This is a genomic window from Niveispirillum sp. BGYR6, assembly GCF_027568365.1.
GTDB lineage: Bacteria > Pseudomonadota > Alphaproteobacteria > Azospirillales > Azospirillaceae > Niveispirillum.
In genome coordinates, this window is record NZ_JANLNL010000001.1 from 171,724 (window position 1) to 402,409 (window position 230,686).

Here is a 230,686-nt window from a genome sequence, read left to right on the forward strand (position 1 = left end):
GCGGGCTTGATTTCGCCATGGAGACCGCGCCCGCCGCCTATGGTGCCAATCCGGCCTCGGTAAGCGATATTCTGGGCGGGCGGCGGCGCAACGATGCCAGCCCCATCGAGCGTGATGGCGACCTGGCCACGCTGGAGATGCCGGAATCCGACATGGCGGCCTTTGGGGGGCATCCGCAACTGGCCAATCATTTCGCCGCCCCCGAGGTGCAGCGCCCGGTGATCCCGCCGGATTGGCATTCCGATGAGGCGACGCTGCCGGCGGAGCCTGAAGCCCTGGCCGAACCGGAACCTGCCCCCGATTTTCCCCGCCCCACACCGCGTCCGCCGGTGGCGGAAGCCGTGCCTGCGCCCTCGCCGCCGCCACCCGTGGCCCGGGAGCCGGCGGAGGCCGCAACCGACCTGCGTGGCACCGACCCCGTGGCTGCCTTCATGGCCGGTGTCGGCCTGCCGATGGAGGCCATCGACAATGCCGATCAGGCTGCCCTGATGCACAAGATGGGGCTGGCCTTCCGCGAGGCCGTGTCCGGGATGCGGGAATTGCTGGAACTGCGGGCCTTCCTGAAATCGGAATTCCGCATCGAACATACGTTGCTGCGCGCCAAGGAAAACAACCCGCTGAAATTCTCCGCCAATCTGGATGGCACGCTGGCCGTGCTGATCGGCAAGCGGGTGACGGGTTTCCTGGATGCGCCGGACGCCATCCGCGAAAGCCTGCGCGACATCAAGGCCCATGAGGTGGCCCTGATCGCCGGTATGAAGACGGTGGTGGCCGATGTGCTGGAACAGCTGTCGCCGGAAAGCGTCAGCACCGATGTCAGTTCGTCCCTGTTGCCGCAGGTCCATAAGGCGCGGTGCTGGGAAAAATACGAACAGACCCATCAGCGGATCATGGGGGAACAATCCTCCGGTCCACCGCTCGGCGGCAAGTTCTCTGCCGCCTACACCAAACAATTTCGCAGCCTTTGATCAGGCTGACCAGAAACAGGCTGAATAGAGATGACAATAAGCCGCCTATCCATTCTCGCTTCCCTTGGCCTTGCCGGCACGCTGCTGCTGTCCGCCTGTTCCAGCAAGCCGCCGCCGGCGCCCCCGCGTGGGGCCATTCCTATCTATGTCACCACAACGCGGGAGGTGAATGCCGATGCGCAGGGGCGGGCCGCCCCGGTGGTGGTGCGCGTCTATGGTCTGGCCAACAAGGACAGTTTCAATCTGGCCGCCCCCATCCAGTTGATCCAGCAGGATGCCAAGACGCTGGGGGCCGATCAACTGGACCGCCAGGAACTGGTGCTGGCGCCGTCTGACCAGAAGCTGATCACCCAGCCGGCCAATGACAAGGTGAATTATGTCGGTGTGGTCGCCGCCTATCGCGCCATCGACAAGGTGAAATGGCGGGAGGTGGTGGCCGTGCCCGCCACCGGCAGCGTCATTCTGGATGTCACCGTCGGGGCCACGGGCGTGACGGTGCAGCAGCGCCCGCAGCCGGAACAGAAAAAGTGAGGGATGCTGGATGATGATGTCCGCCAACCGCGTGGTCTGGTCCGAGGGCATGTTCCTGCGGGTGCAGCATTTCCAGCAGGCCGACCGCCATGTCGAGCGGCTGGTGGCGGCCCGCACCCAGCCGCTGACCCCCTTTTCCTGGGGGATCAGCGAGCTGGTGATCAACCGGGAACTGCTGGGGATCGGCAAGTTCGCCATCGCGGCGGCGCGGGGCATCCTGCCGGACGGCACCCCCTTTTCCATTCCCGATGATGCCGATCATCCGCCGCCGCTGGAACTGTTCGATAATATCAAGAACTGCCTGATCTATCTGACCCTGCCGGTGCGCCAGCCGGGGGCGGCGGAGGTTGGCAACCCCAATTCTGAAGATGCCATCACCCGCTATGTCCCCGCCCGGTTTGAGGCAGAAGACGCCAATCTGGGCAGCGGCCAATCCGCACCGATGGATGTGGCGCGCCTGCGCCTGCGGCTGGCCCCGGAAACCCAGCCGCTGGCCGGATATGAGAAGATCGCCGTGGCGCGGGTGGTGGAGGTGCGGTCCGACCGCGCCATCATTCTGGATGACCAGTTTATCGCCCCCACTACCTCAGTCGCGGCGCAATCGCCGCTGCATGGTTTCCTGACCGAGATCCAGGCGCTGATCCAGCATCGCGCCGAAGCGCTGGCCGCCCGCGTGGCCGGCCCGTCCCAGGCCAAGGGGGCGGCGGAGATCGCCGATTTCCTGCTGTTGCAAACGGTGAACCGGTACGAGCCCTTGTTGCGCCATTACGCCGCCACCGCCCCCATGCTGCACCCGGAGCGGTTTTACCGCCTGTGCGTGGAAATTGCCGGGGAGTTGGCGACCTTCACGGCGGAGGGCAAGCGCGCCACCGTGTTCCCGGATTACCGGCATGAGGATTTGCAGGCGACGTTCCGCCCGGTGCTGGCCGATCTGCGCGCATCGCTGTCCGCTGTGCTGGAACAGACGGCGGTGCCCATCCCGCTGCAACCGCGCCGCCATGGCATCAAGGTTGGTGTCATTGCCGACCGCTCGCTGCTGTTCAATGCCAGCTTCGTGCTGGCGGTCAATGGCGATATGCCGGTCGAACATCTGCGCCGGCTGTTCCCCAATCAGGTCAAGATTGGCCCGGTGGAACAGATCGCCCAGTTGGTGAATGTGGCCCTGCCGGGCATCCGCGTCAGCCCGATGCCGATGGCCCCGCGCCAGCTTCCCTATCGCTCCGGTCAGGTGTTTTTCGAACTGGATCGCAGTTCTCCGCATTTCAAGCAGCTTCAGCAGTCGGGCGGCATCGCCCTGCATCTGGCCGGTGAATTCGCCCAGGTGGATATGGAGCTGTGGGCCATCAAAGGGGTCGCCTGATGTCCAGCTTTGCCAGCTATGGCCAGTCAGGCCACGAGGAAACCATCATCAAGCCGACGCCGGGCGGCCGCCGACCGGCGGCCCCGGCCAGTGCCGTGGTGGCACCGCCCAGCGACTTTGTCGCCAATGACACGATCGACCTGACACTGGGCGGCCTGAACCCGCTGCTGGCCGCCGCCGGGCCGATCCTGAACCTGATCCGCCGGCTGCGCGTCACCGCCACCCAACCCAATATCGCCGATCTGCGCGAACGGGTGGCCGGCGAGATCAAGAATTTTGAAAAGCGCATCCAGGGTTCCGGCCTTTCGCCGGAGGCCGCCCGCGCCGCGCATTACGCGCTCTGCGCCACGGTGGATGATGTGGTGCTGAACACCCCCTGGGGGGCCAGCAGCACCTGGACCCGCACCAGCATGGTTGTCAGTTTCCATGTCGATGTGACGGGGGGTGAGCGTTTCTATGACCTGCTGAACCATCTGCTGAAGGATGCGGCCGCCAACCTGCATGTGCTGGAGCTGATGTATCTCTGCCTCTCGCTGGGGTTTGAGGGGCGGTTGCGCATCCTGGCCCAGGGAGCGCTGGAACATGCCCGCATCCGCGATAATCTCTACCGCACGCTGATGCAGTTGCGCGGGGAGGGGGAGCGGGAGCTGTCGCCCCACTGGCGCGGGGTGGAGGCCCCCTATCGCCCACTGATGCCCAGCATCGAATTCTGGACCGTGATGGCGGTGACGCTGATCGTCATCACCCTGATGGCGGTTGGTTTCAGCTTTGCGCTGAATGGCCAGTCCGATGCCACGCTGGAAAAGATGGCGGCCTTGCCGCCCGCCGGCCAACCCTCCATCAAGATCGCCGATCCGGCCCCGCCGGTGCAGGCGCCGGCCCGCGATGTCGACCATTTCACCACCTTTCTGGCGCCGGAGATCAAGGCCGGGCTGGTAACGGTGGTGGCGCAGGGCACCGACACCGTGGTGCGCATCCGTAATGCCGGCATGTTCCCGTCCGGCTCGGCCCAGGTGGATGGCTCCTATGATGGTCTGCTGGTGCGGATCGGGCAGGCGCTGAACACGCGGCCAGGGCAGGTGACCATCACCGGCCATACGGACAATGTGCCGATCCGCACCATCCGCTTCCCCTCCAACTGGCACCTGTCGCAGGCGCGCGCCGATGCCGTGGCGGCCATTATCGCTGACCATGTGCAAGACCCGACCCGCATCAAGGCCCAGGGCATGGCCGATACCCAGCCCGTCGCCTCCAACGATGCCGAGGCCGGCCGCGAAGCCAACCGCCGCATCGACGTCATCCTGCGCAGCGCGCCGATGGTGACCATCCCGGCAGCGCCCGCACAGACGACGCCCGCCCCGGCGGCCCCGCCGCCGGTGAGCCAAGGAACGCCGCAATGATCACGCAATTTCTTCCCGCCACGATACAGCCCTTTTTCTCCACCCTGGTGCAGCCTTTGCGCGCCCGCTGGGTCTGGTCGCTGATCTGGGCCATCGGTTTCGCGCTGATGATCTGGTATGTCGGCGCGCTGATCGCCGTGGGCAGTTACCGCCCGCTGGAATCCGACATGGCGCGGATGATCGCCTGTGTGGCGGTCTTCGTGGTCTGGGCAGCCTTCAACCTGCAGGTCAATTTCAAGTCGCGCAAGACCGACGACCGGATGATGCGCGACCTGACCCAGGCGGGGGAGGCCGACAAGCGCGGCGATGCCTCGGCTGATGAGTTGCGCCAGTTGCGCGAACGGCTGCTGGAAGCGCTGGGCACCCTGCGCAAGAAGGCCGGCGGCAGCGGCATGAACCGGTCGTATCTGTACCAATTGCCCTGGTACATGCTGATCGGCCCGCCCGGATCGGGCAAAAGCTCAGCCCTGCTGACCTCTGGCTTGAACTTTCCGCTTTCCGGCTCCTTGGGCCGCGACCCGTTGAAGGGGATTGGCGGCACGCGCAATTGCGACTGGTGGTTTACCGATCAGGCCATCCTGTTGGATACGGCCGGTCGCTACACCACGCAGGACAGCGACCCGCAACTGGACCAGAAAGCCTGGCTGGGCTTCTTGGATTTGCTGAAAAGCTATCGCGCCCGCCAGCCGGTCAATGGGGCCGTGGTGGTGCTGAGCCTGGCCGACCTGATGGCGCCAGACCCCACGGAACGGCTGAACCATGCCCGCGCCATCCGCCAGCGCCTGAATGAGCTCTATGACAGTTTCGGCATCCAGGTGCCGGTCTATGTCGCCTTCACCAAGGTCGATCTGGTGCCGGGCTTCGTGGAATTCTTCGACGGCTTGGGCAAGACGGAGCGCGAACAGGTCTGGGGCATGACCTTCCCGCTGGATGATGGCTCGGCGGAAAATGCCGGCGTCGTCACCCGCTTCCCGCAGGAGCTGGAGGCGCTGGTCGCCCGGCTGAATGAACGGCTGCTGGAACGGGTGCAGCAGGAAAGCGACATTGACCGGCGCGGTCTGGTCTTCAACTTCCCCAATCAGGTGGCCAGCCTGGGCGACGCCATGCTGGAGGTGCTGACGGAGATTTTCCGTTCCAGCGCCTATGACAGCCGGCCCCTGCTGCGCGGTGTCTATTTCACCAGCAGCCTGCAGGTGGGGATGCCGATTGACCGCACCATGGCCACCATTACCAGCACCTTCGGGCTGGACCCGGTGCGCCTGCCGGCCAATAACCGCCAGGGCCGCAGCTATTTCCTGACCCGTCTGTTCCGCGAAGTGGTGTTTGCCGAAGCCGCCGTGGTCAGCCTGAACCCCAAGGTGGAGGAACGGCGGCGGCGGATACGCATCGCCACCTATGCGCTGGCCTTCGTGCTGCTGGCGGTGATGGCCTATGCCTGGACCACGGGCTATCGCACCAATGAACGCCAGGTGGCGCAGATCAATGAACAATTGGCCGATTATGAAAAGGCGGTGCAGGGCATCCCGGTGCAGAATGTCGCCGATGGCGACCTGCCCCGTGTGGTCAAGCCGCTGGATATCCTGCGCGCCCTGCCCACCGGCCTGACGCCGGAAGGGGCGGATGCCGGAAGCTGGCTGACCTTCGGCCTGTATCAGGGTGACAAGCTGACGGCGGTGCATGGCAATGCCTATCAGAAGGCGTTGAACGGGCTGCTGCTGCCCCGCCTGCTGGTGCGCTTGCAGAACCAGATCCGTGACCGCCAGGGCGATGATGATTTCACCGCCGCCGCCCTGCGCATCTATCTGATGCTGGGCAGCCATGGGCCGATGGATGCCGGGGCCGTGAAAGCCTGGATGGCCAATGACTGGGCGACATCCTGGCCCGGCCCCAATAACCAGCCGCTGCGGGAGGCGCTGGCCCGCCATCTGGACAGCCTGATCGCCGGCGGGCTGTCGCCCATCGCCCTGGATGCCAACCTGATCGAACAATCCCGCCGCAGCCTGGAAAAGCTGACCCCGGCAGAACGCGTCTATGCCCTGGTTCGCCAGCGCGGTGACGTGGCGCAGCAGAAGCAATGGCTGCCCGTCAACCATGCCGGCGGCAGCGGGGAACGTGTGTTCACCCGCCTGTCCGGCAAGCCGCTGAACGAAGGTATCCCCGGTGTCTATACCCGCGAGGGTTTCTATAAATCCTTCCAACCGGCCCTGGATGGGGTGCTGAAGGAAGTTCAGGCCCAAAGCTGGGTGATGGGGGAGAAGCAGACCCCGGCACCGGAGCAGATGGAGGCCATCCGCGCCCGCGTGCTGGAACTGTACTTTGCCGACTACACCCGCGTCTGGGATGAGATGCTGAACGATCTGCGCATCGTGCCGATGGCTGATTTACAGCAGACCGTGACCGTGCTGAACATGGTCTCCGGCCCGGATATGCCGATGCTGAAGCTGCTGCGCGCGGTGGCCGATGAAACAAGGCTGGCTTTGCCGCCTGGCGTCAATCCGGGTGATGCCGCCGCTGTGTCGGCCGCCATGGCCAATGCCCCGGCGGGTGCGCGTGGTGTGACCCAGCATTTCCAGCCCATCGCCGATTTCATCACCCCGGCGGATGGGGCCCCGGCGCGGGTGGAGGATTTGATCCGCCTGCTGGGCAATGCCTATGAGGAGATGAGCGCGCTTGCCAGCGGCCCGGCCAATGGTCAGGTGGACATGTACGCCCGCGCGTCGCGGGGCGGGGCCGGGCCGACCCAGCGTCTGGCCGCCCAGGTGCCGCAACTGCCGCAGCCCGTGGCGGCCTGGGTGGGTGCCTTCACCGAAGGTATCAGCCAGCAATCGGTCGGCGGGGCACGGGCCCAGCTTTCCAACCTGTGGGGCGGGGAAGTGGGCGGCTTCTGCCGGCGGGCGGTGCGCGGCCGCTACCCGTTCGAAACGGGGGCGGAGAGCGAAATCTCCATCGGCGATTTCACCCGCCTGTTCGCGCCCAACGGCCTGATGGACAAGTTCTTCAACACCCATCTGCGCACGCTGGTGGATACGTCGGGTGCCCGCTGGCGCTGGAACAGCGTGGGCGGCACCGGCCTGGGTATTCCCAATTCGGTTCTGGTCTCCTTCCAGAATGCGGCGCAGATCCGCGATGCCTTCTTCCCCGATGGTGGGCAGACCCCAAATGTCACCCTGCAGGTGACACCTTCTACGCTAGACCCCAAGGCGACCGGCGTGTTGCTGACCAGCGGCGGCCAGCAGGTGGAATATCGCCATGGTCCGCAATGGCCGACCGCCCTGCAATGGCCGGCGGGGGAGGCCAATGCCGTCAGCCGCGTGGTGTTTGAGGTATCGGGCAGCAATGCCAACCCGCAGGGCATGACCCAGACCGGCCCCTGGTCTTTGTTCCGGCTGGTCGACAAGGGGGCCATGTCCGCCGTGGGCAGCGATACGGCCCGCATCTCCTTCACCGCTGACAATCACACAGCCGTGTTCGAAGTGCGCTCCAGCACGTCGCTCAACCCCCTGGTGCTCAAGGAATTGAGGAATTTCCGTTGTCCAACCTCGTTCTAAATAGCGGCGCCTCGGCGCACGAGCCCGGCTTTTTCGGCAAGATCCCGGCGCGGGGGGACTTTGTGTCCCGCCGCCTGGGGCCGGGGCTGGTGCAGCCCCTGGACGAATGGCTGCAGGCATCCATCGCCACATCCCGCCGCCAGATGGGGGAGGGCTGGTTGCCCTCCTACCTGGAAACGCCGATCTGGCGTTTCGTGCTGGGGCCGGGTGTCTGCGGGGAGGTGCCGTTGGCCGGCGTGCTGATGCCGTCTGTGGACCGGGTGGGGCGTTACTTCCCCCTGGTGCTGGCGGCCCCGCTGCCGGGCTGCGTCGCCCCCATAAGGCTGATCGAAACGGCGCGCGGCTGGTTCGACAAGGTGGAGGCGCTGGCCCTGTCCTCGCTGGAGGATGGCTTCGTCTTCGATCGGTTCGACCAGGCGCTGCGCACGCTGGGTGCCCCGCCCTATGACACAACAAGGCCAGCCGCCAATGGCGCCAACGGCCTGCGGGTTGGGCTGGAGGGGGACGGCAAGGTGCAGAATGGCCAGTTGGCCGACACCTATGGAAGGCTGCTGGATCAGGTGCTGATCGGTTTCAACAACCGGTTCAGCCTGTGGTGGACCAGCGGGTCCGATCGCGTCGCCTCTTCCCTGCTGATCGCCCCCGGCCTGCCGGCGCCGCAGAATTTCGCCGCCTTCATGGATGGCCATTGGGAGGAATGGGGCTGGGAGCGGCCGGCGGACAGTGTGCTGCATCTGGATGATGCCGAACTGCCCATCCTGCTGCTGCGCCCTGTGGTGCCGATGCCCTGCCATGGCCGCACCCATCCGGGCACCCGCCGGGGTGCCAACCAGGATGCCCTGCTGATGCGGGAGGATATCGGGCTGTGGTGCGTGGCCGACGGGCTGGGCGGCCATTCTGACGGGGAGGTGGCCAGCGCCACCGTGGTGGCGACGCTGGATAATGTGCTGCCGCCGCTCTCCTACGCCGGGTTTGTCGATGATGTGCGCGATGCCCTGCATGAGGCTAACGGCATGTTGCGCGACCGGGCGCGCACGCTGGATGAACAGGCGGTCGTCGCCTCCACCGCCGTGGTGCTGGTGGTTTATGCCAACCGCATCTCCTGCCTGTGGGCGGGGGATAGCCGGATCTATCGGCTGCGCGACGGTACTTTCCAGCAACTGACCAGCGATCATGTCGCCGCCGGGCTGGGGAACAACCAGCGCAGCACGATGTTGGTGACGCGCGCGGTGGGTGCCGCCGATGCGCTGGAGGTGGAGATGATGCATGACACAGCCCTGCCAGGTGACCGTTTCCTGCTCTGCAGCGACGGTGTGACCAAGGTGCTGCGCGATGCGGAAATCGCCCAGATGATCCAGGGGTTGGCCCCCCGCGACGCGGTGGATGCGCTGGTGGAGAATGTGCTGGTCTCTGGTGCGCCGGATAATCTGACCGCCATCATCGTGGATATCCCCGCCGATCTGGCGCCGGCACGGCCGGTGCCGCCGGCGGAAAAGGCGGGGGAGGCAACAGCATGAACCACGCCATGCTGGCCGCCCGGCCCCCCGCCGACCCCATACCGGAAGCACCGGACGAGGTGACATCGCTGCTGATGTCCGCCCCGGTGGAACCGGATGAGGAAACCTCCCTGCTGCTGGCCGCGGAGCCGGAAGCGCCGGAGGAACTGACCCGTTTCGTGCAGGGTGAGACGGCCCAACCGGTGGAGCCGGTGGAGTTCACCGCCATCCGCGCCGCCCCCGGCCCGCTGGCCAAGGCCGCGACGCGGGAGGTGGTGGAAAACCAGCTTGCCGGCCTGATCGGGGCCATCCGGGCAGAGGCCAAGCGCACCGGTCTGGCGGAAATCGAAACGCTGGACCTGTTGCGCACGGCGCGCGGTGTGCTGGAACGCTATATCGCCAAGGCCACCGACGGGCGCGATGATGACCCCGCCCCGACACCGCCGCCGGACAGTTCCGGCTGGTCGCTGGCGCCGGGGGCGGTGATGCTGAACAGCTTCAAGGTCCGCACCCTGCTGGCGCGCGGCGGCATGGGGGAGATTTACCGGGTCCGCCACCGTGACCTGAAAACCGACCATGCCATCAAGGTGATCATCCCGGCCTATCGTGACGATCCCCGCATTGTCGGCATGTTCCATGCGGAGGGAAGGTTGCTGCGCCGGGTGCGGCATGAGGCGGTGGTGGAATGCGCCGGGCTGTTCCGCGACAATGACGGCCGTTCCATGCTGTTGCTGGAATATGTTGACGGGCCGTCGCTCTCGCAACTGATCCGGCGCGGCCCCCTGCGCCTGTCAGCGTTGGAGGCGCTGCTGCGCCGGCTGGCGGCGGGGCTGTCGGCCATCCATGCCGCCGGTCTGGTGCATCGGGACGTCTCGCCGGACAATATCCTGCTGCCCGATGATAATCCGGCGGCGGCCAAGATCATTGATTTCGGCGTGGCGGCGGAACTGCGCGGCGGGGTGACGCCGCGCGATGGGCTGGATTTCGCCGGCAAATTCTCCTTCGCCTCACCGGAGCAACTGGGCCTGCATGGTGGGACCATCGGTATCGCCTCCGATATCTATAGCCTGGGGCTGGTGATTGCGGCTGCCGCGCGGGGCGAGAAACTGCCCATGGGCCAGACACCCGATCAGGCGGCCGACGCCCGCCGCAGCGTGCCGCCGCTGGATGCCGTGCCCGACCGGCTGCGCCCCATCATCCGCGCCATGTTGCAGCCCGATCCCAAACAGCGGCCGACCGACCTGTCGGCCCTGCTGCGCGGGCTGGATGCGCCGGGGGCGACCAAGGGTGGTGGGCTGCTGTCCCGCATCGGTTCCCTGTTCGGCAAAGGCAGGGGGTGAGCCCATGGCTTTGTTTGATCTCGATATTCTGCTGACCCCGCTGGAAGGGCCAAGCCCCTGCGGCCCCGATCTGCGCGGGCAGGCAGGCGGGGAGGGTGGTTATTATCACCTGAAGGATTTGCGTGCCGGCGCGCGGGCCACCGAACGCCGGGCGGATTCCGATGACGAGGCGCAGGCCCCGCTGAAAGAATGGCAGCAGATTCTGGAGAGCGGCACGGCCCTGCTGACCGACCGCTCCAAGGATCTGGAAGTGGCCGTCTGGCTGGTGGAAGCCGCCGTGCGGCTGGATGGGTTTGCCGGGCTGGCCGATGGGTTCCGCCTGCTGACCGGTCTGGTGGAACGGTTCTGGGATGATGTGCATCCGCTGCCCGACGAGGATGGGGTGGGCGCGCGCATCACCGCCGTGGCCGGGTTGAACGGCATTGGGGCGGAAGGCACGCTGATCCAGCCCATCCGCAAGGTGATGCTGCTGCGCAATGATGACGGTTTTGCCTTCTGGCATTTCCAGTTGGCCCAGCGCGCGGTGCAGACACCCGACACCCGCAACCGCCCCAACCGCAAGCCGCCGCCCACGCCCGATACCCTCCGCCAGCGCATGGCCGCGGTGCCGGTGGCGGATAAGCGCCGGTTGCTTTCCGATATCCGCGCCTGCCGCACCACCTTCGCCACTCTCGACCGGGTATTGACCGAACGCTGCGGGACGGAGGCGCCGCCAACATCGGCCATCGCCAACCTGCTGGAGGAAATTGAGGACGCCACCCTGTTCCTGACGGACCTGAACGAGGAGGAGCCGATGCCCGACCCGGTGGCAGCGGATGATCCGATCCTGGAAACCAGCGTCAGTGGTGCGCCCATCCAGGTGACCCCCAACCGGCCCGGCCCGGCTGTCGGCCCCGAAGGCATCGCCAGCCGGGAGGAGGCGTTGCGCCTGCTGGCCGATATTGGCCGTTTCTTCCGCCGCACCGAACCGCATTCCCCGATCTCCTACACGATCGAAGACTTGGTGCGGCGCGGCCAGATGACCCTGCCGGAATTGCTGGCCGAACTGGTGGCCGATCCGGCGGTGCGCAATTCCATGCTGACGGCGGCGGGCATCCGCGTGCCCCCGCCTTCCTGACCCTTTTTCCACCTGACCGCGAACAGCAAACCTTTAAAGTTTCAGGAGAAATGACATGGCCAGTGTGCATGACAAGCTGGAGCGGGTGCGCAAGCCCCGCGTCCATATCAAGTACGAGGTCGAAACCGATGGCGCGATGGTGGAGAAGGAGCTTCCCTTCGTCGTCGGCGTGTTGGGCGACTTTTCCGGCGATCCCTCTGACGATGTGAAGCCGCTGAAGGACCGCAAATTCATCCAGATCGACCGGGATAATTTCAACGAAATCCTGGCCCGCATGAAGCCACAGCTTCGCCTGCGGGTGGCCAATGAACTGGCCGGCGACGGCAGCGAAATGGCGGTGGAGCTGAAATTCGCCTCCCTGGAGGATATGGAGCCGGGGCAGATTGTGCAGCAGGTGCCGGCGCTACGCCAGTTGCTGGAAACCCGCAACCAGTTGCGCGACCTGCTGACCAAGGCCGACCGGTCCACCCAGTTGGAAGATCTGCTGGAGCAGATCCTGCAGGACGATGCCCAGTTGCGCAAACTGTCCGAACAATTGGCCGCCACCCCTGAGGAGGTGAAGTGATGTCGACGCAAACGCTTGCCACCTCTGCCACCAAGACCGAAACGCTGGACGGCGCGCCGTCGCTGCTGGATCAGGCGATCAGCGCCACCCGGCAGACGGAGCCGTCGCGCGTGGAAAGCCTGCTGCGCACCCTGACGCAGGAGGCGCTGAACGGCACCGTCACCTATCGCCGCAACCTGACCCTGACCATCAACGAGGCGGTCAACGCGTTGGATGCCAAACTGTCCAAGCAGTTGGCCGCCATCATGCACCATCCCGACTTCCTGAAACTGGAAGGCAGTTGGCGCGGTTTGCACCATCTGGTGATGAGCACGGAAACCAGCGCCAACCTGAAAATTCGCGTGCTGAATGTGCGCAAGCGCGAATTGATGAAGGATCTCTCCAAGGCGGTGGAGTTCGACCAGAGCGAACTGTTCAAGAAGCTGTACGAGAATGAGTTCGGCACGCCGGGCGGTGAGCCCTATGGCATGTTGATCGGTGATTATGAATTCACCAATCACCCCGAAGATGTGCAGATGCTGACCAGCATCTCCTCCATCTCCGCTGCGGCCTTTGCACCGTTCGTCTCCGCCGCCAGCCCGCAGCTTTTCGGTTTCCAGGATTACCGCGATCTGGCCAAGCCGCGCGACCTGGAGAAGATTTTCGACACGGTGGAATATACCCAATGGCGCAGCTTCCGCGACAGCGAGGATAGCCGTTTCGTTACGCTGACCCTGCCGCGCGTGCTGGCCCGGTTGCCCTATGGGTCCAACACGCTGACCATCGATGAGTTCAATTACGAGGAAACGCCGCCCGGTACCGATGGCCGCAATCAGGCGCAGGAGCATGAGAATTTCTGCTGGATGAACGCCGCCTATGTGATGGGCGCGCGGATGACGAATGCCTTTGCCAAATATGGCTGGTGCACCGCCATCCGTGGGGCTGAAGGCGGCGGCAAGGTGGATAATCTGCCCACCTATATCTTCACCAGCGATGATGGCGACCCCGACCAGAAATGCCCGACGGAAATCGGCATCACGGACCGCCGGGATGCGGAACTGGGCAAGCTGGGCTTCCTGCCGCTCTGCCATTACAAGAATACCGATTATGCCGTGTTCTTCGGTGCCCAGACGGTGCAGAAGCCCAAGAAATATGACCGGCCCGATGCCACAGCCAATGCCGCCATCTCCGCCCGGCTGCCCTATATGATGGCCACCTCGCGCTTTGCCCATTACCTGAAGGTGATGGCGCGCGACAAGATCGGTTCCTTCCTGGAAGTGGAGGATTGCGAGGCGTGGTTGAACCGCTGGATCAACAATTACGTCAACGCCAATGAAGGGGCCGGCCAGGAGATGAAGGCAGCCTATCCGCTGCGCGAGGCCAAGGTGACGGTGAAGGAAATCCCCGGCAAGCCCGGTTCCTATAACGCCATCGCCTGGATGCGGCCCTGGCTGCAGATGGAAGAACTGACCACGTCCCTGCGCATGGTGGCGCGTATCCCGAGCAAGCAATAATGCATCAGCCCCTGGTGTTGACGCCCAGGCCGCAGGCGGTGCCGGCGGGGAGCGATCCCCGCCGGCCCACGCAGGCGGATATGGGTGCCGACTGGCGGGCGCAGTTGCGCCGCCATCCCGATAAAAGACTGATCATCGACCAGTTGATCGCCGCCATCGACCGGCTGTTGACGGCACAGGTGAATGCCATCCTGCATCACCCAAGGATGCAGCGGCTGGAAGCAACCTGGCGGGGGCTGTTGCAACTGGTGGAAACGGCTTCATCCGCCCGCGCGGTGAAAATCCGCATGTTGGATGTGGCATGGCGGGAACTGGCGCGCGATTTTGAACGCGCCATCGAATTTGACCAGAGCCAGCTTTTCGCCAAGGTCTATAGCGAGGAGTTCGGCACGCCGGGCGGGGAGCCATTCGGCCTGCTGATCGGTGATTATTATGTGCGCCATAACCGCAGCGCCGATCACCCGACCGACGATGTCGGTACGCTGAAATCCATCGCCGCCGTGGCAGCGGCGGCCTTCTGCCCCTTTGTCACAAGCTGTTCGCCCGCATTGCTGGGGCTGGACAGTTTCAGCGACATGGGCGGCACGGTGGACCTGTCCCGCTCCTTCGACGGGCCGGATCATCTGCGCTGGCGGGGGCTGCGGGACGCCGATGATGCGCGCTTCCTGGGGCTGGCCCTGCCGCGCATCCTGATGCGCCAACCCTATGGCCATGATCCGCATCGGGTGGATGGTTTCCGCTTCACCGAATATGCCGGGCGGCCGGGGGCGGCGGATTACCTGTGGGGCAATGCCGCCTTTGCCTTCGCCACCGTGGTGATGCGCGCATATCACCATTATGGCTGGTTCGCCGATATTCGTGGCGCGCCAGAGGATATGGAGGCCGGCGGCGTGCTGACGGAGTTTCCCGGCCATGCCTTCCCCTCCTTCGGGCGCAGCGGCCCGGCGGCCCCGCCGCTGGAGGTCTATTTCTCCGACGGGCAGGAAAAGCAATTGAGCGAGATGGGCATGGTGCCCCTGTCGCGCGTTGGCTATCTGGATGCCTGCGTCTTTTACAGCACCCAGTCGCTGCATAATCCCAAAGCCTATGACCGGGCCACGGCCACGTCCAATGCGCGCCTGTCGGCGATGCTGCAATATGTGCTCTGCGCCTCGCGCTTTGCCCATTACATCAAGCTGATCGGGCGGGACAAAATCGGCTCCTTCGCCACGGCGGCGGAGTTTGAAGACCATTTGCGTAGCTGGCTGCGCGGTTATTGCCTGGGCAACGACGATGCCGCCCTTTCCTTCAAGGCCCGTTACCCGCTGCGCGAAGCAGAGGTGCAGGTCCGCGACATTGCCGGTCGCCCTGGTGCCTTTGGCTGCGTCATCCACCTGAAACCACATTTCCAGTTGGACGATATCCAGACCAGTTTCCGGCTGGTGACGGAACTGGTAGGGCCGCAGGGGTGATCAACCTGTCCGCTCTCTCTACCGTCACCCCGGCGAAGGCCGGGGTCCAGCATCGTAGAGCGACGCGCTTGTGGCCCCTGGACCCCGGCCTTCGCCGGGGTGACGGAAACAGAGCGTTGGACATTTCACTTAACAACAGGACCATCCCATGACCACCGCCCTGCAACACCATATCGACGCCGATGACCTGCCGGGTGCCATTGCCGCGGCGACGGAGGCGGTGCGGCGGGGGCCGACGGACAAGGCGGCCCGCTATCGGCTGGCCGAACTGTTCTGCGCCAATGGGGAATTGGAGCGCGCCGACGCCCAGCTTTCCATCCTGCTGAATCAGGCCCCGGAGCTGCAGCGCCGCATCAGCCTGACCCGCCACCTGATCCGGGCGGAAGCGGCGCGGCAGGACTGGTACCGTGCCGGCCGCCCGCCCGACCTGCTGCGCGAACCCTCCGATGCCATCCGCCTGCATCTGGAAGCCGGCGTCAAATGGCGCGAAGGCGACAAAACGGGCGCTGCCGCGCTCTACGCCCAGGCGGAAACCGCCCGTGAGCCCAAAGTGGGCAAGGGTTTCGATGATTTCCGCGATCTGGATGATGCCACCGGCGGCCTGCTGGAACTGCTGACCATGGATGGCCGCTATCTCTGGGTGGATCTGGCCAATGTGGCGGGGCTGGATTTCGTGCCGGCCCGCCAGTTGCTGGACCTGATCTGGCGGGAAGTGCGGCTGACCCTGGATGATGGCACCACCGGTACGCTTTACATGCCGGCGATCTATGCCGCTATTGCCCCGGATACGCCTGCCTTCCGCCTGGGCCGCGCCACCGACTGGCAGGAACAGGCTGGGCTGGTGCTGGGCAAGGGCCAGCGCTGTTTCCTGCTCGGCGATCAGGCGAAACCGATGCTGGACCTGACCAGCCTGCATTTCACGGCCAGTGTGGGGTAAGCCGATGGCCGCCCCGCCCGTCACCATCATCCCGTCCGTGTTCGACCGGCTGTTGCAGCCGGTGGAAGGGCCAAGCGTGCGTCAGGTGGGCTGGAATGCCGCCCTGGCGCAACTGAAACAGGCCATCCGCCGCGATCTGGAAGCCCTGTTGAATACCCGCCGCCGCCCCGGCGTGCCGGGCGGGGAGATCGGGGAGTTGGCGCGCAGCCCGCTGCGCTTCGGCATTCCCGATTTCACCGCCATCAATATGGCGACGGCGGAACGACACGCGATTTTCGGCCGCGCCCTGGAAACCGCCATCCGCAATTTCGAACCCCGCTTGGCCGGCGTCGCCGTGTCGGTGCTGACCAGCGACCATGTGCTGGACCGCACCCTGCGTTTCCGGGTGGAAGCGGTGATCCGGGTGGAACCTTCACCGGAACCGATTGTCTTTGAATCCGTCTTCGATCCGGTCAGCCAGACCTTTTCCATCAAGGGCGGCAGCCATGCCTGATACGTTTCTTTCCTTCTATTCCCAGGAACTGGCCGCCATCCGCCGCGCAGCGGCGCAATTTGCTGCTGATCATCCCAAGGTGGCGGGCAATCTGCGCATCAGCCCCAATGCGGTGGATGATCCGCATGTCGCCCGGCTGATTGAGAGCTTCGCCTATCTCACCGCGCGTGTACGGCAGAAACTGGATGATGATTTCCCGGAACTGACCGACGCGCTGCTGGGGATGCTCTATCCCCATTACGTCACGCCCATGCCCTCCATGGCCGTGGTGCAGATGAAGGCGGCCCCGGAACTGACCAGCAGCCACGCCGTCCCGCGCGGGGCCGCCCTGGAAACCGAGCCAGTACGCGGGGAGCCCTGCCGTTTCCGCACCACCATGCCGGCAGAGGTTTGGCCCATTGAGGTGACGGTGGCCAGTCTGGCCGCCATGCCAGCGGCGGCCCCGCTGGTGCCGGCGGCACGGGTGGCCAAGTCGGTGCTGCGCCTGAAGATCAGCACCACGGCCCAGGGGATGAATCTGACGGAACTGGGGCCGGACCGGCTGCGTTTTTTCCTGAACGGCCCGCCGGAGGCGGTGTACCGCCTGCATGAATTGCTGTTGAACAATGTCATCGGCATGGCATTGGTGTCGGATATCAATGACCCGGTGCCGGTGACGCTGGGGCCGGATTGCCTGTCGGCGGTGGGGTTTGAGCCGGAGGACGGCATGGTGCCCTATGGCGCGCAATCCTTCATCGGTTATCGGTTGCTGACAGAGCTGTTTGCCTTCCCGGAAAAATTCCTGTTCGTCGATCTGCGCGGCCTGTCGGCCCGCATCCTGCGCGGCGTGGGCAAGGAGATGGAGATTTACCTCTATCTCGACCGCGCCTGGCAGGAAGGCGAAAAGCTGGTGCGCCCGTCGCTGTTCGCGCTGGGCTGTGTGCCGGTGGTGAACCTGTTCCGCCAGGCGGCGGAACCGATCATTCTGGGGCATGAGGTGAATGAATATCTGGTGCAGCCCGATGCCCGCCGCCCGGAAGCGCGGGAGATTTACGCCATTGAGCGCGTCACCGCATCGTCTCCCCGTGGCGAGAAACTTTCCATCGCCCCGCTTTATGGCGGGCACCAGTCGCCGGACCCGGACAAGCAGCAACATTTCTGGCACGCGATGCGCCGCCCGCGCGGCAGCCGCGATGCCAGCACCGACATGTTCCTGTCGCTGGTCGATCTGGGCCTGAACCCCTCCATCCCCGCCGACTGGACGGTGAGTGTGGAGACCTTGTGCTTCAACCGCGACCTGCCGGCGCAATTGCCGTTTGGCGGCGGGCATCCGCATTTCACCCTGTCCGATGGCGGGCCCTTGCTGCCCATTGCCTGCCTGACGCCACCCACCCCGGTGATCCGCCCGGCCACGGGCAATGGGGCGCGCTGGCGGCTGATATCGCATCTGTCGCTGAACCATCTGTCATTGGTGGATGGGCCGGGTGGGGCGGATGCGCTGCGCGCCATCCTGCGGCTGTACGATCTGAAGGATACGCCGGAAACCCGCGCCCTGGTGGATGCCGTTGTCTCCGTCACCAGCCGCCGCACCACGGCGCGGGCACCGCATACCGATGTGGCCACCCTGTGCCGGGGGCTGGATATTGAACTGGTGCTTGACCCGGAACGCGGCGGCAGCACCGGCATCTTTCTGCCCGCCGCCGTGCTGGAACGTTTCTTCTCCCTCTATGCCAGCATCAATTCCTTCACCCGGTTGAGCCTGCGGGCCAAGGGCCGGACGGAGATCATGGCGCGCTGGCCGGCACGCATCGGCGAAGGGATTGTGGCATGAGCGTTGCCCCGAAAATCCCGCCGCTGATCGACCTGCTGCGCGACCAGCCGCACCGGTTCGACCTGTTCCGCGCCATCCAGTTGCTGGAACGCCAATTGTCAGCGGCGAATGAGGATACGGCAGACGGGCCGCCGGTGCGCTTCACCGCCAACCCGTCACTGTCCTTTCCGGCGCATGAAATCCAGCACCTGTCCTTGCCGGCCCCGGTGGATGGTGATGGGGAGGGGGTGCCGCGGGCGGAAATGACCGTCAACCTGATGACCATGACAGGGCCGCTATCGGCCTTGCCCCAGGTCTATACTGAGACGGTGATCCGCAGCCTGAAAGACCGGTCCCCCGGTTTTGCCGCCTTTCTGGACCTGTTCAATGACCGGATCGGCGCCCTGTTCTTCCAGGCGTGGCGACGCTATCGCTTGCCCGCCCTTTACGAACGGCATGGGCTGGCCGGCGGGGATGCCGCCAGCACGGCGCTGCTATCCATCGCCGGTTTCGGCACGCCGCATGTGCGCGGGCGCTTGTCCTTGCAAGATGAGGTGATGGTCTATTTCGCCGGCCTGTTCAGCCAGCAGCCACGCGCCGCCATCTCCCTGGAACGGATGCTGGCCGATGCCTGCGGTATCCCGGTGAAGGTACAGCAATTCAGCGGGCGCTGGATCGCCATCCCCCAAAGCGAACAGACCTCTCTGCAGGGCGGCTTCTCCCGTCTGGGCAGTTATAACCGGCTGGGCGTGGATACGGTGGCCGGTGCCCGCATGTGGGATGTGCAGGGCCGTTTCCGGCTGATTCTGGGGCCACTGACCAGGCGGCAGTTCCGGGATCATCTGCCCGGCAGCCCCGGCCTGCGCCGCATTGTTGAACTGGCGCGGCTTTATGCCGGGGCCGGGCTGGATTTTGATGTGCAGCTGATCTTGCGGCGGAACGAAGTGCCCGACTGTGTGTTGCAGGGGGGCGACGGTGTGCGTTTGGGGTACGACGGCTGGCTCAGCGCCTTCCCCATGGTACATGACCCGGATGATGCGATAATAGACGTAAGTAATATGGATTATTATAACTGAGTCCGTTTTGAAAAATCACAGGATATTTCAGGAAATCCCGTTGGTGGTAACACCACTACGAAGTTTATTCTCTGCGATTTTGCGGTATCTATAGCGGAAATAGCGTTCATTTCCATTTTCCGTACATATTTATTTCACCAGCGTGACAGTGCCAACCGGCCAAAACCCATCGGCGCAGCCCTTCCAATCGTGGCGGTTATCATGGATGCAGTTGATTTAAGGACTTTGGTGGCAGGACTGGACGACCATTCCCGCCGCGCGCTGGAGGCGGCGGCCGGCATCGCCATGGCGCGTAGCCATTATGAGATTGAGGCCGAACATTGGCTGCTGGCCCTGCTGGACCGGCCCGACACGGTGCTGGCGCCGGTGCTGCCGCGTGTCGGCATCACCGAAGATGCCATGCGCCGGGTGCTGGAGCGTGCGCTGGAACGCTGCCGCACCGGCAGCAGCCGCCCGCCCGCCTTCTCCCCCCGCGTGGTGACACTGATGCGGGAGGCGTGGCTGGTGGCGTCGCTGCGCTTCAAGGCTGCTGCGGTCAGCCCGCTGCACCTGCTGCTGGCGCTGTGCCATGATGAAAAGGGCGCGGTGGCGCTGGGCGATCTGGGGCCGTTGCTGGCCGATCTGGATCGCGCGGGGCTGGAGGCGATTGCCGCCGCCGACCCCACCGCCCAACCGGTGACGGGGGCAGCGGCGGCCACGCCGCGCAATGGGGGCCGCACGCCCAACCTGGATGCCTACACCATCGACCTGACGGCGGAAGCCCGCGATGGCCGCATCGACCCGATCATCGGGCGCGATGCGGAGGTGCGGCAGGTGATCGATATCCTGACCCGCCGCCGCCAGAACAATCCCATTCTGGTGGGTGAGGCCGGCGTCGGCAAGACGGCGGTGGTGGAAAGCCTGGCCCTGCGCATCGCCGCCGGAGAGGTGCCGGCGGCCCTGCGTGACGTTTCCATCCGCACCCTGGATTTGGGCCTGTTGCAGGCCGGGGCCGGGGTGAAGGGCGAATTCGAGAACCGCCTGAAAGGCGTGATCGAGGAGGTGAAGGGTTCCGCCAAGCCCGTCATCCTGTTTGTGGATGAGGCCCATACGCTGATCGGGGCCGGCGGGCAGGCGGGGCAGGGCGACGCCGCCAACCTGCTGAAGCCCGATTTGGCGCGCGGTGCCCTGCGCATGATCGCCGCCACCACCTGGAGCGAATATAAGCGCTATGTGGAGCGCGATGCCGCGCTGACCCGCCGTTTCCAACCGGTAAAGGTGGAGGAACCGGACGAGGCAATGGCGATTGCCATGATGCGCGGGCTGGTCCCCACGCTGGAACGCCATCACGGTGTGCGGATCCTGGATGAGGCGGTGCGCGCCGCTGTCCATCTCTCCCACCGTTATATCAGCGGCCGGCAACTCCCTGATAAATGCGTCAGCCTGCTGGATACCGCCTGCGCCATGGTGGCGATGAGCCGGGCCGGCACCCCGGAAGCGCTGGAGGCGCTGACGCGGGAGGTGGAAACCATCGAGGCCGAACAGGCGGTGCTGACGCGGGAGGAACGGCTGGGCGCCGACCATGCCGCCACCCTGTCGGCCCTGGCGGAACGTCTGGCCGATATCAAGGCGCGCAAGGCTGAACTGGCCGGCCGCTGGGAGGCTGAACAGGCCCTGATCAGCCAGATTGCCGACATCACTGCCAGGCTGGAAGGGCCGGCAGCCACACCCTTGGCAGAGGCGGAAGCGCTGGCTTTGCGTGAGCGCCATGCCCGCTTGCGCCGCGATCTGGCGGCCCTGCAGGGGGAAACGCCGCTGCTGCATGATGATGTGACCGCCGCCGCCGTGGCCAGCGTGGTGGCCCGCTGGACCGGCATTCCCGTCGGCCGGATGCTGTCGTCGGAAGTGGAAAATGTGCTGGGCCTGGAAAGCCGGCTGCGCCAGCGCGTGGTCGGCCAGGATGGCGCACTGCGCCTGATTGCCGATGTGCTGCACACCGCACGCGCCGGCATCCACGACCCGCGCAAGCCGCCGGCCGTGTTCCTGCTGGCCGGCCCCAGCGGTGTCGGCAAGACCGAAACGGCCCTGGCCCTGGCCGACATGCTCTATGGCGGGGAGCAGAGCCTGACCGTCATCAACATGTCGGAATTCAAGGAAGAACATAAGGTCTCCCTGCTGATGGGTTCGCCCCCCGGCTATGTCGGCTATGGCGAGGGCGGGGTATTGACGGAGGCGGTGCGCCGCCGTCCCTATGGCGTGCTGCTGCTGGATGAGATGGAGAAGGCCCATCCCGGCGTGCAGGACGTGTTCTATCAGGTGTTCGACAAGGGCGTGCTGCGCGATGGCGAAGGGCGCGACATTGATTTTCGCAACACCACCATCCTGATGGCCTCCAATGCTGGGGCCGACCTGTTGATGGCGCTGGGGGCCGACCCCGATACGCTGCCCGACCTGGAAGGGCTGGCCGCCACGCTGCACCCGGAACTGCTGAAACATTATAAGGCAGCGTTCCTGGGGCGTGTCAGCGTGGTGCCCTATCTGCCGCTGGGCGGGGAGCAGTTGCGCGCCATTGTCGATATCCAGTTGGAACGGCTGCGCGCCCGCGTGCGCCAGACCTATGGTGCCAGCCTGACCGTCACACCGTCCCTGGTGGAACGGCTGGTGGCGCGCTGTGGCGAGGGCGACATGGGTGCCCGCGCCATTGACCATGTGCTGTCCCGTTCCCTGATGCCGGCCTTGTCCCGGCGTCTGCTGGAAAGTCTGGCGGCGCGGCAAAGCATTGCCGCCGCCAAAGTCGATTGGGATGACGCCGCCGGCGACTTCCGCATCGACCTGGACCCGGTGCCCCAGCCCGGCTGGAAGTCACAACCCGCCAGTTCGGCGGCGTGATGGTGCCATTTTTCCCTGAAGTGCTGTTCCGATCAACCAATCCAAGGAGAGAATGATGCCGATTTACATGCAGATCGAAGGCATTGCCGGCGATGCAACCCACCAGAACCATGTGCAATGGACCGACATCAAAACCCTGCAATGGGGTGTCAGCCGCCACATGAACACCCTGGCCGGTGCGACCTCCAACCGCGAAGGTTCTGAACCGTCGGTGGGTGAGGTGACGCTGACCAAGACGTCCGACAGCTCTTCGGTGAAGCTGTTCTCCCAGTCATGCTCCGGTCGCAACGGGGTGACGACCAAGATCCACATCGTCTCCAGCGGCAATCCGGGTGACACCTATATTGAATTCACCCTGACCAATACCCTGATTTCCTCCTACAACATCGTTGCCACCAACGACCGTCCGGAAGAGCAGATCACCTTGAACTTCACCAAGGTGGAGATGAAGTACATCCCCTACGACAGCCAGCACAACCCGCAGTCGCCGATCATCGCTTCTTACGATCTGGCCACCACCAAGGCCGCCTGATCGATCAAATGGGCTATCCCGGCAGGCAAGGGAACCTGCCTGCCGGGATGTTGCCCTGCCGGGTATCGAGGCTCACAAATCCTACCCGGCTGCCGCCATGCGCTGCGGCGGTTGGCGGGGCAGGGTGATGGTGAAAAGGCAGCCTTCGCCGGGTGCGGTTTTCAACTCCACATCGCCGCCCAGGGCGGCCTGGGCCAGATTATGCACGATATGCAGCCCCAGGCCGGTGCCGCCGCTGCCGCGACGGGTGGTGAAGAAGGGGTCGAAGGCTTTTGCCGCCACTTCCGGTACCATGCCGACCCCGTTATCACTGATCATGAAGCGCACTGGCAGGTTCGCGTCAGAAGGGGCAGGCAGATGGATGCTGATGGTCGGCTCCGCCACGCCCGCGAAAGCATGGATCACCGCATTCTGCACCAGATTGGTGGCCAGCTGCGCCACCGGACCCGGCGCCACCCGCAGCATCACCCCATCGGCCAGATCAAGCTTCATGGCCACACGGCTGCGGCGCAGCAAGGGTTCCAGACTGCGCACCATATCCCGCAGATAGCGGCCGAGATCGATCAGCTGCGCTTCTTCGCTATGCTGATCGGCGGCCACCAGCTTGAAGCTCTGCACCAGATCGGCGGCGCGCGTCAGGTTGGTCAGAACCACATGCATCCCTTCATCGGCGATCTTGATGAACTCATCCAGATCAGAGCGTTTCAGCTCCCGCTTATCCAACCGCACCTTAAGTTCCTGGCACTGGCCTTCGATAAAGCTGGCCCCGGTCAGCGCCACGCCCAGCGGCGTATTGATCTCATGCGCCACCCCGGCCACCAGCCCGCCCAGTGAGGCCAGCTTTTCCTGCTGAACCAATCGTGTATGGGCAGCGCGCAGTTCCGTCAGCGTCGTGCCCAGCTGGCGATAGGCCTGGGCATTGGCAATGGCGATGGCCGCATTGGCGGCCAGGGTGCGCAGAATATCCTGTTCGCGGGGGCCATAGGCATTGGGCTGGCGCGTCTGCACCGTCAGCACGCCCAAAATATGGTCAGAAATCGCCAGGGGGCAGAAAATCAGCGAGGCCATGCGGGAATCCCCGCTTTCCTGCATGGAGGGGGCGGATGCCGCCGCGGCCTGATCCAGCACCATCAGATCCCCACCAAAACTCAGCGCCCGCACTGTCAGCGAGGTGGGATGATCCAGCGGATAGATCGGCAGGTCCGGATAGGGTTTTCCATCCAGGTTGAACATCTCATAGGCGATATGATCACCGGCCTCGTTCAACAGGGCGATACCGAAGGTTTCAGTGGGCAGCAGGTCGCTGGCGCTCTGGGCCAATGCCGCATAGACTTGGCCCAAATCCAGGGTCGCCGTCAGTTCCCGGCCGACATGGCCCAGCCGGCTCAACGTGGTCGCAGATGCCGCCAGCTCCGCATTGGCCCGCTGCAAATCGGCTGTCCGCAGCTCCACCTGTTCCTGCAACAGCTCTGTATCCACGCGTAAACGTTGCTGGTATCGACCTGTCAGCCAGGACAGCAGGGCGACCCCCGCCGACATGGCGATGGCAAAATACAGAAAGGTCTGGATGCTGAGATCGGCGCGGCGGGCGGCCGCCGCGGCCAATTGGCGTGCCTGATCGCCATGCGCGCTGACCATCTGTCCCAGCTGCCCCTGCACCCGGTCAAAGACCTGACCAAAGCTTTCCAGATAGGCAACAGCGCTGGGATAATCCAGATCCACCATGGAGCCGACCCAGGTGACGGCACTGCGATAATCCGACAGCTCGTTCAGCATGTCGTTAATCGCGGGAATCTGCTCCGTCGTGGCGCCAGCCCGGCGATAGGCCTCCATATCGGCGATGACGGCATCCAGGGCGGCAATGGCCTTGTCCAGTTCCATCCGGACATCAATGCCTTCGCGCTCTGCCGCCTTCAGCACCATGATCCAGTTGAAACGGGCGCTCAGCCCCTGCATCCGGTTGCCAATATCGGCCAGCCTTACGCTGGCCTCCATATTATGCAGGATCTGGGCATTGTCGTTTGAAAGGTCCAGTACCGTCTGACCGCCCCGACTGTAGAGCCCGGCCATCAGGATGATAGCCACCAGGGTGGGAACCAGCGCGCGCAGGGAGGGCAGCAGTCGGCGTCGCCCCCATCCCGATGCACTGTTTCCCGATCGGCTATCGGCCATCACCGCCATCACATCGGGTTGCGCGTTGGGCATTGTTTCATCCGGCCTGAAAGGCGGTTGTTTTGCATGGCCGGACCTTCCATCAGGGCGTAAAGTACCAGACGGCAAGATCGCCCAAGCTGCAAAGATATTCAATCGTATGTGTATGTAAAAGAGGATAGGTCGCGCTGCTCATGGTGGCGGTGCCCCCCTTGGCCGCCAGCGCTGAATGGTCAGCACCGGGTCGCCGAAGGGCGGGTTGCCCACCCCCTCCAGCCGGTTGGTGAATACAGTGCCCAGACTGTTGAACCAGAGCGGCAGGCGCGGCAATTCCGTCATCAGATGCTGCTGAAAGGTGACCCAGGCCTGCCGTTGATCGTCGCGTGTGCAACCAGCCAGATCGATCCCATCCATCGCCCGGTCCAGCGCGGCATCGGCATGGCCGGTGAAATTCAAGCCGCGCATACCGTTTTCCGGTGTCGGCACGGCACTGGACAGAAAGAATTGCGGCATACTGGGAGAGATGGCGGAATAGGTAATACTGCTCAGTACCATATCGAAGCCCCGCCCCCGGAAGGCACCAACGATGTCCGTCTCTTCCTTCAGGGAAACAGACAGGCCCATGGTCCGCCAGGCCTCTGCCAGGGATTGCGCGACCCCATGATCACCGGCGCGGTAGGACAGGGTCAATGCCAGGGGGTGCCCTTCGGCATTGCGGCGCTGGCCTGTCTTGTCGCGCCGCCAGCCGGCGCTCTCCAGCAAACTGGCGGCGCGATCCGGATTATAGCCATAGCGGGGAAAGCCCGCCGTATAGGCCGGCAGCCCCGGATGCAGATATCCCGGTGCCACCAGGGATGTGCCCAGCGTCAGGTCACGCACCATTGCATCCCGGTCCAGCGCCAGATAAAGCGCTTCCCGCACCTGCCGGTCAGCCAGGGCTGGCCGGCTGAAATTCGGGGTCAGCCAGGTCAGGGTGGTGGAGGGGGACCAGAGGATCTTGAACCGGTCGCGCCGTTCACGGGTGAAGCGGACCAAGGCTTCCTCCCGCACCGCCTTTGGCAGCAGCACATCAATATTGCCGTCCAGCAACCCCTGTTCTGCTGCTGTGGCATCCCTGAACAACAGGTCCACCCGCTCGAAATAGGGGGTGGGGCCGGCATAATAGGGGTTGCGCCGCAACTGGATGCTGTGGGGCGGCTTTTCCTGGTCGATCATATAGGGCCCCAGGTAAAGACCAGGGCGGGTACGGTCGGTGAAGTAAAGGGTACGATCCAGATAATGCTGCGGATCGGCACGGAAGATCGGCTCCTCCAACCGCCGCGGCAGCGGCGGCGGCACGAAAAGCTGTTCCTTGCATAAGGTGCCTTCATAGAGCACCTCCAGCCGGCGGGGACTGACCATCCGCAGTGACCGGATGCGGGCGGTGATCCCCGTCGGGTCCAGCACCTGTGGCGGATAACGCCGGGCCACAGTCAGGCCAAATTCGATATCGCCAATATCCAGCGGTGTCCCATCGCCCCAGCGCAGGTTGGGCAGCAGGTCGAAAGTCGCCCGGGTAACGGTGCGCCCATCCTCGTCCGCCTGGGTCACCAGGGTACCGTCCAGGCTGTTGGGCAGCTGGGTGCAGAGCGAACAGGCAATCAACTCCCCATGCATCCGCCCGATCACCCCCTGGGTCAGCCTGAACAGGGTGGCCTGTGGCTGGGTGATGATCAGGCTGCCATGGGTGCGGGGGTAAAGATTGTCTGCCGCTATGACCAGCCGCTTTTCCTGCAGCAAGCGTTGGGTTTGCGCATCCTGTGCCCCGGCGGTGGGGGCCAGGGCCAGCAGCAATGGCAGCATGGCGAGCAGCAGCCGCCAGCCGTGCAGACGGGAAACGCCCCTCATATCACCGGGAACGCATAGGCAGCGCCGCAGCCCTGATACCACGGTGCCACGCCGAGATTGATCAGGTGCTGTGCCAGAACCTGCCTTGCATAATCCGCCCGCAAGGCGGTGCGCGGCAGGTTATGATAAAGGGGATCCCGGCTCAGCAGTGCAGCCAGCACGCCCGTGGTCAGGGGGGCGGCCAGCGACGTCCCGCTCATATCCGCATATGGCCGTTCCAGGCCATAGCGGCTGGGGATGGTGGAAATCAGGCCCGTCCCCGGGGCAATGGCATCAATCTGCCAGCCGACACTGATGAAATCCGGCACGAAGACACCGCCGACACTGTAGCGGTCCCACTGTTCCGGGGTCCAGCTGGCGGCAAAACTGCCGGCCGGTGTCGTCCCCAGCAGGCCCAGGGCCGATACAGCCACACATTCCGGATAGGCGGCCGGATAGGTTACCGCCCCCCCCTCTGCGTTGCCGGCAGAGGCAAGGCAGAGCGTGCCGCGCAGCCGCGCGGCAGTAATGGCATCATGTTCAATCGCCGAGGCAGCGCCGCCCAGGCTGAGATTGATCAGGTCTGCCTTATGGCTGATGGAGAGCAGATCAATGGCCGAGGCGATATCCACCTGGCTGGCGCCCCCCGTTTCGCCATAGACCCGGACAACCCCGATATCGGCGCCCGGCACCAGCCCGCAGAAATCGGTCGAACCCGGCAATGGCCGTGCGCCCAGCAGCCCGGTGACGGCTGTGCCATGATCCTGAACATCTTCCGCCGCCTGCGGGCCGGGCAGAAACTCCCCAAACAGAAAGGCCCCCAGGCCGTGCACATGGTTCAGCAGCGGCGTTGGTCCGGCGCCGGTATCCACCACACCGATCCGGATGCCCGCCCCCCGGTTGGGGTCATAAGAGGGGGCACCGGTCAGCGCGTGCCACCAGCCGATGGGGCCCTGGCCCATCGGCAGGGGTGGCAGATTGATGGTCTGCCCGTCCTGCGGGGCCTCCACCATCATGCTCCAGGCCCGGCCATAGGGTAGAATCAGCCCCTTGGATGCTGTCCAGCCGGGCGTGTAGGCCAGGACCGCCTGCCCCTGGGCATCGGTGACCGTCTGCACCAGTGTGGTGTTGCTTCCGCCTGTTTCAAACCAGATGCCGACCTGGGCGCCCTCTGCGGGCACACCATCGGCCAGCACGGTCAGCGTCAGGGCAAGCTGGGCTTTTTTCTGCGCCGCCGTGCGGGCTGCCGGTTCCGGTCGTGCCCGGCGATGCAGGTCGCGCAGTGGCGGGGGCAGGGGGCGGGGGATCTGCCGGGGCAATTCCCGTTCCACCAGCAGGTGATCGGGCCCGTCCTTCAGCTTTTCGCGTAATTCATCCCCATCCATCTCCAGCACCAGGATGCGGCGGCCATGGTCCTCCGGCGCTTCCTGCTGCCGCTTCAGCGTGGCGTTGGGCGCCAGCACCTGATCCACAAAGCCGTCAAACCGCTCCCGTGCCAGTTTGCGCTGATCATCATCCTGAAAGGGGGCGGTGCGATGGGATACCACAAAACGGGTGCCCGGCTCCGGTGAGGGGGAACCTGGAAAGCGGGCAGTGGCCTTCGGCGCGTTCATCTTGTTGTTCCTCCCATCGGGATATTGCGTGTTCCCAGATACGGGTCTGGCAGCAACAGGCTGCCAGCGGCCAGCGGATCATGCAGGCGCAGATAGAAATGGCCGATACCGGCCAGCCCGGTCATCAGACCTGGCTGTTCCCCAATACCCCGCAGGGCGCAGGGCCAAGGCACGCGGGGAATTGCATGGCGTTCAATGCCGCGATAGCCGGCAGCGGCGGCCAAGGCTGTCAATTCCGGCCGGCCGAGCCAGAGCCCGGCATCCAGCAACAGGTCGGCCATACCCGCGATACCGTGGCAATAGCTGAAATCGGTGGGAAGGGGGCTGGCGGGTTGCGACAGGGCGGCGGCAACAGAATGCAGGGCCGCCTCCAACTCCTCCCCCAGAAGCGGATCCTGCGCGCCGGCTGCCAGCAGCCAGAGCCGCGACCGGCCGATCCCTGCCGCGCCATGGCACCAGGATGCACCAAAACTGGGCCGGGAAGAGGGATTGCCGGCGCCATCGCGGTAATCCGGCCAGTTGCGGGCCTGCCGGTCAAAATGGCCCCTTTGATAGCGCAATGCGGCGGTCAGGGCCTCGGCCCAGCGGGCCTCTCCATGGGCCAGATGCAGGCTGGCCAAGGCGGGCAGGAAACCACTGTCCCCATGGGCAAAGCCGCTTGCCGCCGGCATTTCCGGCTGGCGGGGCCAACACAGCCCCTCCGGCGTGGCCTGCGCTGCCGCCAGGATGGTGTCGCCCAGCACCAGCGCCCGTTCATGGAAATCCGGCCTGTCATGCTGGCGCGCCAGGGTCAGCAGCAGCGGCACCAGCCCGGCGGCCCCGCCCAGCATGTCGAGTGTGGCCGCATCCGGCATGGCGGCGGCTTGCGCCACCTTTTCCAGCCCTTGCTCCACCAGCCCGTCACGTCCCAGCAGCAGGCCGATGCTGATGAACAGGGCGCCGATCCCGGCATCGCCTGTGTAAAAACCAGTCTTACCGCTGCCCGCTGCTGCCAATGTCAGCGCCTGATCAACCGTGCGGGCGACCAGCCGGTCGCCCGTGCGCTGGTGCAGCATGGCCAGGAACAGCGCGATGCCGGCTGCCCCCTGGTACAGATCGGCCCCGACCGGTCGCACCAGCAGTTGCGGCAGGTTTTCCCGCTGTTCCGGCTCTGTCCGCAGCCAGTTGATGCTGTCCCCTTCGCGCAGCGCCTCGCGGCAAAGCCGGCGGCCGATTTCATCTGCGCAGCGCAGGAAATGGTCCCGCCCTTCCACAAGCGGGGCTGTCGCCAGCATCTGGTTCATGCCGCCCCCCGCAAAGGCCGGTAGAGATCGGCCAGACCCGGTGACAGATGCAGCGCCTCCGGCCGCAGCCCGGCCCCGATCAGGCGCGCCGTCATGCAATCCAGCAGCGTGCCGCTGCCCGACCAGGCGTCAATGATGCCGGCGGCCAGCAGCCGGCAACGTGACTGGCCAAAGCTCTCCCCTGTTCCGGGATCATCTGCCCCGCCCAGCCCCGGCAGCAGGCGGCGGGTGAAAAGCGGCTCCCCCGGCCGCAGCAGGGGGGCGATCATTGCTACCGCTTCATCCAGCACTTCCAGCACCAGGGGCAGATAACGCCGGGGCGGATACAGCACCAGCGTATCCACCCGGTCATAAAGCGCGGGAGCGACAGGGCATTTCAGGCTGAACGGAATGAAATAGCGGTTCAGCCCCAGCGTCAGCAGATGCAGCAGGGTTGGCACCTGTTCCGCCCCGACATTGAAGTAAAGTCGGGCCAGATCGCCTTCTTCCGCTGCACTGGCCGGGGTCGCACCAAAGGCATGGTAATAGCCGGCCTGCCCCGTGATGGATTGATGCGGCATCTGCAGGTCGATCACGGCACCGGGCTGGGGCTGGTAACCGGGGGGAAGACCGGCCTGCCCGGCGCTGACCACGCGGTAGCAGCCACCCTTTTCCACATGCAGCCGCCCATCCGGTGCCAGCTGATAGATTTGCCAGCCACGATCCAGCAGCGTCTGCCCGGCATTGGCGGCGGAAAGGGCCGCCACAAGGGTGGCGTCGGGGGCCAGATCCAAGGGCTTGGCCGGGGCGGGGTTGCCGTCCCAGCGGCGTGTATAGGCATGTTGATAGAGCAGGGGCCACAGGGCCTCCACCATGGCAGGCCGGACATCCTGGCCCGGCGGGGCGGAAACCGATTGCGGCGGCAGCGGTGCCAGTTGCACCGATTGCGGCGGCAGGATGCGCACCGCCTCTGCGGCGGCCACCAGGGACGGATCGGCCCAGTCGGTGGCGGGCGGTGGCGGCAGGGGGCTGGAGGCCGCTTCCACCGGCCGGATGACCGGACCAGTGCCGCTGACCCGGCCCAGGCCCAGGAATTCCGTCATGAAACGGTCAGGATTGGCAAAGGCCAGCCCGGCGAGATTGACCAGCTCCGCCGCCAGCGGTGGCACCGTGGGGGAGGTGAAGGTGGATTCCAGGGCGCTTTGCAACAGGCGTGCGCCCAGATAGGGCAGCATCGGTCGCAGGCTTGCCGCATCCGACCAGCTTCCCCCCGTTGCCGCCTGCCAGAAGGCGGCCATCGCTGCCCACATGGCCTGCAGGGGCGGCATGGGGACCGGTGCGGGCGCACGCGGTGGCACGTTGGGGCCGGCCATCCAGGGCAGGCCCCCATCCTCCACCAACCAGCTGCTGAAAAATCCGGCCAGTACCCCTGCCCGGTCCCAGAGCGGATCGCCCAGATCGGCCAGTTCCCAATCCACGATGCGCAGGTCGGGCGTGTCGTTCGCCCCCGGTCGAAGCAGAATATTGTCCCATTTCAGATCGCCATGCACCAGGGTGCACGGCTGCCAGCTTGCCAGGGCTGTCTGCAGGCCCTGCAGGATGGTGGGCGTGGCCCGGATGGAGGCCACCAGATGCGCGCCCCCCTGACCGAGAAGCGGCATGTCGCGCTGGCCCAGGGTCAATATCCAGGGCGGCTGGCGTGGTGCGGCGATCTGTTCGGCGACCGTGGCGGCCAGCGGTTCCGCCTGTGCATGAATGCCCGCCAGACAAGCACCCAACAGGGCCAGCGCCGCCGGTTCTGTCTGGCGGGTGCGGCGATAATGGGCATCCAGCGTTTCGGCATCCCCGAACAGATCGAAGACCAGCGCGCTGCGGCGTTCCTCAAAACGGCGCAGTGCCACGGTCACCCCCCGAAGAACCGAAAGGGCAGGCAGCGTTGCCGCCATGCGATGCAGGGCGGCCTCCCGTCCGATGGAACCGGCGAGATCGGGAGCAGCGGCAGCCACCTGCTTGATGAACAGGCCCGGCCCATCAATGCCAGAGATGCGGAAACTGCGGTTGCGTCGCCGCACCTCCCGAATCCGGAGCGTGTCGCCAGCAATATCCCCCGCCGTCAGCAGGGCGCGCGACAGCAGGAAGGGCGCAACATCACCGGCCAGCAGGAACATGAAAAGGCCTTTGCCGATAGGCTGTAAAGGGTCTGGACGGGGATTGCCCCCGTCCAGACCATCGGGGCCGATCTTAAGCGGCCGGCGGGCAGTAAGTGGTCTGCGTCACCCAGGGGTTGCCCATGGCCGTGGTTTGCGGCGGGGCGACCGGACCCTGCGGCACCCCGGCAGGCGCGCCACCCGGCTGAGCAAAGCTGATGGTACCCGGCTGGGCGAAGCTGATCGTCCCCGGCTGAGCAAAGCTGATGGTGCCGGGCTGAGCGAGGCTGATCGTTCCCGGCTGAGCGAGGCTGATGGTGCCGGGCTGAGCGAGGCTGATCGTCCCCGGCTGGGCGAAGCTGATGGTGCCGGGCTGGGCGAAGCTGATGGTACCCGGCTGAGCGAGGCTGATGGTACCGGGCTGGGCGAAGCTGATGGTACCGGGCTGAGCGAGGCTGATGGTGCCGGGCTGAGCGAAGCTAATGGTACCGGGCTGAGCGAGGCTGATGGTACCGGGCTGGGCGAGGCTGATGGTACCGGGCTGAGCGAGGCTGATGGTACCGGGCTGGGCGAAGCTGATGGTACCGGGCTGAGCGAGGCTGATGGTGCCGGGCTGAGCGAAGCTAATGGTACCGGGCTGAGCGAGGCTGATGGTACCGGGCTGGGCGAGGCTGATGGTACCGGGCTGGGCGAAGCTGATGGTACCGGGCTGGGCGAAGCTGATGGTACCGGGCTGAGCGAAGCTGATGGTACCGGGCTGAGCGAAGCTGATGGTACCGGGCTGAGCGAAGCTGATGGTACCGGGCTGAGCGAAGCTGATGGTACCGGGCTGAGCGAAGCTGATGGTGCCGGGCTGAGCGAAGCTGATGGTACCCGGCTGAGCGAGGCTGATGGTGCCGGGCTGAGCGAAGCTGATCGTACCCGGCTGGGCAAAGCTTATCGTCTGTGGGTAATAGCAGCTGGCGGGGATGCAGGAGATCGCCTGCGGATATGAAATTGTCTGGGGATAGGAAATGGTTTGCGGATAACCCGGACAGCCAAACATACAGCACCTCTCCCTATGCCCAAGGCGATGGGCGTTGCAATTTCAGCAGGCCCCGGATCGGCGGCCGCCATTCTGGTTAGCCCATATGGGCTACATCTCTTATATTATACGGTGAGCGCTGATTGGTAAATTACCCTCTTAACGGGTGCTGTGTGAATTTTTTTTACGTGGCGTGGATCGACACCCTTTCAAGGAACTGGTTCTGAAGGTCACCCGCCCGGCGCCTGCACGGGCGGGTTGCCTTTGTTCAGCCAAATGGACGATCAATCGACGGTGACGGCTGGGTGAACCATTCGGCACCGGTTTCAGTGACATGGAAATGGTCTTCCAGCCGGATGCCGAACTGGTCGGGCACCACGATCATCGGTTCGTTGGAAAAGCACATGCCGGGGACCAGCGGTGTCTTGTCGCCACGCACCAGATAGGCGGCCTCGTGGATCGACAGGCCGATTCCGTGGCCGGTGCGGTGGGGCAGGCCGGGCAGCCGGTAATCGGGGCCCAGACCGTGCGCCTCCAGCACGCGGCGGGCGGCGGCGTCCACCGCCTCGCACAGAACACCGGGACGCACGGCATCGAAGGCGGCCTGCTGGGCCTCCCGCTCAATCGCCCAGATGCGCCGATGGTCGGGTGACGGTTCACCGAATACATAGGTGCGGGTGATGTCGGAATGATAGCCCTGAACCAGACAGCCGGTATCGATCAGCACCACATCACCTTCCGCCAGCACGCTTTCCCCCGGCAACCCGTGCGGGAAGGCGGTGGAACGGCCGAACTGGACGATGCAGAAACTGTTGCCGGCGGCACCAAGTGCCCGATGCGCCTGCTCGATGAAACGCTTCACCTCCGTGGCGGTGATGCCGGGGTGCAGGATGCGGGCGGCCCGGCGCTGCACCTCCAGCGTCATCTGTTTGGCCTGACGCAGGGCCGCCAACTCGGCAGCGGATTTCACCATGCGGCAGCCATCGATCACCGGTGTGGCATCCAGCAGGTTGACGCCCGGTGCGGCCTTGCGCAGCCTGTCCACCATGGTGAAGGCCATCGCGGGGTCGACGGCCAGGGTGGCGACCCCGCGTTCCGCCAGCGCACCGGCCACCAGCGCATAGGGGCTTTCATGTTCCTGCCAATCGCGCACGCTGGCGGAAATGGCCGTATCGGCCGCCAGCGACCCCAGCTCGAAGGTGGGGGCGAACAGCAGTGGGTCGCCCGACCGGGTCAGCAGCATGGCCACCAGCCGTTCCGAGGCGCCCCAGGGCACGCCGGCGAAATAATGCAGGCTGGCCCCGGCCCCCACCAGCAATGCGTCGGCCCCTATGGCCACCATCAGCTGGCGGGCCTTTTCCAGCCGCGCCTCCCGCTCCGCCGGGGTGATGGCGGGGGCAATATCGGCCCAGGGGCCAAGGCCAGAAAGCTCCATTTCGATAGTGGAACCACCGATACCACTTGTCATGATGATTATTCCTTATCCGAAACGATCAAGATTGAAGGGCGAAAGATCCAGGGCAGGGCGCTGGCCCGTTGCCTGCGCGGCGATCAATTCCCCCGTCAATGGCCCCAGCGTCAGGCCCAGATGCTGATGCCCGAAGGCATAGAACAGATTGCCCGCCCGGTCACTGCGACCGATGGCGGGCAGATAATCGGGCAGGGTGGGGCGGCTGCCCAGCCATTCGCCCGCCGGCAGGGGGAAGGGCAGGCCCAATTCTCGTACACGATTACGCAACCGTTCCCATTTCTGCGGGTCGGCGGGGCTGTCTGGGTGGCTGAATTCCACAAAGCTGGAACAACGCAGATAATCGGCAAAGCGGGTGACGATCAGCGACCGATCCTCAAACACCAAGGGCGGCAGGTCGGCCGGCCATTCCCCCGGCGGTGCGTGCAGATGGTATCCACGTTCGGCGATCATCGGCACCCGATGGCCCAGGCTTTCCATCAGCGGGCGGCTGGCCACCCCGGCGGTGACGACAATGCCATCACCCGCCAACAGCGTGCCATCGGCCAGCTTTACCGCCGCCCTTCCATCCATCACCGGCAGGGCGGTGGCTTTGCCGGTGATGATCTGCCCGCCGCGGCCCAGCAGCCTCTCCCGCATGGCCTGGAACAGCCGGTCATGGCTAGCAATCTGGCCGCTGCCCCGGAAACGGATGCCGCCGGCCGGGTCACGCCCCAGCAGGGCACGCAATTGTGCCGTCTCTTCCCGGTCGATGGGGCGGAAATCGGTGGTGCCGGTATCGCTGGCCTGCCAGCGGGCCAGCCCGGCGGCGGCACTTTGTGGCGTATCCCACAGCACATAATGCCCATCCTGCCGCAGCAGGCCGGGCTCGCCCAGCCCGCCCACCAGCCGCTGCCAGGCCGGCATTGCCTGGGTGACCAGCCCCTTCAGGGCCTTTGTTCCGGCCCGATAAGCGGCAGGCCGCGCCGCCAGCGCCAGCCGGATGCCAAAGGGCAGCCAATGCCGCAGGTCGCGCAAGGGCAGGGACAGCGCGTCGTCGCTGGCCAACAGGCGCCCCGGCACGCCGCGCAGCGTGGCCGGGCTGGCCAGCGGCTCCACCTGCTCCACCGCAATATGTCCTGCATTGCCCCAGGAGGCGGGCGGTCGCTTCGGCGCGTCGTCCAGCAGCGTCACCGACAGGCCTTTATCCTGCAAGGCGAGCGCTGTTGACAAACCCAGAATGCCTGCACCAATAACGAGAAATTGCGGCATAGCAACAAACTCCTTTTCAAATAGCATTATATACTGTATACGATTATCAATTCAACGGAGGATTTACGATGGCGGAGCTTACGTGGCGTGGTGTTTACCCTGCGGCGACCACGCAGTTTGCGGAAGATTTGTCGATTGACCATGATGCGACAGCCGGTGTCCAGGATGCGCTGATCCGTGATGGCGTGGATGGGCTGATCCTGCTGGGCACTTGCGGCGAGAATAACTCGCTGGAGCCCGACGAGAAGCGCGCGGTGCTGGCCCGCGCGCGGGAGAATGTGGCCGGCCGGGTGCCGGTGGTGACCGGCGTATCGGAACTGACGACATCCCGCGCCGTCGCCTTTGCGCGGGATGCCGAAGCGCTGGGCGTGGATGGGCTGATGCTGCTGCCCGCCATGGTCTATGTGCCGACTGAAGAAGAACTTTACACCCATTTCAAGGCGGTGGCGGCGGCGACCAGCCTGCCAATCATGCTCTATAACAACCCGCCCGCCTATCGCGTCTCCATCTCCGCCCGCGTGCTGGAAAAGCTGGCCGATATCCCCAACATCGTCGCGGTCAAGGAAAGTGCGCCCGATCCGCGCCGCTTCACCGACCTGATCAATATCTTCGGCGATCGTTATGTGCTGATGGCCGGGCTGGATGATGTGGCGCTGGAAGGCATGATCCTGGGTGCCCATGGCTGGGTTTCCGGCCTGACCAGCGCCTTCCCGCAGGAATCGGTGGCCCTGGTCGCCGCCTTGCAACGCGGCGACATTGCAGAGGCCCGCCGCATCTATCGCTGGTTCATGCCTTTGTTGCATCTGGATGCCGAGCATGATCTCGTCCAGTCCATCAAGCTGGCTGAACAGATCATGGGCCGTGGCTCCGAACGTGTCCGCCTGCCCCGTCTGCCGCTGGCCGGTGAACGTCGTAAACAGGTCATCGACATGGTCGAAAAAGCCGCTGCCACACGGCCCATCGGGGCGAAGAAGTAAAATAAAGCTGGAGTGCCATCATGCGTCACACGTTTTTCTGTATTGATGGTCATACGGCGGGTAACCCGGTCCGGCTGGTGGCGGGCGGGGCGCCGCTGCTGCGCGGCAACTCCATGGCGGAACGGCGGCAGGATTTCCTGGAGCGGTTTGACTGGATCCGTACCGGGCTCTGCTTTGAACCGCGCGGCCATGACATGATGTCCGGCGGCTTCCTCTATCCGCCCACCCAGGCGGATACGGATGTCGGCATCCTGTTCATTGAAACCAGCGGCTGCCTGCCCATGTGCGGGCATGGCACCATCGGCATGATCACCTTTGGCCTGGAAAATGGCCTGATCCTGCCGCGCGTGCCGGGACGCCTGAAGGTGGAGGTGCCGGCCGGCATCATCGATATCGAGTATGGCCAGGAAGGCGACCGGGTGCGCTGGGTGCGCATCCGCAACGTCGCCGCCTATGTCGCGGCCACCGGGATCGAGATTGAGGTGCCGGGCTTTGGCCCTTTGCGGGTCGACGTCTCCTATGGTGGCAATTTCTACGCCATTGTGGAGCCGCAGGGGCCCTATACGGGGCTGGATGATCTAGGGGCCAGTCGCATTGTCGAGCTGTCGCGCAGCATCCGCACCCTGATGCGCCAGAAGGTGGAGCCGGTGCATCCGCTGGATGAGCGTATCCGCGGCGTCACCCATGTGTTGTGGGCTGACAAGCCGCGTGGTGACGGGGCCGATGGGCGCAATGCCGTGTTCTACGGCGAACGCGCCATTGACCGCAGCCCCTGCGGCACTGGCACATCAGCGCGGCTGGCGCATCTGGTGCATCAGGGCCGGCTGCGGGTGGGCGACCAATTCGTGCATGAAAGCTATATTGGCAGCCGGTTCATTGGCAAAGTGGAAGCCTTGACCGAGCTGGGCGGCCAGCCGGCAATCATCCCCTCCATCCAGGGCAGTGCGGTTTCAACCGGTCACAACACCATCTGGATTGATCTGGAGGACACGTTCTGGAAGGGCTTCACCGTCGTGTGAGTGTGTGTCTGGAAGATTTTATTCATTATCAATGTCTTACTGGATCCTCTCCGTCACCCCGGCCTTCGCCGGGGTGACGGAGATACAGACAGTCAAATTGTGTAAGATATTGAAACGGCATAAAATTTTTCGAACAGACACGAAGCCCCCACCCCCTCCTCAAGAAAAGCCCGGCCGGGGATCGCCCCCGACCGGGCTTTTTCTTATCCGGCCTTGGCCGTGAACAGGCGCACCCCGAAGGAGGGGCCGGCGGAGCTGCCGGTTTCGGGTTCGAAGCGCACGCGGATTTTCGGCTTGCCGCGCGTCAGTTCTTCGGGGATCGGATAGTCGCGGTCGAAGAATTCGCCCGGCTTTTCGGCCTTCAGCTCCTCCTTCACGATGGGGGTGCCGTCGATCAGGATGGAGAATTTGCGGCCGCGCTCCTCCCCCCAATAGGTGGATTGCAGGAATAACGGCCCCGGCCGCGTCTTCAAGCTGAATTCGAAATAGCCGCCGGAGCGGGCATCGCGCCCGTTGCGACCGCGATAAACCACGGGATAGGAGATTTTGGCGTCCAGATCATGATCACGTTCAGCCTGCATCTCCCCCAGATGCATCAGGTCGGCCGAACGGTCCTGCAAGTCCTGCAGGCGGGCCTGTTCGGCCTGGAAGCGCTGCTGTTCCACCTGCCATTCGGCATCGGTGAAGCGCTTGAAATAGACGGCCGTATTGCGTTCATGCTGGAAGGTGAAGGGGCGCAGGGTCAGGTCACCCGGCCGCACGATGCCATCGGTCCTGAACACGGCCGGTTCCCCCGTCGGGCGCAGGCGGGCCAGCAGGTCACTGCCCACCAGCACCGGGGCCAGGCCCTTCCATTTCTCGCTCGCCGGCCCCAGATCGCCCGCCAGCACCATCGGCCCGTAAAGCAGGGCCACCGTGTTGGGATCATCTACCGTGGCTTCGATGCGCAACTGACGCGGCAGGGTCAGGCGGATCACGTCGCCGGTCTGGCGCGGGCCGGCAATGCGGATATAGCCATCGCGCACCGTGGCATCGGCGGGCTGGCCATTCAGGCTGACCGTCGCCCCCTGGCACCAGCCGGGCACGCGCAGCGACAGCGCGCCCTTGCCCACTGCCTTGGTGACGGTCAATACCACCTCATCCCCGAACGGATATTGGGTTTCCAACCGCAGGCCCGGCGTCTCCCGCCCGGCCGCCAGCGTGCTGGGGATATAGAGATTGACGGTGACATCCCCGCTGCCATGCCAATAGATGGATTCGCCATGCTTGGCATGGCTTTCCATGCCGCTGCCGACACAGCACCAGAAATCATCGAAGGGGGTGGAGAATTCGCGGTGCGTGCCGGACATCAACGGCACCATATAGGCGAACATCCCCGTCTTCGGGTTCTGGTGCGCCATGATGTGGTTCAGGTGGGCGCGTTCGTAATAGTCGAAGTAACGTGCCTCCGGCATCCCGGCATAAAGATGCCGGGTCAGTTTCAGCATGTTGTAGCTGTTGCAGGATTCACAGGTCTGTTCAGTGATGTGCTTGGAAATGGAACGCGGGGCCTGGAAATATTCCCGGTCGGCATTGCCGCCGATGACATAAGAATAATCCCGCGTCACCGTCTCCCAGAAGAAGCTGGCGGCCTTGCCATGCCGCTCCGCCCCGGTGATTTCATGCAGCCGGGCCAGCCCGATCAGCTTGGGAATTTGCGTGTTGGCATGGATATTGGGCAGGCAGTCGATGCCCTGGCTCAGCGGTTCCAGCACCTTGCGGTGATAGATTTTCTCCGCCAAGGCCAGCCAGCGGCGGTTGCCGGTGCGCACATAGAGTTCAGCGAAACTCTCATTGATGCCGCCATGTTCGCAATCCAGCACCTTCTGGATTTGCGCGTCATCCAGCCCGGCAAAGACCCCCTCAATATAGGCGGCCAGCTTTTCGGCAATGGGAATGCCCTTATGCAGGCCGCAATAGCGGTCGGCATCCAGGATACCGGCGAACATCTTGTGCCAGGTATAAAGCGGCACCCAGCAGCCATTGAGATCAAAACCACGGGACTGAATCTCGCCCCGGCGCACCTCGTCAAACACCCGCTTGCCATGTTCGATCTTGTCACCCTTCTTGCGGGTGAAGCCGGCGACGAAACCATCGGCATCCTGGGCCTGACACAAGGCCAGCTCATCCAGGATATAGGAAAGGCGGCGCTGGCACTCCCCATCACCGGTCTGGGCATACATCAGCGCCAGGGCCGTCATGTAATGGCCCAACGTATGGCCGGCGATGGTGTCGCTTTCCCAACCGCCGTAAACTTGGCCCTTGGGCTCCAGCCCGGCCTGGGTGCGGAAATTATGCAGCAGCCGGTCCGGCTCCAGCTTATGCAGATAGGCGCGGTTCGCCTCCACCGCCGTCAGATAGGGCGAGGGCAGCAGGCGCACGGATTCCAGCGGCAGCGGCACCAGCTTGGGTTTCAACACGCCGGCAAAGGGGGCGGCCAGCGCGGGCTTGCTGCCCAGCAGCAGGGCGGCCGGTGCCGCCCCCAGCAGCAGGCGGCGCGAAAGATGATGATGGGACATGGGCTTAATTCCCCTCAGCTTGGGCCAGCACGCTGCGCCGGCGGCCATAGGCAAAGTAAATGGCAAGGCCGATCAGGTTCCAGATGGCGAAGCGGACCAGCGTGCCGGTGGGCAGGCTGATCATGAAATAAAGGCAGCCGATGACAGCCAGCGGGGCCACCAGCCAGACGGCCGGGCAGCGGAACAGGCGCGGCAGGTCCGGCCGGGTGCGGCGCAGCACCATCACGCAGACGGAAACCGCGATGAAGGCGGTCAGCGTGCCGGCGTTGGAGAGTTCGGCAATCTGGTCCAGGCGAAAGAAGCCGGCCACGATGGACACGAAGACCCCGACGATCAGGGTCAGTTTCAGCGGCCCGCGCCGCTGTGCATCCAGCCGGCTGAGGCTGCGGGGCAGCAGCCCGTCGCGGGCCATCACAAAAAACACGCGGGTCTGGCCGAACATCATCACCAGGATGACCGATGGCAGGGCGATGATGGCGGCGGCCCCAATGCCAAACGCTGCCCCCGGATGGCCCAGCCCGCGCAAAATGAAGGCCAGCGGTTCCCCGCTGGCGGCGAATTCAGCAAAGGGCCAGGCCCCCACCGCACAGGCGGCGACCAGCATATAGATGATGGTGCAGATGACCATGGACCCGATAATGCCGATGGTCAGGTCACGCGTCGGGTTCTTCACCTCTTCGGCCGAGGTGGAAACGGCATCGAAACCGAAAAAGGCGAAGAAGACGATGGCGGCCGCCGCCATCACGCCACGCACATGCCCATCCACCGTGTGGGACGTGAAGCCATAGGGCATGAAGGGCGTGAAATTCTCCGGCACCACCGCCGGGGCGGCCAGCCCGACAAACACGGCGAGTGCCACAAGCTTGATGGCCACCAGCACAATATTCAGCGTCGCACTCTCCCGTGCGCCACGGGCCAGCAGGGCCGTGACGGCCAGGGTGATCAGCACGGCCGGCAGGTTGACGATACCGCCGGCATGGGGGCCGGCAATCATCCAGGCCGGCAGGTGGATACCCGCCGCCTGCAACAGCCCGACCGCATAACCAGACCAGCCGACGGCGACGGCCGCACAGGTGACGGCATATTCCAGCACCAGGCTCCAGCCGACCAGCCAGCCCAGCACCTCCCCCAATACCGAATAGGTGTAGGTATAGGCGCTGCCGGCGGCAGGCACCAGGGTGGCCATCTCCGTATAGGTCAGGGCGGCGAAGACACAGAGGATACCGCAGGCGGCAAAGGCCAGCACCACCGCCGGCCCGGCCCGTTCCGCCCCGATCCCGGTCAGGGTATAGATGCCGGTGCCGATGATGGCACCAATGCCCAAAGCCACCAGATGCGGCCAACTCAAAGTGCGCTGCAGCTGCTGGTCATGATGCACGCTATGCTGTGCATCCAGCGGCTTGCGCCGTCCGAAGAAACCCATTCACCCGCTCCTGTTCTCTGGAATATGCCGTTGACCGGCTTGGTCTGTCCTGGTTGGACGGCGCTTTCTTATTTGGCCCCGCCGCTGGCGATCCAGCCGTCGATCCGGCTTTCCAGCATGGTCATGGGCATCGGCCCGTCATTCAGCACCAGGGCATGGAACTGGCGGATATCGAATTTCGGCCCCAACGCCTTTTCGGCCTTCAGACGCATCTGGGAGATTTTCAGCTGGCCGATCTTATAGCCCAGGGCCTGACCGGGCCAGGCGATGTAACGATCGGTCTCGCTCTGGATGTTCTTTTCTGCCAGCGCGCTGTTATCGCGCAGGCAGCTTGCCGCCTCTTCCCGGCCCATGCCTTTCCAATGGAGGCCGACATCCATCACCAGCCGGCAGGCGCGCCACATTTCCATCGACAACATGCCGAACTTTTCATAGGGCGTGCGGTACAGGCCCATTTCCGCCACCAACTGTTCGCTATAGAGCGCCCAGCCTTCGACATAGGCGGTCACGTCATCCTGGCGGCGGAACTGCGGTACATCTTTCTGTTCCTGCGCCAGGGCGATTTGCAGATGGTGGCCGGGCACCCCTTCATGCGCCACCAGGGCCGGCAGCTCATAAAGCGGCCGCATGGGAAGATGGGAGGTATTGATCATCAGGCCACCGGCAATGCCCTGTTCCGGGCTGCCGGGATGATAACGGCCGGAGGTGTAATTCTCCTCAATCTCCGCCGGCACCGGGCGCACGCCATAGGGCAGCCGGGGCAGCAGGCTGAAATATTGCGGCAGCTTGTCATCCACCAACTTGGCCAGCCGGCTGGATTTTTCCAGCAACTGTTCACGCGAGGTGGCGTAGAATTGCGGGTCGCTGCGCAGGAAGGCCAGGAACTCCTTGAAGTTCCCTTTGAAGCCAGTTTCCTTGATCACCGCGTCCATTTCCGCGCGGATGCGGGCGATTTCCGACCGGCCCAGCTCATAGACCTCATCGGGGGTCATGGTGGTGGTGGTTTCGCGCTTCACCCGGTAGACATAGTAATCACGCCCGTCGGGCAGGGCATAGGCACCCAGCGTGTCGCGGGATTTTGGCAAATATTCTTTGGTGAAGAACTCCACCAACCCCAGCTCAGCCGGCTTCACCTTGGTCTTGACGATCTCCACCCCGCGTTTCAACAGCGCTTCCCGTTGCGGGGCCGGGATGGTGGGCGGCAGGTCCATCAGCGGCAGCAGCAGGGCATTCTGATCCGCCGGCACATCGGCCAGCGTCTTGCTCATGTGAATGGCCGCCTGCACAACCAGGCGCGGCTGCACGAAGCCGGTCTTGATACCCCGGCGCATATTGGCGATTTCGGTCGCATAGTAAGCGGGCAGTCCGGCCATGCGCACCAGATAGGCTTCCGCCGCCTCCACATTGCGCAGGCGGGTGCCGCCGGCCATATAGTCGGGCACATTGAAGAAGCCGCTATCGGCATTGAAGGGGATGCGCTCTTCGTCAAAGCGCGCCCCTTCCAGGTCCAGATCCAGCCGGCGCAGCAGCAGCGCGTGGTTCAGCGCATCCGCCCCGGTCAGGGAAGCAGCCGGAATCGCGGCCAGCCGGTCGCGCAATTGCCCCATGCTGCGCCGGCGGGCGGCCACGGCATCCGGGCTGTCATCGGGCCAGCGCTTGGCCGCTTCCGGATCGCCGCGCTGGCCGGCGCTGATCGGGTCGGCGGCGGCCAGCAGCTTGTCATAATCGCTGAGCACGGAACCCAGATCATCGGCCGGGCCGGCGAAGCTGGTGGTGGCGCCGAACAGGGCGATTCCCGTCCCCAGCAACAGGGCACGCGGGGTCCGGAAACGGCTTTTGGCGGTTTGGCTGGATGGACGCATCATGGTCTTTCGTTCTGGCAAGGGAAACGATGACGGGACGAGGGCCCTTGGTGGTGAATGGCAGGCGGGGCATCCTTGCTTGCATGGTCCCTCCCGTCGCGCCATCCTTTCCAGATCTGCCCCCTGGCGGCATTCGCTTTTATATGTCAGCAATTATTTCGTATACTTTAGACGAATTTCCGATGATCGCAACAGCAAATCCCAGCTTATGCGACGCTGCTGGTATCGCATGGCTGGGGCAGCTTGAAATGGATTGCTCGCGCGCAACATCCCTTTGCAGTTAGCGATCATTTCCGGGACAATCGCCATGCTGCCGGTGGCTTAGCCGGTCTGGCAGCGGCCTGATGACACCGCCGGCCAACGCTTGGCGGCTGCCCAGGCGCCCTTCCTGTTGATGTGGACCAGAATGAGCATTGTTGTCCGAACGCTTTCCGATCAGACCTATGACGTGGTGCGCCGCCATATCCTGATGGGGACCATGGCGCCGGGGACCCCCGTGCGCCAGGACGTGATTGCCAATGAACTGGGCGTCAGCAAGATCCCCCTGCGGGAGGCGCTGGGCCGGCTGGAACAGGATGGTTTGCTGACCTCCTACCCCAACCGGGGCTATGTCGTCCGCCCGCTTTCCGGGGCGGAGGCAACGGAGGTGTTTGCGCTCCGCCTGAAGCTGGAGCCGGGGGCCACGGCAGATGGTGCCCGCAATGCCACCGCAGAAGACCGGAAGACCGCCCAGGAGGCACTGACCACCCTGGAACAGCAGCAGGATATGGACGGCACCGACCATGTCACCGGCAATCGCGTCTTCCATCTGGCATTGATCCGCCCGGCGGGGCCGGTGACCCATACGCTGCTGAAGCGGCTGCATATCTTGTCGGAACGCTATGTCCGCGTGCATCTGGCCCCGCAGGGGCGGGAGGAGCGGGCGCGCCGTGAACACCGGCAGATCCTGGAAGCCTGGCTGGCCGGTGACAGCGCCCTGGTGGAAAGCCTGACCGCCAACCATATCGGCGCCACCCTTTACGACCTGAAGCACCAGTTGGGCGACTGACTGCTTCGGCAGTTTTCCCAAAAAAATGCCCTGTCCGGGAAACCGGACAGGGCAAGGTGAGGACGCCCCGCTGGGGGACGGGGGCGCTCGGGCGGGAAGCGGTCAGAGCTTCAGCGTCAGGCCAACAAACAGGTTCATGCCCAGCGGGTCATAGACACCCGGATAGGTATTGCCATTGCCAAAGGAGCTGAGCAGCCCGGCAGCGATGGCCGGCGGGGCCTTGTCGAAGATATTGTTGACACCGGCGCGCAGGGTGGCGCCTTCATAGACTTCCACCGAGCCGGTGAGATCGAAGTAGTTATAGGCACCGATCTTGGCGTTGATATTGCTCTTCGTCCCGGCCAGGAACTCGTTATCCGTATTGCTGGACAGTTTGACCGAACCGAAATAGCGCCAGTTGATCGACAGGTTGGCATTCATCCACGGCATCTGCCAGGTGGTGCGCAACTGGTGGCGCCAGGTGGGGTTGGGCTGGCCGCAGGTGGGGCCGAACAGGCCCTTGCATTCATAGGAACCCAGGCCCGGCAACTGCTCTGTCTCCCGCTTCAGCAGGTAGGTGCCAACCAGACCAATATTGATGGCGCCCAGATCGCGCTGGATCACATCTTCCAGATCGAACCGGTAATCACCCTGCACATCCAGGCCCGACGTGCGCAGATAGCCGGTATTTTGGTTGGTGGAAACGATATAGCCATTATTGCCGAACAGCACACCGTTGCTGGGATCACGATGGAACAGGTTGCAGAAGAACGGGTTGCCGGTCTGGATGCACTGGTTGATGACCGTCTGGGCGTCAACCGAACCGATATATTTGTCGATATTGATGTGGAAATAATCCACCGTCAGCGACAGGCTTGGCACGAATTCCGGCGTCAGCACCACACCGCCAGTGAAGGTATCGGCCTCTTCCGGTTTCAGCAACGGGTTGCCGCCGCCCTGGGCCACACAGGTATCGGCCGGGCATTCCAGCGTATTGCCATATTGCGCCGTCGTCATGCCGCTGCGCTGACAGGCCGCCAGCGAGGCACCGGGATTATTGCCAGCACAGGGATCCTGCGCTGAAACATTCCCCAGGCTCTGCTGGGCATAGAGTTCACTGATATTGGCGGCACGCACCGCGCGGTTATAGGAACCGCGCAGCCGTACATCGCCCGTCGGCGCATATTGCAGCTCCGTCTTATAGGTTTTCACCCAATCATCATTGTTGGAATAGCGCGACATGCGGTAGCCGCCATTCAGCGACAGTTCCTTCACCAGCGGGCGATCCTGCACCAGCGGCACCTGCAATTCGCCGTAGAATTCCTCTACATTCAGCTTGCCATTGTTCGGCTTGATGCCGCCGGCCTGGGCCAGGGCATCGGCCTGGAAATCCAGCGTTTCATCACGATGTTCGGCACCCAGCGCAATGCTGAAACCCTGTTCGGCGAACGGGCTTCGCAGGCCGTAATCTCCCAACTGCCCGGTCACACCGGCACTGAACACGCGCTCCGTCTGCACCCCGTTCGTGTAGGTGGGGGCATAGAGATACTGGTACCCGGCTGCACTGATGCCATTATATTTGAACACGTCAATCGGCGCACAGGACGGGTCAGTGCCGTCGATCTTGGATTTACAGGTGGGCGTGCCATTGACATTCACCACCTGCAAGGCCTTCTGCGCCTTGGCATTATCGACATTGTTCTTATAGCTCTCCTCCAGGCGGATGCTGGAATAGAGGAAATTGGTATCATAGGTCCAATTGTCGCCCAGCTTGCCGCGTACCCCGCTGCTGACACGATAGGCCGTGTGGCGCAGATCGTCGCGGCGCGGCTGGCTGCCAGGGCCGGTCAGGCGGTAGCCGATGAACGTATCCTTATCCACCGCCTGCCCGGTGGCGGTGCCGCAGAGCTGTGCGGCTTGGCCGGCCGACATCAACGGATTGTCGCAATTGATCTTGAACACCGTACCCTGGAACAGGGCGGACGGGGCGGCTTGCGAGAAGGTATGATCCTCCATGAACATGAAGGAACCATAGAGTTCGGCTTCCGCCGCCAGCTCATAATGGCCGATGGCACCCGCCGTCACGCGGCTGTCGGAACGCTGGATATAGTTGGTGGGTGCGTAATTATAGGCAAAGGAACTGTCATAGGGCACCCAGGTCTTCTGGCCGTCCTTGGTGTTGTTCAGGGTGACATTCTTGCCGGTCTGCGCGCTTTGGAACGAGAACAGACCATAGGAATTATTGCTGGACCCGCCGCAGGCCAGCGCATTGGGGCCGGCCGGATCCAGGGCGCAGGATGAATAGTCGCGGCTGTCCTGAGTGACCGGGTTGTTCTCCCGATAACCGGCATAGAAGGTGACATTGCCCTTCTTGTCGCCGGAATTGAAGCCCATGGCGACATTGATGTCCTTCTTGGCGCCGTCCCAGGTGCTCTTGGGTGCCAGCTCATATCCCCGTTTGTTCAGCAGGGAACGGACATAGGAGTTATCGTTGCGCGTATGGTTGATGGAATATTGCATGTCGGCGTAAACGCCGTCCAAATTCTTGCGCAGGATGAAATTCACCACGCCGGAAATGGCGTCGGAGCCATAAACGGCAGAGGCACCGCCGGACACCACATCCACCCGCTCAATCATGGCGCTGGGGATGAAGTTCAGGTCGGCGGTTTCCGGCGGCAGCATCCGCTGGCCATCGATCAGCACCAGATTGCGCACGTAACCCAGATTGCGCAGGTTCACCCGCGCGGTACCGTCGGAGCCGTTGGAGACATTGTCATTGGCATCGGCGGTGAATTGCGGCAGGCGGTTCAGCACATTTTCAACCTGCACCGCACCCTGGAACTTGATTTCCGCCTCACCCACGGCAGTCAGCGGGCTGGCCGTCTGCAGGTTCGGCCCTTTCAGGCGCGTGCCGGTGACGATGATTTCGTCCAGCTCCTGGTCCTGCGCCAGGGCCATCGGTGCAGTAATGCCGGCCAGTGCGATGGCCGTGCCGGCCAGCAGGCCGACCTTGTGGAATACCCGTTTCATTGATTGATCTCCCCTTTATGACGCTCCCCGTTCCGCGTCTGAGGAAAATCTCGCCCAGTTGGTCCGACATGTCAAATATCTTATACGATATAAAGTAATTACACTGACTATTGAGCCAAGGCAGGGGCGGACCCCTTGATGGTAAAAGCACATAATATATTGTTATATAATGATATTTTTAGCTTTTACGTGATCGGTCGCAGGTAAGCGCGGCACCCGCCCGATGGATGCTGAAACGCAAAAGGCCCGGCGGGGGAACGCCGGGCCTTCGGTCTTGGCTAGGTTATTTCGGCCCGATGGGCCGTGTGGCGGCGGCTTTTTCGACCATGTCGATGACCTGTTTACGACGTTCACCGGCGAGCGGCAGGCGGGGCAGGCGGACGCGTTCGGAGCCACGGCCCATGATCTGTTCAGCCAGCTTGATGGACTGGACGAGATCATGCTCGGCATCCAGATGCAACAAAGGCATGAACCAGCGATAGATACGGCGGGCCTCTGCAATGTCGCCGCGTTGCAGGGCGGCGACCAGGGCCACCGATTCCTGCGGGAAGGCGCTGGTCAGGCCGGAGACCCAGCCATGGGCGCCCAGGATCATGCCTTCCAGCGCCACATCATCCAGCCCGGCCATCAGCACATAGCGATCACCGAAAATATTGATCAGGTCGGTGAAGCGGCGCGGATCGGGCGCACTTTCCTTGACCGCAACGATATTGGGGATATCGGCCAGCTTTTCCAGCACGCGGGCGGAGATGGAGACGCGGTAGGCGGGCGGGTTGTTATAGAGCATGATTGGCAGGCTGGTCGCCGCCGCCACCGCCTTGAAATGGGTGTAAAGTTCTTCTTCAGTCGGCACATAGACCATGGCGGGCAGCAGCATCAGCCCATCCACGCCCAGCGCTTCGGCATCGCGGGCAAAGGCGACGGCGCGGGCCGTGGTCAGTTCCGATACGCCGGTCACCACCGGCACCCGGCCGGCCACATTCTCCCGTGCGCGGGCCAGCACGGCGCGCTTCTCGTCCGGCTCCAGCGAGTTATTCTCGCCGCAAGTGCCCAGCAGGATCAAGCCATCCACACCATCGCGGATCAGCGCATCCTGGACACCGGCTGTCGCGTCATGGTCAATCGACAAATCTTCCGCAAACTGCGTGGTCGCCGCAGGGTAAACACCACGCCACGTAAGCTCCGCCATCGTAAATCCTCCGTTGAATTGATAATCGTATACTATATAAATTCTCGCTTTGCCAAGCGGAATGATCAGGGGGCGGTGAGGCGCAGCGTCAGCGGCGTCTGGCCCAGCGGCAGGCTATAGCCCTCCCGCTCCAGCGTCGCCCCCGGCACGGTCAGCCGTTTGGCCATTGGTGTCATCGCCTCCAGATACAGCCGTGCGACCGGCGTATGGGCTGTGGCCGGGTCCAGGGTCAAGGTGATCTGACCGCTGGCAGGATTATAGGTAGCGCGGGCGATCTTGCCCGCTTCCAGTGTGATCCATTGGCCGGCGGGTGCGATATAGAGCCGGCTGCGGGCGCTGTCCTTGGGCGTGATGATGATCTCCTCCCCCGATTGGCTGACATCGCCACCAAAGCCCAACCAGCCAAAGGTAGGGTGATTGACCAGATAGGAGGCCGTGGCATAGGCATGGCCAAAGAAGCCCATGCCGTAATCCCCGCTATAGGGATCCCATTTCATCATGTCCGGCCAAGCATGGAAGGCGGCCGACGAGAAGCCGTCTTGATCGATATTGGTGATGCCGCCCAGCAACCCGCCATAGGCAACCCGCAGCAGATGGAAATCAGCCGGGTCACGGCGATAGGCATCGAACAGGGGCACGGCATTCAGGGTGGAGCCATAATGGTGAATCTGCCGCTCCACCCGCGCATATTTGCCACCATAGAGGAAATCCCAGTAGCGGCGGGCATTGCCGTTATAGCCCCAGCTTGGAAGGGTAGGATCATAGCCCAGGATCACTTCGCGGGTGATATCCGCCTGTTTGGCATGGCCGAAATAGCGCATCCAAGCATAGACCTCTGGTTGCCCCGTGGAATCCCACGGCATTTCAGAACCGAACGGATATTTCAGCGATTTCCAGTGATCGGCGCGGCCCTTCATCAGCCGTTCCATTGTGGCGGCTTCGTCGGCCATGCCTTCGCGCCGCAGATCGCGCAGGATATCGACGAAGGCATCGCCTTCCATCTGGCCAAACTCGGCATAATGCGGCGCGTCGCGCATCATGGCGACGATGGTGCGCCAGGCCCAGCGCAGATAGAAGGCGGCATCATGCTGCTTCACCAGGCCTGGATGATTGCGCGCGGTGCGGTACAGCACCCAATGGCCCAGCGCCACATGCGGGTAATTATAGGAACGGCCCAGATCGCCGGCCCCCTTCTTGTCCCAGGAGGTCCAGCTTCGCCATTGCTCCGGGTTCTTGTACAGGTCGGGGAAGCGGGCGGGATCGTAATAGAACAGGCTTTTCTTGACGGCACCCGCCTGTGGCCCGTCGGCGACCTGCAGGTCGCCCAGCACTGTCTCATTGACCAACTGTTCAATCCTGGCCACCTCGGCCGGATCGGGATTATCCAACTGTTTCAGGGTGGCGGCCACCCAACTGCCGCCACCGCCCTCGTCGCTCATCCCGGCGATCCAGACGCGCGGTTCGATATCGACGATCTTCCCGGCTTCCTTGTCATAGGTGAGGATGGCGGGGGCGCGGCCAAACGGGTCGCCCTTGCCTTCATACCATTGCTGGCTGGTGGAAAAACGGCCCAGATCGGCCATCACCTGGGCCAGCGGCTTGGTCAGGAAATAGCTGACGGTCTGTTTCTGCCCGTCTTCATAGGTGAGCGTCAGGCGGACCTGACCCCAGCCCTTAGCCTGCAGGGACAGGCGGGTCCAGCCATTCACCTCCCCGTCGCGGCTGGCCAGCAGGGCGCCTTCCGGTTCGCTCTCCATCGCTTTGATCGGGCTGGGTGCCTTCACGAACAGGGTGCCGCGCTGGTCGGTGGGCAGCACATAGCCGGGAATGCCCACCACCACCGGCCGCCCCTGTGCCGCCAGCACCTCCTCAATGGCGCGAATGGAAGGGGCTTCGACCAGCCGGACCCCGACTTCCATCACCTCCCCCGGTGCCAGGGTGCGGCTGGTGGGGCGGTTCCATTGTTCGCCGGCCTGACGCCATTCCCGTTCCGCCATGCCGGCGGAATGCACCATCCAGTCGTAGAACCCTTCCGACGTCTGGCCGCGCGGGCTTTTATCGGTAAAGAGGGAGCCGGCAGCCTCTTTCGGGTTTTTCAAGGGGCTATAGGCTTCCAGCGGCGTGCCAGGGCGCGGCAGCACCAGCAAGGCCGGGCCATGGCCATTCAGCCTGGTGACCTGGAGATAGCCGGCATCCCGCCCGATATAGGGATCAACGAAACTGGCCTGGGCGTGCGCCTCCTCCAGGGAGCGGCCGGTGAGGATATTGTCGAACACCATCGGCATTCCCAGCGCGCCGATCTCCACCGGCTGCGTGGATATGTTGGTCAGGCGGAAGACCAGGGCGGGGGTGCCGCCTTCATTCAGCCAGCGCCGCTCCACCGCCAGCGGAATGCCGTTGCCCATGCTGGCGCTGATATCGGCCGCCGCGATCACATCGCCCCCGGCGGCCAGCGCCCGGATGGGTTTGCGCGTTTGGGCAGAGGCGAAATCCCGCCATTCCCCCCCGGCCTGCCGCAGCCGCAGGTTCAAATCGCCCAGATGGTTATAGCCATTCCCCGCCCGTTCCGGCAGGCGGGCGGTGGGCACGAAGCTGAACCCCGGTTCCGACAATGGTGACAGGCGGGCCAGCGTCTGCGTATCCCGCCGCAGGGCAAGCTGGAAATGGCCGATGACATGATCGCTGGTGGCCACCGGCCGATAGACCGGCTTTTCCTGTTGCTGTGGCTTGGCCTGTGCAGGGGAGGGGGCGGGAAGGGCGGCGATGAACGTACCGGCCAGCAGGGCGGCGGCAAACAGGCGTGCGGGCTTCATACTGCCTCTCATTGTGGGGGGAAGGGCGGGCTGGGGCCGCCTCCCGCGCGTCGGTCTTTTGGTCCTGGAAAAAAGCTACCGTTGATGGGGGCGTGACGCAATAAATATTATACGATATAAAATCTTCAGGCTGACAGGGCGTGATCGCCCGATAATCGGGGGTGTGGGACGATGAAGTGGCTGGTTTCCTGCCTGGTGCTGCTGGCGCTGACGGAATTTTCCACCCCCGCGCCTGCGGCCACGCAGGCCGTAAAGGCGGCCGGCAACCCGATCCTGTCCGATGGCCGCTATTATTCGACGGATCCGGCACCGCTGGTGGTGGGGGACACGCTTTATATCCTGGCCGGTCGGGATGAGGCGCCGGCCGATATCAATGATTTCATCATGAATGAATGGCAGTTGCTCAGCACCAGTGACCCGGCCTCAGGCCTCTGGACCCATTACCCCGCCATTGCCCGGCCAGAGACGGTTTTCGCCTGGGCGGAACCGGGCCGCGCCTATGCCGGGCAGATTGTGCAGGGGCGGGATGGCCGCTTCTATCTCTACGCGCCGGTTTTGCAGCGCGATGGTGGAGCGGATGATCGGTTCGCCATCGGGGTGGCCGTGGCGGACAGCCCGCTGGGCCCATGGCGGGACGCCCATCCTGCCGGCCCCATCATCTCCCAGCAGGTGCCGGTGCCCAACCGCATCCAGAATATCGATCCGACGGTGCTGGTGGATGATGATGGTCGCGTCTTCATTTATTGGGGCACCTTCGGGCGGCTGCGTGCCATGGAACTGGCGGCCGACATGGTGACGCCAAAGGGGCCACAACAGGTGATCGACACGCTGACCGGCTTTTTCGAGGCGCCCTGGATCATGAAGCGCAAGGGTACCTATTATCTGCTTTATGCCGGCAACAATGCCGGACCGGACAGCCCCTGCACCCCCACCTTGTACCATGCCTGTCAGGCCTATGGCACGGCGCCGTCACCGCTGGGGCCCTGGACCTATCGCGGGGTCGTGCTCCGCCCGGTTTCCTCCACCACCTCCCATGCCGGGGCGGTGATGTTCAAGGGACAATGGTATCTGGCCTATCACACGGCAGATGCCAGGGGCGGCGGGCATTTCCGCCGCTCCGTGGCGCTGGACCGGCTGCAATGGGATGATACGCGCAAGCCCGCCGCCATCCTGCCGGTACAGCCCACGCGGGCACGCCAAGTCCCACCGCTGCCCAGCCGCAATATTGCCGGGGCGGCCACCGCGGTGGCCGCCAATGATCCGATCCCCGTGCGCTATTGGATCAAGGCGTTGAATGACGGGATTGTCCGGCCCGCCCCCCTGCCGCCGGACATGTGGGGCAGCGGGGTTGGCGACAAGCCTGCCCAAACCTGGATAGAATATCGCTGGTTCGCGCCGGTGCGCCTGAATGCCAGCCGAATCTGGTTTGTGGCCGACCAGCAGTCGGGGGCTGCCACAGGCATGGCGCCGCCCGCTGCTTGGCATCTGGAGGTGTGGGGGCAGGGGGGCTGGCAGCGGCTGGAACCGCTGGGTGCCCCCTATGGTACGGCATCGGGGCGGTTTCAGGAGGTTCGGTTCAATCCTGTCACGACCCGCTGCCTGCGGGCCGTTTTCACCGCTGCTGGCAAACCGGATGCCCCCGCCGCCATCGGTGTGCAGGAATGGGAGGCGCTGGCGCCGACCAAAACGGCGCCCGCCCTACCCCCCGTGCCGGCGGCACCGGCCTGCAGCCCCTGATGCCGGGGCTCATCACGGCCGCAATGCCACCTTCACCCAGCCGGCACCCAGCCGGCACCCAGCCGGGCCGGCGCAGGTCGAACTGGCGATAGGCTTCCAGCACATCGGTGAACGCTTTCATCGCTTTTCACCCGTCAGCAGATATTGCTGCACGATGGCTTCCAGATTATCGCGCAGCCAGCCGGCCATCGCCTCTTCCTCCCGCCGGATCGCATCCATGGTGGCGGCGATGCCGGGTTCCCCGGCGGCGGTGGCGGCGGCAACCAGCACCGTATAGTTCGCCACCTCGAACTGTTCGAAGGCATGGCTGAAGACGCCGCCCTTCACCACCTCATCCTCGGCGATGGCACCGGACATGGCCTGGGCAAAGCCGGTCAGTGCTGCCAGCCCGGTTTTCAGGGCGGATGTATCGGCCCCCAGCTGGTGCAGGCACTGCTTTACCTGCTCCGCCTGACTTTTCGTCTCAGCAATATGCTGTTCCAGCCTTGTGGCCAGGGCCGGATATTGGCGCAGGCGGCCATGCATGTTCTGCATCATCTTTTCCGCCTGGATTTCCATGGCATAGGCATCGCGCAGCCAGTCGATCAGATGGTCGCGGGCGGTGTTCATTCTCACCTCCATGGGTGTGGTTTTCTAATGGGAAACAGCGGTGGGCTGTGTGGAGCCACAGCGCCGCAATGAACAGGCGTTCCGGCACCACCGGGGGGGGGGGGGCCGGCGGTGCCCGTGGCGGTTGGCCTTGGCGCCGGGTCACGCTGCCTTGGCGTTGACCTGTCCGGTGGCCAGCTTGCTCAACAGCGCGTCGGTGCGCTTTTCTTCTTCCAGCGTCTGGCTCAGCAGGTCGGCGGCCTCCTCCAGGCCCAATTGCTGGGCCCAGGTGCGCAGGGTGCCGTAACGGCTGATCTCGTAATGCTCCACCGCCTGGGCGGCGGCCAGGATGCCGGCATCCAGCGCCGCGCTGCCGCTGAAATCCTCCATCACCTCCTTGCATTCCTCAATGATGCCGACGATGGCATCACAGGTCTTGCCGCGCGGGGCCTTGCCGATCAGATCGAACACCTTGTCCAGCCGTTCGATCTGGCCTTCGGTTTCGCTGCGGTGCTGTTCGAAGGCCTGGCGTAGTTCTTCGGACTGCGCATTCTTTGCCATGCGGGGCAGGGCGCGCAGGATCTGCTTTTCGGCGTAATAAATGTCCTTCAACGTCTCATGGAACAGATCGGTCAGTTCCTTGGGCTGCTTGGCCATGAAAAGCTCCTGGATTTTGGGGGGTGATGACGCCCTGTCGGTGCCGGGCGTCTATGGTGCTAAACCCCGGCTGGGATGTGCCGTTCCGTTTCCAAACGGGGCAACACGCCTGCCCGATCGCCCCATTTTTGCGGTTCTGCCGCCCGTTCAGCTGGGTGGGCGGGGGCGGCTGGAACAGGTTCATGAACCCTGGGCAGTCGAACCATCGCTGTAAGCTGTTGAATAATCGGGTTTTTCTTAATGAAAACAATTATCTGCAGGAAATCTATCAACTCTTGCTGTTTATCAAGGGTTTGCGGGGAAACTCGCCGGCAGTACCCCAAACGAAACATCTTTATCCGATATAGTTTGTGTCTTTAAGGAAGCCATCGCGGCGGCGACTTTGTATTCAATGAGGAAAAAAAGAATCTACCCACCCCTTTTTGATGGGGCATTTCAAAGATCCCGTGGCCCTTACCTGATAGGGCAGACAAATGGCCTGTGCAGAATTATCCTCTAAAACAGACTGCAGCCTTATCACCTTGGTGTGGGAAGCAGCGTATGATTATAGAAAATTGCTTCAGCAATAATCTTGAAAAGGGAATGCGGGGCAGATTTTAGAACATTTTATGAGAATTTGTAATTTGTTTTGCTCGTAAAATCACCGCACATTATCAACAGATAGGTGATTTTATCTGCAGTAAATGCAGAGTTTGATCGCATATCTTTCCCGAAAATCTGACGAAAGAGAAAACAATGACTGAGGTATCTCCCAATCTTATCGTCACCTCGTTGCCTGTGCATAATTTCATTGCCGCTGATCCGTACCGGCAGTATCTGAGCTTTGATCTGCTGGGAAAGAAGGCACCAGAGGGATTCAAGAACCCCAAGATTGCGTTCTACGCCAATCTGGACAGTCACGGCGGCACCTTCGCACCGGTTTACCAGTTCAGCATTACTTTTCCGAGCGCAGCCAACCCGGTTCGTTTCTCCTACGCTCTCTCCCCGACTCCGTCCTCGGGCTGGACCAATGATGGGGTTGCCTTTTATGCCTGGGCTGATCCGCGGCCTGGTTCCATCCCAGTCTATCGTTTCAAACAGATTCTGGCGGGTGGTCTCTGGAACGTCGTGGTGCAGACATCTTCGACCGCGCCGGATGGATTTCAACCGGATGGCATCGCCTTCTTTGCCATCGCAGAAGGTTGATCTGCTCTGACCCTAACCCCCGACAGGTTTCCTGTCGGGGGACCTCCATCAAGGCAATGCGGGATAGACAAAGAACATAAGGGCCTTCTCCCACTCGGAAGGGCAGGGATGACCGGGGGTGGTGGGCAGCCCACTGTATTGAGCCAGCCCGCCACGGATCAGCCCAGGGCCGCTTCCACCGCCTTGCCACAGGTGATGGTATTGGCCTTGCCCTTCAGGTCGGCGGTGCGCAGGGCCGGTTCGGCCAGTACGCTTTCCACCGCGCGCATGATGCCGGCGGCGGCCTCCGCCTCGCCCAGATGTTCCAGCATCATGGCGGCCGACCAGATCTGGCCGATCGGGTTGGCGATGCCCTTGCCGGCAATATCGGGGGCGGAACCATGCACCGGCTCAAACAGCGACGGGCCGGTGCCTTCCGGGTTGATATTGCCGGACGGCGCGATGCCGATGGTGCCGGTGCAGGCTGGCCCCAGATCGGACAGGATATCGCCGAACAGGTTGGACCCCACCACCACATCAAACCGGTCCGGGTTCAGCACGAACTGGGCGGTCAGAATGTCGATATGGTACTTGTCCCAGCGCACATCCGGATAGTGCGCCGCCATCGCCTCCACCCGCGCATCCCAGAAGGGCATGGAGATGGAGATGCCGTTGGATTTGGTGGCAGAGGTCAGGTGCCGGTTGGGCCGGCGGTTGGCCAGCTCAAACGCATAACGCAGCACCCGGTCCACGCCATGGCGGGTCATCACCGTTTCCTGGATGACGATTTCCCGGTCGGTGCCGGGGAACATATGGCCGCCGACGGAGGAATATTCGCCCTCCGTATTCTCCCGCACGATCCAGAAATCAATGTCGCCCGGCTGGCGACCGGCCAACGGGCAGGGCACGCCGGGCATCAGCCGCACCGGGCGCAGGTTGACATATTGGTCATATTCGCGGCGGAACTGCAGCAGCGAACCCCAGAGCGAAATATGGTCCGGCACCGTGGCGGGCCAGCCGACGGCGCCGAAGAAAATGGCGTCGGGCTTGCCGATCTGCGCCTTCCAATCTTCCGGCATCATCCGGCCATGGCGGGCGTAATAATCGCAATTGGCGAAATCATGCCATTGCTGGTTGATGGTGAAGCCATAGAGGCTGGCGGCGCGTTCCAGCACGCGCACGCCCTCCGGCATCACCTCATTGCCGATCCCGTCGCCGGCGATGACGGCAATGTTATAGCTGCGCTTGCTGCTCATGCCCCGTACCCCAGCTTCAGACCAGCAATATGGAAGGTCTTGGTTTCCAGATATTCGTCAATGCCGGTCGGCCCGCCTTCGCGGCCCAGACCGGATTGCTTGATGCCGCCGAAGGGCGACATTTCCATGGCGATGGAGCCGGTATTCAGCGCCACCATGCCGGTTTCCAGCGCCTCCGCCACCCGGAAGGCGCGGTGCAGATTTTCGGTGTAGAAATAGCTGGCCAGCCCGAAGGGCGTGTCATTGGCGATGCGGATCGCCTCTTCCTCTGCCTGGAAGCGGAAGACGGGGGCGACAGGGCCGAAGGTTTCCTCCGACGCCAGCCGCATGGACGGGTCCGCCCCGGTCAGCAGCACCGGCGTGGCAAACCGCTCACCCTGATAGCCCTCGGCCTGCGCGCTGAGCCGGGCACCGCGCGACAGCGCGTCATCCACATGGGCCTGTGTCTTGTCGAGGGCGGCCTTGTTGATCAGCGGACCGGTGGTGACACCCGGCTGGTCGCCCGGCCCCACCTTCAGCGCCGCCACGGCGCGGCCCAGCTTTTCCACAAAGGCATCATGGATGCCATCCTGCACCAGGATGCGGTTGGCGCAGACGCAGGTTTGGCCGGCATTGCGGAACTTGCTGGCCATGGTGGCGGCCACCGCCACATCCAGATCGGCATCGTCGAACACGATCAGCGGCGCATTGCCGCCCAGTTCCAGCGACAGGCGCTTCACCGTGTCGGCGCATTGCGCCATCAACAGGCTGCCGATACGGGTGGAACCGGTGAAGGAAAGCTTGCGCACCAGCGGGCTGCCGGTCAGGGCGGCGCCAATGCCCTGCGGCCGCCCGGTGACGACATTGAACACGCCCGGCGGAATACCGGCCTGTTCCGCCAGCTTGGCCAGGGCGAGCGCGGTGAAGGGCGTCATTTCTGACGGTTTCACCACCACCGGGCAGCCGGCGGCGAGCGCCGCACCGCATTTGCGGGTGATCATGGCGGCGGGGAAGTTCCAGGGCGTGATGATGGCCGAAACGCCCACCGGTTCCTTCATCACCAGAATGCGGCGGTCGGCTTCCGGTGCCGGCACCATGCCGCCCAGGATGCGCCGCGCCTCGCCGGCGAACCACTTGATGAAGCTGGCGGCATAGCGCACTTCGCCCGCCGCTTCGGCCAGGGGCTTGCCCTGCTCGGCGGTCATGATGCGGGCCAGATCATCGCCATTGGCCAGCATCAGCGCGTGCCAGCGCTCCAGCAGGTCGGCCCGGGTGGCGGCCGGCAGCGCCCGCCAGGCCGGCCAGGCGGCATTGGCGGCGGCGATGGCGGCCTTTGTGTCCGCCTCATCCGCGTCCGGCACGGTGCCGATGATGGCACCCGTGGCGGGATTATCCACATCCAGGGTGCGGCCAGAGGCAGCACCCACCCACTGGCCACCGATCAGGTTGGCCTGGATGAACAAGGTGGGGTCGGCAAGGGTCGGCTTCATGATCATCCCAGGGCTTGGGTGACAAGGGAGAAGGTGCGCAACGCGCTGTCGCGCTTGGGCTTCGGTCCGCGCACCATGCGGGTGACGCGGCCGACACATTGCAGGCCCAGCCCATCCAGCCAGGGCGACAGGCCGCTATCTTCCGGGATATCGACACGGCAGAACATGCCGGCATTGGCCCCCAGCCAGTGGGAGATCAAGGCCTTGGCCCCGCCTTCATCCGGCGCCACGGTGGGGCCGACGACATAGCCGCGCCCGAACCGGCGGAACAGGGCAAAGCCCGCCGGCTCATGCGCGCGGGTCAGCATCACGCCGACAGCGCTTTTATCCAGGGTGCTGATCAGGTGGCTGCGATCCATACCGGTGGCGCGGGCATCCATGGCTGTAATCACGGGCCAGTCGCTCTGCCCCATCGGGCGGACCCGTTCATCGGTGATCAGGTCCGGCACCGGCACGGAAAAGGCCGTGCCCTGATGTTGCAGCACCACGCCATCGGCATCGAAGCCCAGGCTGCGATAAAGCGGCGCGCCCTCTGTCGTGGCGTGCAGGATGATGGTGCGGTCGCCCAACCTGTCCATCACCGCCTGCATCAGCTTGCGACCCAGTCCAGCCCCCTGGCAGAAGGGAGAGACGATGACCATGCCCAGCGTGGCCATTTCTGGCCCAAACGGCCAGCACATGGCCGTCCCCACCACCTCGCCATCGCGCTCAGCCACCACGCCTTCCCCGATTTCCAGGAAGAAGCTCCAGTCTTCCAGCAGGTGCGGCCAGTTCAACTCCCGGGAAAGCGCGTGCGCCTGGGGCAGATCATCCTGGTTCATCGCCCGCAATTGAATGGCGGGTGGCGTCCCCTTCTCCATGCCATGCACTCCTTGATAGGGGGCGGTGACGGCATGGTCTGCCGCAGCATCTGCCGTGTCGCCCCTGAACGACTGGTATGACAGTAAGCCGGCTCGCGTGGCATTCGCTGCCGCCCTGTCGGTTTATTCGGAAGAATCTAATGTCCTGCTTTGGCGTGATCCCGAACAAATGCCGTCACAGACGCATAATCTGGGCAGCAGTTTCACGCCAGCGCCGACAGGAGCCTTGCCCATGGTCAGCTTCAATCCCGATCAGATCGCCCATGCCATCGGTTCCAATATCATCGGCGGGCGCCGTGTGGTGGGGCAGGGGCCGGCGCTGACGGTGCTGCGCCCGTCTGATGCACGGCCCTTTGCTGATCTGGATACGGCCAGCGCCGATCAGGTGGATCAGGCGGTGGAAGATGCCGCCCATGCCTTCCAGCACAGCGATTGGGCCCGGGTGGAGCCCCGCCAGCGCATGAAGGTGCTGCGCCGCTGGGCCGATCTGATAGAGGCCGACATGGATGTGCTGGCCCCGCTGGAGGCCGCCGGCTCCACCCGCACCATCGCGGAGACACGCGCCTGGGATGTCTGGTACACGGCCGAAACCATCCGCTTCTTCGCGGAATTTGCCGACAAGGTGGGCGGCGATGTTGCCGCCACCAGTGCCGACAAGCTGGGCCTGACCATCACCCAGCCCTATGGCGTGATCGCCGCGGTGGCACCTTGGAACCTGCCTCTGGTCATGGCTGGCTGGAAGGTTGCCCCGGCGCTGGCGGCCGGCAATGCCGTGGTGCTGAAGCCCAGCGAGATGACGCCCTTCAGCGTGGTGCGGCTGGCTGAACTGGCGATAGAGGCGGGGTTGCCGCCGGGCTTGTTCAATATTGTGCAGGGTGACGGGCGGAACGTGGGTGACCGGCTGTGCCGGCATCCGTTGGTCGCCAAGGTGACCTTCACCGGCTCCACCCGCACCGGCATCGCCATCATGCAGGCCTGTGCCGAGACGGGTCCGAAGCCGGTGACGCTGGAACTGGGCGGCAAAAGCCCGCAACTGGTCTTCGCTGATGCCAGCGACCTGGACAAGACGGCGGGCATCGTCGCCCGCGCCATCACCCTGAATGCCGGTCAGGTTTGTGTCGCCGGTTCCCGCCTGCTGGTGCAAGAACAGGTGGCCGACCGGGTGGTGTCGGCCATCCGTGACCGGTTCCAGGCGCTGCGCCCCGGCCCCACCTGGGAGGCGGGCACCAGCCTGTCGCCCATCATCTCCCACCCCCAGGCTGATCGCATTGATGGCATTGTCAGCCGCACCAAGGCGGCGGGGGCGGAGGTGCTGACCGGCGGCGGCCGGGCAACGGGCCCGCAGGATGGCGCCTTCTATCAACCCACCATCCTGGCCGGGGTGACGCGGGAGCATGAGGCAGTGCGGGAGGAGATCTTCGGCCCCGTGCTGACCGTGCAGACCTTCCGGGAGGAGGAGGAGGCGTTTGCCATGGCCAATGACAGCGGCTTCGGGCTGGCGGCGGGCGTGCATACGGGCGACGTTTCCCGCGCGCTGCGGGCCTTGAAGGCGCTGGAGGCGGGGACGGTCTGGGTCAACCGCTATGGCCGCAGCAATGATTTCATCCTGCCCACGGGCGGCTTCAAGAAATCCGGCATCGGCAAGGATCTGGGGCGGGAGGCCTATGAGGCCAATCTGAAATCCAAAACCATGCTGATTGAGTTCTGATTGCCGCCCGTTCTATGGTGCCGGCGATTGATCCGCAACCGGACCCCGGCACCATGACCCACCTGCTTCCCCTGATCCTTGATGGCGATCCCGGCACCGATGACCTGTTGACCTGGATGTGGGCGCTGGCCGTGCCGGACCGGGTGAAGGTGTTGGGCATCTGCACGGTGCATGGCAATGTGGCGCTGGCCCGCACCACGGAAAATGCCCTGGCCTTGCTGGACCATCTGGATGCCCCTGCCATTCCTGTCCATGCCGGGGAAAAGGCGCCGCTGGGCCGGGCGGAGCCGCCGGCCGGCGATGGCGCCTTTGCCGAAAGCGGCTTGGGGGCCCTGGTGCTGGCGCCGGCCACCCGCAAGCCGGCCTCCTATGATGCGGTGGGCTGGATGGCCGATACGCTGCGCAGCCACCCGCCGCGCAGCCTGACCATCTGTGCCACCGGCCCGCTGACCAATCTGGCCCGTCTGCTGGAACGCGCACCGGATGCCTTTGCCCGTATCGGCCATCTGGCGGTGATGGGCGGTTCCTGTGCTCCATTGCCGCCGAACCATGTGCGGCGGGGCAATATCACCGAATGGGCTGAGTTCAATTTCTATATGGACCCGCTGGCCGCCCAGCAGGTGCTGAACAGCGGCATCCCCATCACCCTGATGCCACTGGATCTGACCCATCAGCTGGTCAGCACGCCCGACCGGCTGGCCCGTGCCCGCGCCCTGCCGCGTTATGGGGAAGAGGTGGCGCTGATGCTGGACGCCGCCGCTCATCTGGACCGGCCGAAATTCGGCGCCGATGGCGCCTTCCAGCATGACATGACGGTGCTGGCCAATCTGCTGCATCCCGATCTGTTCGAAGGGGAGCAATCCCAGGTGACCGTGACGACAACCGGGGCCGGTGCAGGTGCCTGCCTGCGCGTGCCGGACCCGGCCGGGTCGGTGCGCGTCATGCTGCGCGTGCCCGATCCGGCTGCGTTCTTCGACCGGTTCTTCCAGGCATTGGGGGAGCCATGACAGAGAGCCCGGAACCCATCCTTTTTGAACCGGCCGTACCGATTGTCCGCATCTTTGATGTGGCCAAGGCACGGGAGTTTTATCTGGATTTTCTGGGCTTTGCGCTGGATTGGGAACATCGGTTCGGCGACAATTTCCCGCTTTATTGCCAGGTATCGCGCGGCCCCCTGCGGCTGCACCTGTCCGAACATGTGGGCGATGCCACGCCGGGCGGGAACATGGTGGTCTACATGACCGGCGTCCGGGCCTTTCAGCAGGAACTGGCGGAAAAGGAATATCGCTATATGAAGCCAGACCTGGATATGTTGGAAGACATGCTGATGCTTCAGGTCACCGATCCGTTTGGCAACCGTATGCGTTTTCTGGAATTGCCGGAAGAAGACTAAGGGTTGCAATCGGTATCCGTTGCTTCATTCTCTCCCCGCAAAGAATAGGGGGGAATGATGAAGTCGATTTCTATTATCGCCGCCGCCAGTTTGCTGGCGGTGACGTTCCCGGCCTATGCGGGTGACGCAACGGGGCTGACGGCGACATCGCTGCTGGACACGAAGACCTTGGGGGATGGGGTGCCGCTGCGCTATCCCACCGGTGATGCCCATTTGACCGCCCTGATGGTGGAACTGGCCCCCGGCGGGGAAACCGGTCTGCACCGTCACCCGATGCCGGTGGTGGGCTACATCGTTTCCGGCGAGGTGACGGTCTCCGCCGAGGGCATGGCACCGCGGGTGTTTAAGGCGGGTGAGGCCTTCGTGGAAATCTCCGTCTGGCATAATGGCCGCAATGAGGGGCGGGAGCCGGTGAGGATTCTGGCGATCTATCTGGGGGCGGAAGGTCAGTTGCGGGTTGAAAAGAAGCAAGGCGGTGACGGGCATTATTGATGTCCCTCACCGCCTTTTTCTGCGCCTCGGCGTCTGGCCGATGGTGCCGCAGCCTGGGAAGCAGCCCTATCTATCCGACAGGTTACGGGGGGGGATTATGATACCGGCCATGGCACAGCCATGACCGGTATCGGGGGAAATGAATCTTGAAAAAATGATGCAATAACAGGGGCTTGTCAGAAAATTCTGACATGTTTCTGTCGATCAAGAACAAGGTAAAAATAATATAAATCCTCCATGCTATTGGAAGGGAAAATATTTGTATGCGTAAGGTCATGTTGACCGAATTTAGAATACGGACGTAGGGTTTTTCAAAAGCCAGTCGTGCGGTTATTTTTCTGATGAAAATAATCCGCCTTAAGACTGCGCTTGTCCTTCGTTCGTCGATTAGAAAATCCAAAGGGTGCGCAATGTTATCATTCGCAAACAATATGTCAGTCAAAACCAGGATCGGCCTTTCCTTTGCAGGCGTCCTGGTTGTCATCCTGTTGATGGGGCTTTACCTCAACACGCAGATTGCGGTGGTGGCGAAGACCAGCCAATGGAACACGCACACCTATAAGGTTCTGGCACGCATCGACGATGTTGTCGCCGGCATGGTGGATCAGGAAACCGGCCTGCGCGGTTATCTGCTGGCAGGCAAGAAGGAATTTCTGGAACCCTATTACGGTGGGCGCAAGCGGGTGGCGGAGGCCTGGCAGCAGGCCAAGGAACTGACGGCGGACAATGCCGCCCAGCAGCGGCGCCTGGACGATCTGAAAGCCGCCATCGACCAATGGCAAAATAATGTGGCCGAGCGGGAAATTGCTCTGATGGGCGACGCGGCCACCGTTCAGGCGGCACGTGAGATGGAAGCCAGCGGGGCCGGCAAAGCCTCGTTCGACGCGTTGCGCCGCATCGCCGCAGAAACACGAAGCGTCGAAAGCGACCTGCTGAAGACAAGGTCGGCGGAACAGGATGGCGCGATCTCGGCTTCAAGCACTGCGACCTGGGTGGGCATGATCGCGGCGGCTCTTCTCTCGGCCTTGCTGGGCTTCCTGCTGGCGCGCGGTCTCAGCCTGCCCATCACCGGCATCTCCGATGTGATGCGGGCGTTGGCCGCCAACGATAAAACCGTGCAGGTGCCTTATCGTGACCGGGGGGATGAGATCGGCAAGATGGCACTGGCCGTGCAGGTGTTCAAGGAAAACGCCATTGAGATGGACCGGCTGCAGGCCGAACAGGAAAAGCTGAAGGCCACTGCCGAGGCCGAACGCCGGGCCGGCATGTTGAAGCTTGCCGATGCGTTCGAAGCACGGGTGAAGGGCGTGGTGGAAACCGTGGCCTCTGCCGCGACAGAGATGCAGGCCACGGCTTCGGCCATGTCGGGCACGGCGGAAGAAACCAGCCGGCAGGCCATGGTGGTGGCGTCGGCCTCTGAACAGGCTTCTGCGAATGTTCAGACGGTGGCCAGCGCCACGGAAGAACTCTCCTCTTCCATCCAGGAGATCGGGCGGCAGGTGGCCAATTCTACCCAGATCGCCAATCAGGCGGTGGCGGAGACCAAGCGCACCTCCGATACGATGGGGGCGCTGGTGCTCGCCGCCCAGCAGATTGGCGACATTGTTAAGCTGATCAATGAGATTGCCAGCCAGACCAACCTGTTGGCTCTGAATGCCACCATCGAGGCGGCGCGCGCCGGTGATGCTGGCAAGGGCTTTGCCGTGGTGGCGTCGGAAGTGAAGGCGCTGGCCACCCAGACTGCCCGCGCCACCGAGGATATCCAGGCGAAGGTCAACGAAATTCAGGCGGCCACGGGCGGCGCCAAATCCGCCGTGGAAGGGGTGGAGAAAACCATCGCCCGCCTGAATGAGATTGCCGGCAATATTGCGGCGGCGATTGAGCAGCAGGGGGCGGCAACGCGGGAAATCTCTTCCAACGTGCAGCAGGCGGCCCATGGCACCTATGAGGTGAATTCCAACATCACCGGGGTGAGCCAGGCCGCAGCTGAGGCAGGATCGGCCGCCACCCAGGTGCTGGGATCGGCCAATGGTCTTTCAAAGGAAGCGGAAGTCCTGCGCCATGAGGTGGAGAACTTCATTTCCACGGTGCGCGCCGCCTGATCCTGGCCCGGATGGATCGTGACACGCCAAGAAGGGGGATGCGGTCAACGCCGCATCCCCCTTCTTGGCTCTTCAAATGGTTCAGATGGCAGCGGTCTGGTGATTGCTGACCGGTTCGGCATTGTCCAGCGCAAAGGGGCCGGCGCCGAAGGCCACGATCTGCAGGAAACCGCCGGCCATGGCGATGTTCTTCCAGAACATGATCTGTTGCACATAGGCGGCCTGGGCATCGGCCAGCGCCCAGTAATTATGGAACAGCATGGCGGTCAGGATGGAGAAACCGGCCAGCGCCAGGGCGCCCAACCGCGCCTGGAAGCCCAGCAGCACCATTGTGCCGCCGACAATCTCCGTCACCGCCGCTGCCGCCAGCAACAGGTCGGACGGCAGCGGCAGGCCCGCCGTGGCGACATAGCCCACCGAAGCATCCCACGCCAGCAGCTTGCCCAAGCCGCTGGTCAGGAAAATGGCCGAGAGCAGAACGCGGCCGATGACAGGGATGAAGTCAGAGATTTTGTTGAAGCCGATCATGATGGCGATCCTTTTTCCGGGAAGCGGGGCCGTGTGCGGCGTCGTCCGCTGATGGGGGAAAGCTATTGCCAGACAGGCTGTGAAACAATTCAGCAATATCAGAAAACATTGTCCTGATTTTCGCAACTATCCTTTTGCCCTTGCCATTTCTGCCGCGGTGAGCTGGCAGTATGTCTCTGATTTAAATACAGTTTCTGCTTTTAAACCTATTTTTCTTGATAAATATCAATAATTGCATACTAACGTATATGTTACATTTTGTTGCCTATTGAATAATTGATAAGTCCATGACATCGGCTGACACATCATGTTCGGCCGGGTACTCGATCATTCGGGGTGCCGAGATGAAAGTAACCATAAAACGCACATTGCTGGCAGTTATGGCCGTTCTTGGGGGAGCTTTACTGCTTTCCAACCTCATCAATATCGCTGCCATTCAGAATGCGGATAAGGGGCTGAGCACGGTCTATGTCGACCGTGTGGTGCCGTTGGAGCAGTTGAAGCGTGTTTCCGATGATTATGCTGTCTCCATCGTGGATGCGACGCATAAGGTGAATAATGGCGGGATGGGCTGGCAGGATGGTTTGGCGGCGGTCACCGGCGCTCAACAGCGTATCCATGAGACCTGGAACGCCTATCTGTCCACGGAACTGACGGTGGAAGAAAAGCAGCTGGTGGATCAGACCATGGTGACCATGGGGCCAGCTGACGCGGCGGTGGCTACACTGATGGCCATCCTGCAGAGCGGGGACAGAGAGGCGCTGTCCCGCTTTGTGCGGGACCGGCTTTATCAGTCGATTGACCCGCTGACGAATAATATCGGGGCACTGACCAGCCTGCAGGTTTCAGTCGCCGGTACCGTTTATCAGGACAGCCATAATGATGGGCTGAAAGCCATTCTGATCGGCAAGGCCATGCTGGGTGCCGGGTTATTGGCCTTTGCCATTGGCGTATTAACGGTGCAGCGCCGTGTGCTGCGCCCGCTGGACCGGTTGACGGGTACCTTGCGGGTGCTGGCCGGGCAGGATTTCAGCGTCACTGTTTCCGACACCGGGCGCGCTGACGAGATTGGGGAGATGGCGCGGGCGGTGGATGTCTTGAAGGAAAATGGCGCCGACGCGCAGCGCCTGCGCCAGCAGCAGGAACTGGCACGTGAAGCGGCCGAGCGGCAGAAGCGCGCCGCCCTGGAAGCCATGGCGGCCAAGGTGGAGAGCGAGGCCGACCGTGCCGTGGGCGAGGTGGCACGCCAGACCGACAGCATGGGAAACCATGCCGGGGCGGTGGCCGACTCCGCCGGCCTGGTGGCGCAGAACAGCCAGAATGTGGCGGCTGCCGCTACCCAGGCGCTGCATAATGCCGAAACCGTTGCCTCGGCAGCGGAAGAACTGTCCATGTCGATCCGGGAGATTGCCCAGCAGGTCAGCCATGGCGGCCAGGTCAGCCGGCGCGCCGAGGAAATCGGGGTCCGCGCCCGGACAGCAATCGGCGGGTTGGCCGAAGCTGTGGGGCGTATCGGCGATGTCGCCGACATGATCAACCAGATTGCCGGCCAGACCAACCTGCTGGCGCTCAATGCCACCATTGAGGCCGCCCGCGCGGGGGAAGCCGGCAAGGGTTTCGCTGTGGTGGCCGCTGAGGTCAAAGCCTTGGCCAACCAGACGGCGCGGGCGACAGAGGAGATCAGCCAGCAGCTGGCTGATATTCGCATTGTCACCGACAGCGCGGTTATCGCCGTGCAGGAAATGGGCGGCACCATCGGGGAGATGAGCCAGATCACCCATTCCATCTCCGCTGCCGTGGAAGAACAGGGTGCCGCCACGCAAGAGATCAGCCGTAACGTGCTGCAGGCTGCCGATGCCGCCCGCGAAGTATCCAGCCGCATCGGGGAGGTGTCGCAGGAAGCCAAACAAAGCGGCAGCCGCGCCGGGGCCATGCTGGATGCCAGCCGCGCTGTGTCCGGCTCAATCGCCACGTTGCGCCATGAACTGGTGCAGGTGGTGCGCCACGCCATGGACGAGGTGAATGGCGCCAAGGCGGCGTGAAGCGCTGTTAAACAGCCCCGTTTGATCGAAAAGAAAAAGGCCGCGTCCTTTCGGGCGCGGCCTTGCTCATTCCGGCTGGAATGAACCTTAGCGGGAATAGAATTCCACGACCAGGTTCGGTTCCATCTGGGTCGGGTACGGAACGTCCGACAGGCCCGGGGCGCGCAGGAAGGTGCCCTTGAAAGCGCCGGTGTCGACGGTCACGTAATCCGGGAAGTCACGCTCGCCGGACTGGATGGATTCCATGATCAGGGCGAAGTTCTTGGCCTTGGCCCGCACTTCCACCACGTCATTGTCCTTGACCTGGTAGGAGGGGATGTTCAGGCGCTTGCCATTCACCAGGATGTGACCATGGTTGATGATCTGGCGGGCGGAGAACGGGGTCGGCGCAAACTTCATGCGGTAGACAACGGCGTCCAGGCGGCGTTCCAGCAGCTGGATCAGGTTCTCGCCCGAATCGCCCTTACGACGAACGGCTTCCTGGTACAGCTTGCGGAACTGCTTCTCACCGATATTGCCGTAATAGCCCTTCAGCTTCTGCTTGGCCATCAGCTGCAGGCCGTAATCGGACGGCTTCTTGCGGCGCTGACCATGCTGGCCGGGGCCATATTCACGCTTGTTGACCGGGGACTTGGCACGGCCCCACAGGTTCACGCCCAAGCGGCGGTCAATCTTGTACTTGGCTTCTTGACGCTTGCTCATAACAAACTCCACGGCACCGCCATGATTGGCGGCTTGTTGTCCCGGTAGTTCCCCGCCCTTTGCCTTCACCGGTTGGAAAAGACAAAAACGGGGACGGGGCGCCGAACCGCCGGCACCCGCCTTCCCAGGAATTCGGGGGGTATATTGGATCAGGCGGCCCCTGTCAAACCCGGTTTGGGGGCACGCCTGCAACCCTGGTCATCATTCCGCCGTCAGCGGGCTTTCACCCGGCGGCAGCAGCACGCGGCCCAGTTCCACCATGCGGAAATAGCCGGGCCGGCCCGGATAGGGGCAGGCGGCGGAGAGGTAGCGCACTACCTGTCCGCCGCGCAACATCCGGTCCCAGGCGTAAACGGCACAGGGGCCATCCGGGCTGTCATGGATGTCGCCGGTTACGAAGGTGGGGTAATTGCCCCGCTGGCTGCCCTTGCCGCCACCCACGGTCAGGGGCAGTTGTGGGGCTGCCTTTGCCGGCGGCGGGGCAGGGGGTGCCGACCCGCAGGCGCCCAACAGCAACAGCGCCGGCAGAACCGGCAACATCCCCCATCCCCGCATCGTCCCCATCCCCATAATCCAGGTGGTAAACCCCTTGGGTTTTGCCCCCTGAATTATGGCGGATGCGGGGCGTCGCGGTCAGCGCTTGGTCTTTGCCTTGGCGGCCAGGAAGGCGGCGGCAAAGGCATTATCTTCCGGGGCAGGGGCGGCTTTCGGCTTCGGCGGCGGGGCATTGTTGCGCGGGGCCTGCGACGGCGGCGGGCCGCGCCGGTCGTCGCGGCGATCATCACGCCGTTCCGGACGTTGCGGCTGGCCGGTGGCGGGCTTGGCGGGGGCGGGGCGCTCATCCAGCTTCATGGTCAGGCCCACGCGCTTGCGCTTCAGGTCCACTTCCATGACCTTGACCTTGACGATATCGCCGGCCTTCACCACCGCATGGGGGTCTTTCACGAAGCTGTGCGACAGCTGGCTGATATGAACCAGCCCATCCTGATGCACGCCGACATCGACAAAGGCACCAAAGGCGGTGACGTTGGTGACCACCCCTTCCAGCACCATGCCGGGCTGAAGGTCTTTCAGCTCCTCCACCCCATCCTTGAACTGGGCGGTCTTGAATTCCGGGCGCGGGTCGCGGCCGGGCTTCTCCAGCTCTTTCAGAATGTCGGTGACGGTGGGGATGCCGAATTTCTCATCGGTGAAATCCGCCGGGTCCAGCGATTGCAAGAAGGCAACATCACCGATCAGCTTGGAAAGCGGGCGGCCGGTCTTCTTCAGGATGCGTTCCACCACCGGATAGGCTTCCGGGTGGACCGACGAACCATCCAGCGGGTTTTCCCCATCGCGGATGCGCAGGAAGCCGGCGGCCTGTTCAAACGCTTTCGGCCCCAGGCGCGGTACATCCAGCAATTGCCGGCGGGAGCGGAAGGCGCCCTTTTCATCGCGGAAGGTGACGACATTCTTGGCCACGCTTTCCGACAGGCCGGAAACGCGGGCCAGCAGCGGCACCGATGCGGTGTTCAAATCCACGCCGACGCCATTCACGCAATCTTCCACCACCGCATCCAGGGTGCGCGAGAGCTTGGCCGGGCTGACATCATGCTGATACTGGCCGACACCGATGGATTTCGGGTCGATCTTCACCAGTTCGGCCAGCGGGTCTTGCAGACGCCTTGCGATGGAGACGGCCCCGCGCAGGGAAACATCCAGCTTGGGGAATTCCAGCGCCGCCACTTCCGAGGCGGAATAGACGGAGGCGCCGGCCTCCGACACCATCACCTTGGTCAGTTTCACATCCGGCAGGCGGGCGATCAGGTCGGCGGCCAGCTTGTCCGTCTCCCGGCTGGCGGTGCCGTTGCCGATGGCGATCAGGTCCACATCATGGCGTATCACCAGCGCCCCCAGTGCGGCCAGGGAGCCTTCCCAATCGCGCTTGGGCTCGTGCGGATAAATCACGGTGGTGTCCAGCAACTTGCCGGTGGCATCCACCACCGCCACCTTCACACCCGTGCGGATGCCGGGGTCCAGCCCCAGGGTGGAACGCTGGCCGGCGGGCGGGGCCAGCAGCAGATCCTTCAGATTGCGGCCAAAGACGTGGATGGCCTCATCCTCCGCCTTTTCCCGCAGCACATTCATCAGGTCCAGTTCGATATGCAGGGCGATCTTGGTGCGCCAGGCCCAGCGGCAGGTATCCAGCAGCCAGCGATCCGCCGCCCGGCTGCGATCCGTTATATTAAAGGCAGCGGCAATCATCTGCTCTGCCGGGTGCGGGCCACCGGTGGCGGCCTGATCCTCACCCACCGCCAGCTTCAAATCCAGCACGCCGGCGGCGCGGCCCCGGAACAGGGCCAGCGCGCGGTGAGAGGCGATCTTGGATAAGGCTTCGCTGAAGGCGAAATAGTCGGAGAATTTGGCCCCTTCATCGGCCTTGCCCTCCACCAGACTGGCGGCCAGCACGCCTTGATTTTGGGCGAACTCGCGCAGGCGGCCGACCAGGGTGGCATCCTCGCCCATGCGTTCCACCAGGATGGCACGCGCCCCGTCCAGGGCGGCTTTCACATCGGCCACACCCTTTTCGGCATCGACAAAGCGAGCGGCCTCCGTCTCCGGCGCCAGGGTCGGGTCGGCCAGCAGCGCATCGGCCAGCGGTTCCAGCCCCGCCTCCCGCGCGATCATCGCCTTGGTGCGGCGCTTGGGGCGATAGGGCAGGTACAAGTCTTCCAGCCGGGTCTTGGTGTCCGCCTCCGCGATCTGCTTTTCCAGATCGGGGGTCATCTTGCCCTGTTCGGTAATGCTGGCCTGAATGGTGGCGCGGCGCTCCTCCAACTCTCGCAGGTAACGCAGCCGCTCATCCAGAGTGCGCAGCTGCGTATCATCCAGCCCGCCGGTCACTTCCTTGCGGTAACGGGCGATGAAGGGGACGGTCGAGCCCTCGTCCAGCAGGGCGATGGCCGCTTCCACCTGCTGTGGGCGGGCGGAGAGTTCCTGGGCGATGCGGGCGGCGATGCTGATCATGATGTCTCGATAGCGGGGACAGGCCGGAAGCAGGCTGCATAGCGCATCTGGTGCAGGGCTGCCAACCGCCGAACGCAGGTTACATATTGGATATATATTGGTCTGTTAACGGATTGTTAGTTTGTGGCCGATATAAAGACACCCGCAACCATGTTGCGTTTCCTCCCTTATTAAACTTCAACATCCCCGCACCGCATGTCGGTTGCGGGGATTTTTTTGTCCGCAGGGTGGAGAGGCCATGCCGGGTGCCGATACAGGCTGCCTCGGATTGTATAAAGCTGCGACGGGGACATGCTATCGGTACGATGCCGGTGGCGGCAGAATCCTGCCTATGCGCGGCCTATTTAGCCCGTCAGCAGCATTTACCGAAAAAGCGGTATGATCGCGGTGGCGAAATGACGCCCCGACCGCATTGTTTGGATCGAAACGGCTTGACCGGCCGGGGTGATTTGAAACAAATAGTCCTCACGAGGGCCCGATACGGTAACAAGCTTCGCCAGTGGCAAACCCACACAGCAAGGCAAGGACCGGTTGGGAAGCTCCCCCAAGGCCGAAAAAAGAAAAGGCCGCTACGGGAGCGGCCTGAGTTTAGGGAGGAAACGCCCGAAAAGGGCATGCAGCACGTGTGCTGCGATGCACAATATGCCCCCGGGTGCTGGGAATGGCAAGTGTTTTGGCGGCCCCTTCACGGGGCCGTCGCCATTTATATGATTAACATCCTGGTATCATCTTGTGCCGGTCTGGGGCAGGCTGATGGAACAGACAGGCGGTTAGGGGGTTTAAGTCCCTCTGAAACCGTAGGAATTTTCCGTTATGCCAGGATGGGGGTCGATATCCATGCCAGCTGCCACCGCTCAAGATATGCGTTCTGTCGAGGGTGCCATTGCGCATGTCGCAGAACTCGAACGCGGGGCAAAACGCCCTGTGGCGCTTCTACTGGATTATGACGGCACACTGACCCCCATCGTTGATCGTCCGGATCAGGCCTTCCTGGCCCCAGCCATGCGGGCGCTGCTGCAGCGTCTGGCCGATCTCTATCCGCTGGCCATTGTCAGCGGGCGCGATGTGGCGGACGTGCGACAGCTGGTGGCCATCGACAATATTATCTATGTCGGCAGCCATGGGTTGGACATCGCCACCCCCGACCGGCTTTATCAGCCCGGTGAGCCCTTCCGGGCTGCCATCCAGCGCGCCGCAGCAGAGCTGGAGAACCGGCTGGCGCCCATCGCCAACGCCTTTGTGCAATCCAAACGCTATGCCATCACCGTGCATACGCGGCTGGTGGCGTCGGCGGAGAAGCCGCGTGTGGCCGCCATTGTAGAGCAGGTGCTGGCCGGCGAACCCACCCTGCGCCATATGGATGGCAAGGAGATGCACGAGCTGCGGCCGGTGCTGGACTGGCATAAGGGATCGGCCATCAGCTGGCTGCTGGCCGATCTGCTGGCCGGCCACCCCCCGCTGTTTCTGGGGGATGATGTGACGGATGAGGATGGTTTCCGGGCGGTGGCGGCGTCCGGTCTGGGCATCCGGGTGGGAGAACGCGACCGTCCCACTGCCGCTACCCTGCATATTCCCGACGTTGCGGCCGTGGAATTGCTGTTGCAGCGTCTGGCGGTGCGCGGCCAGGCTGCAACGGCAGGATGAACCTGGGCGGGCGGTCCCGTTTTCTCTGTCGTTCCCCCCATTCTGTGGGGTGCAATCCTATCCGGCAGGCGGGGGGCCGCCCGAAATCGCGGCGCGAAAAAGTCACAAGCGGGTGGCTGTCTACCCCGGAGGTATAGGGGTATAGGCCCCCCGGATGGGGCGGAAATATGGCGGGTCATAGGCGGCTTTTGGCCGGCTTCGGGCCACTGGCGTGCCGGTGTCCATCCCATCATGTAGATCAAGGTGCGTTCGGCTATGTTTTCTCCCATTTTTTGAATTGTGGTTAAGAAAACAAATCAATTTAGTTAAGTTGAAAGCCGTTATAGGACGAACCAGCGGGATCGGGAAAGCCGCTGAAAAATTATGGCGCGGTCTTTAAAGGGGTGATTTGTACTTGTTACATATTTGCTTTCAGGTGGATTGTGGTCGATTGAGACAAAAATGGGGCTGATTTTACGGTATATGCCTAAAGCGGACGGCAATTACTGCCTTCGAGAGATGTTCAGTTCCGCGCTTTTCGGGGTAAGGTTCAATCCGAAAGAGGGTCGTTCATTTGGGCTCTCCGGGCGCATCGGCCTCACGGCGGCGAACCGGAAGAGACTCCCGGATGGAGGAGGCCATGGCTGGACCCCGCCAATGGTGGGAACCAAAAAGCGCAGGAGATGGCAATGGACAATGTCAGCACGTTTCTCATCGACGCGAACAAGCTGTTCCGGGAAGGGCTGAAGCGCCTGCTGGAAGAGTCGCCGTTCCAGATCGTGGCGGAGGCCAGCAATGTGCGGGAAGGGCTCCTGGTTGCCGAGCAGGGGCACCGGCCGGAACTTGTGCTGCTGGATCTGGCCACCGGTGCTGATGACGAAGCCGAAGCCCTGCGCCGTTTGCGCCATGCCTTGCCGGAGGCGCGCATGGTGGTACTGACGTCGGAACTCTGCACCCGTCGTCTTTCCAGCGCGCTGGAGGCGGGGGCTGATGGCTATCTGATGAAGGATCTTTCATCCGATGCTCTTACCCAGTCGCTGCGGCTGGTGATGCTGGGGGAAAAGGTGTTCCCCACCCATCTGGCGGCCCTGCTGATCAGCGGGCGGGTATCCACAGCACCCGCCCCGGAAATGCCGACCTCCCGCAAGGGCCTGTCCCAGCGTGAGGTGCAGATTCTGCGCTGCCTGCTGAGCGGTGACAGCAATAAGATGATTGCCAACCAGCTCTCCATCACCGAAGCAACGGTGAAGGTGCATTTGAAGAGCCTGCTGCGGAAGATCAATGCGTCCAACCGGACCCAGGCGGCCATCTGGGCGCTGAACAATGGGATCGGGGGGGAATTGAACGGCGTCGTGGGCGAAACCCCGTCCCTGGCTGCTGCTGGCTGACCCGTCTGTTTCCGCCCCCCGGCTGTGTCGGGGGGCTTCTCAATGTAGAATACGATCCTGCACGGCCGACTGAATCGCCCCCTGATTGCGGGCGGCAAAGACGCCCGCTTCTGTGCGGTTGCGGAAATGCAGCCGACTCAGCATTGATCGTACCAGCGACTTGACCGTCGCTTCCGGCAAGCCCAGTGCCTTGCCGATATTTCTGTTGTTCAATCCCTGCCCCAACGCCAGCAGACACCGATGTTCGGCCGGGGAAAGCCGATCCAGCAAGGGGAGCCGCATCTGATCGATTCCCGACTGGCTGAGCAGTTGGGGCGGTAAGGCCGTATGCGCCTCCCGCCCCAGCGTGACCAGCGGCCGGGCGCGGCCGCGGATACTGTCGGTAAAAATCCAGGCATCAGCGAAGGGCAATAAGGGGGCGGCATCCAGCGTTTCTGCCAGGGACAGCACCAGCAGGATTCGTCCCCGCCGTGACAGGCGCAGGCAAGCCACCGGCTCCCGCTCCCGCAGCAGGCTGAAATGGGGTAGGTCGATCAATAAGATATCGGGCTGAACTGCCGCCTGCAGCAGGGCGCCCACGCTTGGATAATGTGACAGCTCCAGGACATGATCCCGCAGCCCTTCCGACAATTCGGAATCGGTGGCTTCACTGGAAACCAGAATGGCCACACGGGACGTCATATCCGGCATTCCCGAACCTGTTGAGATCGAGTCTCCCTCTGTTTTTTCATACTATAATATGATTTCTGGGCTGCGGCTTGCCCGTTGACGGGTTGCATATGACATCCCCGATATTTATGACACTATGGCTATGGAATGTTTTAAGAACCAGCACCGCAAGATGGGCAAATGAGGGAGGCCGTGTTTCATGACCTAACCCGTTCGAGCCTATCTAATCTTGGTTAACGCTTATTGATATTCGCGGGACTATCATTAGGCGTAGATTTGTCTATCCTCACTGTCTCCCGATAAAATCGGTTAACGGCTCGTTATGGTTGAGCGCGATGCTTTTAAGCTGCACCCAAAGATTTTGCGTTTTGCTGATGCATAAAATTGTAGGAGCGCGAAACCCCGTGTATAGTGGGTCTGTGCCATCCCACACCACCCATGACAGGTTGCGGGATGGCCCAAGGGGTCGGAACGAATGCGTATTCTATTGATCGATCATGAGGCTGGCTTTTGCCAGCGGGTACGGCAGATTGCCCGGCGGGCCGGTGTCACTGACCGTGTGGATGAGGTGGCGGATCTGGCGGAGGCGCGTGCCTTGGCCGGGTTGCAACCGGACGCCCATGTTGTTGTCCTGTCCATGACCATGGTGTCACGGGGGGCGATCAGGGATTTCGTTGCTGTCTGTCCTGCTTTGCCTTTGATCGCTGTGGGCGGGAATGATCCGGAGCGGATGCGCGCCGCTTTGGGCGAGGGCGCGCGGGCTTACGTCCGGCGTACCGATGTGGATGCGGAACTGGCCAACGCCCTGCAGGTGGTGGCCGATGGTGGCATCTTTGTGCCGCCCGTTGTGGCGATGCGTCCGGGCGGGGAACCGTTGATGACCGTCGCCGGCCCGGTTCCAGCCGGCTTTTTCCGTGAAGATGCGGGCAAGCAATTGACGCCGCGTCAGCGGGAAATCCTGGTGATGATCCGCCAGGGGCGCTCCAATATCGAAATTGCAGAGGCTTTGGATTTGACCGTTGGAACGGTGAAAATCCATATCACTGCAATTTTCAAGGCTCTTGGGGTGCGCAACCGGACCCAGGCCATGGTGGCGGCCGATTGGCTGAACCTCAATCCACCGGAACCGGTGGGCGACTGAACAGCCTTATCGCCATAATCTGTATCCGTGCCTTCAGCCTGCCGCGCAGCGCTGATTTCCGGCATTCATTCGCTTTTTGCCCCGCAATTGCCTGAAAGCATCGTATTGTTATCACCGCCTTGGCCGCTGGGATTATCCGTTCCGGTCGTGCAAGGGCGGTGAAGGGAAGGGGCAGCCGCCTTGACCCGGGGCGGGGTGTCTGGTATCGCCCCCCTTTGTTTATTCGGTTCGGCGACCGGCCGAGGGTGATGCATGTCCGACATCTTTCGCGAAGTTGACGAGGATCTCCGTCGCGATCAATTGGTCTCCTTCTGGAAGCGCCATGGCGCGACTGTGGTGGGTGGGGCCGTTCTGATCGTGGTGGCCACGGCTGGCTATGTAGGCTGGAAAGAGTGGCGCGCCCATGAGATGGAGAAGCGTACCGCCGTGCTGAGCGCGGCGTTGGCCAAGGCCCGGCCGGAAGAAGGCGCGCCCGACGTGAAGGTCGCTGGCGATGCGCTGGCCGCTGCTGCCAGCCAGTTGGGGCAGAGCCAGGCCGTTATCGCCCGCCTGTATGAGGCGGGCCTGCGCGCCCGCAACGGGCAGCGGGACGAGGCGGTTGCGCTGTATGACCAGATCGCCGGCAGCGGGGAGAGCGACGCGCTGCTGCGCGATATGGCCACCCTGCTGTCGGTGCAGTTGCAGATGGATGCGGGCGACCCGGCCAAGCTGGGCCAGCGCATTGCCCCGCTGTTGACGGCTGGTAACCCCTGGCGGGCCTCTGCCACCGAACTGGCCGGCCTGCTGGCCGCCAAGACGGGCGACAATGCCCGCGCCGAACAGCTGTTCAAGCAGCTTGCCGAGGATGCGCAGGCCCCGCAGGGCGTGCGCAGCCGTGCCACCGAACTCGCCGCGCTGTTCGCGGCGCCGAAATGACGCCCGAGAACCAGGATATCATGGTCAGCAGCACCCGTTTCGGCGCCCCGCGCGCCACGTCTTCCGCCCGGTCTTCCCGTTATGTGATGGCCCGCCGGGTGGCGGCGCCTTTGCTTGCCTGTCTGCTGCTGTCCGGCTGCGGTATCGGCGACTGGTTCAGCGAGGATAAGGGCCCCAAGCTGGGCGGCAACCGCATCTCCGTGCTGCAGCTTCAGCAGCAGTTGGAAGTCGACCCCCAGGTGGCGGATCAGGCGGTTGCCCTGCCGGAAGCCCAGGCCAATGCCGACTGGGCGCAGCCCGGCGGCAACCCGGCGCATTATCCCGGTAATGTGGCCCTGAGCAATGGTCCGCTGCGCCGCGTCTGGTCGGCCAGCATCCAGGGTTCCTCTTCCAGCGCGCGTCTGCTGGCCGGCCCGGTGGTGGCCAATGGCCGGCTTTACGTGCTGGACACGGATTATGACCTGCACGCCTTTGATGCCAAGAGCGGGGCGCGCGTCTGGCGCCGCAATATCCTGCGGGAAAAGCAGGATGGCGAAGCCTTTGGCGGTGGCGTGACAGTGGCCAATGGCCGCCTCTACGCCACCAATGGCTTTGGTGAGGCGGTGGCCCTGAATGTCGACAAGGGGGATGTGGTCTGGCGGCGGCGAATCGCCGGTCCGATCCGTTCCGCCCCCACGGTGGTGGATAACCGCGTCTTCGTCTCGGCGGTGGATAACCAGCTGATCGCCCTGAATGCGGAGACCGGTGCCCTGGAATGGTATCATACCGGCTTCCTGGAACCGGCGGCCCTGCTGGGCGGTTCTGCCGCCGCGATTGAGGGGGATACGGCGATTGTCCCCTATTCGTCTGGCGAGGTCTTCGCCCTGCGCGTGGAAAATGGCCGACAGGCCTGGCAGGACAGTCTGGCGTCGGTGCGCCGGGGTGAGAACCTGACCGGTCTGGCCGACATTCGCGGCCTGCCGGTGATTGCCGATGGCGTGGCCTATGCCATCAGCCATTCCGGCCGTATGGCCGCCATCGATATCCGCTCCGGCCAGCGCGTCTGGGAACAGGATATTGGCGGCATCACCACCCCGGCCGTGGTGGGCGACTGGGTGTTCGTCACCACCAATGACAGCCAGGTCGTGGCGCTGACCCGCAAGGATGGCCGTGTCCGCTGGATTGCCGAGCTGGATCGCTATGAAGATCCGGAGGACCGGGAAGACCCGATCCTGTGGACCGGTCCGCTGGTGGCCGGTGGCCGCCTGATCCTGACCAACAGCACCGGCCAGATGGTGGAACTGTCGGTGACGGATGGCAAGGTGATCCGGCGTACAGAGCTGCCCGGCCCTGCGATCCAGGCCCCTGTCGTTGCTGGTGAGACCCTGTATATTCTCACCGAGGACGGCGACGTGGTCGCCTATCAGTAATTGGAGTGTTTTAAGTGATAAAGGCCACGCACCGGCTGACGGTCGCCATTGTCGGGCGCCCGAATGTCGGCAAGTCCACCCTGTTCAACCGGCTGGTCGGCAAGAAGATTGCCCTGGTTGATGACACGCCGGGCGTGACCCGCGACTGGCGTGCGGCCGATGGCCGAGTCGGTGGGCTGGAATTCACGGTGGTCGATACGGCCGGTCTGGAAGATGTGTTCGATGGCAGCCTGGAGGCGCGGATGCGCGTCCAGACCGAGCGTGCCATCGAACGCGCCGATGTCTGCCTGTTCCTGATTGATGCCCGCGCCGGTGTCACGGCGATGGACAAGCATTTTGCTGCCTGGCTGCGGGCGCGGGTGAAGACCCCGACGATTCTGGTGGCCAACAAGTGCGAGGGGGCGGCCAGCCAGCCCGGCTTGATCGAGGCTTATGAGTTGGGCCTGGGTGAGCCGGTGCCGCTGTCGGCCGAACATGGCGAGGGCATGGCCGATCTGGTCGATGCCCTGCTGCCGCATATGCCGAAGGAAGAACCGGTGCCGGAGGAGGAGGTCGAAGACGACCTGCCCGAGGATGATCTGGTTGAAGCCATCGCTGCGGAGAAGACTGACGATGTGCCGGATGAGCCGGAGCCCAAGGCCCTGCAGATGGCCATTGTCGGGCGCCCCAATGTCGGCAAATCCACCCTGCTGAACGCGCTGGTGCAGGAAGAGCGGGTGCTGACCGGGCCAGAAGCCGGCATGACCCGCGATGCCATCGCGGTGGAATGGAACTGGAAGGGCCGGGCTGTCCGGCTGGTCGACACGGCCGGCCTGCGCAAGCGGGCCCGCGTGGACGACAAGCTGGAACGGGCTGCCAATCAGGATACGTTGCGCGTCATCCGCATGGCCCATGTGGTGGTGCTGGTGCTGGATGCCGATGGCATTCTGGACAAGCAGGATCTGACCATCGCCCGGCTGGTGGTGGAGGAAGGGCGCGCCCTTGTCATCGCGCTCAATAAATGGGATGCGGTGGTCGATAAGAATGCCGCCCTGCGCCGCCTGACCGACCGGCTGCAGACCTCGCTGCCGCAGGTGAAGGGTATCCCCACCGTCACCATTTCCGCCCTGAAGGGCCAACGGCTGGCGGAATTGCTGGATTGCGTGGTGACCACCTATGGCGTCTGGAACCGGCGTATCCCCACCTCTCAGCTGAATCGCTGGCTGGCGGGGATGACGGAATCGCATCCGCCGCCGCTGGTGGATGGCCGCCGCCTGAAGATTCGCTATATGACCCAGGTGAAGAGCCGGCCGCCCACCTTCGCCCTGTTCGTCAGCAAGCCGGTCGACCTGCCGGAAAATTATTCCCGCTATCTGGTGAACGGGCTGCGGGAGAGTTTCGATCTGCCGGGCATCCCCATTCGGATGCTGCTGCGCAAGGGCAGTTCCAATCCCTTTGATTAAGCCGGGAATGGTTTTCAGCAATATTACCGACGCGGCGCTCCCTCCCTGGGGGCGCCGCTATTCTTTTGAACTCATCCTGTGCTCAACAGTGCATTGCCTCTCCATCTATATTCCATAGACTAAGCCTGTTCGTGGGGGCTTTCATGTTTTTCGGTCTTGGTTTCTGGAACAAGCGTCTTACCTTCGAAGTCTTCCTGAAAACGGAGGACCGCTGGCAGCTGCATATGCTCTGCGATACGGAAGAAGATGCGATTGCCGAGGCCAGGCATCTGCTGATCACCGACAAAACCCATGATGTGAAGGTTGTCCGCCTGCGCACGCTGGTCAACGGCGTCGGTTCTGAGACGGTGGTGTATGAGCAGTCGCGCCCGCCGCGCACGGTGAAGCCCCTGACGGTGTGTACACCGGTGGGGGAAGTGGCGCTCTGCCAGCAGCTGGAAGATCTCTATACGGCGGAAGGCCGCCGGACCATCAGCCAGGTGATGCGCGATTATCTTCAGCGCAACAATATCGGCACCAGCGAATTGCTGCATTGCTACAGCCATATACGCAAGTTGCAGGATGCCCAGGGGCTGGTGAATGCAGCCCTGCACCGGGTTGCCGGGGTGCAGGCCCCCGTGGCCGGGCAAACCCCGAAACAGCGCCTGACCCTGCTGGATGGCCTGGTCACCCAGGCCCAGCAGAAGGCGCGTGCCTTTGCCGCTGAGCGCAGTTCTTACCCTGATTTCCGGGGCAAGGATCTGGGTGGCTTCAGCCAGCATATTCTGGAACGCACCTCACTCGATTTGCACGATTATGTACTGAATTCACTGATCAGCATCTGGCTGTTCGATTACCGCTCCCTGTTGGGCAAGGTGGAGGCACTGGCTATATTGGCGGGGGAGAATGTTGAGAATGGGCTTATCCGCCAGGTGGATGCCATTCTTGCCGACCTGCTGATTTTTGCCGATGTTGTGCAGGAATTGCTGGCCCCGCAGCCCACCTTGGGTGACGCGTTGCTGCGGCTGGCCGACATCGTCCTGTGCCGCAAGGGGGCAGGTGAATCGCTGGCCAGCCCGGCCATGAAGCAGATTGCCCGGCTGATTCAGGAAGGGCATCTGCCGCTCAGTCAGGCTGCCTTGGCCGAACGCCTGTTGCGGGAGATCAATGCGGATAAGCCGCTGGATACCCGCGACCCCAGCCGTGATCCCGCCTTGCTGGAACGGCTGGTTATGGCCCTGTCAGGCGAGGATGGCACCATTCTGGGCGGGGAGGCGACCCGCCAATCCATTGAACGCCGCCGCCTGCGTCAGCGTGAGGCGGTGCTGCGCGCCCATGGTCTGCACAGCATCGCCGATAATCTACGCTGAACTCATACCAAGCCGCCGGATGGCAGCGCCTGGCGCATAAGGGAACGCGAAATCTCCCTGGATCGGTCACGGTCAAGCGAGATTGGTATCATCCGTATGAATGTGGAGCCGTGACGGCCGCTTACTCCATGCCCACCGGGCGGCGATAATCCTGCAAGCGGGTGACGCGCAGGGCCTTCACGCCATGGCGGTCGATCAGACGTTGCCAGGAGGCCAGTTCTTCTTCTGACAAGCTGTAGCGGGCACAGGCTTCGGCGAAGCTCAACAGGCCGGCACGCACGCCGGCCACCACTTCCGCCTTGCGGCGCATCACCCAGCGGCGTGTGTCAGGCGGCGGCAGATCGTCCAGCGTCAGGCTGCTGACGTTGGAGGCTTGGGGGCTGGCGTCGGCAACTTCGTCCGCGCCGTTGCGGGTTAAAATGGTCATGTTGACCTCAAACAACGGGGTACCCCCATCGATAAGGTCGGCGCCATTAACAAACAGTGAAAGGCTGTAAAATAACTTTGGTTACCATTACTTAATGGACAGGACGTTCGACATCTTGATCGGCAGCGTGCCCAACATCAGATGGGGTTCGCCCCCCGTCAGATCGACACCCGTTACCTTGCCGAAGGTCAGAACCTGGGCTTCGATGGCCTTGCCGTCTTGCCCTGCGGCCTTGACCTTGGCGACATAGGTACCGTCTTTTAGCTGATTCCCGCTGGCATCCTTGCCATCCCAATCCACATCCTGGGTTCCGGCATTCTTCGCCAGTTCAATCGTGCGAACCAGCTTGTTGGTCTTGCCGTCGCTGATCTCCAGCACGGAGCTGGTGGTCGGCACGTCGGTGCTGACGGTCAGGTGGGCCTTGCCATCCTGCAATGACCAGCCATTTGACTGGATTTCCACCGTCTTGCCCAGATAGCCCAGCGCCTGGTTGGGTTGGCCGTTATTGATGGCACTTACGACGTCATCCAGCTTTTTGTTGGAGGCGATCTGCTGTTCGACCTGGGAGAACTGTACCAGCTGGTTGGTGAAGGCCGCCGTGTCCTGCGGCTGCAGGGGATCCTGATTTTGCAGCTGGGCCGTCAACAGCCGCAGGAAGGTCTCGTAATTTTGCGAAAGATCCTTCAGGGAGTTGGTGGTGGCGGAAGAACCGGTCCCGGTGGTGCTGCTTTTCAGCGCATTGGCCGCGCTGGTGGTCGCAGGGTTCTTCGTGCCGTTGGCCGCGGGGGCGCTGTTTTTCAGCGCATTGGCTGTATTGGAGATGGACATCGGTCACCTTTTTTCCCACCAGGGGTTCATCAGATCCGGACATCAACCCGCCCCGGCCCAACAATGGGCTGGTAGGCAGGGATTGCCGGACCATCTTCCTCAACCTCAATACTAGCAAACCTCGTGCCAGACTTCTGGTCCTGCTGTTTTTCCTGCTGCTGGCGTTGCGCCTGATCGCCATCATCGCGCAAGGAGAAGCTGAGGCTGTTCTGATCGGTGCTCAGCCCGGCCTCCCGCAGCGCGTTTTCCAGGTTACGGCTGTCCTTTTGCAGCAATTCCAGGGTCTGGACGCTGTCCGCCGTCACTTTGGCCCGCAGCTTGCCATCATTGTTGAATTCCAGCTGAACATCGACCCGCCCCAGATCATGGGGGCGGAGCTGGATGGAAATCTTATCATGCCCATCCTGGGCCGCCCGCTGCAACTGCACGGCCACCTGATAGGTGACGGGCGGGTTGCTCCCGGGGCGATGGGCGGCGCCGGGGGCCGTGGCTTGCTTCAGATGCTGGCTGAAATCCGTTGTGCCGATCTTGCTGCCATCGGCGGCGACGCTAAGGCTGCTCTCTTCCACAGCCAGGGTGCTGGCGTGGCCCTGTGCCCCCTGTTGTTCTGCCCCCAACTCGCCCCCCGTGCTGGCATCAGCCTCCCCGACGGCGCGGGCCAGCAGGGTATCAGCCGCACCGACGGCGCTCGGGCTGGCGCTGGCGGGACGTGGGGCTGCCTGTTGCGGCCGCTCTGCGGCGGCCTCCATGGCTGGGCGTGTCATGGCGTCGGGATCGGTGTGCTGGGGGGCCAGCATCCGGCGCTGCTTGCTGGCTTCCTTGACCTCCGCCTTGTGGGGGGCTGGGCTGTCGTGCTCCGTCACCGCCACATCCTTTGCGGCCTGTCCGGCCCCCGTTTCAGCCTGCTGGCGGTTGGCGGGGGTGGTGGCCTGCTGGCGTATGCCGTTGCCCACCGGCCGGTTGAGGCCGGTTGACGGGGCGGCTGTGGTTGTTGCTGTGGCCGCCGTTTCATCATCCGGCGCGGTGGCAGTTGATGCTGCGGCGGTGGCCAGTACGCTTACGTCACCCGCTGCCACTTCCGGGGCCGGTGCGATGCTGATGGCTTTCGGCGTCGGTTGCGCGACGCTGGTCACCGGTTGCTGCTGCTGCTGTTGCTGTTGCGGGGTTGTCTGCCCTTTCACTTCCGGCTGGTCGGATCGGGCAACGGTGACAGGGGCGGGGGAGGCCGGCATTTCCATCTCACCCTTGTTAACCGGGGCGGCAGAAATTGCCGGCTGCTGATCCTTCATTGTCGGTTGCTGCGCGGGCCCGCTCACGGGGCTGGCGGGGGGTGTCTGGGCCGTATCAAGCTGAAGGATGGAGCCCTTTCGGCTTTCCGTCTTTTGCGCCGTGATTGTCACGGCGGGTTGTGGGGCTGCCGCAACGGCGGAAGCTGATGCCGTCTGTTCCGGTACAACCGGCTGCGCCGTCATTTGCGGTGGTGCGGCCAGAGTGGTCGGGCCACTTTGTGTTGCGGTCGTGGCAGCGGTGGTCACCGGGGGCATTGTAATCGGGGTGTCAGCAACGCTCGCGGCCTTAACCCCGGCGATGGCAGCCGGTGCTGCCTTATCTGTCATGCCATTGGAAGCAGGGGCTGAAGCAGGCCCGATGATCGGGTCCAGCTTGCTGGATGCCGTCCCGGAAGTCGGCACGGTCGTGCCAGCCGTCATCGGCTGCGGGATGGCAGAATTGTTATCCGCTTTGACCTCCCCCTGCGGGGGGGAAGTGTCGGTGCCAATGGTGGTTTTGGATGCCATCCCAGAAGTCGGCGCAGTCGTGCCGGCCGTTATCGGCTGTGCGATGGCAGAACCGTTACCCGTTTTGACCTCCCCCTGCAGGGGGGAAGTGTCGGTGCCAATGGTGGTTTTGGATGCCATCCCGGAAGTCGGCGCAGTCGTGCTGGCCGTCATCGGCTGTGCGATGGCAGAACCGTTACCCGCTTTGACATCCCCCTGCAGGGAGAGGGGGGAAGGGGCGGAGCCCAAGGCGGTGCCCAGGGACGTTGCCTGGGGCTGTGCCGGTCCGGGCTGGGCCAGCTTCGTCGCGGCCAGGGCTGTAGCCGCGATCGGGTCACCGGGGGCAACCGGCTGCATACCCGCGGGCAGAACAATCCGGCCGGTCGGTGCTGCCGCTGCGGTCTCCGTGCTGCCGGGTGCCATGGCGGTGGCCGGTGGGCTGGCTTGACCGGGGGCGTTGTTCACCGGCGTGGCCTTGACCAAGGCTGGCTCATTCTCCGCTGTGGGCTTCATAATGCCTGGCACGGCTGCGTCGCCGGTCAGGCTGCGCTGGTCTGACGGGGTGATGGGACGTTCCTGCCCCATCGCCGCCACCGCAGCGCGGGTGGGGTTCAGCGCCGATGCCCCTGTCAATGGCTGTGCAGGCTGGGGCAGTGCCGCCGACGGTTCGGGCGGACGGGCGGTATTGTCCGGCTGGCCAACGGGCAAGGTGGGGGGCATGGCGGCGGCGGTAGCCGTCGCCATATCCGGGCGGGCCGTTGGCCGTTCCTGCTCGCCGGGGATGGCGGTGGCCTGAACCTGTGATGTGGCCGCCTGGGGACGATCTGCGGTGCCAGTGGTGCCCTGCTGCGTTGTCGTTGCCGTGTTGGGGGCAATAATGGCGGGTGCTGGTCCCGTGGCGTCGGGCGGGGGGGCGGGCCGTTGCTGTCCGCGGGTGACGGTCGATGGTGCGGAAACCGCCCCTGTCGCGGCCGGCGTACCCGGCCGATCCAAGGGGATTTCCTGTCCCGACATTGCCGCTGTACTGGCTTCTTTGACCGGGGCCGACACCGGCTGTTCCGCTTGAATGATCGGTTTCTCTTGGCCAAGCACCACCGTCTGCGGCACCGGCACAGGTGCCGGCCTGGCCACAGGCGCTGCATCAGCCTTGCCTGTCGCCACTGGGGCCACGTCATTGGAGACACCAACCGGTGTTTCCACAATAGTCGTTGCCGGCGCTGTCACCATGACGGGGACGGGCATCACCCCATTGTCGGATGCTGCCGGTGTCGCCTGCGTAGGCTTCAGTTCACCTTCTTTCACCTCTGCGCCAGCCTTGCCAGGCTGGGCGGTCGGGAGAGAGGCGTCTTCGACGTCCGATGTACCGGCCACCAGCGCGCGTGCCCGTTGCACAATGCTTTCAACGGTGATCTGTTCCCTGGTGATCTCAACAGGGATCGGCGCACTATGCTGGCTCACCGCTGCCAGCTTTGGCCCGGTGGCGGAGGGGGCCACACCGGGACGCAGTCCGATTATCGTGCTGGTACTGGTGGGGAGGGCGACGGTCTCCAAAACCGGGCCGGCGGCACCCGCGCCCGTGGCGGCGGTGTCCTGCAGCGTCGTGGCGGCGGTGGCTGACTGGCCCGTCTTGGCCGCGGCTTTGTCGGCGAATGCCCCCTGCTGCCGCATCAAGGCGCTGAGATCGTTCAGAAAAGAGGTTACCTCATCGCTGAGCGTTGGTGCGGCTTCACTCGCCTCGCCCATGGCCAGCAGGTTCAGGCCCGCTTGCTGCCAGCGCATTTCGGCGGTTGATGCGGGCATTTGCGATGGCAATGCGGCGGTGTCCGTCGGCACCAGAGCCGGCGCATCCTCCAGGCTTGTCGGAAACACGGAATTCGTTTCGGTTGCATCAGCCGGTGGCGCAAGCCCGAGTTTTTCAGAACCAGCGCGCAGGCTGGAACCGCTGCCGGTGCCGCCGGTGGTGCTGGTATTATCCAGGAAGCCTTTCAGCAGGCGGTTGAAGCTTTCAACCGCCTCATTGCCCGTTGCAGCCGTCTTATCGCCTGCCGCTGTGCCAAGGCCGACCGTGGCACCGGTGGGTGCGGTCGGGGTGGTGAAGAGGCTGGCGATGTCCATGATGGGCTTCCTGCGCTGGTGTCGGCTTCACAGGGATGCAGCCAGCGTGCCAATCGGCGGGCCTTGGAAAGCCTATATGCCGGCGGGTCTGTCCCGTTCGGCAGTTCTGCCGGGCGGTAGTTACTGCCCTGTCCCCCGGCAAGGCTTGCCGGGGGACAGGCCCCCAAGGAAAAGGCGCCCGGCCGGTGGCGGGGCGCCTTTCTGGTGAAGCGGTGAAATACGGGGGCCGGATACCCGGGGGGATCAAAGCCGCCGGTCGAGCGTCATGCTGGGGGCCGTCTTGCGGGCATAGGCTGCCGGCATCACCATGCCGCCGCGCCGCGTATAGGCCCCTTCCTCCGCCCGGGCGCGGTTGATGGCATTGACCATGGTGTTGACGGTGGATTGCGTCACCTGTGCCGCTGCGCGGGCCAACCGTGCATGGGTCAGCGTATGGTCGATGAAACGTTCCGTTTCCTGCTTCAGGCTCTCCCGCACCGCCTCATCCAGGGTACGCAGTTCGTCCGGGTCGTATTTGATCGACCGGACACAATCCTCATAGGTGCGGACCATCAGGGTTTTACGGCTGGCAATGTCCGTCAGGGCTGGCAGGTTGCGGCTGCGGATGGCGGCGTTCTCCTCCTCGAACAAGGTCGCCAGACGCTGCATCGCCTCCACCAGCGCTTGCGCGCGGCTGTTTGCACTCATTTTTCCCCCTTTGTCATCATCCCGGCCAATGGATTGCTGCTCTGGGCCTGTTCCTGCATCCGCAGCATGGCCTGCTTGACCTCGCTGGAAATGCCGACGCCGCCGGCCTTGGCGATCTGCTTGCCATATTCTTCGGTCATCATGCCGCGCCAGGTTTTCTCCGCCTCGCCACCGCCGAAATTCGGGTCGGTATCCACATCGGTCCACATCTGCGTCAGCATCTGCGACAGGAATACCCCTTCGAAATCCTGCGCTGCCTTTTCCACGCCGGGGGCGGTTTCCCCCTGTGCGCCGGGGGATTTCGTGGTGGGCGTGCGGGGCAGGGCGGAACTGCGCACCTGGGCCAGAGCCTGGGCATCAAAGCCGGGGGGGGAGAGTTTGAAGTCGCTCATCACATCACCTCGATCTCGGCCTGGAGCGCGCCAGCGGCTTTGATGGATTGCAGAATGGAGATCATATCACGGGGACCGATCCCCAGCGCATTCAGGTTGTTGACCAGTTCCTGGAGCGAGACACCCGATGGCATGACGGCCAGCTTCTTGTCGGCCCCCTCATCCACCTGAATATTGGTGCGCGGTACCACGGTTGTCTGGCCACCCTGCGACAGCGGCCCTGGCTGGGAAACCTGCGGCGTTTCGGTGATGCGGATGGTCAGGTTGCCCTGGGCGATAGCGACCGTGCTGATCCGTACATTCTCGCCCATGACGATGACGCCCGATGCCTCATCGATCACCACGCGGGCGGTCTGATCGGGCTGCACCCGCAATTGCTCGACATCGCGGATGAAGGAGACCAGATCGGCCTTGCGGGCCATCGGCACATCAATCACCACGGCCGCCGGGTCCAGCGCCTTGGCGGTATTGCGGCCGAACTGCTGGTTGATAGCCTCTGCCGTGCGCATGGCGGTGGTGAAATCCGGGTTGCGCAGGGACAGGCGCAGATAGGGCAGGTCGGACAGGGCGAAATCGATCTCCCGTTCCACAATGGCCCCGCCGGCAATCCGGCCATTGGTGGGCACCCCGCGCGTGACGGAGGCGGCGGCCCCCTGGGCGGAGAAGCCGCCGACGGCCACGGCCCCCTGGGCCACGGCATAGACCTCACCATCCGCACCCAGCAGCGGCGTCACCAGCAGGGTGCCGCCCAACAGGTTCTTGGCATCCGCCATGGCGGCCACCGAGACATCGATGCGCGAGCCTTGTGAACTGAAGGGCGGCAGGGTGGCCGTCACCATCACGGCGGCGACATTCTTGGTGCGGATTGTGTCGCCACGGACATTGACGCCCAACCGTTCCAACATGCCGATCAGGCTCTGTTCGGTGAAGGGGGAGTTATTGATCGTATCGCCGGTGCCATTCAGGCCGACCACCAACCCATAGCCGATCAGCATATTGTCGCGCACACCTTCGATGTTCGCGATATCCTTGATGCGGCTCTGCGCCCCGGCGGTGCCGGGGGTCAGCATCACGGTCAGCGCCGCCACCAGGGCCAGCAGCAGCATCGGCAGCGGGCGGGAGCGGTTGGGGCGCTGGGGCTGGGTCGTCACCATGGCGTCGATCCGATTCTTCAGAAAGTCATTCGGTTCCGGCGGGCATTGTCGCCTCGTCTCGCCCAGGACAATGCCATTTCTGTGCCAGTTGAGCCATTGTGCGGCTTTCCGGCCGTCCGCCGCCCGATTCCTGCCGGGTTGTCGCGGAATTTCACCGCCGCCCTGATCCTTTGGGAAAAATTTGCCCTATGTGTCCAATGCGGCGGGATGATACCTATATAATGTATGATCCCCGGCACCGATACCAAGGTGTCGGTTCCTTGTCGCTTTGATGGGAAGTTGTTGCCACGGCCATGAAGATCGAGGGTCCAGGTTCCGCCCGCCCCGGCCAGGTCCGGAAGGCGCAGAAAAGCGGCGGCGGCATGTTCGCCAGCCACCTGAATGAGGGGGAGGAGGAAGGTGCCGTCCGCTCCTCCGGCTCGCAGTCTGCTGTCGGCATCAATCCCCTGTTCGCCTTGCAGGAGGTGGATGACGCCCTGACAGGCAAGCGTCGTCGTGCCCAGGCGCGGGGAGAGGATATTCTGGACCGGCTGGAGGAACTGCGCCTTGGTCTGCTGACCGGCAGCTTCCCGGTGGAAAAGCTGCACGATCTGGTGCGCATGGTGCAGGTGCAGCGGGAGAATCTGGACGATCCTCGCCTGCAGGAAGTGCTGGATGAGATTGACCTGCGGGCGCAGGTGGAGATTGCCAAGCTGACCAACGGCGGCTGATACGGCCCCGGCTGATCGGTGCCGGCGGGGTTGTGGGGGCGGCCTTCGGGCCGCCCTTGTTGTTTCCGGGTGGAGAATCCGGGATTTAACTCCTTGTTCCAGCGGGGTTTAAGAAGATTGCATGAGTGCCCTGCAGGAATGTTGCGGGGACGGATGCCTCTCCCTATACTCCGCCCCGTTTCGAGGCCCAGGATCGGACCGCTGAAGATGTCGTCATCATCGTTGCCTCTGTTGCCCGCCGGATATCGTCCCAGCGAGGACGAGGAATATATGAATCCCGTGATGAAGCAGTATTTCCGCCACAAGCTGCTGCAGTGGCGGGCGGAACTGCTGCGGGAATCAAGCGAAACTCTGAACAGTCTGCATGAGGATGGTGGCCTGCAAGAGCCGGACATCGCCGACCGTGCGACGCTGGAAACCGACCGGGCCCTGGAACTGCGCACGCGCGACCGGGAACGCAAGCTGATCTCCAAGATCGACAGCGCCCTGGAACGTCTCGCCAATGACGATTACGGTTATTGCGAGGAGACGGGCGACCCGATCGGCGTCCGCCGCCTGGAGGCCCGCCCCATCGCCACGCTGAGCCTGGAGGCCCAGGAACGGCATGAGCGGATGGAGCGCACCCAGCGCGACGATTGATACAAAAAGGCCGGCGCGCAATCGCCGGCCTTTTTCTTAAGCTTCAGCCAAACAGCCAGCTATTGATCAACTGCCGGGAAATGCTGTCCGGCGGCGGCAGGCGGAATGTCTCTGGATCGTGCTGAGCCAGCAGATAATCCCGGCTGAACCAGCGGGCATCCTCCAGCTCTTCCCCATCAACGCGGATATCCAGCGTGGTAGCGCGGGCATGGAAGCCCAGCATCAGGGAAGAGGGGAAGGGCCAGGGCTGGCTGGAATGATAGGTGATATCCGCCACCTGAACGCCCGCTTCCTCCCAGCATTCCCGTGCCACCGTCTCTTCCAGGCTCTCACCCGGTTCCACGAATCCGGCCAGTGTGGAATACATGCCGGGCGGAAAGCGCGACTGGCGGCCCAGCAGGCAGCGGTCGCCATCATGCACCAGCATGATGACCGCCGGATCATGGCGGGGAAAGTGGCTGATCCCGCAGGCGGGGTTGGTGCAGCGCCGGCTGTGCCCGGCTTCGACAATTTCTGTGGCAGAACCGCAGGTGCCGCAGAATCGGTGCCGTTCATGCCAGAGCATCAGCGCCCGCACATAGGCATAAAGGGCGGCCGTCTGCCGGTCCATCAGCCGTGCCACGGCGCGGATTTCCTGGAATCGGCCCAGGGCGGTAAAGGGCGCTGCCGTCTCCGCATCGTCACGGGCGGAGAAATCCAGCGCGAAATAGCTGATCTCCCCCTCTACACCCAGGAAGATGGGGGCGGCACTGGCCAGATCGCGCCACCAGCTATGGTCCGGGGTCAGGAAGACGGGCAGGGGCTGATCATCGCTTCCCGCCACCAAATGCTTGCCGCGCCAGTAAGGCACCAGCCGGGTCTGCGGCCCGGCCAGCGCCAATTGGCTGGCCAGCCAGTCAGGGTCTTTGCGTAAGTGGGCTGCGCGGTCCAGACCGCTGCCGGCATAAAAGTTCAGCTTCGCCATGATGTGGCGGCCTTTGCTGTTGCCTGTGCCAACAAGCCATACGCCCGCAGCCGTAAAAGCAAAAGGGGCGCCCCACGCGGGACGCCCCTTCGCAAAGAACAAGCGGTCTATACCAGGGGGCATGAACCATGCCCCCTGGATGTCGCCTGATCAGAACTTCATGCGGGCGGTCACACCATAGGTGCGCGGCTCGATGATGAAACCGGTCAGGTTGTTGAAGTCGATCGCCCCTTCCAGGCCGCGCTTGTCCGTGATGTTGCGGACAAAGGCGGACAGGTCGAAGCGGCCGCCATCATAGGCGTAACCAACGCGCAGACCACCGATCCAGCGGGCGTCGGAGTGGAACTCCGCCGATTCGTACAGGAAGAAATTGGCCGTGCTCTTGTACGACCAGTCGGTGAAGGCATAGACCTCGTCATTCTCACCCACCGGGATGCCGTAGCGGGCGGTGGTGTTGAAGATCCAGCGCGGGGCCTGCGGGAACGGGTTGCCGTTGATGCTGGCCTGACGCGAGCCGGCGACGGTACGGATCGGGTCCAGCACGGTGCAGCCGCCGGAGCAGGCCGGCACATACAGCGAGGCGTCCTTGATCTCGGTGTCGTTGAAGCTGGTGCCGACGGTCAGCAGCAGGTTTTCCACCGGCAGCAGTTCGATGTCGGCCTCAAAGCCCTTGCCAATGCCCTTGTCGGCATTCAGCAGGGTGTTGTTGTTGCTGACGCCGCCGACGGCGGTGAACTGCTGATCCTTCACTTCATAATAGAAGCCGGTCAGGTTGACGCGGGCGCGCTTGCCCAGCAGGTCGGACTTCACGCCGGCTTCATAGGACATCACCTTTTCCGAATTGGCGGTGGTGATGTTCACGCTGCGCGGCTGGATGGTCGGGGCGCGGAAGCCGCTGGCAACGCGCACGAAGCCGCGCACGTCATCGGTGAAGGCGTAATCGGCGGCCACATCCCAGCTGACGCGCTCGTCGCTGGTCTTGGCGCGGGAGACCGCACCCGCCACCGGATTGCCGGAATTGTAAGCAACTTCGCGGCGCACCAGGGTCTTGTCGTCCTCGGTGTAGCGCAGACCGCCGGTCAGGGTCAGTTGCTCGGTCACGGCATAGGACAGCTGACCGAAAGCGGCCCAGGTGTCGTTATCCTGCACCGAATTGGCCACCGTGGTGCGCTTCAGCACGTCGCTGGAGGAAGCGCCATAGGACAGGTTGGCGAAATCGGCCTTTTCGTTGAAGTAATAGAGGCCGGTTTGCCACTTCAGCGGGCCGTCATTGCTCGACGCCAGGCGCAGTTCCTGGGTGAACTGGTCCACACCATTGATCTTGCTGGCCGATTCGACGGAGAAGGGCACAACGCCGGGGCCCTTGCCGGCCACGCCGCCATCCACGTCGCCGCGCGAGAAGGCGTCGACATATTCATAGGCGGTGATGGAGGTCAGGGTGATGCCATCGAAATCGTACTGGGCGTTCAGGTTGGCGCCGCGCGAATTCACGTCCTGGGTGTTCTGACCATCCGTGTAGGCATGGTAGGGCGAGAAGCCCGACACCAGATCGTTGCTGCCCTTTTTGATGATGTTGGCGCGGAACACGCGGGCCGTGCCGTTCATCGAGCGGAAATGGCCGTTCAGGTTGGCCGTGAAGCGCTCGGTCGGGGTATAGAGGAACTGGACGCGGCCGGCCGTGTCCTCATAGCCCTCCATCGCGTCCTTTTCGCCGGTAAAGTCGTTATCGACATAACCGTCGCGGCGCTGGTGGGAGAGGGAGATACGGGCGGCCAGCACATTGTCGATCAGCGCGCCGCCGACGGCACCTTCTGCCTCAATGGCGTTCCAGCGGCCATAGGAGACCTTGCCATAGCCGTTGGTCTCGAAGCTCGGCTTCACGGAGCTGACGGAGATGATACCGGCCGGCGTGTTGCGGCCGAACAGCGTGCCCTGGGGGCCGCGCAGCACTTCGATCTGCTCCACGTCGAACACCGGGAAACCCTTCATGATCGGGTTTTCCAGCACCACCTCGTCATAGACCAGGCTGACCGGCTGGGAGGCGTTCAGGTCGAAATCGGTGTTGCCCAGGCCGCGAATATAGAAGCGCGGGAAGGTGCGGCCGAAGGAGGACTCGGCATTCAGCGACGGGGTGCGGGCGGCCAGGAAGCGGATATCCGCACCACCGGCAGCGAAATTCGCCAACTGGTCGGCCGTGATGGCCGCCACCGACACCGGTACTTCCTGCAGGTTCTGCGAACGCTTCTGCGCGGTGACGATCACTTCGTCCAGCGTGGCAGGCTCAGCGGCCAGCACGGGGGCAGCCATCAGCATGGCAGCGGTGGCAGCACCAGACAGCAGTGCGGCAGTACGGGTACGGTGGTTCAACATGGTTTGCCTGAATGGATTTTGCGGGGGTCAAGCCCGGCTTCGCTGGCCGGGATCGGATGGCGGCGACGGATAATGCTTTGCGCCGCAACATGCAAAGGCGCTGTTGTAACCGCGTTGCAACAAATCCGCCCCTGTGCCCAAACGGCAACGGTGCAATTTTCCCCTTGCCTTGGCGGCGCGGTGCGCCGATATAGGCGGCGGGAGGTTGGCAGCGGGCGAGTCCCTCGCCAACCCGGTCAGGTCCGGAAGGAAGCAGCCGTAACGAGTTTCGGCTCGGGTCGTTCGTCCAGCCTCCCACCTTCTACAAAATCCGATCTCTGGTGTTGTGACCCCGCTGGCGGGGCCCTGCTCCATTTGTTTTGCCGCGCAATTGCCCATGGCGTCCGGCCCTGGGGGGCACTACATTACAGCCCGACGCTTTCCCAAGCCCGTTGCCGAAGATCAGGCCTGTGACCGACGAGACGACATCAACCAGCCCCGCCGCCGGTGCTGCTTATCGCGTGCTGGCGCGCAAGTACCGGCCGCAGAATTTTGATGAGCTGGTGGGCCAGGATGCGCTGGTGCGCACGCTGCGCAATGCCATCCAGTCTGGCCGCATCCATCAAGCCTATATGCTGACCGGCGTGCGCGGGGTGGGCAAGACGACGACGGCGCGCATCATCGCCCGCGCGTTGAACTGCATCGGCCCGGATGGCACTGGCGGGCCGACCATCAGCCCCTGCGGCGTCTGTGAGATGTGCGTCTCCATCGCCGCTGACCGCAATGTCGATGTGATCGAGATGGATGCCGCGTCCAATACCGGCGTCGATAATGTGCGCGAGATCATTGAGGGGGTGCGCTATGCCCCCTCTTCGGCGCGCTACAAGCTCTACATCATCGACGAAGTGCACATGCTGTCGAAAAGCGCCTTCAACGCGCTGTTGAAGACGCTGGAAGAGCCCCCGCCGCATGTGAAATTCGTCTTCGCCACCACGGAAATCCGCAAGGTGCCGGTGACGGTGCTGTCGCGCTGCCAGCGATTCGACCTGCGCCGGGTGGATCATGGCACGCTGGTCGGCCATTTTAACCGTATCGCCGACAAGGAACAGGTGCCGGTAGAGGCCGATGCCATCGCCCAGATCGCACGCGCCGCCGATGGGTCGGTGCGCGATGGCCTGTCGCTGCTGGATCAGGCCATCGCGTTGGGCGGCGGGTCGGTGACGCTGGCCCAGGTGCGGGACATGCTGGGTCTGGCCGACCGTACCCGCGTGCTGGACCTGTTCGAAGCGACGATGACGGGCAAGCCGGCCGAGGCGCTGGATATCCTGGAAGATATGCACAAGCGCGGTGCCGACCCCATTGTCGTCACCCAGGATTTGCTGGACCTGACCCATTTCCTGACCCGCGCCCGCGTGGTGGCGGGTACTGCCGACGATCCCTCCATCCCGGAGGAGGAGCGCACGCGCGGTGTGGCCCTGGCCGGTCGGCTGGGGATGCCGGCCCTGGCGCGGGCCTGGCAGATTCTGCTGAAGGGGCTGGGCGAAATCCAACATGCGCCGGTGCCGATGCAGGCGCTGGAAATGGTGCTGATCCGCCTGTCCTATACCGCTGACCTGCCTACCCCCGGCGATCTGATCAAGAAGATCAATGAGGCGGGCGGGGCCGAAGCGGCAGCCCGCGCCCTGCATGGCGCGGGTGGGGGCGGGCAGGGTAGTGGTGCCACGGCCCTGGGAGGCGGCATGGTGATGGCGGCAGCCCCGGCGGGCGGCGCCCCGATGGCACTGGTGAATGGCGGCGGCCGCGCCATGGCGGCCCTGGCCCAGCCGGTGCCGGCGGTGGCCCCGGCCGCTCAGCCGGCGGCCGTTATCCTGGAAGACCCGCAGAATTTCCGCGAGGTGGCGGAGCTGTTCCTGGCCAAGCGGGAAGGGGTGCTGGCCGGTACGCTGAAAGCCGCCGTGCATCTGGTGAAGTTTGAGCCAGGATTGATTGAGCTACGCCTGCAACCCTCGGCCCCGCAGAATCTGCCGGGTCGGGTGGGCCAGTTGCTGACGGAATGGACCGGGCGGCGCTGGGTCGTCTCTGTTTCCGGCGCGGCCGGTGAGCCGACATTGGCCGAGCAGGAAAAGGCCGAAGAACTGCGCGTGCGGGCCGAAGCGGCGGAACATCCGCTGGTCAAGGCCATCCTGGAGGCCTTTCCCGGCGCGAAGATTGACACGATCCGTGACCTCTCCGCCGTCACCATGGCGCCGCCACCGGCGGCCCTGCCCGATATTCCCGAAGCGCTGGACGCTTTTGGGGGTGACGAGATGCCCGACAACCCTTATTTCGATGCCCCACCGCCCATGGACGAGGGCGATTATGAAGGAGACTTCTGAGCCATGAAGAATATCGGCCAGATGATGAAGCAGGCCCAGCAGATGCAGGCCAAGATGCAGGAAATGCAGGCCAAGTTGGCTGAGCATGAGGCGACCGGTGTTTCTGGTGCCGGCATGGTCCAGGTTACGCTGAACGGCAAGGGCGACCTGCGCGGCATCAAGATCGACAAGTCCGTCGTCGATCCCGAAGATGTTGAAGTGCTGGAAGACCTGATCACCGCCGCCTTCAACGATGCCAAGGCGAAGGTCGAGGCCTATATGTCGGAACAGACCAACGCCATGATGGGCGGGCTGAAGCTGCCCCCCGGCTTCAAGATGCCGTTCTGATCTGTCCTTTTGATCCCACGATAACGCCCCGGCCCGTCCGGGGCGTTATTGTATGGGCAGCCGCACGTCTGCTAAGTGCTGGAACAATTGCTGAACATCGGCTAGGCTCCGCCGCATGATTGGACCTGAAATCGACCGCCTGATCCAGTTGCTCGCCAAGCTGCCCGGCCTGGGGCCGCGTTCGGCGCGCCGTGTCGCCCTGCATCTGATCAAGCGACGGGATGGCTTGATGGCCCCGCTGGGCGCTGCCCTGGCCGAGGCGGCGGCCAATATCCGCACCTGTTCGGTCTGTGGCAATCTGGATAGCCGCGATCCCTGCCATATCTGCACCGATACCAGCCGTGACCCCGCCTTGCTGTGCGTGGTGGAGGAGGTGGGCGACCTCTGGGCGCTGGAACGTACCGGTGCCTTCCGGGGCCGTTACCATGTGTTGGGCGGCACGCTCTCCGCCTTGGAAGGGGTGGGACCGGACGATCTGGCCATCCCCGGCCTGCTGGAGCGGGCCTCACACCCGGAGGTACGGGAGGTGATCCTGGCCCTGAACGCCACGGTGGGCGGGCAGACGACGGCGCATTACCTGTCTGACCGGCTGGCGCATTGCGGCGTGGCCCTGTCCCGGCTGGCCCATGGCGTGCCGGTGGGCGGGGAACTGGATTATCTGGATGATGGCACGCTGACGGCGGCGCTGCGCTCCCGCCGCAGCCTTTAAACAGACCGGTCGGCTGGCTGCGGCTCCAGAATCATCAGGATGATCTGACCATCGGGATCATGCGGGTTCTGCCGCAGGCCGGGCGGCGGGTCGCAGAAATGCACCGCGCCCATGATCTGGTCAACCGGCCCGCCGGCCTGTTTGCGCATGGGCAGCAGCAGGCGCCGGGAATAGCGCCACTCCTTGCCTTCTGCTACCAGAAAGCCGCTATAGATCAGGGGCTTGCCTTCTTCCAACACCATGTTGAAGATGGCATTACGCCGGGGGGCCGATTCCGGCTTCACCATGTCATCCAGGTAACGGCCTTCCATGGCATGGCCGAACACTTCCCGCAGGCGCGATCCCGCCAGCCGGCACCGGAACCGCTCCCCCTCCCGCTCATAGATGAACATGCAGGGCAGCAGGGGGCGAGGTAGGTCCACCGGGTCCATCAGCCGGCGGTCGGGAACCTGCCCGCCGGCATCGGCCCAGGCGTGACGCCAGATGGTCAGCAGCGCGCGCAGTTCGGGGAAATCGGCCAGCGGTTCGCTGGCCGTGGGCACGGTGCTGATCCTCTCCCTGATCCAGCTTTTCAGCGCCAGTGCCATTGAAACGTTCCGCCCTCTCCGCATCTATGCAGATGATTTTGGATCGGGAGCCGTTAGGTGAAACGCCCCGATCCTGGTTATTTTTTCAACAATGGACGGTTGCGACCGGACCGACAATAGCGGATCAACCGGCCTATCCGCCGGGTTATACCGTTGGTTCAGATCGCCGAAGCAGGAGAGATGATGCGGGCAGAGAGACGGTTGCTGATGCTGGTGGCGGCGCTCTGCCTGACCGGTCTTTTGCTGGTGGGTTTGGCCGGTGATCATGTGGAAGGGATGATGCTGACCGTGTGGCGCGATGCCACCGATCCCGCACTTTATCGTCTGCCGCGCTGGCTGTTGATCTATGTTGAGGATCTGACGGCCCTGGGGGGCCTGCCGGTTACCCTCACTGTTGCCCTGCTGGCGGCCCTGCTGCTGCGGCTGCTGGAGCGGCCGGTCGACGCGGCCCTGATGCTGGTCAGTGCCGGGGGCGGGCTGCTGCTGGGGATGGGGTTGAAGCTGGCCTTCGTGCGCCCCCGGCCCGATCTGGTGCCCCATGCGGTGGAGGTCTTGACCTCCAGCTTTCCCAGCAGCCACGCCACCATGTCAACCGTCACCTATCTCAGCCTGGCCCTGATTGTGGCCGACCGGGTGAGCCGGCCCGCCGTCAAGACCTATCTGCTGGCACTGGGCTGCGGCCTGCCGCTGGCCATCGGCCTCAGCCGGGTGGTGCTGGGGGTGCATTGGCCCAGCGATGTGCTGGGCGGCTGGGCCTTCGGGGTGGCCTGGATACTGCTGTGCCGTTCTGTCGCTTTCCGCTTTCAGCCCGCGCATTGAGCTTGCCGGCCGATCCGTTCCGCGCGACTCTGCCGGAAATGACCAGCGGGGAGGGGATGATGCGGGCAAGCAGGCTTATGGCGACCGGAATGCTGGGCCTGGTGTTGCTGGGCGGCTGCTCCCTGCCACGGATGCCGATCATGCCCTGGCGCGACCTGAACCGCGAACGGGCGGAGGCCGCACTGGCTGCACATGATTATGTCATGGCCCAGCGTTTTTATGAGGAGCGGATACACGACGAACCGCAGGACATGTTGGCCCATTACCGGTTGGCGGAAATCTATGAAAAGGTCGGCCGGCCCCAGGATGCGGAGCGCCAGTATCGGGTGATTTATGTAGAGGGAGTGACCGATCCGCTACCCCTGCCCGGCGGGATGGAAGGGGAGCCGATGGGGCAGGCGGCCTGGAAACAGATCAACCGTATCCGGGCGGGCGTGCCAGCCCCAACCCCCTGATCACGTCACCCATAACTTTAAACTTGGCGGCTAAGCCATTCATTCCGCTGCGATGGCGGGAGCCATGTCATGGCCATGATCATTGCAGGCGGTGGGGCGGGCAGCCCCCACCATGTCGCGGATCATGCTGACGCAGCGGCCGCATTGCGGGGTCTTGCCACAGGCCTTGAAAACCGATGCGACGCTGGACGCCCCATTTTCCACGGTACGGCGCACAGACTTGCAGTTGATGGCGTTGCAGACACAAACGTACATGCCATTCCCCGGCCTTTTGCCGCCTTCATCCAACGGCGCTGATTAGATACTGCAAATCACTCTCACCGGCAATCGGAAAATTTCTGAAGGTGGCCAGGACAGCCTTAGCGCAAGGGAGGTTTTTGAATTTCGCCTGCTTCAAAGTGGGGAAATTATGGCAATACCTTATTTATGGCATTGAAGAGGATTATGATGTTACAGAATACGCCTATCACCCGCAAAATTCTGATTCTTGTTATTATCGGAATAATATTCCCGTTGGGGATGATTGCCTATGATTTGTTGAATCTTCGTTCAACAATGTATGGGGAGCGTCAGCGCTCTATCCGTAATGTTGTTGAGGTTGCTGTCAGTATTGCTGATTTCTATAACAAGGAATCGGTTGCCGGGCGCTTGTCACAACAAGATGCCCAGGCCCGCGCAAAGGATGCCATTCGGGCTTTGCGTTTCGCCAAGGGTGATTATTTCTTCATCTATAATGTCAATGGCATTACGGAGGTGCATGGTACCCGACGGGAACTGGAGGGCAAACAGCGTATCGACGAAAAGGATGTCGATGGCTTCGCCTTTCTGCGGGACCAGATCGCCAAGGCCCAGGCCGGTGGTGGCTATACCACCTACCGTTTTACCAAGCCGGGCGGTGGTGATGCCGCTTTTGAAAAGATTTCCTATAACGCCCCCTTCACTGCCTGGAACTGGGTGATCGCGTCGGGCGTCTATGTCGATGATATTGAAAGCGCCTTCCGGGAGGAACTCTATCAGGCGGCGGCCGTGCTGGTTGTTGTGGTCGTGCTGTTGCTGGCGGCCTCACTCTATATCGGCCGGGCCATCAGCGGCCCGATCACCGGCCTGTCGGGCGTGATGCGGCGTCTGGCCTCTGGCGATCTGGCGGCCCCGCTCACGGGAACAGAACGCCGGGATGAGATGGGGGATATGGCGCGGGCCGTGCAGGTGTTCAAGGAAAACAGCCTGGCGGTGGAACGCCTGCGCCAGGAGAATGAACAGGCCGCTGCTCGCGCCGCAGAGGAGCGGCGGCGGACCATGCTGGCGCTTGCCGACGGTTTCGAAAGTGAGATCAAGGGCATTGTCGATGGTGTGGTGGCCGAGGCGACCCAACTGCGCGCCACCTCCGACGCGTTGAGCAGCGTGGCCACGCAATCGACCAGCCAGTCGACGGGCGCCCTGCGCGCCGCCAACGAGGCCGGCAGCGGCATCCAGATTGTTGCCGCCGCCGCAGAAGAACTCTCTGCCTCCATCAAGGAGATCGGGGTGGAGGTGACGCGCTCGGCCGAGATGAGCGGTCGCGCCGTGGATGAGACGCAGCGTGCCAATGAAATGGTGCGCAGCCTGTCCAGTGCGGCGGCCAAGATTGGTGATGTGGTCAATCTGATCAATGCCATTGCCAGCCAGACCAACCTGCTGGCGTTGAACGCCACGATTGAGGCGGCGCGGGCGGGCGAAGCGGGCAAGGGCTTTGCCGTGGTGGCCGGGGAGGTGAAGAATCTCGCCGGTCAGACGGCCCGCGCTACCGATGAGATCGGCGCCCAGATCAGCACCATCCAGGGTGCCACCGGTTCGGTGGTCAGCGCGATTGAGAAGATCAGCGACACCATCATCGCCATCAATCAGGCCTCCACCGCCATCGCCTCAGCGGTGGAGGAGCAGGGGGCGGCCACGCGGGAGATTGCCCGCAATGTGCAGCAGGCCGCCAATGGTGCCCAAGGCGTGATCGAAAACGTCAATGGCGTGCAGCAACTGGCCGGGGAGACGGACCGCAACGCCAGCCAGGTGCAGGCCGCTGCCGCCGGGCTGCTGGACCAGTCCCAGGCCCTGACCATGGAGATGGACCGCTTCATCGGCGGTATCCGCGCCGGTTGATCGGGGCAGGGGTGCCCCGTTTGCGCCGGTGCCAGGAAGGCACCGTTGCGTAAGCGGGGCTTGCCATTGGCAGGCTTGTCGCAGACAAGCATGGGACACCTCGCCGCAGGCCGTGTGGTGGGGATGTGCCGAAACAGGGCCGTTCACCCTGTTCCTGCCATTCAAAACAGCCCCGGTCCCGATGAGAGCAGCCCCCGCCATGACGCAAAAATCCACGCTCAGCTATTTCAACTGGTCCTTCCTGTTCACGGTGCTGGGGCTGCTGGCGGGGGCCTTTCTGGGCTATAATGCCACGGGCACCGTGACCGGTGCGCTGGGCACGGCCTTCATTGTCGGCGTGCTCTGCGTGCTGGAAATCTCGCTGTCCTTCGATAATGCGGTGGTGAATGCCACCATTCTGAAGGACATGGATGCCAAATGGCGCCGGCGCTTTCTGACCTGGGGCATTCTGATCGCCGTTTTCGGGATGCGGATCATCTTCCCGCTGCTGATCGTCGCCATCGCCGCCCAACTGGGACCGGTTGAGGCGGTGACCCTGGCTGTGGAGGAGCCCGATCGCTATGCCCAGATCCTGACCGATGCGCATGTCGGGATTGCCGCGTTCGGCGGCACCTTCCTGTTCATGGTCGGGCTGAAATTCTTCTTCGACACGGAGAAGGACACCCACTGGTTCGCCTTTATTGAACGCCGCCTTGCCAAGGCGGCCAGCATCGAATCCATCGAAATTGTTCTTGTGCTGCTGGCGCTTTACGGTGTCAGCACCTTCCTGGGCGAGGATGCGCGGGAATTCTTGGTAGCTGGCATCCTGGGGATGGTGGCCTTTGTCGCCGTGAAAGGCGTGGCCGGCTATATGGAAGCCAGCCAGGAGACGACGGACGGGGTCTATAAATCCGGTGCCGCCTCCTTCCTCTATCTGGAACTGCTGGACGCCTCCTTCTCCTTCGATGGCGTGATCGGGGCCTTTGCCCTTTCCAACAACCTGTTCGTCATTGCCATCGGTTTGGGGGTGGGCGCCTTCTATGTGCGGTCCATGACCATCATGCTGGTGGATAAGGGCACGCTGGCCGAATATCGCTATCTGGAACATGGTGCCTTCTGGGCCATCCTGGCCCTGGCCATCATCATGTATGCCCAGACCCTGACCCATATTCCGGAAGTGCTGACCGGCCTGATCGGTGCCACCTTCATCGGCCTGTCCTTCTGGTCCTCGGTGCGCCACAACAAGGCGGAAGCGCTGGAGCATTGAAGGGCGCCGGCACATCGGGGCCGATTCCATTGAACCCCCGCAGCCGGCACCGGCTGCGGGGGTTTTCTTTTGGCACGTGTGGACAGGCCCGAAAACGTAAAAGGCCCGCTGCCTTGTCAGCAGCGGGCCCTAAACTGGCGCGCGTGGTGCCCCGAGTCGGATTTGAACCAACGGCCTACCGCTTACGAAGCGGTTGCTCTACCGCTGAGCTATCGGGGCGCCGTCGCGGTGGCCGTGCTTCTAGCAAAGGGATGGGGGGCTGGCAACAAGGAAAATGACGAAGTCGGATAAATTTTTCCAAACCCTTGGTTTTCCGGAGTTTTCGCGCTGCTCACGTCCCCCGACGCTTGGCGCGGGCCGTCGGTTCGGCCTCCAGCGGATCGTCGGGCCAGTAATGGCGCGGATAGCGCCCGGCCAGATCCTTCTTCACCTCGCGGTAGGAGCCTTTCCAGAACCCGGCCAGATCGCGCGTCACCTGCACGGGCCGGTGGGCTGGCGACAGCAGGTGCAGCAGCACCGGCACCCGCCCACCGCCCAGGCGCGGCGTTTCCGCCAGCCCGAACAGTTCCTGCAGCCGCACGGCCAGAACCGGTTCTTCGCCGGTATAATCAATGGGGATGCGGTTGCCGGTGGGCACGCTTAGATGGGTGGGCGCCTCAGCATTCAGGGCCTGCTGGCTGTTCCAGTCCAGCAGGCCGGTCAAGGCTGCGTGCAGATCGATGCGGTCCAGGTGGCTGCGCCGCATCACCCCGGCCAGATAGGGGGCAAGCCAATCCTCCAGCGTCGCCAGCAAAGCGGCATCAGACATGTCGGGCCAGCGGTCGGGTGCGGCGCGGTGCAGGAAGGCGACGCGGGTGCGCCAGCTTTCCAGCTCCTTGCTCCAGGGCAGGCAGGCCAGCCCCATCTCCCGGATGCCTTGCAGCAGGGCGGGGATGACCGCTTCCGCCGGCGGGTTCTGCAGCAGTTCTTCTTTCAGGGAAAGGGCGAACAGCCGGCGGCGGCGGCGGGCCTTCACCGCCTGTTCGCGGCTGTCCCATTCCACCAATGTTTCCGCCACGATGTCGTCGGCAAAGGCTTCCTCCAGCTCTGCCTGTGTCACCGGGGCGGCCAGGAAGATACGCGCGTCACGCCCCTGGCCATCCAGATCGGCCACGGCCAGCCAGTCGCGGCTGGCCAGCGCGTCGGTCGGGTCCAGGGCCGCCCCGCGCCCGCCGGAAAGCCGGAACTGGCCGGGGCTGCCGGGACGGCGTTGGGCAATGCGGTCCGGGTAGGCTAGGGCCAGCAGCAGGCCGGCGCCATCATGATCCATGTCCCCCGGCGGCCCGCCCACCTGCCGTTCCAGCTGGCGGGCCGAATCCAGGGCCTGATGCAGGGCGCCGCGATCCACCTCGCCCCCGCGTCCGCGTTCGGCCAGATGGTCCAGCCGGGTGCGCAGGTCGGCATCGCGCATCCCGCTGCCGCCGCGCAGAATGTCCCGCTCCCCGATCAGGGCGGCAACGCGGCAGGCCAGCCGCGTCCGCCCCAGTTCCCGCCCGCGCAGCACCAGATGGGCCAGACGGGGATGCAGGCCCAGCCCGGCCATGGCCTGCCCATGCCGGGTGATTCGGTTGCCATTGTCCAGCGCCCCCAACTGGCGCAGCAATTCGCGCGCCTGGGACAGGGAAGGGGCGGGCGGCGGGTCCAGCCAGGCCAGTTCGGCGGCATCATGGATGCCCCATTGCGCCAGTTCCAGCGCCAGCGGGGCCAGATCGGCCCGCGCGATTTCCGGCGGGGTGAAGCCGGCCAGGGCGCGGTCGGCAGCCTCGGACCACAGGCGATAGCAGATACCGGGGGCGGTACGCCCCGCACGGCCCCGCCGCTGATCGGCAGAGGCGCGGGAGGAGCGCACGGTTTCCAGCCGGCCCATGCCGCTGCGCGGATCAAACCGGGCCAGCCGCGACAGGCCGCTGTCGATCACCACCCGTACCCCTTCGATGGTCAGGCTGGTTTCGGCGATGGAGGTTGCCAGCACAACCTTGCGCTTGCCATCCGGCGCAGGGCGGATGGCGGCATCCTGCGCTTCCAGCGACAGGTCGCCATAAAGCGGGGTCAGTATCACGTCGGCCGGCAGCCGGCCTTCACCCAGCAGCCGTTCCACCCGGCGGATTTCGCCGCTGCCGGGCAGGAAGACCAGCAGGCTGCCCGTCTCTTCCGCCAGCGCGCGGCGAATGGTGCGGGCCAGGGCCTCTTCCATCCGCTCCCCGCCATTGGGTTCGGCCCAGCGGGTTTCCACCGGATAGGCGCGGCCTTCGGAGGTGATCAGCGGCGCATCGCCCAGCAACCCCGCCACCGGCCCGCCATCCAGCGTGGCCGACATGACCAGCAGGCGTAGATCGTCACGCAGCAGCCCCTGGCTTTGCAGGCAGAAAGCCAGGGCCAGATCGGCATCCAGGCTGCGTTCGTGGAATTCGTCGAACAGCACGGCGGCCACCCCGTCCAGCGACGGGTCGGCTTGCAGCTGGCGCAAGAAGATGCCTTCCGTCACCACCTCGATCCGGGTGCGGGCGGAAACACGGGCGTCCAGGCGGACGCGGTAACCGACAATGCCGCCCACCTCCTCCCCCAGCATCGCGGCCATGCGGCGGGCGGCCCCCCGGGCGGCCAGCCGGCGCGGTTCCAGCATGATGATGCGGCCATCACCGCGCCAGGGCTGATCCAGCAGGGCCAGCGGCACGCGGGTGGTCTTGCCGGCACCGGGCGGGGCCTGCAGCACGGCATTGGGGCCCTTGCTGAGCGCGGCCAGCAAGGCTGGCAGCGCCTCGTCAATCGGCAGGGGCGGGAAGCTTGGGGGATTATGCGTCGACATGCCCCCATTTAGCCCAAAAGGGCCGGTTCAAACCAGCCGCTGCAGCTGTTGCAGCAGGTCGGCGGGGCGATAGGGTTTGGCGATGAAGCCCAGCGGTCGTGCGGCTTCCATCCGTTCCCGCACGGCGGGGGCGTCCACCGCACTCATGAACAGGCAGGCAATATCCAGGCGCCGGCGGATTTCCAGCGCGGCGGCAATGCCATCTTCCCCGCCCCGCAGCATCACATCCATCAATACCAGATCGGGCCGGTGGGTGATGGCGGCGGCCACCGCCTCCACCGCCGTGGCGCAGGTGCCGCAGACGATGTGGCCGGCATCCTCCACGATGGCGCAGAGGCCGAGCGCGATCAGCGATTCATCTTCGCAAATCAGGATTCGCAGGGGTTTGGCGGACATCGCGGAACCATAGGGTGAGGGGCAACTGGGAACAGTTCCCATTGATAATGAACCAAGCCGCCACAAGCGACAGTCCAACTTGGGTCTGACACCCCTTGATTAGGCCCTTGGCGATAGAAGGGGCCATCTGTGGCCATCGCACCGGTGCCCTTCGTCGAATTGGCTTAATTTCCATTGGCCGACTGTCTAGTATGGATTTTCGTTCCAATCACCAGCGGGTAGCCGCTTCGCCAATGTCTGCGCTGAAAACCGTCATCGTTCCGATCAACAAGGCCGGCTGGCCGTTCATCGCCCTGTTCGCCATCGTGTCGGCGCTGCTGTTCACCTGGTCCACGGCGCTGGGCTGGATCGGTCTGGTGCTGACCGCCTGGTGCGTCTATTTCTTCCGCGATCCTGATCGTGTGACGCCCACCCGCCCCGGCCTGGTGGTCAGCCCGGCCGATGGCCGCGTGATCATGATCACCAAGGCATCGCCGCCGCCCGAACTGGGCATGGGCGATGTGAAGCTGACCCGCATCTCCATCTTCCTGAACGTGTTCGACGTGCATGTGAACCGCGTGCCGACCGACGGCACGGTGCACAGCGCCGAATATCATCCGGGCAAGTTCCTCAACGCTTCCTTTGACAAGGCCAGCGATGAGAATGAGCGCATGTCCATCCGCATGACCCTGCCTGACGGGCGGGAAATGGCGTTTGTGCAGATCGCCGGTCTGGTGGCACGCCGCATCCTGTGGTGGGTGGCCCCTGGCCAGCCGGTGCGGGCGGGCGAACGTTATGGCCTGATCCGTTTCGGCAGCCGCTGTGATGTCTATCTGCCGGATGAGGTCGCCCCGCTGGTGGTGATCGGCCAGAAGATGATCGCCGGTGAGACCGTGCTGGCCGATCTGGTTGGTACCGAGCCGCAGCGCGGGGGCGAGGTTCGCTGATGGGTGCGGTGCCGCCGCGTCCCGCGCCCCGCCTGCGTCAGAAGCGGCTGCGGCCGCCCCGGCTGCGCGGGCTGCCCATCAGCCGGCTGCTGCCCAACATGCTGACGATGCTCAATCTGGCATCGGGTATGACGGGCATCCGCTTTGCCATGGAAGGCAAGTGGAAGGAGGCGGTGCTGGCCATCGCCGTCGGCGCCCTGTTCGACCTGCTGGATGGGTATATTGCCCGCATGTTGAACGCCCAGAGCAAATTCGGTGAGGAGCTGGACAGCCTGTCCGATGTGGTCAGCTTCGGCGTGGCCCCGGCGATGATCCTTTACCTCTGGGCGCTGGCCGACGCCCGTACCTTTGGCTGGATGGCGGCCCTGGTGATGGGCGTCTGTGCCGCGTTGCGGTTGGCGCGGTTCAACACCATGCTGGGGGCGGCGGAGAAGCCGCCTTTTGCCTATAATTACTTTACCGGCGTGCCGGCACCGGCCGGGGCCTTCCTGGCTCTGCTGCCGCTGATCGCCACGCTGGAGGTGGGGGAGGGCTGGTTTGACAGCCCTGTCCTGGTGGTGCCCTGGACGGTCGGCGTGGCCGGCCTGATGATCAGCGCCATTCCCACCTTCTCCCTGAAGGGTCTGCGCATCCCGCAGCGCTATGTGGTGTTTTTGCTGCTGGGTGTCGGCATGACGGCCGCCGCCATGGTCAGCGCCCCCTGGGCGACCCTGACCGTGGTGGGGTTGGCCTATCTGGCCAGCATCCCATTTTCGGCCAAGCGTTATCGTACCCTGGCCATGGAGGCTGCCCGCCTGAAGGGGGAGCCAGGGGAGGGTGAAACGGTGGCGCCAGAGGCTGATACGGCGGCGTCTGCTGGGAAGGCAGGACCGGCGGTTTGATGCCGCTGGGCGGCGGTCTTGCCTGATTGGCGGCCGCCGCAACCCTGCCCACCCCTTCACCAATTACATTTTGAACGTGACCGCCCAGACGATGATCGCCAGCACGCCGAATAGGAAGGCGGCGACATAGGTCTTGTAAGGCACCGGCACCTTTTCCCCTGGGCCGGGCGGCCCCTTGGTGCGGCTGGCGGACGGCTGCGGGGATGCCGGGGGTGGCTTGCGGCCCGGTTTTGGCGGCTTCTGTCCCCGTTCGCGGCCGGCCACCACGGTGGGGCGCGGCCGTGCCCCCTTGTTGGGATCATGCAGCTCAATCAGGTGCCAGTCGAAATCGGCCAGGGCCTCATCGCCGGTGAAATCTACCTGGATCAGGCGGACGGGTGCTTTCCCGTGTAGTTCCACCGCCGTGCGGAATTCCGCCTGTCCCTGGCGCAGATCATCCACCAGGGACAGGGTCTCCCATTTCGCCCCTTTGGGCTTCTGTACCGCATATTTGCGCAAGCCGCTGGCCAAAGCCCTTCTCTCCCTACTCCCCGGTCTGCAACAGGGCGCCGCGCTGGCGCGCATTGCCGAACGCCCGCAGGAAGTATAGGGCGGCAAGCCCCAGATAGAGAAGGTTAAGCAGCACGGCGCCAAGCAGATGCCCCCAGGCATGTCCGGTACCATTCAGGATGGCCCGCATCCCTTCGAAGACATGGGCGGTGGGCAGGGCCAGGGCGACCGGCTGCAACCAATGGGGCAAGGCCGCCACCGGGTAATAGACGGCGGAAAACGGGGCCAGAACGAAGACAGCCATCCAGGCCAGCATTTCCGCCCCCAGCCCATGGCGCAGAATCACCCCGGACGTGAGCAGCCCGAGGGCGACACCCAGCATCATCAGGTTGGCAAAGAACCCCGCCAGCGGCAGGCCCAGCGACAACAGATTATAGTCGAACAGCAGCGCTGCAATCAGTACGGGCGGGGCCAGCCCGATCAGTACCCGGATCAGGCCCATCACCACCAGCGACACCACCCATTCCCAGGGCCGCAGCGGGCTGACGAACAGGTTGCCCAGGTTGCGGCTCCACAGCTCTTCCAGGAAGGTGATGCTCATGCCGATCTGGGTGCGCACCAGCACTTCCCACAGCAGTACGGCGGCAATCAGTACAGACACGGTGCCGGCGACCCAGCCGGCCTGTCCCTGCAGGAACTGCGACATGAAGCCCCAGATCAGCAACTGCACCGTCGGCCAATAGCAAAGCTCCAGCAAGCGGGGCCAGGACCGGCGGATCAGGTACCAGTTTCGTAAGACCATGGCCTGGATGCGCCGCAGCGATTCCGCCACCGGGGATGGGTGGAGGGCAGCCGATCGGGGCTCTGGCACGGGGGCGGGACGATCCTGCATAGGGAATGTCAGTTAACCCAGCCTCTGGCTTGGAGCAAGGGCTGCCTCAGGTTTTGATGGGGCAAAAACAAAACGGCACCCGGGGGCACCGGATGCCGTTCACAGCAGTATGGCCAGCCCTGGGGCCGACCTGTGCCTGGCCTGGATTACTCCGCCACCTGATTTTCCATCAGGGCGGCGGCCACCAGCTCATGCCGGTGATCTTCCAGATAGGAGGCGACGGCGCGATAGATCGCCAAGCCCATGCCCTCCACAAAGCTTTCACCCGGCGTGCGGGCAACCTGATTTTCCTGCGCCTCCATCGCTGCGATCAGTCGGCGATAATCGGAAATGCGGTCGCTGATGATCCGGTCCAGATGACGCGGCGGCAGCAGATGGCCAAAGGACAGGATGAACATCAGGTCCGAGCGCAGCTTGTCCGGCGCCGGGGCGCGCGTCAGCGCCTGATAGAGGGCATGACGGCCGGCCGGCGTGATGCGATACAGTTTTTTGTCCGGGCGGCCGTCGCCGCTGTGCGGCAGCATGACGATATGACCGTCTTCGGTCAGACGACGCAGCGCCGGATAGATGGAGCCGAATCCGGCATCACTGAAATGGCTGAGCGGCCCCTCCTCGAACTCCTTGCGGATCTCGTAACCAGAGGCATCACCCCGGCTGAGAACACCGAGGCAGAGCGTTTTAACATCAATCATCATGGACCCTTCCAAAACTGGCGCCACGATAGTCGACCGACATAAGTAGTCAAGATATATGGCGGATCGATATATAACGGCCTGTTAATTCTGAACAATAACGGCCCCTTGCGTACAGCAGGCCTCCGCTAATGCCCGGATTTTAGGCGAAAAAATAGTTAATGGTTGTTAAGGTTTTTCGAATTCAGTCAATAACATAAGGGCTCGTTACGGCAGAGTCGCCAATACCCGCCCCAGCCGGCGCAAGGTGGACCGGATGGCGGCCTCCTGGGTCGGGGTGACATGGGCATCGGTGCGCAGAATGATCTGGGGGGCTGCGGTCATCAGCCGGTCGGTCCGAAACGGTCCCAGTCTGGCATCCAGATACATGGTCAACCCCATCAACATGCCCAGGTCGATATCGTCCGCTTCCGTGGCGGAGCGTTGCAGGCTCTGCTGCAATTCACTGCACAGGCCATGCATGATCAGGGCAGTACGCTCAATCACGCCTTCCTCGGTTGCGGGTTTGCCCCCTGTCTGCGCCATCTCTGTCACTCCAGCGTCATATTTATCGCTGAGTCGTAACGTCTGGAGCGTAACCAACCCGTTAATCTCAGGGGTTCCAGATACCTGTCTTTCCGGATAGCATTGTTAATGCGATTTAAATGAACGCGGTGGAAACCATCATTTTAATAAAATAGTATGATCCTATGCTTTTGCATGTTGTCTCTGCGCTTGCCTTTTTCTTAACAATCATTAAGCCTGAGGGAGGCCGATGTCGGCTTCCCACCTGTTTCGGTTGAAGGCCGGTTCCTATCCATGGCCAGCGGCGGCAAATATTATCGGTTTGACGGTTTGTCCATCCTGGTGGTGGACGATAACCGTTTTGTCCGCTCCATCATGATGACGGTGTTCAAGGGCTTGGGCGTCGGCAAGATGATTCAGGCCGAAAATGGCGAAGAGGCGATGGCCGTGCTGGAGGTGTCGGCCCAGATGGATGGCGCCGGCAAGGATATCGATATCATCTTCGCCGATCATCTGATGGAGCCGAAGGACGGGATTGAGCTGTTGCGCTGGGTCCGCGCCCATGACAGTGACAAAATCCGCTTCCTGCCCTTTGTGATGATGAGCGGCGATGCCGATGAAGCCGCCGTGCGGCTCGCCCGCGACAGCGGGGTAACGGAATATCTGGCCAAACCGATGTCGGTGATGAATGTGGCCAGCCGGCTGCTGGCCATTATCGACAAGCCGCGCGCCTTTGTCCGCGCGCCCAATTATTTCGGCCCTGATCGCCGGCGCCAGACTCTGCCCTATGATGGGGAAGAAAAACGCCGCCTGGGGCCGGAAGATGTGCGTGTTGTCGAAGATGGCGCCCATATGGTTATCGACAGCCAGAATGGAATCGGCGAAAATCCGGAGAAGGGCGTCCCCCCATCCGGGGAAGCATTGGAAGAAAGTGATGAAATTGCCCAGCAGCGGATGCAGGCATGAATGGCGGGGCTATGAACGATAACGTCAAGCCCGGTGCTGCAAAGCCCACGGTGGAGATCATCCAGCGTCCCAACAAGCTGCGCGAAAAAGTGGGCGGTTCCGCCGATGGCAAACCCGGTCGGATTGATCCGGCCGCGATCATGCGGGCAAACAGCTATGTCGCCCGTCTGGCGGATGCGCATGAGGCGCAGACGAAGCTGGACCTGACCGATCTGCACGCAGCCTATCGCCGGGCCCTGGATGATGCGGAGAATCGCGCTACCCATCTGCGGCGCATTGTCAAGATCAGTGACGGGATTCTGACCCTGGGCAAAACCTTTGGGTACGACTTGCTGTCGGATTTTGCCCATGCTTTGAACAGCTTCCTGATCCCCCTGCCGGACCCGACGCCGGCCCAAATGCAGGTGGTGGGCCTGCATATCGATGCGATGCATGTGCTGGTGCGAGACAATATCAAGGGCGATGGCGGGGCGATTGGGCAGGCGTTGAATGGCTCCCTCTCCGTCGCGCGGGCCAAGCTGGGGGCGCGGCGAAACGCCTGACCGGCTTTTTGCCCGAATTTTTTCCAATTTGTATGGATGCCTTCCGCTTGTGATATTATTCAGGCATTAACCTACGCTTAGTGTCGTGCTATGCAGTTCACATACCGGCGCTGCCGGGCGGTGGATAAGGGGCGTCTGGCTGGCGCCTTTCATTTGACGTGTTCTGCAGGCGGTCGAGTTCAATGGAGAAGGCATTGCACCAGCCTTATTATGACAGCATCCTGCTCATTGAGCGGCTGCATCGCCATTTCCTGGAAGTGCTGAAGGTCGAACTGGATCGGCTGGGCGTGCAGGATATCAACAATGTCCAGAGCCTCATCCTTTACAATATTGGCGATGATGAACTGACAGTGGGTGAACTGACGGCCCGCGGTTATTATCTGGGCTCCAACGTGTCCTATAACGTCAAGAAGATGCACGAGAACGGCTATCTGACGCAGGAACGCTCCGCGCATGATCGCCGCTCTGTCCGTGTCCGCCTCTCGGAAAAGGGCTTGGCGCTGCGTGACCGGGTGTCCGAACTGTTTGCCCGACAGGTGGAGACGTTGGACCGCAGTGGCATGTCGCCCGACGAACTGTCCCGCTGTAACGAGACCATGCGCAAGCTGGAACGTTTCTGGACCAATTCACTCTCTTACGGCGCCTATGGCGCGTCCGATCTCTGACGGGGTGCCGGGATGGTCGGCCGCGATAAGCCGCCCTTGACGGAAGGTGATATATTGATCGAGTTCCAGCAGGTGGGCTCGATCATCCGTGTCAGTGCCATTGATCCCCGTACCAACAAGGAAGTGGTGATCCAGGGCCCGGCCAGCGCAGGCCGGGCTGCGCTGACGCGCAATGCTCTTGCCAAGCTGAATTATATATTACGCAAGGCAGCAGAATAACCAAAACCCTATCGGTTAAATAGGCTGACCCTTGTATTTTAAGCGGGCTTGCCTCACTGTGGTCAAGCCGCCGGAGCCGTTACGCCTCCATCGGATTTCCGCAATGCGGCCTTTTTCCCCGCCGCCCCTCTTCAGCATTGGATTTGCTGAGAAAAAGTTCAGTAAATATCCTGTTTGCTCTTTTGACATTGAGCTGGATCAATACATTGAGTTAATTGGACTTTATTTATAAAATTAACACTTCATTAATAAATTCATCCCCAAATACCCCAAGGAAGTAGTTTTACCTTAGGGTTGGTTTCCCAGGGGGGATAAATGATCTCGCTTATCATGAAAAGCATCACCACGGCGCGTATCGGGCGACGGTTGGGGATGATCGTGGCTGTGTCGATCCTGGGGCTGATCGCGCATACCATCTTCAATACGGAGATGTTGCATCATCAGCTGGTGCAGCAGCACAAGCAACAGGCCCAAATGGCGGTGGAGGGTGCGCTGGCCGTGGCCCGCTATTATGCCGATCAGGAAAAGCAGGGGATTCTGAGCCGTGCCGAGGCCCAGGGGGCTTCGCTGGATGCCATGAGCGCCATGCGCTATGGCGGTGAATATATCTGGGTGAATGATGATAAGGCGCTGGTGCTGATGCACCCGACATCGCCCGCCGTGGTCGGAACCTCGCAATGGGACAACCGGGATCCAGGGGGAACCTATCTGTTCCGCGAATTCATCAAGGTGGCCACCGGGCCGGACAATAAAGGCTTCGTCTTTTACAAATGGCCGCGCGGCGGGACGGAGGCTTTCGACAAGGTAGCTTTTGTGCAGCAATTGCCGGAATGGGGCTGGATCATCGGATCAGCCATCTATATTGACGATATTGAGCGGCAATATCACCAGGCCCTGTTGACGGAACTGGCCATCGTTTCGCTGATTGGCGTCATCGTTTTCCTGCTGTCGATGGCGATCAGCCGCACCCTCAGCCGCCCGTTGCATGAGCTGACACTGGTCATGCGCCGTCTGGCCGGGGGCGATCTGGATGTGCGGGTGCCGGATGCCAATGCCCAGAACGAGCTGGGGGAGATGGCGGCCGCTGTGGCGGTGTTCCGCGACAATGCGGTGACGGCCCGTGCGCTGGAAGCAGAAAAGGCCAGGGAAGAGGCGTTCCGCCAGCGGCGTCAGGAAGCGCTGGAACGGTTGATGAGCCAGTTTAAGGCCCGTGTTTCCGACCGGTTGGGCACTGTCGCCTCCGCCGCCGCTCAGCTGGAGGCGACTTCCGGCGGGCTGCGCGATCAGGCGCGGGAAACTGGGGAACGGTCGGAGCTGGTGGCGGACGGTGCGCATATTGCCCGTGACAATGTCGGCACTGTCGCTGCGGCGACCGAGGAACTGACGGCTTCCAGTTCTGAAATCGGCCGGCAGGTGGAAATCACCTCCAGCATCACCGGCCAAGCGGTGCAGAAGGCGCATCAGGCCCGCAGCACCGTGGCCGAACTGGCCCAGGTGGTGGAAAGCGTGCAGGGTGTGGTGGGGCTGATCGCCGACATTGCCGCCCAGACCAACCTGCTGGCACTGAACGCCACCATCGAGGCGGCGCGGGCAGGGGAGGCCGGCAAGGGCTTCGCCGTGGTGGCATCGGAAGTGAAAAGCCTGGCCAACCAGACGGCCAAGGCCACCGACGATATCGCCGGTCAGGCCCGTGCGGTGCAAGATGCGGCCGGTGATGCCGCCGCCATGATGGCGGAGATTGCCGACATCATCGACCGGATCGGTCAGAATTCCGGCACCATCGCCAGTGCGGTCACCCAACAGGCCGCCGCCACGGCGGAGATCAGCCGCAATGTACATGAGGCGGCGCGGCGTACATCGGAAGTGTCGGACAATATCGCCGTGGTGCGGGAGGGGACGCACTTCACCCTCAGCGCCTCCACCCAGTTGCATGGCGCGGCCGGTTCCCTGTCCGAACAGGCCGATCAGCTGCGGGACGAGGTGGCGAAGTTCCTGAGCGATGTCGAACATGCAGGTGAACAGGCGGCCTGACGGCCCGGCTGTTCAGCGGGTGGCAATGCCGGACAGGATCAGGTCGCGGTGCAGGGCCACCAACTGTTCGGCACTCTTGCGCCCCCCCGGTTGGTACCAGGTGCAGATACCGGTCAGCATGGAGAGGATGGCATAGGCGGTGATGGTCGGTTCATCCGCCCGTAAACTGCCATCCTCCCGCCCCCGGCGCAGGATATCGATCAGCAGCCCTTCATAGTCCCGCCGCAAACCCACAATGGTGGCATGGTTGGCGGGCTCCAGGCTGCGCAGTTCCGAATTGGCAATGAAAACCTGCTCGCGCCTTGTGATGTGGTACAGCACATGGAAGGTGATGAAACCTTCCAACTGCGCCTTGGGCGGCTGGCCGGGCGGGATGGCGGCCTTTGCTTCCGCCAGCAGCAGCACCATATGCTCCTGCACCAGATCAAACAGGATATCCTGTTTGTTGCGCACATGATTATAGAGCGAACCGGGCTGGATGCCCACGGCATCAGCCAGTTCCCGCAAGGTCAGCGCCTCATAACCCTTCTTGAAAATCAGCGTCAGGGCCGCCTTGCGGATGGCCTCCATGGTCCGGGGGCCGTGGCTGCCGGCGGTACGGGCCATGGGGTTGCTCCTGCTGTTCGTTCGGGTGGCTTTCATCGGCCGCCGGGGGTGCTGCCGTCAAGCCCTGTGCACGCATTGCCGACGGGTTGAGACCCGCGCGGATGCTGGTTGATTTGGTCATTAAAAAAACGTATGACCGTTTCTATAAGAAACCATAAACGTGAGGAAACGCCCATGCTGCGCAACAGCCTTGCCCCGTTCGATTTCGGTCTTGGCGAAACGGCGGATGCGCTGCGCGACGCCGTCTCCGCCTTCGCTGGCAATGAGATCGCACCGCGCGCGGCGGAGATCGACCGCACCGACCAGTTCCCCATGGATCTGTGGAAGAAGATGGGTGATCTGGGCGTGTTGGGCGTGACGGTGGAGGAGGAGTATGGCGGCGCTGCCATGGGCTATGTGGAGCATATGGTGGCGATGGAGGAAATCTCCCGCGCCTCGGCCTCCGTCGGCCTGTCCTACGGCGCGCATTCCAACCTCTGCGTCAACCAGATCCGCCTGAATGGCAATGCGGACCAGAAGGCGCGTTATCTGCCCAAGCTGGTCAGCGGCGATTTCATCGGGGCGCTGGCGATGAGCGAGCCGGGGGCGGGATCGGACGTGGTGTCCATGAAGCTGCGGGCCGATAAGCGTGGCGATCGCTATGTGCTGAATGGCACCAAGATGTGGATCACCAACGGCCCGGATGCCGATGTGCTGGTGGTCTATGCCAAGACCGACCCGGCGGCTGGGCCAAAGGGCATCACCGCCTTTCTGGTGGAGAAGAATTTCAAAGGTTTCTCCTGTGCGCAGAAGCTGGACAAGCTGGGGATGCGCGGCAGCCACACGGGCGAGTTGGTCTTTCAGGATTGCGAAATCCCGGAAGAAAACGTACTGGGCCAGGTGAATGGCGGCGTGCGGGTGCTGATGTCCGGCCTGGATTATGAACGCGCGGTGCTGGCGGCGGGGCCGCTGGGCATCATGCAGGCGGCCCTGGATATCGTCGTGCCCTATATCCATGAACGCCAGCAGTTCGGCCAGCCGATCGGTGAGTTCCAACTGATCCAGGGCAAGGTGGCGGACATGTATGTCGCGCTGAATTCCTGCCGCGCCTATGTCTATGCCGTGGGCCGGGCGGCGGATGCCAAGCGCATCACCCGCAAGGATGCTGCGGGCGCTATCCTGCTGGCGGCGGAAAAGGCCACCCAGGTGGCGCTGGATGCAATCCAGATTTTGGGTGGCAATGGTTATATCAATGATTACGCCACCGGCCGGCTGCTGCGTGACGCCAAGCTGTATGAGATCGGTGCCGGCACCAGCGAAATCCGCCGGATGCTGATCGGGCGGGAGCTGTTTCGCGAGACGGTTTGAGGGTGGCGGTTCCCACCTTTTCACCGTGACCGCCTTTTCCGTCATCCCGGCGAAAGCCGGGACCCAGGATCACAAGTGCCAGCGCTTCCCCCTGCTACACGGGTCCACTGAAACGGTCGGGCTTGTGGACCCTGGGTCCCGGCTTCCGCCGGGATGACGGGAGGAGGGAAACCTTCTACTGATGCGAGGCCCCCCATGCCCATCCTCCCCACCGCTATCGATCCGCGCAGCCCGGCCTTTGCGGAAAACACCGCGTCCATGCGCGCCCAGGTGGATGATCTGCGCGCCACCGTCGCCCGCATCGCCCAGGGCGGGGGAGAGAAGGCGATGGCCAAGCATCTGGCGCGCGGCAAGCTCTCCCCGCGAGACCGGGTGCGCACCCTGCTGGACCCCGGCACGCCGTTCCTGGAATTCAGCCAGTTGGCGGCGTATCAGGTCTATGCTGATGATGTGCCCGCCGCCGGCATCATCACCGGCATCGGCCGGGTGTCGGGCCAGGAATGCGTCATCGTCGCCAATGATGCCACCGTGAAGGGTGGCACCTATTACCCGCTGACGGTGAAAAAACACCTGCGCGCCCAGGATATTGCCCGGGAAAACAACCTGCCTTGCGTCTATCTGGTGGATAGCGGCGGGGCCAACCTGCCCAATCAGGATGAGGTATTTCCCGACCGCGACCATTTCGGCCGCATCTTCTATAATCAGGCCACGCTATCGGCCAATGGTGTGCCGCAGATCGCCGTGGTGATGGGTTCCTGCACGGCGGGCGGGGCCTATGTGCCCGCCATGGCGGATGAAAGCATCATTGTGAAGAACCAGGGCACCATCTTTCTGGGCGGCCCGCCCCTGGTGAAGGCGGCAACGGGGGAGGTGGTGTCGGCGGAGGATCTGGGCGGCGGCGACGTTCACACCCGCATCTCCGGCGTGGCCGACCATCTGGCCAGCGATGACGGCCACGCGCTGGGCATTGCGCGGCGCATTGTCGGCAACCTGAACCGGGTGAAGAATCCGGAGATGGATATCAGGCCGGTGCGCGAACCGCTCTATCCGGCGGAAGACCTGTACGGCATCATCCCCACCGATACCCGCAAACCCTATGATGTGCGGGAGATCATCGCCCGCATCGTCGATGGCTCTGAACTGGATGAGTTCAAGGCCAATTATGGCACGACACTGGTCTGCGGCTTTGCCCGGCTGTGGGGGATGCCGGTCGGCATCATCGCCAATAACGGCATCCTGTTCAGCGAAAGTGCCGTGAAGGGTGCCCATTTCATCGAACTGTGCTGCCAGCGCAAAATCCCGCTGCTGTTCTTGCAGAACATCACCGGTTTCATGGTGGGCCGGAAATATGAAAATGCCGGCATTGCCAAGGATGGGGCCAAGCTGGTGACGGCGGTGGCCTGCGCCAATGTGCCGAAACTGACGCTGATCATCGGCGGCAGTTTCGGGGCCGGCAATTACGGCATGTGCGGTCGCGCCTTTAACCCGCGCTTCCTGTTCATGTGGCCCAATGCCCGCATCTCCGTGATGGGGGGCGAGCAGGCGGCCAATGTGCTGGCCACCGTGCGCCGCGACGGGCTGGAGGCGCAGGGCCGGGACTGGAGTGCCGAGGAGGAAGAGGCGTTCAAATCCCCGATCCGGGAGCAATATGAACGCCAGGGCCATCCCTACTACGCCTCTGCCCGGCTGTGGGATGATGGCATCATCGACCCTGCCGATACGCGTAACGTGCTGGGCCTGTCCCTGTCGGCGGCGCTGAACGCGCCCATTCCGCCGGCGAAGTTCGGCGTGTTCCGGATGTGATGGGGGAATGGCGATGAGCGATATCATTACATCCATCGATCCGCGCGGTGTGGCCACCGTCACGCTGAACCGCCCGGAGGTACATAACGCCTTCAATGATGTGGTCATTGCCGACTTGACCGGCATTTTCCAGCGGTTGGGCAATGATCCCGCCGTGCGCGTCATCGTGCTGCGCGGGGCGGGCAAGAGCTTTTCCGCCGGTGGCGATCTGAACTGGATGCGCCGGATGGCCAGCTACAGCCGGGAGGAAAATGTCGCCGACGCCATGGGCTTGGCCACCATGCTGCGCACCCTGAATGAATGCCCCAAGCCGACCCTGGCCGTGATCCACGGCCATTGCTTTGCCGGGGCGGTGGGGCTGGTGGCGGCTTGTGATATCGCAATCGCCGCCGATGCCGTGCAGTTTGCCTTGACGGAGGTGCGGCTGGGTCTGATCCCCGCCACCATCGGCCCCTATGTGGTGGCCGCGATGGGGGCCAGGGCCTGCCGGCGCTATTTCCTGACCGCTGAGCGGTTCGGTGCTGGGGAAGCCCATCGGTTGGGACTGGTGCATGAGGTGGTGGGGCCAGACGATCTGGACGCTGCCACCGAACGTCACATTGCCAATCTGCTGGCCGGCGGGCCGCTGGCACTGGCGGCGGCCAAAGACCTGATCCGCGTGGTCGATGGTCCGGTGACCGATGCCATGGTTGCCGACACTGCCGCTCGCATCGCCGATGCCAGGGCGGGGGATGAAGGCCGCGAAGGGCTGGCCAGTTTCTTTGACAAGCGCAAACCGGGATGGGTGAAATGAGCCGGATCAACTCTGTTCTGATCGCCAACCGGGGTGAGATCGCCTGCCGGGTGATCCGCACTGCCCGCCGGCTGGGCCTGTCCACCGTGGCGGTTTATTCCGATGCGGATGCCGATGCAATGCATGTGGCCATGGCCGACCGGGCGGTGCATATCGGCTCAGCCCCGGCGCGTGAAAGCTATCTGCTCGGCGAGCGCATCATTGAGGCGGCCAAGGCGGCGGGGGCGGATGCCATCCATCCCGGTTACGGCTTTCTGTCGGAAAACGCGGCATTTGCGGATGGGGTGGCGGCTGCCGGGCTGGTCTTCATCGGCCCACCGGCCAGCGCCATCCGCGCCATGGGCGGCAAGTCAGAAGCCAAGGCCCTGATGGAAGGGGCCGGCGTGCCCCTGGTGCCGGGTTATCACGGCGCTGACCAGGATGAAGCGTTATTGGCGGCAGAGGCCGCGCGCATCGGCTTTCCCGTGCTGATCAAGGCGTCGGCCGGCGGTGGCGGCAAGGGCATGAAGGTGGCGGAATCAGCGGCGGAGTTCCCTGCTGCACTGGCGTCCGCCAAGCGGGAGGCCAAGGCCAGCTTCGGCGATGATCGGGTGCTGATCGAAAAATATCTGGCCCGCCCGCGCCATGTGGAAATCCAGGTCTTCGCCGACAGTCAGGGCGATTGCGTCTATCTGTTCGAGCGCGATTGTTCCATCCAGCGCCGGCACCAGAAGGTGGTGGAGGAGGCGCCGGCCCCCGGCATGGACCCCGCCATCCGCGCCCGCATGGGGGCGGCGGCGGTGGCGGCGGCCAAGGCCATTGGCTATGTCGGTGCCGGCACGGTGGAGTTTTTGCTGGATAGCGATAATTCTTTTTATTTCATGGAGATGAACACCCGTCTTCAAGTGGAACATCCGGTAACGGAGGCGATCACCGGCCAGGATCTGGTGGAATGGCAATTGCGGGTGGCGGCAGGCGAACCCCTGCCGCTGCGCCAGGACCAACTGGCGATCAACGGCCATGCCATTGAGGTGCGGCTTTACGCTGAAGATCCGGCCAAGGGCTTCCTGCCGCAGACGGGCCGGCTGAACCATCTGCGCTTCCCCGAGGCGGGGCCGCATGTGCGGGTGGATACGGGCGTGCGGGCGGGTGACGCCATTTCCATCCATTACGATCCGATGATCGCCAAGCTGATCGTCTGGGACCGTGACCGTGCGTCCGCCGTGCAGCGGTTGCGCCGGGCGCTGGCGGCAACGGAAATTGGCGGACTGAACGCCAACGTGCCGTTCCTGTCCGCCATCGCCGCCCATCCGGGCTTTCTGGCGGCGGATTTGGATACGCGCTTTATTGACCGTTACGGCGACGATCTGTTGCCGCCGCACGCGACCCCGGCGGCGGATGTACTGGCGCTCGCCAGCCTGGGACTGGCACTGTCCCGCCACAGGGCAGGGGCTGCTGACCCGTGGGATGCGGTGGGTGGTTTGCTGCTGAACCTGCCAGCCTTGGACAAGGTTGAATGGCGTGAACCGGGCGAGGCGGCGGAGCGTTTGCCCGTCACCATCGGCTGGCGGCGTGATGGCTTTGTGATCCAGGCTGGCGGGCGGGAAATGCAGGTGCGCGATGCCGCCCTGGCCGCCGACGGCACCCTGACCCTGCGCCTGGATGACCAAAGGCTGACGGCGCGCTGGGTACGGGATGGGGAGGGGGCAACCCTGTTCCATGCCGGCGGCACCTACCGGTTATTGCTGGTTGACCCCCATGCCGGAAGCCATGGCGATGCCGGCAGCCACGGCCGCCTGACCGCCCCGATGCCGGGCAAGGTGATTGCCCTGCTGGTGGAAGAAGGGGCGGTTGTGACCAAGGGCCAGCCGGTGATCGTGCTGGAAGCGATGAAGATGGAACATACGCTGAAGGCCCCCGCCGACGGCACGGTAACGCATCTGCGCTATCAGGTGGGCGATCAGGTGGCCGAAGGCTTGGAACTTGTGGGGTTTGAGGCAGCGTAGCCCCCCTTACCCTTCCCCACAGATCACATGCAGGAAACTGCCGCTGACCCGCCCGCGCACGCCACCGGCGGGGCCAAGGTCGCGGCCCGTGGCGTCGTGCAGGCGGCAAAGCGGCTGGTCGTGGCCCGGTTCGCTGACGGTGGCATAGTGGAACTCATGCCCGCGCAGTCGCATTCCTGCCGGTCCCAGGGCGGCGTCGGCCAGCAGTTCGGCGCGGCGATAGCCCAAGGCCAGTTTGCGGCGTTTGAAACTGGTGGCATGGTCCAGCAGGCCGGCCATCGGGTGGATCACCCCGTCCGCATCCTCCAGCGTGCGGCCCAGCACCATGTAGCCGCCGCATTCCCCATGCACCGGGCGGGTGCGGGCGAAGTCGGCCAGCCCGGTGCGGAAATTCTCCGCCGCTGCCAGCGCTCCGGCGTGCAGTTCCGGGTAACCGCCTGCCAGCCAGCAGCTATCGGCATCCGCTGGTGGCGCCTGATTGGCCAGGGGGGAGAAGAAAGACAGTTCCGCCCCGCGCATTCGCCAGCCTTCCAGCAGATGCGGATAAAGGAAGCTGAAGGCGGCATCGCGGGCCACGGCCACCCGCTGGCCGGGCGGCGGGGGGATCAGGTGGCCGGCATCCGGCACTTGGGTGCGGATGGGGCCGGCCAGTGCCAGCAGCGCATCCAGGTCCACCGCCACCGCCAGTCTTTCCCCCAGCTTGGCCAGCAGCGCCTCCAGCCCCGCAATCTCCCCAGCCTGCACCAGCCCCAGATGGCGTTCGGGTACGGCCAGATCATTGTCACGCGGGATGCGGCCCAGCAAAGGCAGGCCGGCACGGGCCAGGCCCTGTTCCACCTGCTGGGCATGGCGGTCGCTCGCCACCCGGTTGGCGATGACGCCGGCCACCTTCACCGCTGGATCGAACCGCGCCATGCCGAATGCCAGCGCCCCCGCCGTCTGCGACTGGCCGGAAACATCCAGCACCAGCAGCACCGGCAGGCCCAGCCTTGCCGCCAGATCGGCCCCGGCGCCGCTGCGCCCCGGTTCCGCAGCCACGCCATCAAACAGGCCCATGGCCGCTTCCATGATGACGATATCGGCCTCTGCCGCCTGTCGGGCGGCCAGTGCATCCACCAGGGCGGGCGGCATGGACCAGCCATCCAGGTTCACGCTGGGCAGGCCGGTGGCCACCGTGTGAAAGGCGGGGTCGATATAATCCGGCCCGATCTTGGCCCCGGCCACGCGCAGCCCGCGCGCCCGGGCCGCTGCCATCAGCCCCAATGTCACCAGCGTTTTGCCGGAACCCGAACGCGGGGCGGCGACGATCAATCCCTTCATCACAAACCCCTGAAATCGGTTGCGGCAATATCCCCGATCACCAGAATGGCGGGGGCTTCCAGGCCTGCCTGTGCGGCGGTGTCGGCCAGGGTGGCCAGGGTTGCAGTGATACGGCGCTGCTTATCCGTGCCTGCCCAGGCGATGGCGGCAGCGGGCTTGTCCGCCTGCATCCCGCCTTCCATCAAGGCGGCGGCGATGATGGGCAGGTTCTTCATGCCCATATAGATCAGAATCGGCTGATCCAGCCGGGCCAGGGCTGCCCAATCCGGCGCACCCTCCCCGTCGGCCCCGTGGCCGGTGGCCAGCACCAGGGCCTGGTTCACTCCACGCATGGTGCCGGGCATCCCCGACAGGGCCAGCGCTGCCAGGCCCGAGGTCAGGCCCGGCAGCACGCGGAAGGGAATGCCGGCGGCAATCAGGGCCGCCACCTCTTCCCCGCCGCGCCCGAAAATGAACGGGTCGCCGCCCTTCAGGCGCAGCACGCGGCGGCCTTGGCGGGCCAGCTCGATCAGCCGGCTGGTGATATCGGCCTGCTGGGCCGATGGCTTGCCGCCGCGCTTGCCGGCAAATTCCAGCACCGCACCGGGGGCGGCCAGGGCCAGCACGCGATCATCCACCAGCGCATCATGCACGATCACATCGGCCAGATGCAGGGCTGTGGCCACGCCCAGGGTCAGGTGCGCCGGATCGCCTGGCCCGGCCCCGGCCAGCCAGACGCTGCCGGGGGTGAATTCCGGCAAATGGCCGCCTTGCAGATGGGCGAGGTGCTGGAGAATACTGGTCATGATGCGGCCCTGCGATTATAGCAGCCCTTATGAATGATGATCCCGATCAGCCCAAACCCACAGGTCCGCTGCGCCATGGCTGGACGACGGGGGCCTGCGCCACCGCCGCCGCCAAGGCGGCGTATCAGGCGCTGCTGACCGGGCAGTTCCCCGACCCGGTACAGATCACCCTGCCGGGCGGCCAGCAACCGGCCTTTGCCCTGGCGCGGGAGGCGCTGGGCGAGGGGGAGGCCATGGCTGCGGTGGTGAAGGATGCCGGCGACGATCCCGATGTTACCCATGGGGCCCTGGTTTGGGCCCGTGTGCGATCCCGGCAGGATGGCGGGGCCGGTATCCGCTTTCTGGCCGGCGACGGCGTGGGCACGGTCACGCGGCCCGGATTGCCGCTGGCGGTGGGGGAGCCGGCGATCAATCCGGTACCTCGCCGCATGATCAGTGCTGAACTGACCAGCCTGAACAACGGGTTGCAGCCCGATCTTGATATAGAGGTTGGGGTGGAAAATGGCCAGGAACTGGCCCGCCACACCCTGAACGGGCGCTTGGGCATTGTCGGTGGCCTGTCCATTCTGGGCACCACGGGGATCGTGGTGCCCTATTCCTGTGCGGCCTGGATCGACAGCATTCATCGTGGGGTGGACGTGGCCCGCGCGCTGGGCCTGCGCCACATCGCCGCCAGCACCGGTTCCACCTCCGAAGCGGCGGTGCAGGCGTTTTATGGCCTGCCGGAACATGCCCTGATCGATATGGGGGATTTTGTCGGCGGGCTGCTGAAATATCTGCGCCGGCATCCGGTGGAACGGCTGTCCATCGCGGGCGGCATCGCCAAGATGGTGAAGCTGGGCCAGGGGCTGATGGATCTGCATTCCAAGCGCGGGCGGGTCGATCTGGACCGGCTGGCCGAGATCGCCGCCCGCTGCGGGGTGGAGGCTGAACGCACCGCCCTGATCCGCAGTGCTGCCGGGGCGGGGGAAGCGTTGGTGATTGCCGGTGCGCAGGCGGGGGCCATGGCCGATCTTGTGGCGGTGGAGGCGCGCGATGTGGTGGCCGCCGCTCTGGAGGGCAGCGGCGTTCTGGTGGAGGTGCTGGCCTTCGACCGGCAAGGCGTGCTGCTGGCTCATGCACCCTTCCCGGACGCGGTGGGGCGGAACCGCCGGTCATAATCGCGGCTGTAAAGGGCGCTTTCGCGGAAATCCCCGACATCCAGCGCCGGGCCGATCAGGATCAGGGCGGACCGTTCCGGCGGGCTTTGCCGCACCTGCTCCACAATATCGGCCAGCGTGCCCTTGATCACCCGTTCCTCCGGCCAGGAGGCGCGGAAAACCACGACCGCCGGGCAGGTGGGGCCGTAATGCGGCAGGGCCTCCGCCACCACCGCATCCAGCACATGGATGGCCAGATGCACGGCCAGCGTGGCCCCGGTGGCGGCATAGGCGGCCAGCTTTTCGCCTTCCGGCATGGCCGAGGCGCGGCCCGACATGCGGGTCAAGACCAGGGTTTGCGCCACGCCCGGCACCGTCAGTTCCCGGCCCAGCGTGGCGGCGGCAGCGGCAAAGGCCGGCACCCCCGGTGTCAGCGTGTAGGGGATGCCCAGTTGGTCCAGCCGCCGCAATTGTTCCGCCACGGCGCTGTAGATCGACAGGTCGCCCGATTGCAGCCGCGCCACATCATGCCCATCGGCCTGGGCACGCTGGAACTCTGCCACGATGCCATCCAAGTCCAGCGGGGCGGTATCCACCAGCCGCGCGCCGGGCCGGCACCAGGACAAAACCTCGGGTGAGACGACCGAGCCGGCATAAAGGCAGACCTCACACCTTGCCAGCAGGTCACGCCCGCGCACGGTGATCAGGTCCGCCGCACCAGGGCCGGCGCCGATGAAATGGATGGTCGTCATGGGCGAGCCTCAGGCGTGGAAATATGCTGTTTTGGTAAAGGGGTGGCTCCCTCCACCAAGGCCACCACCACCCCGCCGGCCACATGGCGGGGCAGCAGGGGGCGGGCGTTGGGGCCGGCGGTGGCAAGGGCGGCGGCTTCGGCGACAGAGGGCAGGCCGGTCAGGGTGGTGACGGCGGCGCTGGGCTGGCTGACCGGCTGGGCGGTGAGGGCGTCGCTATCCAGCAGATGCAGGGGCAAACCCCAGCCCTCAGCCAGGGCCAGCAGGCCGGGTTCGTCCCCCTTGCCGGCCCAACTGGCCAGGGCCGTCAGGTCGGCGCGGGTCCGCCCGGCACTGGCCAGGGCACCGTCCAGCGCGCTGGACAGCGCTTCCAGCGTTGTGCCCCGGCGGCAGCCGATGCCGGCGATCAGGGGGCGGCCTACCATGGTTTTTCCCAGCGCCATTGCACGATGGGCATGGCGGGTCGCCAGCCTGTTAACGGGCCGACGGGGGCGGCCTGGGCAATGTCCAGCCGCAGCAGGCTGCCGCCATGGGCGGCATGTTCGGCCAGCAACAAAGCCTCTGTTTCCAGCGTCACCGCATTCACCACCAGCCGCCCGCCGGGGTTCAGCGCCTCACGGCAGGCCGCCAGCAGGCCCGCTTTCGCACCGCCCCCGATGAACACGGCATCGGGGGTGGGCAGGGTGGCGATGGCGTCGGTGCTGTCGGCGTTGATGATGGTCAGATCGGGCACGCCGAAGCGGCGGGCATTTTCGGCGATGCGGGCGGTGCGGTCGGGCTGGCGTTCCACGGCGATGGCGCGCTGGGCCGGATGACGCAGGCACCATTCAATGGCGATGGAGCCGGACCCTGCCCCCAGATCCCACAGCAATTCTCCCCGGCGGGGGGAGAGGGCGGCCAGGGTCAGCGCCCTGACGGGGGCCTTGGTGATCTGCCCATCATGCTGGAACCAGTCATCCGGCAGGCCCGGCGTCAGCCGGGGCAGGTTTGCCGCCGGTTCCGCCACCAAGGTGACGGCCAGCAGGTTCAGCGGATCGGCGCTGATACCGGTGAAATCCCGCGCGCGGCCATCGGCCCGGCTTTCTGCCGGCCCGCCCAAACGGTTGAACAGGGTCAGTTGGGAGGGGCCGAACCCGTCCGCCACCAGCATCTGCGCGATGGCTGCCGGGGCTGCTGCGTCGCTGGTCAGCAATAACAGGCGTTGGCCGGGGTGCAGATGCCGGCGCAGGCGGGTGATATCGCGGCCATGCAGGCTGACGATGTCCACATCGGCCAGCGGCCAGCCCAGTCGGGAGGCGGCCAAGGCGGGGGCCGACGGGGCCGGATAGGCGATCCATTCCCCTGCCGCCAGATGCGGTGCCAGTGTCGCCCCCACCCCATAAAGGAACGGGTCGCCCGATGCCAGCACCACCACCACCCGCCCGCGTGCGGCCAGCAGGGCGGTGATGCCATCAGCAAAGGGACTGGGCCAGGGGTGCGCCTGCCCCTGGATCAGCGATGCCGCCAGCGACAAATGACGCTTGCCGCCAAACACCAGTTCGGCAGCGGCCAGGGCTTCACGCGCAGCGATGCCCAAACCATCTGGCCCATCCTCCCCGATGCCGATGATGGACAGCCAGGGGGTGGGGGCGGCATGATCCGCCGGATTTTCCATTGCCGGACCCGCCATCAGCCATGCCCCCGCTTTATTCCGCCCCATCCATCCTGATCCTGGGCGGCACCACCGATGCCCGGCTGCTGGCCAAGGCATTGGCGGAACAGGGGGGAAGGCGGGTGGAATTGTCGCTGGCCGGGCGCACCAAGGCGCCCTTGGCCATGCCGGTGCCCACCCGTGTGGGTGGTTTTGGCGGGGCGGCGGGGCTGGCCGATTATCTGCGGGCAGGCGGGTTCAGCCTGCTGGTGGATGCCACCCATCCTTTTGCCGCCCGCATTTCCGCCAATGCGGTGCAGGCGGCGAGGCTGGCGGAGGTGCCCTTGATCTCCCTCCATCGGCCCGGCTGGGAGGCTCAGGCCGGCGATGATTGGCGCATGGTGGCCGATGTGCCGGCGGCAGTGGCGGCGCTGGGGCCGGCTGCCGCCCGCGTCTTTGTCACCCTGGGTCGGCAGGAGGTGGCCCCCCTGCTGGCCGCCCCGCAGCACCATTACCTGATCCGCAGCGTTGACCCCATCGACCCACCCTTGCCCCTGCCGCACCTGGAATGTGTGCTGGACCGGGGGCCGTTCAGCCTGGACGGCGAAATGGCCCTGCTGCGCCAGCACCGCATCAGCCATATCCTGTCCAAGAATAGCGGGGGGGAGGCCGCCCGCGCCAAGCTGGATGCGGCGCGCCAACTGGGTATCCCCGTCATCATGGTCGCCCGCCCGGATAAGCCTGCAGGAATGCTGGTGGAGAATGTGGCGGGGGTGCTGGGCCTGCTGCATCAAACCGGCCCTGCGATGGATCGCGGGGTATAGACCAGCGGTTCCAGCCCTGGCCGTTCCAGCACCCTGGTTTCCGCCGTGCCAATCAGCACACAGGTGGACATATCCACCTGTTCAGGGTCAGCCGCCGCCAGCGTGGTGAAGATCACGTTTTCATCCGGCCTGCCGATGGCGCGGCCGAAAATCACCGGCACCGTGCCGGGCAGCAGGTCGCGCAGCAGGGCCAGGGCCTGGCCCAACTGGTGCGGTCGTGCCTTGGAGCGGGGGTTATAGAAGGCCATGACGAACCCGCCCGTGGCGGCGGCGCGCAGGCGGTTTTCAATCACCGACCAGGGTTTCAGATTGTCCGACAGCGAAATGGCGCAGAAATCATGCCCCAAGGGCGCGCCGACGCGCGCGGCCACGGCCAGCATGGCGGTGATGCCGGGGATGATCTGTAGATCCACCATGCGCCAGGCTGGCGGCCCCTGTTCCATCTGTTCCAGCACGGCGGCGGCCATGGCGAACACGCCGGGGTCGCCGCCTGTCACCATCGCCACCTGCCGCCCTTCCTCCGCCACCAGCCGCAGGGCATGGGCGGCCCTGGCCGCTTCTTCCCGGTTGTCGGTGGGGATGATGCGCTGGTGGGGGGCGAGGTGCAGCCGGTCCAGATAGGGGCCATAGCCCAGCAGCCAGTCGGCCCGCGCCAGGGCCGCGGCGGCCTGCGGGGTGATCTGGTCGGCGGGGCCGGGCCCCAGCCCGATAATGGCAAGATGGCCACTCATTCCGCTGCCTCCGCCTGGGCCAATGCCACATCCTGCCAGCCGGGCAGCAGGATGATGGAGAAATAGGGGGCGGGAAGATCGGCATCCCGTTCCGCCAGTGTCATCACCTTCTGCCCCGGCTGGCTGCCGCGTTCGACATAGAGCGCATCATCCAGCCGCCCGGCGCGGGCCAGCGCCCGGCGGATTTTCGGCAGGTTGCCGCCCACCTTCATGATCACGGCGGCATCGGCCCCGGCCAGCCGTTCGGCCAGCGCATCTTCCCCCAGCGTGCCGGGCAACACGCACAGCACATCGTCACCCTGGGCGATTGGCACCCCAGCGGCGGCCCAGCAGGCGGCCATGCCGGTGACACCCGGTACCACCTCCACCGGGAAACGCCCGGCCAGCCTTCGATGCAGATGCATGTAGGAACCGTAGAACAGCGGGTCGCCCTCCGACAGTACCACCACATCGCGCCCAGCGGCCAGATGGGTGGCGATGCGGGCGGCGGATTCCTCATAAAAAGCCGTGATGCGGCTGCGATAGGCATCGCTGTGCAGCGGCAGTTCGGTCGTCACCGGATATGCGAGTTCCTCCACCACCACATCGGCGCGCATCAGGCCGGCCACCGTGGTGCCGGCATTGCCCAGCCGTCCCGCCTTGCAGAAGCGCGCCACCACGGGGGCCTCGCGGATCAGGCGGGCAGCCTTCAGCGTCATCAATTCCGGGTCGCCGGGGCCGGTGCCCACGCCATAAAGCCGCCCCGTCATGCTGTCAGCCCTGCCAGGGCATTGATGGCGGCTGCCGTCATGGCGCTGCCGCCCAGCCGCCCCTCCACGGTCAGCCAGGGCAGGGCGGGGGCAACCGCCATCAAGGCCTGCTTGGATTCCATGGCCCCGACAAAGCCCACCGGCATCCCGATGATGGCCGCCGGCTGGGGTGCCCCCGCCTCCAGCATTTCCAGCAGGTGAAACAGGGCGGTGGGGGCATTGCCGATGGCCACCACGCTGCCGGCCAGATCATCGCGCCACAGCTCCAGCGCTGCCGCCGACCGTGTGGTGCCCAGCCGTTCGGCCAAGCCCGGCACATCCGCATGGTGCAGGTGGCATATCACCCGGTTATCGGCGGGCAGGCGGGACCGGGTGACGCCACGTACCACCATTTCCGCATCGCACAGGATGGGGGCACCCGCACGCAGGGCCTGGGCAGCCTGGGACACGGCACCGGGGGCAAAGGCGAAATGGCGTGCGGCTTCCACCATGCCGCAGGCATGGATCATGCGGATGGCCACCTCTGCCTCCTGCCCATCGAAGCGGGACAGGTCCGCCTCGGCCCGGATGGTGGCGAAGGACTGGCGGTAAATGGCCGCCCCGTCCTTTTCATACTCATAAGGCATCGTTTCGCCTTTCCCCCATGGCGGCCAGACCGGCGGCAAGCCGGCTGACATCATCCCCTTGCAAATCCCAACCATCCGCCGTGGCGATGGCCTGTGCGGTGCCATCCCCCGGTGCCCCGCAGCCTTTGCCACAGCCTGACAGATGCAGCACCCCATAATTCCCTGCTGCCAATGCCGTTGCCAGCCCCCGCGTGGGCCGGAGCGCCGACCCGCAGGCAGGTGCGCCCGGACAGGCGGTGACGGCCAGCCGTGGGTCGGCATCGTCGGTGGCAAGGAAGGGCGGGAAGCAACCTGCCCCCTGCTGCCCCCACACCGCCAGCCGCCGTCCCGCCGCTGGCCGCAGCGCGGTGAGGCCCGGTATGGCCAGCAGTTCCCGCAATTGCGCGGATGTCAGCGCGCCGAAGGCGGGGGCCAGCAGATGAATGCCGCGTGTCTTAGGGCCGAGGGGGAGAGGGTGGCTTCGTACCGCCGTCGCGCTATCAATGGCTGCCTCCCCCGCGAAAGCGGGGGGCCAAGGGCCAGGGGCGTAAAGGTCGGGCGTGTTGCCCCTGGTTCCCCGCTTTCGCGGGGAAGGCAATGTTGGGGCAGCGGCGGCGTTCAGCTCCATCCCCCGGCACCCCGCCCGCGCCAAGCGCTCTAGATAATCCCGCACCAGCGCCGGCCCGGCATCCGCCCGGCATTCGGCCAGAACCTGCTCCCCCACAATCAGCCATAGCTGACTGCCCATCGAAGCGGGACAGGTCCGCCTCGGCCCGGATGGTGGCGAAGGACTGGCGGTAAATGGCCGCCCCGTCCTTTTCATACTCATAAGGCATCGTTTCGCCTTTCCCCCATGGCGGCCAGACCGGCGGCAAGCCGGCTGACATCATCCCCTTGCAAATCCCAACCATCCGCCGTGGCGATGGCCTGTGCGGTGCCATCCCCCGGTGCCCCGCAGCCTTTGCCACAGCCTGACAGATGCAGCACCCCATAATTCCCTGCTGCCAATGCCGTTGCCAGCCCCCGCGTGGGCCGGAGCGCCGACCCGCAGGCAGGTGCGCCCGGACAGGCGGTGACGGCCAGCCGTGGGTCGGCATCGTCGGTGGCAAGGAAGGGCGGGAAGCAACCTGCCCCCTGCTGCCCCCACACCGCCAGCCGCCGTCCCGCCGCTGGCCGCAGCGCGGTGAGGCCCGGTATGGCCAGCAGTTCCCGCAATTGCGCGGATGTCAGCGCGCCGAAGGCGGGGGCCAGCAGATGAATGCCGCGTGTCTTAGGGCCGAGGGGGAGAGGGTGGCTTCGTACCGCCGTCGCGCTATCAATGGCTGCCTCCCCCGCGAAAGCGGGGGGCCAAGGGCCAGGGGCGTAAAGGTCGGGCGTGTTGCCCCTGGTTCCCCGCTTTCGCGGGGAAGGCAATGTTGGGGCAGCGGCGGCGTTCAGCTCCATCCCCCGGCACCCCGCCCGCGCCAAGCGCTCTAGATAATCCCGCACCAGCGCCGGCCCGGCATCCGCCCGGCATTCGGCCAGAACCTGCTCCCCCACAATCAGCCATAGCTGATCCACACCCACCCAGCGCAGGCGCAGGTCGGCGGTCAGTTGGTCCAGCCGGCCTGCCGCGTCCAGCGCCACTGTCACCTTGGGCGGCAGGCCGGGGGGCAGCGGGTGGGTGGTCAGCAGATCGGCCAGCCGGGCGGCCAGGGTGTGGCTGTCGCCCATGGCGCGGGGATCGTCCGGCCCCAGCGGGTCGGTGGCCAGCACTGGGCGGCTTTCCACGAAACCGGCTTCCAGCAGCCGCGCTTGGGCCGCCGCCACCGTTTCATCCCGTAACCCCCGCACCTGCACCGCCCCGCGCAATGTCAGGTCGATCAGCCCATTGCCCAGCCCTTCCGCCACATCGGCCAGTTCGGCCCAGGCGGCGGCTGGCATGGGGGCGATGGGTGTCAGGCGCAGCATCAGCCCATCGCCGGTGCGCATGGGCCGTGCCAAGCTGGGGCAGTCGCGGCGGGGGGCGGGTTTATTCATGCCGCTTCCCCTTCCAGCCAGCGGGACAAGGGCGAAAGATCATTGCGGCGGCAGGGCCACAGCCCATCCCGCCGCAGCCAGTCCAGCCTTTCGGCGATGGCGCGCCCGGCAGCGGGGTTTTCCCGCGCCAGGAAATCCGCCACGGCGGGATCAGCCAGATAGGCATCGAACAGCAGGTCGAACAAAACCCCATCCACCAGCGACCCACCATCCGGCCCCCGGCCCTTTGTGGCGCGGGCAAAATCGGCCAGCCGGTCCACCGCTTCGGCCATTTCCGCCCCACCACGCGGACCATGGCGCATCAGGCCCTGGATATGGCGGGGATGGGCCGCACGTCCGCGCACGATGCGGGCCAAGGCGGCGGCCAGCGGGCGCGGGCGGGGCCGTTCCGGGTTGCTGGTATCCAGCACGATCAGCCCGGCATCGGCCCGTGCCGCCAGCGCGAAACCGCCGATGAAATTGGCATCGGCCCCGCCCTGCAACAGGTCGCGGTGCGGATCGTCCGCCCCATGCACCAGCAGATCGGCCCCCTGGACCCGCCGGGCGAAGGCACCGGGGGCGGGGATCATGCCGCCATCCGCCTTCAGCGCAAAACCGGCGGCCTCCAGATAAGCACTCGCCAGATCGGCGGCGTTGATGGTGGGGTCGGAGAGCGCGCCATCAATGCCGCTGCCATAGCGGCCCGGCGCGCAACTGAACAGGCGCAGCAGGTCATCCCCGGCGCGCGCGGCGGCCGCCAGGGGATTATCCTCGTCACTTTCATCGCGGGCGGCCACGGCCTGAATGGCGCTGTCCAGCAGGGCGATCTGGGCCGGGAACAGGTCACGGAACAGGCCGGACAGGCGGCAGGTGACATCCACGCGCGGCCAATCCAGCACGGCGGGGGGCAACACCTCCACCCCGCGTACCCGGCCGGTGGCCGGTTCCCACAGCGGGCGACAGCCCAGGAAGGCCAGAACCTGCGCCACCTCCTCCCCGCCTGTACGCAAGCCGGCGCTGCCCCACAGGTCCAGCACCAACTGACGCGGCATCTCCCCCTTTTCCTGCAAATGCAGGCGGATCACCGCGTCGGCGGCCTTGCGCGCCAGGGCAAAGGCGGTGGGGGTGGGCAGGGTGCGGGGATCGCTGGTGAACAGGTTGCGCCCGCTGGGCAGCACATCCAGCCGCCCGCGAGCGGGTGCCCCCGCCGGGCCGGGGGGCAGGTGCCGGCCCGCCAGCGCGGTCAACAGCCCGTCGCGTTCGCCCGCCGCACTGGCGATGATCTCAGGTGCGGCCCCCGCCGGGGCTTGGCCATAGATGTGTAGGCCATCCTGCAGCGCCATGTCTTTCAGGTCACAGAGCCAGGCATCGATGCGGCGCAGTGCCTCCCCGCCCTCCTGGCTTTCCAGGCCAAGGGTGGAAAGCAGGCCCTGGGCGCGGGCTTCATCCAGGATCAGGCTGCCCAGCCGGTCGCGCCGGCGCGGGTCCACCCCATCGGCCTGGGCATATTCCTCCACCAGCCGTTCCAGCTCTGCCATCGGGCCGGTCAGCGAGCCTTCCGCCAGCGGCGGGGGCAGGTGGCCGGGGGTGATGGCGGCCAGACGGCGTTTGGCCTGCGCCGCTTCACCGGGATTGGTCAGAATGAAGGGATAGATCACCGGCAGGGCGGATATGGCCAGTTCCGGGAAACAATCCGGCGTCAGCGCCACGGCCTTGCCGGGCAGCCATTCCAGCGTGCCATGCGCCCCCAGATGCAGCAGGGCGTGGGGTGCCTGTGCCTGCATCCAGTGGCAAAAGGCCATCAGCCCATGGCGTGGCGGCAGGCTGACATCATGGTAATCGGCCCGGCGCTGATCAAACCGCCCGCGTTCGGGCGGCAGGGCCAGCCAGTGCGGGCCGCAGGCCAGGGCGCGGAAATGGAAGGCCCCATCGCGGAATATCGGGTCATCCTGCGGCGGCCCCCAGGCTTCCAGCATCCGGCGGGCGGCGTCCGGGTGTGCATCCAGCCATGCCTGATAGGCGGACAGGGGCAGGTGGGCGGCGGCATCCCCCTGGATGATGCCATCCAACAGGGCGCGGTCCGTTGCCGGCAGCGGCCCGGCCTGCCAGCCGGCGCCGTGCAACAGGTTGATGATGGCGCGCAGGCTGGCCGGCACATCCAGCCCCACGGCATAAGCCTCCCGCCCCGCCGCCCCCGGATAATCGGGCAACAGGATCACCAGACGGCGCTGAACTGCCGGGGTGTGGCGCAGGCGCAGCCGGGCCAGCACCCGTTCCACCACCTGATCCAGCAAGGCCGGTTCCGGGCGGGAGAGCGCCACGGCGGTGGCATCATCGGCCTGTTTGAAGGCAATCGCCCCGCTTAGCACCCGGCCATCAATTTCCGGCAGCACCACATGCATGGCAAGGTCCGATGCGCCCAGGCCCCGATCCGATGCCGCCCAGGCATCACGCAGGGTGGTGGCATTGACCAGATGTAACAAGGGCGCATCGCCAAAGGGCAGGTCGCCGCCACCGCCAAACGCCGTCAGCGTCAATACCAGATCGACCGGGCCAATGTTGTGGGCGGCCAGGGCGTCGGCCACCCCCGGCACCTTCAGCCCTGGCAGGTGGAAGGCATGGACCGCCACCCCCGCCCCCGCCAGCCTTTCGATCAGCATATCCGCCGGGGCGGTATCCCCAGCCAGCACCTGGGAGCGGTAGAGCAATACCACCACCCGCCCCGCCGACCCGTCGCCGGCCATGGCATAGGGGGCAACCAGCGGGGCGGCCACGGCAGCGGGAATATCCTTCCCGCCATCCAGCAGGCTGCCCATCCCCCGCACCAACCCGTCGGCATTGGCCATGCCACCGGCGCGGAACAGGGCCAGCAGGCGGGACAAAGCGGGGCCGGGCAGGGTGGACAGGTCCGCCAGCCGTGGATCGTCCCGATCCTCCCCCGGCAGCAGGGCCAGTTGGATGCCATGGCGCTGGCAGCGCTGGGCCAGACTTTCAGCACCATAGCGCCACCAGTCCAGCCCGCCCAGCACCCGCACCACGATCAGTTTGGCATGGCGGGCCGTGCGGTCCAGCCACAAATCCACTGACATCGGGTGCGCCAGCACGCGCAGATTGACCAGCCCCAGGCCCCAGCCCACACTAGCGGCGGCATGGGCCGCCCCCAGTGATTGCAGGTCGCTGTCGGAAAAACTGGCCACCAGCACGTCGGCCACCGGCTGGGCAATATCGACGGCTGCCGATTGCTCATCCAGAAGGGCGCTGCTGGTGGCCAGAAGATGCATGGTGGATCAGCCGGCCAGAAGGGCGGCCACGGCAGCGCGGTCAAACCCGTGCAGCCCGATGGCGACCAGTTTGCCCTGCCGTTCCTCAAACTTCTCCCACAGCCGGTCATAATATTGGTTCACCCGGCCCCCCACCGCCTGCACGGCCAGCCGCATCGGCTTGCCGGCCACGGCGACATGGCCCTTCACCCGCAGAATGCCATGGTCACGGGCCAGCGCCTCAATCCGGGCGGTCAGAGCGGCGGCATCGGCCAGCGGCGGCACGGGCACGACCACGCTGTCGAAATCATCATGATCATGGTCTTCTTCCGCGTCATGATGGGTGCGGCGGTTTTCGATATCCTGCTCCGTCGCCAGCCCCAGGCCCAGCAGCAGGTCAGGCGAAACCCTTCCTTCCACGGCAGGGATGATGCCGACACCGCGCGGCAGGGCGCGTTCCACGGCGGCACGGGCGCGGGCCTGGCCCGCCGCGTCCAGCAAATCATCCTTGGTCAGCACCACCAGATCGGCACAGGCAATCTGGTCGCCAAACACCTCTTCCAGCGGGTTGTCATGGTCCAGCGCCGGGTCGGCGGCGCGCTGGCTTTCCAGGGCGGCCAGATCGCCGGCCACCTGACCATCGGCCAGGGCAGCACCATCCACCACGGCCACCACGGCATCCACCGTCACCCTGCCCTTGATCGCCGGCCAGTTGAAGGCCTGCACCAGCGGTTTGGGCAGGGCCAGACCGCTGGTTTCAATCAGGATATGCTCGACCGCCGGCTGGCGGGACAGCAGCACATCCAGCGTGGGCGCAAAATCATCGGCCACGGTGCAGCACAGGCAGCCATTGGCCAGTTCGACGATATTTTCATCCGGGCAGGTCTCATCCCCACAGCCCTTCAACAGCGCACCATCCACGCCGACATCGCCGAATTCATTGACGATCACCGCCAGCCGCCGCCCGCCGGCATTGCCCAGCAGGTGGCGCACCAGGGTGGTTTTGCCGGCACCCAGAAAGCCGGTGATGATGGTGCAGGGCACCTTGTTGAGATTGCTCATGGTTTTGGACTTTCAACCGGCAGCGATGGGGGCGGGGAAGGCGGGCAGGCGGGCGATCAGCCCCTTTTTCAGGGCGGGCGGACGGGTGCGCCAGGGCAGCAACCCATCCTGCGATTCCGCCAGCAGCCGGGCGGCGGCCAGCAGGTCGGCGGGGCCGCTGGCCGGGTCAATCTCCCCGAACAGATATTGCCAGCGCCCGGCACATTGCAGCGCGGCCGACGGGCCACGGTTGCAGTTGCCCAGGCAATCCACCACCTGCACCGCCACGTCATTGGGCTGGCTGTCGCACAGGCCGCGCGCCAGCACGGCCCCCGGTCGTTGGTCGGGGGCCAAGTCCGGCGGCGCATCAGGCCCCCGGCAGGAACGGCAGACGGACACCACGGGCCGAACCGGCCCGGCATCTGCTGCAATCATCATCTGGTCGGTCATCTTCCCCGTATCCGGCCGTTCTTTCCAGGGATGCCGGACAGGGAAGCACCGCGATCAAGGCGGCTCCATCGGCGCAGGCAGAAAGCTGGCCGACCGGCACCGGGGCACCCCGCCCGAAACCGTCCCTGACGCGCGGCAGGTCTCCTGGCTCATGGGTCATCACCTGTTCCGCCTTCCCGGTTCCGGTAAAGAACCAGTGGCCTGGATGAAACAGGCTCGCCACACACAGTTGCGGGGGCAGCCACGGTCGCCGATGTGCCCGTCCCGCTTATCGGATTGGGCAAAACATCAGGTCCGTGTTCCCTTTTAACGCCGACCGGGTTGCACAGGCCCGGCCGACGACCGGCGCAATTGGCAATAGACCGGATGGCAGAGGCGCTTGTCAATCATCCCGGCTTGGCCCCATAGTGGCGGCGCATTCCAACGGTTGCCGGATTCAATACCGGCATGAAAAGGGAACGCGGTCGGCCGGACCCCATCCGGTTACAAGCCGCGGCTGCCCCCGCAACTGTGTGCGGCGAGCGTTCGGTCCATTCAGGCCACTGGTTTTCATGCTTGAAAACCGGGAAGGCGGACCTGACGCGCCATCAGCCGCAAGCCAGGAGACCTGCCGCTGGAACCATAGCCGCAACCGTCCTCGGAGGGAGGACGTAAGAGGAGGAAGTATGTCGTTTCAATTCCGCTGCACCGCTGGCTGCGGTGCCGCCCTGGCGGCCAGCCTGATCGCCACGCTGCCGGCCCATGCCCATCACATGATGGATGGCAAGCTGCCGGCCACCTTCATGCAGGGGCTGCTGTCCGGCCTGGGCCATCCGGTGATCGGGCTGGACCATCTGGCCTTCACCCTGGCCGCCGGTCTGGCCGTGGCCGCCGCCGGCCTGCCGCTGCTGCTGCCGGTGCTGTTCGTTGCGATCTCCTGCATTGGCGTGGGGCTGCATGTGGCGGGTGTCAACCTGCCGGCATCCGAACTGCTGGTGGCGCTGTCGGTGCTGACGGCCGGCAGTGTGATTGCCAGCGGGCGCAAGCTGCCGGTCGCATTCTGGGCCGCCTTGTTCGCCTTTGCCGGCCTGTTCCATGGCTATGCCTATGGCGAGTCGATCTATGGTGCGGAGGCGACGCCGATTGCGTCATATCTGCTGGGTCTCGCGGTGATTCAGTCCCTCATTGCCGTGGGGGCGGCGCTGGCCCTGCGCAACCGCGCCTGGATCGCCGGCCTGTTCCCGCGTTTGGCGGGCGGTTTGGTGGCCCTGGTCGGGCTGGCGGTGCTGGCGACGCAGGTTTGAAAAACTGTTCCAGTATTTTGTGTGTCAGCGCTTCCTCCCCGTCATCCCGGCGAAAGCCGGGACCTAGGGCCACAAGATCGACGTCAACGCCTGTTGATTGATCCGGCTGAAAGGTGGGGCGCGTTGCCCCTGGGTCCCGGCTTGCGCCGGGATGACGGGGAAGGGGTGAACGGATATGTCACTCAAGGCCGGGCCGCTCCCATAGCGCCCGGCCTTTTCTGTCGCATTGTTTTGTTATGTTATAATGTATAAATCGAAGCGAGTTTACCCACGGCAAGGCGGGAGAGCGGTGGCCATGGCCGATGCCCTGATCGAAATTGACAATCTGCGCCATTCCATTGGCGGGCGGGATATCCTGTCTGTTCCGGCGCTGCATCTGGCCAAGGGGCAGCATGGTCTGCTGCTGGGCCCCAGCGGCAGCGGCAAGACCACGCTGCTGAACCTGCTGGCGGGGCTGTTGCCGGTGATGGCGGGCAGTTTCAAGCTGCTGGGCCAGGATATGCGCCAGTTGGGCCCCGCGGGGCTGGATCGGTTACGGGCCCAGCATATCGGCATCGTTTTCCAGCAACTTCATTTGATCGAGGCGGTGACCATCGCCGACAATCTGCGGCTGGCCCAGACGCTGGCCGGTCATGCGGTGGATGAGGCGGTGATCAAGGAACTGCTCTCCCGCGTCGGGCTGGGGGACCGGGCCAAGGCCCGCCCGTCCGACCTGTCGCAGGGGGAACGCCAGCGGGTGGCGGTGGCCCGCGCCCTGGTAAACCGCCCGGCCCTGCTGCTGGCGGACGAGCCGACCAGCGCGCTGGATGATGAGAATTGCGCCGCCGCCCTGGACCTGCTGTTGCAGCAGGCCGATCTGAGCGGTGCCACCCTGCTGATCGCCACGCATGACCAGCGGTTGACGGTGCGGGTGCCGGTGGCCCTGCGCCTGACCAAGCCGGAAGGGATGGCAGCATGAACATGCTCACCCTCAGCCTGGCCTATCTGCGCCAGCGGGCGCTGACCAGCCTGTTGAACCTGCTGCTGCTGGCCCTGGGTGTGGCCACCATCAGCTTTCTGTTGATGCTGGACCGGCGGATCGAGGATCGGTTGGCCCGCGATGTCGCCGGTTTCGACATGGTGGTGGGGGCCAAGGGCAGCCCGCTGCAACTGGTGATGTCCGCCCTGCTGCATATCGATACGCCGACGGGCAATGTGCCGCTGTCGGCGCTGGACACCCTGCGTGCCAACCGGCTGGTGCGCGAAGTGGTGCCGGTGGCGCTGGGCGATAATTACCAGGGCTATCGCATCGTCGGCACGGAACCCGCCTATATCGACCATTATGGCGGCAAGCTGGCCCAGGGTCAGCTCTTCGCCCAGCCGATGGAAGCCGTGCTGGGGGCCACGGCGGCGGCCACAGCCGGCCTGAAAATTGGCGACAGCTTTGCCGGCAGCCACGGCCTGACGGCGGGTGGGGAGGTGCATTCCTTTGCCCCCTACAAGGTGGTGGGCATTCTGGCCCCCACCGGCAGTGTGCTGGACCGGCTGGTGCTGACCCCGGTGGCCAGTGTCTGGGCCGTGCATGAGCATCACCACCATCATCATCATGATGGCGATGATCATGACGAGGATGGGGACGCCGATGGCGATCATGACCATGATCACGACCATGCCATGGCCGGGGCGGATCATGATGAAGACCACGACCATGATCATGATGCCAAGGAAGAGCCGGGCCATGAGCCGCACCGGGAGGTGACGGCCCTGCTGGTGCGCTATGCCACGCCGCTGGCCGCCGCCCGCCTGCCGCGGGAGATCAATACCGGCACCGACATGCAGGCGGCCAGCCCGGCGACGGAGATGCTGCGCCTGCGCTCCCTGCTGGGGATCGGGGTGGATACGATGAAGCTGTTTGGCGGGGTGCTGGTGCTGGCGGCTGCCCTTGGCACCTTCATCGCCCTTGCCAATTCGTTGCAGGAACGCCGATATGATCTGGCGATCATGCGCACGCTGGGGGCCACCCGGTCGCGCATCCTGGGCCAGATATTGACAGAGGCATTGCTGGTTGGCGGGGCAGGGGCTTTACTGGGCTTCGGGCTTGCCCATCTGGGGATGGTGCTGATGGGTCGCTTCTCCGCCCAGGCGCGTGACCTGGGGCTGGCGGTGCCGTCGATGGGGCTGGTCGATCTCTGGCCGCTGGCTTTGGCGCTGGGCACGGCGCTGCTGGCGGCGTTGCTGCCGGCAATCCGGGCCTATCGCGGGGATGTGGCGCGCATGTTGGCGCAACGCTGAGGGAGTGTGCGGGTTATGGCTGGATGCAAGCGTTGGGCGGGGTTGGCCCTGGGCGGGTTGTTGATGCTGGCCGGTGCCGGCACAGCGTCGGCCTTCAAAGAGGTGAAAGACCCCAATCTGGCCGCCAAGGCGAGTGATGCCAACCAGCCGGGCGCCATCCCCCGCGCCACGCTGGGTTGGGACCGCATCGCCAATGTGCGGGAGGTGGACAAGATCATCAAACAGGTCTCCCGCCCTGTCGCCCTGTTCGGCAAGGAGGTGGCGGCCCTGGATGGCAAGCCCTTCACCGTGGCGGGATTCTTCCTGCCGCTGGATACGTCGGACAAGAGCCGGAAATTCCTGCTATCCTCTCTGGCGCCGTCCTGTCCCTTCTGCCCGCCGCCGGGCCCGGCCGATCTGATCCAGGTGGACGCCACCGACCCGGTGACAGCCACCCTGGAGCAGATCAAGCTGGAAGGCACCCTGCGCCTGTCGGCGGAGGATGAAAACGGCATCTATTACCATCTGGAGAATGCCCGTGTCGTGCCCACGTCCTGACCGTTTGCCCCTGCTGGCCGGTGCCGCCCTGATCCTGGCCTTGACGGCTGGCATGGCGCTGCCGGCGGCGGCGCAGGAAATCGGTTGCGGCAAGATGTATGAGAATATGGATTGCGGGATGCCCGACCTGGAGGCCGCCGCCAGACGGGTGCAGGAGGCGGAAGCCGCCGCGAAAAAGGCAGAGGAAGAGGCTGCCGCTGCCGCTGCCAACCCGCAGACCAAGCCGGGGGAGTTGCGCCAGCGCGCCATGGAACTCTACCGCGCCCGCATGGCAACGCAGAGCGCCGGGTTGCAATGTTGCCACCCCAACCCGGACGGCACCTTTTACTGCCATTGACGCCTCACGGCGTCTCCTCCCATGGCGGTGGTGACGCCTCAGACGGCAGGTTCAGGCAGAATAGCAGCCGGGTGATCCCGGTGCCGGCGATGGGGGGAGAGCGGTGGACGATGCCGCAATCATCCGCCGCACAGGCGCCCTTGAACAGGGCCACCGTGCCCGGTGCCAGCTCTTCCAGCGGCCCCTGATAGGCGCGTTGGGCCGTCATCGCCCAAGCACTGTGGCTGGGCGGTACGATCTGGGTCTGCGGCCCGCGATATGTGGCCAGCAGGCGCAGCCGCACATGGTCGCGGTGGAATTTCCAGCAGGCATTATGCGCCAGCTTGTCCAGCCTGATATCCACCCGGTCGGTCCGGGCGATGGTGGCGAAACGCTGCGTCAGGTCCAGCATATCCGTCAGCAGGGCCTGGGTCAGCGGCGCATCGCCGAGCGGGCTTTCGCCCAGCAGCCGGGTCAGGGCGGCGGGCGCATCGTCCAGCCGCACCAGCACCCGCCCGCTGGGCAGACGGCTGGTCGGCAGGGCGGCAAGGCAGCGCATCAGGTCCGGCATCGGCCGTTCCCACAGGGCCAGGGCCGTATCGGCATGGCCCACGCAAGCCAGCACCGCCGGATCAGCGCCGCGCACCACGCCGCCGCCATGGGCAAGGGTGCTAGCGGCGGCGGTCAGGGGAAGCGACAATGCCATCATGCCTCACCCGTCCGCTTCCAGCGCGGGAACGGGTCCGGCAGCTTGCGCCAAGTGGCCAGATCGAGTTCCGTTGCCCCTTCATCCCCGATCAGGCAGGCATCCAACTGGCGGCGGATATCCGCTTCATCCATGCCGGTGCCGATGAAGACAATCTCCTGCCGCCGGTCGCCATAGACGGGGTGCCAGTTGCGGGTGATGGAACGGCGATAGTCCGGATCGTCCGGCCAGCGTTCCTTCGGCACGGCGGCCCACCAGAACCCCATTGCCTCATGCTGGACCAGGGCGCCGGCCTGTCCCAACTCGCCCACCCATTCCGGCCTTGTTGCCAACCAGAAATGACCCTTGGAACGCAAGACGTTTGGCCATTCCCGCTGAATGAAATTGAAGAATTTCTGCGGGTGGAAGGGGCGGCGGGCGCGATAGACGAAGCTGGAAATGCCATATTCCAGCGTTTCCGGCTGATGATCCTTGAACCCGTACAGTTCCTTGAACCAGAGCGGATGTTCCTGGGCCTTTTCGTAATCGAAACGACCGGTATCCAGCACCTGTTGCAAGGGCACCCGCCCGCGGGAGGTTTCCAGCAGCACCGCATCCGGGTTCAGGGCGCGGATGATCTTGCGGGCTAGGTCCAGTTGCTCGGGCGTGGCCGTGTCGATCTTGTTCAGCACGATCACGTCGGCAAACTCAATCTGATCAACCAGCAGGTTGACCAGGGCGCGGCCATCCTCCTCCCCCAGCGACTGGCCCCGGTCGCGCAGAAAATCGGTGGAGGCGTAGTCGCGCAGCAGGTTCACCGCATCGACCACCGTGACCATCGTATCCAGCCGCGCCACGTCGGCCAAGCTATCGCCAGCCTCATCACGGAAATCGAAGGTGGCGGCGACGGGCAGCGGTTCGGAAATGCCGGTGCTTTCAATCAGCAGATAATCGAACCGCCGTTCCGCCGCCAGCCGCCGCACCTCCAGCAGCAGATCGTCACGCAGGGTGCAGCAGATGCAGCCATTGCTCATCTCCACCAGCTTTTCCTGCGTGTGGGAAAGGTTGCCGCCATCGCGCACCAGATCGGCATCGATATTCACCTCGCCCATGTCATTGACGATGACGGCGACGCGCAAACCCTCGCGGTTGTTGAGAACATGGTTCAGCAGGGTGGTTTTACCGGCACCAAGAAAGCCGGAAAGCACGGTGACGGGCAGGCGCTTGTCCATGGGGGTATCCAGATCGCGTCAAAATATCTTGCGTATGTTATAACGTAACGTATCTTGTCAGCGCAACATCCCTCCACCGGATCGACCGATGGCACCCAACGACAATATTCATGGCGCGCGAAGCTGGCGGGTGGCCCGCGTGGTGGCGGCCCACCGTGCCTTTCATGATGGTTTTACCGAGGCGATGCGGGGCCTGCCGCTGGATTATCGCCGGCTGGATGCGATGACGGAAATGGACCAGCACCGCTATGAGAATGGGCGGGAGGTGGCGCTGGAATGGCTCAGCGCCAGCCGCACGGTGCTGCGCTGGTCCAGCCGCGACCGCATCCCCCGTGCCTTGCGGGATTTCATCACCGGCCGGGCGTTACAGCGGGCCGCACAGCTGCCCCGGACGGACCCTTACCGGGGATAAGGGTTTTTACTCTTCCCCATCGCCATTACTGTTGGCCACCAGTTGGATACCATCCAGCAGCGACAGCAAAGCACCCCGTCCGGCGGGCCCGAGTTGGGAGGATAATTCCGCTTCATAGGCATCATGCCGGGCCTGGAATTCCTTCATCCGTTCCTGCCCGTCCGGCGTCAGGTGCAGGCAATAGGAACGCCGGTCGGCCGGGGAGGGGGAGCGGACCAGCAGGCCGCGCCCTTCCAGCGCATCCAGCAACGGCACCAGATTGGCCCGTTTCAGCCCCAGCGCGTCGCTGATCTGTGACTGGCTGAGGCCGGGATTGTCACGCACCACGGTCAGAATGGCGAACTGGGTGGGGCGAATATCCACCTCTGCCATAAACTGGATGAACAGGTTGAACGCCGCGATCTGTGCGCGGCGCAACCGGTACCCGACGGAAGAGTGCAGCGCCGACATATCGACCCCGTTCGAACGCCCCTGATCATCCATAACCATGCTTCTCTTTCCCGCACTTTACACTTCCGTGTTGCCCAAGTTACAGGCATGGCGCGTGGATTTCGAGCGGTCGCTTCACGGGGGAGGCAAAACTTGGCTGCGCAGCAGATGTTTTTGCACCTTGCCGGACCCCGTGCGGGGCAGGGTTTCGCACAACACCACCTTTTGCGGCCGTTTATAGCGGGCCAGACGGCCATCCAGATGGCCCATCACTGTTTCGGCGGTCAGGCTGTGGCCGCTGCGGGGGACGATGAAGGCCCAGCCGACCTCTCCCCATTTTTCGTCCGGAATGCCGACAACGGCGACTTCCGCCACGGCGTCGAGCTCCAGGATGGCGCCTTCAACTTCTGCCGGATACACGTTCTCGCCGCCGGAAATGTACATGTCCTTCTTGCGGTCGACGAGATAATAGAACCCGTCAGCATCGCGCCGCGCCGCATCGCCCGTGCGCAGCCAGCCGCCTTGTTGGGCCAATGTCGGCAGTTCCGGCCGGTTCCAGTAACCGGGCGACAGGTTGGGGCCGTTGATCCACAGCTCCCCAACGGCCCCTTCGGGCACGTCCTGGCCCTCATCATCCACCAGCCGCACCCGCAGGACCGGGGCCGGCAGGCCGGCGGAACCGGCCTTGGCGGCGATGCGGGCGCAGTCCCCCACTGGCATCCCCAGTACGGTTCCCGCCTCGCTCATCCCATAACCGTCGGCGACAGTAATGCCTTCATCGACAAAGCGCTGAATCAGAGAGGTCGGCATCGGCGCGCCGCCGGTGCAGAAGGCGGTCAGCCGCGCCAGCACATCGGCCCGGTAATCCGGGTGCTGGCGCAGGGTCTGCGCCATCTGCGGCACGCACATATAGTGGGTGATCCCCAAAGCCGGATTGGCCAGCCGCGCCAGCGTCACCGCCGGCTCGAATCCGCGCGACATCAACAGCGTGCCGCCCTGGGTCAGCGGGGTGCGCGTCATGGTCAGCAGGCCGACGACATGGAACAGCGGCATGTCGCACAGCACCACGGAATCAGCGGTGATCTTGTTCATCATGCCGAAATTGACGGCGGTGAAGAAGGCATTCGCCTCCGTCAGCAGCGCGCCCTTCGGCCGGCCAGAGGTGCCGGAGGTGTATAGCAGGGTGGAGGGCTGATTGGCCTGCGGGAAACAGTGGGGCCTGGTGGCCGGCTGGCTTTCCCATTCGGTCGCCGCCTTGGCCAGATTTAACACACGCGTCTGCGGCTGGTCGGCGGCGGCCTGATCGGCGGCGCTGCGGAATTCCGCATCAGCCAGCAACAGGGAGGGGGTGCAGTCGCCGATCTGGTAAGCCAGTTCCGGCACGGTCAGCCGCCAGTTCAGCGGCACGAAAATGGCCCCCACCCGGGCGGCGGCCAGATGCAGGATGGGCATGGCCACATCATTGCGGCCCAGCACGGCGACGCGCTGCCCATTGGCATCCCCCAGCGTCGCCAGCAGCCATTGGGCGCAGCGGTTGATGGTGGCATCCAGATCGGCATAGGTGAAACGCCGCCCGCTCACCAGATCAACCAGCGCCAAAGCCGAAGGCCGCATGGCGGCCTGAAAGGCGACCGGATCAGGGGCGGGCCAGCCGGCAGTGGGGGCGGGGGGGATCATGGGGTGTTTCTCCCTGGGGGCGGGTATTTGTCTGGCCCGGTCTTGGGTGCCGGTTGGGGAAGCGTGGGGCAAAAATGCAAATGACAAAACCGGGGGGCGGCGGCATGACCCGCCGCCCCTTGGACTTTCCTTAGCGCTTGTAGGCGCCCAGGCCCGGCTTGTAGCTCTTCTCGTCAATGAACTGGCGGATGCCTTCCTTGCGCCCGTCATTGTCGTAGGAATTGGCCGCTTCCTGCGCGCGGACCAGATAATCCTCGGCATTGTCGTAGGTCATTTCCTTGACCCGGCGCACGGCATCCTTGGTGGCCTTCAGGGCAACCGGGTTCTTTTCCAGCAGCACCTTGGCCAGGGCCGTCACCCGGTCCTTCAACTGATCGGCCGGCACCGCTTCGTTGACCAGACGCCATTCGGCAGCCTTGCGGCCATCGATCGCCTCGCCGGTCAGGGCATGGTACATGGCGTCGCGCAGGGGGATCAGGTCGACCACCACCTTGGTCGCACCACCGCCCGGCAGAATGCCCCAGTTGATTTCCGACAGGCCGAACTTCGCCTCTTCCGAGGCAATGGCCAGATCGCAGGCATAGAGCGGGCCGTAACCGCCGCCAAAGCACCAGCCATTGACCATGGCGATGGTCGGCTTCTGGTACCAGCGCAGGCGCCGCCACCAGCCATAGGCCTCCCGCTGGGCCTGACGGGTAGCGCCCAGCCCCTTGGCTTCCGTCTCGCGGAAATATTCCTTCAGGTCCATGCCGGCAGACCAGGCAGTACCCTCACCCGACAGCACCAGAACACCGACATCCTGGCGGTATTCCAGCTCGTCCAGAACCTCCATCATGCGGCGGTTCAGGGTCGGGCTCATGCAATTGCGCTTGTCCGGGCGGTTGAAACGGACCCAGGCGATGCCGTCCACAACGTCGAAAGCAACCGTGTCGCTCATTTTTTTTGTCCTTATCAGAATTGTGGTGTCAGATCGGGAAGTGGCCCGGCTTGGTTTCCAGGGTGATCCAACGCAGCTCGGTGAAACTGTCGATGCCGGCCTTGCCGCCGAACCGGCCATAGCCGCTATCCTTGACGCCGCCGAAGGGCATCTGCGCCTCATCATGCACGGTGGCGCCATTGACATGGCACATGCCGGACTGGATACGGCGGGCCAGCCGCAGGCCGCGCGCGGCATCGCGGGTGAAAATGGCAGCCGACAGGCCATATTCAGTATCGTTGGCGGTGGTCACCGCCGCATCTTCCCCATCCACCCGCACGATGGTGGTGACGGGGCCGAAACTTTCCTCCCCGTAAATCCGCATTTCTGGGGTGACATGGTCCAGAATGGTGGCCGACATCAGCGTGCCCTGGGTGGCGTGCGGCTGATAGAGCTTGGCGCCCTTCGACACGGCATCATCGATCAGCGCCTGAATGCTGGTCACCGCATGGGGGTCCACCACGGAGCCCAGCGGCGTATTGCCCTGGCGCGGGTCGCCTGCCACCAGGGTGGCAGCCTTGGCGGCGAACTTGGCGACGAAATCATCCGCCACCTTGTTATCCACCACGATACGTTCGGTGGACATGCAGATCTGGCCGGAATTGAAGAAGGCGCCAAAGGCGGCGGCCTTCACCGCCTCGTCCAGATCGGCATCGTCCAGCACCAGGAAGGGGGCCTTGCCGCCCAGTTCCAGCAGGGCCGGCTTCAGATTGCGGCCCGCCCGCTCGGCGATGATGCGGCCCACGCGGGTGGAGCCGGTGAAATTGATCCGCCGCACCGCCGGATGATCGATCAGTGCGCCAACGATGGCCCCGGCATCTTCCGGTGCGTTGGTCAGCACATTGACCACGCCGGCCGGGAAACCGGCATCGGCCAGGGAAGCGCCGATCAGCGCATGGGTGCGGGGGCAGAGTTCAGATGCTTTCAGGATCACCGTATTGCCGCAGGCCAGCGCCGTGGCGATGGCCCGCACGCCCAGGATCACCGGCGCATTCCACGGCGCGATGCCCAGGATCACGCCAACCGGCTGGCGCACCGCCATGGCGATGCAGCCCGGCTTGTCGGACGGGATCACCTCCCCATTGATCTGGGTGGTCAGCGAGGCGGCTTCGCGCAGCATGGAGGCGGCCAGCGTGACGTTGAAGCCAGCCCAGCCGGCGGTGGCGCCGGTTTCATTGGCCATGGCGGCAACAAAATCCGGCATCCGCGCCGTCAGCGCATCCGCCGCCTTCAACAGCAGGACACGGCGCGCATTGGGGCCGGTTTCCGACCAAGCGGGGAAGGCGGCTGCTGCCGCTTCCGCTGCTGCCGCTGCATCGCTGAGACTAGCGGCGGCGGCCGTGCTGGCCACCTCCCCCGTCAGCGGGTTGCGGCGGGTAAAGCTGCGGCCATCGGCGGCCTGCAAGGATTGCCCGCCAATCAGCAGGGCGGCATCAAGATTGGGTGCCATTGCTCACATCCTCCCGTCCATGGGCCATTCGGCCTCAAGTGAATTATGTTATGAACTATAACTATTAACGCCGCAAGGGGATTGTTTGCCGGCCGCAGCTTATTTCGCCCTTAGCGGATCATATTGCTCTGCGGCCTTACGTACCTCGCCGAAGCGGCAGGGTTCGGTCATTTTTGACGTAATCCATCATGAGAATGGCGTTGTTGGGTAAGGATGCAACAAATTAATGATTATAAGCTGTAACGAACTCTGTTAGGCTGCTTCTCAATGATCAAGCAACCCGTCGGCACAGACGGGACGGACCCGGGAGGTTCCCCATGCACGTGAAAGACGCGGCGCCGCGTTTCAGCGCCGTCACCGTTTTCCTTTGTTTCCTGATCGCGCTGCTGGAAGGATTTGATATCCAGGCCATCGGCGTGGCCGCCCCCTATCTGATCCCCGATCTGGGCTTGACGCCCGGTCAGGCCGGTCTGGTGTTCGGTGCCGGCATGGTCGGGCTGGTGGGCGGCGCGCTGACGGGCGGCTGGCTGGCCGACCGGATGGGGCGCAAGCCGCTGCTGCTGGCCTGTGTCGCCATTTTCGGCCTGTTCACCCTGGCCACGCTGGTGGCCAACGGGCCGGTGGCCCTCAGCCTCTACCGGCTGTTCGCCGGGGCCGGCATGGGGGCGGCGATGCCCAGCCTGATTGCGGTAGCCATTGAAATGGCCCCGCCGGAACGGCGTACCCGCACCATCACCATGATGTTCAGCGGGATGCCGGTGGGCGGTGCCCTGGCCGCCCTGTTCGCCGCTAGCCTGTTGAAGGAATATGGCTGGCACAGCATCTTCCTGGCCGGCGGCGTTGCCCCCCTACTGCTGATCCCGGCCATGATCTGGTTGATGCCGGCCAGCAATCCGGCGCCGAAGGCCGCGCAGAGTGCTGCCGGCCCGGTGGATTTGTTCCGTGATGGTCGCGGGTTGATCACGGCGCTGGCCTGGTTCACCTTCGGCATGACGCTGCTGGTGCTGTATCTGCTGCTGAACTGGCTGCCTTCCCTGGTTTCCGCCAAGGGGTTGGGGGCCGGGGCCGGGGCACAGGCGGCCTTTGCCTTCAATGTTGGTTCTGTTGCCGGATCGCTGATCATCGGCGCGCTTGTTGACCGCTATGGCGCCCGCATTCCGATCATCCTGGCCTATCCCTGCGTCGCGCTCTCCCTGTTCGGTCTGTCCCAGGCGGATAATATCGTGCCGGTGCTGGCCTATGCCGGTCTGGCCGGTTTCTTCCTGCTGGGGGCGCAATATTCGCTCTATGGCATCATCCCGCTCTATTACCCGGCGCAGATAAGGGGTCTGGCGACGGGGGCGGCGATTGCCGTGGGACGCCTGGGTTCCATTGCCGGCCCGCTGGTCGCCGGCCATCTGCTGGGGCAGGGCTGGGGCCCTGCCGGGGTGGCGCTCTGCATGGTGCCGGTGGTGCTCTCGGCAGGTGGGGCTGCCGCCATCATGACCCTGCGGGGCCGGATGGCGACAGCCTGACACGCAGCCGTCAGCCTTGCGGTGGTGCGGTTGATTCCCGCACCACCAGTTCATGCCGGAAGGTGGCGGGCGGCGGCGTGTCATGCCGGCCCTGGGACCGCGCGATGATATACTGTGCCGCCGCCGCCCCCATGGCCGTCAGCGGCTGCCGCACCGTTGTCAGGGTCGGCCAGACGGCGGCCGCCATCGGGATATCATCGATCCCGGCAACGGAAAGCTGATCAGGTACCCGGATACCCCGGCGATGTGCCACCGCCATCACGCCCATGGCCATGGCATCATTGGCGGCAAAGATGGCGGTGGGGAGTGTCGGCAAGGATAAAAGCGATTCCGCCGCTTCCCGCCCGCTTTGCAGGCTATAGGCACCGGGGCGCAGCAAAGCCGGATCATGTCCGCCGACCTGTGCCATGGCATCGCGGAAGGCCTCGAACCGCAATTCCGCCGAGCCATAGCCGGGCAGGCCCTGCACAAAGGCGATGCGCCGGTGCCCCAGATCCAGCAGATGGCGGGTCATATCGAAGGCGGCTTGATAATCGTTGATTCGCACGGTGGCCGGTAATGATGGCACGTCCCGGCCTGGGCTGACCCGGACATAGGTGCCGGGCCGCTGGATCAGCAGTTCCAGCATATCCGGATGATCCGCCAGGCCCGGCATGAAGATGAAGCCATCCACCGCCGGCATGGCGATCATCCGCCGTGCCCGTTCCTTGAACCCTTCCGCAGCCATGCCCAGCGGTTCCACCAGCAGGTGATAACCGGCCTCCTTTGCTGCCGTCACCGCCCCCACCTGCAAGGCAGCGATATATTCATTCTGCAAGGACAGAGAGGGCTTCTCGGCTTCCCCGCCCAGCACGAAGGCCATCATGTAATTCCGCAAGCCTGAAAGGCTGCGCGCGGAAAGGTTTGGTGAGTAATTCAGTGCACTGACCGCCTCCATCACCTTTTCCCGCGTGGCGGCGCTGGCTTTCGGCTCCCCGTTCAGCACACGGGAGACGGTTTTGATGGAGACGCCGGCGGCCCGCGCCACATCATGGATTGTTGGCTTGGTCACAGCCGCTCCCGTTGCGGATTGGTGGGGATTTTTATCATCATATTGCTCTGATAAATATGTTTAGGTAATTTAAGAACGAAAAATGGGGACAACGATGGACATTTTCGGTTGCTCCGTTCACTAAATGGTGCTAGGTAACAATTCCGGTCACCAGCCGGCAAACATATAGTGCGGGACAACGTTGTCATCAACCTGTCCCGGCGATGCATGAGACCCCGATAACGGGGCCAGGCGGGGAGTTGAAACGTGTGTGAGAGCATTTTCGCCGTCCGAAGGGGCTGACCCTTCGCGGGCAGCCCCTCTATGCGCTGAGATACAGGTAAACCGGAAATAGTGATTTTTCCGGAATGCTTTGTCTGTCTCTGTCCAAGCGTTTGACCAGCAGGCGGTCAGCGAATGCGAGCGTGCGTCCACAACTCCCCCACAACAAGGGTAAACAAAACAAAGGGAGTGAGACAGTGATGCGGAAGTCCCATCTGATGGCCGGTGCGGCCATGGCCATTCTGGTGCCGGTGCTGCCGGTGCTGGCGCAGCAGGCTGATGGCCTGCAACTGGAGGAGATTGTTGTGACCGCGCAGCGCCGGGCTGAAAATCTGCAGGAAACGCCGCTGGCGGTTTCCGCGATCACCGGCGAGGGGCTGGAGAGCCAGGGTATCAAAAGCGTTGTCGACCTTTCCGCCCAGGTGCCCAGCCTGCAGATCACCAATAGCGGCGGTGGTGCCTCACAGATTTTCATGCGCGGTATCGGCAGCTCCAACGTGACGGAAGTGGGCGATCCGGCTGTTGCCTATCATATTGACGGTATTTATATCGCCCGGGCCACGGCCACCGGCGCCCTGTTCTATGATATCGACCGGGTGGAAGTGTTGCGCGGTCCGCAGGGTACGCTCTATGGCCGTAATGCCACGGCGGGTGCCATCAATGTCATTTCCAAACGGCCGACGCAGAAGCTGGAAGGCTCGGCTTCGGTGGAGTTTGGCAATTACAATGCGTTGACCACCTCTGGCGTGCTGAATGTGCCGCTGGATGAAACACTGGCCATACGCGGGGCCTTCCAGACCATCCGCCATGATGGCTATCAGAAGGTGATCAATACCGGCCCTACTGCCGGCAACGACAAGTACGACAAGGATGACAAGTCCGCCCGCCTGCAGGCCCTGTGGACGCCGACGGACCGGCTGACCATCAATCTGCGCGGTGACTATCTCAGCAGCGGCGGGGCCGGCGGCGGCGATGTTGCCTATCCGGCCCGCACCAGCGACCCGTGGAAGACCATTTCTACCGTCAATACCTATCGCAACAACACTTATTGGAGCACGGGGGCAGAGGTTAATCTGGACCTGGACTGGGCCCAGTTGACCTATCTGTTCGGCTATAACTACGCCAATGATGATCGGGGTGGGGAGAATGTGGCCACCAATGCCCCGAATTATTTCTACGGCGTGGATAAGACATGGTCGAATGAACTGCGCCTGGGCGGAGAGACCGGGCCGGTGAAATGGGTGGTCGGTGCCTATCATTTCAAGGAAGATAACGACGTCGATTTCCGCATCTTGCTTGAAAATGATAAGTACCTGTCCTTCATCCAGCCAGAGGTGACGGCTGAAACCACGGCCTTCTTTGGTCAGGCCACATGGTCGGTGACCGAGGCGCTGCGCCTGACCGGTGGTGTCCGCTATACTGAAGACAAGAAGGGCCGCAATGGCGGCACCTATTACACCAATAATGTCGGTGCGATTACCGGTGTGGTGACACTGAACGTGTCCGACAATAAGTGGAACAAGGTGAACTGGCGCGCCGGCATTGACTATGATCTGGCCGAAGGCAGCATGGTCTATGCGAACTTTGCCACTGGCTATAAGGCCGGCGGCTATTATGATGGTCTGCCGCCCAATGATTACAAGCCGGAAAGCATCACCTCCTATGAAGTCGGGATGAAAAACCGCTTCATGGATAACCGGCTGCAATTGAATCTGTCCGGTTTCTATTATGATTACCGGGACTTCCAGATTTCCGCGCTGGGGACCATTGCCGGGCAGGATGCCACGGTGACACTGAATGCAGAAAAGGCGGAAATCTATGGCGTGGAACTGGAAACCGACTTCCTGCTGACAGAGATGGACCGTATCGATGCCAGCGTTTCCTGGCTTCATGCGCGCTATAAGGATTTCATGTTGCCGCGGGGTGACAGCTTCTCCAACAACAACGTCAATGCCAACATCGCGCGCTGTTTCCGCGCCGATTACAGCAAGCCGGCACCGCGTGCCGCTGATTTTTCCGGCTGTGAAATGGCGCGCACACCGGAATGGTCGATCAATCTGGGCTATCAGCATCAGTTCGATCTGACCAATGGTGCCAGCCTGACGGCGCGGGTGCAGACCCACATCGAAAGTGCCAAGTATCTGGAATATCACGGCTTTGACCAGAACAAACAAAAGTCCTTCACCAAGACGGACTTGACCATGACCTATGCCCCGGCGGAGGGAAGCTGGAACGTCATGGCCTATGTCCGCAATCTTGAGGACAAGGACGTGCGGACCAATTCCGGCCCCAACGCCCCGGCGGGGCTGGCCAGCAATGGCAGTGGCGATTTCTATGCGCCGCCCCGCACCTATGGCGTGCGGTTCGGTATCGAATTCTAACAGTCCCCTCTGGGCGCGGGGGGTAGGGCGGCCGGGGCTGTCCTTCCGACCGCTTTCCCCCGCGCCTCTTTTTTTAAAAATGACAGGAGAAAGCAGCGATGAAGGTTCATCAAGCGTTCAAGGCGGCACTGGCGACCAGCCTGTGCCTGACAGCATTCGCTGGCGGTGCCATGGCTCAGGTGAAGGGGGCCTGGCAGAACAACAAACTGTCGCCCGACGAACGGGCCCGGCTGCTGGATGCCGAACTGACGCTGGATGAACGGATCGGCCTGCTGCATGGCCCGATGGCGCTGACCTTCCCCGGTGCGCCGCCGATCCCGGAAGGGGCCGTCCCCGGTGCTGGTTATATCCCTGGTGTGCCGCGCCTGGGTATTCCCGCCCTGAAGGAAACCGACGCCAGCCTGGGTGTCACCAACCCCGGCAATGCCCGCCCCGGCGATACGGCCACGGCCCTGCCGTCCGGTCTGGCCCTGGCCTCCACCTTCAATCCCAAGCTCGCCTATGATGGCGGGGCGGCGATCGCCAAGGAGGCGGCGTCCAAGGGCTTCAACGTGCTGCTGGCCGGCGGTGTCAATCTGGCGCGTGACCCGCGCAATGGCCGCAATTTCGAATATCTGGGGGAAGACCCGCTGCTGGCCGGCACGCTGGCCGGCGAAAGCATCCGGGGTATCGAATCCCAGAACATCATCTCCACCGTCAAGCATTTCAGCCTGAATGGTCAGGAAACCAACCGCCATTGGGCCAATTCCATCATTGGTGAGGCGGCCCACCGCGAAAGCGACCTGCTGGCCTTCCAGATCGCCATCGAGCGCGGCCAGCCCGGCTCCGTCATGTGCGCCTATAATCTGGTGAATGGTGATTATTCCTGCGGCAATGATCATCTGCTGAACAAGGTGCTGAAGGGCGATTGGGGCTATAAGGGCTGGGTGATGTCGGATTGGGGTGCTGTGCACGCCACCGATTTCGCCCTGAAGGGCCTGGACCAGCAGTCCGGCCAGCAGTTGGACCAGCAAATCTGGTTTGGCGAACCGCTGAAGCAGGCCGTCGCCGCCGGTACGGTTCCGGCCGAACGCCTGTCCGACATGTCGCGCCGTATCCTGCGTTCCATGTTCGTGGCCGGCCTGTTCGATGGCAAGCCGGGTACCCCGGCAGTGGATCTGAATGCCCACGCGGCGATTGCCAAGCAGGTGTCCGATGAAGGCATCGTGCTGCTGACCAATAATAAGGGCCTGCTGCCGCTGGCTGGCGGGGCCAAGAAGATCGCTGTCATCGGCGGCCATGCCGATGCCGGCGTGTTGTCGGGTGCCGGTTCGTCGCAGGTGACCAGCATTGGCGGCAATCCGGCTTCTATCCCTGTTGGCGGTGAAGGCATGATGGCCACCTGGATGAAACAGGTGTTCCACAATTCCTCGCCCTTGAAGGCATTGAAGGAGCGGCTGCCGGACGCCACCGTCACCTTCAATGACGGGCGTTATCCGGCCGCTGCTGCCGCCCTGGCCAAGCAGTCCGACATCGTTATCATTTTCGCCAACCAGTGGATGGCGGAAGGTGCCGATGCCTTCGATATCTCCCTGCCGCAGGGGCAGAATGAACTGATCGAGGCGGTGACCACCGCCAATCCCAACAATATTGTCGTGCTGCAAACCGGTGGCCCGGTTGCCATGCCCTGGCTGGACAAGACAGGCGCGGTGCTGGCGGCTTGGTACAGCGGCCAGAAGGGTGGTGAGTCCATTGCCGATGTCATCACCGGCAAGGTCAACCCCTCCGGCCGTCTGCCGGTGACCTTCCCCACCGGCCTGGACCAGTATCCGCGCCAGGATTTGCCCGGTTGGGGCCTGCCCAACAAGCAGCAGTTCGACGTCGTTTACGAGGAGGGTTCCGACGTGGGCTATCGTCGTTTCGCGGCGAAGGGGATGAAGCCGCTGTTCCCGTTTGGCCACGGCCTGTCCTACACCACCTTTGCCTATGACAAGCTGAAGGTGAAGGGCGGGGAGACGCTGGAGGTCAGCTTCCAGGTCACCAATACCGGCAAGCTGCAGGGCAAGGACGCCCCGCAGATTTATCTGGCCGGGGCCAATGGCCAGAAGCTGCAGCGCCTGATCGGGTTTGAGAAGATCGACCTGAAGCCGGGTGAGCGCCGCACCGTCACCATCAAGGCCGATCCGCGCCTGCTGGCCCGCTTCGATGAAAAGGGCCGTCAGTGGCACATTGCCGGCGGTGACTATGATGTGGTGGTCGGCCCCTCGGCCAGCACCACGGTTCTGTCCGGCAAGGCCAAGGTTTCCGAACGCACGCTGAAACCCTGATCTCTTCCTGATCCGCGCCGGGCGGGGCTTAGTCCCCGCCCGGCTTCCGGCAAGAAGAAAGACAAGGGAGGATGCGCCGTGACAGAAGAAAACAGCGGCGGCGTTGACCGCCGTGCCATCCTGTGTGGCCTGGGGTTTGCCGCTTTGGCGGCGGCGACCACCACACCCAGCATGGCACAAGAACAGGCGCGCGCTGCGGATCATGGTCCCCCAGCCACAGGGCAAGTACCGGTGACCTGGGTTTCTACCACCAGGGATAAGCCCTGGCAGGCGATGCCGGGCCAGTTGCCGTTGATCAATCTCACCTCGGTTACCGATCTGCATGTCATGGTACAGGCGGATCAGATGTTCCAGACCATTGAAGGCTTTGGCGGCTGCATCCATGAACGTGGCTGGCAGGCGCTGTCGCTGCTATCGGCGACGGCGCGCGCTGAGGTGCTGGAGGAACTGTTCACCCCCGGCAAAGGGGCCAATCTGCGCATCTGCCGCATCCCCATCGGCGCCAATGATTATGCGCTGGACTGGTACTCCCATAACGAGACTGCCGGCGATTTCGGCATGGAGAAATTCTCCATCGCCCGCGATCATCGCCTGATCATTCCTTTCATCCGTGCGGCCCGTCAGCGTTGCCCCGACCTGTCATTGTGGGCGTCGCCCTGGTCGCCACCGACCTGGATGAAGACCAACGGCCATTACGCCACCGCCAAGCCGCGCATGGGCCTGCCGGACAATGGCATCCGCGATGATCAGGTGCGGGAGGAGGGGCAGGATACCTTCATCCAGGAGGAGCGTTATTTCCGCGCTTATGGCCTGTATTTCCGCCGTTTCGTCGATGAATACCGCAAGCTGGGCCTGCCCATCGGCATGGTGATGCCGCAGAACGAGTTCAATTCCGCCCAGGTCTTCCCCAGTTGCACCTGGACGCCAGCCGGGCTGGCCCGTTTCATCCCGTATCTGGCAGAAGCCCTGCAGGGCAGCGGCACCGATATTTTCTTTGGTACGCTGGAACGCGCCGATGCCAGCATGTTTGAGAAGGTCTATGCCGACCCTAAGGTGCAGCCACATATCAAGGGGGTAGGCGCGCAGTGGGCTGGACGGGGGGCCATCCCTTTCATCCACCATGCGCATCCGGAACTGAAGATTTACCAGTCCGAACAGGAATGCGGCAACGGCCTGAATGATTGGCGCTTCGCCCGCTTCACCTGGCAGATGATGAAGGATTTCCTGCGCGCCGGTGCCTCTGTCTATGATTACTGGAACATCGCCGCTGACCGGAATGGTCTCAGCAGCTGGGGCTGGGCGCAGAATTCCATGATCAGTGTGGATGAGGCGGGTAACCACCGCTTCAACCCCGATTACCATGTTTTCAAACATCTGAGCCATTTCGTGCAGCCAGGGGCGAAGCGGATCGCCACCGTCTCCTATGCCGGTTATGAAAACCTGCTGGCCTTTCGCAACCCGGATGACCGGATTGTCATCGTTGCCCAGAACGATATGGCGGAACCGATGCCCTTGCACCTGACGCTGGGGGCGAAGACACTGCGTGCGCTGCTGCCGGCGGACAGTTTCAACAGTTTCGTGATTTAACCGGCAGCAGGGAGGAAACAAATGCATAAGCAATTCAAGCGCCTGCTGCTTCTGGGCGTTTTACCGTTCGCAGCCCTGACCGCCTTTGCCGCCCCGCAGCAGCCGGTTTTGCCGGCCGATGGGGCGCAGGTGAACGTCGATGGTCTGCGTTTCCGCGACCTTGACCGTGACGGCAAACTCTCGCCTTTTGAAGATTGGCGCCTGTCAGCGCAGGCCCGCGCTGCCGATCTGGTGGCGCGGATGACGCTGGCGGAAAAGGCGGGGGCCGCCGTGCATGGCACAGCCCCGGTGCAGGGCGGGCCGCTGTCGCCCGGCCCGGCCTATGATACGCCGGCGGCGGAAGCCATCATCCGCGACCAGCATGTCAACAGCCTGATCACCCGCATGGCCATTGCCCCGGCCGATTTCGCGGCGGAAAATAACCGCCTGCAGATGATCGCTGCCGGCACCCGCCTGGGCATTCCGCTGACCATCAGCACCGATCCGCGCAACCATTTCCAGGTGGTGGGTGGGGCGAGTGTAAAGGCCAGCGGTTTTTCCCAATGGCCGGAAACCTTGGGCTTTGGCGCGCTGGATGATCCAGCACTGACCCGGCATTTCGCTGATCGCATCCGGGCGGAATATCGCGCCGTCGGTATCCATATGGCCCTGTCGCCGCAGGCTGATCTGGCCACCGAACCGCGCTGGTCGCGCATCAACGGTACGTTCGGCGAAGACCCGGCCCGCGTCGGCGCTCAGGTGAAAGCCTATGTGCAGGGGATGCAGGGGGGTGATAAGGGCCTGGCCCCCGGTGGTGTCACCACCGTGGTGAAACATTGGGTGGGCTATGGCGCCCAGATCGATGGGTTTGACGGGCATAATTATTATGGCCGCTTCACCGATTTCACCAAGGGCGGCTTTGACCGCCATGTCGCCGCCTTCTTGGGTGCGTTTGAGGCGGGTGTGACCGGCGTGATGCCGACCTATACCATCCAGAAGGGCCTGAGCCTGGATGGCAAGCCGGTGGAAGCCGTCAGCGGCGGTTATAACAAGCAGATGCTGACCGATCTGCTGCGCGGCACGCACAAATTCAAGGGCCTGATCCTGTCAGACTGGGCCATCACCAATGACTGCAACGAAAGCTGCCGCACCGGCAACCCGCCGCAGCAGCCCAAGGATATCGCTACCCCCTGGGGGGTGGAGGATCTGACCCAGCCGCAGCGCTATGCCAAGGGCATGTTGGCGGGGATCGACCAGTTCGGCGGCGTCAATGATGGCCTGCCGCTGCTGGCGGCGGTGAAACAGGGGCTGCTGCCGGAGGCCCGGCTGAACGCCGCCGTGGCCACCATCATGGAACTGAAGTTCGAACAGGGCCTGTTCGAAAATCCCTTCGTCGATCCGGCTGCCGCCCCTGGGATCATCGGCCGCGCCGATGTGCTGGCGGAGGGGCGGCAGGTGCAGGCCAAGGCGCTGGTGATGCTGGAAAACCGCCTGGGCCCGGCCCCCTTGCCGGCAGGCGGGGGCAAGCGCCTGTTCATCCATGGCGTGGATGAGGCAGCGGCCAAGGCCGCCGGTTTCACCATCGTGGCCAGCCCGGATCAGGCGGACATCGCCCTGATCCGTCTGAAAACCCCGTTCCAGACCCTGCATCCCAATCATTTCTTCGGGCGGATGCAGCATGAAGGCGACATTGATTTCAAGGAAGGGGATGCCGGGCTGGCCCTGGTGCGCCAGGCGGCGGCCAAGGTGCCGGTGATCGTCACGGTTTACATGGACCGTCCCGCCATCCTGACCAATATCAAGCCGCACGCCGCCACCTTGATTGCCGAGTTCGGGGCCACCGATGCGGCCCTGTTCGATGCGCTGACCGGCAAGGTGGCGCCGCAGGGCCGCTTGCCGTTCGAATTGCCGTCCAACATGCAGTCGGTCGCCAAACAGTCGCCGGCCCTGCCGGCCGATAGCGGCGATCCGCTTTACAAAATCGGTTTCCGTCACGGTTCCTGAAGCTTGGAGTTCTGCTGATGCTACGTCGATTGATTGCCGCTGCCATTGCCTTGCCCTTGCTGGCCAGCACGGCGCTGGCCGCCGCCCCGCAGGTGAAGGTGTCTTCCGGTACGCTGGAAGGGGTGGAACAGGGCAAGGTGCTGGCCTTCAAGGGCATTCCCTTCGCGGCCCCGCCGGTCGGCGATCTGCGTTGGCGGGCCCCGGCCCCGGTCGCCCCCTGGCAGGGGGTGCGACCGGCCAAGGATTACGGCAATGATTGCCAGCAGGTGCCGTTCCCCGGCGATGCCGCCCCGCTGGGCGGCCCGGTGGGGGAGGATTGTCTCTATCTGAATGTCTGGGCACCGGCCAATGCCAAGCCGGGGGCCAAGCTGCCGGTGATGTTCTGGATTTATGGCGGTGGCTTCGTCAATGGCGGCACCTCGCCCGGTGTCTATGATGGCAGCGCCTTTGCCGAAAGCGGCGTCATTCTGGTCAGCGCCAATTACCGGATCGGCCGTCTGGGCTTCTTCGCCCATCCGGCCCTGACGGCGGAGGCGGGGGGCAAGCCGACGGGCAATTTCGGCTATATGGATCAGGTGGCGGCCCTGGAATGGGTGAAGCGCAATATCGCCGCCTTCGGGGGCGATCCGGCCAATGTCACCATTTTCGGGGAATCGGCCGGCGGCCGGTCGGTGAATGTGCTGCAGGCGCTGGCGCCGGCTAAGGGTCTGTTTGCCAAGACCATCGCCATGTCTGGCGGCGGCCGCCCCGGCGGCCTGATGAGCATGTTGGATCTGGGTGCCGCGGAAAAGGTCGGGCTTGCCTTTGCCCAATCCGTCGGGGTGACGGATGAAGGCCCGGCCGGCCTGAAGGCCCTGCGTGCCCTGCCGGCGGACAAGGTGGCCGATGCCAGCATGGCATCCCTCTTCACCGCCGGCCCGCGCACCATGACCGGCCCCATTGTTGATGGCAAGCTGGTGACGCGCGACCCGGCCCTGATCCTGGCCGAAGGTGGCGGGTCCGGCAAGGTGCCGGTGATGGTGGGGGCCACCGGCATGGATGGTTTCCCCATGGGCAAGGATGTGGCGCCGGTGCTGGCCAGCTTCGGTTCCCTGGCGGAGCAGGCCAAGAGCCTGTATGCCGCCCCCAATGACACGATGGTGATCTGGAAGATCATGGGCGATCGCGGCTTTATTGAGCCGGCCCGCTATGTTGCCCGCGCGGCTGTGGCGCGGGGCGTGCCGACCTTTGCCTATCGCTTCTCCTATGTGGCGGATTCCATCCGGGCGAAGACGCCGGGTGCCATGCACGCCAGCGAAATCCCCTATTTCTTCCGCACCATCAATGTGCGCTATCCGGGGCAGGTGACGCCGGCGGACGAGGCGACGTCCAAGGCGGCGCATGAATATTTCGTCTCCTTTGCGCGCGATGGCGTGCCGTCGGCCAAGGGCGGCCCGGCCTGGGGGCCCTATGATCCCAAGGCCGACAAGATCCTGGACTTCACCCAGGAAGGCCCGCGCTTTGTCGATGATCCCTATCGTGCCCGTCTGGATCTGGTGGAAAAGACGGCACAATAGGGTTGGTATGCAGCGGCCGGCGCTTACAACGCCGGCCGCGTTCCGGTTACGGCTTCACCGGATAGGGCTGGGGGCCGCCCAGATCGCCGGGATGGCCCTTGATGCGGGACAGCACATTCTGCACGGCGGTGACCAGTTGCGCATCGGGTTCGCCCCGCATCGCCGGCTGGTCGAAATCCACCTCGATATCCGGGGTGACGCCTTCGCCTTCCACGATCCATTCGCCCTTGGGGCCTGCCAGGGCATATTGCGGCACGGTCACGCTGCCGCCATCCAGCAAAGGCCCCAGATCGCCAATGCCAATCACCCCGCCCCAGGTGCGCTTGCCGATCAGCGGTCCGCGCCCGGTCTGTTTGAAGGTCCAGGCCATGGTGTCGCCGTCGGACATGGTGGTCTCGCTGACCAGCATGGCCATTTCCCCGGTAAAGACCTGCGTATAGCCGCCCCAGGGATAGGTCTGCGGCTGCTGCACGCCGCGCACGAAGCCGCGTGTGAAGGCCGGGCGCAACAGCCGCTCCAGGATCATGCGGGAGACATTGCCACCGGTATTGCCCCGGATATCGATGATGATCCCGTCCTTGCGCAACTGGCCATACCAGTCCTTGACGAATTCCGTCAGGCCGTTGCTGGTCATATCGCTGATATGGACATAGCCGATGCGGCCGCCGGACAGTTTCTCCACCAGCCGCTGGGCCGCCAGCCGCTCCTCATGGCGCAGCAGGGGGGCCTCGCTGCGCAGGGTGCGGACCAGCAGGCGGCGTTCTACATTGCGGGACTGGCCCAGGGCCAGTTCAACCACCTGTCCGCCCTTGCCGGCCAGGGCCTGATAGGGATTGGTGCTGGCATCCAGGGGCACGCCATCAATAGCCAGCAGGAATTCCCCCAGCCGGACCTTGCTGCCCAGCGCGTTCAACGGCGACCGATAGAGCGGATCGGCCTTGTCCCCTTCAAAAACCTTGGTGATCCGCCACAGCCCGGCCGCCTTGTCGAAGGTGAAACGGGCGCCCAGCAGGCCGGTATCGGGCCGTTTGGGCAGGTCCTGGTCCCCGCCATTGGCATAGGCGTGGCTGACATTCAGGTCGCCGATCATCTGGCCCAGGATGTAATTCAGGTCAGCCCGGTTGCCCAGGGCCGGCAGCATGGCCCGGTAATGCTCCCCGATGGCCTTCCAGTCATGGCCATGCATCCCGGGATCATAGAAATAATCCCGGTAAAGCCGCCACGCCTCGTTGAATATGGCTGCCCATTCCTGCGGCGGGTCGATGCGCAGTTTGATGCGCTCCAGCTCCAGGCGCTTGGGCTCCCCCGCCAGCCCGCCGGGGCTGATGCCGGCGACGCGCAGATCGGCCTTGCCCTGCCGCAGCAGGATGGTTTGCTGCCGGCGGTCCAGCTCATAGCCCATCAGGTCGCCGGTGATCTTGTTGGGCTTCTCCTTGCCCAGCGGCAGGGCGAACAGCGTTCCCTGGCTCGGCCCCTCCCGGCCGAAGCTGGCGGGATCGCTGATACGGTACAGCAGGCTGTTGCCGGGGCCGAAATTCAGATCGCTGTAATTATCCTTGCCGATCGGTACCGGGATCAGCCGGTCGGCCAGCCCGTCCATATCCACCGGCGGCGGGCTCTCCGGTGCCTTGTCCTTGCCCTTGTCCGGTTCGGTGCCAGCGGGGCTGCCATTGGGGAAGGGGTTGGGTGTGTCCTTTTGCAGGGCCAGCAGATAAAGCCGTGTCTGCCGGGTAGCGGCAAAGTTCCACTCGGTCTCACTGATCTGCAGGTTCACATCGCGCACGGACAGGAAAGCCAGATAGCGCCCATCCGGCGACCAGACCGGTTCCCCACTGTCATAGGCGGGATCGGTGGCGGTGACGGTCTGGCCATTGCGCGAATCCCAGATGCGCAGGGTGCGCATATCGTTGGGCTGTAACTCGGCATAGGCGAGATAGCGCCCATCGGGCGACCATTCATATTGGCGCAGATCCCAGGATTTGGTGCTGCCCACCTGCCGGCGTTCGCCATTGGTCATGTCGATGCTGAACAGGGTGCCTTCCCGGTCCAGCACGGCCACATGCGCGCCATCGGGCGACCAGACGGGGCGGTAATAGCGGGTCTGGCTGTTCTTCGTTACCTGCCGGGGGGTGCCGCCGCCGGCGGGCACCACCCAGATTTCCTCATCCCCGCTGGCGTCGGAGAAATAGGCGATGCGCCCGCCATCGGGCGACCAGGCGGCATCGCGGTCATGCGCGCCGGGACTGTGGGTCAGGTTGACCACAGCGCCCTGCTGGTCGGACGGCATGATGAAGATATCGCCACGGCTGATGATGGCCACATGCTGCCCGTCAGGGGCCAGGGCGCTCCATTCCAGCGTTTCTGTCCCCCCGACCAGACGCGGCATCCGGTCGACATCGGTGGCCGGAACGTCAATATCCAGCGGCCGGACCTTGCCGGTTTTTGCTTCGTAAAGCCTGAGGCCGGCGCCGAACTGCATCACCACATCACCCGCCGCGTCGGCACTGGCGAAGTCGGCCCCATCCTCGGTGAAATCGGTCAGCTTACGGGGATTGGCCCCGTCTGCGCCGGCCTGATACAGGTTCATGTGCCCGTCCTGGTCGGACAGGTAATAGATGCCCTTGTCGGTCCACATCGGGTCACGCTCGGTACGCGGCGTGTTGGTGATGTTGGTCAGCGTCAGGTTCTGCAGATCGGCGATATAGAGATCTGGCGCCCAACCGCCCTGATAACGCTTCCAGGTGCGAAAATCGCGGAACAGCGGGGAGAAGAGCAGCTTCTTCCCATCGGGGGAGAAGGTACCGCTGCCGCTGCGGGCCATGGGCAGGGTCTCGACTGTGCCATTATCCACTGAAACGGTATAGAGCCGGGAATCGGTGGCCTGCGGTACATCCTGGAAGGACCGGAACAGCACGGCCGACCCGTCCGGCTTCCAGCCCGTCACCTGATTATCGCTGCCTGAACGCGGGGCCATCGGCCCGCGCGCGGGGTACCAGGTCAGCTGGCGCGCCGCGCCGCCGCTGGCCGGGATGATGAAGACCTGTTCATCCCCGCCATATTGGCCGGTAAAGGCAATCCATTTGCCATCGGGGGAGAATTTCGGGAACAGCTCCAGCCCCGGCCCGTTGGTCAACTGGCGGGCCGCCCCGCCATCGGTTGCGGCGATCCACAAATCCCCGGCATAGGAGAAGACCACCTGATTGCCGTGGATATCCGGGTAGCGCAGCAGCCGGGGCTGCCCCGCCGGGGCGATGCTGGCCAAGCCCAGCACAGCGCATCCGGCCAGCAACCAACCTTTCATGCGAATGTTCAACAGGCGCAAAACCCTCTCCCTGATCTTCTTTATCGCGCGAAGCATACCGGCGGCCAAAGCGAGGGCCGCCGGCTTTATAACCGACCTCAGAAGGTCTTGCCCAAGCGGAAGGTGATGGTACGGCCCCGCAGATCATACAGGTTGCTGGGGACCGACCCGGTGCGATAGGTGAAACTGTCGGACCCCATCACCGGCGGCTTCTTGTCGAACATGTTGGTGACGCCAAGCTGAGCGAACATGTCTTCGACCAGTTGATATTTCACACTGACATAATGGGTCATATAGCTGCCGACCTTCAGCTTCTCCGTCACCTTCAGGCAGTCATTGCGGTTGCCGGGCTGGGTCCGCCCGGCATAGGCACCGCAATAGGTGAACAGATTGCCATTGTCGTAATATTTGGCATCGTTGGTGGGGCCGATAAAGTTGAAGCCGTAAAAGCCCGTCCATTTCCCAATGTTCAGGCTGGCTTCCACCCAACCTGTGGTCTTGGGGTTGCCGGACAGGCCGTTGCGATCCTCGTAAGAGGTTTCATCCCGGCGCAGCGTATTTTCCAGCACCCAGTTCCATTGCACATCAATGCCAAAGCTGCCGAAATCGGTGGGCTGGCGGAAGTTCAGGGAGAGATCGATGCCACGCTGAGTCTGCCGGGCCAGATTAACCAGCCGGTCATCGACCACTGTAATGGCGCGGGTGGTCGGGTCGCGGATGATCTTGGCACAAAAGCTGTTACCGGGGAAGGTGGGGTTGTTGTAACAGCGGTTGATGATGCTGCCGACACCATAGGACGCCACCTCATTATTCACGGCGATGCTGTAATAATCCACCGCGATGTTGAGATTGGCAAAGGCGGGCGTCAGTACAAGGCCGACACTCTTGTTGCGGGAGGTCTCCGCCTCCAACTGTCCCTTGCCACCGCCGGTAACGGCGGTGATGCCGCTATTGGCCGGATCGAAATCGGGCGCGAAACCTTGAGCGGTGCAGTTCGCGGTGACGGTGGCGGTGGCACTGTCGCCATAACGCCGGCAGGGATCAATATAGGAATAGAAGCTGAGCTGGTTGGCCAGATAAAGTTCATAGAGCGAGGGTGCGCGAAAGGAGGTGCCGGTGCTGGCGCGCAGGGCAATCCAGGGGGCGACCGTCCAGCCTAGCCCGGCCTTATAGGTCTCATCCGACCCGAAGCTGCGATATTTCGTGTAACGGCCGGAACCGGTGAAACTCAGTTTCTCCACCAGCGGCAGATCGGCCAGCAGCGGTACGCCAACCTCCCCGAACAGTTCCTGCACCGTGTCGGAACCCTTGGTGATCCCGGCGGTGGAGGAGGCGAAGTAATTGCCGTTGCGGGCATTGTACCCTGGCGTGTCGTTCAGGTGCTGATAGCGCAGGGCAAAGCCCGTGGCCACATCCAGCGGCCCCGCCGGCAGATCGAACAGTGAACCGGAAATGGAACCGTCAATGCCGGCCTGATCAAATTTGGTCCGCCCCGTCTCCCGCCCCATCAGGAAGTCGCGTTCTTCTTGCGTCCAGTTCTGATCTACCAGGAAGCGCTTGGACAGCCAGGGAATGGAAACGCAATTGGCGGGGCCGGAAATGGTGATGCGGGATGGGTCGCAGGCCACGCCCGGCGCCGTGGCGGCGTCCAGCCGGTCATTATAGAAGAAATCGCTGCTGTAGCGGCCATCGGACCGGCCGGCATGGCCGGAGACATCCCAGGACCATTTGCGGTTCAGCAGCGGCATGTCCAGCGTGCCGCGCAGGCCGCCGGTGGCCTGACCATAATTCACCGTCTGGCGCTGATACTGCCCCATATTCATCTGCGGCTGCACCAGCCCGGTCGATGACCCGTTGCTCGCCTGGATCAGCCCCTTTGCCACCGTATTATTGGGGTTGGTCGGGGACAGCAGCGGATAGAGGAACTGCCAGGTGTCGGAGGAGGAGACGCGCCGGTTCAGCAGCAGATTGCCATAGGCTTCCACATCATTGCTGACCTGATAGGCGCCGGAGATATAGAGACTGCCTGTTTCCAGGGGCGCGATGCTGTCGGCATTCTGATAGGCGGGGCTGTCGCTGGTGCCGTAGGTATAGGTCTCTGGATAGCCACCACGGGCCGCGCGCACCCAATCCGGCAGGCTGGCCCGCAGACCCAGTGCTGTGGCCGGATAGGCGGGGTTGCCCGGCGTCGGGTCATACTGGAACCAGCCGCCATAGAAACTGTAATCAAAGAAGATGCCAGTGGGGTTCAGGTTACGGCACTTGATATTGCCATTGGCATCCAGCAGATCGGTACGCTGGCCGGTTGTGGCATCAAAGACGTAATCCTGCGCGCAGGATGTGCGGGACCGCTGGCGGTTCTTCAGGGATTCCTGGCGGCGATATTCCGCACCGATATTGATATAACCGTCGCCATAATCCTTGCCCCAGAACATGGAGCCTTGAAAGTAATTGCCCCCGCCATGCTGGGAGACATTGCCATCCAGGTTCATTTCCAGCCCCGCCGAGGCACGGCGGGGGATGATATTGACCACGCCGGCAATGGCGTCGGACCCGTAGATGGAGGAGGCGCCACCCGTCAGCACCTCCACCCGGTCAATAATGGAAGAGGGGATGGTGTTCAGGTCCACCTGACCCACCCGGCTGCCCGTACCCGCGGGCGTCAAGCGGTGACCGTTCAGCATCACCAGGGTGCGCCCGGCCCCCAGATTGCGCAGGCCAATGGTCTGGGCATTATTGCCGCCATCCACCACCATGCCGCCGGCCGTCGTGGCGGACAGGCGGTTATTGACCTGCTGCGTGCCCATGGCCGCCACGGCGCGGTTGATGATGCTGGCCGTATCGAAGGCGCCGGCATTGCGAGCCGTCTCTGCCTTGATCACCTGCACCTGATTGGGACTGTTATATTCTGAACTGAGCCGCGATCCGGTGACGACGATTTCGTCCAGCTCATCCGTGTCGGTGAGGGCTGGGGCGGCCGCGGCGGGGGCCGGGGATGCCAGCAGGTTGGGATCAGCCGGCTGTGCCAGGCTGCTGGTGGACAATAGAAGAGTAATCGCGGAACCGCTGCCCAGCAGCGCCGCCTTGAGGATTCTGTTCATTTTGCTTCCCTGCTCGGGCAAGCCCGCCGATCATTATGCAGAGGGCACAGCTTTTCCCGGGCCGCCCGCTGCCGGGCGACATGGAAATAGCGGTCCCCGCCGTCGGCAGGTCATGCTGATATGATGGTCGATGCGGAGAGTGCGCCCGCAATCCGGGCGTCAGGGATCAACTGGTGATGGACATGGCTGCGCCCCCAAAGCGGTTTCCGTGCTTTTCGGCGCCCCATCTGTTTTTGTGCCTGAGAGTATTACCCCGTCGGCGGACGGCCAGCCGCAGCTTCCGTCACTTTCCAGATTGTAATCCCGAGCCGCATGGTCCGTTTGCCTGAGAGTTTCCGGGGCGGTTGCTCCTTCGGCGCCGGCCAAGGCCGGTCTCTCCCATGTGCTCCTGCTAACGGGTGTTAGGGTGGCTTAATGAATAATGCGCTGTCAACCCATGCTGTGTAATGAAACAAGGTAAATTGCTGCCAACTCGTAATAAGAAGAAATTCGCATTATGTGCGCCGCAACATAGGCGGGCTGCGGGTTTTGCCAGCCATACCGTTGTCTGTTAGTACCGCCGGAAGGGGATATGCGGCGTATTGTCGCATTTAAATTGCAATAAGAAATCAGAATTGATCGCATTTTTCCCAAAAAAACAACAGTAATATGTAGTAAAATTTCAACATCCAAAGGGGGCAACCCTGAGCGCAGGAACAAGTTTACCCTGATCGTTGGCGCTTCCGTCAGCGCCTCATGTACGGACATGGAAAGTGAGGGCGTCGCCTCTCCCAGGTGGATGGGGGGGAGGTCGGGGTGCTCACTTAACCTCCAGTTACTTGACCAGTCTGTCAGCGTTATAGATGTTGCGTATGATTTCTGGCATATGGCTTTCATATATTTTTATTTCTTGATTGTTTTTTAAATGTATGAAGTAATATATTATTATATTGGTAAATTTTACAGAGGTGAAAATGAAAAAGATAAATTTTTCTATAATTTTTTTGTTGGTTATTTTATCTTTTCCTTCTATTTCATACGCTTTTATATGGTCTCCAGACCTTGCTTGTGATGGCAATTCTGATCCGAATGATAACTCATCTGGGTACGAATTCCGTGGTGGGTACTACGACTTAAATCATTATGAAAAGGTGATAAAGTGGCTTAGTCGTGATAGATCACGCGACAGGCCTGAACCTTGGTTGAATGATCCAAGAAAACTTGAAAACCTGGGAGAGTTGTCACTTTTCTACAAAAATACAATCCATCATGATCTATCAAATAAAGATGATGTGAAAGATATTGAATATATTTTTTTTAAAAATATATTCAATGACGCAATAATAAACAGCAAAAAAGAGTATTGGACGATCAGAGATGAAGGAATGTTTAGGTACTTATTCGGATATTCATCTACCAAATACGGCATCCAAATCAATGACATTAACATCGTTAAGGAGGGGGTGAGCGAGTTGCGAGCCGCTGCTACGCTTGTGGATCAAATCCCGGAGGATATTTTCTCCAGTGATGCTTTCTGGCAGCGGATCGAATATCGCCTTTCTCTTCTGAATGCCCTGTCCTGGCTGTCGTATCGGGGGGCGGCAAAGCCGGAGGAAATCGAAGAGTTGATCGCGGACATCCGGAAAACCGAAAACCGACTGACAAGAGCGATTGACGGCCCGAATGCCGAAAAAATACCCCGTGATGAATTTTACCGGCGACAGGTTCTGCGGTTCAATACCAACTATCTATTGGAGGTTTTCATCATCCATTCCCTGCCGGACAGGGCCAATGCCGGTTCCATCCAAAAATTGGATAGTATGATGCAGACAATGTACAGCCAGAACGAAACGCTGAATATCTGCCGCAGAGCCTATCTGTATTGGGGATATGTTGCCAAGGCGGCCTTCTATAATCGGATGAAGGACCAGAAATCCCGGAAAATGATGCTGGATTTCTTGATCCAGTCGCGGGATTTGGCAGATGTCAACCAGCAACCCGGCCCCCGGCAACGGGTTGAGCGCTTCATCGCGGAAAAACGGATGCCCGATGACAGGGTTTTCCGCTGATAATGATGCCCCGCTGGCATCCCGATACGGGGACGCCAGCGGGTTGATGGGGAGCGATTACTTCACCCCCAGTTCCTTGATCAACTGGTCGGCGCCATAGACGTTGCGCAAGGCCTCCGTCATGCCGCGCACATCCACCATCACCGTGCGGTTGCGCTTGGGCTCATAGCCATAGTCGCCCGACAGGCTGTGGATATTGCCGTCAAACACCAGGCCGATCACCTCAGCCTTGCTGTTCAGCGCCGGGGAGCCGGAATTGCCGCCAATAATGTCATTGGTGGTCACGGCATTGAACGGCGTGGACATGTTGACCTTGCCCTTGGCTTGATCCCAGCGGGTCGGCAGGTCGAACGGGGCGGCACCAGTATCGCGCTCATAGGCACCGGCGAAGGTGGTGTAGGGTTCCACCTGATGGCCGTCCAGCTCTTCCCAGCCCTGCACCTTGCCGTAGGACAGGCGCAGCGAGAAGGTGGCGTCGGGATAGACGCTGTCGCCATAGATGGCGAAGCGGGCCTTGGCGATGCGGGCCTGGGCCTGCTCCACCGGGGCTTCCACTTCCTCTTCCACGGCCTTACGGGCGGCGCGGGCGGCCGGATCGATGGCCTTCATCAGCTTGATCAGCGGATCGTCGGACGCATCGATGGCGGCCTTGCCGCCTTCGAACAGGCGCAGACGTTCGGCCGGGTCAGACAGCTTGCTGGCCGTGATGGCGGCATTGGCCACCTGATCGGGCGACTGCTTGCCCAGCACCGCCTTGACGATGGCATCGTCAGGGCCGAACGCCTCCCGCAGCTTGGTCAGGGAGAAGGACAGCATGGCGATTTCCAGATCCTTATGGACCGGGGCCGGGTTGGACAGGCGCTGCTTCAAGGCCGGCAGGCGGGCATCGCTGAATTCCCGCAGACGGTCATTATTGGCCAGCTTGCTTTCATCGGCGGCACGCAGCAGCGAACGGGCAAAGCCCGCCAGATCGCTGTCAAAGGCGCGCATCCGTTCCAGCATAATGTAACGTGGGAACAGCTGGGCATAGCGGTCCTGGGCCTTGGCGATCACCTCGAACGCATCGCCCACCTCGGCCGACAGCTTGGGATCGGCGGCGATCTTGGCCCGCAGTTCCTGTTCGGCCTTCACCTTGGCGCCGAAGAACTCCTTGTCGGCCAGGGCCTGCTGGCGACCATGCCAGACCTTGATGCCATTTTCGGTATGGGCCAGCGGCTCAAACGCCTCACGGCGGCGATCGGCATTCTCCCGGCCGAATTCGATCAGGCGGCCACGCCGCTCCTGCGCATGGAACAGGTAGGAGGTGGCCACCTCATCCCGCACGAATTCCAGCTCGGCGATGGTGCGCTGGCGGGAGGTGGAGCCGGGATGGCCGGACACGAAGGTGGCTTCACCCGGCTTGGTGCCCTGCTTGGACCATTTGAAATGGTTGGGGCTCTTCAGCGGCTTGCCGTCGGCGCCATAGACGCGCAGCAGCGACATGTCCAGGCAGTAGCGCGGGAAATTGAAATTGTCCGGGTCGCCGCCAAAGGCGGCAATGCCGGCCTCCGGCGCGAAGGCCAGCCGCACATCCTGATAACGCTGATACTTATAGAGATTATAGCGGCCGCCCTGATAGAGGGTCACCACGTCGCAACGCAGCGACGCATCGTTACCGGCGCATTCCTTTTCGATCTGGGTCAGCGCGGCGCGGCGGGCATTGGCGAAATCCTGCCCGTTCTTGCCGGCGGTCGCCTTGTTCACCTTGTCGGTAACGTCGATGATATCGGTCAACTGGTTGACCTCGATCCCGGCGCACTTGCGCTCATCGGCGCGGTCCTTGGCCAGGAAGCCGTTGGCCTGCACGTCATCATTGGCGCTGGACAGTTCGGCCACGCAGTCGGCGACGCAGTGGTGATTGGTCATCACCAGCCCTTCGCCGGACACGAAGCTGCCGGAGCAGCCGCCGGCCAGACGCACCGACGAAAGCTGCACCTTCTTCAGCCAGGCCGGGTCCGGCGTGAAGCCGGTCGCCTTGGCGATTGCCGCTGTCGGCACATTGTCCAGCGTCCACATGCCTTCATCGGCATGGGCGACACCCACCATCAAGGCGATCGTCGCGGCGGTCGTTGCCGCGAGGCGCATCGGCTTCACCATGGATTTGGTTCCTGTTCTTTTTCGCGTTGGATTGCATTGCCCGCGCCCGTGCCGGCGCGTGACGGGCGCAACCATGCGCCCGCCTGTTGCGGCGGTCAACCGGCTGTGCCAAATGGCCCTATCGGGTTAACTGTTTGCGGCCCGACGGCGCATGAAATCATCCAGGGCGCCAGTCATCTCGGCGATCAGCTTGGCCCCCATCGGGTCACCATTGGCATGGTCCCAGACCGCGCCCAGCTTGGGATGGTTTTCGAACACATCCATCGCCCCAAAGGCCGGCAGGAACTTCTGCAAAAAGAAGCACGCGGGCACGACAGCGCAATCAGCCAGGGTGAAAGCGTCGCCGATGCACCAGGGTGCAGCTTCGATGAAGGTTTCCAGCCCATCCATGCCGCGCCGCAGCTCCGCCCGCTTTTCCGCCACCAGGGCGGCATCACGGTTGATCGGGTTCATCTGGCCCAGCAGGCCCAGCAAGGCCGGCAGCACATAAAGATCAATGGCGCGGCTGATGATGCGGGCGCGGGCACGCGCCACATCATTGCCGGGCAGAATTTTCTTTTCCGGGAATCGTTCATCCAGGAATTCGCAGATGACTTCCGATTCGATGATGCTCGCATCACCGGCCACCAGGGCCGGCATCTTGCCATAGGGGTTGATGGCCAGATATTCGGGCGATTTCAACCCCGCACCCGGCGGCGGCACCAGGGGAATGTCCAGTCCCTTGAAGCGGATGGCCAACACCACGCGGGTGACATAGGGGCTGAGCAACACGCCATAGAGCTTCATCACACCAAATCTCCGGGCTGGGCCCGGCAGATGACCGGGCGGCCGAATTGTATTTCCTGACGCCTACATAGCGCGGTCCTGGCTTTGACGGTAGCGCCCAACTGCGCCCCTGCCAATGCTGCATCCGCGTCATCAGCCGAAAGGGGAACCAAGGGGCTGCCGACACTGTTATCAAGGGTGGGAAAAAGGGGGCAGAACACCATGGGCATTCTCACCGTCACGCACACAACCACCTATGATTATGCCAATCCGGTGGTGCTGGGGCCGCATCGGATGATGTTCCGTCCGCGCGACAGCCACGATCTGCGCCTGCTGGAAACCGGGCTGGTGATCGATCCGCGGCCCAGCGACCTGCACTGGATGCATGATGTGTTCGGCAACTCGGTGGCGCTGGCCCGGTTCGATGGCATCAGCACCCGCCGGCTGAGCATCGAAAGCCGGATTGTGCTGGAACAATTTCCGACCGGGCCGGGCGATTTCTCGCTTGAGGATTATGCAAGCCATTACCCGTTCAGTTATGACGCGGCGGAGGTGCCGGATCTGGGCCGCACCATGGAACGCCATTATCCTGACCCGGAGCATCAGGTTGATGAATGGGCGCGCCGGTTTGTCCGGTCGGGGGCGGGCGGGCTGGTGGAAACCCTGCCCATGTTGCTGGCCATGACGGCCGCCATCCGCAACGGCTTCACCTATCAACCGCGTGATGCGGAAGGTACGCAAAGCCCGGTGGAGACGCTGGCGCGGGGCAGCGGTTCCTGCCGGGATTTCGCCCTGTTGATGATGGAGGCGGTACGGAGCCTGGGGCTGGCTGCCCGGTTCGTCAGCGGCTATCTCTATGACCCGACAGTGGATGGCGGACCGGGCGGCACCATCGGCGCCGGTGCCACCCATGCCTGGATGCAGACCTATCTGCCTGGAGCCGGCTGGGTGGAGTTCGATCCCACCAATGGGATTGCCGGCGGGTGCAACCTGATCCGCGTGGCGGTGACACGCGATGCCAGCCAGGCCGTGCCGCTGACCGGACAATGGACGGGCGCGCCGGCCGACTATCTGGGCATGAGGGTGGCCGTCAGCGTGACGGCCGGTCGCTGAGATGAGACGGCTGGGAGAGAGCGGCCTTGACCTGCCATTATCCGCCGGGCGATCAAGGATGTCGTTTCCACCGCCCTGTGGAGTTTCTCCCGATGCGATATGGCGCCGGCGTACCCTCACGCCGCCTGCTCGTCTCCAGCCTGTCGTTGGTTGTGCTGGCCGGCGATGCGGCCGCCGCCACGGCGCTGCCGCCCAGCTTCTCCGCCGGTCTGGCCGGGCCGGTGCTGACCTATCTGCATCTGTTGGGCCTGCTGGGGCTGGGCCTGTGGCTGGATATGCAGGGCCAGGGCAGCCCTGGCACCGGTGCCGCCCTGGCCCTGGTGGCGGGGCTGTTGTTTGGCGTACTGACACGCTCGGGCATTCACATCCCCTATGCCGCTTATGCGCTGGAGGCGTCACTGGTGCTGTTCGGCGGGTTGCTGGCCTTCACCGTCTCCCTGCCCAGGGTGCTGGGACTGGTGCTGGCGGCCATTGCCGGGGCGCTGCATGGTATCGCCCTGTCACAATGGGATGGGGCATCGAGCAGCCAGTGGCTGTTCTGGCCGGGGCTGGTGGCCGGGTGCCTGCTGGCGTTGAGTGCTGGAGTCGGCCTGTCGGCGACGCTTTACCAGTTTGGCGGTGCAATGGCTTCCCGGCTTGCGGGGGCAGCCATTGCGCTGGTCGGTGTGCTGTTGCTGCTCGACGTCATGTGATGGTCTCGGCTTGGCGATATTTTCGCCACAGCCGGGTGAAATCCTTTGCTCACTTCTTCAATGCACCGCTTTCTGCCGGTTGTTGCGCAGGCGTTCCGGTTGCGCCGGTGGCTGGCGGGGCGCACCATAGGGCAATTGAACCATGAGCGATCGGATGCACCGCGCCATGCAGTTCCGCGCCGGACCCGCAGACACCCTTTCCGACCCGTTGCACCCCGCTGCCCCGTCAAGAAGACGGCTGCTGCTGCTGGCAGGGGGCGGCCTTCTGGGGCTGGGTCTGGTGCCTGGGGCCCAGGCCCAGCAGCCAGGCGATCAGGTGCGTTTCTTCCAGATCGGCACGGCGACCACCGGCGGTACCTATTTCCTGATCGGCGGGTTGCTGGCCAATGCAGTCTCCAACCCGCCGGGTACGCGCCCCTGTGACCGGGGCGGCAGTTGTGGCGTGCCGGGCCTGATCGTGGTGGCGCAATCTACGTCGGGCGCGGTGGAGAATGTCAATCTGCTGCGGCAGCGTCGGTTGGAATCGGCCCTGGTCCAGGCCGACATTGCCCATGCCGCGATTGAGGGCAAGGCGCCCTTTGAAAAGACGGCCTATGCTGATCTGCGCGCCATCGCCAATCTTTATACCGAAACCATCCATCTGGTTGTGCGCGCTGACGGTGGCTTGAAAAGGCCAGGGGATCTGAAGGGTAAAAGGGTGGCGTTGGGGGAGCAGGGGTCGGGCACGCTGGTAACCTCCCGCGCTATCCTGGCCAGCTATGGCCTGTCGGAAAAGGCGGTCAATCCCGTCTATCTCAGCCCGGCGGCGGCCGGTGACCGGCTGGTGGCGGGCGAACTGGATGCCTTTGTCATTGTCGGCGGCTATCCGTTGCCGGCGGTGTCGGAACTGGCGCGGCGCCTGCCGATCAACCTGTTGCCCTTTGATGATCCCAAAGGGGAACAGTTGAAGAAGCGGTTGCCCTTCTTCACCGAAAGCCGCATTGAGGCTGGTACTTATGAGAATGTGCCGGCCACCAGCAGCCTGGGGGTGGGCGCGCAATGGCTGGTGCGTGGTGATATCAAACCCCAATTGGTGCATGACATCACCGCCGCCCTGTGGAACGACCAGACCCGGCTGTTGCTGGATGCCGGGCATCCCCGCGGCAAATCCATCCAACTGCGCACGGCACTGGATGGTTTGGCCGTACCCCTGCATCCGGGGGCCGAGCAATATTACCGGGAGGTGGGGTTGACGGCGGAAACGGCAGCCGCCCCGCAAGCAGGCGAGGGCGGCAAGAGCCCGCATTGAGCGTCGGCCAAAAAGGGGTTGTGATATTTTAGGGCGATTGGCCCTCGTGCCCGGCGCGGTGGCGGCCTATACTGGCCGCAACCCTGCTGATGGCTGACCGTACATGAAGAAAATCATCATCCTTGTTCTGGCCCTGCTGGTGCTGATCGGCGCCGGTGCCGGTGCCTATTTCATGTTCCTGGCCAAACCGGCCGACGCTGAACATGCCGAAGCCAAGGAACCGGTGAAGAAGGTCCGCACTGGCCCGCCCTCCTATGCCACCATTGGCCCGATGATCGTGCCGGTAATGGGCCAGACCAAGGCGACGCAGAACATCATCATCACGGTCAGCCTGGAAGTGGATGACGATACGGTCCGCGATGAGGTGAGGGCGAAGGGACCGCGCCTGATCGATGCCTATGTGCAGGCGCTTTATGGCTCCCTGGATAAGGGGCAGGTGATTGATGGCCAGATCCTGAATATCCCTGCCATCAAGGATGAATTGAAACAGGTGACCGACAAGGTGGTCGGTCCTGATATCGTGCGCGATGTGCTGATCCAGTCGGTCAGCCAGCGCCCGGCCTATTGATCAAGGCTGGGAAATATCGGATCAAGCTATATCAAATCGATAGCATCGGATTGATGTCGTTTCCGGTGCGTGTCATGCTGATCCTTGCCAGAGTGCCGCCGGCCGTCCGGCCCGTTCGCTCAAGAAGCGGCACCATCCATAGGGTAAGGAAACGACATGATCACGCACGTACTCTATTTCGTGCTGGCCTGCGGCGTGCTTGCCATTCTGTACGGATTGGCGACGGCGCGTTCGGTTCTGGCGGCCAGCCCCGGCAATGCCCGGATGCAGGAGATTGCGCAGGCAATCCAGATCGGGGCCGGCGCCTATCTCAACCGGCAATATACAACCATCGCCATGGTGGGTGTGGTGATTGCCATTCTGGTGGGCGTGTTGCTGGGGCTGCATGTCGCCATCGGCTTTGTGCTGGGGGCGGTGCTGTCGGCGGCGGCTGGCTATATCGGCATGAATATTTCCGTCCGTGCCAATGTGCGCACGGCAGAGGCTGCGCGCCACGGGCTGGCGCAGGGGTTGTCGTTGGCCTTTCGCGCCGGCGCGGTGACCGGGATACTGGTGGCCGGCCTCGCCCTGCTGGGGGTGGCCGGCTATTTTCTGGTGTTGACCAGCATGGGCTTTACCGGCCGACCGCTGGTGGATGCGCTGGTGGCCCTTGGCTTCGGTGCCTCCCTGATCTCCATCTTCGCCCGGCTGGGCGGCGGCATCTTCACCAAAGGTGCCGATGTCGGCGCCGATCTGGTGGGCAAGGTGGAAGCCGGCATTCCGGAGGATGATCCCCGCAATCCCGCCGTCATTGCCGATAATGTGGGCGATAATGTCGGCGATTGCGCCGGCATGGCGGCCGACCTGTTTGAAACCTATGCCGTGACCGTGGTGGCAACCATGGTGCTGGCCGGCATCTTCTTTGCCGGCCAGGGGGCCTATCTGGACGCGATGCTGATCTATCCGCTGGCCATCGGCGGGGCCTGTATCATCACCTCCATCATCGGCACCTTCTTTGTGCGGCTGGGCAGTTCCGGCAACATCATGGGCGCGCTTTACAAGGGTCTCATCGCCTGCGGGGTGCTGTCGCTGGGGGCGATTGCCGCCGTGACGGCGTGGGTGCTGCCCGAAGGGTTCGCCACCATACTGGCCACCGGGGCCGGTGTTCGTTTCACCGGGACAGACCTTTATTATTGCGCCGTCATCGGGCAATTGGTGACGGCGCTGATTGTCTGGATCACCGAATATTACACGGGTACCGGCTATCGCCCGGTGAGGTCGGTGGCGCAGAGCAGCACCACCGGCCATGGCACCAATGTCATCCAGGGCTTGGCCATTTCCATGGAATCCACAGCCCTGCCGGCGCTGGTGATCTGTGCCGCCATCATTGGCTGTTATCTGCTGGCGGGCCTGTTCGGCATTGCCATTGCGGTCACCAGTATGCTGGCGGTGGCGGGCATGGTGGTGGCGCTGGACGCCTATGGCCCTGTCACCGACAATGGCGGCGGTATCGCCGAAATGGCCGATCTGCCCAAGGAGGTGCGCGTCACCACCGACGCGCTGGATGCTGTGGGCAATACCACCAAGGCCGTGACCAAGGGCTATGCCATCGGCTCGGCCGGACTGGGCGCGCTGGTGCTGTTCGCGGCCTATCATGAGGATCTGAAATATTTCATGGCCGATCCTGCGGCCTATCCCTATTTCGCGGGGGTGGAGATCGATTTCAGCCTTTCCAACCCCTATGTCGTGGTCGGGCTGATTCTGGGTGGGCTGCTGCCCTATCTGTTCGGGGCCATGGGCATGACGGCGGTGGGCCGTGCCGCCGGCTCGGTGGTGGAGGAGGTGCGCCGTCAGTTCCGGGAGAATCCGGGCATCATGGCTGGCACCTCAAAACCCGATTATGGTCGCGCCGTTGATATGCTGACCCGTTCCGCCATCCGGGAAATGATCGTGCCTTCCCTGTTGCCGGTGCTGGCACCCTTGGTGCTTTACGCCCTGGTGGCGGCGATTGCCGGCAAGGGGGCGGCCTTTTCTGCCCTGGGTGCCATGTTGCTGGGCGTCATCGTCACCGGCCTGTTCGTCGCCATCTCCATGACCTCGGGCGGCGGGGCCTGGGACAATGCCAAGAAATATATCGAGGAGGGCCACCATGGTGGCAAAGGTTCGGACGCGCACAAGGCGGCAGTGACCGGCGATACGGTGGGCGATCCCTATAAGGACACGGCCGGCCCGGCCGTGAACCCGATGATCAAGATCACCAATATCGTGGCCCTGCTGTTGCTGGCCATTCTGGCCCATCAGTAGTTATCGGCGTTAAACAAAACAGGCGGCCTATAGAGGCCGCCTGTCACTGTTTCAGGGCGAAAACCTGCGGTCTTACTTCTTCTTCTTGCCGTCATCCTTCTTCTTGCGCGACGGCTTGGACAGGTTGCTCAGCATCTGTTCGAAGAAGCCCATATCATGGCCTTCGGTCGGGGTGACGCGGGCAACCGGCGCCACATAGGCGGCCTCGCTGCCATCAATCTCCTTGATCTCCTGCACCGTGCCCTGATCATTAAAGCGGATGCGCACGATGCGTTGGGCCGTCACTTCCGGATCGAAGAAGGCCTCCTGCGCGGTGTGGCGACCGATATAATACCAGGTGGCGCCATCCACCGTGCCGGTGGAGGTGGGCGAACCCAGCACATATTGCACCTGATCGCGGGTGGTGGTGCCCTGCTGAATCTGGGCCAGGCGGCTATCTTCGACAAGATTGCCCCTCACCGCAGTGATCGGGCTGCACCCTGCCAGGGCCAGGCCGGCGAAGCCGGCGGTCAACAGCAGCGAAGCGTGGGTCTTGCGCATGAACGGAGCATCTCTTGTCAAAATCATCACCAGGAACCGGTGCACCGGCTGCCTATGCACGAACCAGACAGCACGACACAAGCGGTCGTACAATCGGCCATGCTTGACGCCGGGGGCACCGCCCCCTATCTGGCCGGTGACATTGGCACCGGCTTTGGCGCAATGTCAATCACTGCCCCTGCCATATTATGGCGGCGGCCATTCCGTTGCCCTCAACCGCCGCTTTGGAAGCTTTCCATGTTGAACCGCCTGTTCAGGAAAAAGATCTCGGAACGCACCGTGGCAAAACTCTATGGCGCGATTGTGGAGCAGGCGCGCCAGCCGGTATTTTTCCGCGACCTGGGCGTGCCAGACACGCTGGAGGGGCGGTTTGAGACGATTTCCCTTCATGCCTGGCTGGTGATGCGCCGGCTGGCCATGGGCGGTCCTGCCGTGGCGGATTTCAACCAGGCCCTGTTTGATTTCATGTTCGCCGATCTGGATTTCAATCTGCGCGAACTGGGGGCCAGCGACATGAAGGTGGGCGAGCGGGTGAAGGAACTGGCCAGTCATTATTATGGGCGTGTTCAGGCCTATGATACCGGATTGGCCGGTACCGATGGTGCCACGCTGGAAGCCGCACTCGATCGCAATCTTTATGGCTCCACCTTGCCAGAGCCGGAGCATGTGGCCGCCATGGCGGCCTATGCCCGCCGCCAGCTCGCCCATCTGGAAGCCTTCCCTGTCGAGCGGCTGCTGGCCGGGGACGTCACCTTTATATCCTGAGCGGTCGGTTACCGTCCGCTATCCGCCCGCTTTCGCGGGCCGCATCCTTGTCGTTTCAGTGGAGTTGCCATCATGAACAGCCCATCCCAGGCCCCCGAACTGTCCCGCATCGTCATCGCCGACAAGGTGACCACGGCCGGTGGGCACGAGGTGGTGACGGCGACCGAGGCGGAATGCGCCGCACTGGCGCAGCGATTCGATCTGATCTCCCTATCCGGTCTCACGGCCAGAATGCGTCTGCGCCGGGTGCGGGGGGAGTTCATCAAGGTCACCGGTGAGTTGACGGCCGATGTGGTGCAGCGCTGTGTGGTGACCCTGGAACCGGTGCCTGCCCATGTGCAGGAGGATTTCTCCGCCCTGTTCGCCCCTGATCATCTGATCCCCAAGGAGGAGGATGAGGCGGAGAGCGATCATTTTCAATATCTGGGTGGGGATGAGGATTTCCCCGAGCCGATGCCGGGCGGGCGGATCGATATTGGCGAACTGGTGGCCCAGAATCTTTCGCTGTCGCTGGAACCTTATCCGCGCGTGCCAGGGGTGGAATTTACCCCGATTCTGGAGGATTATGATCCGACCACTCAGGATAATGGGGGTGATCTGCCGCCCGAGCCCCCCCGTCAGAACCCTTTTGCGGCCCTGTCCCGCTTAAAGAAGTCGTCATAATCGGGTTTCTCGCTTGCCCTGACACACCATATCCAGTATTCAAGCGCCTCTGTCCAAGGCGGCCCCTTGTTGGCCGCCTAAAACATTGTGAGTTACGATCATGGCCGTTCCGAAGAAAAAGACCTCCAAGTCCAAGCGTAATATGCGCCGTTCGCATGACGGGCTGACCGCTTCCGCGTACAATGAATGCAGCAACTGCGGCGAGCTGAAGCGCCCGCACCATGTCTGCGGCTCCTGCGGCCAGTATGATGGCCGTGAAGTGACGCAGACCGCTGCTGCCGCCGCGTAATCATTGCCGTTCCGGCTTCTCGCGGTATAGGGACCACGTACGCTCGTGACTGCGCGCTTGCGGATCGCCTTGGACGCCATGGGTGGCGACCATGCACCTGACATGGTCGTCGCCGGCGCCGACTTGGCGCGTGAGCGCTGTTCGAATGTCGAGTTCCTGTTTGTCGGCGATGAAGCGCGTATCAACGCGCTTCTCGACCGCCATCCGGCACTGAAATCCATTTCCACCGTCCGGCATACGCCGGATTTTGTGGCCATGGATGCTAAACCCTCTGTTGCTTTGCGTGCTGGGCGCAATTCCAGTATGCGGCTGGCCATCGATGCGGTGGCGGCGGGGGAGGCGGCTTGCGTTGTCTCCGCCGGGAATACCGGCGCGTTGATGGCGATTGCCAAATTCGTGTTGAAAACGCTGCCCGGTATCGACCGTCCGGCCATCGCCTCCATCTTCCCGACCTTGCGGGGGGAGAGTGTGATGCTGGATATGGGGGCCAATCTGGAATGCGACGCGGATAATCTTGTCCAATTCGCTGTGATGGGCACCGTATTCAGCCGGACCGTGCTGGGATTGCTGGAACCTTCCATCGGCCTGCTGAATGTCGGGTCGGAGGAGCAGAAGGGCCACGAGTCGATCCGCGAGGCTGCTGCGGCCCTGCGCGACACACCGCTGGCCCGGAACTTCCACGGTTTTGTGGAAGGCAACGATATTGCTGCCGGTACTGTCGATGTCATCGTTACCGACGGTTTCACCGGCAATGTCGCGCTGAAGGCGGCGGAAGGCACGGCCAAGCTTTACAGCGAGTTCCTGAAGCGCACCTTTGCTTCTTCTCTGCTGGCCAAGCTGGGCTATCTGCTGGCCCGTGGCGCCTTTGGCAAGCTGCGCCTGCGCATGGACCCGCGCCGTTATAATGGCGCGATGTTCCTGGGGCTGCGTGGCATCTGTGTGAAAAGCCATGGCGGCACCGATGCCATCGGCTTCAGCAACGCCATCGCCGTGGCGGCCGACATGGCCAATCACGGTTTCAACGATAAGATCCGTGACCAATTGGCGGTATTGCAGGCGGCTCTGGCCGCCAGTGCCGCCGCCAAGGTCGAGGCGGATGGTCAGGGTAGCGAGGCGGCGGTTCAATAATGGCGATCCGATCGATCATCCTGGGCTGCGGCTCCTATCTGCCGGCGCGCGTCATGACCAATGACGATCTGACCAAGATCGTCGATACGTCGGATGAATGGATCAGCGAACGCACCGGTATCAAATCCCGCCATATTGCCGCTGATGGTGAAACCACCAGCGATCTGGCCTATCACGCTGCCGTTGCTGCCCTGGACCATGCCGGGGTGACGGTTGATGAGCTGGATTTGATCGTGTTGGCCACGGCCACCCCCGATAATACCTTTCCCGCCACTGCCACCAAGGTGCAGGCGCGCCTGGGCATGAAGCGCGGTGCTGCCTTTGATGTGCAGGCGGTTTGTTCCGGCTTTATCTATGCGCTCTCGATAGCCGACAATTTCATCAAGGCCGGGCAGGCGCGCACGGTGCTGGTGATCGGGGCGGAGACCTTCTCCCGCATCCTGGACTGGACCGACCGTACCACCTGTGTGCTGTTCGGTGACGGGGCCGGAGCGGTGGTGCTGCGGGCCCAGGAAGGGCAGGGCACGGCGGCGGACCGGGGTATCCTCTCCACCCATCTGCATTCCGACGGCTGCCACCACGATCTGCTTTATGTCGATGGTGGCCCTTCCAGCACGCAGACCGTGGGCCATCTGCGGATGCGCGGGCAGGAAGTGTTCAAGCACGCCGTGGTCAATCTGGCCGATGTGGTGCGCGAAGCCCTGGCCGCCAATGACATGCAGCCGTCGGATATCGACTGGCTGGTGCCGCATCAGGCCAACCGCCGCATCATTGAAGGGACCGGCCGCAAGTTGAAGCTGGACCCGGCACGCGTTGTGGTGACGGTCGATCACCATGGCAATACCTCTGCCGCCTCCATTCCGCTGGCGTTGGTGGAGGCGGTGCATGATGGCCGCATCAAGCGGGGCGATGTGCTGTTGCTGGAGGCGATGGGCGGCGGCTTCACCTGGGGCGGCGCCCTGGTTCGCTACTGATTTCCGCCTTTTGGCGATGCATCAAGAACCGCGCCCAACTATCTGGAATTGACGCGCTTTCATCATGCAAGTACCGTCTAGGCTTTACTGCCTGGGGGAAACGTCATGAGCAATACCGTTACCCGTGCCCAATTGAGCGAGGCCGTCTATCAGCATGTCGGCCTGTCGCGCAATGAATCCGCCGATCTGGTGGAAAGCGTGCTGGACGAGATCGTGGACGCGTTGGCCGGCGGCGACATGGTCAAAATCTCCTCTTTCGGCAGTTTTGCCGTGCGGTCCAAGGGTCAGCGCGTCGGTCGCAACCCCAAGACCGGGGAAGAGGTGCCGATTCTGCCGCGCCGGGTGCTGGTGTTCCGTGCTTCCCATGTGCTGAAGTCCCGCATCAACGATCGTTTCGCCGGCCAGGGCTGAACGCGCGATGCGTGATGCGGCGACGACCGATCCCGATGCAGTGCCGAGCAAGCCTGTGGCCAAATCCGCCACAGCTTTCCGTACGATCAGTGAGGTATCAGCCGACCTTGAAGTGCCACAGCATGTTCTGCGCTTCTGGGAAACCAAGTTTCCGCAGATCAAACCGCTGAAACGCGGTGGCGGCCGGCGCTATTATCGCCCGGACGATGTGGAACTGCTGCGCCGTATCCAGGCCCTGCTGTACCGCGAAGGCTATACGATCCGGGGTGTCCAACGCCTGCTGAAGGAAACCCGCGGCAGCGGTGGTCTGCCCCCGGTGGGGCAAGCGCCCGCTGCCAGCCTGTTCAATCTGGATGAGGGGGAGGTAGCAGGCGGGGCGGACCAGACAGCCGACGATTCCCCCACTTTGCCAGAGTTGGGCGAGGCAGAGGCCGTCGAATCGGACCCGCTTTCGCCCCGCATCCGCGAGCGGTTGTCCGACATTCTGATGGATATGCTGGCGGCCCGCCGGTTGCTGGACTGAATACCGCTTGCCGTGGATCAGGCTTGGCGCAGCTGGGCACGCAGGGCCAGAACCCGCCGACCATATTCCCGCGCACGCGGTTCATCCATCCAGGTGTGATAGCGACCGACCGCCAGTTCCAGGTCACGCGGCAGGCTGTCAATGGCCTCTCGCAGGATGCCGGCCCCTATCCGCATATTGATATCCGGGTTCAGCAGGTGGCTGACATCCGGCACCCTGTGTCCGTGCCAGCGCACATTCACCTGCATCCAACCCAGATCGGCATCAGCCAGCTCTGCCGCCGGCATGGTCATGACCAGCTGCATGGCGCTTGATTGGTCTGGCGGATAATAGGATTCCTTGGCGGTTCGCACCGCATAAGGCCAGGGGCCGTTACTTCCCTTCCGGTTCAGCCGGCTTTCCACATAGCTGACCGCATAAAGCAGATATGGGTCCAGCCGGGCGAGCTGGCCGGTCACGGCAAAGGGGGTGTTCCGCAGGTCCAGCGCCTTGGCAGGTGCTGCCAGCCCTGCTGCCATGATGGCAGCCCCCGCCATGAAACCGCGTCTTGAAATGCCCAATTCTCTCTGCGCCCCTTCATGCATGGAAGGGCCATATCATGGCGTGGCTTGCCTTGCCAAGAGCGCTGGCGCGGCAGGTCACGGCGCAATCAGGCGGGATTGCACGGCCACAGCGATGGCGTGGAACTTGTTATGCACGCCCAATTTCCGCATGGCATTGTCAAAATGATATTCCACCGTGCGCTCGGTGATGTTGAGGATGTCCGCTGTCTCTGACCGGGTCTTGCCACGGCAGGCCCAGACCAGGATTTCCCGCTCCCGGTCGGTCAGCGTGGGTGGCGCTTCGGCCGGTGTCTGCGGCAGGCCCCGAAAATGCAGCAGCCTTTCATGATAGGTGGCGGCCGCCAGTTTCAGCCAGAAGGGGACAGCGTGATCCATCTCCTCCGGTGCTTCGGTCCAATAAAGGCTGAGCAGGGCGGAGGCCGGATGGCCGCGATGATCCACAGCATGTAAGGGCATGGCAAAGCCCTGCGTATATCCGTGGTCCTTGGCCAGCCCCATTACCTGCCAGGCGCGCCCCTTCGGGCCGGCCCGCCGGCGTACACGCGGGTCAAATTCCAGGCAGTCAGCCCATGTGAAGGCAACATTGCTGCTGGCCGCCCGGGTCACCACCGGATCATAACCCAGCAGCCCCATGGATACATATGTCTCTACAAAGTCACTGCGGACAGATGTCTGGTAAAAGGGCAATGCTTCGTCATGCAATGGCAGCTGGCGTACATCCACATAGGAGAAGCACTTAAACCCAAGACCATGGATGATTTGTGTCATGCATAGCCACAACGCATCCTGATCCGGAGCATCGGAAAGTCGATTTAAAATTTCTTCTGCTACGTGCATCGCTGTCCTCACAATACAACGCGCTGTCACTCTATCGTTTAAATACCTGGGTAAATGCCCAGCTATTATAACCCATGTCTCAAATGGCGTACTCCTCAAAACAGCGTAGCGGAGTATGTCATGCAGGAATTGAAGATCTTCCGCTTCCGTGCCGGTGAAGCGCCGGAATACATGGCCCAGGCTTGGCGGTTACGCCATCAGGTGTTCCGTGAAACGCTGGGCTGGTCGGTCAGGTCCCTCAATCAGCTGGAAATCGATCAGTTTGACAAGATGGCGTTGCATTGCGTCGCTGTCGAGCGGGATGTTGTGGTCGGTTACTGGCGTTCGCTGCGTACGACAGAACCCTATCTGCTGGAACAATATTTCCCCGATCTGCTGGAAGGGCGGCCGCTGCCCAAGCGGCCGGATATCTGGGAGATCAGCCGTTTCGCTGTGGCCCCCAGCCATCCGCGCCGGCGCGATGTCGGCAAATCTCTGGCGCTGGAAATCGGCCGTTTCGGCTTTGATCAGGGGGCCAGCCGGCTGATTGCCGTGGTGGAACCGCCCTTTGGCCGTTTCATCCGCGCCTGCGGCCTGCCCGTGACCCAGGATGTCACGCCGGTGGTGGTGGGCACGGGCAGCCAGGGCGATGTGATCGCCACCATCATCACCCTGGATATGCAGACCTATGCTCAACGGCTGGGGGCTGCTGCCTGTCAGGCCCAGATTGCTGCCGCGTGAGGTGTTCCCATGTTCGCCAAGATCAAGGAAGCGCTGATGGGCGATCTTCCGGCCTTCGCCGCCGATCCGATCGGTTTTGTTGAAAGCCGCACCCTGGGCCAACCTGCCCCCGTGCCGGTGCAGTTGGGGCCGAAAAAGGCAATACTGGTGGCCACACCTTCTGCCTTCCGGCATGTGCTGGTGGATGGCCGCGACCGCTATGGCAAAGGCTCGGAACAGGCGCGTCTGCGCCCGCTGCTGGGTGACGGGTTGATCACGGCCAGCGGTGACCGCTGGAAGGCGGCGCGCGATGCGGTGAAATCCAGCTTCGGCGGGGCCTCACTGCAGCAGGGTATCGGCATGGCCATGGGCGTGCTGTGCCAGGAAACCGCCATGCTGGCCGCCCGCGAGGGGGAGTTGCTGGACCTGCACGCCCTGATGGGTGAATTGACCATGAAGATGGTGGTCGCTGCCCTGTTCCATGCCCGCATGGATACGCAGCAAAGTGCAGCGGTCTATGGCGCTGGCGTGGTGGCCCATGAAAGGCTGACGGAAACCATGTGGCGGGCCATTGACCTGGACATGTTGCTGCCGACACGCAAGCATCGGCGGTTCAAGGGTGCCATCCGCACGCTGGAAACCCATATTGCTGGTTTCCTGTCCAATCCCTGCGGCCCGCTGGCGGCGCTGGCCCCCTTGCAGCAACAGTTCGGCCCGGCGGTCTTGCGGGACGAGGCCATGACCATGCTGGTCGCCGGCTTTGAGACGACGGCGATGGCTGCCGCCTGGCTGGTCTATATTCTGTCGACGCGTCCCGATCTGGTGGATTGGCTGCGGCCGGAAGCCGAAGGGGCCAGCAATGGCGGCTGGGGTCTTGATCCCGCCCGCCTGCGCGACCTGCCGCGTTGCAAGGCCATGGTGCAGGAGGTGCTGCGCCTTTACCCTTCCACCTGGTGGGTGGCGCGCCAGGCGCTGGCCGACGATGTCATTGATGGTACGCCGGTGCCGAAAGGGGCGACCATTCTGCTGTCGCCCTGGGCCCTGCATCGCCAGCCGGCGCAATGGGCCGAACCATCGGTCTTCAATCCGCAACGCTTCATGGACACTGTGCCGGACAAGTTCGCCTTTGTCCCGTTCGGCATGGGGCCGCGCACCTGCGTCGGCGCTCAACTGGCCATGGCGGAACTGACCGCCCTGGCGGTGATGATGGTTTCCGCCTTCGACCTGATCCCGGAATCCGGACAGGTGGAGCGTCTGCGTCCCGTCGGGGGCGTCACCCTGGGGCCGCCCGCGCGCGGCCTGAAAATAAGAATATCAACCCGTAAGGCAGCAAGGATCGCCGCGTAATGCCATACCTGACGAAGATCGCCCCTGACCAGGATAATGAACCCGTGGTCAGCCACCTGATGCGCCGCGCCTTGGATGAGGTCAAAGAGATTGACCACACAGTGACCCGCAACCTGATTGTCTGTGGTCACCGCACCTCCATCCGTATTGATTCTATGACCTGGAAAGCCTTGGGCACCATTGCCCGTGGTGAGGGGATGACCATCAATGAGGTTGCGAGCCACATCGCGGCCAAGCGACAGGGCGATATTTCCCTGACAGCGGCCATTCGCATGTTCGTCGTCGGCTACCTCAACTGGCGGTCGCCCGCCCGCCCGCGCAGCATCCCCGCCGCTTGACAGAGTGAGGGCGCAGGGGGCGCCAATTTCCCGCAACGTCCCCTGTCGTCCACCCATGCCGGTTTCCTTAATCTCTGATAAGCTGTCGTTGATCGGCTGGTTCCGCCGGAACCAGAGCCGGCGAATGGCCGCGAGGTGGGCATGGAACGGATCGATATCCTGATTGTCGGTGGTGGCATTGCCGGCGCGGCGCTGGCCTATGCCCTGTCGGTCGACCATCGGGTTGCCCTGCTGGAGCGGGAGACCCATTGCGGCTATCACGCCACCGGCCGCTCGGTCGCGGTATATTCGGAAACCTATGGTAGCCGGGCCATCCGGGCACTGACTGTGGCATCCGGGCCGTTCCTGCGCCATCCGCCGGACGGGTTCAGCCCCGGCCCGATTTTGCACCCGCGTGGCGCCCTGCATATCGCCCGCGGCGATCAGCTGGAGAAGCTGACCGCCGCCCTGATTGAGATGCAGCCCCTGGCCCCGGCCATCAACCCGTTGACCGCCCCTGAATGTTTGACCCTGGTGCCGTTCCTGCGCCCCGATCAGGTGGGGGCCGGCATTCTGGAATCGGGGGCCTGCGATATTGATGTCGATCTGCTGCATCAGGCCTATCTGCGGGCGGCCCGTGCCCAGGGGGCGATTATCCGGACCGAAATGCCGGTGACCGGCATCCGCCCCGATGGGGATGGCTGGCGGGTGGATACACCGGCCGGGCCCTGGCAAACCTGGACGCTGGTCAATGCCGCCGGGGCCTGGGCTGATCAGGTGGCCCAGTTGGCGGGGGTGGCCCCTGTTGGTTTGGAACCACGCCGCCGCACGGTGACCCTGGTGGAACCACCGGCCGGGCTGGACATTGCCCGGCTGCCCTTTGTTGTCGATATCGACGAAAGCTTCTATTTCAAGCCCTCGGCCGGCATGTTGGCGGTGTCGCCAGCGGATGAAACCCTGGTGGAACCAGCCGATGTACAGCCGGAGGAGCTGGATATCGCCTCGGCCATGGATCGGCTGCAAACAGCCTGCAACATCAAGGTGACCCGAAAGGGGCGCAGCTGGGCGGGGCTGCGCAGCTTCGTCGCTGATCGCAATCCGGTCATCGGGTTCGAACCACGGATACCCGGCTTCTTCTGGCTGGCGGCCTTGGGGGGCTATGGCATACAGACTGCCCCGGCCGTGGCCGGGCTGGCGGCCAGCCTGATCCGGGACCAAGGTGTACCGGACCGCCTGACCAGCCTGCATTTTGATCTGGCGACGGTCAGCCCCAACCGTCTGCGGCGGTGATTGTCCGACCTGTTTGTCACAGGCGCCAAGGCACGGCACCTCCGCAGGAGGGCCGTGCCGGCCGTCGCTCTCTCCTTCACGCTACCGATGGGTAACGTCGCCCCGAAGGCAAGGTGAACAGACACTCAGATTTACATCCACTGCTTAAGAGTGGGTAAACAAAGCGAAGCGGCCCCATTAATGTCACAGACACCCCCGTCCCATCCTGGGGTCAGGAGGCTGCCGGGGCGTGCAGTTCGGCCAGGAAAGCTTCCAGCGCCAGCCAGCCGGCCGGGGCGTGGCGGATGAAACGGCTGACAAGCTCCCCCGCATCGCCATAGCGTTCCTCAATGATCGCCATTTCGATCCGCTGCGCCAGCACGCGCAACCGGGGTGTGCCCAGGTTGCCGGCCAGCGAGATCATGGAATGGGCTTCGCGGCGGAGGTCCGGCCAGTTGCTGTCCGTCTGATGTTTCTGCATCCGTTCGACGCGCTGCCGCCCGGTTTTGATGAAAGTCCAGACCAGATCGCTGAATTCCTCCACTGTGGCAAAGGAGAGCAACCCTTCCAGCACGCTGCGGTCCAGCACCGGTTCGCCTGAAACATCATCTTCCTGTGTATTCGTCTCCACCATTTCAGGCGTAACCTCCAATATTCTTGTTGTACCGGCCGCACCCGACCAGCGGGCGGCGGTTTCCAGCAGGGTGACGGGCACATAGGGCTTGGACACGTAATCATCCATCCCGGCCTCCAGATAGGTTTCCCGCATCCCCACCATGGCATTCGCTGTCATGGCGATGATCGGGGTGCGGGGGCGGCCTGCCTGCTGTTCCTGGGTACGGATCAGGCGGGTCGCCTCTATCCCGTCCATTCCCGGCATCTGCACATCCATCAGGATCAGATCATAGCGGTTAGCGGCTGCCGCAGCGGTGGCCTCCATCCCGTCGCCCACCAGGGTGACGCCATAGCCCTCGCGCATGAGGATCAGGCGGGCCACGTCGCGGTTGATCTGGTTATCATCCACCACCAGAACCTGCCGTCCGACGCCGCGGGCCAGCGGCTGGCCGATCTCAGGCGTCTCCGGGACCGCAGGAACCGGCTCCCCGAACAGTCGGCCCAATGTCTCCAGCAGGGCCTGCGGCCGCACCGGCTTCACCAGCACCGCATCGAAGACTTCCGCCGCCGGATCGCCCGGTTCCAGCCCGCCGGCTGAGGTGACCAGCACCAGTTTGACCTGGGCAAAGCTGGGATGGTGACGCAGCCAGGCGCCCAAACTGTCGCCGGCCATGCCGGGCATGGAATGGTCGATCAGGATGACATCCGGCGGCCGCTTTTCCCGCGCAGCACGATCCAGTTCGGTCAGCGCGCCTTGCCCCCCATTGACCAGCACATGCCGTATGCCAAGCCGATCCAGATGGCCGCCCATGATGCGGCGGTTGGTTTCCAGATCATCCACCACCAGCGCCGTCAGCCGGCGCAGCCGTTCCGGCAGTTCCAGCCGGTTGGGCAGGCGGGCGCTGGCGGCTGGCAGATTGATATCGAACCAGAAGCGGCTGCCGGCGCCGGGCGTGCTGTCCACCTTGATTTCCGATCCCATCAACCGGGCCAGCTGCTGGCTGATGGTCAGCCCCAGACCGGTGCCGCCGAAACGGCGGCTGATGGAATTATCGGCTTGATTGAATTTCTGGAACAGACGGTCAATCTGTTCCGGCGCCATGCCGATGCCGGTATCCTTCACCGTGAAGCGCAGGTTCCGGCCCTCGCTGCCATCGGTTGATGGCAGCAGCTGCACCTTGATGGTGACACGCCCATCCTCGGTGAATTTCACCGCATTGCCGGCCAGGTTCAGCAAAATCTGCCGCAATCTTGTGGGGTCACCGCGATAGGCACCGGTGGCTGCCGTATCCAGATTGGCGGTCAGGGCGATGGCCTTTTGCTGGGCCCGCGGCGCCAGGATGGCCAGCACGCCATCCACCACCTCTTCCAGGGAGAAGTCGATCTGCTCCAGCTCCAGCTTGCCCGCTTCCAGCTTGGAGACATCCAGAATATCGTTGATGACATACAGCAGCGCGTCGGCGCTTTCCCGGATCGTGTCGGCAAAGCCGCGCTGTTCGGGGTCCAGGGTGGTATCCAGCAACAGGGCCGTCATGCCGATGATGCCGTTCATCGGCGTGCGGACCTCGTGGCTCATATTGGCCAGAAACTCGGATTTCGCCTGATTGGCGCGTTCAGCCTCCCGCCGGGCCTGTTCGGCCGCCTCCCGCGCGGCTTCCGCGGCCAGACGCGAGCGGTCCAGGTCATCGGCCAGCCGGCGCAGATTTTCTGCCTGATCACCCAGACGGTCACGCGCGGTGCGCAGCTCCTGCTCCTGTGCCACCCGCTCGCCGACATCGCGTGTCGCGGACACAATGCGTTGGCCGGCCTGCCGGTCGGCCGCCAGGGCGAAAGCGGTTTCCACCCAGATGAAATGTCCGTCACCATGGCGCAGCCGATAGGTGACGGGCGGGCAGGGCATACCGGCGGTCAGCACGGACAGGGCCCGTTCCAGACGTTCGGCATCCTCCTCATGCACCAGATCCAGCGGGCTGCCGCCGGTCAGCTGTTCCGGTTTGTGACCCAGCATCCAATCGGCTGAGGGGGAGACATAGAGATAGGCACCGTCCAGGGCGTGAAGGGCCACCACATCGCTGCCCTGTTCAGAAAGAAGCCGGTATTGCGCATCCCGGGTTGCCAGTTCCTGGGCCTGATGCTGCAACCCTTCCGCCATTTCATTGATCGCAGCCCCCAGCACGCCGATTTCCCCCGGCCCTGCTGGTGCGCGCAGGCCCAGTTCCCCCCGGCCCAATCGTTCCACCACGCTGGAAAGCCGGGTCAGCGGCGTCAGCACCGTGCGTGACAGGCCGACATAGAGGATGGCGACGGCCAGGATGGCGACGATGCCGGTAAAGGCCAGATGCCGGCTGAATTCCAGTTCAGCACGGGCCACCGCCTGATCCTTGGGGAAGGAGACAATGATCTTCACCCCGGTATCGCCCAGCGAGGCAAAGCCCATCAGCCGTTCCACCCGGTCCACCCCGGTGCCCTGCAGGGTGCCGCTCTCCCGCTGCAGGGCCATCTGCACGAAGGGAAGGTCGCGCAGCGACACGCCTTCCATCCCCGGTATATGCGGCTTGCGGATCAGCGCATTGCCTTGGGCATCAACGGCCAGCAGGTTCATTTCGGTGGCGGTATCGGCGGTCAGCCGGTCGGCCGACTGTTCCAGCCAGGCCAGCAGCAACCCCGCCAGAACCACCCCGCCCGGTTTGCCATCCTTTCCCATGATCGGGTGGGCATAGACCAGGATGGAGCGACCATCGCTGAGCGCGCGCAGGTAACCGCTGGTGACCGGCTGGCCGGTCATCATGGCCTGCCGGAAATAATCCCGGCCGGCAACGCTTTGCACGGCACCGGCTGCTGCGGTGCCGCACAACACTTTGCCTTCGGCGTCGGTCACCAGCAGGTTCGACAGCCAGGGCTGGGTTTCCTTCAATGGGGAAAGTCTGGCCGCACATTCCGCCTCCCCCGGCGGTTGCCGGGCCACCACAGTGACCACGCGCTGTACATTCATCAGCAATTCGCCATGCTGATTGGCAATGGCCTGGGCAATATCCAGGGCGCGGGTCTGGGCCTGGACAATAGCATCATTGCGCCGCGCACTGTTTTCCAGCACCAGCACAATGGCCATGGCGGCGATAACTGTCGCCACCAGAAATATCAGCCGCCCGCGCAGCGTTAGGAATGCGGAATAAAGCGCCATGGCCAATCCGGAATACAGGCAAAAGCCGCCGCCACGGCGGGCAATCCGCCGTAAAGCTCATACCCTATTCTATAACGGAAATGGTGCCAGTGCAGCAGCCTGGGATTTTCGTTCATTGGGATAGCGGGATTATCAGGTTGGGAGGCGGAAAACAGCGCTGACCGGGCAGGCCGCATCCCGACGCAGGGGAGAAATAAACCTGTCATGAAACTTCCCGATCTTTCTGTGCAGGGCTTTCCCGGATGCGACGTATAAGGGCTTACCGCCTTGACTTTCCACGAACTGACTGAAGATCGCTGATGCAGCCCTCCAGCCCTGTCGTTGCTGCCGGTTCCCCTAAACCCGCGACCCCGCGTCGCGGTAAAGGCAAGTCCCGCCGGCTGTTGCCCATTGGCCTTACCGCACTGGTGCTGCTGGGGGGCGGGGCCTGGTGGTGGTTCGGCGTCCGCTCCACCGGACCCGACAATGCCCATCTGCTGACCGCTGCGGTGGAACGGGGCGATATTGAGGATACGGTGTCGGCGGTGGGCAACCTGCAGCCGCGCGACTATGTGGATGTCGGCACCCAGGTTTCTGGCCAGTTGCGCAAGCTGCATGTGGAAATCGGCCAGACAGTGGAGCAGGGCACGCTGCTGGCAGAAATCGACCCCACCGTCTATCAGACCAGGGTGGAGGCCGATAAGGCGCAGCTGGAAAATTACAGCGCCCAGCTGGCTCAGCGGGAGGCGGAACTGGCCTTGGCCCGCCAGCAATATCAGCGCCAGAAGAACCTGCTGAAGGACAATGCCACCAGCCAGGACGCCTATCAGAGTGCTGAGACCAGCCTGCGCGCGGCCGAAGCATCGGTGCGGGTGATGAATGCCCAGATCCGTCAGACGACATCCACCCTGCGCGGGGATGAGGCGAACCTGGGCTATACCAAGATTTACGCGCCGATGACCGGCACCGTGGTGTCGCAGAATGCCAAGCAGGGCCAGACCCTGAATGCCAACCAGTCGGCCCCCATCGTGCTGCGCATCGCCGATCTGTCGGCGATGACGGTGACGACGGAGGTGTCGGAGGCCGATGTTTCCCGCCTGAAGGTCGGGATGCCGGCCTATTTCACCACGCTGGGCCGGCCGGATCGCCGCTGGCAGGGCACATTGCGGCAGGTGGAGCCGACGCCGACGGTTGAAAATAACGTGGTTCTCTATAACGCCCTGTTCGATGTCGGGAACGAGGGGGGCGAGTTGATGACCCAGATGACGGCCCAGGTCTTCTTCATCGTTGCCTCGGCCAAGGATGTGGTGCGCGTGCCGGTGGCGGCGTTGCAGGCGCCGCAGCGCCCCACCGGCCCTCGCCAGCCCGGCCAGCGCCCGCCCGGTGCCGAAACGGCCGGCGGGGCCAGCGCGCGGCCCGGTCCGCCGGCCGCAGGGGGCGAACGCCCGGCCGGCGGCGGGCACGGCAAGATGCGGATGGTCACCGTGCTGAAACCGGATGGCACGACGGAGGAACGCCGGGTGACCATCGGCGTCAGCGACCGCATCCATGTGGAAATCACCGATGGCCTGAAGGAGGGGGAACAGGTGGTGATTGGCCGCGCCCCCAGCGCCGGCCAGATGCAGGCCCAACGCCAGCAGAACCAGCAGAATGCACAGCGGATGCGCCCGCCGGGGGTGCTATGAGCGCGCCGCAGCCGCCGCAGCCGGTGACCCCGCTGATTGAGCTGCGGGAGATCACCAAGACCTACGCCACCGGGGAACTGGCGGTGCAGGTGCTGAAAGGCATCTCCCTGAAGATTTATCCTGGCGAGTTTATCGCCATCATGGGGGCGTCGGGGTCGGGCAAATCCACCCTGATGAATATTCTGGGCTGCCTGGACCGGCCGACGACGGGCGAATATCTGTTTGACGGGCGGGATGTTTCCACCTTTGACCGCGACATGCTGGCGCTGTTGCGGCGCGAGGCGTTTGGCTTCGTCTTTCAAAGCTATAACCTGATCCCGATGATCTCGGCGGCGGAGAATGTCGCCGTTCCCGCCATCTATGCCGGCATGTCGCTGGACGCGCGGCGGGAGCGGGCGGAACATTTGCTGACTTCCCTGGGCCTGGGCGAACGGCTGGATCACCGGCCCAGCCAATTGTCCGGCGGTCAGCAGCAGCGTGTTTCCATCGCCCGCGCCCTGGTCAATGGCGGTCAGGTCATTCTGGCGGATGAGCCGACCGGTGCGTTGGACAGCCGCAGCGGGGAAGAGGTGATGCGCCTGCTGGGTCAGTTGGCCGACCAGGGGCACACCATCATCCTGATCACCCATGACCGTGATGTGGCGCAGAATGCCCGCCGGCTGGTGGAGATCAAGGACGGCCAGATCATTGCCGACCATCCGGTGGAACATCCGGGCGTGGCCCCGGCCCCCCCGGTTCCGGCCCATGCCCTGCACGTACCGGAACCGGGGCAGGATAGCGGCTGGACGATGCGGGAACTGGTGGAAGCCTTCCGCATGGCCATGGGGGCGCTGACGGCCAACCTCTATCGCACCATCCTGACTCTGCTGGGCATTGTCATCGGGGTTGCCTCTGTGGTGGCGATGCTGGCGGTGGGCAATGGGTCCAAACAGGCGGTGATGGACCAGATCAGTGCCATGGGCACCAACTTGCTGTTGGTGCGCCCCGGCGCGCCCGGCCAGCGCAATGCCAATGGCGTGGCGACCCTGGTGCCCAGCGATGCCGATGCCATTGCCACCCTGCGCAATGTGGTGGCGGCGGTGCCGGAATATACCGGCGGCGTGACCGCCCGCGCCGGCACCCAGGATTACCAGACCCAGGTGAATGCCACGACATCCAACATGGTGACGGCCAAGAACTGGCCGGTGGGGGAAGGCGTGTTCTTCACGCCGGAGGATGAGAAACGCTACGCCCCTGTTGCCGTCATCGGCCAGACGGTGGCCAACAACGTCTTTCCCGGTACCAACCCCATCGGCAAATATATGCTGTTGAAGAATGTGCCGTTCCAGGTCATCGGGGTGATGTCGGCCAAGGGGGCGACGGCCTTTGGCCAGGATCAGGATGATGTCGTCTTCGTGCCGCTGACCACCGGTCAGTTGCGCCTGTTCGGCCAGCGTAACCTGCGCACCATCACCGTGCTGGTGGAGGATCTGGAGCAGATCGACGCCACCCAGGCGGAGGTGACAGCCCTGCTGATCGCCCGCCATTCGATGGAGGATTTCCAGATCCGCAATACCGCCTCCATCATTGAAACGCAGATGGCGATGCGGGACACGATGACGGTGCTGTTGGGCTCCATCGCCGCCATCTCCCTGCTGGTGGGCGGGATCGGCGTGATGAATATCATGCTGGTGAATGTGACGGAGCGGACGCGCGAAATCGGCATCCGCATGGCCACCGGCGCCCGCGCCCGGCACGTCATGCAGCAATTCATGCTGGAGGCCTTGCTGGTATCGGCGTTGGGCGGGGTGATCGGTGTGGTACTGGGCCTGTCGGTGGCGGGTGGGCTGACGCTTATCGGTACGCCCATTCAATTGTCGCTGATGCCGGTGCTGCTGGCCTTTGGCTGTGCCTTTGCCACCGGCCTGATCTTCGGCTTCACCCCGGCCCGCCGCGCCGCCCATCTTGATCCCGTCGTCGCGCTTGCGTCTGACTGACCCTAAATCCCGGACTTTCCCCGCATGATCACCCGCCGCCCGCTTCGGCCCCTGACCATCGCCCTTCTTGCCAGCGCGGCCCTGTTGGGCGGCTGTTCCAGCCACCCGGAAGATATGGCATTGGTGCGGCCGGTAACGCCACAGGCCGCATGGTCGGCCGGCAATGATGCCGCTGCCGTCTGGCCCAAGGCTGACTGGTGGCAGGGCTTCAATACGCCGGAACTGCTGGCCCTGCTGGCCGAAGCCAGACAGGCCAATACCGATCTGGCCCGCGCCGCCCTGCGGCTGCGTCAGGCGCAGTTGCGGGAGGTGCAGGCCGGTGCCGCCCTGCTGCCCTCCCTGGGGGCGTCTGCCAATGTCAGCCGGCAGCAGAGCGGTGGCTGGGGCGACAGCACCGCCGCTTCCCAGGGGCGCACCAGCACCGGGCTGGGCCTGTCGGCTTCCTATGAGCTGGATTTCTGGGGCAAGAACCGCGCCTCCGACACGGCCGCGCGGGTGAATACGGAAATCAGTCGGCTGGACCAGGAAACCGTCGCCCTGACGGTGACGGCGGATGTGGCCAACACCTATTTCCAGGTATTGGCCTTGCGGGACCGTGCCCGCAATGCGGAAGAAAATCTGACCTTGGCGCAACGGGTTCTGGCGGTGGTGGAATCCCGCTTCCGCAATGGGGCCGCCACCGCCCTGGATCTGGCCCAGCAACAGGCGTCGCTGGTATCCCAGCGGGCGGCCATTCCGTCGCTGCGACAGCAGGAACTGGATGCCACCTTGAATCTGGCCGTGTTGCTGGGGCGGCAGCCGCAGGATATGGCGGTCACTGCCGGCGGCCTTGGCGGGCTGGGTCTGCCGGTCACCGGTGTGGGGGTACCGGCAGACCTGTTGGAACGCCGGCCCGACCTGAAAGGCGCCGCCCTGGCATTGGTCAGCGCCGGGGCGGATATTGTGGCCGCGCGGGCCGCTCTGTACCCGTCGGCCAATATCAACCTGTCGGGCAATCTGTCCGGCAGTGGATTGAGCAGCCTGGTGAGTGCGCCGACGGCAGCGGCCAATCTGGGCCTGTCGCTGGCGCAGTCGATCTTCGATGGCGGCAGCCGTCGCGCCGCCGTGCAGATTGCCGAGGCGCAGAAGCTGCAACTGATCGAGACCTACCGCGCCAATATCCTGACCGCCTTTTCGGATCTGGAGACGGCGCGCGGTGCTGCCCGCAATGCCGAAACCCAGCGCAAGCTGCAGGAGGAATCGGTTCGGCTGGCGCGCGAAGTCTTCCGGCTGGCGGAAACCCGCTATCGGGAAGGTCAGGTTGACCTGCTGACCCTGCTGGATGCCCAGCGCTCCCTGCTCTCCGCCCAGGACAGCCTGACCCAGACCCGGCTGGCGGAATTGCAGGCGGCGGTGGCGCTGTATCGGGCGCTGGGCGGTGGTTGGGGGCCGGCGGCGGGGGCTGTCACTCCACCGGCCGGGTGAAGGCGCGATCCCAATCCCGCAGCAGACGGCCATAGCCGGCGGCATGGCGCAGATCGCCCAGCGTGAAGACCCGGTCCAGCCGTTCCCGGCGGGCCCGGGCCAGCGGGTGGATTCTCCCCTTCGTGTTGATCTCAACCCGGTTCCACAGATTGCCCAGCGGCAGGGTCACGGAAAAGCCGAGCGTGCTGCCGCCATCACGATCCACCGTCAGTTCGGTCGCCAGCAGCGCCCCGGTGCCGAACCGGCGGGACAGGCTGGCTGTACCCCCCCAGTCGCCGGCCAGATAGCGGCCCACCGCCAGTTCCAGGCGCGTATCGGCTTCCGCCTCTTCCCAGCCCAGGGTCAGGTGACCGCTGGTCTTGTCCGATCCGCGCAACAGGGCGATGTCACCGGGCAGCCGCTGCCACAGATGATGCGCGGTGAGGCCGACCGACCAGCGGTCCAGCGGGCGCTGCCAGCGCAGCTCCCCACCCGCCCCGCTATACATTTCCTCCAGATGGCCGGCCTCCAGCATCACGTCCAGCGCTGGGGACAGGGCGGCGACGATATTCCCTTGTGCGCGTTCCAGTGTCAGCGGTTCCGCCATATAGGCGGCCAGCCCGCCACGGCCGCGCGTATCCTCCGCCAGTGCCGGGCGATAGGCGGGTTCCGGCATGGTGAACCGGCCGCCGCCATGCAGGATCAGCCCGGCCAGCGGCACCAGGGTCAGCGCCGCGCCTGCGCTGCTGCGCTGGGCCCAGTTTGTGCCATCCGGCCCTGGCCCGGCCTCCACCATGGCATCCAGCCCGATTTCCCAATGCTGGGCGCGGTGCGATGGGTAAGGGGCGCGGCTGAAGCGGGCGCTGCGGCGGATTTCCGCGCCGCTGCCATCCCAGCGGCGGGCACGTTCCAGCGATCCGGGTGTCATCTGCACCGCCATGCCGGGCAGGCCCAGCCGGTGGGTGGCGATGCTGGTGGGGGGATTGTCAACCAGGGCAGCGGCGGCAACGGTGTCGGCGGCCGGCATGGTGGCGGTGATTTCGGTGATGGGTTGCCCATCCGGTCGGCGTGCGGGCAGCGGCCAGGGTTGGTCCCGCTCTGTCAGGTCCAGACGCAAGGCCAGCCCCAGCAGCAGGCCCCGCCGCCGTTGCCAGCTGCCGGACAATTCCAAGCCCTGCAGCGGCCGCAGGCTGGCGGTCAGGCGCGGTTGCCAGGCGGCCCCGGCCGTGCCGCCGCTGGCCGTCAGCCACATTGTTTTGATCAGGGGCAGGCGGACGGGGACACGCAGATTGACCAGCCCGATCGGGGCGCCGGGGTGATTGGCGAGACCACCGCGCCAGCCAAGGCCGGTGGAAAGCTGCACCCCCGCCACCTCCACCCCCAGCATGGCGCTGTCAAGCCTGTCAGCGCTTTCGCCCAGACCACGCATCCCCAGGGTCAGGGCCGGATGATAGCGGCCTTGCGGCCAGAGCCGCAGATCAAGATCACCCACCGCGTCGTCACTGTCTGCCGGCTGGCGCAGGGTGACGGCCAGCGGCGTGACGGGTTGCAGGCCGATCCGGGCCTCCCCACCGCCCCGCCACAGCATCTCATCCAGCCAGGCGGAGCCGGCGGCCGGCAGGAAGGCGGAAGGGTGAACCCCCGGCAACGGCCCCTCCGCCGCCTGCGCCCCGGCCGCCAGCAGAATGGATAGCAATGGCAGCAGCAGGCGGCGCAAGATGGGGAACGCAGTTGCGAAAGCGAAGCCGGATTATGTGTGTGTCAGTCGGATTACACAACTATTCACGATCAGCTTTTACACCTGATGCAGATAAAGCTGGTAATCCAGCTCCGTCACCGCCGCCATCACCCGCCCCAGCTCCGCCCGTTTGATGGCGCAGAAAGAACGGTGGAGCGCGGGGCCAAGCGCTGATTTCAGGAAATCCGATGTTTCGGCCTGGATCAGCGCGCTGTGCCAGTCGCGCGGCATGGTGGCGTCGAACAGGCCCTGGCGGTTATATCCTTCGCGCTCGGCGGGCGAGCCCGGATCAATCTGCTGGTCGATGCCGTGGCGGATGCCGGCCAGCACCGTGGCCGCCACCAGATAGGGATTGGCATCCACCCCGGCCGGGCGATGTTCCACCCGCCGTGCCGCCACATCGCCCGCCGGCACCCGCAGCGCCACCGACCGGTCGTTGCAGCCCCAACTGGGTGAAACCGGGGCATAGAGATTGGCGACATAGCGCCGCCAGCTATTGGCATGGGGGGCGAACACCAGCATCCCATCGCCCATGGTGGCGGCCAGTCCGCCAATGGCATGGCGCAGCAACGGGCAGGGGGGCTGTTCCCCCGCCGGTTCGGCGAACAGGTTCTTGCTGGCCCCGTCGGCCAGCGACACATGCAGATGCATCCCCGAACCCGCCATCCCCTGGAACGGCTTGGCCATGAAACAGGCCACCATGCCATGCCGCCGGGCCAATGCCCGTACCAGCCGTTTCAACATCACCAGATCGTCAGCGGCGCGCAGCAGATCGGTTTGGTAATGCAGCGTCAGCTCATATTGCCCTGGCGCATATTCGGCGATCAGCGTTTCCAGCGGCAGGCCCTGGGCCTCTGCCGCCGCATAGACCTGGGCGAAGAAGGGCTGCATCCCATCCAGATCATCCAGCCCGTAAACCTGGGTCTGGCCATGGCGTCGGCCGTCCAGCGCCATGGCGGCGGGACGCGGGCGGCCATCGGCACCGGGATTGGCATCCAGCAGATAGAATTCCAGCTCAAACGCGCCGGCCGGGTGCCGTCCCTCCGCCGCCATGGCGGTGATTTGCCGTGCCAGGGCGTGGCGGGGATCGGCGGCAAAGGGCCTGCCATCCAGCTCATGCAGGCTCACCAGCACCTGGGCGCGCGGCGGGCTGGTGAAGGGCAGGGGCACCAGCGTGCCCGGCACCGGCCAGGCCCTCAGATCGGCATCGCCCATGGCCCAGACCAGCCCGGTTTCCTCCACATCCTCCCCGGTTACATCCAGCCCCAGGATGGAGGAGGGCAGATGCCGCCCCTGGCGGTAGAGCCCTTCCAATTCGTGCCGGCGGATGATCTTGCCCCGGCCGATGCCGTTGGGATCGACCAGCACGATGTCAATGGCCTCGATCTCCGGATGGTTGGCCAGGAAATGCCGTGCCTCATCCCACGGGGCGGCGGTGGCGGGGATCATGCCCGTTCCCCTTTTGCGGTCAGAAGGCGGGTAACGTCGCTGAAGGCGCTGATCAGCCGCGCCACCTGGCCCGCCTCCGTCACTGGGGAGAGCAGCATCATGTTATGGAAGGGTGCGATCAGACAGCCCCGGTTCAGCAGGGCCAGATGGATGGCCTGTTCCAGCGGGCCGGCATGGGCGGCCTCTGCCTCTGTGCCATTGCGCAAGGGGCCGGGGGCGCAGATGAACTCCACCCGGGCCCCGACCCGCACCACATGCCAAGGCAGACCAGCGGCATCGATGGCCCCCGTCAGTCCCTGTGCCAGTTGTTCGGCCAGCGACTCCATATGGGCATAGGCGTCAGGCGTCATCACCTGTTCCAGGCAGGCCCGCATGGCCGCCAGCGACAGGGCATTGGCGGAAAGCGTGGTGCCCATGCCGGAATGGCCGGGGGGCAGTGCCGCCCGCGCCCGGTCCAGACCGGCTGCCACCGGATCGGTAAAGCCCCAGACCGCCGCTGGCACCCCGCCGGCCACCGGTTTGCCCAGCACGAAGATGTCGGGCTCCAGCCCGTACCGCCCGCAATACCCGGCAGGGCCGGTGGAGATGGTGTGCGTTTCATCGATCAGCAGCAGGGTACCCGTCTGCCGGGTCAGTCGGCGTAACGCTCGATGGAAATCCGGGTCCGGCAGCACCATACAGCAATTGGTCAGTACCGGTTCGGTGATGACACAGGCGATATCGCGGTCGGCCAAGGCGGCTTCCAGCGCCGGCAGATCGTTGAATTCCACCACCTTCGTCTGGGCCGTCAGGTCGGTTACCTGCCCCAGCAGGCCCGGCCGGTTGACAGGTGTGCCATCCACCAGTCGGACGAAGGTTTCATCGACAGTGCCGTGGTAACAGCCGTTGAAGACCAGGATCTTCGGCCGCCCGGTGGCGGCCCTGGCCACCCGCAGGGCAAAGCGGTTGGCGTCGGTGGCGCTGCCCGCCACCTGCCAGTGGGGCAGGCCGAAGCGCTGTTGCAGCAGCCGGCCCACGGCGGCTGCATCCTGCGTCGGCAGCATATAGGTCAGGCCAAGGCTGGCCTGCCGGGCGATGGCCGCCGCCACGGCGGGCGGGGAATGGCCGAACATGGAACCGGTATCGCCAAGGCAGAAATCGGCCAGGATATGGCCGTCAATATCGGTCAGGCTGGCGCCATTGGCGCTTTCCACCAGCAGGGGGAAGGGCATCGGCCAATCCCGCATCCAGTGCATGGGCACGCCGTGATAGAAGCCTTGCAGCCCCTGGCCCGCCTCTGCCGCCGAACGCGGATGTGCATCAATGAAAACGGCGCGCTCCGCAGCCATCAGGGCCGCGATGCGCGCCGTATCAATCCCACCCAATTCCACTGCCATTTGGCATTGTCTCCCGGACCGCTCCGCCCGGAAGTGTGGCTGGGTGGCTGTTGCGCCGTCAAGCCTTAGCCTGACGGCGTAAGGTGTTAATCACCCAGCCAGATACCCACGACGCGGTGCAACTTCTCCGCATCATCCATGGCCAGTTCCACCCGCTTGCGTGACAGGGTCAACCCATAAAGTCCCCCATCGTCATCCTGGCGCAGATAGAAGGCCAACGGCGACCAGGATACCCGGTTCACCACCAGATCGCCCACCTTGGCCGTCGCTTCCGGATTGACCAGCAAAACCGCACCAGGCGCAAAGGCCGGGGCATTGTTCAGATCGGCCACCGTCACCGCATAGGCACCGGCGGCGCTGCGCAGCGCCGCCGGGCGTGCGGTCTTGCTGCGGGCGGTCGCGTTGCTACCTTCGCGGGCAAGGTCACGCCCGTCATAAAGCGGCAGTTCCGTTTCCGCCTTGCTGTCGCCCAACATGCTGCGCAGCGGGCTGGAGGGGGAAAGCATGTCGCTAGGCCCCACCCCGAAAATCTTCGCCAACCGGATCACATGATCGGGCCGGAAAGGCCGAACCCCATTCTCCAGCTTTGAAATCTCACTTTTCGACAGCCCGGCAGAATTGGCGAGTGTCGCCAGACTCATCCCCCGTGATGTCCGCATGGTGCGGAGATGCACCCCATCATGATGTTGCACTTGCTGCGTCTCCCCTGCGTGCCTCTGCTGGAAACATACATCAATGGTGGTGGGCGGGAAGGGCTGGGGCATAGTCCAAAGGGTTAGGTCGCTTTTGAGTGAAATTTAATATGTGTTCCTCACCGAACCTCTTCAATCTGTGCAGCAGATGACAGGCGGGGCGTCCCGTCATTATTCATCCGGCGTTGCCAAGACATTTCGATCCCTCCATTTTGCTGGAAGGCTGGGCGCATATTGGCATTTTCGCACATCTGCCTGGGTTTGCTCTCGCCTTGCCGTGCGCCGCGTCCCGTGCCACCTTTCCCTTAATGAAGCGAGGGAGGAAGCCCGTGGTCGAGAAGCTGTATCACTTTGTCGGTGGCGCGCGCGTGGAGGGAAAATCCGGCCGTTTCGCGCCGATCTTCACGCCCATGACGGGGGAAATCTCCGCCGAGGTGCCGTTGGCCAGTGCTTTGGAACTGGCTGAAGCCGTGGCCAATGCCAAGGCGGCCCAGCCGGCCTGGGCCGCCACCAACCCGCAAAAGCGCGCCCGCGTGTTGATGAAGTTCCTGGAACTGCTGAACCGGGATTTCGACAAGCTAGCCCTGAAGCTGGCCCTGGAACATGGCAAGACCATCCCCGACGCCAAGGGCGATATCCAGCGCGGGCTGGAGGTGGTGGAATTCGCCATTGGTATTCCACACCTGTTGAAGGGGGAGTTCACGGAAGGGGCGGGCCCCGGCATCGACATGTATTCGATGCGCCAGCCGCTGGGCGTGGTGGCCGGCATCACGCCGTTCAATTTCCCCGCCATGATCCCGATGTGGAAATTTGCCCCCGCTATCGCCTGTGGCAATGCCTTCATCCTGAAGCCATCGGAACGCGACCCGTCCGTGCCGCTGCTGTTGGCGGAACTGATGGCGGAGGCCGGGCTGCCCAAGGGCATCTTGAATGTGGTGAATGGCGACAAGGAAGTGGTCGACGCCATCCTTGACCACCCGGATATCAAGGCAGTGGGCTTCGTCGGCTCCACCCCCATTGGTGAATATATCTATGCCCGCGGCACGGCCAACGGCAAGCGGGTGCAGGCCTTCGGTGGCGCCAAGAACCATGCGCTGATCATGCCCGATGCCGATATGGATCAGGTGGTCGATGCGCTGATCGGGGCCGGCTATGGTTCTGCTGGCGAACGCTGCATGGCCATTTCCGTGGCCGTGCCGGTGGGCCAGAAGACGGCGGATATTCTGGTCGACCGGCTGGCCAGCCGGGTGCGCACGCTGCGCGTTGGCCCCTCCACCGATCCGACGGCGGATTTCGGCCCCGTCGTCACCCACCAGCATCTGGACAAGATCAAGGCCTATGTCGATATCGGCATCAAGGAAGGGGCCGAACTGGTGGTGGATGGCCGCGAACTGACCCTGCAGGGCTATGAAAATGGCTTCTACATGGGCGGCGTGCTGTTCGACCGGGTAACGCCGGACATGCGGATTTATAAGGAAGAAATCTTCGGTCCCGTGCTGTCCGTGGTGCGTGCCGACGATTACGAGGCGGCCTTGGCCCTGCCGAACGATCATGAATATGGCAATGGCGTCGCCATTTTTACCCGTGACGGCGATACGGCCCGTGATTTCGCCGCCCGGGTGGATGTTGGCATGGTCGGCATCAATGTGCCGATCCCGGTGCCGCTGGCCTATTACACGTTCGGCGGCTGGAAGCGCTCCAGCTTCGGCGACCTGAACCAGCATGGCCCGGATAGCGTGCGTTTCTATACCAAGACCAAGACGGTAACGTCGCGCTGGCCATCGGGCATCCGCGACGGGGCCAGCTTCGTCATCCCCACCATGGGGTAAGGGGCGGCCACCGCCCCAGTTTTTCTCAGAAAACGCGGCCTTATCACGCTCTCCCAGGGCGGGCCGCACACTGGGGCGGTGCTTGCGATTTGGCCTGATCAGGGCTGAAGGCGGCACCGCCCGTTTTCTTATGCCAAGGATCGACCGAGATGGATTTCGATCTGACCGAGGACCAGCGCGCCATCCAGGATCTGGCGCGCGGATTCGCCGCCGACCATATGGCCCCGTTTGCCGCCGACTGGGACGAGAACCAGATTTTCCCGGTGGAGACGCTACGCAAGGCGGCGGAACTGGGCTTTGCCGGGCTTTATTGCCGTGACCAGTTTGGCGGCACCGGCCTGGGCCGCCTGGATGCAGCGATCCTGTTTGAGGAACTGTCCGCCGCCTGTCCTTCCACCGCCGCCTATCTATCCATCCACAATATGGCGGCCTGGATGATCGACACGTTCGGCAATGAGGAACAGCGGGCGAAATGGCTGCCCGACCTGTTCAGCATGGCCCATTTCGCCAGCTATTGCCTCACCGAACCGGGGGCGGGGTCGGATGCGGCGTCCTTGCGGACAAAGGCCGAACGCGATGGCGATCATTATGTGCTGAACGGGTCCAAGGCCTTCATTTCCGGCGGTGGCACGTCCGACATCTATGTGGTGATGGTGCGCACCGGCGGGCCGGGGCCGAAGGGGATTTCGTGTCTGGTGGTGGAAAAGGGCACGCCCGGCCTGTCCTTCGGCAAGAAGGAACGCAAGATGGGCTGGAACAGCCAGCCCACCGCCCCGGTGACGTTTGAGGATTGCCGCGTACCCGTGGCCAACCGGCTGGGGGCCGAAGGCGATGGCTTCAAGATCGCCATGAAGGGGCTGGATGGCGGGCGGCTCAACATCGCCTCCTGCTCCCTGGGCGGCGCGCGGGCCTGCCTGGAGGCAGCAAAGGCGCATATGGACGTGCGCCAGCAGTTTGGCAAAAAGCTGAACGAGTTCCAGGCCTTGCAGTTCAAGTTGGCCGATATGGCCACCGAACTGGATGCAGCCCGGCTGATGGTGCATCGTGGTGCCGTGGCGCTGGATGCGGGCCATGCGGAGGCGACGACCTGGTGCGCCATGGCCAAGCGATTTGCCACCGATGCCGGTTTCCAGATCGCCAATGATGCACTGCAGCTTCATGGCGGCTATGGTTACATCCGGGAATATCCGGTGGAACGCATCCTGCGCGATCTGCGTGTCCACCAGATCCTGGAAGGTACCAACGAGATCATGCGGGTGATCATCGCACGCCGGCTGTTGCAGCCCTGATCACCCGCCTAAAAATGGGGAAATGACCGTGAGCTACGAGAATATCCTGGTTGAAACCAAGGGTGCCGTCGGCATCGTCACGCTGAACCGTCCCAAGGCGCTGAACGCACTCTGCGATGCGCTGGTGACGGAGATGGAACAGGCGCTGAACGGTCTGGAGTCGGACCCCGCCATCGGCGTGATCGTCGTCACCGGGTCGGAAAAGGCGTTCGCCGCCGGGGCCGACATCAAGGAGATGGCCGGCTTCAGCCATATGGACGCCTATCTGAACGATTTTATCACCAAGAAATGGGGCCGGTTGGCCACCTGCCGCAAGCCCACCATCGCCGCCGTGGCCGGCTATGCCCTGGGCGGCGGTTGTGAATTGGCGATGATGGCGGATTTCATCATTGCGGCAGACAATGCCAAGTTCGGCCAGCCGGAAATCACCATCGGTACCATCCCCGGTGCCGGTGGCACCCAGCGCCTGACCCGCGCCATCGGCAAGGCCAAGGCCATGGAAATGTGCCTGACCGGCCGGATGATGGATGCGGCGGAGGCGGAGCGGTCCGGCCTTGTCGCCCGCGTGGTGCCGCTGGCCGACCTGATGGCGGAGGTGCTGAAGGTGGCGGAAAAGATCGCCGCCATGTCCCGTCCGGTGGCCATGATGGCGAAGGAGAGTGTGAACCGCGCCTTTGAAAGCAGCCTGGCCGAAGGGCTGTTGTTCGAACGCCGGGTGTTCCACAGCACCTTCGGCCTGGAAGACCAGAAGGAAGGCATGGCCGCCTTTGCGGAAAAACGCCCACCGGCTTTCAAGGGCCGTTGATGAAAAGGGGCCGGCCGATGGGTCGGCCCCTTTTTGCATCTGCGAAAGTTTCTTGCGTGCGATGCGGTAAAAAACTAATTTATCGACATGGATAAAACACGAAATCCGGGAGGAATGGCGATGGGTGCGTTGAATGAAGTGGTGATCGTTTCCGGCACCCGAACCGCCATTGGCGGTTTCGGTGGCAGCCTGAAGGATATTGCGCCGGCTGAACTGGGCAGCCTGGTGATTGCCGAGGCGGTGCGCCGCGCCGGGCTGACCCCGGCGGATGTGCAGCATGTGGTGATGGGGCAGGTGATCCCGTCCGGCCCGCAGGATGCCTATATGGCGCGCGTGGCGGCGGTGAATGCCGGCATCCCAACCGCAGCCCCGGCGCTGACGCTGAACCGGCTCTGCGGTTCCGGCGTGCAGGCCATCATCTCCGTTGCCCAGATGATCCGGTTGGGGGAATGTGAGATCGCTGTGGCCGGCGGGGCGGAAAGCATGAGCCGGTCGCCCCATGTCATCCCCTCTGTGCGCTGGGGCCAGCGCATGGGCGATGCGGCCGTTGTCGATGCCATGGTGGCGGTGCTGACCGACCCGTTCCACAAGATCCATATGGGCGTCACGGCGGAAAATGTGGCCGAGCGCCACGAGATCGACCGTGCCGCCCAGGATGCGCTGGCGCTGGAAAGCCACAGCCGTGCCGCCCGCGCCATTGCCGAAGGTCGCTTCAAGGACCAAATCCTGCCGGTGGAGGTGAAGGCACGCGGGGCTACCCGCCTGTTCGACACCGATGAACATGTGCGGCCCGATGCCAAACCCGATGATTTCGCCAAGCTGAAACCCGCCTTCAAGAAGGATAGCACGGTGACAGCGGGCAATGCGTCGGGCGTGAATGACGGGGCAGCGGCGGTGACGCTGATGTCCGCCGATGCCGCTGCCGCGCGTGGCATCAAGCCCATGGCCCGCATCCTGGGCTGGGGTCATGCCGGGGTGGAGCCGGAGGTGATGGGGCTGGGCCCCGTCCATGCCGTGCCCATCGCCCTGCAGCGCGCCGGCCTGTCGCTGGCGGATATCGATGTGATTGAAAGCAATGAGGCGTTCGCCGCCCAAGCCTGTGCGGTCTCTAAGCTGCTGGGCTTCGACCCGGCCAAGGTGAACCCCAATGGCAGCGGCGTTTCGCTGGGCCATCCGGTGGGGGCGACAGGCACCATCATCACCGTGAAGGCCATCTATGAACTGGCCCGCACCGGCGGCCGCTATGGCTTGATCACCATGTGCATCGGCGGCGGCCAGGGCATTGCCATGGTGGTGGAACGGGTCTGATCCGCCCAGCTTCTCGATAACCCTATGCAAGGGGCGGCCCCGGAACCATCCGGGTGCCGCCCTTTCTTTTTGTCCATGGTGCGGTTGGTTATGTCATCATGACTGGAATTTTCTGATTCTGTCAAAAACGCCGTTGCAATCGTTTGTAATGTGGGAGTATGGTTATATTTAAGAACAAAACAAATAATTCGGGAGGTACAGGTGGCCAGGGTCTCCAGAACCAGACTGTTGGCAGGATGCGCTGCATCGCTGTCGCTTTCCACGGCAATTGTCGGTTGGGCGGCACCGGTCGGCGCGGCTGAGCCTGCCTTTGCGGGGCGCTGTGCGGCCGTTGCCACCCTGATGCAGGGGCAATGGCCTGATGCATCCACCCAGGTGCAGGCCGCCCGCTATCTGCCGGACGGCGCGACCGTGCCGCCGGAGCCGTTGGAACGGCCCGCTGGTCCGCCGCCGGCCCTGAAGTCGCATTGCGTTATCGATGCGACCATGGCACCGCGCACGGGCATTGACGGTCAGCATTACGCAATCCGCTTCCGCTTGCGCCTGCCGGAAAACTGGAATGGCCGCTTCCTGTTCCAGGGCGGCGGCGGCACCAATGGCAATATCGGCAATGCGCTGGGGCTGGTTCCCGGTGCCGGCCTGACGGAACCGGCGATCAACCAGGGCTATGCCGTGGTCAGCCAGGATTCCGGCCATGACAATGCCAGTAACAGCGACCCCGCCCGTGGCGGCCCTGTCGCCTTCGGCTGGGACCCCGAAGCGCGGCGAAACTACGCCTATGCCTCCCTGCAAACGGTTGCGGGCAGTGCCAAGGCGCTGATCAGCCGCTTTTATGGTCGCATGGCCGACCATTCCTATTTCGCCGGTTGTTCCAAGGGTGGGCAGGAAGGGCTGATGGCCGCCCACCGCTTCCCCGATCTGTTTGACGGCATTGTTGCCGGTGCCCCCGGCATGTCGCTGCCGCGTGCCGCCCTGGCGCAGAATTGGGATGTGCAGGTCTTTGGCGCCCTGCTGCCGCCGGATGAAAAGGGCAAGCGGTCGGTTTCTGCCCTGTCGCGGCTGTTCAGTGCCGATGATTTTGTGCTGATCCGCCGGGCGGTGCTGGATGCCTGCGATGGCGATGATGGGCTTGCCGATGGCATTATCAGCCGTTATGGCCAATGCGGCGGCGCCAAATTGCAAAAGGCGCTGGAAAGCGTGCAATGCGCTACCGGCGCCAAGGATGGCTGTGTTGATCCCGGCAAGCTGGCCGCGCTGAAAAAATCGCTGGCCGGGCCGAAAGGGAAGGGCGGTGCCGCCCTTTATACGGAATGGCCTTGGGATGCCGGGATCGGATCGCCGGATTGGGCGGTGTGGAAACTGGGCCTTGCCCAGCCGCCGGTCCCGCCGCTGAATGTGGTGATCGGCGGTGCCGCCTTGCATGGGCTGTTTTCGCCCGCTCCCCGGTCCTTGGGCATGGACCCGCAGCAGATATTTGAACAGCAACTGACCTTTGATTTTCAAAAGGATGGCGACCTGATCCACCGGGTGGCGGCACCCTTCAAGATATCCGCCTGGGAGGAAATGTCGGCACGGTCCCCCGATATCGATGCTTTCCGCGCCCGTGGCGGCAAGCTGATCGTGCCGCATGGTGTCTCCGATCCGGTCTTCTCCATCAATGATACGCTCAATTGGTATCGGGAGATGGATGAACGCTATGGCGGGCAGGTGGCCGGCTTTGTTCGGGTCTTCCCGGTGCCCGGCATGGGCCATTGCGGCGATGGCCCCGCGACAGACCGTTTTGCCGCCTTCCAGGCCATGGTCGATTGGGTGGAACGGGGCCAGGCCCCCGAAAGCCTGACCGCCACAGCCGGGCCGCAAAGCCCCTGGCCCGGCCGGACGCGGCCGCTCTGTCCCTATCCAACCTATGCCCGCTATGACGGCACGGGAAACAAGGAAGCCGCTGAAAGCTTCCAATGCGTGGGAGGAAAGAAGTCGTGAAGAATTGCTTGTTCAAGCGGCTATTATCCGTTTCGGCCCTGGCCCTGATCTGTGTGCCGGCCGCCCTGGCGGCACCGGATGGGCGCTGGGTGCAAAGCTGGGCCTCCAGCCCCTCCTTAAATCTGGAGAAGCTGCCCTTCGATTTCTGGCGTCCGCCGGCGGAAGTGCAGGGCACGCTGCGCTACAAGATGCGCATCACCGCTGCGGGGGATGAGGTTCGCGTCCGCCTGTCTGCCGAAACCCTGCCCACGGATGTGCTTGTATCGGCGGTGACCATTGCCCTGGCGGATGCGGCCGGCAATCTGGACAGCAAGAGCGTGGCCCCGCTGCGCTTTTCCGGTGACAGCTCGGCCCGCATTGCCGCCGGCGCCCCGCTGGTGAGCGATCCGCTGCCCCTGCAGGTGGCAGCCGGTGCCATCGTTTATGTGACCCTGCATCTGCCGGCCGCGGTGACCATTCCCCAGGCCGACCCGCTGCATGTGGTGGAGGTGGCGGCCGGTGCCGATCAGACGCGGGCGGCCAAACTGACCGGCGCGCGGGTTGAAACCGGGCGGGAGATTGTTTCTGCCATCCTGGTACGCGCCACCAAGACGGCGCGCACCATCGTCACCTTCGGTGATTCCATCACCGATGGCACCGGGGCCAAGGATGCAATGATGCGCGGCTGGCCCGACCAGCTGGCGGCCCTGCTGCGTCAGAAGGGGCAGAATGATGTCGCCATCGCCAATGCCGGCATCGCCGGTAACCGCGTCCTGCGGGACGAAATGGGGCCGGCGGCGCTGGCCCGTTTCGACCGCGATGCCCTGTCGGTGCCCGGCGTCACCGATATCGTGCTGTTGGAAGGCATCAATGATCTGGGCTTGAGCGGGCTGGAAAATCCGCGTGGTCCGGGCCATCACCCGGTTGTCACAGCGGCGGACCTGATTGCCGGTTATCGCCAGCTGATCGCCAGGGCCAAGGCGCGGGGGGTGAAAATCCACGGTGCCACCCTGACCCCCTTCCTGGGCTCCCCTTTCCCTGGCTATGCGACGCCCGAAAAGGAAGTGGTGCGGCAGGAGTTGAACCGCTGGATTCGCACCAGCGGGGAATTTGACAGCGTCATCGATTTTGATGCTGCCGTGCGTGACAGCGCCGATCCGCAGCGGATCAAGCCGGCCTATGACAGTGGCGACAAGCTGCACCCGTCGGATGCCGGTTACCGCGCCATGGCGGAGACAGCACTGGGTGTTCTGCTGAAGTAAAGCGAGCCGGACCCCGGAAGGACAGAGACAACCCGCGCCCCTGGGCGCGGGGACGGGGACTTGCTGCCTGCTTTCCGGCGATGCCGGGCCAAAGACCATAACCAACAAACATTGAGGGGAAGGAAAATGACACGTCCATGGAAGGCTATGCGTACCGCCTTGTTGCTGTCGGCCAGCACCATGCTTGTTTCGGCGGCGGCCCTGGCGGCTGAAACCGACGCATCGGACGATGTGCTGGCGGAAATCGTGGTGACGGCACAGAAGGTGAAGGAGACGCTGGGCAAGGCGCCCATCGCCGTTTCCGTGCTGAACCCGGATATTCTGGACCGCCAGAATATCACCGTGGCGGAAGATCTGGTCACCACGGTGCCGAACCTGCAGTTCAGCCAGAACGGCTTTGCCATGCGCGGCATCGGCAGCAATAATGGCTTCAGCGGCTATTCCACCGTGGCGACGCAGGTGGATGGCATCTATGCCCCCTTTGCCACCACGCTGACGCTGGGCATGTTTGATATCGGCGCCATTGAGGTGCTGCGCGGGCCGCAGGGCACCGTGCATGGCCGTAACGCCACGGCGGGCGTGGTGAATATCAATACGGCCGATCCGGGCAACGATTACGCCGTCAGCGGCGATGTGCAATATGGATCGCATCAGGATGTGCAGGTCCGCCTGCATACGGACCTGCCGGTGGCCGATAATTTTGCCCTACGTGTCTCTGCCTTTCGGCATGTCAATGACGGGCTGTCGCCGCGATATTCGGCCCAGGACCGGTTCGACAAGACGGACCAGACCGGGGTGCGCCTGACCAGCCGTTGGAATATTGCCGATAATCTGACCTGGCGCCTGTCGCTGAATTATGGCCAGGACGAAGGCACGACCCCGCTGGTTTACCTGGCCAACTATAATTATTACCCCAATGCTGATCTGAAGACGGGCCGCTTCGGCCCGGCAGAGATCATCAACACCCATGAACCCAATCCCGGCATCCAGAAGGTGCGCGACAATGGCAAGGATGTGCAGGAATACACCGCCCGTTCCCGCCTGACCTGGGAGATTTCCGACGCGGTGACAGCAACCTATCTGGCCGGTTATTCCGTGTTGAAAAATGATGGCGTGCTGGCCAGCACCGGCGTCTTCTCGCAAGAATATCTGGACCAGCGCCAAAAGGCCAGTTCCCACGAACTGGATATCAATTACGAGGCGGAGCGGATTTCACTGGTCGGCGGCGGCTATTATTATTGGGACGACACGCCATCCGGCAAGCGCCTGTTGCACGCCGGCAATACGGCACCGGCCCCGTTCGCCAGCGTGTTCAATGCCTTCGGCCCCATCTCGGCCGGTACCGGCAAGCAGATCTCCACCATCGCTGCGGTGGATGTGGTGAACAGCTATACGGATTGGGGCAGTGAATCCGCAGCCGTGTTTGCCCAGGGCACCTTCCGCGTGACGGACCGGTTCCGTCTGCTGGCCGGTCTGCGCTCCACCTGGGACACGGTGCATGGTGGCCAGCAGGAACTGGTCTGCTTCGGCGGCACCGTCACCCGGCAGAATATCAACAGCACCACTTGTCCGGCCGGCGGCCTGGGCCTGACGGACGACCGGGCGCGCGCGTCGGAGAAATTCAGCAAGGTCAGTTGGAAGGCGGGTTTGGACTATGATTTCACCGATGAAATCATGGGCTATGCCACGGTCAGCACCGGCTATCGTGCCGGTGGATTGCAATCCAGCACCAACCCGGCCCCTTATAGAAGCTATCGGCCGGAAACGGTGACGAACTATGAAGCCGGGTTGCGCGGTAACCTGCTGGATCGCAAGCTGTTCCTGTCGGCGACCCTGTTCAACATGGATTACCAGGATCTGCAGGTATCCAGTGTGATCAGCACCGCCACCGGGCCGGTGGCGGTCACCACCAATGCCGCCAAGGCGCGGATCCGGGGTGTGGAACTGGAAAGCCTGTTCCGCCCCACGCGCAACGACCGCATCTCGGCCTATCTCTCCTATCTGGATGGGAAATATAAGCGTTTCCCCAATGCATCGGACAATCTGCACAGCGCCGATGTGATGTATAATATCTTCGCCCCCATCATGGGCTATGCGCCCATTCCCGGTGCGGTGGCGGATTTCTCCGGCAACCAGCTGGCCAATGCCCCGCGCTGGAGCGCGCGGCTGGGCTATGAGCATATTTTTGACCTGCCGGGCGGCAGCACGCTTAGCCCTGCAATCGATTTCTATGTGCAGTCAAAGACGTTCAGCGACAGTGCCAATTATGTGCAGGGTCGCAATGGCGGTTATAGCAAGACGGACCTGAACCTGCGCTGGGACAGCGCCGATCAGCGCTATTTCGCCAATGCCTTCGTCAATAATGTGGAAGACAAGCGCGTGGCCAATCAGACCACCGTGGTCTGGAGTTCCACGACAGCCACCTATAACCCCGGCCGCACGGTTGGCCTGCGGGTGGGGGCGAGCTTCTAGGATGCCTTTGGCTTAACCTTCCTCCCACGGCCCCGCTATCCTGTGCAACAGGGTGCGGGGCCGCTTTTTTTGTCACCAGGCGGCTTGGTAGATGGCCAGGGCATCGGCTTCCAGAATGGGGCGCGGGTTGTTGACCAGCAGGCGCTGTTGCAGCATCGCGTCCTTCGCCATCTGCGGCAGGTCGGCTTCCATCACGCCCACGGCGCGCATCTGCTGCGGCAGGCCGCTTTCCCGCGACAGGGTGACCATGGCGGCCACCAGCCCTTCCGCCTGGGTCGCAGGGGAGAGACCTGCCAGCGAAGGATCGACCAACGGTGCCAGCTCGGCATAAAGCGGGGCTGCCGCCGGCATGTTGAAGGCCATCACATGCGGCAGCACCAGCGCGTTGGACAGGCCGTGCGGTACATGGAACAGCCCGCCCAGCGGATAGGCCAGGGCATGGACACCCGCCACCGGCGCATTGGCGAAGGCAACACCGGCCAGATGGGCACCCAGCAGCATGGCGCTGCGCGCTTCCACATCGCCGGGCGTGCGGCAGGCCTTCAGCAGGTTGGCCGACAGCAGGCGCAGCGCTTCGCGTGCCAGCATGTCCGACATCGGGTTTTTCAGCCGGGCGCTGGTATAGGATTCGATGGCGTGAACCATGGCATCAATGCCGGTGGCCGCCGTCACGTGCGGCGGCAGTCCCAGGGTCAGCAGCGGGTCCAGCACGCTGACATCGGGCAGCAGAACCCCGGCGCTGACACCGCGTTTTTCGCCATTGCCGACGGAGATGACGGTGACGGGCGTGGCCTCCGACCCCGTACCGGCCGTGGTGGGGACCAGCAACAGGGGCAGGCGCTTGCCCTTGGCCTGTTCCACACCCCAGATCGTTTCCAGATCATCGCCGGAGGCCAGCAGATAGGCCGCCAGCTTGGCCACATCCATCGGGCTGCCGCCGCCCACGCCCAGCACGGAAACAGCACCCGCCGACCTGCCAGCGGCCACCGTGGCCAATACGGTCTCGCGCGAGGGGTCGGGTTCCACCGCATCGAAAATGCTGACCGGGATGCCGGCCTTTTCCAATGCCTCCAGCACCGGGGCCAGCAGGCCCAGGCTGCGCACGCCCTTGTCCGTCACCAGCAGGCAGGGGCCGGCTGGCAGATGGTCTGCCACCTGTCCGGCCGTGCCGGGACCGCTCAACACGCGGGGACCATAGCGGAAGCGGAAGGACGGGGCGGACATGGGCGGGCTCCCTGATGGCGGTTTGCGGGCGGTGGTTGCCTTATCGGATGCAGCGGTAATGCCGGGGCCACAGGCCGCCCATGGAAATATTCCAGGGTGGCCACATGGCGGATAAAGGGCGGCTGGATCAGATGTTCAGGTAATCAATCACCCAGGGTTCCGCAGCTGCGGCCGCCACCCATTCCCGCATGGCGGGCAGGGCGAAGATGGCGTCGATATAGGCGTCGGCCTCTGGCGTCAGTACAACACCCTTCCAGCCGCGCAGCCGCACGCAGACGGGGGCATACATGGCATCCGCGATGGTGAAATGGCCGAACAGGAAGGGGCCGCCGGCCCCGAATCGGGCGCGGCAATCGGCCCACAGCGCCTGGATACGGGCGATATCGCCGGCAGCGGCAGCCACCCGCTCCGGCACCTCATGCACCTGACGCAGATCGAAGAACAGGTTGCGGCGCAAATCCATGAAACCGGAATGCATTTCCGCTGCCACCGAGCGGGCCACGGCGCGCGCCTTGGCATCGGCGGGCCAAAGCTGCGCCTGCGGGAACAGCTCCGCCACATAGTCGCAGATGGCCAGACTGTCCCAGACGGTCAGATCGCCTTGCTTCAGCACCGGGGCCTTGCCGGTCGGGCCATGGGTCAGCAGCGCCTGCCGGGTTTCCGGCGTGCGCAGCGGCACCAGGACTTCATCAAACGCAGCACCGGCGGCGCGCAGGGCCAGCCAGGGGCGCAGCGACCAGGAGGAATAACGCTTATTGGCGATCACCAGCGTCAGATCGGTGGGGGTGGGCGTCGTCATCTCAGCTTCACCATTGCGATGGGGGCCGGGGGAGAGTAGGGCTGGAAGAAAGGGCGACCAAGCCCGAAAATCCATACCCGTCTCTGCAAAAGGACCAAGCCCCAAGTGCTGACCTGTCTGCTGACCGCCCCCGCCGCCGATACCGTTCCCCTGACGCTGCTGACCAAGGATGCGCTGGATGGCTGGCTGACCGCCGCACCGGCGGCAGAGGCCGCCTGGGTGCGCCGTCTGGGTTTCAAGGCCACCCCCGGCAGCACCGCCCTGATCGGCGGCGCCGATGGGGCGCTGGTGCGTGTGCTGGTCGGTGTCGCGGAGAAACTGGATATCTGGTCGCTGGCCGGTCTGCCGGGCAGCCTGCCCGCCGGCAGCTATGTCCTTGACACGGCGCTGGAGCCGACGACGGCGACCGCTGTTGCCACCGGCTGGGCCCTGGCCTGCTATCAGTTCACCCGCTACAAGAAATCAACCAAGAGCTTTGCCAGTCTGGTACTGCCCGCCAATGCCGATGCGGCGGCGGTGCAGCGCTTTGCCCGCTCTGCCACGCTGGTGCGCGATCTGGTGAACACCCCGTGCGAGGATATGGGGCCGCCGGAACTGGCCGCCGCTGCCGAGGCGCTGGCAACGGAATTCGGCGCCAGTTTCAGCGTGATCGTGGGTGATGATCTGCTGGCGCAGAATTACCCGATGATCCATGCCGTCGGCCGTGCCGCCGAGAAGGCCCCGCGCCTGATCGATATCCGCTGGGGTGATGCCGCCCATCCGCTGGTCACGCTGGTCGGCAAGGGTGTGTGTTTTGATACGGGCGGGCTGGATATCAAGCCGGCTTCTTCAATGCTGATGATGAAGAAGGATATGGGCGGCGGGGCGCACGCCCTGGCGCTGGCCCGCATGGTGATGGATGCCAAGCTTCCGGTGCGGCTGCGCGTGCTGGTGCCGGCGGTGGAAAATGCCGTGGCCGGCAATGCCTTCCGCCCGATGGATATCATCCCCACCCGCAAAGGGTTGACGGTGGAAATCGGCAATACCGATGCCGAGGGCCGGTTGATTCTCTGCGACGCCTTGGCAGAGGCGGATAGCGAGAAGCCGGCGCTGCTGCTGGATTTCGCCACGCTGACGGGGGCCGCCCGGGTGGCGCTGGGGGCCGACCTGCCGGCTCTGTTCAGCAATGACGATGCGCTGGCGGCGGAGATTGCGGCAGAAGCAGCGGCGACCGACGATCCGCTGTGGCGCCTGCCGCTGTGGCAGGGCTATCGCCCGCAGCTCGATAGCAAGATCGCCGATCTCAACAATGCGCCAGGCGGCGGCATGGCCGGGGCCATCACGGCGGCCCTGTTCCTGGAACAGTTCGTCTCCAAGGACACGGTCTGGGCCCATGTCGACCTTTATTCCTGGAACGCCAGCAGCCGCCCCGGCCGCCCGGAAGGCGGGGAGGCGATGACACTGCGCGCCTTTTTCAACGTGATCGCGAAGCGGTTTCCGCCGGTGGCGTAAACCCGCTGCGGGCTGATTCGTTCCCGACTTGCCGAAAAACGCTTTATTCGGCAAACTCCGTTTCGCGTCCGGTTGCGATTTTCCGCAAAACCCGGCGCGAAGCGGTCGGGGGCGGGCATGTCACGGAACCTTGAGGCGCTGCAACTCTGGCGTGGGGCGCTGGTCGCCTCTGTCCGCAAGGACGGGCCGGACCTGTCGGCACGGCAATTGGCCCTGATGCTGACGGTCTATTTGACCCCGCCGCCCCATACGGTGCGCGGGCTGGCACAGACGCTGAATGTCTCCAAGCCCGCCATCACCCGCGCGCTGGACCGGTTGGGCCGACTGGGCTACATCAAGCGCAAGCGCGACCAGGATGATCGGCGCAATGTATTGGTTCAGCGGACCGTGAAAGGGTCCGTACATCTGGCCGAGTTTGGCCAGATGGTGATCGATGCGGGGCGCACGGCCGTACCGGTTGGCGAAGATGGCGGGGCGTTTGATGCCCCGCTGGATATGAATGGCGCCGTCGCCGCCCTGGCGGTGGAAGGCGCCCGACCGGAAGCCCTGGCCCCTTCGGCATGACCGACCAAGAAATTCTCGACAAGCGCGTTCACCCGTATCGGGATGACCTCGCCGCCTCCTATCTGCGTGGCAAGGTCACGGCTGCCCGCTTCATTGATGGTGTGCCCTGCCAGATTGGCGCCGGCTTCGCCACCCTGAAGGAAGAGCCGGGCTATGAGGCGCGGCAGGCATCGGAACTGCTGCATGGTGAAGCCTTCACCGTGCTGGAGGAGCATGATGGCTGGGCCTGGGGCCAGAATGGAACCGATGGTTATGTCGGCTGGCTGCGGGTGGAGGCGTTGGATGCCGACCCGGTGCCGCCGACGCACAAGGTGACGGCACTGCGCACCCTGCTCTATCCCGGTCCGGACCTGAAGCTGCCCTTCGTCGATATCCTGCCCATGGGCGCCCTGGTGGCCGTGGCGGGGGAAGAGGGCGACTGGCGGCAGCTGGCCGGCGGCGGCTGGCTGCATATCCGCCACATCGCCCCCATTGCGGAGAAGGCTGCCGACCCGGTGGCGGTGGCTGAACGTTTTGTCGGCACGCCCTATCTCTGGGGTGGTCGCACCAGCATCGGCATTGATTGTTCCGGGCTGGTGCAGGTGGCCTTGCTGGCCGCCGGCATCAATTGCCCGCGTGACAGCGACCAGCAGCAGGCGGCCATCGGCACCCTGGTTTCCAGCGATGGAACGGGCGTCGCGTTCCAGCGTGGCGATCTGGTGTTCTTCCCCGGCCATGTTGGCATCATGCTGGATGGGGAAAGGCTGCTGCACGCCAACGCCTTCCATATGGAAGTGGTGGCCGAACCGCTGGCCGATGTGATCGCCCGTGCCGGGGCTAAGGGCATCAGCGCCGTCAAACGCCTGTGATCTGGTCAGTGCCGCCGCTGTGATGGCGGCGGCATTTCTTTTTAAAAGCGAAGGCCCGCCGGTCAGATGACCGGCGGGCCTTGCCTTGAAATATTCTGGTCCCGACAGGGATCAGAACTGGAACTGCATACGCAGGGCAACCGCGTCCAGGCCCTGATCGGGGCCGGTCGGGCGCTCAACCGTGGTGTTGACATAGTTCAGCATGAAGCGGATGGCGTTGTTCACGTACCAGTTCACACCGATGGTCCAGTTCTTTTCCTCACCGGTGCCGCTGCCAGCAACACCACCAGCGCGATCGATCAGGTTGACGGTGGAGTAACGGGCCGCCAGTTCCCAAGCGCCAAAGCCGTTCTGGCCAACCGGCCAAGCCGGCTTCACGCCCGCCCATTCACCCGGCTTGTAGCTGCGACGCTCGCCGGTCAGGATGTAACCAGCGGAAACATAGTAGCCGTCGAATTCCGGATCCTGGAAGCTGTTGCGGGTGGTGGTGCCCGGCAGACGCTCTTCAGTGTCGGCGCCGAACACGTAATATTCGCCAGCGACCCAGAAGTTCTTGAAGTTGGCGCCCAGGTCGGCGCCATAGGCCCACTGACCTTCGATCTGGTTGATCGTGCCGGTGCTGGTGAGCGAGGTGCGGTTACCGCCGATACGCAGGCCCGGACGGTCGCCGAACGAGGTGCTGGTGGTGATCTGGGTGGCGCTGGTGCGGGCGGCGGCCTGCGGGGTGACCTGATAGACACCCGACACGCCGATACCAGCACCGCCTTCGTTGCTGCTGTAGAACTGATAGGCGGCGCGGCCCAGCAGGTTGACCATGTCGTCGATGGTGCCGGTGGTGCCAGTCTGGTTGCCGGTCACGTAACCAGCGAGGAAGTAATTGTCACCCTTGGTGGAGATACCGACGCCGGTACGGCTGTCGGAACCGCCGATACCGACAACGATGTTGCCAATCGGGGCGCGTTCCAGGAAGGCGATGTCGTTGGAGGACGTGCTGTCATCCAGGGTGAATTTCGGCTGGAACACGCCCAGGATCACCTGGCTGTTCTTGATGCCGTTATAGGTGATGTTGGCGGCCTGAATCTGGGAGGCACCGCCACGGTCGTTGGCGAAGTTGCCGGTGAACTCAAAGCCCCAGTCATTGTACACGGTGCCGGCAACGCCCAGGAAGGCGCGGCGCAGCTGGAAACCGTCGGTGGCGTCGGTGGTGAAGTTATCCTTGTGCACCCAGGTGCCGTAATCCATGTGGATACGGGCGCGCAGGGCCACGTCGAACTTCTTGTCGGCGGTCTGCACGCGCATACGGCCGCCATCGGCCGTCACTTTCGGCAGGTCAGCCAGCTTCTTTTCATTGGCGACCTTATCCTTGGCGACGCTGTCCTTCAGGCTGGTCAGCTGGCCCTGCAGGGCCTGGATCTGCTGGGCCAACGCATCCAGCTGAGCCTGTGAAGCGCTGCCCGCGCTCTGGGCCATGGCCGGGGCGGCGATGAAGGCCGCGCCGAGCATCGTGCCGGCCAGCAGGGAAGTCTTGAAGGTCATTGTTGTTTCTCCGGTGGGATTCGCGCCGAGAAAAGCCGGATAACGTTCCGCTGTCGGCACCGCGCCGAAAACTAGGTCGGATCGTCCCAAGCCCTGCCGGAGGGCTATCAAAAGCCTATTACCGATTTGATGTGGTTTTATTGCAGAAAAATGACTGGTGGCCGGTGTTGCATATTGAACACGTGCCGGCGGGTGCTGGATTGTCACGACCCTGTCATATCCCGCCTGTCATCGCTGAAAAGGGCGTGCCACCCGCCACGACAAGGGTGTCTTCCATATGCGCGCGCAAATAATGATTGAAAGGCAAGATGATAGCGGGAACTATGGGACAAGGGTTAAAACCGACAGCAATGCGTCAAGACCAGGAACATGGATGCCGGCCCGTAGCGCATTGAGATCGGGAGAGGAGGGCAAGGGAACGCCTGACGTTTCCTTGGCCACGCTGGACGATGGCGGCGGGCGTCGCTGTGGAACCAGACAGATCGTTATTCCGATCTTGCTGCTGCTGGCGATCTGTATGCTGGTCATGCTGACAGCGCTTTCCATCTCAGCCATTTATTATGACATGGCGGAGGCTGATAAATCCCGTCGTAGCATGGAAGAAGCATTCGCCAACGCGGAGCGGGCGCTTGCCAGCACGACACTTGATTACGCTGCCTGGGGTGAGGCGGTTGATCATCTGGTCGACATGACAGATATGGAATGGGCTGATCGCAATATCGGTGTTTATCTGGGGGCCATTCACCAGATCACCGCCAGCCTTGTGATGAGCCATGAAGGCAAGGTTGTCTACGCCTCCGTAAACGGCAAGAGCCTGCCAGATCCGGATAAATGGGGGCCGATTCCCCCGGCGATGCAACGGATGGTGCGGCAGGCTCAGGCGGCACCGCCGGGGCGACCGGTCGCGATAACGGGCGTGGTCTCCGTCAATGGCGGGCTGTTTCTGACGGCCGTTTCCGACATCCGCCGGGAGGATGGGGGCGCTTCCGTACCCAATGGCAAGGTCATGGTTTTCATGAAAACCCTGGACCGCCCAGCGGTTTTGGCCATGATTCGGCCGTTGCTGGAAGAGGTGGATATCCTGACCATGCGGCCGCCCGCCGGGATTTTCCGCCTGGATTTCCCGTTGCGGGAAGCATTGGCGCCCACCGATGCGCCGCCTGTTGCCTGGTTGTCATGGTCGGCCCCCATGCCAGCCCTGGGCTTTCTGATGAAGCTCAGCTGGTTTCTGGTTCCGCTGCTGTTGCTGTTGCTGGGGGGCGCCTTCGCTGTTTTGCAGCGGGTGCAGCGGAATGTGATGCAGGACATGGTTGATGTCTCCTCCCTGCACCGCCTGCGGACACGGGCGCAGGTGATGGCGCAAAGTGTGCCCGATCTGCTCTGCCTGTTGCGCAACGGCCGGGTGGAACTGATCAACCCCGCCGGTTGCGCCTTGTTCGATGTAGCAGACGCTGGTCAGCTGCAGGGACGCAGCTTCGTTGACCTTGTGGCGCCGGTGGGGCGGGTGGCCTTTCAACGTCTCCTGCATCCCGAGGCGACAGCGGCGGGGGGCCCTGTGCAGTGGCACCATCTGGAACTTTTAAGCCAGCACGGGGCGACCATTCCTGTTGAGCTGTGCTTGCGTCCCATCACCAAGATGGGCGATGACGAGATGATCCTTTTCGCCCGGGATCGCCGGGGGGAACTGGCGCGACGGGCGCAGGTTCATGCCGCCGAAGCCCGGGCGATTGTGGCCGATCGGGCCAAGGTGCATTTCCTGGCCAATATCAGCCATGAATTACGCACCCCTTTGAACGCCATCATCGGTTTTTCGGCCATTCTGCGGGATGAGCTGCTGGGCCATCTTGGTGCCCCGCAATATCGTGATTATGCGGTCGATATCCATGATGGCGGCGTCTATCTGCTGCGTCTGGTCAATGATCTGCTGGATATTGCCCGCCTGGATGCCGGTGAGCTTGAGCTGCGCGAAGGCTGGGTTGATGTGGGTACTCTGCTGGATCGGGTGGAACGGCTGACGGCGCAAAAGGCAGCGGATCGGGGTATTCGGGTGGTGGTCCGGGCGATGCAGAACGGTGTCCGCCTGCTGGGTGATGAGGTGCGACTGAAACAGACCCTCGTCAATTTGATCGGCAATGCGATCATCTATACCGAGGGGGCGGGCGAGGTGCAGGTCAGTGCCGGTTTGGAACCGGGGTCGGGCGACCTTATTTTCAAAGTGGCTGATAAAGGGATCGGCATGTCGATGGAGGCGATGCGCATCGCGGTCGAGCCCTTTGCCCAGGTGGATACCGGGCTGGCGCGCCGGCAGGCCGGCGCCGGGCTGGGGCTGCCCCTGGCCAAAGGCTATACGGAGGCCCATGGCGGCCGACTGACCCTGCAAAGCAGCCCTGGTCGGGGCACCACCGTCACTGTCCGCCTGCCGGCATCACGGGTGCAGCAACCGCTGACAGCACCCCCCTGATCATTGGCCCTCTGTCAGCCAGCCAAAAGGCCCAGACTTGCCCACGGGGCGACAGCGGCGCGCACATCGGCGGTACCAGCCGCCGCCTGCGCCAGCAGGATGGTTAACAGCAGTCGTGCCTTGCGGCCCTGCAGCGGGCCGCCGTCGATCAGCCCGTTGGCGATCAGCTGGGCCGCCGTTCCCTCCCCCTGATAGGTGCCGTCGGCATCGGTGTCACCGCCGCCGCAGCGGCTGACCAGGATCACCGGGCGCTGGCTTGCCAGCCGGATCAGCGGGGCAGCCAGGGGCTGTGGGACATGGCCGGACCCGACACCTTCAACCACCAGCCCCCGCCATTGCGGGTTGGCGAAGGCCTCTATCAGCAGCGGGTCACTGTCCAGCCCCACGGTCACCAGGGCGACACGGGGCAGGCTGGCCGGATCGGGCAGCGCATAGGGGCCGGGCTGGGGCAGGGGGCGTTGCAGCAGCCGCACCCGACCCGTCACCACTGTGCCCAGCGGCCCGATACCGGGGGAGGCAAAGGCCCCGATGCGCCCGGCATCAACCTTGCGCACATGGCGGACGCCGTGCAGTTCCCCGTTCATGCAGATGACGGGGCCAAGGGAAAGGCCGCGCAGGGCCCGCACGGCGCACAGGGCATCGTTGAGATTGCCCGGCCCGTCCGCCCCCGGCGCATCCGCCGTGCGCATGGCCCCGGTCAGCACCAGCGGGATGTCTGCCGGCACCAGCAGGGAGAGCAGAAAGCCTGTCTCCTCCATCGTATCCGTGCCCTGAATGACGATGAAACCCTGGGTGCCGGCAGCCGCCTGCCGGCCAATTTCCGCCGCCAGGGCGATCAGGTCGGGCAGGCGCAGATTCTGGCTGCCGACATTGCACCAGCGGCTGACGCTGATCGGACCGACCGGATCAATACCGGCCTGCCGAAGCAGGGCAGCACTGTCGGCAGGCGAAGCCTTGCCGGCAATCGACAGGATGGTGCCGCCGAGAATGAACAGGGAAATGCCGCCCATGTGGAACTCTTGCCCGTACCAAAGAACACTCATGCCCGGATATGCTGTGCCGCTGTCCGGCACCAGTGCCCAGATGGCGACGGTGCCACGCAGCGATGGCAGGATCAGCCGGCGGCGCGCTGCGGAACGGGGTTTAGGCTGCGCTGGCGGTCATCCAGCAGCGCCACTATCCAGATCAGGAAGCCCCCCAGGGCAAGGGCGCTGCCCACCCAGCCGGTGGATGCCCAGCCATGCCCGGCCGTAATGGCCAATCCGCCCAGCCAGGGGCCCAGCGCATTGGCGAAATTGAAGGCGCTGTGGTTCAGCGCGGCGGCCAGCGTCTGCGCATCGCGCGCCACATCCATCAGCCGCGTTTGCAGGGCCGTCCCCAATCCACCCCCGCAGCCGATCATGAACACAACGGGTGCCAGGGTCCAGAAACTGCCCACGGCAAAGCTGAACAGCATCAGGGAGGCCGCACTCCACAGCAAAATGGCCCCGACGGCCGGCATCAAAGCCCGATCCGCCGCCCAGGCCCCGACCAGATTGCCCGCCGTCAGTCCCAGCCCGAAAATGGCCAGGGCCAGGGGCACCATGGCCGGCGATACCTGCGTCACCTCCAGCAAGGTGGAGGCGAGATAGGTATAGACGCAGAACATGCCGCCAAAGCCGATGGCCCCAATCCCCAGTGTCAGCCAGACCTGCCGTTGTTTCAGGGCGCCCAGTTCCCGCAGGGGGCTGGCCCCCGGTACCGGCCGGTCCTTTGGGGCGAACAGTACCAGCAGCAGCACCGTCACCATGCCCAGCACCCCAACCAGGGCAAAGCCCCAGCGCCAGCCCACCAGCTGACCGATGGCATTGGCCAGCGGTACCCCGATGATGGTGGCGATGGTCAGGCCCAGCATCACCATCGCCACCGCCTGCGCCCGCCGGTTATGCGGCACCAGGGTGGTGGCCACCAGGGCCGCAACACCGAAATAGGCCCCGTGCGGCAGGCCGGAGAGGAAGCGGAACGCCAGCATCCAATGATAATCGGGGGCCAGTGCAGAGGCAGCATTGGCCAGGGAGAACAGGCCCATCAGGCTGATCAGCAACGTGCGGCGCGACAGGCGGGCCGCCAGCACCGCGATCACCGGCGCCCCCACCACCACACCCAGCGCATAGGCGCTGATGACATGGCCGGCCGTCGGCTCGTCAATCGCCAGATCGGGGGCGAAATAGGGCAGCAGGCTCATCACCGCAAATTCGGTGGTGCCGATGGCAAACCCACCCATGGCAAGCGCGAAGAGAACCAGACCAGGGCGGATGACAGGCGTAGACATGACAATGATCCAGGCAATGCGGGTGCAACGATATTGTTGCGTTGCACAATGACTTGCCATGTGACCATTCGAAGGGCGGGAGTTCAATGGCTGGTGACGGCATGGCAGGCACCGGCCAGCCGCAGGGGCGTTTCTGCTGACGTCACTTACAACCAGCCCAGCAGGTTGAACCATAGATAATCCAGCGGCAGCAGAATCAGATAGGTACCCAGGGCCACGGCCAGACAGAGCTTGATCCCCTGCCGGGCCGTCACCTGCGCCATCCCCATCGCCACCGCGATGGGGGAGGACTGATAGGGCAGCAACGGCGTGGCATAGCCGATGACCTGGATCATCAACAGGCCCGTCAGGGAAAAGCCGGTGGCCCCCGCCAATTGGCTGGCCAGGGGGGTGAAGATGGCGGGCACGCCATTGGCGGTGACGGCGAAATTCAGCGCCGCCACCAACCCGGCAATGGCAGCGAAATTACCGGCCGGTGCCTGGGGGGCCAGTGGCAGCAGGCGCAACAACCCGGTCCCGATCAAGCTCCCCAGCCCGGTATGGGCGACGACGGCCGCCAGGCCCAGAATGCCGGCAATATAGAGACAGGTGCGGAAATTGACGCCGCTGGCAAAATCCTCCCCGCTGAGAAAGCCGATGCGGGGCAGCAGGCAGAGGCAAGCCGATGCCAGACCGATCCAGGCGGGGGATATCCCATGCAGCGTGTCGGTCATCCACAGGGCCAATGTTGCCAGCAGCAACAGGCCCAGCCGCCTTTCCGCTGTTGTCAGCGGGGAGGGCGCCTGATCATCCGCCACCGGCTGCGGCAGGGCCGGGAACAGCAGGCGGATACAGGCGATCAGCAGCAACCCCTTCAGGATGCCCAGCACCGGCCCGTGCAGCAGCAGATAGGGCAGATAGGCCAGATGCACGCCATAGGTCGCCTCCGCCGCGCCGGCCATCACCAGATTGGGCACATTGGCTGGCAGGATGCTGGCGGAAAGCTGAAAGGTACCAAACCCCACCGCCAGGGCCAGCCCCGCCCGCCCGGTGCTGCCCGGTAGCAGCTTTGCCCGATCGGCCATGGCCATGATGATCGGCATCAGCAGGGCAATCCGCCCCATGTTGGAGGGCATGACGAAGGCCAGCGCATAGGTCATACCCACCACCCCGGCCACCATGCGCCACCAGGAACCGGTGAGGTGCGGGGAAAGCCAGCGGGCGGCCCGATCCGCCAGCCCCACCTTGCGGATGGCCGCCCCCAGCACAAAGCCGCTGAGGATCAACCAGAAGGCCGCCGACGCGAAGCCGGAGAAAATAACTCCGGGCGGAGCGACGGCCAGGATGGTGGCCCCGGCGAAGAACAGCAAAGCGGTCAGATATTCCGGCAGGCGCGCGGTTGCCCACAGCGCAATCGTCACGGCAACCAGGGCAGTGGGGAGCAGCAGATCAGCAGGCATGGACCTTCCATCCTTCGTTTTTCTGCAAGCTAATGATACAGAATGACCCAGGATATCTGTATTATTGAAGGTATTCCTTCGTAAAAAGTAAAGGATACGATGCGCCCGCCCGATCTGGATGATTTGAACCTGTTCCGCCATATCGCCGAGGCGGGCAGCATCACCGGCGGTGCGGCGCGGGCGCATATCGCCCTGGCGGCGGCCAGCACGCGCCTGCGCGCGATGGAAGCGTCATTGCGCACCCGCCTGTTTGACCGCAGCCGCCAGGGCGTGGTGCTGACGCCTGCCGGTCATGCCCTGCTGGCCCATGCCCGCACGCTGCTGGGGGAGGCAGAGCGGATGCGCGACGAGATGGCGCTGTTTGCCGATGGGGCGGGCGGGCGGGTCCGCCTGCTTTGCAACACCAACGCCCTGACGGAATTCCTGCCGGAAGCGCTGGGCCGCTTTCTGGTGGCCTGCCCCGGCATCACCATCGATCTGCAGGAACGGTTGAGTGATGAGATTGTCGGGCTGGTGGCGCAAGGGGCCGCCGATCTGGGCATTGTCGCCAGCACGGTGGATACGGGCGATCTGGTGATCTTTCCTTTCCGCGCTGACCGGCTGGTGCTGGTGGCACCGCAGGGCGACCCGCTGGCGGGGCTACCCGCCGCCAGCTTCGCCGATATTCTGGCCCGCGATCTGGTGGGGCTGGACCCGTCCAGCGCCCTGCAGCAATTCCTGGCGGAACGCGCCGCGCGCATGGGCGGCCGGCTGCGCCTGCGGGTGCAGTTGCGCAGTTTCGATGCTGTCTGTTTGATGGTGGAAGCAGGGGTGGGCATCGGCATTGTGCCGGAAACCACCGCCCTGCGGGCCAGCCGCACCATGCGGCTGGCCATCGTGCCCATTGCGGATGCCTGGGCCAGCCGGGAACTGCGCATCTGCATCCGCGATTATGCCGCCCTGTCGGCCAGCAGCCGGCGGCTGGTGGATCATCTGCGCGGCTGAAAGCTCAGCTTTCTGCTTTCTGGAACCTTGCAATATCGTAATGGCTGAGGTCTATCGCGGTCGTTCCGGTATCGATCAGTTCGGCCATCGTCTCCCCCACGCCCGGCCCGATCTGAAAGCCGGAACCCGAAAAGCCGAAGGCGTAGAACAGGCCGCTGGTGGTGGCCGACCGGCCCATCACCGGCAGGCTGTCAGGCAGATAGCCTTCAATCCCCGTCCAGACGCGGATGATGTTCAGGTTGGCCAGGGCCGGGGCCAGCCGGCGGATTTGTTTTAGCTGCTTCATCGTGTTCTGCGGCAGCACATAGGCGCGGTACTGGTCGGGGTAAGCGGGGCCGCGCGTGCTGCCACCCAGAATGATGTTACCGCGTGCCACCTGGCGGAAATAAACCGTCTCCTCCTCCACCGGGGTCATTACGCCGACGGCGGGGGCGATGGCATAGGGGACGGGTTCCGTCACGCTCATGTTGGGCCCGCGCGGGGTGATCGGTACCGGTTCGCCGAATTGCTGGGACAGTTTATTGCCCCAGGCCCCGGCGGTGATCAACAGGATGGGCGCGCGGAAGGTTCGGCCATCCTCTGCTGTCACCACGAAATCCGTGCCCTGCTTGGCGGCATGGATGATGCGGGTATTTTCAAACACCTGCGCGCCGGCCCGTTGCGCGGCGCGGGCAAAGGCGGGGGCGGTCAGTCGCGGGTTGGCATGGCCATCCATGGCGGAATAGGAACCGGCCAGCACATCCGGCCCGAAAAAGGGAAACCGGTCGCGCAGGGCATTGCCGGTCAACAACTCCAGGTCCAGCCCGACATGCCGGGCCTCGGCCGCATATTCCTCCATCTTGGCGATATTTTCCGGCCGCTCCCGATAGCAGACGCGGATATGGCCGGATTGCAGATATTCCACATCCGCGCCCAGCAATTCATTCGCCCGCCGCCAGATGGCGATGGCGCGGTTGGCCAGGGGTAATTGGTGGATAGGGCGGCCCTGGCGGCGGACATTGCCGAAATTGGTGCCACTGGCCTGCCGCCCCACCAGATCGCTTTCAAGCAGGGTGACGGAACGGCCGCGCTGGCGCAGGAACAGGGCTGCGGATGTGCCCATCAGGCCGCCGCCGATGATCAGCACATCGCTGACGGAAACCGGGTTCGCCATGATCATTCCTCCCCTTCCGGTGCGATGGCGACCGGCAACGGCTTTACCGGGGCTTGGCCCCGCAGGCGGCCCACCTGTTCCACCGGGATATTGGCGCAGGCGGCAATCACCTCCGCCCCGGCATGGCCGCAATAGCGGCCCTGGCACCGGCCCATGCCAACCCGGCTGAACGCCTTGGCGCGGTTGGCTTCTTTCGCCCCCGTTTCATTCACCACCCGGCGCAGATCGCCCGCCGTTACGGCCTCGCAACGGCAGACGATGGCCTCATCCGGCAGGTTGGCCGCCTGTTCATGCGGCCAGGGGAAAGCGGTGGCAAGGCCACGGGCGAAACGGGCGTAAGACGCCACCTGACGGCGCAGATGGGCCAGGGTCAGCGGGTCTATTGTGTGGCCCAGATCGGCCAGCGCTGCCAAGGCGGCCAGCCTGCCGCTGACCTCTGCCGAGCGTGCGCCCAGGATGCGGGCACCATCGCCGGCCAGGTAGATACCGGCCACGCTGGTCCGCCCGTCCGGGTCGCGTTTGGGCAGCCATTGCCTTGTCTTGGCATCAAAGGCGAAGTCGCAGCGGGCCAGATCGGCCAACTGGGTTTCCGGGCGCAAATGATAGCCCAGGGCCACGGCATCGGCAGCGAATTCCCGTTCCATGCCATTGGCCAGCCGCACGCGTACACCATTGACGCCGTTTTCCGCATCCCCGGTGATTTCCAGTGGCGTCACCCCGGTCAGCACCGGCACGCCGGCCTTGGCCAGCGCGCGGGTCAGCGCCACGCCATCGGCCAGGATGCCGGGCTGGGCAATCAAATCCACCGCCGCGCGTAGCCGGTTGCTGAAGGGGGAGGTGTCCAGCACCGCCGCAACCTTGGCGCCCGCCTTCACATATTGGCTGGCCACCAGATAGAGCAGCGGCCCGCTGCCCATAAATACGACGTTGGCCCCGATGGCGCAGGCTTGCGCCTTCAGCGCCACCTGTGCCGCCCCCAGACTGTAGGCCCCGGCATAATGCCAGCCCTTCACCGGCATCAGCCGGTCGGTGGCACCGGTACACAGGATCAGCGCATCATAGGGTAGAGTGGCGTATTCCTGTTCCGAGGCGGTCCAGACCTGCCCATCGGCAATGTTCCAGACCAGCGTGTCGGGCCGGTAATCCACCGCCGCGGCGATGGCATCAAAACCATCATGCACCGCCTGGGCGCGTGCCGCCTCTGTGCCATAAAGATCCTGATGGGTGCGGCGGAAATTGGCCGGCTGGCGGCGGTAAATCTGGCCGCCGGCGCGGGCGGCCTCGTCAATCACCACCGGCCGGATGCCGGCCTCTAATAACGTCTGTGCAGCACGCACGCCGGCAGGGCCGGCCCCCACCACCACAACACGGGGGGTTACTTCGCGGTCGGCCATGATGCCCCCGGCTGGCTGGTGGAGATACGTAAACCGGCGCTGACCGGGGTGGAACAGGCGCGCAGGCGACCGCCATCCTCCGTCCAGACCCAGCAATCCTGACAGGCGGCCATCAGGCAGAAACCGGCGCGTTTGCCATCGCCAAATTCCGATGTGCGCAGCACCCGACCGGCGGCCAGCATGGCCACCATCAGCGTGTCGCCTTCCATCGCCGTTACCGGCTGGCCGTCCACATGAAGGGTCAGCGGCGCACGGTCCTGTTCGGCCAGCCGCATGAAACGTCCTTGGGTCAATTCACCGCCTCCGGGTGATGGCACAGAATATCGCTGCCGCCGGGCAGGTGACGGCGCGGCGGGGTGAACTGGTTGCATAGACCGTCAATGCGGGCGGTGCAACGCGGCAGGAACCGGCAGAGATCGGCGCCCTCCAGCGCCGGCCCGATGGCGGGCGGGGCGGGCCTTGCCGCCTGTTCCTCCAGCCAGCCAGCCCGCAATTCCGGCACGGAGCCGACAAGCAGATCGGTATAGGGATGAAAGGGCGGGGCCTGATAGGCGGCGCGCGGACCGATTTCCACCGCCGTGCCGCCATACAGCACCATGATATCATCACAGATGGCACGCACCGTGCCGATATCATGGCTGATGAACATATAGGCCAGCCCCAGTTCACGGCGCAGTTCGGCCAGCAGATCCAGAATGGCCGCCCCCACCACCGTATCCAGGGCCGAGGTCACCTCATCACACAGGATCAGGTCGGGCTTGGCGGCCAGCGCGCGGGCCAGGTTGATGCGCTGTTTCTGCCCACCGGACAGGCCGCTACAGGCCCGCCCCGCCAAGCTGGCGGGCAGGCGGATCAGGTCCAGCAGTTCGGCCATGCGCTTATGCTGCGCCACCCCTGTCAGCCCGTGATAGAAGCGCAAGGGTCGGCCCAGGATTTCCGCCACACTATGGGCGGGGTTCAGCGCGGTGTCCGCGTTCTGGAAGACAAGCTGGATGCGGCGGAACTGGTCGCGGCTGCGCTGTTCCAGCCCGCCGGGCAGGCGGGCCCCGTCGAAACTGACCGCCCCGCTGGCCGGGCGGATCAGGCCGGCCACCACGCGGGCCAGCGTGGATTTACCGGACCCGCTTTCCCCGATCACACCCAGGGTGGCCCCTTTGGCGATCGACAGGCTGATATCGCGCAGCACGGGGATTTCCGGCCGACCGGTACTGTCCACCTTGCCGTAACCGGCAAACAGGCCCTTGATTTCCAGCAAGGACGCCTGGGCTGGCCGCCCGTCCGGCGCCGGCTTTGGCGCCGGACGGGCGGCCGCCATCAGGGTGCGGGTATAATCATCCGCCGGGCTTTGCAGCACCTGGGTGGCAGCCCCGGTTTCGCAGACGCGGCCCTTGTTCAGCACCAGGATCTGGTCGGCCATCTGCGCCACCACGGCCAGATCATGCGAGACATAGATGGCCGTGGCCCCCTGGCTGGCCACGGCCTGCTTGAAGGCGCGCAGCACCTCAATCTGGGTGGTTACGTCCAGCGCCGTGGTCGGTTCATCCAGGATCACCAGTTCCGGCCCGGTGATCAACGCCATGGCCGCCATCAGCCGCTGCAACTGCCCACCGGAAAGCTGATGCGGATAACGGTTGCCGATGCTGTCCGGCATCGGCAGAGCCAGCGCCTTGAACAGGGAAACGGCCTTTGCTTCGGCCGTCTTGCGGTCCATCCGCCCATGGATCAGGGCCGGTTCCACCACCTGATCCATGATGCGCTTGGAGGGGTTGAAGGAGGCGGCAGCACTCTGCGCGATATAGGCCACCCGATCACCGCGCAAGGCGGCCAGCCCCGGTTCATCCAGCCCCAGAATGTCGGTATCGCCCAGCCGGATGCTGCCGCCGGCGATGCGACAGCCGCTGCGGGCATAGCCCATCAGGGTCAGGGCGATGGTGGTCTTGCCCGATCCGCTTTCGCCGATCAGCGCCAGCACACAACCGCGCGGGATGGTGAAATCCACCCCCTCTACAATGGTGATGGCGCTGTCATCCTTGCCCCCGGCGGTGACGCGCAGCCC

At 64.0% G+C, this 230,686-nt stretch carries 184 protein-coding genes, 1 tRNA gene, 1 other RNA gene, 1 pseudogene and 3 riboswitches (2 of these 190 running past the window's edge); of the genes and pseudogenes, 102 read left to right on the forward strand and 85 right to left on the reverse strand.

Annotated features, from left to right (window positions below; translation table 11 throughout):
• The 17 genes from tagH to PCJ49_RS00815 form a co-directional block, all read left to right on the forward strand.
• Window positions 1-968: the 3' portion of a type VI secretion system-associated FHA domain protein TagH gene (gene tagH, locus PCJ49_RS00735; RefSeq protein ID WP_269909254.1), read on the forward strand. Its footprint begins 373 nt before the window's first position; 968 of the gene's 1,341 nt are visible here — the last part of the coding sequence; the start codon falls outside the window, past its left edge; its stop codon occupies window positions 966-968.
• A 30-nt stretch (window positions 969-998) separates the two neighbouring features.
• The gene (tssJ, locus tag PCJ49_RS00740) at window positions 999-1,499 is read left to right on the forward strand and encodes a type VI secretion system lipoprotein TssJ (RefSeq protein WP_269909255.1); all 501 of its coding nucleotides are present in this window, start codon (window positions 999-1,001) and stop codon (window positions 1,497-1,499) included.
• Between the two features lie 10 nt (window positions 1,500-1,509).
• Window positions 1,510-2,859, forward strand: coding sequence for a type VI secretion system baseplate subunit TssK (gene tssK / locus PCJ49_RS00745; RefSeq protein ID WP_347710413.1), 1,350 nt, complete (start codon window positions 1,510-1,512; stop codon window positions 2,857-2,859).
• The gene (icmH, locus tag PCJ49_RS00750) at window positions 2,859-4,259 is read left to right on the forward strand and encodes a type IVB secretion system protein IcmH/DotU (protein WP_269909256.1); all 1,401 of its coding nucleotides are present in this window, start codon (window positions 2,859-2,861) and stop codon (window positions 4,257-4,259) included. Before tssK ends, icmH begins: the two co-directional genes overlap by 1 nt.
• Window positions 4,256-7,807, forward strand: a complete 3,552-nt coding sequence (gene tssM / locus PCJ49_RS00755) for a type VI secretion system membrane subunit TssM (RefSeq protein ID WP_269909257.1) — start codon at window positions 4,256-4,258, stop codon at window positions 7,805-7,807. The genes icmH and tssM overlap by 4 nt, the downstream gene beginning before the upstream one ends.
• On the forward strand, window positions 7,789-9,324 hold the full coding sequence (gene tagF / locus PCJ49_RS00760) for a type VI secretion system-associated protein TagF (protein ID WP_269909258.1): 1,536 nt from the start codon (window positions 7,789-7,791) through the stop codon (window positions 9,322-9,324). Before tssM ends, tagF begins: the two co-directional genes overlap by 19 nt.
• Window positions 9,321-10,643, forward strand: a complete 1,323-nt coding sequence (locus PCJ49_RS00765; RefSeq protein WP_269909259.1) for a serine/threonine-protein kinase — start codon at window positions 9,321-9,323, stop codon at window positions 10,641-10,643. Before tagF ends, PCJ49_RS00765 begins: the two co-directional genes overlap by 4 nt.
• Window positions 10,644-10,647: 4 nt before the next feature.
• Window positions 10,648-11,760, forward strand: a complete 1,113-nt coding sequence (gene tssA, locus PCJ49_RS00770) for a type VI secretion system protein TssA (protein WP_269909260.1) — start codon at window positions 10,648-10,650, stop codon at window positions 11,758-11,760.
• 55 nt (window positions 11,761-11,815) lie between these two features.
• Entirely contained in the window at window positions 11,816-12,325 is a 510-nt protein-coding gene (gene tssB / locus PCJ49_RS00775; RefSeq protein ID WP_089290479.1) for a type VI secretion system contractile sheath small subunit, read from the forward strand.
• Complete coding sequence (tssC, locus tag PCJ49_RS00780; protein WP_089290478.1) at window positions 12,325-13,818, forward strand: type VI secretion system contractile sheath large subunit; 1,494 nt, start codon at window positions 12,325-12,327, stop codon at window positions 13,816-13,818. Before tssB ends, tssC (PCJ49_RS00780) begins: the two co-directional genes overlap by 1 nt.
• Before the next feature lie 14 nt (window positions 13,819-13,832).
• Complete coding sequence (gene tssC, locus PCJ49_RS00785; protein ID WP_269909261.1) at window positions 13,833-15,269, forward strand: type VI secretion system contractile sheath large subunit; 1,437 nt, start codon at window positions 13,833-13,835, stop codon at window positions 15,267-15,269.
• A 148-nt stretch (window positions 15,270-15,417) separates the two neighbouring features.
• Window positions 15,418-16,206: a type VI secretion system accessory protein TagJ gene (locus PCJ49_RS00790; protein WP_269909262.1), complete on the forward strand. Its 789-nt coding sequence runs from the start codon at window positions 15,418-15,420 to the stop codon at window positions 16,204-16,206.
• Window positions 16,207-16,210: 4 nt separating this feature from the next.
• Window positions 16,211-16,699: a type VI secretion system baseplate subunit TssE gene (gene tssE, locus PCJ49_RS00795; protein ID WP_269909263.1), complete on the forward strand. Its 489-nt coding sequence runs from the start codon at window positions 16,211-16,213 to the stop codon at window positions 16,697-16,699.
• A complete protein-coding gene (tssF, locus tag PCJ49_RS00800; protein WP_269909264.1) occupies window positions 16,692-18,509 on the forward strand; it encodes a type VI secretion system baseplate subunit TssF in 1,818 nt (605 codons plus the stop codon). The genes tssE and tssF overlap by 8 nt, the downstream gene beginning before the upstream one ends.
• Window positions 18,506-19,564: a type VI secretion system baseplate subunit TssG gene (gene tssG, locus PCJ49_RS00805; protein ID WP_269909265.1), complete on the forward strand. Its 1,059-nt coding sequence runs from the start codon at window positions 18,506-18,508 to the stop codon at window positions 19,562-19,564. The genes tssF and tssG overlap by 4 nt, the downstream gene beginning before the upstream one ends.
• Before the next feature lie 228 nt (window positions 19,565-19,792).
• On the forward strand, window positions 19,793-22,432 hold the full coding sequence (tssH, locus tag PCJ49_RS00810; protein WP_269909266.1) for a type VI secretion system ATPase TssH: 2,640 nt from the start codon (window positions 19,793-19,795) through the stop codon (window positions 22,430-22,432).
• Window positions 22,433-22,484: 52 nt separating this feature from the next.
• A complete protein-coding gene (locus PCJ49_RS00815; protein WP_244559682.1) occupies window positions 22,485-22,964 on the forward strand; it encodes a type VI secretion system tube protein Hcp in 480 nt (159 codons plus the stop codon).
• Window positions 22,965-23,045: 81 nt separating this feature from the next.
• Here PCJ49_RS00815 and PCJ49_RS00820 read toward each other — a convergent pair whose 3' ends face one another.
• The 8 genes from PCJ49_RS00820 to PCJ49_RS00855 form a co-directional block, all read right to left on the reverse strand.
• Window positions 23,046-25,169, reverse strand: a complete 2,124-nt coding sequence (locus PCJ49_RS00820; protein ID WP_269909267.1) for an ATP-binding protein — start codon at window positions 25,167-25,169, stop codon at window positions 23,046-23,048.
• A 138-nt stretch (window positions 25,170-25,307) separates the two neighbouring features.
• On the reverse strand, window positions 25,308-27,002 hold the full coding sequence (locus PCJ49_RS00825; protein WP_269909268.1) for an ABC transporter substrate-binding protein: 1,695 nt from the start codon (window positions 27,000-27,002) through the stop codon (window positions 25,308-25,310).
• Window positions 26,999-28,594 (reverse strand): S8 family serine peptidase, encoded by a 1,596-nt coding sequence (locus PCJ49_RS00830; protein WP_269909269.1) that lies wholly within the window; start codon window positions 28,592-28,594, stop codon window positions 26,999-27,001. The genes PCJ49_RS00825 and PCJ49_RS00830 overlap by 4 nt, the downstream gene beginning before the upstream one ends.
• Window positions 28,591-29,877, reverse strand: a complete 1,287-nt coding sequence (locus PCJ49_RS00835) for a lanthionine synthetase LanC family protein (protein ID WP_269909270.1) — start codon at window positions 29,875-29,877, stop codon at window positions 28,591-28,593. Before PCJ49_RS00835 ends, PCJ49_RS00830 begins: the two co-directional genes overlap by 4 nt.
• Window positions 29,874-32,024 carry a T3SS effector HopA1 family protein gene (locus PCJ49_RS00840; protein WP_269909271.1) on the reverse strand — a complete coding sequence of 717 codons (2,151 nt, stop codon included), beginning with the start codon at window positions 32,022-32,024 and terminating at the stop codon, window positions 29,874-29,876. The genes PCJ49_RS00835 and PCJ49_RS00840 overlap by 4 nt, the downstream gene beginning before the upstream one ends.
• A gap of 73 nt (window positions 32,025-32,097) precedes the next feature.
• Entirely contained in the window at window positions 32,098-33,048 is a 951-nt protein-coding gene (locus tag PCJ49_RS00845) for a hypothetical protein (protein ID WP_269909272.1), read from the reverse strand.
• A 247-nt stretch (window positions 33,049-33,295) separates the two neighbouring features.
• Complete coding sequence (locus PCJ49_RS00850) at window positions 33,296-34,495, reverse strand: Xaa-Pro peptidase family protein (protein ID WP_269909273.1); 1,200 nt, start codon at window positions 34,493-34,495, stop codon at window positions 33,296-33,298.
• 12 nt (window positions 34,496-34,507) lie between these two features.
• The gene (locus PCJ49_RS00855; RefSeq protein WP_269909274.1) at window positions 34,508-35,746 is read right to left on the reverse strand and encodes an FAD-binding oxidoreductase; all 1,239 of its coding nucleotides are present in this window, start codon (window positions 35,744-35,746) and stop codon (window positions 34,508-34,510) included.
• A 68-nt stretch (window positions 35,747-35,814) separates the two neighbouring features.
• On the opposite strand from PCJ49_RS00855, the gene PCJ49_RS00860 reads away from it, so the two are divergent.
• Both PCJ49_RS00860 and PCJ49_RS00865 read left to right on the forward strand, forming a co-directional pair.
• Entirely contained in the window at window positions 35,815-36,723 is a 909-nt protein-coding gene (locus tag PCJ49_RS00860) for a dihydrodipicolinate synthase family protein (RefSeq protein ID WP_269909275.1), read from the forward strand.
• 20 nt (window positions 36,724-36,743) lie between these two features.
• Window positions 36,744-37,742 (forward strand): 4-hydroxyproline epimerase, encoded by a 999-nt coding sequence (locus tag PCJ49_RS00865; protein ID WP_269909276.1) that lies wholly within the window; start codon window positions 36,744-36,746, stop codon window positions 37,740-37,742.
• A gap of 203 nt (window positions 37,743-37,945) precedes the next feature.
• On the opposite strand, the gene PCJ49_RS00870 is transcribed toward PCJ49_RS00865, so the two are convergent.
• The 3 genes from PCJ49_RS00870 to PCJ49_RS00880 all read right to left on the reverse strand — a co-directional run bounded on the left by PCJ49_RS00870 (window position 37,946) and on the right by PCJ49_RS00880 (window position 43,588).
• Window positions 37,946-40,300 (reverse strand): glycoside hydrolase family 127 protein, encoded by a 2,355-nt coding sequence (locus PCJ49_RS00870; RefSeq protein WP_269909277.1) that lies wholly within the window; start codon window positions 40,298-40,300, stop codon window positions 37,946-37,948.
• A gap of 4 nt (window positions 40,301-40,304) precedes the next feature.
• Entirely contained in the window at window positions 40,305-41,723 is a 1,419-nt protein-coding gene (locus PCJ49_RS00875; protein WP_269909278.1) for an amino acid permease, read from the reverse strand.
• Window positions 41,724-41,791: 68 nt separating this feature from the next.
• Window positions 41,792-43,588, reverse strand: a complete 1,797-nt coding sequence (locus PCJ49_RS00880) for a DUF885 family protein (RefSeq protein ID WP_269909279.1) — start codon at window positions 43,586-43,588, stop codon at window positions 41,792-41,794.
• A 403-nt stretch (window positions 43,589-43,991) separates the two neighbouring features.
• On the opposite strand from PCJ49_RS00880, the gene PCJ49_RS00885 reads away from it, so the two are divergent.
• Entirely contained in the window at window positions 43,992-44,633 is a 642-nt protein-coding gene (locus PCJ49_RS00885) for a GntR family transcriptional regulator (RefSeq protein ID WP_269909280.1), read from the forward strand.
• Between the two features lie 102 nt (window positions 44,634-44,735).
• On the opposite strand, the gene PCJ49_RS00890 is transcribed toward PCJ49_RS00885, so the two are convergent.
• The 3 genes from PCJ49_RS00890 to PCJ49_RS00900 all read right to left on the reverse strand — a co-directional run bounded on the left by PCJ49_RS00890 (window position 44,736) and on the right by PCJ49_RS00900 (window position 51,644).
• Window positions 44,736-47,642: a TonB-dependent receptor gene (locus PCJ49_RS00890; protein WP_269909281.1), complete on the reverse strand. Its 2,907-nt coding sequence runs from the start codon at window positions 47,640-47,642 to the stop codon at window positions 44,736-44,738.
• Between the two features lie 283 nt (window positions 47,643-47,925).
• Entirely contained in the window at window positions 47,926-48,831 is a 906-nt protein-coding gene (locus tag PCJ49_RS00895) for a dihydrodipicolinate synthase family protein (RefSeq protein WP_269909282.1), read from the reverse strand.
• Between the two features lie 65 nt (window positions 48,832-48,896).
• Window positions 48,897-51,644, reverse strand: a complete 2,748-nt coding sequence (locus PCJ49_RS00900) for a DUF5695 domain-containing protein (protein ID WP_269909283.1) — start codon at window positions 51,642-51,644, stop codon at window positions 48,897-48,899.
• Between the two features lie 171 nt (window positions 51,645-51,815).
• Between PCJ49_RS00900 and PCJ49_RS00905 the strand changes: the two genes are divergently transcribed.
• Window positions 51,816-53,381, forward strand: a complete 1,566-nt coding sequence (locus PCJ49_RS00905) for a family 43 glycosylhydrolase (RefSeq protein ID WP_269909284.1) — start codon at window positions 51,816-51,818, stop codon at window positions 53,379-53,381.
• Window positions 53,382-53,498: 117 nt separating this feature from the next.
• Here PCJ49_RS00905 and PCJ49_RS00910 read toward each other — a convergent pair whose 3' ends face one another.
• Complete coding sequence (locus PCJ49_RS00910) at window positions 53,499-53,990, reverse strand: ferritin-like domain-containing protein (RefSeq protein WP_269909285.1); 492 nt, start codon at window positions 53,988-53,990, stop codon at window positions 53,499-53,501.
• A gap of 141 nt (window positions 53,991-54,131) precedes the next feature.
• Window positions 54,132-54,626: a ferritin-like domain-containing protein gene (locus PCJ49_RS00915; RefSeq protein ID WP_269909286.1), complete on the reverse strand. Its 495-nt coding sequence runs from the start codon at window positions 54,624-54,626 to the stop codon at window positions 54,132-54,134.
• A gap of 735 nt (window positions 54,627-55,361) precedes the next feature.
• Between PCJ49_RS00915 and PCJ49_RS00920 the strand changes: the two genes are divergently transcribed.
• Window positions 55,362-55,811 (forward strand): hypothetical protein, encoded by a 450-nt coding sequence (locus tag PCJ49_RS00920; RefSeq protein WP_269909287.1) that lies wholly within the window; start codon window positions 55,362-55,364, stop codon window positions 55,809-55,811.
• 158 nt (window positions 55,812-55,969) lie between these two features.
• On the opposite strand, the gene PCJ49_RS00925 is transcribed toward PCJ49_RS00920, so the two are convergent.
• From PCJ49_RS00925 to PCJ49_RS00935, 3 genes are read right to left on the reverse strand one after another with little or no spacing between them, the layout of a single operon-like run.
• Window positions 55,970-57,046: a tartrate dehydrogenase gene (locus PCJ49_RS00925; RefSeq protein ID WP_269909288.1), complete on the reverse strand. Its 1,077-nt coding sequence runs from the start codon at window positions 57,044-57,046 to the stop codon at window positions 55,970-55,972.
• On the reverse strand, window positions 57,043-58,515 hold the full coding sequence (locus PCJ49_RS00930) for an NAD-dependent succinate-semialdehyde dehydrogenase (protein ID WP_269909289.1): 1,473 nt from the start codon (window positions 58,513-58,515) through the stop codon (window positions 57,043-57,045). Before PCJ49_RS00930 ends, PCJ49_RS00925 begins: the two co-directional genes overlap by 4 nt.
• Window positions 58,516-58,517: 2 nt before the next feature.
• Complete coding sequence (locus PCJ49_RS00935; RefSeq protein ID WP_089286936.1) at window positions 58,518-59,375, reverse strand: GNAT family N-acetyltransferase; 858 nt, start codon at window positions 59,373-59,375, stop codon at window positions 58,518-58,520.
• Window positions 59,376-59,607: 232 nt separating this feature from the next.
• Between PCJ49_RS00935 and PCJ49_RS00940 the strand changes: the two genes are divergently transcribed.
• The 5 genes from PCJ49_RS00940 to PCJ49_RS00960 all read left to right on the forward strand — a co-directional run bounded on the left by PCJ49_RS00940 (window position 59,608) and on the right by PCJ49_RS00960 (window position 65,070).
• Entirely contained in the window at window positions 59,608-61,083 is a 1,476-nt protein-coding gene (locus PCJ49_RS00940; protein WP_269909290.1) for an aldehyde dehydrogenase family protein, read from the forward strand.
• Between the two features lie 53 nt (window positions 61,084-61,136).
• Window positions 61,137-62,090 carry a nucleoside hydrolase gene (locus tag PCJ49_RS00945; protein ID WP_269909291.1) on the forward strand — a complete coding sequence of 318 codons (954 nt, stop codon included), beginning with the start codon at window positions 61,137-61,139 and terminating at the stop codon, window positions 62,088-62,090.
• The gene (locus PCJ49_RS00950) at window positions 62,087-62,476 is read left to right on the forward strand and encodes a glyoxalase superfamily protein (protein WP_269909292.1); all 390 of its coding nucleotides are present in this window, start codon (window positions 62,087-62,089) and stop codon (window positions 62,474-62,476) included. Before PCJ49_RS00945 ends, PCJ49_RS00950 begins: the two co-directional genes overlap by 4 nt.
• Before the next feature lie 54 nt (window positions 62,477-62,530).
• Window positions 62,531-62,968: a cupin domain-containing protein gene (locus PCJ49_RS00955; RefSeq protein WP_269909293.1), complete on the forward strand. Its 438-nt coding sequence runs from the start codon at window positions 62,531-62,533 to the stop codon at window positions 62,966-62,968.
• Window positions 62,969-63,399: 431 nt separating this feature from the next.
• Window positions 63,400-65,070 carry a CHASE3 domain-containing protein gene (locus PCJ49_RS00960; protein WP_269909294.1) on the forward strand — a complete coding sequence of 557 codons (1,671 nt, stop codon included), beginning with the start codon at window positions 63,400-63,402 and terminating at the stop codon, window positions 65,068-65,070.
• Between the two features lie 81 nt (window positions 65,071-65,151).
• Here PCJ49_RS00960 and PCJ49_RS00965 read toward each other — a convergent pair whose 3' ends face one another.
• Window positions 65,152-65,598 carry a DoxX family protein gene (locus tag PCJ49_RS00965; RefSeq protein ID WP_089286941.1) on the reverse strand — a complete coding sequence of 149 codons (447 nt, stop codon included), beginning with the start codon at window positions 65,596-65,598 and terminating at the stop codon, window positions 65,152-65,154.
• 344 nt (window positions 65,599-65,942) lie between these two features.
• On the opposite strand from PCJ49_RS00965, the gene PCJ49_RS00970 reads away from it, so the two are divergent.
• Window positions 65,943-67,640 carry a methyl-accepting chemotaxis protein gene (locus PCJ49_RS00970; RefSeq protein ID WP_269909295.1) on the forward strand — a complete coding sequence of 566 codons (1,698 nt, stop codon included), beginning with the start codon at window positions 65,943-65,945 and terminating at the stop codon, window positions 67,638-67,640.
• An 87-nt stretch (window positions 67,641-67,727) separates the two neighbouring features.
• Here PCJ49_RS00970 and rpsD read toward each other — a convergent pair whose 3' ends face one another.
• The 3 genes from rpsD to PCJ49_RS00985 form a co-directional block, all read right to left on the reverse strand.
• Window positions 67,728-68,342, reverse strand: a complete 615-nt coding sequence (gene rpsD, locus PCJ49_RS00975) for a 30S ribosomal protein S4 (RefSeq protein WP_269909296.1) — start codon at window positions 68,340-68,342, stop codon at window positions 67,728-67,730.
• Window positions 68,343-68,543: 201 nt separating this feature from the next.
• Window positions 68,544-68,882 (reverse strand): hypothetical protein, encoded by a 339-nt coding sequence (locus PCJ49_RS00980; RefSeq protein ID WP_269909297.1) that lies wholly within the window; start codon window positions 68,880-68,882, stop codon window positions 68,544-68,546.
• 93 nt (window positions 68,883-68,975) lie between these two features.
• Complete coding sequence (locus PCJ49_RS00985) at window positions 68,976-71,348, reverse strand: Tex family protein (RefSeq protein WP_269909298.1); 2,373 nt, start codon at window positions 71,346-71,348, stop codon at window positions 68,976-68,978.
• 924 nt (window positions 71,349-72,272) lie between these two features.
• Between PCJ49_RS00985 and otsB the strand changes: the two genes are divergently transcribed.
• A complete protein-coding gene (gene otsB, locus PCJ49_RS00990) occupies window positions 72,273-72,992 on the forward strand; it encodes a trehalose-phosphatase (RefSeq protein ID WP_269909299.1) in 720 nt (239 codons plus the stop codon).
• Window positions 72,993-73,660: 668 nt separating this feature from the next.
• The gene (locus PCJ49_RS00995) at window positions 73,661-74,359 is read left to right on the forward strand and encodes a response regulator transcription factor (RefSeq protein ID WP_269909300.1); all 699 of its coding nucleotides are present in this window, start codon (window positions 73,661-73,663) and stop codon (window positions 74,357-74,359) included.
• A 39-nt stretch (window positions 74,360-74,398) separates the two neighbouring features.
• Here the strand turns inward: PCJ49_RS00995 and PCJ49_RS01000 are convergent, their stop codons facing one another.
• Window positions 74,399-75,040, reverse strand: a complete 642-nt coding sequence (locus PCJ49_RS01000; RefSeq protein ID WP_269909301.1) for a helix-turn-helix transcriptional regulator — start codon at window positions 75,038-75,040, stop codon at window positions 74,399-74,401.
• Between the two features lie 463 nt (window positions 75,041-75,503).
• Between PCJ49_RS01000 and PCJ49_RS01005 the strand changes: the two genes are divergently transcribed.
• The 5 genes from PCJ49_RS01005 (at window position 75,504) to PCJ49_RS01025 (ending at window position 81,284) form a co-directional block, all read left to right on the forward strand.
• Window positions 75,504-76,169 carry a response regulator transcription factor gene (locus PCJ49_RS01005; RefSeq protein ID WP_269909302.1) on the forward strand — a complete coding sequence of 222 codons (666 nt, stop codon included), beginning with the start codon at window positions 75,504-75,506 and terminating at the stop codon, window positions 76,167-76,169.
• A gap of 252 nt (window positions 76,170-76,421) precedes the next feature.
• Entirely contained in the window at window positions 76,422-77,084 is a 663-nt protein-coding gene (locus PCJ49_RS01010) for a tetratricopeptide repeat protein (protein WP_269909303.1), read from the forward strand.
• A 20-nt stretch (window positions 77,085-77,104) separates the two neighbouring features.
• Window positions 77,105-78,493: a PQQ-binding-like beta-propeller repeat protein gene (locus tag PCJ49_RS01015; RefSeq protein WP_269909304.1), complete on the forward strand. Its 1,389-nt coding sequence runs from the start codon at window positions 77,105-77,107 to the stop codon at window positions 78,491-78,493.
• 14 nt (window positions 78,494-78,507) lie between these two features.
• Window positions 78,508-79,935 (forward strand): ribosome biogenesis GTPase Der, encoded by a 1,428-nt coding sequence (der, locus tag PCJ49_RS01020; protein ID WP_269909305.1) that lies wholly within the window; start codon window positions 78,508-78,510, stop codon window positions 79,933-79,935.
• A gap of 143 nt (window positions 79,936-80,078) precedes the next feature.
• Window positions 80,079-81,284, forward strand: coding sequence for a hypothetical protein (locus tag PCJ49_RS01025; protein WP_269909306.1), 1,206 nt, complete (start codon window positions 80,079-80,081; stop codon window positions 81,282-81,284).
• 121 nt (window positions 81,285-81,405) lie between these two features.
• On the opposite strand, the gene PCJ49_RS01030 is transcribed toward PCJ49_RS01025, so the two are convergent.
• The 6 genes from PCJ49_RS01030 to PCJ49_RS01055 form a co-directional block, all read right to left on the reverse strand.
• Complete coding sequence (locus PCJ49_RS01030) at window positions 81,406-81,711, reverse strand: DUF1153 domain-containing protein (RefSeq protein ID WP_347710414.1); 306 nt, start codon at window positions 81,709-81,711, stop codon at window positions 81,406-81,408.
• A gap of 87 nt (window positions 81,712-81,798) precedes the next feature.
• Complete coding sequence (locus PCJ49_RS01035) at window positions 81,799-82,539, reverse strand: flagellar hook capping FlgD N-terminal domain-containing protein (RefSeq protein WP_269909307.1); 741 nt, start codon at window positions 82,537-82,539, stop codon at window positions 81,799-81,801.
• A gap of 29 nt (window positions 82,540-82,568) precedes the next feature.
• On the reverse strand, window positions 82,569-86,429 hold the full coding sequence (locus PCJ49_RS01040; protein WP_269909308.1) for a flagellar hook-length control protein FliK: 3,861 nt from the start codon (window positions 86,427-86,429) through the stop codon (window positions 82,569-82,571).
• Window positions 86,430-86,672: 243 nt separating this feature from the next.
• A complete protein-coding gene (locus tag PCJ49_RS01045) occupies window positions 86,673-87,116 on the reverse strand; it encodes a hypothetical protein (protein WP_089286956.1) in 444 nt (147 codons plus the stop codon).
• Entirely contained in the window at window positions 87,113-87,508 is a 396-nt protein-coding gene (locus PCJ49_RS01050; protein ID WP_269909309.1) for a rod-binding protein, read from the reverse strand. The genes PCJ49_RS01045 and PCJ49_RS01050 overlap by 4 nt, the downstream gene beginning before the upstream one ends.
• Window positions 87,508-88,662, reverse strand: a complete 1,155-nt coding sequence (locus PCJ49_RS01055) for a flagellar basal body P-ring protein FlgI (protein WP_269909310.1) — start codon at window positions 88,660-88,662, stop codon at window positions 87,508-87,510. The genes PCJ49_RS01050 and PCJ49_RS01055 overlap by 1 nt, the downstream gene beginning before the upstream one ends.
• Before the next feature lie 293 nt (window positions 88,663-88,955).
• Between PCJ49_RS01055 and PCJ49_RS01060 the strand changes: the two genes are divergently transcribed.
• Together PCJ49_RS01060 and dksA are read left to right on the forward strand one after the other, a co-directional pair.
• Window positions 88,956-89,372, forward strand: a complete 417-nt coding sequence (locus PCJ49_RS01060) for a flagellar assembly protein FliX (protein ID WP_269909311.1) — start codon at window positions 88,956-88,958, stop codon at window positions 89,370-89,372.
• Window positions 89,373-89,579: 207 nt separating this feature from the next.
• Window positions 89,580-90,011, forward strand: coding sequence for an RNA polymerase-binding protein DksA (gene dksA / locus PCJ49_RS01065; protein WP_089286960.1), 432 nt, complete (start codon window positions 89,580-89,582; stop codon window positions 90,009-90,011).
• A gap of 43 nt (window positions 90,012-90,054) precedes the next feature.
• On the opposite strand, the gene nudC is transcribed toward dksA, so the two are convergent.
• Together nudC and PCJ49_RS01075 are read right to left on the reverse strand one after the other, a co-directional pair.
• Window positions 90,055-90,975, reverse strand: a complete 921-nt coding sequence (gene nudC, locus PCJ49_RS01070) for an NAD(+) diphosphatase (RefSeq protein ID WP_269909312.1) — start codon at window positions 90,973-90,975, stop codon at window positions 90,055-90,057.
• Between the two features lie 150 nt (window positions 90,976-91,125).
• Window positions 91,126-93,345, reverse strand: a complete 2,220-nt coding sequence (locus tag PCJ49_RS01075) for a TonB-dependent receptor (protein ID WP_269909313.1) — start codon at window positions 93,343-93,345, stop codon at window positions 91,126-91,128.
• Between the two features lie 200 nt (window positions 93,346-93,545).
• Between PCJ49_RS01075 and ffs the strand changes: the two genes are divergently transcribed.
• The 4 genes from ffs to recR all read left to right on the forward strand — a co-directional run bounded on the left by ffs (window position 93,546) and on the right by recR (window position 96,735).
• An RNA gene (gene ffs, locus PCJ49_RS01080) (signal recognition particle sRNA small type) lies at window positions 93,546-93,643 on the forward strand.
• Between the two features lie 151 nt (window positions 93,644-93,794).
• Window positions 93,795-95,699 carry a DNA polymerase III subunit gamma/tau gene (locus PCJ49_RS01085; protein ID WP_269909314.1) on the forward strand — a complete coding sequence of 635 codons (1,905 nt, stop codon included), beginning with the start codon at window positions 93,795-93,797 and terminating at the stop codon, window positions 95,697-95,699.
• 3 nt (window positions 95,700-95,702) lie between these two features.
• Entirely contained in the window at window positions 95,703-96,026 is a 324-nt protein-coding gene (locus PCJ49_RS01090; RefSeq protein ID WP_153204614.1) for a YbaB/EbfC family nucleoid-associated protein, read from the forward strand.
• 115 nt (window positions 96,027-96,141) lie between these two features.
• Window positions 96,142-96,735, forward strand: a complete 594-nt coding sequence (gene recR, locus PCJ49_RS01095) for a recombination mediator RecR (protein ID WP_269909315.1) — start codon at window positions 96,142-96,144, stop codon at window positions 96,733-96,735.
• Here recR and PCJ49_RS01100 read toward each other — a convergent pair.
• Window positions 96,732-97,322, reverse strand: a complete 591-nt coding sequence (locus PCJ49_RS01100; protein WP_269909316.1) for a PAS domain-containing protein — start codon at window positions 97,320-97,322, stop codon at window positions 96,732-96,734. The two genes, recR and PCJ49_RS01100, sit on opposite strands and share 4 nt — an antisense overlap.
• A 153-nt stretch (window positions 97,323-97,475) precedes the next feature.
• Between PCJ49_RS01100 and PCJ49_RS01105 the strand changes: the two genes are divergently transcribed.
• Together PCJ49_RS01105 and PCJ49_RS01110 are read left to right on the forward strand one after the other, a co-directional pair.
• Window positions 97,476-98,141, forward strand: coding sequence for a phosphatase PAP2 family protein (locus PCJ49_RS01105; RefSeq protein ID WP_269909317.1), 666 nt, complete (start codon window positions 97,476-97,478; stop codon window positions 98,139-98,141).
• 89 nt (window positions 98,142-98,230) lie between these two features.
• A complete protein-coding gene (locus PCJ49_RS01110; RefSeq protein ID WP_269909318.1) occupies window positions 98,231-98,596 on the forward strand; it encodes a tetratricopeptide repeat protein in 366 nt (121 codons plus the stop codon).
• Between the two features lie 39 nt (window positions 98,597-98,635).
• Here PCJ49_RS01110 and PCJ49_RS01115 read toward each other — a convergent pair whose 3' ends face one another.
• A complete protein-coding gene (locus tag PCJ49_RS01115) occupies window positions 98,636-98,851 on the reverse strand; it encodes a (2Fe-2S)-binding protein (RefSeq protein ID WP_089286969.1) in 216 nt (71 codons plus the stop codon).
• A gap of 300 nt (window positions 98,852-99,151) precedes the next feature.
• On the opposite strand from PCJ49_RS01115, the gene PCJ49_RS01120 reads away from it, so the two are divergent.
• Window positions 99,152-100,729, forward strand: coding sequence for a cache domain-containing protein (locus tag PCJ49_RS01120; protein WP_347710417.1), 1,578 nt, complete (start codon window positions 99,152-99,154; stop codon window positions 100,727-100,729).
• Between the two features lie 199 nt (window positions 100,730-100,928).
• Window positions 100,929-101,975, forward strand: coding sequence for a DUF475 domain-containing protein (locus tag PCJ49_RS01125; RefSeq protein WP_269909319.1), 1,047 nt, complete (start codon window positions 100,929-100,931; stop codon window positions 101,973-101,975).
• A 144-nt stretch (window positions 101,976-102,119) separates the two neighbouring features.
• Here the strand turns inward: PCJ49_RS01125 and PCJ49_RS01130 are convergent.
• The 3 genes from PCJ49_RS01130 to PCJ49_RS01140 all read right to left on the reverse strand — a co-directional run bounded on the left by PCJ49_RS01130 (window position 102,120) and on the right by PCJ49_RS01140 (window position 105,216).
• Window positions 102,120-102,194, reverse strand: a tRNA-Thr gene (locus tag PCJ49_RS01130).
• A gap of 112 nt (window positions 102,195-102,306) precedes the next feature.
• Complete coding sequence (gene hrpB, locus PCJ49_RS01135; protein WP_269909320.1) at window positions 102,307-104,820, reverse strand: ATP-dependent helicase HrpB; 2,514 nt, start codon at window positions 104,818-104,820, stop codon at window positions 102,307-102,309.
• Between the two features lie 27 nt (window positions 104,821-104,847).
• Complete coding sequence (locus PCJ49_RS01140) at window positions 104,848-105,216, reverse strand: response regulator (RefSeq protein ID WP_269909321.1); 369 nt, start codon at window positions 105,214-105,216, stop codon at window positions 104,848-104,850.
• A gap of 191 nt (window positions 105,217-105,407) precedes the next feature.
• On the opposite strand from PCJ49_RS01140, the gene PCJ49_RS01145 reads away from it, so the two are divergent.
• Together PCJ49_RS01145 and pssA are read left to right on the forward strand one after the other, a co-directional pair.
• A complete protein-coding gene (locus tag PCJ49_RS01145; protein ID WP_269909322.1) occupies window positions 105,408-106,142 on the forward strand; it encodes a phosphatidylserine decarboxylase in 735 nt (244 codons plus the stop codon).
• Complete coding sequence (pssA, locus tag PCJ49_RS01150; RefSeq protein ID WP_269909323.1) at window positions 106,142-107,023, forward strand: CDP-diacylglycerol--serine O-phosphatidyltransferase; 882 nt, start codon at window positions 106,142-106,144, stop codon at window positions 107,021-107,023. The genes PCJ49_RS01145 and pssA overlap by 1 nt, the downstream gene beginning before the upstream one ends.
• Before the next feature lie 63 nt (window positions 107,024-107,086).
• Here pssA and PCJ49_RS01155 read toward each other — a convergent pair whose 3' ends face one another.
• The 4 genes from PCJ49_RS01155 to PCJ49_RS01170 all read right to left on the reverse strand — a co-directional run bounded on the left by PCJ49_RS01155 (window position 107,087) and on the right by PCJ49_RS01170 (window position 109,621).
• Entirely contained in the window at window positions 107,087-107,533 is a 447-nt protein-coding gene (locus PCJ49_RS01155; RefSeq protein ID WP_269909324.1) for a hypothetical protein, read from the reverse strand.
• Window positions 107,534-107,546: 13 nt separating this feature from the next.
• Window positions 107,547-108,383 (reverse strand): ABC transporter permease, encoded by an 837-nt coding sequence (locus PCJ49_RS01160; protein ID WP_269909325.1) that lies wholly within the window; start codon window positions 108,381-108,383, stop codon window positions 107,547-107,549.
• 167 nt (window positions 108,384-108,550) lie between these two features.
• Window positions 108,551-109,099 (reverse strand): PadR family transcriptional regulator, encoded by a 549-nt coding sequence (locus PCJ49_RS01165; RefSeq protein ID WP_269909326.1) that lies wholly within the window; start codon window positions 109,097-109,099, stop codon window positions 108,551-108,553.
• A 204-nt stretch (window positions 109,100-109,303) separates the two neighbouring features.
• Window positions 109,304-109,621, reverse strand: a complete 318-nt coding sequence (locus PCJ49_RS01170) for a hypothetical protein (RefSeq protein WP_089287138.1) — start codon at window positions 109,619-109,621, stop codon at window positions 109,304-109,306.
• A gap of 273 nt (window positions 109,622-109,894) precedes the next feature.
• Here PCJ49_RS01170 and PCJ49_RS01175 point away from each other — a divergent pair, with 273 nt between their 5' ends.
• The 5 genes from PCJ49_RS01175 to PCJ49_RS01195 all read left to right on the forward strand — a co-directional run bounded on the left by PCJ49_RS01175 (window position 109,895) and on the right by PCJ49_RS01195 (window position 114,023).
• Window positions 109,895-110,566 (forward strand): response regulator, encoded by a 672-nt coding sequence (locus PCJ49_RS01175; protein WP_269909327.1) that lies wholly within the window; start codon window positions 109,895-109,897, stop codon window positions 110,564-110,566.
• Window positions 110,567-110,577: 11 nt separating this feature from the next.
• Entirely contained in the window at window positions 110,578-111,108 is a 531-nt protein-coding gene (locus PCJ49_RS01180) for a hypothetical protein (protein ID WP_089287314.1), read from the forward strand.
• Between the two features lie 182 nt (window positions 111,109-111,290).
• Entirely contained in the window at window positions 111,291-111,773 is a 483-nt protein-coding gene (locus PCJ49_RS01185) for a MarR family winged helix-turn-helix transcriptional regulator (RefSeq protein ID WP_269909328.1), read from the forward strand.
• A gap of 12 nt (window positions 111,774-111,785) precedes the next feature.
• Complete coding sequence (locus PCJ49_RS01190) at window positions 111,786-111,992, forward strand: hypothetical protein (RefSeq protein WP_269909329.1); 207 nt, start codon at window positions 111,786-111,788, stop codon at window positions 111,990-111,992.
• Window positions 111,993-112,307: 315 nt separating this feature from the next.
• The gene (locus PCJ49_RS01195; protein WP_269909330.1) at window positions 112,308-114,023 is read left to right on the forward strand and encodes a methyl-accepting chemotaxis protein; all 1,716 of its coding nucleotides are present in this window, start codon (window positions 112,308-112,310) and stop codon (window positions 114,021-114,023) included.
• Window positions 114,024-114,035: 12 nt separating this feature from the next.
• Here PCJ49_RS01195 and PCJ49_RS01200 read toward each other — a convergent pair whose 3' ends face one another.
• Complete coding sequence (locus PCJ49_RS01200; protein ID WP_269909331.1) at window positions 114,036-114,629, reverse strand: TetR/AcrR family transcriptional regulator; 594 nt, start codon at window positions 114,627-114,629, stop codon at window positions 114,036-114,038.
• 174 nt (window positions 114,630-114,803) lie between these two features.
• On the opposite strand from PCJ49_RS01200, the gene PCJ49_RS01205 reads away from it, so the two are divergent.
• The 4 genes from PCJ49_RS01205 (at window position 114,804) to PCJ49_RS01220 (ending at window position 120,557) form a co-directional block, all read left to right on the forward strand.
• Window positions 114,804-115,976: an isovaleryl-CoA dehydrogenase gene (locus PCJ49_RS01205; RefSeq protein WP_269909332.1), complete on the forward strand. Its 1,173-nt coding sequence runs from the start codon at window positions 114,804-114,806 to the stop codon at window positions 115,974-115,976.
• A gap of 195 nt (window positions 115,977-116,171) precedes the next feature.
• Window positions 116,172-117,779 (forward strand): carboxyl transferase domain-containing protein, encoded by a 1,608-nt coding sequence (locus PCJ49_RS01210; RefSeq protein ID WP_269909333.1) that lies wholly within the window; start codon window positions 116,172-116,174, stop codon window positions 117,777-117,779.
• A gap of 13 nt (window positions 117,780-117,792) precedes the next feature.
• Window positions 117,793-118,572 (forward strand): enoyl-CoA hydratase/isomerase family protein, encoded by a 780-nt coding sequence (locus PCJ49_RS01215; RefSeq protein ID WP_269909334.1) that lies wholly within the window; start codon window positions 117,793-117,795, stop codon window positions 118,570-118,572.
• A complete protein-coding gene (locus tag PCJ49_RS01220) occupies window positions 118,569-120,557 on the forward strand; it encodes an acetyl/propionyl/methylcrotonyl-CoA carboxylase subunit alpha (RefSeq protein ID WP_269909335.1) in 1,989 nt (662 codons plus the stop codon). The genes PCJ49_RS01215 and PCJ49_RS01220 overlap by 4 nt, the downstream gene beginning before the upstream one ends.
• Window positions 120,558-120,563: 6 nt before the next feature.
• Here PCJ49_RS01220 and PCJ49_RS01225 read toward each other — a convergent pair whose 3' ends face one another.
• Window positions 120,564-121,877: a cobyrinate a,c-diamide synthase gene (locus PCJ49_RS01225; protein ID WP_269909336.1), complete on the reverse strand. Its 1,314-nt coding sequence runs from the start codon at window positions 121,875-121,877 to the stop codon at window positions 120,564-120,566.
• The gene (cobA, locus tag PCJ49_RS01230; RefSeq protein WP_269909337.1) at window positions 121,877-122,662 is read right to left on the reverse strand and encodes a uroporphyrinogen-III C-methyltransferase; all 786 of its coding nucleotides are present in this window, start codon (window positions 122,660-122,662) and stop codon (window positions 121,877-121,879) included. Before cobA ends, PCJ49_RS01225 begins: the two co-directional genes overlap by 1 nt.
• Before the next feature lie 29 nt (window positions 122,663-122,691).
• Here cobA and PCJ49_RS01235 point away from each other — a divergent pair, with 29 nt between their 5' ends.
• Window positions 122,692-123,822 (forward strand): cobalt-precorrin-5B (C(1))-methyltransferase, encoded by a 1,131-nt coding sequence (locus PCJ49_RS01235; RefSeq protein WP_269909338.1) that lies wholly within the window; start codon window positions 122,692-122,694, stop codon window positions 123,820-123,822.
• Here PCJ49_RS01235 and cobM read toward each other — a convergent pair.
• Genes cobM through cbiE form a run of 3 tightly spaced genes read right to left on the reverse strand, consistent with a single transcriptional unit; the run spans window position 123,777 to window position 126,222 of the window.
• Window positions 123,777-124,553, reverse strand: coding sequence for a precorrin-4 C(11)-methyltransferase (gene cobM / locus PCJ49_RS01240; protein ID WP_269909339.1), 777 nt, complete (start codon window positions 124,551-124,553; stop codon window positions 123,777-123,779). The two genes, PCJ49_RS01235 and cobM, sit on opposite strands and share 46 nt — an antisense overlap.
• Window positions 124,550-124,978 carry a cobalamin biosynthesis protein gene (locus tag PCJ49_RS01245; RefSeq protein WP_269909340.1) on the reverse strand — a complete coding sequence of 143 codons (429 nt, stop codon included), beginning with the start codon at window positions 124,976-124,978 and terminating at the stop codon, window positions 124,550-124,552. The genes cobM and PCJ49_RS01245 overlap by 4 nt, the downstream gene beginning before the upstream one ends.
• The gene (gene cbiE / locus PCJ49_RS01250) at window positions 124,972-126,222 is read right to left on the reverse strand and encodes a precorrin-6y C5,15-methyltransferase (decarboxylating) subunit CbiE (RefSeq protein ID WP_269909341.1); all 1,251 of its coding nucleotides are present in this window, start codon (window positions 126,220-126,222) and stop codon (window positions 124,972-124,974) included. The genes PCJ49_RS01245 and cbiE overlap by 7 nt, the downstream gene beginning before the upstream one ends.
• A 5-nt stretch (window positions 126,223-126,227) precedes the next feature.
• Here cbiE and PCJ49_RS01255 point away from each other — a divergent pair, with 5 nt between their 5' ends.
• A complete protein-coding gene (locus PCJ49_RS01255; RefSeq protein ID WP_269909342.1) occupies window positions 126,228-127,007 on the forward strand; it encodes a cobalt-precorrin-6A reductase in 780 nt (259 codons plus the stop codon).
• Here the strand turns inward: PCJ49_RS01255 and PCJ49_RS01260 are convergent.
• The 9 genes and pseudogenes from PCJ49_RS01260 to PCJ49_RS01300 all read right to left on the reverse strand — a co-directional run bounded on the left by PCJ49_RS01260 (window position 126,974) and on the right by PCJ49_RS01300 (window position 135,841).
• Entirely contained in the window at window positions 126,974-127,738 is a 765-nt protein-coding gene (locus PCJ49_RS01260; protein ID WP_269909343.1) for a precorrin-3B C(17)-methyltransferase, read from the reverse strand. The two genes, PCJ49_RS01255 and PCJ49_RS01260, sit on opposite strands and share 34 nt — an antisense overlap.
• On the reverse strand, window positions 127,735-128,487 hold the full coding sequence (locus PCJ49_RS01265; protein WP_269909344.1) for a precorrin-2 C(20)-methyltransferase: 753 nt from the start codon (window positions 128,485-128,487) through the stop codon (window positions 127,735-127,737). Before PCJ49_RS01265 ends, PCJ49_RS01260 begins: the two co-directional genes overlap by 4 nt.
• Window positions 128,484-129,113 carry a precorrin-8X methylmutase gene (locus tag PCJ49_RS01270; RefSeq protein WP_269909345.1) on the reverse strand — a complete coding sequence of 210 codons (630 nt, stop codon included), beginning with the start codon at window positions 129,111-129,113 and terminating at the stop codon, window positions 128,484-128,486. The genes PCJ49_RS01265 and PCJ49_RS01270 overlap by 4 nt, the downstream gene beginning before the upstream one ends.
• Complete coding sequence (locus tag PCJ49_RS01275) at window positions 129,103-129,840, reverse strand: hypothetical protein (RefSeq protein WP_269909824.1); 738 nt, start codon at window positions 129,838-129,840, stop codon at window positions 129,103-129,105. The genes PCJ49_RS01270 and PCJ49_RS01275 overlap by 11 nt, the downstream gene beginning before the upstream one ends.
• Window position 129,841: 1 nt before the next feature.
• Window positions 129,842-129,928, reverse strand: a pseudogene (gene cobH, locus PCJ49_RS01280) (precorrin-8X methylmutase); the annotation flags it as partial.
• Window positions 129,918-131,111 carry a hypothetical protein gene (locus tag PCJ49_RS01285; RefSeq protein ID WP_269909346.1) on the reverse strand — a complete coding sequence of 398 codons (1,194 nt, stop codon included), beginning with the start codon at window positions 131,109-131,111 and terminating at the stop codon, window positions 129,918-129,920. The gene PCJ49_RS01285 and the pseudogene cobH, both read right to left, overlap by 11 nt.
• Window positions 131,108-134,371 (reverse strand): cobaltochelatase subunit CobN, encoded by a 3,264-nt coding sequence (cobN, locus tag PCJ49_RS01290; protein WP_269909347.1) that lies wholly within the window; start codon window positions 134,369-134,371, stop codon window positions 131,108-131,110. Before cobN ends, PCJ49_RS01285 begins: the two co-directional genes overlap by 4 nt.
• Window positions 134,372-134,377: 6 nt before the next feature.
• Window positions 134,378-135,412 carry a cobalamin biosynthesis protein CobW gene (gene cobW, locus PCJ49_RS01295; RefSeq protein WP_269909348.1) on the reverse strand — a complete coding sequence of 345 codons (1,035 nt, stop codon included), beginning with the start codon at window positions 135,410-135,412 and terminating at the stop codon, window positions 134,378-134,380.
• Window positions 135,413-135,424: 12 nt separating this feature from the next.
• Window positions 135,425-135,841, reverse strand: a complete 417-nt coding sequence (locus PCJ49_RS01300; RefSeq protein WP_269909349.1) for a DUF1636 domain-containing protein — start codon at window positions 135,839-135,841, stop codon at window positions 135,425-135,427.
• Window positions 135,842-135,957: 116 nt separating this feature from the next.
• Window positions 135,958-136,203: riboswitch (cobalamin riboswitch) on the reverse strand.
• A 45-nt stretch (window positions 136,204-136,248) separates the two neighbouring features.
• Window positions 136,249-136,471: riboswitch (cobalamin riboswitch) on the forward strand.
• A gap of 35 nt (window positions 136,472-136,506) precedes the next feature.
• Here PCJ49_RS01300 and PCJ49_RS01305 point away from each other — a divergent pair.
• The 5 genes from PCJ49_RS01305 (at window position 136,507) to PCJ49_RS01325 (ending at window position 140,269) form a co-directional block, all read left to right on the forward strand.
• Window positions 136,507-137,124, forward strand: coding sequence for a HupE/UreJ family protein (locus PCJ49_RS01305; RefSeq protein WP_269909350.1), 618 nt, complete (start codon window positions 136,507-136,509; stop codon window positions 137,122-137,124).
• A 295-nt stretch (window positions 137,125-137,419) separates the two neighbouring features.
• The gene (locus PCJ49_RS01310) at window positions 137,420-138,082 is read left to right on the forward strand and encodes an ATP-binding cassette domain-containing protein (protein ID WP_269909351.1); all 663 of its coding nucleotides are present in this window, start codon (window positions 137,420-137,422) and stop codon (window positions 138,080-138,082) included.
• Window positions 138,079-139,395, forward strand: a complete 1,317-nt coding sequence (locus PCJ49_RS01315) for an ABC transporter permease (protein WP_269909352.1) — start codon at window positions 138,079-138,081, stop codon at window positions 139,393-139,395. Before PCJ49_RS01310 ends, PCJ49_RS01315 begins: the two co-directional genes overlap by 4 nt.
• A 15-nt stretch (window positions 139,396-139,410) precedes the next feature.
• A complete protein-coding gene (locus PCJ49_RS01320; RefSeq protein WP_269909353.1) occupies window positions 139,411-139,932 on the forward strand; it encodes a DUF3299 domain-containing protein in 522 nt (173 codons plus the stop codon).
• Entirely contained in the window at window positions 139,913-140,269 is a 357-nt protein-coding gene (locus PCJ49_RS01325; RefSeq protein WP_269909354.1) for a hypothetical protein, read from the forward strand. The genes PCJ49_RS01320 and PCJ49_RS01325 overlap by 20 nt, the downstream gene beginning before the upstream one ends.
• Before the next feature lie 4 nt (window positions 140,270-140,273).
• Here PCJ49_RS01325 and PCJ49_RS01330 read toward each other — a convergent pair whose 3' ends face one another.
• Both PCJ49_RS01330 and zigA read right to left on the reverse strand, forming a co-directional pair.
• Window positions 140,274-140,957 (reverse strand): DUF1826 domain-containing protein, encoded by a 684-nt coding sequence (locus tag PCJ49_RS01330; protein WP_269909355.1) that lies wholly within the window; start codon window positions 140,955-140,957, stop codon window positions 140,274-140,276.
• Entirely contained in the window at window positions 140,954-142,165 is a 1,212-nt protein-coding gene (zigA, locus tag PCJ49_RS01335) for a zinc metallochaperone GTPase ZigA (RefSeq protein ID WP_269909356.1), read from the reverse strand. The genes PCJ49_RS01330 and zigA overlap by 4 nt, the downstream gene beginning before the upstream one ends.
• Window positions 142,166-142,253: 88 nt before the next feature.
• On the opposite strand from zigA, the gene PCJ49_RS01340 reads away from it, so the two are divergent.
• Window positions 142,254-142,577 (forward strand): hypothetical protein, encoded by a 324-nt coding sequence (locus PCJ49_RS01340; RefSeq protein ID WP_269909357.1) that lies wholly within the window; start codon window positions 142,254-142,256, stop codon window positions 142,575-142,577.
• Window positions 142,578-142,583: 6 nt separating this feature from the next.
• Here the strand turns inward: PCJ49_RS01340 and PCJ49_RS01345 are convergent, their stop codons facing one another.
• The 4 genes from PCJ49_RS01345 to PCJ49_RS01360 all read right to left on the reverse strand — a co-directional run bounded on the left by PCJ49_RS01345 (window position 142,584) and on the right by PCJ49_RS01360 (window position 147,109).
• Complete coding sequence (locus PCJ49_RS01345) at window positions 142,584-143,066, reverse strand: MarR family transcriptional regulator (RefSeq protein ID WP_269909358.1); 483 nt, start codon at window positions 143,064-143,066, stop codon at window positions 142,584-142,586.
• 75 nt (window positions 143,067-143,141) lie between these two features.
• On the reverse strand, window positions 143,142-144,683 hold the full coding sequence (locus tag PCJ49_RS01350; protein WP_269909359.1) for an AMP-binding protein: 1,542 nt from the start codon (window positions 144,681-144,683) through the stop codon (window positions 143,142-143,144).
• A gap of 130 nt (window positions 144,684-144,813) precedes the next feature.
• Window positions 144,814-145,620 carry a p-hydroxycinnamoyl CoA hydratase/lyase gene (locus PCJ49_RS01355; protein WP_089287276.1) on the reverse strand — a complete coding sequence of 269 codons (807 nt, stop codon included), beginning with the start codon at window positions 145,618-145,620 and terminating at the stop codon, window positions 144,814-144,816.
• 28 nt (window positions 145,621-145,648) lie between these two features.
• Complete coding sequence (locus PCJ49_RS01360) at window positions 145,649-147,109, reverse strand: aldehyde dehydrogenase (protein WP_269909360.1); 1,461 nt, start codon at window positions 147,107-147,109, stop codon at window positions 145,649-145,651.
• Window positions 147,110-147,426: 317 nt separating this feature from the next.
• Between PCJ49_RS01360 and PCJ49_RS01365 the strand changes: the two genes are divergently transcribed.
• A complete protein-coding gene (locus tag PCJ49_RS01365) occupies window positions 147,427-148,623 on the forward strand; it encodes an MFS transporter (protein ID WP_269909361.1) in 1,197 nt (398 codons plus the stop codon).
• 10 nt (window positions 148,624-148,633) lie between these two features.
• Here PCJ49_RS01365 and PCJ49_RS01370 read toward each other — a convergent pair whose 3' ends face one another.
• Window positions 148,634-149,674, reverse strand: a complete 1,041-nt coding sequence (locus PCJ49_RS01370) for a LacI family DNA-binding transcriptional regulator (RefSeq protein WP_269909362.1) — start codon at window positions 149,672-149,674, stop codon at window positions 148,634-148,636.
• 461 nt (window positions 149,675-150,135) lie between these two features.
• Here PCJ49_RS01370 and PCJ49_RS01375 point away from each other — a divergent pair, with 461 nt between their 5' ends.
• The 5 genes from PCJ49_RS01375 to PCJ49_RS01395 all read left to right on the forward strand — a co-directional run bounded on the left by PCJ49_RS01375 (window position 150,136) and on the right by PCJ49_RS01395 (window position 159,748).
• Window positions 150,136-152,316 (forward strand): TonB-dependent receptor, encoded by a 2,181-nt coding sequence (locus PCJ49_RS01375; protein ID WP_269909363.1) that lies wholly within the window; start codon window positions 150,136-150,138, stop codon window positions 152,314-152,316.
• Between the two features lie 98 nt (window positions 152,317-152,414).
• Window positions 152,415-154,622, forward strand: coding sequence for a beta-glucosidase (locus PCJ49_RS01380; protein ID WP_269909364.1), 2,208 nt, complete (start codon window positions 152,415-152,417; stop codon window positions 154,620-154,622).
• A gap of 78 nt (window positions 154,623-154,700) precedes the next feature.
• Complete coding sequence (locus tag PCJ49_RS01385) at window positions 154,701-156,209, forward strand: glycoside hydrolase family 30 beta sandwich domain-containing protein (RefSeq protein ID WP_269909365.1); 1,509 nt, start codon at window positions 154,701-154,703, stop codon at window positions 156,207-156,209.
• A 21-nt stretch (window positions 156,210-156,230) separates the two neighbouring features.
• On the forward strand, window positions 156,231-158,192 hold the full coding sequence (locus PCJ49_RS01390; RefSeq protein WP_269909366.1) for a glycoside hydrolase family 3 N-terminal domain-containing protein: 1,962 nt from the start codon (window positions 156,231-156,233) through the stop codon (window positions 158,190-158,192).
• Window positions 158,193-158,209: 17 nt separating this feature from the next.
• Complete coding sequence (locus PCJ49_RS01395) at window positions 158,210-159,748, forward strand: carboxylesterase family protein (RefSeq protein WP_269909367.1); 1,539 nt, start codon at window positions 158,210-158,212, stop codon at window positions 159,746-159,748.
• Window positions 159,749-159,794: 46 nt separating this feature from the next.
• On the opposite strand, the gene PCJ49_RS01400 is transcribed toward PCJ49_RS01395, so the two are convergent.
• Window positions 159,795-163,049 (reverse strand): S41 family peptidase, encoded by a 3,255-nt coding sequence (locus PCJ49_RS01400; protein WP_269909368.1) that lies wholly within the window; start codon window positions 163,047-163,049, stop codon window positions 159,795-159,797.
• Window positions 163,050-163,147: 98 nt separating this feature from the next.
• Complete coding sequence (locus PCJ49_RS01405; RefSeq protein ID WP_269909369.1) at window positions 163,148-166,150, reverse strand: TonB-dependent receptor; 3,003 nt, start codon at window positions 166,148-166,150, stop codon at window positions 163,148-163,150.
• Window positions 166,151-166,453: 303 nt separating this feature from the next.
• Window positions 166,454-166,541: riboswitch (glycine riboswitch) on the reverse strand.
• 562 nt (window positions 166,542-167,103) lie between these two features.
• Between PCJ49_RS01405 and PCJ49_RS01410 the strand changes: the two genes are divergently transcribed.
• On the forward strand, window positions 167,104-168,198 hold the full coding sequence (locus tag PCJ49_RS01410) for a hypothetical protein (RefSeq protein ID WP_269909370.1): 1,095 nt from the start codon (window positions 167,104-167,106) through the stop codon (window positions 168,196-168,198).
• 57 nt (window positions 168,199-168,255) lie between these two features.
• Here PCJ49_RS01410 and PCJ49_RS01415 read toward each other — a convergent pair whose 3' ends face one another.
• Window positions 168,256-170,334, reverse strand: a complete 2,079-nt coding sequence (locus tag PCJ49_RS01415) for a S46 family peptidase (protein ID WP_269909371.1) — start codon at window positions 170,332-170,334, stop codon at window positions 168,256-168,258.
• Window positions 170,335-170,460: 126 nt separating this feature from the next.
• Window positions 170,461-171,120, reverse strand: a complete 660-nt coding sequence (locus PCJ49_RS01420) for a glutathione S-transferase family protein (protein WP_160105643.1) — start codon at window positions 171,118-171,120, stop codon at window positions 170,461-170,463.
• 201 nt (window positions 171,121-171,321) lie between these two features.
• Here PCJ49_RS01420 and PCJ49_RS01425 point away from each other — a divergent pair, with 201 nt between their 5' ends.
• The 5 genes from PCJ49_RS01425 to PCJ49_RS01445 all read left to right on the forward strand — a co-directional run bounded on the left by PCJ49_RS01425 (window position 171,322) and on the right by PCJ49_RS01445 (window position 177,043).
• Window positions 171,322-172,212 carry a transglutaminase family protein gene (locus PCJ49_RS01425; protein WP_269909372.1) on the forward strand — a complete coding sequence of 297 codons (891 nt, stop codon included), beginning with the start codon at window positions 171,322-171,324 and terminating at the stop codon, window positions 172,210-172,212.
• A 92-nt stretch (window positions 172,213-172,304) separates the two neighbouring features.
• Window positions 172,305-172,904, forward strand: a complete 600-nt coding sequence (locus PCJ49_RS01430) for a HupE/UreJ family protein (RefSeq protein WP_269909373.1) — start codon at window positions 172,305-172,307, stop codon at window positions 172,902-172,904.
• A gap of 142 nt (window positions 172,905-173,046) precedes the next feature.
• Window positions 173,047-174,192 (forward strand): TAXI family TRAP transporter solute-binding subunit, encoded by a 1,146-nt coding sequence (locus PCJ49_RS01435; RefSeq protein ID WP_269909374.1) that lies wholly within the window; start codon window positions 173,047-173,049, stop codon window positions 174,190-174,192.
• 103 nt (window positions 174,193-174,295) lie between these two features.
• Window positions 174,296-174,760, forward strand: coding sequence for a hypothetical protein (locus PCJ49_RS01440; protein ID WP_089287262.1), 465 nt, complete (start codon window positions 174,296-174,298; stop codon window positions 174,758-174,760).
• A 156-nt stretch (window positions 174,761-174,916) separates the two neighbouring features.
• On the forward strand, window positions 174,917-177,043 hold the full coding sequence (locus PCJ49_RS01445; protein WP_269909375.1) for a sodium-translocating pyrophosphatase: 2,127 nt from the start codon (window positions 174,917-174,919) through the stop codon (window positions 177,041-177,043).
• A 72-nt stretch (window positions 177,044-177,115) separates the two neighbouring features.
• Here the strand turns inward: PCJ49_RS01445 and bamE are convergent, their stop codons facing one another.
• Window positions 177,116-177,583, reverse strand: coding sequence for an outer membrane protein assembly factor BamE (gene bamE, locus PCJ49_RS01450; protein ID WP_089287260.1), 468 nt, complete (start codon window positions 177,581-177,583; stop codon window positions 177,116-177,118).
• Window positions 177,584-177,820: 237 nt separating this feature from the next.
• Between bamE and PCJ49_RS01455 the strand changes: the two genes are divergently transcribed.
• The 7 genes from PCJ49_RS01455 (at window position 177,821) to PCJ49_RS01485 (ending at window position 182,336) form a co-directional block, all read left to right on the forward strand.
• Entirely contained in the window at window positions 177,821-178,348 is a 528-nt protein-coding gene (locus PCJ49_RS01455; RefSeq protein ID WP_269909376.1) for a ubiquinol-cytochrome C chaperone family protein, read from the forward strand.
• Window positions 178,349-178,420: 72 nt separating this feature from the next.
• Window positions 178,421-179,011, forward strand: a complete 591-nt coding sequence (locus PCJ49_RS01460) for a DUF177 domain-containing protein (protein ID WP_089287258.1) — start codon at window positions 178,421-178,423, stop codon at window positions 179,009-179,011.
• Between the two features lie 100 nt (window positions 179,012-179,111).
• Window positions 179,112-179,300, forward strand: coding sequence for a 50S ribosomal protein L32 (rpmF, locus tag PCJ49_RS01465; protein WP_089287257.1), 189 nt, complete (start codon window positions 179,112-179,114; stop codon window positions 179,298-179,300).
• A gap of 45 nt (window positions 179,301-179,345) precedes the next feature.
• Window positions 179,346-180,428: a phosphate acyltransferase PlsX gene (gene plsX / locus PCJ49_RS01470; RefSeq protein ID WP_269909377.1), complete on the forward strand. Its 1,083-nt coding sequence runs from the start codon at window positions 179,346-179,348 to the stop codon at window positions 180,426-180,428.
• The gene (locus tag PCJ49_RS01475) at window positions 180,428-181,402 is read left to right on the forward strand and encodes a beta-ketoacyl-ACP synthase III (RefSeq protein ID WP_269909378.1); all 975 of its coding nucleotides are present in this window, start codon (window positions 180,428-180,430) and stop codon (window positions 181,400-181,402) included. The genes plsX and PCJ49_RS01475 overlap by 1 nt, the downstream gene beginning before the upstream one ends.
• A 105-nt stretch (window positions 181,403-181,507) precedes the next feature.
• Window positions 181,508-181,813 (forward strand): integration host factor subunit alpha, encoded by a 306-nt coding sequence (locus tag PCJ49_RS01480; protein WP_089287254.1) that lies wholly within the window; start codon window positions 181,508-181,510, stop codon window positions 181,811-181,813.
• 7 nt (window positions 181,814-181,820) lie between these two features.
• Entirely contained in the window at window positions 181,821-182,336 is a 516-nt protein-coding gene (locus PCJ49_RS01485; protein WP_269909379.1) for a MerR family transcriptional regulator, read from the forward strand.
• A gap of 17 nt (window positions 182,337-182,353) precedes the next feature.
• Here PCJ49_RS01485 and PCJ49_RS01490 read toward each other — a convergent pair whose 3' ends face one another.
• Complete coding sequence (locus PCJ49_RS01490) at window positions 182,354-182,872, reverse strand: transglycosylase SLT domain-containing protein (protein WP_269909380.1); 519 nt, start codon at window positions 182,870-182,872, stop codon at window positions 182,354-182,356.
• Window positions 182,873-182,974: 102 nt separating this feature from the next.
• Complete coding sequence (locus tag PCJ49_RS01495; protein ID WP_269909381.1) at window positions 182,975-183,736, reverse strand: LuxR family transcriptional regulator; 762 nt, start codon at window positions 183,734-183,736, stop codon at window positions 182,975-182,977.
• Between the two features lie 120 nt (window positions 183,737-183,856).
• On the opposite strand from PCJ49_RS01495, the gene PCJ49_RS01500 reads away from it, so the two are divergent.
• The 4 genes from PCJ49_RS01500 to PCJ49_RS01515 all read left to right on the forward strand — a co-directional run bounded on the left by PCJ49_RS01500 (window position 183,857) and on the right by PCJ49_RS01515 (window position 187,389).
• Window positions 183,857-184,456 (forward strand): GNAT family N-acetyltransferase, encoded by a 600-nt coding sequence (locus PCJ49_RS01500; protein ID WP_269909382.1) that lies wholly within the window; start codon window positions 183,857-183,859, stop codon window positions 184,454-184,456.
• A gap of 9 nt (window positions 184,457-184,465) precedes the next feature.
• Window positions 184,466-185,782, forward strand: a complete 1,317-nt coding sequence (locus PCJ49_RS01505; protein ID WP_269909383.1) for a cytochrome P450 — start codon at window positions 184,466-184,468, stop codon at window positions 185,780-185,782.
• Entirely contained in the window at window positions 185,782-186,120 is a 339-nt protein-coding gene (locus tag PCJ49_RS01510; protein ID WP_269909384.1) for a ribbon-helix-helix domain-containing protein, read from the forward strand. Before PCJ49_RS01505 ends, PCJ49_RS01510 begins: the two co-directional genes overlap by 1 nt.
• A gap of 141 nt (window positions 186,121-186,261) precedes the next feature.
• Window positions 186,262-187,389: an FAD-dependent oxidoreductase gene (locus PCJ49_RS01515; protein ID WP_269909385.1), complete on the forward strand. Its 1,128-nt coding sequence runs from the start codon at window positions 186,262-186,264 to the stop codon at window positions 187,387-187,389.
• Window positions 187,390-187,600: 211 nt separating this feature from the next.
• Here the strand turns inward: PCJ49_RS01515 and PCJ49_RS01520 are convergent, their stop codons facing one another.
• Window positions 187,601-191,164: a response regulator gene (locus PCJ49_RS01520; RefSeq protein WP_269909386.1), complete on the reverse strand. Its 3,564-nt coding sequence runs from the start codon at window positions 191,162-191,164 to the stop codon at window positions 187,601-187,603.
• Window positions 191,165-191,463: 299 nt separating this feature from the next.
• Between PCJ49_RS01520 and PCJ49_RS01525 the strand changes: the two genes are divergently transcribed.
• The 3 genes from PCJ49_RS01525 to PCJ49_RS01535 are packed head-to-tail and all read left to right on the forward strand — an operon-like array spanning window position 191,464 to window position 196,268.
• A complete protein-coding gene (locus PCJ49_RS01525) occupies window positions 191,464-192,828 on the forward strand; it encodes an efflux RND transporter periplasmic adaptor subunit (protein WP_269909387.1) in 1,365 nt (454 codons plus the stop codon).
• Window positions 192,825-194,804, forward strand: a complete 1,980-nt coding sequence (locus PCJ49_RS01530; protein ID WP_269909388.1) for a MacB family efflux pump subunit — start codon at window positions 192,825-192,827, stop codon at window positions 194,802-194,804. Before PCJ49_RS01525 ends, PCJ49_RS01530 begins: the two co-directional genes overlap by 4 nt.
• A 24-nt stretch (window positions 194,805-194,828) precedes the next feature.
• Window positions 194,829-196,268 (forward strand): efflux transporter outer membrane subunit, encoded by a 1,440-nt coding sequence (locus tag PCJ49_RS01535; protein ID WP_269909389.1) that lies wholly within the window; start codon window positions 194,829-194,831, stop codon window positions 196,266-196,268.
• Here PCJ49_RS01535 and PCJ49_RS01540 read toward each other — a convergent pair.
• The 4 genes from PCJ49_RS01540 to PCJ49_RS01555 form a co-directional block, all read right to left on the reverse strand.
• Window positions 196,249-197,964 carry a YjbH domain-containing protein gene (locus tag PCJ49_RS01540; protein ID WP_269909390.1) on the reverse strand — a complete coding sequence of 572 codons (1,716 nt, stop codon included), beginning with the start codon at window positions 197,962-197,964 and terminating at the stop codon, window positions 196,249-196,251. The two genes, PCJ49_RS01535 and PCJ49_RS01540, sit on opposite strands and share 20 nt — an antisense overlap.
• Window positions 197,965-198,042: 78 nt before the next feature.
• Window positions 198,043-199,434: a glutamine synthetase family protein gene (locus PCJ49_RS01545; RefSeq protein ID WP_269909391.1), complete on the reverse strand. Its 1,392-nt coding sequence runs from the start codon at window positions 199,432-199,434 to the stop codon at window positions 198,043-198,045.
• Window positions 199,431-200,810, reverse strand: a complete 1,380-nt coding sequence (locus tag PCJ49_RS01550) for an aspartate aminotransferase family protein (RefSeq protein WP_269909392.1) — start codon at window positions 200,808-200,810, stop codon at window positions 199,431-199,433. The genes PCJ49_RS01545 and PCJ49_RS01550 overlap by 4 nt, the downstream gene beginning before the upstream one ends.
• Before the next feature lie 86 nt (window positions 200,811-200,896).
• Window positions 200,897-201,574 (reverse strand): helix-turn-helix transcriptional regulator, encoded by a 678-nt coding sequence (locus PCJ49_RS01555; RefSeq protein ID WP_269909393.1) that lies wholly within the window; start codon window positions 201,572-201,574, stop codon window positions 200,897-200,899.
• A gap of 257 nt (window positions 201,575-201,831) precedes the next feature.
• Here PCJ49_RS01555 and PCJ49_RS01560 point away from each other — a divergent pair, with 257 nt between their 5' ends.
• From PCJ49_RS01560 to PCJ49_RS01590, 7 genes are all read left to right on the forward strand, one after another.
• The gene (locus PCJ49_RS01560; RefSeq protein ID WP_269909394.1) at window positions 201,832-203,331 is read left to right on the forward strand and encodes a CoA-acylating methylmalonate-semialdehyde dehydrogenase; all 1,500 of its coding nucleotides are present in this window, start codon (window positions 201,832-201,834) and stop codon (window positions 203,329-203,331) included.
• Between the two features lie 149 nt (window positions 203,332-203,480).
• Entirely contained in the window at window positions 203,481-204,620 is a 1,140-nt protein-coding gene (locus tag PCJ49_RS01565; RefSeq protein WP_269909395.1) for an isobutyryl-CoA dehydrogenase, read from the forward strand.
• A 28-nt stretch (window positions 204,621-204,648) separates the two neighbouring features.
• Window positions 204,649-205,425: an enoyl-CoA hydratase gene (locus tag PCJ49_RS01570; RefSeq protein ID WP_269909396.1), complete on the forward strand. Its 777-nt coding sequence runs from the start codon at window positions 204,649-204,651 to the stop codon at window positions 205,423-205,425.
• Between the two features lie 120 nt (window positions 205,426-205,545).
• Complete coding sequence (gene bktB / locus PCJ49_RS01575) at window positions 205,546-206,733, forward strand: beta-ketothiolase BktB (protein ID WP_269909397.1); 1,188 nt, start codon at window positions 205,546-205,548, stop codon at window positions 206,731-206,733.
• A 228-nt stretch (window positions 206,734-206,961) separates the two neighbouring features.
• On the forward strand, window positions 206,962-208,713 hold the full coding sequence (locus tag PCJ49_RS01580) for a tannase/feruloyl esterase family alpha/beta hydrolase (protein ID WP_269909398.1): 1,752 nt from the start codon (window positions 206,962-206,964) through the stop codon (window positions 208,711-208,713).
• Entirely contained in the window at window positions 208,710-209,954 is a 1,245-nt protein-coding gene (locus PCJ49_RS01585) for an SGNH/GDSL hydrolase family protein (RefSeq protein WP_269909399.1), read from the forward strand. The genes PCJ49_RS01580 and PCJ49_RS01585 overlap by 4 nt, the downstream gene beginning before the upstream one ends.
• Before the next feature lie 126 nt (window positions 209,955-210,080).
• A complete protein-coding gene (locus PCJ49_RS01590; RefSeq protein WP_269909400.1) occupies window positions 210,081-212,426 on the forward strand; it encodes a TonB-dependent receptor in 2,346 nt (781 codons plus the stop codon).
• A gap of 72 nt (window positions 212,427-212,498) precedes the next feature.
• On the opposite strand, the gene PCJ49_RS01595 is transcribed toward PCJ49_RS01590, so the two are convergent.
• Both PCJ49_RS01595 and PCJ49_RS01600 read right to left on the reverse strand, forming a co-directional pair.
• The gene (locus tag PCJ49_RS01595; protein WP_269909401.1) at window positions 212,499-213,650 is read right to left on the reverse strand and encodes an iron-containing alcohol dehydrogenase; all 1,152 of its coding nucleotides are present in this window, start codon (window positions 213,648-213,650) and stop codon (window positions 212,499-212,501) included.
• 127 nt (window positions 213,651-213,777) lie between these two features.
• On the reverse strand, window positions 213,778-214,449 hold the full coding sequence (locus PCJ49_RS01600) for a glutathione S-transferase family protein (RefSeq protein WP_269909402.1): 672 nt from the start codon (window positions 214,447-214,449) through the stop codon (window positions 213,778-213,780).
• A gap of 105 nt (window positions 214,450-214,554) precedes the next feature.
• Here PCJ49_RS01600 and PCJ49_RS01605 point away from each other — a divergent pair, with 105 nt between their 5' ends.
• From PCJ49_RS01605 to PCJ49_RS01615, 3 genes are all read left to right on the forward strand, one after another.
• Entirely contained in the window at window positions 214,555-215,940 is a 1,386-nt protein-coding gene (locus tag PCJ49_RS01605; protein WP_269909403.1) for a leucyl aminopeptidase family protein, read from the forward strand.
• A 117-nt stretch (window positions 215,941-216,057) separates the two neighbouring features.
• The gene (locus PCJ49_RS01610; RefSeq protein ID WP_089287229.1) at window positions 216,058-216,504 is read left to right on the forward strand and encodes a MarR family transcriptional regulator; all 447 of its coding nucleotides are present in this window, start codon (window positions 216,058-216,060) and stop codon (window positions 216,502-216,504) included.
• Entirely contained in the window at window positions 216,501-217,352 is an 852-nt protein-coding gene (locus tag PCJ49_RS01615; protein WP_269909404.1) for an NlpC/P60 family protein, read from the forward strand. The genes PCJ49_RS01610 and PCJ49_RS01615 overlap by 4 nt, the downstream gene beginning before the upstream one ends.
• A gap of 111 nt (window positions 217,353-217,463) precedes the next feature.
• Here PCJ49_RS01615 and PCJ49_RS01620 read toward each other — a convergent pair whose 3' ends face one another.
• Complete coding sequence (locus PCJ49_RS01620; protein WP_269909405.1) at window positions 217,464-218,888, reverse strand: porin; 1,425 nt, start codon at window positions 218,886-218,888, stop codon at window positions 217,464-217,466.
• A gap of 373 nt (window positions 218,889-219,261) precedes the next feature.
• Here PCJ49_RS01620 and PCJ49_RS01625 point away from each other — a divergent pair, with 373 nt between their 5' ends.
• Window positions 219,262-221,349 carry an ATP-binding protein gene (locus PCJ49_RS01625; RefSeq protein WP_269909406.1) on the forward strand — a complete coding sequence of 696 codons (2,088 nt, stop codon included), beginning with the start codon at window positions 219,262-219,264 and terminating at the stop codon, window positions 221,347-221,349.
• A 14-nt stretch (window positions 221,350-221,363) separates the two neighbouring features.
• Here PCJ49_RS01625 and PCJ49_RS01630 read toward each other — a convergent pair whose 3' ends face one another.
• The 3 genes from PCJ49_RS01630 to PCJ49_RS01640 form a co-directional block, all read right to left on the reverse strand.
• On the reverse strand, window positions 221,364-222,392 hold the full coding sequence (locus tag PCJ49_RS01630) for an asparaginase (protein WP_269909407.1): 1,029 nt from the start codon (window positions 222,390-222,392) through the stop codon (window positions 221,364-221,366).
• Window positions 222,393-222,463: 71 nt separating this feature from the next.
• On the reverse strand, window positions 222,464-223,660 hold the full coding sequence (locus PCJ49_RS01635; protein ID WP_269909408.1) for an MFS transporter: 1,197 nt from the start codon (window positions 223,658-223,660) through the stop codon (window positions 222,464-222,466).
• A gap of 146 nt (window positions 223,661-223,806) precedes the next feature.
• Window positions 223,807-225,099: an SLC13 family permease gene (locus tag PCJ49_RS01640; protein WP_269909409.1), complete on the reverse strand. Its 1,293-nt coding sequence runs from the start codon at window positions 225,097-225,099 to the stop codon at window positions 223,807-223,809.
• Between the two features lie 99 nt (window positions 225,100-225,198).
• Here PCJ49_RS01640 and PCJ49_RS01645 point away from each other — a divergent pair, with 99 nt between their 5' ends.
• Complete coding sequence (locus PCJ49_RS01645; protein WP_269909410.1) at window positions 225,199-226,083, forward strand: LysR substrate-binding domain-containing protein; 885 nt, start codon at window positions 225,199-225,201, stop codon at window positions 226,081-226,083.
• 4 nt (window positions 226,084-226,087) lie between these two features.
• Here PCJ49_RS01645 and PCJ49_RS01650 read toward each other — a convergent pair whose 3' ends face one another.
• The 4 genes in view from PCJ49_RS01650 to PCJ49_RS01665 are tightly spaced (at most 2 nt apart) and all read right to left on the reverse strand, a layout consistent with a single transcriptional unit that may run on beyond the window.
• The gene (locus tag PCJ49_RS01650; protein WP_269909411.1) at window positions 226,088-227,236 is read right to left on the reverse strand and encodes an FAD-binding oxidoreductase; all 1,149 of its coding nucleotides are present in this window, start codon (window positions 227,234-227,236) and stop codon (window positions 226,088-226,090) included.
• 2 nt (window positions 227,237-227,238) lie between these two features.
• Window positions 227,239-228,630 carry an NAD(P)/FAD-dependent oxidoreductase gene (locus PCJ49_RS01655; RefSeq protein WP_269909412.1) on the reverse strand — a complete coding sequence of 464 codons (1,392 nt, stop codon included), beginning with the start codon at window positions 228,628-228,630 and terminating at the stop codon, window positions 227,239-227,241.
• Window positions 228,612-228,923, reverse strand: coding sequence for a (2Fe-2S)-binding protein (locus tag PCJ49_RS01660; protein ID WP_269909413.1), 312 nt, complete (start codon window positions 228,921-228,923; stop codon window positions 228,612-228,614). The genes PCJ49_RS01655 and PCJ49_RS01660 overlap by 19 nt, the downstream gene beginning before the upstream one ends.
• Window positions 228,920-230,686 carry the 3' portion of an ABC transporter ATP-binding protein gene (locus PCJ49_RS01665; protein ID WP_269909414.1) on the reverse strand. The gene runs 24 nt beyond the window's last position, so 1,767 of the gene's 1,791 nt are visible here — the last part of the coding sequence; its start codon lies off the right edge, out of view; the stop codon is at window positions 228,920-228,922. The genes PCJ49_RS01660 and PCJ49_RS01665 overlap by 4 nt, the downstream gene beginning before the upstream one ends.

Coding starts and splice junctions, on each gene's coding strand:
- tssJ (WP_269909255.1), top strand. CDS start 999: ATGACAATAAGCCGCCTATCCATTCTCGCTTCCCTTGGCCTTGCCGGC.
- tssK (WP_347710413.1), top strand. CDS start 1,510: ATGATGATGTCCGCCAACCGCGTGGTCTGGTCCGAGGGCATGTTCCTG.
- icmH (WP_269909256.1), top strand. CDS start 2,859: ATGTCCAGCTTTGCCAGCTATGGCCAGTCAGGCCACGAGGAAACCATC.
- tssM (WP_269909257.1), top strand. CDS start 4,256: ATGATCACGCAATTTCTTCCCGCCACGATACAGCCCTTTTTCTCCACC.
- PCJ49_RS00765 (WP_269909259.1), top strand. CDS start 9,321: ATGAACCACGCCATGCTGGCCGCCCGGCCCCCCGCCGACCCCATACCG.
- tssA (WP_269909260.1), top strand. CDS start 10,648: ATGGCTTTGTTTGATCTCGATATTCTGCTGACCCCGCTGGAAGGGCCA.
- tssB (WP_089290479.1), top strand. CDS start 11,816: ATGGCCAGTGTGCATGACAAGCTGGAGCGGGTGCGCAAGCCCCGCGTC.
- tssC (WP_089290478.1), top strand. CDS start 12,325: ATGTCGACGCAAACGCTTGCCACCTCTGCCACCAAGACCGAAACGCTG.
- PCJ49_RS00790 (WP_269909262.1), top strand. CDS start 15,418: ATGACCACCGCCCTGCAACACCATATCGACGCCGATGACCTGCCGGGT.
- tssE (WP_269909263.1), top strand. CDS start 16,211: ATGGCCGCCCCGCCCGTCACCATCATCCCGTCCGTGTTCGACCGGCTG.
- tssF (WP_269909264.1), top strand. CDS start 16,692: ATGCCTGATACGTTTCTTTCCTTCTATTCCCAGGAACTGGCCGCCATC.
- tssG (WP_269909265.1), top strand. CDS start 18,506: ATGAGCGTTGCCCCGAAAATCCCGCCGCTGATCGACCTGCTGCGCGAC.
- PCJ49_RS00815 (WP_244559682.1), top strand. CDS start 22,485: ATGATGCCGATTTACATGCAGATCGAAGGCATTGCCGGCGATGCAACC.
- PCJ49_RS00820 (WP_269909267.1), bottom strand. CDS start 25,169: ATGCCCAACGCGCAACCCGATGTGATGGCGGTGATGGCCGATAGCCGA.
- PCJ49_RS00825 (WP_269909268.1), bottom strand. CDS start 27,002: ATGAGGGGCGTTTCCCGTCTGCACGGCTGGCGGCTGCTGCTCGCCATG.
- PCJ49_RS00830 (WP_269909269.1), bottom strand. CDS start 28,594: ATGAACGCGCCGAAGGCCACTGCCCGCTTTCCAGGTTCCCCCTCACCG.
- PCJ49_RS00835 (WP_269909270.1), bottom strand. CDS start 29,877: ATGAACCAGATGCTGGCGACAGCCCCGCTTGTGGAAGGGCGGGACCAT.
- PCJ49_RS00840 (WP_269909271.1), bottom strand. CDS start 32,024: ATGTTCCTGCTGGCCGGTGATGTTGCGCCCTTCCTGCTGTCGCGCGCC.
- PCJ49_RS00845 (WP_269909272.1), bottom strand. CDS start 33,048: ATGTTTGGCTGTCCGGGTTATCCGCAAACCATTTCCTATCCCCAGACA.
- PCJ49_RS00850 (WP_269909273.1), bottom strand. CDS start 34,495: ATGACAAGTGGTATCGGTGGTTCCACTATCGAAATGGAGCTTTCTGGC.
- PCJ49_RS00855 (WP_269909274.1), bottom strand. CDS start 35,746: ATGCCGCAATTTCTCGTTATTGGTGCAGGCATTCTGGGTTTGTCAACA.
- PCJ49_RS00860 (WP_269909275.1), top strand. CDS start 35,815: ATGGCGGAGCTTACGTGGCGTGGTGTTTACCCTGCGGCGACCACGCAG.
- PCJ49_RS00865 (WP_269909276.1), top strand. CDS start 36,744: ATGCGTCACACGTTTTTCTGTATTGATGGTCATACGGCGGGTAACCCG.
- PCJ49_RS00870 (WP_269909277.1), bottom strand. CDS start 40,300: ATGTCCCATCATCATCTTTCGCGCCGCCTGCTGCTGGGGGCGGCACCG.
- PCJ49_RS00875 (WP_269909278.1), bottom strand. CDS start 41,723: ATGGGTTTCTTCGGACGGCGCAAGCCGCTGGATGCACAGCATAGCGTG.
- PCJ49_RS00880 (WP_269909279.1), bottom strand. CDS start 43,588: ATGATGCGTCCATCCAGCCAAACCGCCAAAAGCCGTTTCCGGACCCCG.
- PCJ49_RS00885 (WP_269909280.1), top strand. CDS start 43,992: ATGAGCATTGTTGTCCGAACGCTTTCCGATCAGACCTATGACGTGGTG.
- PCJ49_RS00890 (WP_269909281.1), bottom strand. CDS start 47,642: ATGAAACGGGTATTCCACAAGGTCGGCCTGCTGGCCGGCACGGCCATC.
- PCJ49_RS00895 (WP_269909282.1), bottom strand. CDS start 48,831: ATGGCGGAGCTTACGTGGCGTGGTGTTTACCCTGCGGCGACCACGCAG.
- PCJ49_RS00900 (WP_269909283.1), bottom strand. CDS start 51,644: ATGAAGCCCGCACGCCTGTTTGCCGCCGCCCTGCTGGCCGGTACGTTC.
- PCJ49_RS00905 (WP_269909284.1), top strand. CDS start 51,816: ATGAAGTGGCTGGTTTCCTGCCTGGTGCTGCTGGCGCTGACGGAATTT.
- PCJ49_RS00910 (WP_269909285.1), bottom strand. CDS start 53,990: ATGAACACCGCCCGCGACCATCTGATCGACTGGCTGCGCGATGCCTAT.
- PCJ49_RS00915 (WP_269909286.1), bottom strand. CDS start 54,626: ATGGCCAAGCAGCCCAAGGAACTGACCGATCTGTTCCATGAGACGTTG.
- PCJ49_RS00920 (WP_269909287.1), top strand. CDS start 55,362: ATGACTGAGGTATCTCCCAATCTTATCGTCACCTCGTTGCCTGTGCAT.
- PCJ49_RS00925 (WP_269909288.1), bottom strand. CDS start 57,046: ATGAGCAGCAAGCGCAGCTATAACATTGCCGTCATCGCCGGCGACGGG.
- PCJ49_RS00930 (WP_269909289.1), bottom strand. CDS start 58,515: ATGAAGCCGACCCTTGCCGACCCCACCTTGTTCATCCAGGCCAACCTG.
- PCJ49_RS00935 (WP_089286936.1), bottom strand. CDS start 59,375: ATGGAGAAGGGGACGCCACCCGCCATTCAATTGCGGGCGATGAACCAG.
- PCJ49_RS00940 (WP_269909290.1), top strand. CDS start 59,608: ATGGTCAGCTTCAATCCCGATCAGATCGCCCATGCCATCGGTTCCAAT.
- PCJ49_RS00945 (WP_269909291.1), top strand. CDS start 61,137: ATGACCCACCTGCTTCCCCTGATCCTTGATGGCGATCCCGGCACCGAT.
- PCJ49_RS00950 (WP_269909292.1), top strand. CDS start 62,087: ATGACAGAGAGCCCGGAACCCATCCTTTTTGAACCGGCCGTACCGATT.
- PCJ49_RS00955 (WP_269909293.1), top strand. CDS start 62,531: ATGATGAAGTCGATTTCTATTATCGCCGCCGCCAGTTTGCTGGCGGTG.
- PCJ49_RS00960 (WP_269909294.1), top strand. CDS start 63,400: ATGTCAGTCAAAACCAGGATCGGCCTTTCCTTTGCAGGCGTCCTGGTT.
- PCJ49_RS00965 (WP_089286941.1), bottom strand. CDS start 65,598: ATGATCGGCTTCAACAAAATCTCTGACTTCATCCCTGTCATCGGCCGC.
- PCJ49_RS00970 (WP_269909295.1), top strand. CDS start 65,943: ATGAAAGTAACCATAAAACGCACATTGCTGGCAGTTATGGCCGTTCTT.
- rpsD (WP_269909296.1), bottom strand. CDS start 68,342: ATGAGCAAGCGTCAAGAAGCCAAGTACAAGATTGACCGCCGCTTGGGC.
- PCJ49_RS00980 (WP_269909297.1), bottom strand. CDS start 68,882: ATGTTGCCGGTTCTGCCGGCGCTGTTGCTGTTGGGCGCCTGCGGGTCG.
- PCJ49_RS00985 (WP_269909298.1), bottom strand. CDS start 71,348: ATGATCAGCATCGCCGCCCGCATCGCCCAGGAACTCTCCGCCCGCCCA.
- PCJ49_RS00995 (WP_269909300.1), top strand. CDS start 73,661: ATGGACAATGTCAGCACGTTTCTCATCGACGCGAACAAGCTGTTCCGG.
- PCJ49_RS01000 (WP_269909301.1), bottom strand. CDS start 75,040: ATGACGTCCCGTGTGGCCATTCTGGTTTCCAGTGAAGCCACCGATTCC.
- PCJ49_RS01005 (WP_269909302.1), top strand. CDS start 75,504: ATGCGTATTCTATTGATCGATCATGAGGCTGGCTTTTGCCAGCGGGTA.
- PCJ49_RS01010 (WP_269909303.1), top strand. CDS start 76,422: ATGTCCGACATCTTTCGCGAAGTTGACGAGGATCTCCGTCGCGATCAA.
- PCJ49_RS01015 (WP_269909304.1), top strand. CDS start 77,105: ATGGTCAGCAGCACCCGTTTCGGCGCCCCGCGCGCCACGTCTTCCGCC.
- PCJ49_RS01025 (WP_269909306.1), top strand. CDS start 80,079: ATGTTTTTCGGTCTTGGTTTCTGGAACAAGCGTCTTACCTTCGAAGTC.
- PCJ49_RS01030 (WP_347710414.1), bottom strand. CDS start 81,711: ATGACCATTTTAACCCGCAACGGCGCGGACGAAGTTGCCGACGCCAGC.
- PCJ49_RS01035 (WP_269909307.1), bottom strand. CDS start 82,539: ATGTCCATCTCCAATACAGCCAATGCGCTGAAAAACAGCGCCCCCGCG.
- PCJ49_RS01040 (WP_269909308.1), bottom strand. CDS start 86,429: ATGGACATCGCCAGCCTCTTCACCACCCCGACCGCACCCACCGGTGCC.
- PCJ49_RS01045 (WP_089286956.1), bottom strand. CDS start 87,116: ATGAGTGCAAACAGCCGCGCGCAAGCGCTGGTGGAGGCGATGCAGCGT.
- PCJ49_RS01050 (WP_269909309.1), bottom strand. CDS start 87,508: ATGAGCGACTTCAAACTCTCCCCCCCCGGCTTTGATGCCCAGGCTCTG.
- PCJ49_RS01055 (WP_269909310.1), bottom strand. CDS start 88,662: ATGGTGACGACCCAGCCCCAGCGCCCCAACCGCTCCCGCCCGCTGCCG.
- PCJ49_RS01060 (WP_269909311.1), top strand. CDS start 88,956: ATGAAGATCGAGGGTCCAGGTTCCGCCCGCCCCGGCCAGGTCCGGAAG.
- dksA (WP_089286960.1), top strand. CDS start 89,580: ATGTCGTCATCATCGTTGCCTCTGTTGCCCGCCGGATATCGTCCCAGC.
- nudC (WP_269909312.1), bottom strand. CDS start 90,975: ATGGCGAAGCTGAACTTTTATGCCGGCAGCGGTCTGGACCGCGCAGCC.
- PCJ49_RS01075 (WP_269909313.1), bottom strand. CDS start 93,345: ATGTTGAACCACCGTACCCGTACTGCCGCACTGCTGTCTGGTGCTGCC.
- PCJ49_RS01090 (WP_153204614.1), top strand. CDS start 95,703: ATGAAGAATATCGGCCAGATGATGAAGCAGGCCCAGCAGATGCAGGCC.
- recR (WP_269909315.1), top strand. CDS start 96,142: ATGATTGGACCTGAAATCGACCGCCTGATCCAGTTGCTCGCCAAGCTG.
- PCJ49_RS01100 (WP_269909316.1), bottom strand. CDS start 97,322: ATGGCACTGGCGCTGAAAAGCTGGATCAGGGAGAGGATCAGCACCGTG.
- PCJ49_RS01110 (WP_269909318.1), top strand. CDS start 98,231: ATGCTGGGCCTGGTGTTGCTGGGCGGCTGCTCCCTGCCACGGATGCCG.
- PCJ49_RS01115 (WP_089286969.1), bottom strand. CDS start 98,851: ATGTACGTTTGTGTCTGCAACGCCATCAACTGCAAGTCTGTGCGCCGT.
- PCJ49_RS01120 (WP_347710417.1), top strand. CDS start 99,152: ATGTATGGGGAGCGTCAGCGCTCTATCCGTAATGTTGTTGAGGTTGCT.
- PCJ49_RS01125 (WP_269909319.1), top strand. CDS start 100,929: ATGACGCAAAAATCCACGCTCAGCTATTTCAACTGGTCCTTCCTGTTC.
- hrpB (WP_269909320.1), bottom strand. CDS start 104,820: ATGTCGACGCATAATCCCCCAAGCTTCCCGCCCCTGCCGATTGACGAG.
- PCJ49_RS01140 (WP_269909321.1), bottom strand. CDS start 105,216: ATGTCCGCCAAACCCCTGCGAATCCTGATTTGCGAAGATGAATCGCTG.
- PCJ49_RS01145 (WP_269909322.1), top strand. CDS start 105,408: ATGGATTTTCGTTCCAATCACCAGCGGGTAGCCGCTTCGCCAATGTCT.
- pssA (WP_269909323.1), top strand. CDS start 106,142: ATGGGTGCGGTGCCGCCGCGTCCCGCGCCCCGCCTGCGTCAGAAGCGG.
- PCJ49_RS01165 (WP_269909326.1), bottom strand. CDS start 109,099: ATGATGATTGATGTTAAAACGCTCTGCCTCGGTGTTCTCAGCCGGGGT.
- PCJ49_RS01170 (WP_089287138.1), bottom strand. CDS start 109,621: ATGGCGCAGACAGGGGGCAAACCCGCAACCGAGGAAGGCGTGATTGAG.
- PCJ49_RS01175 (WP_269909327.1), top strand. CDS start 109,895: ATGGCCAGCGGCGGCAAATATTATCGGTTTGACGGTTTGTCCATCCTG.
- PCJ49_RS01180 (WP_089287314.1), top strand. CDS start 110,578: ATGAACGATAACGTCAAGCCCGGTGCTGCAAAGCCCACGGTGGAGATC.
- PCJ49_RS01185 (WP_269909328.1), top strand. CDS start 111,291: ATGGAGAAGGCATTGCACCAGCCTTATTATGACAGCATCCTGCTCATT.
- PCJ49_RS01190 (WP_269909329.1), top strand. CDS start 111,786: ATGGTCGGCCGCGATAAGCCGCCCTTGACGGAAGGTGATATATTGATC.
- PCJ49_RS01195 (WP_269909330.1), top strand. CDS start 112,308: ATGATCTCGCTTATCATGAAAAGCATCACCACGGCGCGTATCGGGCGA.
- PCJ49_RS01200 (WP_269909331.1), bottom strand. CDS start 114,629: ATGGCCCGTACCGCCGGCAGCCACGGCCCCCGGACCATGGAGGCCATC.
- PCJ49_RS01205 (WP_269909332.1), top strand. CDS start 114,804: ATGCTGCGCAACAGCCTTGCCCCGTTCGATTTCGGTCTTGGCGAAACG.
- PCJ49_RS01210 (WP_269909333.1), top strand. CDS start 116,172: ATGCCCATCCTCCCCACCGCTATCGATCCGCGCAGCCCGGCCTTTGCG.
- PCJ49_RS01215 (WP_269909334.1), top strand. CDS start 117,793: ATGAGCGATATCATTACATCCATCGATCCGCGCGGTGTGGCCACCGTC.
- PCJ49_RS01220 (WP_269909335.1), top strand. CDS start 118,569: ATGAGCCGGATCAACTCTGTTCTGATCGCCAACCGGGGTGAGATCGCC.
- PCJ49_RS01225 (WP_269909336.1), bottom strand. CDS start 121,877: ATGAAGGGATTGATCGTCGCCGCCCCGCGTTCGGGTTCCGGCAAAACG.
- cobA (WP_269909337.1), bottom strand. CDS start 122,662: ATGACCAGTATTCTCCAGCACCTCGCCCATCTGCAAGGCGGCCATTTG.
- PCJ49_RS01235 (WP_269909338.1), top strand. CDS start 122,692: ATGAATGATGATCCCGATCAGCCCAAACCCACAGGTCCGCTGCGCCAT.
- cobM (WP_269909339.1), bottom strand. CDS start 124,553: ATGACGACCATCCATTTCATCGGCGCCGGCCCTGGTGCGGCGGACCTG.
- PCJ49_RS01245 (WP_269909340.1), bottom strand. CDS start 124,978: ATGGTAGGCCGCCCCCTGATCGCCGGCATCGGCTGCCGCCGGGGCACA.
- cbiE (WP_269909341.1), bottom strand. CDS start 126,222: ATGGCGGGTCCGGCAATGGAAAATCCGGCGGATCATGCCGCCCCCACC.
- PCJ49_RS01255 (WP_269909342.1), top strand. CDS start 126,228: ATGCCCCCGCTTTATTCCGCCCCATCCATCCTGATCCTGGGCGGCACC.
- PCJ49_RS01260 (WP_269909343.1), bottom strand. CDS start 127,738: ATGAGTGGCCATCTTGCCATTATCGGGCTGGGGCCCGGCCCCGCCGAC.
- PCJ49_RS01265 (WP_269909344.1), bottom strand. CDS start 128,487: ATGACGGGGCGGCTTTATGGCGTGGGCACCGGCCCCGGCGACCCGGAA.
- PCJ49_RS01270 (WP_269909345.1), bottom strand. CDS start 129,113: ATGCCTTATGAGTATGAAAAGGACGGGGCGGCCATTTACCGCCAGTCC.
- PCJ49_RS01275 (WP_269909824.1), bottom strand. CDS start 129,840: ATGGGCAGTCAGCTATGGCTGATTGTGGGGGAGCAGGTTCTGGCCGAA.
- PCJ49_RS01285 (WP_269909346.1), bottom strand. CDS start 131,111: ATGAATAAACCCGCCCCCCGCCGCGACTGCCCCAGCTTGGCACGGCCC.
- cobN (WP_269909347.1), bottom strand. CDS start 134,371: ATGCATCTTCTGGCCACCAGCAGCGCCCTTCTGGATGAGCAATCGGCA.
- cobW (WP_269909348.1), bottom strand. CDS start 135,412: ATGAGCAATCTCAACAAGGTGCCCTGCACCATCATCACCGGCTTTCTG.
- PCJ49_RS01300 (WP_269909349.1), bottom strand. CDS start 135,841: ATGACCGACCAGATGATGATTGCAGCAGATGCCGGGCCGGTTCGGCCC.
- PCJ49_RS01305 (WP_269909350.1), top strand. CDS start 136,507: ATGTCGTTTCAATTCCGCTGCACCGCTGGCTGCGGTGCCGCCCTGGCG.
- PCJ49_RS01310 (WP_269909351.1), top strand. CDS start 137,420: ATGGCCGATGCCCTGATCGAAATTGACAATCTGCGCCATTCCATTGGC.
- PCJ49_RS01315 (WP_269909352.1), top strand. CDS start 138,079: ATGAACATGCTCACCCTCAGCCTGGCCTATCTGCGCCAGCGGGCGCTG.
- PCJ49_RS01320 (WP_269909353.1), top strand. CDS start 139,411: ATGGCTGGATGCAAGCGTTGGGCGGGGTTGGCCCTGGGCGGGTTGTTG.
- PCJ49_RS01330 (WP_269909355.1), bottom strand. CDS start 140,957: ATGATGGCATTGTCGCTTCCCCTGACCGCCGCCGCTAGCACCCTTGCC.
- zigA (WP_269909356.1), bottom strand. CDS start 142,165: ATGGACAAGCGCCTGCCCGTCACCGTGCTTTCCGGCTTTCTTGGTGCC.
- PCJ49_RS01340 (WP_269909357.1), top strand. CDS start 142,254: ATGGCACCCAACGACAATATTCATGGCGCGCGAAGCTGGCGGGTGGCC.
- PCJ49_RS01345 (WP_269909358.1), bottom strand. CDS start 143,066: ATGGTTATGGATGATCAGGGGCGTTCGAACGGGGTCGATATGTCGGCG.
- PCJ49_RS01350 (WP_269909359.1), bottom strand. CDS start 144,683: ATGATCCCCCCCGCCCCCACTGCCGGCTGGCCCGCCCCTGATCCGGTC.
- PCJ49_RS01355 (WP_089287276.1), bottom strand. CDS start 145,620: ATGAGCGACACGGTTGCTTTCGACGTTGTGGACGGCATCGCCTGGGTC.
- PCJ49_RS01360 (WP_269909360.1), bottom strand. CDS start 147,109: ATGGCACCCAATCTTGATGCCGCCCTGCTGATTGGCGGGCAATCCTTG.
- PCJ49_RS01365 (WP_269909361.1), top strand. CDS start 147,427: ATGCACGTGAAAGACGCGGCGCCGCGTTTCAGCGCCGTCACCGTTTTC.
- PCJ49_RS01375 (WP_269909363.1), top strand. CDS start 150,136: ATGCGGAAGTCCCATCTGATGGCCGGTGCGGCCATGGCCATTCTGGTG.
- PCJ49_RS01380 (WP_269909364.1), top strand. CDS start 152,415: ATGAAGGTTCATCAAGCGTTCAAGGCGGCACTGGCGACCAGCCTGTGC.
- PCJ49_RS01390 (WP_269909366.1), top strand. CDS start 156,231: ATGCATAAGCAATTCAAGCGCCTGCTGCTTCTGGGCGTTTTACCGTTC.
- PCJ49_RS01395 (WP_269909367.1), top strand. CDS start 158,210: ATGCTACGTCGATTGATTGCCGCTGCCATTGCCTTGCCCTTGCTGGCC.
- PCJ49_RS01400 (WP_269909368.1), bottom strand. CDS start 163,049: ATGAAAGGTTGGTTGCTGGCCGGATGCGCTGTGCTGGGCTTGGCCAGC.
- PCJ49_RS01405 (WP_269909369.1), bottom strand. CDS start 166,150: ATGAACAGAATCCTCAAGGCGGCGCTGCTGGGCAGCGGTTCCGCGATT.
- PCJ49_RS01410 (WP_269909370.1), top strand. CDS start 167,104: ATGAAAAAGATAAATTTTTCTATAATTTTTTTGTTGGTTATTTTATCT.
- PCJ49_RS01415 (WP_269909371.1), bottom strand. CDS start 170,334: ATGGTGAAGCCGATGCGCCTCGCGGCAACGACCGCCGCGACGATCGCC.
- PCJ49_RS01420 (WP_160105643.1), bottom strand. CDS start 171,120: ATGAAGCTCTATGGCGTGTTGCTCAGCCCCTATGTCACCCGCGTGGTG.
- PCJ49_RS01425 (WP_269909372.1), top strand. CDS start 171,322: ATGGGCATTCTCACCGTCACGCACACAACCACCTATGATTATGCCAAT.
- PCJ49_RS01430 (WP_269909373.1), top strand. CDS start 172,305: ATGCGATATGGCGCCGGCGTACCCTCACGCCGCCTGCTCGTCTCCAGC.
- PCJ49_RS01435 (WP_269909374.1), top strand. CDS start 173,047: ATGAGCGATCGGATGCACCGCGCCATGCAGTTCCGCGCCGGACCCGCA.
- PCJ49_RS01440 (WP_089287262.1), top strand. CDS start 174,296: ATGAAGAAAATCATCATCCTTGTTCTGGCCCTGCTGGTGCTGATCGGC.
- PCJ49_RS01445 (WP_269909375.1), top strand. CDS start 174,917: ATGATCACGCACGTACTCTATTTCGTGCTGGCCTGCGGCGTGCTTGCC.
- bamE (WP_089287260.1), bottom strand. CDS start 177,583: ATGCGCAAGACCCACGCTTCGCTGCTGTTGACCGCCGGCTTCGCCGGC.
- PCJ49_RS01455 (WP_269909376.1), top strand. CDS start 177,821: ATGTTGAACCGCCTGTTCAGGAAAAAGATCTCGGAACGCACCGTGGCA.
- PCJ49_RS01460 (WP_089287258.1), top strand. CDS start 178,421: ATGAACAGCCCATCCCAGGCCCCCGAACTGTCCCGCATCGTCATCGCC.
- rpmF (WP_089287257.1), top strand. CDS start 179,112: ATGGCCGTTCCGAAGAAAAAGACCTCCAAGTCCAAGCGTAATATGCGC.
- PCJ49_RS01475 (WP_269909378.1), top strand. CDS start 180,428: ATGGCGATCCGATCGATCATCCTGGGCTGCGGCTCCTATCTGCCGGCG.
- PCJ49_RS01480 (WP_089287254.1), top strand. CDS start 181,508: ATGAGCAATACCGTTACCCGTGCCCAATTGAGCGAGGCCGTCTATCAG.
- PCJ49_RS01485 (WP_269909379.1), top strand. CDS start 181,821: ATGCGTGATGCGGCGACGACCGATCCCGATGCAGTGCCGAGCAAGCCT.
- PCJ49_RS01490 (WP_269909380.1), bottom strand. CDS start 182,872: ATGGCGGGGGCTGCCATCATGGCAGCAGGGCTGGCAGCACCTGCCAAG.
- PCJ49_RS01495 (WP_269909381.1), bottom strand. CDS start 183,736: ATGCACGTAGCAGAAGAAATTTTAAATCGACTTTCCGATGCTCCGGAT.
- PCJ49_RS01500 (WP_269909382.1), top strand. CDS start 183,857: ATGCAGGAATTGAAGATCTTCCGCTTCCGTGCCGGTGAAGCGCCGGAA.
- PCJ49_RS01505 (WP_269909383.1), top strand. CDS start 184,466: ATGTTCGCCAAGATCAAGGAAGCGCTGATGGGCGATCTTCCGGCCTTC.
- PCJ49_RS01510 (WP_269909384.1), top strand. CDS start 185,782: ATGCCATACCTGACGAAGATCGCCCCTGACCAGGATAATGAACCCGTG.
- PCJ49_RS01515 (WP_269909385.1), top strand. CDS start 186,262: ATGGAACGGATCGATATCCTGATTGTCGGTGGTGGCATTGCCGGCGCG.
- PCJ49_RS01520 (WP_269909386.1), bottom strand. CDS start 191,164: ATGGCGCTTTATTCCGCATTCCTAACGCTGCGCGGGCGGCTGATATTT.
- PCJ49_RS01525 (WP_269909387.1), top strand. CDS start 191,464: ATGCAGCCCTCCAGCCCTGTCGTTGCTGCCGGTTCCCCTAAACCCGCG.
- PCJ49_RS01530 (WP_269909388.1), top strand. CDS start 192,825: ATGAGCGCGCCGCAGCCGCCGCAGCCGGTGACCCCGCTGATTGAGCTG.
- PCJ49_RS01535 (WP_269909389.1), top strand. CDS start 194,829: ATGATCACCCGCCGCCCGCTTCGGCCCCTGACCATCGCCCTTCTTGCC.
- PCJ49_RS01545 (WP_269909391.1), bottom strand. CDS start 199,434: ATGATCCCCGCCACCGCCGCCCCGTGGGATGAGGCACGGCATTTCCTG.
- PCJ49_RS01550 (WP_269909392.1), bottom strand. CDS start 200,810: ATGGCAGTGGAATTGGGTGGGATTGATACGGCGCGCATCGCGGCCCTG.
- PCJ49_RS01555 (WP_269909393.1), bottom strand. CDS start 201,574: ATGCCCCAGCCCTTCCCGCCCACCACCATTGATGTATGTTTCCAGCAG.
- PCJ49_RS01565 (WP_269909395.1), top strand. CDS start 203,481: ATGGATTTCGATCTGACCGAGGACCAGCGCGCCATCCAGGATCTGGCG.
- bktB (WP_269909397.1), top strand. CDS start 205,546: ATGGGTGCGTTGAATGAAGTGGTGATCGTTTCCGGCACCCGAACCGCC.
- PCJ49_RS01590 (WP_269909400.1), top strand. CDS start 210,081: ATGACACGTCCATGGAAGGCTATGCGTACCGCCTTGTTGCTGTCGGCC.
- PCJ49_RS01595 (WP_269909401.1), bottom strand. CDS start 213,650: ATGTCCGCCCCGTCCTTCCGCTTCCGCTATGGTCCCCGCGTGTTGAGC.
- PCJ49_RS01600 (WP_269909402.1), bottom strand. CDS start 214,449: ATGACGACGCCCACCCCCACCGATCTGACGCTGGTGATCGCCAATAAG.
- PCJ49_RS01610 (WP_089287229.1), top strand. CDS start 216,058: ATGTCACGGAACCTTGAGGCGCTGCAACTCTGGCGTGGGGCGCTGGTC.
- PCJ49_RS01615 (WP_269909404.1), top strand. CDS start 216,501: ATGACCGACCAAGAAATTCTCGACAAGCGCGTTCACCCGTATCGGGAT.
- PCJ49_RS01620 (WP_269909405.1), bottom strand. CDS start 218,888: ATGACCTTCAAGACTTCCCTGCTGGCCGGCACGATGCTCGGCGCGGCC.
- PCJ49_RS01625 (WP_269909406.1), top strand. CDS start 219,262: ATGCCGGCCCGTAGCGCATTGAGATCGGGAGAGGAGGGCAAGGGAACG.
- PCJ49_RS01630 (WP_269909407.1), bottom strand. CDS start 222,392: ATGAGTGTTCTTTGGTACGGGCAAGAGTTCCACATGGGCGGCATTTCC.
- PCJ49_RS01635 (WP_269909408.1), bottom strand. CDS start 223,660: ATGTCTACGCCTGTCATCCGCCCTGGTCTGGTTCTCTTCGCGCTTGCC.
- PCJ49_RS01640 (WP_269909409.1), bottom strand. CDS start 225,099: ATGCCTGCTGATCTGCTGCTCCCCACTGCCCTGGTTGCCGTGACGATT.
- PCJ49_RS01645 (WP_269909410.1), top strand. CDS start 225,199: ATGCGCCCGCCCGATCTGGATGATTTGAACCTGTTCCGCCATATCGCC.
- PCJ49_RS01650 (WP_269909411.1), bottom strand. CDS start 227,236: ATGGCGAACCCGGTTTCCGTCAGCGATGTGCTGATCATCGGCGGCGGC.
- PCJ49_RS01655 (WP_269909412.1), bottom strand. CDS start 228,630: ATGGCCGACCGCGAAGTAACCCCCCGTGTTGTGGTGGTGGGGGCCGGC.